The organism is Streptomyces sp. NPDC006294 (assembly GCF_042870895.1).
Lineage (GTDB): Bacteria > Actinomycetota > Actinomycetes > Streptomycetales > Streptomycetaceae > Streptomyces.
Genome location: NZ_JBIAHV010000007.1, coordinates 1 through 225960 on the forward strand (window position 1 = coordinate 1; position 225960 = coordinate 225960).

General features: G+C 71.4%; 204 protein-coding genes and 7 pseudogenes (1 of these 211 only partly in view). 123 read left to right on the forward strand and 88 right to left on the reverse strand.

The genetic code is table 11. From position 1 onward, the window contains the following. Positions 1-119: 119 nt before the first annotated feature. On the reverse strand, positions 120-989 hold the full coding sequence (locus ACFYOP_RS13555) for an alpha/beta hydrolase (RefSeq protein ID WP_356897054.1): 870 nt from the start codon (positions 987-989) through the stop codon (positions 120-122). Positions 990-1104: 115 nt separating this feature from the next. Between ACFYOP_RS13555 and ACFYOP_RS13560 the strand changes: the two genes are divergently transcribed. From ACFYOP_RS13560 to ACFYOP_RS13570, 3 genes are all read left to right on the forward strand, one after another. Next, complete coding sequence (locus tag ACFYOP_RS13560; protein WP_356897056.1) at positions 1105-2241, forward strand: adenosine deaminase; 1137 nt, start codon at positions 1105-1107, stop codon at positions 2239-2241. A gap of 142 nt (positions 2242-2383) precedes the next feature. Beyond that, a complete protein-coding gene (locus ACFYOP_RS13565) occupies positions 2384-2770 on the forward strand; it encodes an ATP-binding protein (RefSeq protein ID WP_356897058.1) in 387 nt (128 codons plus the stop codon). An 89-nt stretch (positions 2771-2859) separates the two neighbouring features. Then, on the forward strand, positions 2860-3624 hold the full coding sequence (locus tag ACFYOP_RS13570; RefSeq protein WP_356897060.1) for a hypothetical protein: 765 nt from the start codon (positions 2860-2862) through the stop codon (positions 3622-3624). A 17-nt stretch (positions 3625-3641) separates the two neighbouring features. Here the strand turns inward: ACFYOP_RS13570 and ACFYOP_RS13575 are convergent, their stop codons facing one another. The 5 genes from ACFYOP_RS13575 to afsQ1 form a co-directional block, all read right to left on the reverse strand. Continuing rightward, positions 3642-3842 (reverse strand): PspC domain-containing protein, encoded by a 201-nt coding sequence (locus tag ACFYOP_RS13575; RefSeq protein ID WP_356897062.1) that lies wholly within the window; start codon positions 3840-3842, stop codon positions 3642-3644. Positions 3843-3933: 91 nt separating this feature from the next. After that, complete coding sequence (locus ACFYOP_RS13580; RefSeq protein ID WP_356897064.1) at positions 3934-4521, reverse strand: VanZ family protein; 588 nt, start codon at positions 4519-4521, stop codon at positions 3934-3936. A gap of 91 nt (positions 4522-4612) precedes the next feature. Then, positions 4613-5317 carry a hypothetical protein gene (locus ACFYOP_RS13585; protein WP_356897066.1) on the reverse strand — a complete coding sequence of 235 codons (705 nt, stop codon included), beginning with the start codon at positions 5315-5317 and terminating at the stop codon, positions 4613-4615. Further along, positions 5314-6876, reverse strand: coding sequence for a HAMP domain-containing sensor histidine kinase (locus tag ACFYOP_RS13590; protein ID WP_356897068.1), 1563 nt, complete (start codon positions 6874-6876; stop codon positions 5314-5316). The genes ACFYOP_RS13585 and ACFYOP_RS13590 overlap by 4 nt, the downstream gene beginning before the upstream one ends. 31 nt (positions 6877-6907) lie before the next feature. Continuing rightward, positions 6908-7585: a two-component system response regulator AfsQ1 gene (afsQ1, locus tag ACFYOP_RS13595; RefSeq protein ID WP_175257369.1), complete on the reverse strand. Its 678-nt coding sequence runs from the start codon at positions 7583-7585 to the stop codon at positions 6908-6910. Between the two features lie 181 nt (positions 7586-7766). On the opposite strand from afsQ1, the gene ACFYOP_RS13600 reads away from it, so the two are divergent. After that, the gene (locus tag ACFYOP_RS13600) at positions 7767-8531 is read left to right on the forward strand and encodes a SigE family RNA polymerase sigma factor (RefSeq protein ID WP_356897070.1); all 765 of its coding nucleotides are present in this window, start codon (positions 7767-7769) and stop codon (positions 8529-8531) included. 521 nt (positions 8532-9052) lie between these two features. Here ACFYOP_RS13600 and ACFYOP_RS13605 read toward each other — a convergent pair. Further along, on the reverse strand, positions 9053-9682 hold the full coding sequence (locus ACFYOP_RS13605; protein WP_356897072.1) for a hypothetical protein: 630 nt from the start codon (positions 9680-9682) through the stop codon (positions 9053-9055). 118 nt (positions 9683-9800) lie between these two features. Here ACFYOP_RS13605 and ACFYOP_RS13610 point away from each other — a divergent pair, with 118 nt between their 5' ends. Next, the gene (locus ACFYOP_RS13610; RefSeq protein ID WP_356897074.1) at positions 9801-10187 is read left to right on the forward strand and encodes a hypothetical protein; all 387 of its coding nucleotides are present in this window, start codon (positions 9801-9803) and stop codon (positions 10185-10187) included. A 130-nt stretch (positions 10188-10317) separates the two neighbouring features. On the opposite strand, the gene ACFYOP_RS13615 is transcribed toward ACFYOP_RS13610, so the two are convergent. From ACFYOP_RS13615 to deoC, 3 genes are read right to left on the reverse strand one after another with little or no spacing between them, the layout of a single operon-like run. Further along, positions 10318-11208 carry an aldehyde dehydrogenase family protein gene (locus ACFYOP_RS13615; protein ID WP_356897076.1) on the reverse strand — a complete coding sequence of 297 codons (891 nt, stop codon included), beginning with the start codon at positions 11206-11208 and terminating at the stop codon, positions 10318-10320. Continuing rightward, the gene (locus tag ACFYOP_RS13620; protein WP_356897078.1) at positions 11201-12637 is read right to left on the reverse strand and encodes an aldehyde dehydrogenase family protein; all 1437 of its coding nucleotides are present in this window, start codon (positions 12635-12637) and stop codon (positions 11201-11203) included. The genes ACFYOP_RS13615 and ACFYOP_RS13620 overlap by 8 nt, the downstream gene beginning before the upstream one ends. A gap of 5 nt (positions 12638-12642) precedes the next feature. Beyond that, positions 12643-13620, reverse strand: a complete 978-nt coding sequence (deoC, locus tag ACFYOP_RS13625) for a deoxyribose-phosphate aldolase (protein WP_356897303.1) — start codon at positions 13618-13620, stop codon at positions 12643-12645. Between the two features lie 143 nt (positions 13621-13763). Here deoC and ACFYOP_RS13630 point away from each other — a divergent pair, with 143 nt between their 5' ends. Next, positions 13764-14399, forward strand: a complete 636-nt coding sequence (locus tag ACFYOP_RS13630; protein WP_356897080.1) for a PH domain-containing protein — start codon at positions 13764-13766, stop codon at positions 14397-14399. Between the two features lie 34 nt (positions 14400-14433). Here ACFYOP_RS13630 and ACFYOP_RS13635 read toward each other — a convergent pair whose 3' ends face one another. The 3 genes from ACFYOP_RS13635 to ACFYOP_RS13645 all read right to left on the reverse strand — a co-directional run bounded on the left by ACFYOP_RS13635 (position 14434) and on the right by ACFYOP_RS13645 (position 18035). Further along, on the reverse strand, positions 14434-16083 hold the full coding sequence (locus tag ACFYOP_RS13635) for a phospho-sugar mutase (RefSeq protein WP_356897082.1): 1650 nt from the start codon (positions 16081-16083) through the stop codon (positions 14434-14436). A gap of 561 nt (positions 16084-16644) precedes the next feature. Continuing rightward, positions 16645-17475 (reverse strand): purine-nucleoside phosphorylase, encoded by an 831-nt coding sequence (locus tag ACFYOP_RS13640; RefSeq protein WP_356897084.1) that lies wholly within the window; start codon positions 17473-17475, stop codon positions 16645-16647. A 122-nt stretch (positions 17476-17597) separates the two neighbouring features. Next, complete coding sequence (locus tag ACFYOP_RS13645) at positions 17598-18035, reverse strand: gamma-glutamylcyclotransferase (protein WP_356897086.1); 438 nt, start codon at positions 18033-18035, stop codon at positions 17598-17600. Positions 18036-18271: 236 nt separating this feature from the next. Here ACFYOP_RS13645 and ACFYOP_RS13650 point away from each other — a divergent pair, with 236 nt between their 5' ends. Next, the gene (locus ACFYOP_RS13650; protein ID WP_356897088.1) at positions 18272-19771 is read left to right on the forward strand and encodes an NAD(P)H-quinone dehydrogenase; all 1500 of its coding nucleotides are present in this window, start codon (positions 18272-18274) and stop codon (positions 19769-19771) included. Positions 19772-19952: 181 nt separating this feature from the next. Further along, positions 19953-20834 (forward strand): DeoR/GlpR family DNA-binding transcription regulator, encoded by an 882-nt coding sequence (locus ACFYOP_RS13655; protein ID WP_388451613.1) that lies wholly within the window; start codon positions 19953-19955, stop codon positions 20832-20834. A gap of 390 nt (positions 20835-21224) precedes the next feature. Here ACFYOP_RS13655 and ACFYOP_RS13660 read toward each other — a convergent pair whose 3' ends face one another. From ACFYOP_RS13660 to ACFYOP_RS13675, 4 genes are all read right to left on the reverse strand, one after another. Continuing rightward, the gene (locus ACFYOP_RS13660; protein WP_356897092.1) at positions 21225-21788 is read right to left on the reverse strand and encodes a helix-turn-helix domain-containing protein; all 564 of its coding nucleotides are present in this window, start codon (positions 21786-21788) and stop codon (positions 21225-21227) included. A 20-nt stretch (positions 21789-21808) separates the two neighbouring features. After that, positions 21809-22762 (reverse strand): hypothetical protein, encoded by a 954-nt coding sequence (locus ACFYOP_RS13665; RefSeq protein ID WP_356897094.1) that lies wholly within the window; start codon positions 22760-22762, stop codon positions 21809-21811. A gap of 3 nt (positions 22763-22765) precedes the next feature. Beyond that, entirely contained in the window at positions 22766-23179 is a 414-nt protein-coding gene (locus ACFYOP_RS13670) for a hypothetical protein (RefSeq protein ID WP_356897096.1), read from the reverse strand. Positions 23180-23291: 112 nt separating this feature from the next. Further along, complete coding sequence (locus ACFYOP_RS13675) at positions 23292-25043, reverse strand: biotin carboxylase N-terminal domain-containing protein (RefSeq protein ID WP_356897098.1); 1752 nt, start codon at positions 25041-25043, stop codon at positions 23292-23294. Between the two features lie 380 nt (positions 25044-25423). Between ACFYOP_RS13675 and ACFYOP_RS13680 the strand changes: the two genes are divergently transcribed. Further along, positions 25424-25873 carry a hypothetical protein gene (locus ACFYOP_RS13680; protein WP_356897100.1) on the forward strand — a complete coding sequence of 150 codons (450 nt, stop codon included), beginning with the start codon at positions 25424-25426 and terminating at the stop codon, positions 25871-25873. A 6-nt stretch (positions 25874-25879) separates the two neighbouring features. Here the strand turns inward: ACFYOP_RS13680 and ACFYOP_RS13685 are convergent, their stop codons facing one another. Continuing rightward, entirely contained in the window at positions 25880-26494 is a 615-nt protein-coding gene (locus ACFYOP_RS13685) for a nucleoside triphosphate pyrophosphatase (RefSeq protein WP_356897102.1), read from the reverse strand. Positions 26495-26595: 101 nt separating this feature from the next. Between ACFYOP_RS13685 and mmpB the strand changes: the two genes are divergently transcribed. Further along, a complete protein-coding gene (mmpB, locus tag ACFYOP_RS13690) occupies positions 26596-26724 on the forward strand; it encodes a morphogenic membrane protein MmpB (RefSeq protein WP_356897104.1) in 129 nt (42 codons plus the stop codon). Positions 26725-27051: 327 nt separating this feature from the next. On the opposite strand, the gene ACFYOP_RS13695 is transcribed toward mmpB, so the two are convergent. Both ACFYOP_RS13695 and ACFYOP_RS13700 read right to left on the reverse strand, forming a co-directional pair. After that, positions 27052-27258 (reverse strand): acyl-CoA carboxylase epsilon subunit, encoded by a 207-nt coding sequence (locus tag ACFYOP_RS13695; RefSeq protein ID WP_356897106.1) that lies wholly within the window; start codon positions 27256-27258, stop codon positions 27052-27054. 29 nt (positions 27259-27287) lie between these two features. Beyond that, positions 27288-28895, reverse strand: coding sequence for an acyl-CoA carboxylase subunit beta (locus ACFYOP_RS13700; protein ID WP_356897108.1), 1608 nt, complete (start codon positions 28893-28895; stop codon positions 27288-27290). Between the two features lie 149 nt (positions 28896-29044). Between ACFYOP_RS13700 and ACFYOP_RS13705 the strand changes: the two genes are divergently transcribed. From ACFYOP_RS13705 to hutH, 5 genes are all read left to right on the forward strand, one after another. Continuing rightward, positions 29045-29902, forward strand: coding sequence for a biotin--[acetyl-CoA-carboxylase] ligase (locus tag ACFYOP_RS13705; RefSeq protein WP_356897110.1), 858 nt, complete (start codon positions 29045-29047; stop codon positions 29900-29902). A 134-nt stretch (positions 29903-30036) separates the two neighbouring features. Continuing rightward, the gene (locus ACFYOP_RS13710) at positions 30037-31257 is read left to right on the forward strand and encodes an adenylate/guanylate cyclase domain-containing protein (protein WP_356897112.1); all 1221 of its coding nucleotides are present in this window, start codon (positions 30037-30039) and stop codon (positions 31255-31257) included. 806 nt (positions 31258-32063) lie between these two features. Then, positions 32064-32864, forward strand: coding sequence for an enoyl-CoA hydratase-related protein (locus ACFYOP_RS13715; protein ID WP_356897114.1), 801 nt, complete (start codon positions 32064-32066; stop codon positions 32862-32864). 97 nt (positions 32865-32961) lie between these two features. Beyond that, positions 32962-34128, forward strand: coding sequence for a diguanylate cyclase domain-containing protein (locus ACFYOP_RS13720; RefSeq protein WP_356897116.1), 1167 nt, complete (start codon positions 32962-32964; stop codon positions 34126-34128). A gap of 93 nt (positions 34129-34221) precedes the next feature. Beyond that, positions 34222-35793 (forward strand): histidine ammonia-lyase, encoded by a 1572-nt coding sequence (gene hutH, locus ACFYOP_RS13725; protein WP_356897305.1) that lies wholly within the window; start codon positions 34222-34224, stop codon positions 35791-35793. 38 nt (positions 35794-35831) lie between these two features. Here hutH and ACFYOP_RS13730 read toward each other — a convergent pair whose 3' ends face one another. Then, the gene (locus tag ACFYOP_RS13730; RefSeq protein WP_356897118.1) at positions 35832-36116 is read right to left on the reverse strand and encodes a hypothetical protein; all 285 of its coding nucleotides are present in this window, start codon (positions 36114-36116) and stop codon (positions 35832-35834) included. Positions 36117-36222: 106 nt separating this feature from the next. Between ACFYOP_RS13730 and ACFYOP_RS13735 the strand changes: the two genes are divergently transcribed. From ACFYOP_RS13735 to ACFYOP_RS13750, 4 genes are all read left to right on the forward strand, one after another. Next, on the forward strand, positions 36223-36633 hold the full coding sequence (locus ACFYOP_RS13735) for a hypothetical protein (protein ID WP_356897120.1): 411 nt from the start codon (positions 36223-36225) through the stop codon (positions 36631-36633). Between the two features lie 326 nt (positions 36634-36959). Continuing rightward, on the forward strand, positions 36960-38228 hold the full coding sequence (locus ACFYOP_RS13740; protein ID WP_356897122.1) for an Ig-like domain-containing protein: 1269 nt from the start codon (positions 36960-36962) through the stop codon (positions 38226-38228). A 124-nt stretch (positions 38229-38352) separates the two neighbouring features. Then, positions 38353-39336, forward strand: coding sequence for a GNAT family N-acetyltransferase (locus ACFYOP_RS13745; RefSeq protein WP_356897124.1), 984 nt, complete (start codon positions 38353-38355; stop codon positions 39334-39336). A gap of 81 nt (positions 39337-39417) precedes the next feature. Further along, positions 39418-39852, forward strand: coding sequence for a helix-turn-helix transcriptional regulator (locus tag ACFYOP_RS13750; RefSeq protein WP_356897126.1), 435 nt, complete (start codon positions 39418-39420; stop codon positions 39850-39852). Between the two features lie 7 nt (positions 39853-39859). Here the strand turns inward: ACFYOP_RS13750 and ACFYOP_RS13755 are convergent, their stop codons facing one another. The 3 genes and pseudogenes from ACFYOP_RS13755 to ACFYOP_RS13765 all read right to left on the reverse strand — a co-directional run. Further along, entirely contained in the window at positions 39860-40465 is a 606-nt protein-coding gene (locus ACFYOP_RS13755; RefSeq protein WP_356897128.1) for an ATP-dependent Clp protease proteolytic subunit, read from the reverse strand. A 1-nt stretch (position 40466) separates the two neighbouring features. Then, positions 40467-41123, reverse strand: a complete 657-nt coding sequence (locus ACFYOP_RS13760) for an ATP-dependent Clp protease proteolytic subunit (RefSeq protein ID WP_356897130.1) — start codon at positions 41121-41123, stop codon at positions 40467-40469. A 145-nt stretch (positions 41124-41268) separates the two neighbouring features. Further along, positions 41269-41507: pseudogene (locus ACFYOP_RS13765) on the reverse strand (ATP-binding cassette domain-containing protein); the annotation flags it as partial. 53 nt (positions 41508-41560) lie between these two features. On the opposite strand from ACFYOP_RS13765, the gene ACFYOP_RS13770 reads away from it, so the two are divergent. Further along, positions 41561-41797 (forward strand): alpha/beta hydrolase, encoded by a 237-nt coding sequence (locus ACFYOP_RS13770; RefSeq protein WP_388451502.1) that lies wholly within the window; start codon positions 41561-41563, stop codon positions 41795-41797. A gap of 18 nt (positions 41798-41815) precedes the next feature. Here the strand turns inward: ACFYOP_RS13770 and msrA (ACFYOP_RS13775) are convergent, their stop codons facing one another. The 3 genes from msrA (ACFYOP_RS13775) to ACFYOP_RS13785 all read right to left on the reverse strand — a co-directional run bounded on the left by msrA (ACFYOP_RS13775) (position 41816) and on the right by ACFYOP_RS13785 (position 44720). Beyond that, positions 41816-42481: a peptide-methionine (S)-S-oxide reductase MsrA gene (gene msrA, locus ACFYOP_RS13775; protein WP_356897132.1), complete on the reverse strand. Its 666-nt coding sequence runs from the start codon at positions 42479-42481 to the stop codon at positions 41816-41818. Between the two features lie 371 nt (positions 42482-42852). Then, the gene (gene msrA / locus ACFYOP_RS13780; protein WP_356897134.1) at positions 42853-43515 is read right to left on the reverse strand and encodes a peptide-methionine (S)-S-oxide reductase MsrA; all 663 of its coding nucleotides are present in this window, start codon (positions 43513-43515) and stop codon (positions 42853-42855) included. A 101-nt stretch (positions 43516-43616) separates the two neighbouring features. Continuing rightward, complete coding sequence (locus ACFYOP_RS13785; RefSeq protein WP_356897136.1) at positions 43617-44720, reverse strand: hypothetical protein; 1104 nt, start codon at positions 44718-44720, stop codon at positions 43617-43619. A gap of 70 nt (positions 44721-44790) precedes the next feature. On the opposite strand from ACFYOP_RS13785, the gene ACFYOP_RS13790 reads away from it, so the two are divergent. After that, positions 44791-45942, forward strand: a complete 1152-nt coding sequence (locus ACFYOP_RS13790; protein WP_356897138.1) for a cystathionine gamma-synthase — start codon at positions 44791-44793, stop codon at positions 45940-45942. Positions 45943-46031: 89 nt separating this feature from the next. On the opposite strand, the gene ACFYOP_RS13795 is transcribed toward ACFYOP_RS13790, so the two are convergent. The 4 genes from ACFYOP_RS13795 to ACFYOP_RS13810 form a co-directional block, all read right to left on the reverse strand. After that, entirely contained in the window at positions 46032-46223 is a 192-nt protein-coding gene (locus ACFYOP_RS13795) for a DUF1059 domain-containing protein (protein ID WP_356897140.1), read from the reverse strand. A 63-nt stretch (positions 46224-46286) separates the two neighbouring features. Then, positions 46287-46532, reverse strand: a complete 246-nt coding sequence (locus ACFYOP_RS13800; protein ID WP_356897142.1) for a hypothetical protein — start codon at positions 46530-46532, stop codon at positions 46287-46289. After that, positions 46529-47002, reverse strand: coding sequence for a sigma factor-like helix-turn-helix DNA-binding protein (locus ACFYOP_RS13805; RefSeq protein WP_356897144.1), 474 nt, complete (start codon positions 47000-47002; stop codon positions 46529-46531). Before ACFYOP_RS13805 ends, ACFYOP_RS13800 begins: the two co-directional genes overlap by 4 nt. A 32-nt stretch (positions 47003-47034) precedes the next feature. Beyond that, positions 47035-47586, reverse strand: a complete 552-nt coding sequence (locus ACFYOP_RS13810; RefSeq protein ID WP_388451506.1) for a MarR family winged helix-turn-helix transcriptional regulator — start codon at positions 47584-47586, stop codon at positions 47035-47037. A gap of 253 nt (positions 47587-47839) precedes the next feature. Between ACFYOP_RS13810 and ilvA the strand changes: the two genes are divergently transcribed. The 3 genes from ilvA (at position 47840) to ACFYOP_RS13825 (ending at position 51190) form a co-directional block, all read left to right on the forward strand. Continuing rightward, positions 47840-49069, forward strand: a complete 1230-nt coding sequence (gene ilvA, locus ACFYOP_RS13815) for a threonine ammonia-lyase (RefSeq protein ID WP_356897148.1) — start codon at positions 47840-47842, stop codon at positions 49067-49069. A 244-nt stretch (positions 49070-49313) separates the two neighbouring features. Then, positions 49314-50336 (forward strand): ATP-binding cassette domain-containing protein, encoded by a 1023-nt coding sequence (locus ACFYOP_RS13820; protein ID WP_388451508.1) that lies wholly within the window; start codon positions 49314-49316, stop codon positions 50334-50336. Continuing rightward, the gene (locus tag ACFYOP_RS13825) at positions 50333-51190 is read left to right on the forward strand and encodes an ABC transporter permease (RefSeq protein WP_356897152.1); all 858 of its coding nucleotides are present in this window, start codon (positions 50333-50335) and stop codon (positions 51188-51190) included. Before ACFYOP_RS13820 ends, ACFYOP_RS13825 begins: the two co-directional genes overlap by 4 nt. Before the next feature lie 101 nt (positions 51191-51291). On the opposite strand, the gene greA is transcribed toward ACFYOP_RS13825, so the two are convergent. Together greA and ACFYOP_RS13835 are read right to left on the reverse strand one after the other, a co-directional pair. Then, positions 51292-51789 (reverse strand): transcription elongation factor GreA, encoded by a 498-nt coding sequence (gene greA, locus ACFYOP_RS13830; protein ID WP_356897154.1) that lies wholly within the window; start codon positions 51787-51789, stop codon positions 51292-51294. Between the two features lie 161 nt (positions 51790-51950). Beyond that, a complete protein-coding gene (locus tag ACFYOP_RS13835) occupies positions 51951-52358 on the reverse strand; it encodes a DUF4307 domain-containing protein (protein WP_356897156.1) in 408 nt (135 codons plus the stop codon). Between the two features lie 97 nt (positions 52359-52455). Here ACFYOP_RS13835 and mca point away from each other — a divergent pair, with 97 nt between their 5' ends. Both mca and ACFYOP_RS13845 read left to right on the forward strand, forming a co-directional pair. After that, entirely contained in the window at positions 52456-53337 is an 882-nt protein-coding gene (mca, locus tag ACFYOP_RS13840; protein ID WP_356897158.1) for a mycothiol conjugate amidase Mca, read from the forward strand. After that, complete coding sequence (locus tag ACFYOP_RS13845) at positions 53330-53578, forward strand: hypothetical protein (RefSeq protein ID WP_356897160.1); 249 nt, start codon at positions 53330-53332, stop codon at positions 53576-53578. Before mca ends, ACFYOP_RS13845 begins: the two co-directional genes overlap by 8 nt. A 69-nt stretch (positions 53579-53647) precedes the next feature. On the opposite strand, the gene ACFYOP_RS13850 is transcribed toward ACFYOP_RS13845, so the two are convergent. Both ACFYOP_RS13850 and ACFYOP_RS13855 read right to left on the reverse strand, forming a co-directional pair. Next, entirely contained in the window at positions 53648-54046 is a 399-nt protein-coding gene (locus tag ACFYOP_RS13850) for a signal peptidase I (protein WP_356897162.1), read from the reverse strand. 26 nt (positions 54047-54072) lie between these two features. After that, the gene (locus tag ACFYOP_RS13855; RefSeq protein ID WP_356897164.1) at positions 54073-57276 is read right to left on the reverse strand and encodes a tetratricopeptide repeat protein; all 3204 of its coding nucleotides are present in this window, start codon (positions 57274-57276) and stop codon (positions 54073-54075) included. Between the two features lie 134 nt (positions 57277-57410). Here ACFYOP_RS13855 and ACFYOP_RS13860 point away from each other — a divergent pair, with 134 nt between their 5' ends. Both ACFYOP_RS13860 and ACFYOP_RS13865 read left to right on the forward strand, forming a co-directional pair. After that, positions 57411-59429, forward strand: a complete 2019-nt coding sequence (locus tag ACFYOP_RS13860; protein WP_356897166.1) for a thioredoxin domain-containing protein — start codon at positions 57411-57413, stop codon at positions 59427-59429. 254 nt (positions 59430-59683) lie between these two features. After that, positions 59684-59902, forward strand: a complete 219-nt coding sequence (locus ACFYOP_RS13865) for a hypothetical protein (RefSeq protein WP_356897314.1) — start codon at positions 59684-59686, stop codon at positions 59900-59902. Positions 59903-59960: 58 nt separating this feature from the next. Here ACFYOP_RS13865 and ACFYOP_RS13870 read toward each other — a convergent pair whose 3' ends face one another. The 4 genes from ACFYOP_RS13870 to ACFYOP_RS13885 all read right to left on the reverse strand — a co-directional run bounded on the left by ACFYOP_RS13870 (position 59961) and on the right by ACFYOP_RS13885 (position 66036). Continuing rightward, the gene (locus tag ACFYOP_RS13870) at positions 59961-62903 is read right to left on the reverse strand and encodes an ABC transporter substrate-binding protein (protein WP_356897168.1); all 2943 of its coding nucleotides are present in this window, start codon (positions 62901-62903) and stop codon (positions 59961-59963) included. A gap of 221 nt (positions 62904-63124) precedes the next feature. Continuing rightward, positions 63125-63748 (reverse strand): TetR/AcrR family transcriptional regulator, encoded by a 624-nt coding sequence (locus tag ACFYOP_RS13875; protein WP_388451512.1) that lies wholly within the window; start codon positions 63746-63748, stop codon positions 63125-63127. 5 nt (positions 63749-63753) lie between these two features. Beyond that, the gene (locus ACFYOP_RS13880; protein WP_356897172.1) at positions 63754-65262 is read right to left on the reverse strand and encodes an MFS transporter; all 1509 of its coding nucleotides are present in this window, start codon (positions 65260-65262) and stop codon (positions 63754-63756) included. 96 nt (positions 65263-65358) lie between these two features. After that, positions 65359-66036, reverse strand: coding sequence for a hemolysin III family protein (locus ACFYOP_RS13885; RefSeq protein ID WP_356897174.1), 678 nt, complete (start codon positions 66034-66036; stop codon positions 65359-65361). 207 nt (positions 66037-66243) lie between these two features. Here ACFYOP_RS13885 and ACFYOP_RS13890 point away from each other — a divergent pair, with 207 nt between their 5' ends. Beyond that, entirely contained in the window at positions 66244-68097 is a 1854-nt protein-coding gene (locus ACFYOP_RS13890; RefSeq protein ID WP_356897176.1) for a phosphoenolpyruvate carboxykinase (GTP), read from the forward strand. A gap of 213 nt (positions 68098-68310) precedes the next feature. Then, a complete protein-coding gene (locus tag ACFYOP_RS13895; RefSeq protein ID WP_356897178.1) occupies positions 68311-70047 on the forward strand; it encodes an Ig-like domain repeat protein in 1737 nt (578 codons plus the stop codon). Positions 70048-70394: 347 nt separating this feature from the next. Here ACFYOP_RS13895 and ACFYOP_RS13900 read toward each other — a convergent pair whose 3' ends face one another. Beyond that, positions 70395-70781, reverse strand: coding sequence for a hypothetical protein (locus ACFYOP_RS13900; RefSeq protein ID WP_356897180.1), 387 nt, complete (start codon positions 70779-70781; stop codon positions 70395-70397). A gap of 100 nt (positions 70782-70881) precedes the next feature. Then, positions 70882-72093, reverse strand: coding sequence for a pyridoxal phosphate-dependent aminotransferase (locus tag ACFYOP_RS13905; RefSeq protein ID WP_356897182.1), 1212 nt, complete (start codon positions 72091-72093; stop codon positions 70882-70884). A 361-nt stretch (positions 72094-72454) separates the two neighbouring features. Here ACFYOP_RS13905 and ACFYOP_RS13910 point away from each other — a divergent pair, with 361 nt between their 5' ends. Continuing rightward, a complete protein-coding gene (locus ACFYOP_RS13910) occupies positions 72455-73252 on the forward strand; it encodes a putative protein N(5)-glutamine methyltransferase (protein WP_356897184.1) in 798 nt (265 codons plus the stop codon). Positions 73253-73352: 100 nt separating this feature from the next. Here ACFYOP_RS13910 and ACFYOP_RS13915 read toward each other — a convergent pair whose 3' ends face one another. Beyond that, positions 73353-73586 carry a chaplin gene (locus ACFYOP_RS13915; RefSeq protein ID WP_356897186.1) on the reverse strand — a complete coding sequence of 78 codons (234 nt, stop codon included), beginning with the start codon at positions 73584-73586 and terminating at the stop codon, positions 73353-73355. 324 nt (positions 73587-73910) lie between these two features. Then, positions 73911-74321 (reverse strand): rodlin, encoded by a 411-nt coding sequence (locus ACFYOP_RS13920; RefSeq protein WP_356897188.1) that lies wholly within the window; start codon positions 74319-74321, stop codon positions 73911-73913. A gap of 166 nt (positions 74322-74487) precedes the next feature. Between ACFYOP_RS13920 and ACFYOP_RS13925 the strand changes: the two genes are divergently transcribed. Then, complete coding sequence (locus ACFYOP_RS13925; RefSeq protein WP_356897190.1) at positions 74488-75120, forward strand: vitamin K epoxide reductase family protein; 633 nt, start codon at positions 74488-74490, stop codon at positions 75118-75120. Positions 75121-75221: 101 nt separating this feature from the next. Here ACFYOP_RS13925 and ACFYOP_RS13930 read toward each other — a convergent pair whose 3' ends face one another. Beyond that, positions 75222-75632: a rodlin gene (locus ACFYOP_RS13930; RefSeq protein WP_356897192.1), complete on the reverse strand. Its 411-nt coding sequence runs from the start codon at positions 75630-75632 to the stop codon at positions 75222-75224. Between the two features lie 199 nt (positions 75633-75831). Continuing rightward, positions 75832-76128, reverse strand: a complete 297-nt coding sequence (locus ACFYOP_RS13935) for a hypothetical protein (RefSeq protein WP_356897194.1) — start codon at positions 76126-76128, stop codon at positions 75832-75834. A 351-nt stretch (positions 76129-76479) separates the two neighbouring features. Between ACFYOP_RS13935 and ACFYOP_RS13940 the strand changes: the two genes are divergently transcribed. The 9 genes from ACFYOP_RS13940 to ACFYOP_RS13980 all read left to right on the forward strand — a co-directional run bounded on the left by ACFYOP_RS13940 (position 76480) and on the right by ACFYOP_RS13980 (position 87152). Then, positions 76480-77580 carry a DUF3344 domain-containing protein gene (locus ACFYOP_RS13940; protein WP_388451517.1) on the forward strand — a complete coding sequence of 367 codons (1101 nt, stop codon included), beginning with the start codon at positions 76480-76482 and terminating at the stop codon, positions 77578-77580. A 46-nt stretch (positions 77581-77626) separates the two neighbouring features. Continuing rightward, on the forward strand, positions 77627-78808 hold the full coding sequence (locus ACFYOP_RS13945) for a glycosyltransferase family 4 protein (RefSeq protein WP_356897198.1): 1182 nt from the start codon (positions 77627-77629) through the stop codon (positions 78806-78808). After that, complete coding sequence (locus ACFYOP_RS13950) at positions 78805-80274, forward strand: exopolysaccharide biosynthesis polyprenyl glycosylphosphotransferase (RefSeq protein WP_356897200.1); 1470 nt, start codon at positions 78805-78807, stop codon at positions 80272-80274. Before ACFYOP_RS13945 ends, ACFYOP_RS13950 begins: the two co-directional genes overlap by 4 nt. A 2-nt stretch (positions 80275-80276) precedes the next feature. Next, positions 80277-81629, forward strand: coding sequence for an O-antigen ligase family protein (locus tag ACFYOP_RS13955; RefSeq protein WP_388451520.1), 1353 nt, complete (start codon positions 80277-80279; stop codon positions 81627-81629). Between the two features lie 131 nt (positions 81630-81760). Further along, positions 81761-83431 (forward strand): murein biosynthesis integral membrane protein MurJ, encoded by a 1671-nt coding sequence (murJ, locus tag ACFYOP_RS13960; RefSeq protein ID WP_388451616.1) that lies wholly within the window; start codon positions 81761-81763, stop codon positions 83429-83431. Beyond that, on the forward strand, positions 83421-84194 hold the full coding sequence (locus ACFYOP_RS13965; protein ID WP_356897202.1) for a polysaccharide deacetylase family protein: 774 nt from the start codon (positions 83421-83423) through the stop codon (positions 84192-84194). The genes murJ and ACFYOP_RS13965 overlap by 11 nt, the downstream gene beginning before the upstream one ends. Continuing rightward, complete coding sequence (locus tag ACFYOP_RS13970; protein WP_356897204.1) at positions 84191-85333, forward strand: glycosyltransferase; 1143 nt, start codon at positions 84191-84193, stop codon at positions 85331-85333. Before ACFYOP_RS13965 ends, ACFYOP_RS13970 begins: the two co-directional genes overlap by 4 nt. Beyond that, positions 85330-86001, forward strand: coding sequence for a lipopolysaccharide biosynthesis protein (locus tag ACFYOP_RS13975; protein WP_356897206.1), 672 nt, complete (start codon positions 85330-85332; stop codon positions 85999-86001). Before ACFYOP_RS13970 ends, ACFYOP_RS13975 begins: the two co-directional genes overlap by 4 nt. Then, entirely contained in the window at positions 85998-87152 is a 1155-nt protein-coding gene (locus ACFYOP_RS13980) for a GNAT family N-acetyltransferase (RefSeq protein ID WP_388451522.1), read from the forward strand. The genes ACFYOP_RS13975 and ACFYOP_RS13980 overlap by 4 nt, the downstream gene beginning before the upstream one ends. A 65-nt stretch (positions 87153-87217) precedes the next feature. Here ACFYOP_RS13980 and ACFYOP_RS13985 read toward each other — a convergent pair whose 3' ends face one another. Next, positions 87218-88504 carry a glycosyl hydrolase gene (locus tag ACFYOP_RS13985; protein WP_356897210.1) on the reverse strand — a complete coding sequence of 429 codons (1287 nt, stop codon included), beginning with the start codon at positions 88502-88504 and terminating at the stop codon, positions 87218-87220. 137 nt (positions 88505-88641) lie between these two features. Between ACFYOP_RS13985 and ACFYOP_RS13990 the strand changes: the two genes are divergently transcribed. Continuing rightward, complete coding sequence (locus ACFYOP_RS13990) at positions 88642-89946, forward strand: ATP-grasp domain-containing protein (RefSeq protein ID WP_356897212.1); 1305 nt, start codon at positions 88642-88644, stop codon at positions 89944-89946. Further along, positions 89928-91127 carry an NAD(P)-binding domain-containing protein gene (locus ACFYOP_RS13995; RefSeq protein ID WP_356897214.1) on the forward strand — a complete coding sequence of 400 codons (1200 nt, stop codon included), beginning with the start codon at positions 89928-89930 and terminating at the stop codon, positions 91125-91127. The genes ACFYOP_RS13990 and ACFYOP_RS13995 overlap by 19 nt, the downstream gene beginning before the upstream one ends. A gap of 13 nt (positions 91128-91140) precedes the next feature. Here the strand turns inward: ACFYOP_RS13995 and ACFYOP_RS14000 are convergent, their stop codons facing one another. Then, positions 91141-91407 carry a hypothetical protein gene (locus ACFYOP_RS14000; protein WP_356897216.1) on the reverse strand — a complete coding sequence of 89 codons (267 nt, stop codon included), beginning with the start codon at positions 91405-91407 and terminating at the stop codon, positions 91141-91143. A gap of 190 nt (positions 91408-91597) precedes the next feature. On the opposite strand from ACFYOP_RS14000, the gene ACFYOP_RS14005 reads away from it, so the two are divergent. Beyond that, positions 91598-92122 (forward strand): DUF4352 domain-containing protein, encoded by a 525-nt coding sequence (locus ACFYOP_RS14005; RefSeq protein ID WP_356897218.1) that lies wholly within the window; start codon positions 91598-91600, stop codon positions 92120-92122. A 113-nt stretch (positions 92123-92235) separates the two neighbouring features. After that, positions 92236-92736 carry a DUF5949 family protein gene (locus tag ACFYOP_RS14010; protein ID WP_356897220.1) on the forward strand — a complete coding sequence of 167 codons (501 nt, stop codon included), beginning with the start codon at positions 92236-92238 and terminating at the stop codon, positions 92734-92736. A gap of 4 nt (positions 92737-92740) precedes the next feature. Here the strand turns inward: ACFYOP_RS14010 and ACFYOP_RS14015 are convergent, their stop codons facing one another. Next, on the reverse strand, positions 92741-93994 hold the full coding sequence (locus tag ACFYOP_RS14015) for a cytochrome P450 (protein WP_356897222.1): 1254 nt from the start codon (positions 93992-93994) through the stop codon (positions 92741-92743). 161 nt (positions 93995-94155) lie between these two features. Between ACFYOP_RS14015 and ACFYOP_RS14020 the strand changes: the two genes are divergently transcribed. From ACFYOP_RS14020 to ACFYOP_RS14030, 3 genes are all read left to right on the forward strand, one after another. Continuing rightward, on the forward strand, positions 94156-94650 hold the full coding sequence (locus ACFYOP_RS14020; RefSeq protein WP_356897224.1) for a hypothetical protein: 495 nt from the start codon (positions 94156-94158) through the stop codon (positions 94648-94650). 99 nt (positions 94651-94749) lie between these two features. Next, on the forward strand, positions 94750-95241 hold the full coding sequence (locus ACFYOP_RS14025; RefSeq protein ID WP_356897226.1) for a tyrosinase family oxidase copper chaperone: 492 nt from the start codon (positions 94750-94752) through the stop codon (positions 95239-95241). Between the two features lie 20 nt (positions 95242-95261). Beyond that, complete coding sequence (locus ACFYOP_RS14030) at positions 95262-96122, forward strand: tyrosinase family protein (RefSeq protein ID WP_356897228.1); 861 nt, start codon at positions 95262-95264, stop codon at positions 96120-96122. An 83-nt stretch (positions 96123-96205) separates the two neighbouring features. On the opposite strand, the gene ACFYOP_RS14035 is transcribed toward ACFYOP_RS14030, so the two are convergent. Further along, positions 96206-96478: a chaplin gene (locus tag ACFYOP_RS14035; protein ID WP_356897230.1), complete on the reverse strand. Its 273-nt coding sequence runs from the start codon at positions 96476-96478 to the stop codon at positions 96206-96208. A 115-nt stretch (positions 96479-96593) separates the two neighbouring features. Beyond that, positions 96594-97103 carry a DinB family protein gene (locus tag ACFYOP_RS14040; RefSeq protein ID WP_356897232.1) on the reverse strand — a complete coding sequence of 170 codons (510 nt, stop codon included), beginning with the start codon at positions 97101-97103 and terminating at the stop codon, positions 96594-96596. Between the two features lie 49 nt (positions 97104-97152). Here ACFYOP_RS14040 and ACFYOP_RS14045 point away from each other — a divergent pair, with 49 nt between their 5' ends. Beyond that, complete coding sequence (locus ACFYOP_RS14045; RefSeq protein WP_356897234.1) at positions 97153-97782, forward strand: alpha-ketoglutarate-dependent dioxygenase AlkB; 630 nt, start codon at positions 97153-97155, stop codon at positions 97780-97782. A 22-nt stretch (positions 97783-97804) separates the two neighbouring features. Here the strand turns inward: ACFYOP_RS14045 and ACFYOP_RS14050 are convergent, their stop codons facing one another. Together ACFYOP_RS14050 and ACFYOP_RS14055 are read right to left on the reverse strand one after the other, a co-directional pair. Next, the gene (locus ACFYOP_RS14050) at positions 97805-99418 is read right to left on the reverse strand and encodes a D-aminoacylase (protein WP_356897236.1); all 1614 of its coding nucleotides are present in this window, start codon (positions 99416-99418) and stop codon (positions 97805-97807) included. Positions 99419-99497: 79 nt separating this feature from the next. Further along, positions 99498-100775: an alanine racemase gene (locus ACFYOP_RS14055; RefSeq protein WP_356897238.1), complete on the reverse strand. Its 1278-nt coding sequence runs from the start codon at positions 100773-100775 to the stop codon at positions 99498-99500. Between the two features lie 128 nt (positions 100776-100903). On the opposite strand from ACFYOP_RS14055, the gene ACFYOP_RS14060 reads away from it, so the two are divergent. From ACFYOP_RS14060 to ACFYOP_RS14070, 3 genes are read left to right on the forward strand one after another with little or no spacing between them, the layout of a single operon-like run. After that, on the forward strand, positions 100904-102193 hold the full coding sequence (locus ACFYOP_RS14060; protein ID WP_356897240.1) for a sugar kinase: 1290 nt from the start codon (positions 100904-100906) through the stop codon (positions 102191-102193). Continuing rightward, complete coding sequence (locus ACFYOP_RS14065; RefSeq protein WP_356897242.1) at positions 102190-102954, forward strand: IclR family transcriptional regulator; 765 nt, start codon at positions 102190-102192, stop codon at positions 102952-102954. Before ACFYOP_RS14060 ends, ACFYOP_RS14065 begins: the two co-directional genes overlap by 4 nt. Continuing rightward, positions 102951-103355, forward strand: coding sequence for a RidA family protein (locus ACFYOP_RS14070; RefSeq protein WP_356897244.1), 405 nt, complete (start codon positions 102951-102953; stop codon positions 103353-103355). The genes ACFYOP_RS14065 and ACFYOP_RS14070 overlap by 4 nt, the downstream gene beginning before the upstream one ends. A gap of 51 nt (positions 103356-103406) precedes the next feature. On the opposite strand, the gene ACFYOP_RS14075 is transcribed toward ACFYOP_RS14070, so the two are convergent. Together ACFYOP_RS14075 and ACFYOP_RS14080 are read right to left on the reverse strand one after the other, a co-directional pair. Beyond that, on the reverse strand, positions 103407-104153 hold the full coding sequence (locus tag ACFYOP_RS14075) for a hypothetical protein (RefSeq protein WP_356897246.1): 747 nt from the start codon (positions 104151-104153) through the stop codon (positions 103407-103409). A 219-nt stretch (positions 104154-104372) separates the two neighbouring features. Beyond that, a complete protein-coding gene (locus ACFYOP_RS14080; protein WP_356897248.1) occupies positions 104373-105719 on the reverse strand; it encodes a M14 family metallopeptidase in 1347 nt (448 codons plus the stop codon). A gap of 129 nt (positions 105720-105848) precedes the next feature. Between ACFYOP_RS14080 and ACFYOP_RS14085 the strand changes: the two genes are divergently transcribed. Beyond that, positions 105849-107129, forward strand: a complete 1281-nt coding sequence (locus ACFYOP_RS14085; RefSeq protein ID WP_388451530.1) for a serine/threonine-protein kinase — start codon at positions 105849-105851, stop codon at positions 107127-107129. Between the two features lie 74 nt (positions 107130-107203). Next, positions 107204-108511, forward strand: a complete 1308-nt coding sequence (locus tag ACFYOP_RS14090; RefSeq protein ID WP_356897252.1) for an Nramp family divalent metal transporter — start codon at positions 107204-107206, stop codon at positions 108509-108511. 106 nt (positions 108512-108617) lie between these two features. Here ACFYOP_RS14090 and ACFYOP_RS14095 read toward each other — a convergent pair whose 3' ends face one another. Continuing rightward, positions 108618-110324 (reverse strand): glycoside hydrolase family 18 protein, encoded by a 1707-nt coding sequence (locus ACFYOP_RS14095; RefSeq protein ID WP_356897254.1) that lies wholly within the window; start codon positions 110322-110324, stop codon positions 108618-108620. A 259-nt stretch (positions 110325-110583) separates the two neighbouring features. On the opposite strand from ACFYOP_RS14095, the gene ACFYOP_RS14100 reads away from it, so the two are divergent. The 12 genes and pseudogenes from ACFYOP_RS14100 to ACFYOP_RS14155 all read left to right on the forward strand — a co-directional run bounded on the left by ACFYOP_RS14100 (position 110584) and on the right by ACFYOP_RS14155 (position 120121). Then, entirely contained in the window at positions 110584-111444 is an 861-nt protein-coding gene (locus tag ACFYOP_RS14100; RefSeq protein ID WP_356897256.1) for a hypothetical protein, read from the forward strand. A gap of 54 nt (positions 111445-111498) precedes the next feature. Next, entirely contained in the window at positions 111499-112212 is a 714-nt protein-coding gene (cpaB, locus tag ACFYOP_RS14105; RefSeq protein ID WP_356897258.1) for a Flp pilus assembly protein CpaB, read from the forward strand. A 7-nt stretch (positions 112213-112219) separates the two neighbouring features. Beyond that, complete coding sequence (locus tag ACFYOP_RS14110; protein WP_356897260.1) at positions 112220-113458, forward strand: AAA family ATPase; 1239 nt, start codon at positions 112220-112222, stop codon at positions 113456-113458. Further along, the gene (locus ACFYOP_RS14115) at positions 113455-113874 is read left to right on the forward strand and encodes a pilus assembly protein (RefSeq protein ID WP_356897261.1); all 420 of its coding nucleotides are present in this window, start codon (positions 113455-113457) and stop codon (positions 113872-113874) included. The genes ACFYOP_RS14110 and ACFYOP_RS14115 overlap by 4 nt, the downstream gene beginning before the upstream one ends. A 191-nt stretch (positions 113875-114065) precedes the next feature. Further along, positions 114066-114422 (forward strand): TadE/TadG family type IV pilus assembly protein, encoded by a 357-nt coding sequence (locus ACFYOP_RS14120; protein ID WP_356897263.1) that lies wholly within the window; start codon positions 114066-114068, stop codon positions 114420-114422. After that, positions 114419-115753 (forward strand): annotated as a pseudogene (locus ACFYOP_RS14125) (CpaF family protein); the annotation flags it as partial. The gene ACFYOP_RS14120 and the pseudogene ACFYOP_RS14125, both read left to right, overlap by 4 nt. A gap of 224 nt (positions 115754-115977) precedes the next feature. Next, positions 115978-116916, forward strand: coding sequence for a type II secretion system F family protein (locus ACFYOP_RS14130; RefSeq protein ID WP_356897267.1), 939 nt, complete (start codon positions 115978-115980; stop codon positions 116914-116916). A gap of 30 nt (positions 116917-116946) precedes the next feature. Further along, positions 116947-117837 carry a DUF5936 domain-containing protein gene (locus ACFYOP_RS14135; RefSeq protein WP_356897269.1) on the forward strand — a complete coding sequence of 297 codons (891 nt, stop codon included), beginning with the start codon at positions 116947-116949 and terminating at the stop codon, positions 117835-117837. 173 nt (positions 117838-118010) lie between these two features. Further along, on the forward strand, positions 118011-118253 hold the full coding sequence (locus ACFYOP_RS14140; RefSeq protein WP_356897311.1) for a hypothetical protein: 243 nt from the start codon (positions 118011-118013) through the stop codon (positions 118251-118253). Next, a complete protein-coding gene (locus tag ACFYOP_RS14145; protein WP_356897312.1) occupies positions 118250-118885 on the forward strand; it encodes a pilus assembly protein TadG-related protein in 636 nt (211 codons plus the stop codon). The genes ACFYOP_RS14140 and ACFYOP_RS14145 overlap by 4 nt, the downstream gene beginning before the upstream one ends. Before the next feature lie 40 nt (positions 118886-118925). Further along, positions 118926-119504 carry a hypothetical protein gene (locus tag ACFYOP_RS14150; RefSeq protein WP_356897271.1) on the forward strand — a complete coding sequence of 193 codons (579 nt, stop codon included), beginning with the start codon at positions 118926-118928 and terminating at the stop codon, positions 119502-119504. After that, positions 119501-120121, forward strand: coding sequence for an OmpA family protein (locus ACFYOP_RS14155; RefSeq protein ID WP_356897273.1), 621 nt, complete (start codon positions 119501-119503; stop codon positions 120119-120121). Before ACFYOP_RS14150 ends, ACFYOP_RS14155 begins: the two co-directional genes overlap by 4 nt. A gap of 602 nt (positions 120122-120723) precedes the next feature. On the opposite strand, the gene ACFYOP_RS14160 is transcribed toward ACFYOP_RS14155, so the two are convergent. Continuing rightward, positions 120724-121650 carry a hypothetical protein gene (locus ACFYOP_RS14160; protein ID WP_356897275.1) on the reverse strand — a complete coding sequence of 309 codons (927 nt, stop codon included), beginning with the start codon at positions 121648-121650 and terminating at the stop codon, positions 120724-120726. 239 nt (positions 121651-121889) lie between these two features. On the opposite strand from ACFYOP_RS14160, the gene ACFYOP_RS14165 reads away from it, so the two are divergent. The 7 genes from ACFYOP_RS14165 to ACFYOP_RS14195 all read left to right on the forward strand — a co-directional run bounded on the left by ACFYOP_RS14165 (position 121890) and on the right by ACFYOP_RS14195 (position 129063). Next, a complete protein-coding gene (locus ACFYOP_RS14165; protein WP_388451619.1) occupies positions 121890-122300 on the forward strand; it encodes a hypothetical protein in 411 nt (136 codons plus the stop codon). A gap of 37 nt (positions 122301-122337) precedes the next feature. Then, positions 122338-123867: a hypothetical protein gene (locus ACFYOP_RS14170; protein WP_356897279.1), complete on the forward strand. Its 1530-nt coding sequence runs from the start codon at positions 122338-122340 to the stop codon at positions 123865-123867. Between the two features lie 29 nt (positions 123868-123896). Next, positions 123897-125276: a type VII secretion-associated serine protease mycosin gene (mycP, locus tag ACFYOP_RS14175; protein WP_356897281.1), complete on the forward strand. Its 1380-nt coding sequence runs from the start codon at positions 123897-123899 to the stop codon at positions 125274-125276. Then, positions 125249-125686, forward strand: a complete 438-nt coding sequence (locus ACFYOP_RS14180; RefSeq protein ID WP_356897283.1) for a hypothetical protein — start codon at positions 125249-125251, stop codon at positions 125684-125686. Before mycP ends, ACFYOP_RS14180 begins: the two co-directional genes overlap by 28 nt. Before the next feature lie 65 nt (positions 125687-125751). Next, positions 125752-127923 carry a hypothetical protein gene (locus ACFYOP_RS14185; protein ID WP_356897285.1) on the forward strand — a complete coding sequence of 724 codons (2172 nt, stop codon included), beginning with the start codon at positions 125752-125754 and terminating at the stop codon, positions 127921-127923. Between the two features lie 200 nt (positions 127924-128123). Then, a complete protein-coding gene (locus tag ACFYOP_RS14190; protein ID WP_388451536.1) occupies positions 128124-128471 on the forward strand; it encodes a hypothetical protein in 348 nt (115 codons plus the stop codon). Positions 128472-128541: 70 nt separating this feature from the next. Then, complete coding sequence (locus ACFYOP_RS14195; protein WP_356897289.1) at positions 128542-129063, forward strand: hypothetical protein; 522 nt, start codon at positions 128542-128544, stop codon at positions 129061-129063. On the opposite strand, the gene ACFYOP_RS14200 is transcribed toward ACFYOP_RS14195, so the two are convergent. Then, the gene (locus ACFYOP_RS14200; RefSeq protein ID WP_356897291.1) at positions 129064-129792 is read right to left on the reverse strand and encodes a hypothetical protein; all 729 of its coding nucleotides are present in this window, start codon (positions 129790-129792) and stop codon (positions 129064-129066) included. It lies immediately after the preceding gene. A gap of 63 nt (positions 129793-129855) precedes the next feature. Continuing rightward, positions 129856-130236, reverse strand: a complete 381-nt coding sequence (locus ACFYOP_RS14205) for a DUF192 domain-containing protein (protein ID WP_356897293.1) — start codon at positions 130234-130236, stop codon at positions 129856-129858. 40 nt (positions 130237-130276) lie between these two features. Between ACFYOP_RS14205 and ACFYOP_RS14210 the strand changes: the two genes are divergently transcribed. Further along, a complete protein-coding gene (locus ACFYOP_RS14210; protein WP_356897295.1) occupies positions 130277-130993 on the forward strand; it encodes an A24 family peptidase in 717 nt (238 codons plus the stop codon). Between the two features lie 19 nt (positions 130994-131012). Here the strand turns inward: ACFYOP_RS14210 and ACFYOP_RS14215 are convergent, their stop codons facing one another. Both ACFYOP_RS14215 and mgrA read right to left on the reverse strand, forming a co-directional pair. Next, positions 131013-132182 (reverse strand): winged helix DNA-binding domain-containing protein, encoded by a 1170-nt coding sequence (locus ACFYOP_RS14215; protein ID WP_356897297.1) that lies wholly within the window; start codon positions 132180-132182, stop codon positions 131013-131015. Positions 132183-132536: 354 nt separating this feature from the next. Continuing rightward, the gene (gene mgrA / locus ACFYOP_RS14220) at positions 132537-133574 is read right to left on the reverse strand and encodes an L-glyceraldehyde 3-phosphate reductase (protein ID WP_356897299.1); all 1038 of its coding nucleotides are present in this window, start codon (positions 133572-133574) and stop codon (positions 132537-132539) included. A gap of 110 nt (positions 133575-133684) precedes the next feature. Between mgrA and ACFYOP_RS14225 the strand changes: the two genes are divergently transcribed. The 5 genes from ACFYOP_RS14225 (at position 133685) to ACFYOP_RS14245 (ending at position 140227) form a co-directional block, all read left to right on the forward strand. Beyond that, on the forward strand, positions 133685-134446 hold the full coding sequence (locus tag ACFYOP_RS14225) for an isoprenyl transferase (protein ID WP_356897301.1): 762 nt from the start codon (positions 133685-133687) through the stop codon (positions 134444-134446). A gap of 999 nt (positions 134447-135445) precedes the next feature. Continuing rightward, positions 135446-136768, forward strand: a complete 1323-nt coding sequence (locus ACFYOP_RS14230) for a PhoH family protein (protein WP_356892548.1) — start codon at positions 135446-135448, stop codon at positions 136766-136768. Between the two features lie 419 nt (positions 136769-137187). After that, entirely contained in the window at positions 137188-137889 is a 702-nt protein-coding gene (locus ACFYOP_RS14235; RefSeq protein WP_356892546.1) for a transglycosylase SLT domain-containing protein, read from the forward strand. A 161-nt stretch (positions 137890-138050) separates the two neighbouring features. After that, complete coding sequence (locus ACFYOP_RS14240; RefSeq protein ID WP_356892544.1) at positions 138051-139454, forward strand: AI-2E family transporter; 1404 nt, start codon at positions 138051-138053, stop codon at positions 139452-139454. Then, the gene (locus ACFYOP_RS14245) at positions 139451-140227 is read left to right on the forward strand and encodes a hypothetical protein (RefSeq protein ID WP_356892542.1); all 777 of its coding nucleotides are present in this window, start codon (positions 139451-139453) and stop codon (positions 140225-140227) included. Before ACFYOP_RS14240 ends, ACFYOP_RS14245 begins: the two co-directional genes overlap by 4 nt. Positions 140228-140294: 67 nt before the next feature. On the opposite strand, the gene ACFYOP_RS14250 is transcribed toward ACFYOP_RS14245, so the two are convergent. Continuing rightward, positions 140295-140828 carry an alkyl hydroperoxide reductase gene (locus tag ACFYOP_RS14250; RefSeq protein WP_356892540.1) on the reverse strand — a complete coding sequence of 178 codons (534 nt, stop codon included), beginning with the start codon at positions 140826-140828 and terminating at the stop codon, positions 140295-140297. 6 nt (positions 140829-140834) lie between these two features. Continuing rightward, the gene (locus ACFYOP_RS14255) at positions 140835-141389 is read right to left on the reverse strand and encodes a peroxiredoxin (RefSeq protein ID WP_356892538.1); all 555 of its coding nucleotides are present in this window, start codon (positions 141387-141389) and stop codon (positions 140835-140837) included. Positions 141390-141531: 142 nt separating this feature from the next. Between ACFYOP_RS14255 and ACFYOP_RS14260 the strand changes: the two genes are divergently transcribed. From ACFYOP_RS14260 to ACFYOP_RS14275, 4 genes and pseudogenes are all read left to right on the forward strand, one after another. Continuing rightward, entirely contained in the window at positions 141532-142467 is a 936-nt protein-coding gene (locus ACFYOP_RS14260) for a LysR substrate-binding domain-containing protein (protein ID WP_388451622.1), read from the forward strand. 329 nt (positions 142468-142796) lie between these two features. Next, positions 142797-143321, forward strand: coding sequence for a PadR family transcriptional regulator (locus ACFYOP_RS14265; RefSeq protein ID WP_356892534.1), 525 nt, complete (start codon positions 142797-142799; stop codon positions 143319-143321). Continuing rightward, positions 143318-143466: pseudogene (locus ACFYOP_RS14270) on the forward strand (ATP-binding cassette domain-containing protein); the annotation flags it as partial. The gene ACFYOP_RS14265 and the pseudogene ACFYOP_RS14270, both read left to right, overlap by 4 nt. Before the next feature lie 23 nt (positions 143467-143489). After that, entirely contained in the window at positions 143490-144341 is an 852-nt protein-coding gene (locus ACFYOP_RS14275) for an FtsX-like permease family protein (protein ID WP_356892532.1), read from the forward strand. Between the two features lie 227 nt (positions 144342-144568). On the opposite strand, the gene ACFYOP_RS14280 is transcribed toward ACFYOP_RS14275, so the two are convergent. Continuing rightward, positions 144569-144814, reverse strand: coding sequence for a hypothetical protein (locus tag ACFYOP_RS14280; RefSeq protein WP_356892530.1), 246 nt, complete (start codon positions 144812-144814; stop codon positions 144569-144571). Continuing rightward, positions 144811-145761: an SPFH domain-containing protein gene (locus ACFYOP_RS14285; RefSeq protein WP_356892528.1), complete on the reverse strand. Its 951-nt coding sequence runs from the start codon at positions 145759-145761 to the stop codon at positions 144811-144813. The genes ACFYOP_RS14280 and ACFYOP_RS14285 overlap by 4 nt, the downstream gene beginning before the upstream one ends. Before the next feature lie 262 nt (positions 145762-146023). On the opposite strand from ACFYOP_RS14285, the gene ACFYOP_RS14290 reads away from it, so the two are divergent. Beyond that, complete coding sequence (locus tag ACFYOP_RS14290; RefSeq protein ID WP_356892526.1) at positions 146024-148252, forward strand: transglycosylase domain-containing protein; 2229 nt, start codon at positions 146024-146026, stop codon at positions 148250-148252. A 76-nt stretch (positions 148253-148328) separates the two neighbouring features. On the opposite strand, the gene ACFYOP_RS14295 is transcribed toward ACFYOP_RS14290, so the two are convergent. The 3 genes from ACFYOP_RS14295 to ACFYOP_RS14305 form a co-directional block, all read right to left on the reverse strand. Further along, the gene (locus ACFYOP_RS14295) at positions 148329-150227 is read right to left on the reverse strand and encodes a SpoIIE family protein phosphatase (protein WP_356892524.1); all 1899 of its coding nucleotides are present in this window, start codon (positions 150225-150227) and stop codon (positions 148329-148331) included. 334 nt (positions 150228-150561) lie between these two features. Continuing rightward, positions 150562-151290, reverse strand: coding sequence for a DUF402 domain-containing protein (locus ACFYOP_RS14300; RefSeq protein ID WP_356892522.1), 729 nt, complete (start codon positions 151288-151290; stop codon positions 150562-150564). A 94-nt stretch (positions 151291-151384) separates the two neighbouring features. Next, positions 151385-152779 (reverse strand): class II fumarate hydratase, encoded by a 1395-nt coding sequence (locus tag ACFYOP_RS14305; RefSeq protein WP_388451543.1) that lies wholly within the window; start codon positions 152777-152779, stop codon positions 151385-151387. A gap of 106 nt (positions 152780-152885) precedes the next feature. Here ACFYOP_RS14305 and ACFYOP_RS14310 point away from each other — a divergent pair. Beyond that, positions 152886-154417 (forward strand): annotated as a pseudogene (locus ACFYOP_RS14310) (ricin-type beta-trefoil lectin domain protein). A 49-nt stretch (positions 154418-154466) separates the two neighbouring features. Here the strand turns inward: ACFYOP_RS14310 and ACFYOP_RS14315 are convergent. Next, positions 154467-156167, reverse strand: a complete 1701-nt coding sequence (locus ACFYOP_RS14315; RefSeq protein WP_356892518.1) for a fumarate hydratase — start codon at positions 156165-156167, stop codon at positions 154467-154469. Positions 156168-156351: 184 nt separating this feature from the next. On the opposite strand from ACFYOP_RS14315, the gene ACFYOP_RS14320 reads away from it, so the two are divergent. Together ACFYOP_RS14320 and ACFYOP_RS14325 are read left to right on the forward strand one after the other, a co-directional pair. Then, entirely contained in the window at positions 156352-157035 is a 684-nt protein-coding gene (locus tag ACFYOP_RS14320) for a DUF1707 domain-containing protein (RefSeq protein ID WP_356892516.1), read from the forward strand. A 185-nt stretch (positions 157036-157220) separates the two neighbouring features. Continuing rightward, positions 157221-157574 carry a WhiB family transcriptional regulator gene (locus ACFYOP_RS14325; protein WP_356892515.1) on the forward strand — a complete coding sequence of 118 codons (354 nt, stop codon included), beginning with the start codon at positions 157221-157223 and terminating at the stop codon, positions 157572-157574. Positions 157575-157652: 78 nt separating this feature from the next. On the opposite strand, the gene glpX is transcribed toward ACFYOP_RS14325, so the two are convergent. Beyond that, positions 157653-158684 (reverse strand): class II fructose-bisphosphatase, encoded by a 1032-nt coding sequence (glpX, locus tag ACFYOP_RS14330; RefSeq protein WP_356892513.1) that lies wholly within the window; start codon positions 158682-158684, stop codon positions 157653-157655. 135 nt (positions 158685-158819) lie between these two features. Here glpX and ACFYOP_RS14335 point away from each other — a divergent pair, with 135 nt between their 5' ends. Beyond that, complete coding sequence (locus ACFYOP_RS14335; protein WP_356892584.1) at positions 158820-159383, forward strand: DUF4245 domain-containing protein; 564 nt, start codon at positions 158820-158822, stop codon at positions 159381-159383. An 82-nt stretch (positions 159384-159465) separates the two neighbouring features. On the opposite strand, the gene ACFYOP_RS14340 is transcribed toward ACFYOP_RS14335, so the two are convergent. From ACFYOP_RS14340 to ACFYOP_RS14355, 4 genes are all read right to left on the reverse strand, one after another. Beyond that, positions 159466-160056 carry a malonic semialdehyde reductase gene (locus ACFYOP_RS14340; protein WP_356892511.1) on the reverse strand — a complete coding sequence of 197 codons (591 nt, stop codon included), beginning with the start codon at positions 160054-160056 and terminating at the stop codon, positions 159466-159468. 98 nt (positions 160057-160154) lie between these two features. Then, the gene (locus ACFYOP_RS14345; RefSeq protein ID WP_388451547.1) at positions 160155-160439 is read right to left on the reverse strand and encodes an exodeoxyribonuclease VII small subunit; all 285 of its coding nucleotides are present in this window, start codon (positions 160437-160439) and stop codon (positions 160155-160157) included. Positions 160440-160478: 39 nt separating this feature from the next. After that, positions 160479-161687, reverse strand: coding sequence for an exodeoxyribonuclease VII large subunit (xseA, locus tag ACFYOP_RS14350; protein WP_356892507.1), 1209 nt, complete (start codon positions 161685-161687; stop codon positions 160479-160481). 118 nt (positions 161688-161805) lie between these two features. Next, complete coding sequence (locus ACFYOP_RS14355) at positions 161806-163167, reverse strand: APC family permease (protein ID WP_356892505.1); 1362 nt, start codon at positions 163165-163167, stop codon at positions 161806-161808. Positions 163168-163253: 86 nt separating this feature from the next. Here ACFYOP_RS14355 and ACFYOP_RS14360 point away from each other — a divergent pair, with 86 nt between their 5' ends. Then, positions 163254-164258, forward strand: coding sequence for a 4-hydroxy-3-methylbut-2-enyl diphosphate reductase (locus ACFYOP_RS14360; RefSeq protein ID WP_388451549.1), 1005 nt, complete (start codon positions 163254-163256; stop codon positions 164256-164258). Positions 164259-164288: 30 nt separating this feature from the next. Further along, positions 164289-165029 (forward strand): polyphosphate--glucose phosphotransferase, encoded by a 741-nt coding sequence (gene ppgK, locus ACFYOP_RS14365; RefSeq protein ID WP_356892501.1) that lies wholly within the window; start codon positions 164289-164291, stop codon positions 165027-165029. A 75-nt stretch (positions 165030-165104) separates the two neighbouring features. On the opposite strand, the gene ACFYOP_RS14370 is transcribed toward ppgK, so the two are convergent. Beyond that, positions 165105-165662, reverse strand: coding sequence for a DUF6542 domain-containing protein (locus ACFYOP_RS14370; protein WP_356892499.1), 558 nt, complete (start codon positions 165660-165662; stop codon positions 165105-165107). Positions 165663-165867: 205 nt separating this feature from the next. Between ACFYOP_RS14370 and ychF the strand changes: the two genes are divergently transcribed. The 4 genes from ychF to ACFYOP_RS14390 all read left to right on the forward strand — a co-directional run bounded on the left by ychF (position 165868) and on the right by ACFYOP_RS14390 (position 169298). Continuing rightward, positions 165868-166956 (forward strand): redox-regulated ATPase YchF, encoded by a 1089-nt coding sequence (gene ychF, locus ACFYOP_RS14375; RefSeq protein WP_356892497.1) that lies wholly within the window; start codon positions 165868-165870, stop codon positions 166954-166956. 529 nt (positions 166957-167485) lie between these two features. After that, positions 167486-167737 carry a type II toxin-antitoxin system VapB family antitoxin gene (locus tag ACFYOP_RS14380; protein WP_148020499.1) on the forward strand — a complete coding sequence of 84 codons (252 nt, stop codon included), beginning with the start codon at positions 167486-167488 and terminating at the stop codon, positions 167735-167737. Continuing rightward, positions 167734-168150, forward strand: coding sequence for a PIN domain nuclease (locus ACFYOP_RS14385; protein WP_356892495.1), 417 nt, complete (start codon positions 167734-167736; stop codon positions 168148-168150). Before ACFYOP_RS14380 ends, ACFYOP_RS14385 begins: the two co-directional genes overlap by 4 nt. Positions 168151-168278: 128 nt before the next feature. Next, the gene (locus ACFYOP_RS14390) at positions 168279-169298 is read left to right on the forward strand and encodes a hypothetical protein (protein WP_356892493.1); all 1020 of its coding nucleotides are present in this window, start codon (positions 168279-168281) and stop codon (positions 169296-169298) included. 729 nt (positions 169299-170027) lie between these two features. Here the strand turns inward: ACFYOP_RS14390 and ACFYOP_RS14395 are convergent. The 3 genes from ACFYOP_RS14395 to ACFYOP_RS14405 form a co-directional block, all read right to left on the reverse strand. Continuing rightward, positions 170028-171908 carry a DUF2075 domain-containing protein gene (locus tag ACFYOP_RS14395; RefSeq protein WP_356892491.1) on the reverse strand — a complete coding sequence of 627 codons (1881 nt, stop codon included), beginning with the start codon at positions 171906-171908 and terminating at the stop codon, positions 170028-170030. 110 nt (positions 171909-172018) lie between these two features. Continuing rightward, a complete protein-coding gene (locus ACFYOP_RS14400) occupies positions 172019-174076 on the reverse strand; it encodes a DUF2075 domain-containing protein (RefSeq protein ID WP_356892489.1) in 2058 nt (685 codons plus the stop codon). Between the two features lie 163 nt (positions 174077-174239). Beyond that, complete coding sequence (locus ACFYOP_RS14405) at positions 174240-174368, reverse strand: DUF6408 family protein (protein ID WP_356892487.1); 129 nt, start codon at positions 174366-174368, stop codon at positions 174240-174242. 304 nt (positions 174369-174672) lie between these two features. Between ACFYOP_RS14405 and ACFYOP_RS14410 the strand changes: the two are divergent. Beyond that, positions 174673-176091, forward strand: a pseudogene (locus ACFYOP_RS14410) (DEAD/DEAH box helicase); the annotation flags it as partial. A gap of 54 nt (positions 176092-176145) precedes the next feature. On the opposite strand, the pseudogene ACFYOP_RS14415 reads toward ACFYOP_RS14410, so the two are convergent. Then, positions 176146-177234: pseudogene (locus tag ACFYOP_RS14415) on the reverse strand (pyridoxal-phosphate dependent enzyme). A 198-nt stretch (positions 177235-177432) separates the two neighbouring features. On the opposite strand from ACFYOP_RS14415, the gene ACFYOP_RS14420 reads away from it, so the two are divergent. Together ACFYOP_RS14420 and ACFYOP_RS14425 are read left to right on the forward strand one after the other, a co-directional pair. After that, positions 177433-179016 (forward strand): S8 family peptidase, encoded by a 1584-nt coding sequence (locus ACFYOP_RS14420; protein ID WP_356892485.1) that lies wholly within the window; start codon positions 177433-177435, stop codon positions 179014-179016. Between the two features lie 164 nt (positions 179017-179180). Beyond that, complete coding sequence (locus ACFYOP_RS14425) at positions 179181-180329, forward strand: DUF4190 domain-containing protein (RefSeq protein ID WP_356892483.1); 1149 nt, start codon at positions 179181-179183, stop codon at positions 180327-180329. 65 nt (positions 180330-180394) lie between these two features. Here ACFYOP_RS14425 and ACFYOP_RS14430 read toward each other — a convergent pair whose 3' ends face one another. After that, the gene (locus ACFYOP_RS14430; protein WP_356892481.1) at positions 180395-181762 is read right to left on the reverse strand and encodes a glycoside hydrolase family 18 protein; all 1368 of its coding nucleotides are present in this window, start codon (positions 181760-181762) and stop codon (positions 180395-180397) included. A 238-nt stretch (positions 181763-182000) separates the two neighbouring features. Between ACFYOP_RS14430 and ACFYOP_RS14435 the strand changes: the two genes are divergently transcribed. From ACFYOP_RS14435 to ACFYOP_RS14455, 5 genes are all read left to right on the forward strand, one after another. Continuing rightward, positions 182001-182753: a GntR family transcriptional regulator gene (locus ACFYOP_RS14435; protein WP_356892479.1), complete on the forward strand. Its 753-nt coding sequence runs from the start codon at positions 182001-182003 to the stop codon at positions 182751-182753. A 196-nt stretch (positions 182754-182949) separates the two neighbouring features. Continuing rightward, positions 182950-183129, forward strand: coding sequence for an SPOR domain-containing protein (locus tag ACFYOP_RS14440; RefSeq protein WP_356892477.1), 180 nt, complete (start codon positions 182950-182952; stop codon positions 183127-183129). Positions 183130-183208: 79 nt separating this feature from the next. Then, a complete protein-coding gene (locus ACFYOP_RS14445) occupies positions 183209-183628 on the forward strand; it encodes a (deoxy)nucleoside triphosphate pyrophosphohydrolase (RefSeq protein WP_356892475.1) in 420 nt (139 codons plus the stop codon). Positions 183629-183751: 123 nt separating this feature from the next. Then, positions 183752-184168, forward strand: coding sequence for an ATP-binding protein (locus ACFYOP_RS14450; RefSeq protein ID WP_356892582.1), 417 nt, complete (start codon positions 183752-183754; stop codon positions 184166-184168). Positions 184169-184315: 147 nt separating this feature from the next. Continuing rightward, positions 184316-186898 (forward strand): SpoIIE family protein phosphatase, encoded by a 2583-nt coding sequence (locus tag ACFYOP_RS14455; protein WP_356892473.1) that lies wholly within the window; start codon positions 184316-184318, stop codon positions 186896-186898. A gap of 474 nt (positions 186899-187372) precedes the next feature. On the opposite strand, the gene ACFYOP_RS14460 is transcribed toward ACFYOP_RS14455, so the two are convergent. Together ACFYOP_RS14460 and ACFYOP_RS14465 are read right to left on the reverse strand one after the other, a co-directional pair. Then, positions 187373-188083, reverse strand: coding sequence for a PspA/IM30 family protein (locus tag ACFYOP_RS14460; protein ID WP_356892471.1), 711 nt, complete (start codon positions 188081-188083; stop codon positions 187373-187375). A gap of 46 nt (positions 188084-188129) precedes the next feature. Continuing rightward, positions 188130-190199, reverse strand: coding sequence for a TPM domain-containing protein (locus tag ACFYOP_RS14465; protein WP_356892580.1), 2070 nt, complete (start codon positions 190197-190199; stop codon positions 188130-188132). A gap of 94 nt (positions 190200-190293) precedes the next feature. On the opposite strand from ACFYOP_RS14465, the pseudogene ACFYOP_RS14470 reads away from it, so the two are divergent. After that, positions 190294-190621: pseudogene (locus ACFYOP_RS14470) on the forward strand (hypothetical protein); the annotation flags it as partial. 200 nt (positions 190622-190821) lie between these two features. Here ACFYOP_RS14470 and ACFYOP_RS14475 read toward each other — a convergent pair. From ACFYOP_RS14475 to ACFYOP_RS14490, 4 genes are all read right to left on the reverse strand, one after another. Beyond that, positions 190822-191592 carry a succinate dehydrogenase/fumarate reductase iron-sulfur subunit gene (locus ACFYOP_RS14475; protein ID WP_356892469.1) on the reverse strand — a complete coding sequence of 257 codons (771 nt, stop codon included), beginning with the start codon at positions 191590-191592 and terminating at the stop codon, positions 190822-190824. Next, positions 191589-193520 carry a fumarate reductase/succinate dehydrogenase flavoprotein subunit gene (locus ACFYOP_RS14480; RefSeq protein WP_356892467.1) on the reverse strand — a complete coding sequence of 644 codons (1932 nt, stop codon included), beginning with the start codon at positions 193518-193520 and terminating at the stop codon, positions 191589-191591. The genes ACFYOP_RS14475 and ACFYOP_RS14480 overlap by 4 nt, the downstream gene beginning before the upstream one ends. Positions 193521-193546: 26 nt before the next feature. Continuing rightward, the gene (locus ACFYOP_RS14485; protein ID WP_356892465.1) at positions 193547-194368 is read right to left on the reverse strand and encodes a hypothetical protein; all 822 of its coding nucleotides are present in this window, start codon (positions 194366-194368) and stop codon (positions 193547-193549) included. A gap of 93 nt (positions 194369-194461) precedes the next feature. Then, entirely contained in the window at positions 194462-194704 is a 243-nt protein-coding gene (locus ACFYOP_RS14490; protein ID WP_356892463.1) for a hypothetical protein, read from the reverse strand. 320 nt (positions 194705-195024) lie between these two features. On the opposite strand from ACFYOP_RS14490, the gene ACFYOP_RS14495 reads away from it, so the two are divergent. From ACFYOP_RS14495 to ACFYOP_RS14565, 15 genes are all read left to right on the forward strand, one after another. Continuing rightward, the gene (locus tag ACFYOP_RS14495) at positions 195025-197448 is read left to right on the forward strand and encodes an ABC transporter family substrate-binding protein (protein ID WP_356892461.1); all 2424 of its coding nucleotides are present in this window, start codon (positions 195025-195027) and stop codon (positions 197446-197448) included. Between the two features lie 303 nt (positions 197449-197751). Then, complete coding sequence (gene typA / locus ACFYOP_RS14500; RefSeq protein ID WP_356892459.1) at positions 197752-199659, forward strand: translational GTPase TypA; 1908 nt, start codon at positions 197752-197754, stop codon at positions 199657-199659. A 419-nt stretch (positions 199660-200078) separates the two neighbouring features. Then, the gene (locus ACFYOP_RS14505; protein ID WP_356892457.1) at positions 200079-201695 is read left to right on the forward strand and encodes an ABC transporter substrate-binding protein; all 1617 of its coding nucleotides are present in this window, start codon (positions 200079-200081) and stop codon (positions 201693-201695) included. A gap of 129 nt (positions 201696-201824) precedes the next feature. Further along, complete coding sequence (locus ACFYOP_RS14510; protein WP_356892455.1) at positions 201825-202754, forward strand: ABC transporter permease; 930 nt, start codon at positions 201825-201827, stop codon at positions 202752-202754. Beyond that, the gene (locus ACFYOP_RS14515; protein WP_356892453.1) at positions 202747-203715 is read left to right on the forward strand and encodes an ABC transporter permease; all 969 of its coding nucleotides are present in this window, start codon (positions 202747-202749) and stop codon (positions 203713-203715) included. Before ACFYOP_RS14510 ends, ACFYOP_RS14515 begins: the two co-directional genes overlap by 8 nt. 11 nt (positions 203716-203726) lie before the next feature. Continuing rightward, positions 203727-204785 (forward strand): ABC transporter ATP-binding protein, encoded by a 1059-nt coding sequence (locus ACFYOP_RS14520; RefSeq protein ID WP_356892451.1) that lies wholly within the window; start codon positions 203727-203729, stop codon positions 204783-204785. Continuing rightward, a complete protein-coding gene (locus ACFYOP_RS14525) occupies positions 204778-205926 on the forward strand; it encodes a dipeptide ABC transporter ATP-binding protein (RefSeq protein WP_356892449.1) in 1149 nt (382 codons plus the stop codon). Before ACFYOP_RS14520 ends, ACFYOP_RS14525 begins: the two co-directional genes overlap by 8 nt. 107 nt (positions 205927-206033) lie before the next feature. Further along, positions 206034-206576, forward strand: coding sequence for a GNAT family N-acetyltransferase (locus ACFYOP_RS14530; RefSeq protein WP_356892447.1), 543 nt, complete (start codon positions 206034-206036; stop codon positions 206574-206576). 49 nt (positions 206577-206625) lie between these two features. Continuing rightward, complete coding sequence (locus tag ACFYOP_RS14535) at positions 206626-207585, forward strand: GNAT family N-acetyltransferase (RefSeq protein WP_356892445.1); 960 nt, start codon at positions 206626-206628, stop codon at positions 207583-207585. Positions 207586-207641: 56 nt separating this feature from the next. Further along, complete coding sequence (locus tag ACFYOP_RS14540) at positions 207642-209267, forward strand: ABC transporter substrate-binding protein (RefSeq protein WP_356892443.1); 1626 nt, start codon at positions 207642-207644, stop codon at positions 209265-209267. Positions 209268-209340: 73 nt separating this feature from the next. Further along, positions 209341-210264 carry an ABC transporter permease gene (locus ACFYOP_RS14545; protein WP_356892441.1) on the forward strand — a complete coding sequence of 308 codons (924 nt, stop codon included), beginning with the start codon at positions 209341-209343 and terminating at the stop codon, positions 210262-210264. Beyond that, positions 210257-211282 carry an ABC transporter permease gene (locus tag ACFYOP_RS14550; protein WP_356892439.1) on the forward strand — a complete coding sequence of 342 codons (1026 nt, stop codon included), beginning with the start codon at positions 210257-210259 and terminating at the stop codon, positions 211280-211282. Before ACFYOP_RS14545 ends, ACFYOP_RS14550 begins: the two co-directional genes overlap by 8 nt. A 19-nt stretch (positions 211283-211301) precedes the next feature. Continuing rightward, positions 211302-212330 (forward strand): ABC transporter ATP-binding protein, encoded by a 1029-nt coding sequence (locus tag ACFYOP_RS14555; RefSeq protein ID WP_356892437.1) that lies wholly within the window; start codon positions 211302-211304, stop codon positions 212328-212330. Beyond that, positions 212323-213387 carry a dipeptide ABC transporter ATP-binding protein gene (locus ACFYOP_RS14560; protein WP_356892435.1) on the forward strand — a complete coding sequence of 355 codons (1065 nt, stop codon included), beginning with the start codon at positions 212323-212325 and terminating at the stop codon, positions 213385-213387. Before ACFYOP_RS14555 ends, ACFYOP_RS14560 begins: the two co-directional genes overlap by 8 nt. 220 nt (positions 213388-213607) lie before the next feature. After that, positions 213608-214678 (forward strand): hypothetical protein, encoded by a 1071-nt coding sequence (locus ACFYOP_RS14565; RefSeq protein ID WP_356892433.1) that lies wholly within the window; start codon positions 213608-213610, stop codon positions 214676-214678. Between the two features lie 26 nt (positions 214679-214704). Here ACFYOP_RS14565 and ACFYOP_RS14570 read toward each other — a convergent pair whose 3' ends face one another. Beyond that, positions 214705-216864, reverse strand: a complete 2160-nt coding sequence (locus tag ACFYOP_RS14570) for a prolyl oligopeptidase family serine peptidase (protein ID WP_356892431.1) — start codon at positions 216862-216864, stop codon at positions 214705-214707. A 168-nt stretch (positions 216865-217032) separates the two neighbouring features. Here ACFYOP_RS14570 and ACFYOP_RS14575 point away from each other — a divergent pair, with 168 nt between their 5' ends. The 4 genes from ACFYOP_RS14575 to ACFYOP_RS14590 all read left to right on the forward strand — a co-directional run bounded on the left by ACFYOP_RS14575 (position 217033) and on the right by ACFYOP_RS14590 (position 220981). Continuing rightward, positions 217033-217227: a hypothetical protein gene (locus tag ACFYOP_RS14575; protein ID WP_356892429.1), complete on the forward strand. Its 195-nt coding sequence runs from the start codon at positions 217033-217035 to the stop codon at positions 217225-217227. Positions 217228-217265: 38 nt separating this feature from the next. Further along, positions 217266-218153 (forward strand): N-acetyl-1-D-myo-inositol-2-amino-2-deoxy-alpha-D-glucopyranoside deacetylase, encoded by an 888-nt coding sequence (gene mshB, locus ACFYOP_RS14580; RefSeq protein WP_356892427.1) that lies wholly within the window; start codon positions 217266-217268, stop codon positions 218151-218153. Positions 218154-218227: 74 nt separating this feature from the next. Further along, on the forward strand, positions 218228-218659 hold the full coding sequence (locus tag ACFYOP_RS14585) for a DUF6113 family protein (RefSeq protein WP_356892578.1): 432 nt from the start codon (positions 218228-218230) through the stop codon (positions 218657-218659). 234 nt (positions 218660-218893) lie between these two features. Continuing rightward, a complete protein-coding gene (locus ACFYOP_RS14590) occupies positions 218894-220981 on the forward strand; it encodes a hypothetical protein (RefSeq protein ID WP_356892425.1) in 2088 nt (695 codons plus the stop codon). A gap of 396 nt (positions 220982-221377) precedes the next feature. Here the strand turns inward: ACFYOP_RS14590 and ACFYOP_RS14595 are convergent, their stop codons facing one another. Beyond that, a complete protein-coding gene (locus ACFYOP_RS14595; RefSeq protein ID WP_356892423.1) occupies positions 221378-224287 on the reverse strand; it encodes an AAA family ATPase in 2910 nt (969 codons plus the stop codon). 295 nt (positions 224288-224582) lie between these two features. On the opposite strand from ACFYOP_RS14595, the gene ACFYOP_RS14600 reads away from it, so the two are divergent. Beyond that, positions 224583-225737, forward strand: a complete 1155-nt coding sequence (locus tag ACFYOP_RS14600; RefSeq protein ID WP_356892421.1) for an isoafricanol synthase — start codon at positions 224583-224585, stop codon at positions 225735-225737. A gap of 30 nt (positions 225738-225767) precedes the next feature. On the opposite strand, the gene ACFYOP_RS14605 is transcribed toward ACFYOP_RS14600, so the two are convergent. Next, on the reverse strand, positions 225768-225960 hold the final stretch of the coding sequence (locus tag ACFYOP_RS14605; protein WP_356892419.1) for a transglutaminase-like domain-containing protein. The gene runs 632 nt beyond the window's last position; 193 of the gene's 825 nt are visible here — the last part of the coding sequence; its start codon lies beyond the right edge, outside the window; the stop codon is at positions 225768-225770.

Below are 225960 nucleotides of genomic sequence, written 5' to 3' on the forward strand. Positions count from 1 at the left end.
CACCCCCCAGGTCATGCCTTCGACAGGGGGACACAGTCATGCCGGGCCCGGAGGCCAGCGGTCCCGTTGCAGGACCGCGAAAAACATAACGGGGGAGCGAGCCCGCCGCAGGCGCCCCGTCACGTCCGGAGCGATCTCCCGAAGCCCGCCGCCAGCGGCATCCGCAGGCCCAGCGGCGGCGGCGCCGCCAGCGCGTCCGCGACCGGCCGCGCGTACAGCCCCGTGAAGAGCGAGCCGCGCACGAAGTCCACGGCCAGCGCGTGCACTTCCTCCTGGTACTGGCGCAGCGCGTGCCCGTCCGAGTGCACCTCGAAGCGGCAGACGTCCCGGTGGGACTTCTTGGCGCGCTCGGCGAGCCGGTAGGACAGCTCCGGGTCGGTGCGCGCGTCGTTCGTGCCGTGCACGATCAGCACCCGCCGGTCCACCAGCTGCTCCACCGGCTCCGGCTCCGCCGCCATGTCGTCCTCCGGCAGCCACGGCGCCAGCGCCAGCACGGAGTTGACCGCGGGATGGCCCGCCGCCCGCAGCGCGGCCCGTCCGCCCATGCCGTGACCGGTCAGACACACCGGCACGTCGCCGTAGCGGCGTACGACCTCCTCGACGGCCCACGCCGCGTCCGCGGCGAGTTGTGCGTCGGGGCCGTTCCAGCCCCGGCCGCGGTAGCGGACGCTGTGCACGGTCAGGCCGTCGTCGCGCCCCGCCCTGGCCAGCGTGCGGCCCAGCGGCAGCACCGCCGCGGACGACAGGGCCGACGCCCTGCGCGCCGACTCCGGCTCGCCGTCCGGCAGGAGCAGCACCACACCGGCCACCGCCGAATCGCCGCCGCCGCCCAGGAAGACGGAGCGCCGCGGCAGACTGCCCAGCCTCGCCCGCGGCGGTGTCCGCCCCTCTCGTGCCACGTGCGCGACCGTCGCCTCACCGGCTGCGCTCGCCCCTCCGGCCGCGGCGGCCGGACGCCCCCACCACCGGGGCAGTGCGTGGTGTCCCATGGCAGAACAGTCTCAGAAGGCGAGGTGTACGCCACCCGTACGCGCGGTCACTGTTACGTATCGACAGGCGATCCGAAGGGGCGCGCTCTACGCGCGTAGGCGCTAGAGTGCCCAGATGACGAGCCAGACCCTCAATTCGCCCACCTCGGACCAGATCCGCCGCGCCCCGAAGGTGCTGCTCCACGACCACCTCGACGGTGGTCTGCGGCCCGGCACGATTATCGACCTCGCCCGTGACGCCGGCTACGAGGCACTGCCGGAAACCGAGCCCGACAAGCTCGGCATCTGGTTCCGGGAAGCCGCCGACTCCGGATCGCTGGAGCGCTACCTGGAGACCTTCGCCCACACCTGCGCCGTCATGCAGAGCCGTGACGCGCTGTTCCGGGTGGCCGCCGAGTGCGCGCAGGACCTGGCGGAGGACGGTGTCGTCTACGCGGAGGTCCGCTACGCCCCCGAGCAGCACCTCGAGGCCGGGCTGAGCCTCGAGGAGGTCGTCGAGGCGGTCAACGAAGGCTTCCGCGAGGGCGAGCGGCTGGCCAGGGCGGACGGCCACCGCATCAGGGTCGGAGCCCTGCTGACCGCGATGCGGCACGCCGCCCGCGCCCTGGAGATCGCCGAGCTCGCCAACGCCTACCGCGACAAGGGCGTCGTCGGCTTCGACATCGCCGGCGCGGAGGCCGGCTTCCCGCCCACCCGGCACCTCGACGCCTTCGAGTACCTCAAGCGCGAGAACAACCACTTCACCATCCACGCGGGCGAGGCGTTCGGCCTGCCGTCGATCTGGCAGGCCCTTCAGTGGTGCGGCGCCGACCGCCTCGGCCACGGCGTACGGATCATCGACGACATCGAGGTCGCCGACGACGGCTCCGTGACCCTGGGCCGGCTCGCGGCGTACGTGCGGGACAAGCGCATCCCGCTGGAGATGTGCCCGACGTCCAACCTCCAGACGGGGGCCGCGGACTCGATCGCGCAGCACCCCATCGGGCTGCTGCGGAAACTGCACTTCAGGGCCACCGTGAACACCGACAACCGGCTGATGAGCGGCACCAGCATGACCCGTGAATTCGAGCTGCTGACCGAGGCGTTCGGATACACGCTCGACGACATGCAGTGGTTCACCGTCAACGCGATGAAGTCCGCGTTCATCCCTTTCGATGAACGACTGGCGATGATCAATGACGTGATCAAGCCCGGTTTCGCCGAGCTCAAGTCCGAGTGGCTGTTCAAGCAGACCGCCACCACCGGGAATTGAGCGCCGGGGTCACCCGTACGCCGCCTACCCGAAACGGCCGGAGCCGTCAATTTCCGGCCGTTTCGCGGTGTTTGCGGCGGCTGTGCGAAGCTGGCTAGCTTGCAGAGTCGCTCATGTTCCCGTCCCCAAGGATCCGTTCCTGATGAAGCAGTCTGCTGCCAAGACCCTCGGTGTCGCCGCTCTCGGCGCCGCCTTCGCCGCCGCCGCCGCGGGGAGCGCCTCCGCGGCCTCCACGGTGCCCGCCCCGACCCAAGCGCTGGGCAACGTCTCCCACACGCTGCCGCTCGACGAGGTCACCGGAAAGCTCCCGGCGGGCGCTGCCGAGACGCTGACCGGTGATCAGGGCGCGCTCACCGACAGCGCGTCCACCCTCCCCGCCACCGCGCAGGGCACCGTCGGCGAGGTCGCCCCGGCCGGCGCGACCGACCCGGTCGCCGGTCTGCTCGGCGGCCTGCCGGTGCTCGGCGGCGGTTCCCCCCTCGGCGCGCTGGGCGGCCTGCCGGTGAACGGCCTGGTGCCCGGCCTCTGAGCCCGACGACATCGCCGCAGAGCGACGTGCGCGGGGCGCACACCCGGACAGGGTGTGCGCCCCGCGGCGCTTGTGCCAGGATCGCCGCCATGCGAGCCACGACCACCGGACTTCGTGCACTCGGTGCCCTCTGCGCACTGCTGCTGGCCACGGCCGCCTGTACGGGACACGACGGCCCCGGCCCGGCCGGCGCGGCGCCGGCGGGAACGGTCCCGGCCACCGGCGCCGGAGGGGCCAAGGGCGGTGACGGCCCCGGCGGTGACGCGTCCGTACCGCTCACCGCGCCCGAACTGGAGCGGGCGGCCCTCGCCACCGGCGATCTGCCGGGCTTCCAGGTCTCCGCCGGACAGAGCGCACTGGCGCCGGCGGGCCGGCCCCGCGCCGACAAGGCCGCGTGCCAGCCGCTCGCCGACGCCATGGGAGCGGAACCCGACCCGCGGGCCCGTCACACCGTGGACCGGGGCCTCGGTTCGCTCGACAGCCTCGGCCTCGCCGTTTCGGCGTCACTCAGCTCGTACCGCGAGACGGACGCGAAGGCACTGATCGACGGTCTCGAAGCGGCGGTCGCCGCGTGCGGCGCCGGCTTCGTGGCGACACTGGACGGCCGCGGCGCCACCTACCGCCAGGTCCAGGCGGTGCCGTTCAACGCCCGCGGCGGCGACGAGAGCGTCAGCTGGACCGCGGTCGCCTCCGACGAGGTGGCCGTCGCGCCCGTACACGTGGTCGTCGTCCGCTCGGGCGCGACCGTGGCCCGCTTCACGGCGTTCGACCTCGCGGGCCGCAAGCCGCCGCGGGTGCCCGGAGAGGTCGTCGGCGAACAGCTCGCGAAACTCGCGCACCGGCTCGCCCGCTGACCGTCCCGGACGACGGGTCACCAGGCATCGGTGGCCGTCTTCTCGGCCGGCAGCAGTATCCACAGCGCCAGGTAGAGCAGGACCTGCGGGCCCGGCAGCAGACACGAGGCCACGAAGATCACGCGCATCGTGGTGGCCGACATACCGAAACGCCTGGCCAGCGCTGCGCACACGCCGCCGATCATGCGGCCGTCACGGGGGCGGGCAATTGCGGCCATGGTGGGCTCCTTCACGAGTGGTTTCCCGGGAGCCTCTCCGTGTGCTCCCGATGTATCCATGGTGACGTCGCGAAGGTGATGAAGCGTCGCTCTACGGGGCGATCCCGACCCTGGGAATCGTCGGGGTCGAGCCCTGAGCGCTCTCCTCCCGGAGCATCACGCCGCGTCGCACCTCGCGCTCACGGCCGCGCGGCGCGGCCCCCGAGCGGGCACGCAGCAGCCTGCGGCGCAGCCGGGCCCGGCCCGCGGGCACGACGGCGAGGTGGGCGAGCGCGACGCCCGCCGTGTTCAGCATCAGCGAGTCGACGTCGACGACCTGGCCGGGGACCCCGGTCTGCAGCAGCTCGATCCCCAGCGACATCAGCGCGCCCGCGGCCACCGTGCGGGTCAGCGACGCCCAGGGGGACACGGCGAGCCGGCCGCTCACCATCGGCAGCAGAATTCCGAGAGGCGCCAGCAGGAGCAGCCCGCCGCCGATGCGCCGGACGGCCTCCACGGGCCCCAGCTCCAGAGCGGTCCTGATCCCGGCGAACGGTTCCAGATTCGCCGCCGTCACCCACATGACGTCGAGTGGCCGCAGCGTCAGCCAGGACACGAGCAGCAGATGGACGAGGAGGAGGGCGACCCCCGCCGCGCGGAAGCTGATGGCGGCACTGCCGCCCGAACCTTGACGCTGCACGCACCCCTAGACGCACACGCGGCGCGAAACGGTTCCGCAGGGATTCCGGTACGGATTCCGGTGTGCTTTCCGGCGCGGTGGGCGAGTGCCGCTACGAGGCCGCCGGGGCCGGTGAGGGCAGTGCGCTCAGCGTGGGCACCGCGCCCTCCGGCCGCTCCTTGGTGAGCGTGGAGCAGGCGTACGCGCGCGGCGCGTAGTCCCCCGGCCCGCCGAGCAGCACGGCGCCGCCCTCCCCGGCGGCCCGGCTCTCCGCCAGGGTGCACACGATCTGGGCCAGCGCCGGAGTCGGCAGGTCCTCCGGCTGGCGGCTCAGCCGCAGGGTCCCCGCCGGGTCGTCGCCCCTGGCGCCGTTCACCCGCAGCGGTCCGCGGACGTACGTCGTGAAGCCCGCCTCCTGCTCCGGTGGCGAAGGCTCCTCCAGCAGCTCGTCCAGGACCGCCTGGGCGAATGCGGGCGGACTGTCGGCGGCCCTGCTCTCGACGATCTCGGCCGTACGGTCGACGGGCACGAGCTGAGCGGCGCACATCAGATACACCCTGACCGGCACGCCCTGCTCCTGCGCCTGCGGGCTGATGCTCGAGCCGGACACCTCGCACGGGACCCGCGAGGGCGCCGGCCCGGCGTCCACCGGCACCTGTGTGGTCCTGATCCCGCACCCGCCGAGGGCGAGCACCAGGGCGGCCACCGCGACTGCGGCCGCCGCCGGACCGCGCCCGCCGCGGCGACGCCGGAGCGCGCCGGTCCCGTACGCGGCACGCGCGCTGCCTATGACGGCCCCCGTCCCCACCGCTGTCACAGCGCGTCTTCCTCTCCCCGCTCGTCGCTCTCGTCCGCGCCCGTGCCGTCCGCGCCGCCCGGCAGCGCCGAGACGTCGCGCGGCAGCCGCAGCACGAACACCGCGCCGCCGCCGTCGGGGGAGTTCGCCGCGGTGATGTCGCCGCCGTGGATGTGCGCGTTCTCCACGGCGATCGACAGCCCGAGACCGCTGCCCTCGGAACGCGGCCGGGACGCGCTGGCCTTGTAGAACCGGTCGAACACGTGCGGCAGGACCTCTTCCGGAATGCCCGGGCCGTGGTCCCGAACCTCGATCACCAGCTCGTGGTCGACGGGCCGCACGGACACCCGGACCGGGGAGCCGCCGTGCTTGAGCGCGTTGCCGATCAGATTGGCCAGGATCACGTCGAGCCGGCGCGGGTCGAGCCGCGCCATGATGCCGCGCTCCGCGTCCAGCTCCACCGCGTCCAGCCAGGCGCGGGCGTCGATGCAGGCGGTGACCTGGTCGGCGACGTCCACGGTGTCCAGCACGAGCCGCGCGGTGCCCGCGTCGAAGCGGGTCACCTCCATCAGGTTCTCCACCAGGTCGTACAGCCGCCGCGTCTCGCTGACCACCAGGTTGACGGCCGGGGCGATCATCGGGTCGAGGCTGTCCGCCTCGTCCTCCAGCACCTCGGTGACGGCGGTCAGCGCGGTCAGCGGCGTACGCAGCTCGTGCGACATGTCGGCGACGAAGCGCCGGCTGGACTCGTCGCGGGCGCTCATGTCGGCGACCTTCTTCTCCAGCGCCGCCGCCGTCTTGTTGAACGTCCGCGAGAGCTCGGCCAGTTCGTCCGTGCCGGAGACCCGCAGCCGGGTGTCGAGCTTGCCCTCGCCGAGCTGCCTGGCCGCCTCGCCCAGCCGGTGCACCGGCCGCAGCACGGTCGTCGCCGCGGCCTGCGCGAGCAGCGCGGAGCCGATCAGGGCGAGCAGCGTGGCGATCCCCAGCGACCAGGCGAGCGAGTTGAGGTCCTGGCGCTCCTGGTCGAGCGACTTGAACATGTAGCCGGTCGGCCCGCCGCCGACGATCCGCGTGCCGCCCACCAGATACGGCGTCCCGCCGCGCTCGGTGCGCTGCCAGAACAGGTGGTACGGCACCGTGTTCCCCGCGGCGATCTGCTGCCGGTCGTCGACCGCGTCCCGCAGCGACTGCGGCACGTCCGCCATGGTGAAGGCATCCTGGTCGGAGACGCCGACGATCGGCTTGCCCTCCGCGCGTTCGCCGATCAGCAGCACGCTGTAGCCCTTGTCGCCGTCCGCCATCCGCTCGGCCGTCCGCTGCAGATCGTCCTGCGTGGGCCGCAGCGGCAGCGCGGCGGCGTGGCTCTGCATGTCCTGCCGGAAGTCGTCGAGCGCCGCGTCCTGGGTACGGGTCAGCACCGCCTCCCGGTTGAGCCAGTACGCGATGCCGGACGCGGACACGGCCGCGGTGAGCGCGACGAGCCCGAAGACCACCACCAGGCGCAGCCGCAGACTGGTCAGGCGGATCCCGGCGAGAATGCCGCGGCGCGGCCCACCGGCCTCCCCGGTGTCACGGCTCACCGGACGGTCCCGCCTCTGACGTGCGGTTCTCTCACTGCGGGACGTCCAGCCGGTAGCCCACGCCGCGCACCGTGCGGATCAGGGTCGGCGAGGACGGCACGTCCTCCACCTTCGCCCGCAGCCGCTGCACGCACGCGTCCACCAGACGCGAGTCGCCGAGGTAGTCGTGTTCCCACACCAGCCGCAGCAGTTGCTGACGCGACAGCGCCTGCCCCGGCCGGCGGCTCAGTTCCAGCAGAAGACGCAGCTCGGTCGGCGTGAGCTGCAGATCCTCGCCGTTCTTGGTGACCGTCATCGCGGAACGGTCGATCACCAGGGAGCCGAACGTCGCCGAATCGGTCGACTCCCGCTCGCCGCGCCGCAGTACGGCACGGATACGGGCGTCCAGCACCCGTCCCTGGACCGGCTTGACGACATAGTCGTCGGCACCGGACTCCAGACCCACCACGACGTCGATGTCGTCGCTGCGGGCGGTCAGCAGGATGATCGGCAGCTGGTCGGTGCGCCTGATCCGGCGGCACACCTCGAAACCGTCGATCCCGGGCAGCATCACATCCAGCACGATCAGGTCGGGCCGCTGCTCACGCAGCAGTTTCAGGCCGTCCTCTCCCGTCGCCGCGGTGGCCACTCGGTGGCCCTGGCGTGACAGCGAGAGTTCGAGGGCCGTGCGGATGGCGTCGTCGTCCTCGATCAGCAACAGGAAAGGCACGGGGGTCATTCTGGCCCATGGGGAGCCCCAGTTCGACTCCCCGGGGTCTCAGGACGGCAACGCACCCGACTCCTTTCCTTGTGACGCGCCTGTGACAGTCGGCGGACACCGCCATGAAACAGCCCCGGCAGAGTTCTCAGCACACCGAACGAAACAGACTCCACTCGACGGGGGGCGCGGGATGAACGCACTGCACAGCACCACCTCAAGCGCAGTTGTGACACGTCTCCACGACGTCGCCGTCGTGCGGAGCACCGAGAAGTCCGGCGCCGTGAACGGGCGGGGGTGCGTTCGCGGCGCCGGGCGTCAGCACAAGCCGTCGTCCGCGGAGCAGGGGCGCCAGCCCTTCATGGCGGTGGTTGACGCACCCACGGGGGGAAGCGGGACCGCGTACGGGGAGGTCACGGGGGAGCGGACGTCCTGCTCGGAGGCCGAGTTCACGGCCTACGTGAGGGAACGCCGCGCCTCCCTGTACGCGACGGCCTACCACCTGACCGGTGACCGTTACGAGGCGGAGGACCTGCTGCAGAGCGCGCTCTTCTCCACGTACCGGGCCTGGGACCGGATCAGCGACAAGGCGGCGGTCGGGGGCTACCTGCGCCGCACGATGACGAATCTGCACATCAGCGCCTGGCGCCGGCGCAAGCTCAACGAGTACCCCACGGAGGAGCTGCCGGAGACGGTCGGCGACACCGACGCCATGCGGGGCACCGAGCTGCGCGCGGTCCTGTGGCAGGCGCTCGCCAGGCTCCCCGAACTCCAGCGCACGATGCTGGTCCTCCGCTACTACGAGGGCCGCACCGACCCGGAGATCGCGGACATCCTGGACATCAGTGTCGGCACGGTGAAGTCGAGCATCTGGCGGTCGCTCCGCCGGCTGCGTGAGGACGAGGTCCTCAGCTTCGGCCGTGACGAGGAAGAGTCCTTCGGCGAGCTGGTGGCCTGAAGGCAACGGGGGAAACACGGGGGCCGCCGTTTCGGGGGAGACGGCGGAAGGGATCCACGGGGGACACGGGGATCCACGGGGGAACGGAGCGGGGCCGGACAGACCGGGGGGTTCTGTCCGGCCCCGCTCCTGTTGTCTGCGGGCGCGTGAACGGGCGGGGCCGCCCTGCCGGTTCACGCCTCCGGTCGCCGGTGGCGGCGGGGTGGGCCTCCGGCACCGGCCGCCCTGCGGGCTGTGCCGCCGAGGATGTGCGGCAGCGGCCCGCCGCTGCGAGGCGGCCGAGCGCTTCGGGCCCTGCCGCCTGGGGCGCGCAACAGTGCCGCCCGCGCCGGGGGCGTGAACCGCCCGGGCCGTCCTGGCCGTAGGCGTACGGCAGCGGGCCGAGTGCCGCGGCCTTGCCGCAGGGGTGCGCGCCCAGCCGGGGGCCCGGCGGGCTGCACGGTGCCGGCCGCGTCGGAAGTGAACCGGTCGGGCTGCCCTGGCTGTCGGGTCGTCGGCGACGGCACCCCGCGCCCGGCGGGCTACGCCGCGGAGGGGGTGCGGCAGCGGCCCGCTGCCGCGGCCGCGAGGCGGCCGAGGGCCTCCGCCTTGCCGCAGGGGTGCGCGCCCAGTCCGGCCTGGCGGGCGACGATGCCGCGCTCCGCGCGCATCAGGCGCCAGCCGCGGCGCAGCAGGAACGGGACCGACTTGCGGCCCTCACGCAGATCGCGCGCCAGCCGGCGGCGGAACGTCGTGGACGGCCGGCCGCGCAGGCACAGCGCGTCGGCCAGGACGCCCAGCTCCTCGCAGCGGCGCACGATGTCGGCCGCGAAGATGCCCTCGGCGACGAACAGCGGGGTGCGGTCGATGTCGAGCGTCTCCGTACCCGTCCGGGAGCTGGTCGCGATGTCGTACACCGGCACGGCGGTCCGGCCGCTGCGGCACAGTTCCGCTATCGCCTCGACCGCGGCGTCCGCGTCCCAGGAGGACGGCGAGTCCCAGTCGATGTCCGTGCTGCCCGTCACCAGGGGAAGCGTCGGGTCGTTGCCCTCTTTGTAGAAGTCGTCCAGGCGCAGGACCGGCAGGCCGGTGCGGGCGGCGAGAGAGGACTTTCCGGAACCGGAGGGGCCCGCGAGCAGCACGACGCGGGTCGGGATGGGTTGGGAACTCACGGGAGACAAGTGTGACGCATGAACGGCCCCCGGAACCCCTCGGGCTCCCGGTTGGTAGGAGCGTCACAGTCCCGGCTACGTCACGTACGCGCACGATCACACGATTGGTCAGGAAAACATGGCTCGTCACGCAGCTTCCAGGAACCAGCGGCGCGCACTGCTGCGCGCGGGACTCACCGTCATGGCGGCGGGCGCCGCTCTCGGCGCGGGCGGAGCGGCCGCGCACGCCGCCCCCGCCGCCGGGGCGGACGCGGTCGCGGGCGGGCCGCTGGGGGCCGCGACGGGGCTGCTCACCAACTCGGTGAGCGGGGTGAGCGAGCTCAAGAGCCTCCAGCTCCACCCGCTGGCCAACACCGGCGTGGACCCGCTCGACAACGCGGTGGGCACCCAGGTCGCCGACTTCAAGCCGGTCAGCACCGCGTTCGCGACGGACAACATCACCAAGGGTCAGGCGCTCGAGGACCTGCCGGTGGCCGGCCCGGTCGCCGGCGGACTGCTGCCGTAGCCGACCTCAAGGAAGAAGCAAGGAAGAAGCAAGGAAGAAGCAAGGAAGAAGCAAGGAAGAAGCAAGAAGCCCCTGCCTCCGGACGGAGAGGCAGGGGCTTCGGTCCGTGGGCGTCAGTACGCCGTGGACGTCAGTACGCCGAGCCGGACGCGCCGAGCGAACCGGTCGGGTGCCAGACCGTCTTGGTCTCCAGGAACGCCGTCAGACGGTGCGTGCCGGGATCGGCCGAGAAATCCACAGCCTGTGGACGCAGCACGCGCTTGAGGTTGTCCGCGGCGGCGACCTCCAGCTCCTTCGCCAGCACCTCGTCGGCGCCGGTGAGGTCGATGCCGTTGACGTCCTGGTGCGCGGCCAGCGGCGCCGCGAGCTCCGCCGTACGCCCGGAGAGGATGTTGACCACCCCGCCGGGCAGGTCGGAGGTGGCGAGCACCTCGCCCAGCGACAGGGCCGGCAGCGGGGTCTTCTCCGAAGCGATCACCACGGCCGTGTTGCCGGTCGCGACGACCGGCGCGACGACCGAGACGAGCCCGAGGAACGACGACTCCTGCGGCGCGACGACCGTCACCACGCCCGTCGGCTCCGGGGTGGAGAGGTTGAAGAACGGGCCCGCGACCGGGTTCGCGCCGCCCGCGATCTGGGCGATCTTGTCTGTCCAGCCCGCGTACCAGACCCAGCGGTCGATCGCCGCGTCGACGACGTCCGCGGCCTTCGACTTCGACAGGCCCTCGGACTGCGCGACCTCGCGGACGAACTGGTCCTTGCGGCCCTCCAGCATCTCGGCGATGCGGTAGAGGACCTGGCCGCGGTTGTACGCGGTCGCGCCCGACCAGCCGCCGAACGCCTTGCGCGCGGCGACGACCGCGTCACGCGCGTCCTTGCGGGAGGAGAGGGGCACGTTGGCCAGCCACTTGCCCTTTGCGTCGGTCACCTCGTACACCCGGCCGCTCTCGGAGCGGGGGAACTTGCCCCCGACGTACAGCTTGTAGGTCTTGAAGACGCTCAGTCGCATCGGCTCAGACATCGAGGTACGCCTCCAGACCGTGACGGCCGCCCTCGCGGCCGAAGCCCGACTCCTTGTAGCCGCCGAACGGCGAGGTCGGGTCGAACTTGTTGAACGTGTTGGCCCACACCACACCGGCGCGGAGCTTGTTCGCCACCGCGAGGATGCGGGAGCCCTTCTCCGTCCAGATGCCGGCGGACAGGCCGTACTGGCTGTTGTTCGCCTTGGCGACCGCCTCGTCCGGGGTGCGGAACGTCAGCACGGACAGCACCGGGCCGAAGATCTCGTCGCGCGCGATCCGGTGCGCCTGGGTGACGTTCGTGAACAGCGTCGGCGCGAACCAGTAGCCGGAGGCCGGCAGCTCGCACGCCGGGGACCAGCGCTCCGCGCCCTCCGCCTCGCCGGCCTCGACGAGCGTGGTGATGCGGGACAACTGCTCCGGGGAGTTGATCGCGCCGATGTCGGTGTTCTTGTCCATCGGGTCGCCGAGGCGCAGCGTGGACAGCCGGCGCTTGAGCGCGTCGAGCAGCTCGTCCTGGATCGACTCCTGGACCAGCAGGCGCGAGCCCGCGCAGCAGACCTGGCCCTGGTTGAAGAAGATGCCGTTGACGATGCCCTCGACGGCCTGGTCGAGCGGGGCGTCGTCGAAGACGATGTTGGCGCCCTTGCCGCCCAGCTCCAGGGTGACCTTCTTGCGCGTGCCGGCGATCTCGCGCGCGATGGCCTTGCCGACCGCGGTCGAGCCGGTGAAGGCGACCTTGTCCACATCGGGGTGGGCGACGAGCGCGGCGCCGGTGTCCCCGTAGCCGGGCAGGATGTTGACCACGCCGTTCGGCAGGCCGGCCTGGCGGCAGATGTCCGCGAAGAACAGGGCGGACAGCGGCGTCGTCTCGGCGGGCTTGAGGACCACCGTGTTGCCCGTGGCCAGCGCCGGGGCGATCTTCCACGCCAGCATCAGCAGCGGAAAGTTCCACGGGATGACCTGGCCGGCGACGCCCAGCGGGCGCGGGTTCGCGCCGTAGCCGGCGTGGTCGAGCTTGTCGGCCCAGCCCGCGTAGTAGAAGAAGTGCGCGGCGACCAGCGGGAGGTCCGCGTCGCGGGTCTCCTTGATCGGCTTGCCGTTGTCCAGGGTCTCCAGGACGGCCAGCTCACGGCTGCGCTCCTGGATGATCCGGGCGATGCGGAACAGGTACTTGGCGCGCTCCCGGCCGGGCAGCGCCGACCACTTGCCGAACGCCTTGCGGGCGGCCTTCACCGCGCGGTCCACGTCCTCCGCGCCGGCGCGGGCGACCTCGGAGAGGACCTCCTCGCTGGAGGGCGAGACGGTCTTGAAGACCTTGCCGTCGGCGGCGTCGGTGAACTCGCCGTCGATGAACAGCCCGTACGACGGGGCGATGTCGACGATCGACCGCGATTCGGGTGCGGGTGCGTATGCGAATACGGAAGCCATGATGATCAGTCCACCGTCACGTAGTCAGGGCCGGAGTAGCGGCCGGTCGCCAACTTCTGCCGCTGCATCAGCAGGTCGTTGAGCAGGCTCGACGCGCCGAAGCGGAACCAGTGGCTGTCCAGCCAGTCCTCGCCCGCGGTCTCGTTCACCAGGACCAGGAACTTGATCGCGTCCTTGGCGGTACGGATGCCGCCGGCGGGCTTCACGCCCACCTGTACCCCAGTCTGCTCCCGGAAGTCCCGGACGGCCTGAAGCATCAGCAGGGTGTTCGCCGGGGTCGCGTTCACCGCCACCTTGCCGGTCGACGTCTTGATGAAGTCCGCGCCGGCGATCATGCCGAGCCACGAGGCACGGCGGATGTTGTCGTACGTGGAGAGCTCGCCGGTCTCGAAGATGACCTTGAGCCGGGCGCTGCCGGAGGCGTCCCGCACGGCGCGGATCTCCTCGTACACCTTCATGTAGTCGCCGGCCAGGAAGGCGCCGCGGTCGATCACCATGTCGATCTCGTCGGCGCCGGCGGCGACCGCGTCACGGACGTCCGCGATCTTCACCGGGAGGGCGGCGCGCCCGGCCGGGAAGGCGGTGGCCACGGAGGCGACCTTGACGTCGGAGCCCTTCAGGGACTCCTTCGCGGTCGCCACCATGTCGGGGTAGACGCAGACCGCGGCGGTCGTCGGGGTGCTGCGGTCGGTGGGATCGGGGTTGACGGCCTTGGCGGCGAGCGCCCGGACCTTGCCCGGGGTGTCCGCGCCTTCGAGCGTCGTCAAGTCGATCATGGAGATGGCCAGATCGATGGCGTACGCCTTGGCCGTTGTCTTGATGGAACGCGTACCGAGGGACGCCGCGCGAGCCTCCAGACCGACGGCGTCGACGCCGGGCAGCCCGTGCAGGAAGCGGCGCAGAGTGCTGTCGGACGCGGTCACGTCGGGGATGGGGGTCCCGCCCACGCCGAAGGCTGTGGGGGAGGGTGCGGTCTTGGGCATGGTCACCAGATGAGCATATCTACGCGCGTAGCGACCTGTACAGGGGGTGAGGTGTGACGCGTGGCGTCCGCGGCGCCGAGCCGTGACCTCTCCGGCACCGGCCCGTGGCGTCCGCCCGGGCCGCGTGCGGCAGAATCGGAACCATGACGAGCCCCCAGCAGCCAGCGCCCTCCACCGACAGCGACCGGGTCTTCCGCTCGTCCGCCGGAATGGCGGGCGGCGGGCTGCTGCTCGCGCTCCTCGGCTGGATGGTCGTCGACGCCGTCGTGCGCGGCGAGGGCCGCACCCCGTGGCTCGCCCTCGCCGGCGGACTGCTGGCGGTCCCGGTCGTCGTCGCGTTCAGCTTCCGGCCCGCGGTGTTCGTCGGTGATGACGGCATCCGGATCAGGAACCCGTTCCGCAGCATCGTCCTGCCCTGGGGCGCGGTGACCGACGTACGGGCCTCCTACTCGAGCGAGATCTTCACGCGCGGCGGTGCGAAGTACCAGCTGTGGGCCATCCCCGTCTCACTGCGCAAGCGCAAGATCGCCGCGCGCAGGCAGGCGCAGGCCGCTCACGACGACCCGCACGGCCGGACCTCGGTGCACGCCGACGTCGACGACGCCAAGTCCCGAGTGGCGCCCGCCGACCAGACCATCGCCGACCTGCGGGAACTGGCCGAACGCCGCTCGCGCGCGCCGGAGGCGCAGGGTGAGCCGCAGATCCGCTGGGCCTACGAGATCATGGCCCCGGCGGCGGCCGGAGCGGTCCTGCTGGCGACCCTGCTCGCCACGGGCTGACGGCCGGGCCCGGTCGGGGCCCGGCCCGGACGTGTCAGATGCCCGCCGCCGCGGCCAGGTCCTGCTTGATGCGGGCCAGCACCGCCGCCGCACGCTCGCGCGCCGGGCGCAGACCGCTCGCGTCGGCGACCGGCACCACGACCTCCAGATAGCACTTCAGCTTCGGCTCCGTACCGCTCGGGCGCACGATGACACGGGCCTTGAACTCACCCTCGAGGTAGTACCGCAGCCCGTCGGTCGGCGGCAGCCTGTCCGTGCCGAGCGCCAGGTCCTCCGCGCCGGTCACCCGCAGCCCGGCCAGCTCCGCCGGCGGCCGCTCGCGCAGCGCACGCATCGCGTTCGCGATGACGCCCAGGTCCTCGACCCGTACGGACAGCTGGTCGGTCGCGTGCAGTCCGTGCTCGACGGCGAGGTCGTCGAGCAGGTCGCCGAGCGTACGGCCCTGCTCCTTCAGCTCGGAGACCAGCTCCGCGACGAGCAGCGCGGCCGTGATGCCGTCCTTGTCGCGCACGCCCTCGGGGTCGACGCAGTAGCCGAGCGCCTCCTCGTAGCCGTAGCGCAGGCCCTCGACGCGGGCGATCCACTTGAAGCCGGTGAGCGTCTCCTCATGGCCGACGCCCGCCGCCGCGGCGATCCGGCCGAGGAGCGACGAGGAGACGATCGACTCGGCGAAGACCCCGGTCGCGCCCTTGTGCACGAGGTGCTCCGCCAGCAGCGCGCCGACCTCGTCGCCGCGGAGCATCCGCCAGCCCGCGTCGGCCGTCTCGTCGGGGACGGCGACGGCGCAGCGGTCGGCGTCCGGGTCGTTGGCGATGACCACGTCCGGGACGACGGCACGTGCCGCCTCGAACGCCAGGTCCATCGCCCCCGGCTCCTCCGGGTTGGGGAACGCCACCGTCGGGAACGCCGGGTCCGGGTCCGCCTGTTCGGCGACCAGCGCCGGCGCGGGGAAGCCCGCCCGGTGGAACGCGGCCGTCAGGACGTCCTTGCCGACGCCGTGCATCGCCGTGTAGACGATGCGGGCGGTACGGGGCGAGCCGGCGGTCAGCACGGCGTCCGTACGGGCGAGATAGGCGTCGATCACCTCGTCACCGAGGGTCTCCCAGCCCTCGTCGGCGCGCGGTACGTCGTCGAGGCTGCGGATCGCGTCGATCTCGGCGGCGATCTCCGTGTCGGCCGGCGGCACGATCTGCGAGCCGTCGCCCAGGTACACCTTGTAGCCGTTGTCGCGCGGCGGGTTGTGGCTCGCGGTCACCTCGACGCCGGCCACGGCGCCCAGCCGCTTTATGGCGAAGGCGAGCACGGGCGTGGGCAGCGGTCGCGGCAGCACGGCGGCGCGCAGGCCGGCGGCGACCATGACGGCGGCGGTGTCGCGGGCGAAGTCCGCGGACCGGTAGCGGGCGTCGTACCCGACGACGACCAGCCCGCCCTCCTGGCCCCGGGCCTTCAGATAGGCCGCGAGCCCGGCGGCGGCACGGATCACGACGGCCCGGTTCATCCGCATCGGCCCGGCCCCCAGCTCGCCGCGCAGCCCGGCGGTGCCGAACTGCAGCGTGCCGCTGAACCGGTCGGCCAGCGCGTCGAGATCCTGGGCGTCGATGAGCCTGCCGAGCTCGTCCCGGGTCTCACTGTCGGGGTCCTCCGCGAGCCATGCCTTGGCCCGAGCGATGAGGTCCTGGTGCACGGTTGATCCGCCTCTCGTCTCTGCTACGTCGAGTGTGCGTGGTGGGGAGGCGTGGGGTCGCGCCCGCGGCGGGTGTGTTCCCCACCCCGCCCCTTCCCGAACCGGGGGCGCTGCCCCCGGCCCCCCGGGCCCCCGCGTCTCGATCTCCGACGGGGCCGGGTGTGGCCGGTCTTGTCGGGGCTCCGCCCCGAGCCCTGCGCCTCAGTCTCCCCTGCGGCCTGGCGGCCGCGGGGGCCCCAGGCGGGGCCGGGTGTCCCGCCTCAGACTCCCCCTGCGGCCTGGCGGCCGCGGGTGGGGGTGCCTCCCAGGCCGCCCAGGCGTCGGGGGAGTGTCCCCGGCGGGGCTCGAGTTGCCGGGCCGCACGCCCCCGCGTCCGAACGGCCGCAGGGCTGGGAGCTTGCCGTCGCCTCAAACGCCGGCGGGGCTGGAGTAGCCCGGCCCGCAGGCACCTCCCACGGCCGCCAGGCCGCAGGCGGAGATCGAGGCCATCGCGCGGAGCGCGCTACCGGGACCGCCCGCATCCGGGGCGGGCCCCGAAGACGTGCCCGGCGCGCCGGTGGGTCAGATGCGGTCCAGGACCCGCGTCAGCAGCGCGCCCATCCGTGCCGCCGAGTCCCGGCCCGCCTGGAGGACTTCCTCGTGGTTCAGGGGCTCGCCCGACAGGCCCGCCGCCAGGTTGGTGACCAGGGAGATGCCGAGAACCTCCGCGCCCGCCTCGCGTGCCGCGATCGCCTCGAGGACCGTGGACATGCCGACCAGGTCGCCGCCGAGCACGCGGACCATGTTGATCTCGGCCGGGGTCTCGTAGTGCGGGCCGGGGAACTGGACGTAGACGCCCTCCTCGAGCGTGGCGTCCACCTCCTTGCACAGGGCGCGCAGGCGCGGCGAGTAGAGGTCCGTCAGGTCGACGAAGTTCGCGCCGATGATCGGGGACGCCGCCGTCAGGTTGATGTGGTCGCTGATCAGCACCGGCTGCCCCGGGCGCATGCCCTCGCGCAGACCGCCGCAGCCGTTGGTCAGGATCACCGTCTTGCAGCCGGCGGCGACCGCGGTGCGCACGCCGTGGGAGACGGCGGAGACGCCGCGGCCCTCGTAGAAGTGCGTACGGCCGAGGAAGACGAGCGCGCGCTTCTGGCCGATGCGGTACGAGCGGATCTTGCCGCCGTGGCCCTCGACCGCCGGCGGCGGGAAGCCGGGCAGTTCGGTGACGGGGAACTCGGCCTCCGGGACGCCGAGCGCGTCGACGGCGGGAGCCCAGCCGGAGCCCATCACCAGGGCGACGTCGTGGGTCTCGGTGCCCGTCAGCTCGCGTAGGCGTGCGGCGGCGGAGTCGGCCGCGGCGTGGGGGTCGGCGAGTGCGCCGACGAGGTCCGGATTCACAGATGCGTTCACGCGGACGAGGGTAACCCGTGACTTCCTACGCGCGTAGATGACGCAGCCGACGGTCTTCGGATCGTTGTCTTGTTGTTTCCCACGAAGAGACGACTACCGGCCACACAGCCGGCGGCCGCCCGTCAGCAGGGCCGCTTGCGCAGCTCCATCACATAGTCGTGCGGCGCCCCCGCCGACTCCGCGGCGTCCGCGAGTTCGCCGAGGTAGCGCGCGGAGGGCAGGCCGCCCTCGTAGGCGTTCAGCACATACATCCAGGCCGCCTCCTCGCCGTCCAGCGTGGCGACCCGGACCCGCATCCGCCGGTATATGTCGAGGCCGACGCCTTCCCAGCGGTCCATCGAGTCCTCGTCCATGGGCGCGATGTCGTACAGCGCGACGAAGACCTGCGAGCGCGGCGCCTCCACGATCGTGGCCAGCGCGCCCTCCCAGCCCATCTGCTCGCCGCCGAATGTCAGCCGCCAGCCGTTGAGCCAGCCGGTGCCGCGCAGCGGTGAGTGCGGGGCGCGGCGGGACATCAGCCGCGCGTCGAGGTTGCCGGCGTACGCGGCGTAGAGCGACATGGGGTCGAGGGTACGGGAGGGTGGCGAAGGACCGCCCGTTCCGCGTGGCGCGGCACCCTCCGGAGGGTGCTGGACATGCCAACGATGGTGGTCGGGGCCGTATGGAGGCCCCGGGGGGAGAACGCCTGAACGATGCGGGACAATGAAGTACGTACTGCATGCCACCGGGGGCATCCCCGGAACCCCGGCAGAGCGGGCAGGCAGGCCGGGATCGACACTGCGAGGCGGACTTTTTCGTGACCCGGATCGTGATCATCGGCGGCGGACCCGGCGGGTACGAGGCGGCCCTCGTGGCCGCTCAGCTCGGCGCGGAGGTGACCGTCGTCGACTGCGACGGCCTGGGCGGGGCATCGGTGCTGACCGACTGCGTACCGTCGAAGACCCTGATCGCCACCGCCGAGGTCATGACGACCTTCGACTCCTCCTATGAGGAGCTCGGCATCATCGTGGCCGACGACACCCCGCACATCGAGCAGGCGGCCCGCGTCGTCGGCGTCGACCTGGGCAAGGTCAACCGCCGTGTGAAGCGCCTCGCACTCGCGCAGTCCCACGACATCACCGCCTCCGTCACCCGGGCCGGCGCCCGCGTCATGCGCGGCCGCGGCCGCCTCGACGGGCAGCAGGCGACGGACGGCTCCCGCAAGGTGATCGTCCGCGCGGCCGACGGCACGGAGGAGACGCTCGTCGCGGACGCCGTGCTGATCGCGACCGGCGGCCACCCGCGGGAGATCCCCGACGCCAAGCCCGACGGCGAGCGCATCCTCAACTGGACGCAGGTGTACGACCTGGACGAGCTCCCCGAGGAGCTCATCGTGGTCGGCTCCGGCGTCACCGGCGCCGAGTTCGCGGGCGCCTACCAGGCGCTCGGCTCCCGGGTCACCCTCGTCTCCTCCCGCGACCGCGTGCTGCCGGGTGAGGACCCGGACGCGGCCGCCGTCCTCGAGGACGTCTTCCGCCGCCGCGGCATGAACGTCATGGCCCGCTCCCGCGCCGCGGCGGTGAAGCGTGTCCCCGGACCCGCAGGACCACAGGGACCCTCTTCGCCGAAGGCGGGCAAGGAGGGACGGGTCGGCGACCGGGTGGAGGTCACGCTCTCCGACGGCCGCGTCATCTCCGGCACGCACTGCCTGATGGCCGTCGGCGCCATCCCGAACACGGCGGGCATGGGCCTGGAGGAGGCCGGCGTCCGGCTCAAGGACTCCGGCCACATCTGGACCGACCGGGTGTCCCGTACGTCGGCGCCCGGCGTGTACGCCGCCGGTGACGTCACCGGCGTCTTCGCCCTCGCGTCCGTCGCGGCGATGCAGGGCCGTATCGCGGTCTACCACTTCCTCGGCGACGCGGTCACCCCGCTCAACCTGAAGACCGTGTCGTCCAACGTCTTCACCGACCCCGAGATCGCCACGGTCGGCTACAGCCAGGCCGACGTCGACGCCGGCAGGATCGACGCCCGCGCCGTCAAGCTGCCGCTGCTGCGCAACCCGCGCGCCAAGATGCAGGGCATCAGGGACGGCTTCGTCAAGATCTTCTGCCGGCCGGGCACGGGGATCGTCGTCGGCGGCGTGGTCGTCTCGCCCCGCGCGTCGGAACTGATCCATCCCATCTCGATCGCGGTCGACAACAACCTGACGGTCGAGCAGATCGCGAACGCGTTCACGGTCTATCCGTCCCTGTCGGGCTCGATCGCCGAGGTGGCACGCCAGTTGCACACCCGGAAGACGGCGGACGAGGGGTAAAACCCGGCGAACCCCGGGCACTCCGCCCGGGAGCCGATCAACTAAGAGGCCGCCTATACCACTTGGCGGCCTCTTAAGTGCGCAACTTCCGCTATCCGGCGCATAGAGCTGAAAACTGACGGGCGGTGGGGTTACTGTCAGTTTCGTGTTCGCTGCAGAACGTCGCCAATTGATCCTCGAAATGGTGCGTGCCAACGGGGCCGTGTCGCTCCGTGAGCTCGCCCGCGTCGTCCAGACCTCAGAAGTGACCGTACGGCGTGACGTGCGGGCACTGGAGGCAGAAGGACTCCTCGACCGCCGGCACGGCGGTGCGGTACTGCCGGGCGGTTTCACCCGCGAATCCGGCTTTCCGCAGAAATCCCTGTCCGCGACCGCCGAGAAGACGGCCATCGCCGACCTCGCGGCGGCCCTCGTAGAAGAGGGCGAGGCCATCGTGGTCGGCGCGGGGACGACGACGCAGGAGCTGGCCCGCCGGCTCGCACGCGTCCCCGGCCTCACCGTGGTCACCAACTCCCTGCTGGTCGCCCAGGCGCTCGCGCACGCCAACCGGGTCGAAGTCGTCATGACGGGCGGGACGTTGCGCGGCTCCAACTACGCGCTCGTCGGAAGCGGCGCCGAGCAGTCCCTCCAGGGGCTGCGGGTCTCCCGCGCGTTCCTCTCCGGGAGCGGGCTCACCGCCGAGCGCGGCCTGTCCACGTCCAACATGCTCTCCGCGAGCGTGGACCGGGCGCTGGTGCAGGCGGCGGCGGAGGTCGTGGTCCTCGCGGACCACACCAAGCTCGGCACGGACACGATGTTCCAGACCGTGCCGACCGACGTGATCACCCGCCTCGTGACGGACGAGCCGCCGGCGCACGACGAACGGGCGGCGACCGAGCTGCAGGCGCTCGCGGACCAGGGCGTGCAGATCGCGGTGGCGGGGGCGGGCGCGGCGGCGCCACGGCCCGAGGTGCCGCTGCCGGGTCAGCGGCGTACCCGCGCGGGCCTCCGCAGCACGGGCGCCCTGACCCCCGAACCGCTCCCGGACCGCCCGGCCCGCGTCGCCGACCTCCGCCGCCGCTGAGGCCGGCGGCCGGTCTCGTCGGGGCTCCGCCCAGCCCCGGCGCCGACCGGGGCTGACCCGGTGACGGGCTTGCGCCGTCGATGCGGTGGGCCGGTCCTGTCGGGGCTCTGCCCCGGGCCCCGCGCCTCAATCGCCGGCGGGGCTGAAGTGGCCCGTTCGTCGCGTCAGCCGCTGTCGGAGACCGGAGGTGCGGCGGGGGCGCACGGGTCGGCCTGGGGGAGGGGTGTGTCCGGGACGTAAGGCGTCGCAACTCGCGCGAAGCGCGGTGAGGACAGCAGTCCCGGGCGTGCCCGCCGGAGCGGCACCCGGACGCAGGCACACAGGCCCGGGCCACGCCCGGGATACGCGGACTCCGGTGCCGGCCCAGGCCCCCGGACCGTGACGGCCGGGCTACGCCCGGAGGCCCCGTAGCGTCAGCGTCAGCAGGCGGTCCGCCAGCTCCGGGTCCGCCGGGTCCTGCTCCGCCGCGAGGGCGATCGCGTTCGTCAGCTGCATCAGGTCGCCGATCGACACGTCCGCACGGACCGCGCCGGACTGCTGCGCCCGCCCCAGGAGGCGTTCACCGGCGTCGCGCAGCGGGACGCTGCATGCCGACAGGGCCGAGTTCTCGTCGTGGGACGCGGACATCAGCGCCCGGGCCAGCCCGCGGTATTCACCCGCGTGAGTGATGAGGGAACGCAGCCACTCCACCAGCGCCGCGCACGGCTCCGGTGCGTCCGCCAGATCGTGCGAGCGTCTCAGCAGGTCGGCCAGCGCCTCCTGGAACACCGCGTTCATCATGGCGTGGCGGTTCGGGAAGTGGCGGTACAGCGTGCCGATGCCCACGCCCGAACGGCGGGCGATCTCCTCGAGCGACGCGTCGGTGCCGCGCTCCGCGAACACGGCCCGCGCCTCGGTCAGCAGCCGTTCGTAGTTGCGCCGCGCGTCGGCGCGTTTGGGCCTCAAATCGGTCACGAGGTCAAGGATGCCGGACGTCACCGGGCGGGCGGCTGCGGTGGGCAGCACCCGGGCGGCGCCGGCTCCGCCCGGTGCGGCGCGAAGGCCGCGTCCGCCGCCTGCCGGTACGGCCGCCGGGACATCCGCGTCACGAGCAGCCACATGTCGCGCTCCTTGCCCAGGTCCTGCGGCAGTACGAGCCCCAGCGCGTCCGCCAGCGGCTTGCGCCCGGTGTTCACCAGCGCCCGTACCGCTGCCGCCCACTCGTCCGTGGCGGCCACCGCTGCCCGGTACCAGACCGGGATCAGCAGGAGCAGTGCCACCGCGGTGACGAGGAGCAGCGCTTCGTCCGCCTTGGAAGAGGCGAGCGCCGCCAGCGCAGCGGTGGCCGTGACGCCGTGCCCGTACAGCAGCGCCACGAAGAAGTCGGCGCTGCTGCGCGCGGTGTCGACCTGGCGGCCGATCTCCTTGGGGGCGGTGCCGGTGAGCTCGTTCCACAGGACCTGGGTGTCGAGCCGGTAGCGGTCGTACCCGTACTCCTCGAAGCGGCGGATGGCGTTGCCGAGCCGGGTGGGGGCGATCTGTTCGTCCGCGGCGGGGTAGCGGGCGAGGCGCTCCTGCAGCAGGGCGGCCCGGATCGGTGTCCCGGCGCCGGTCTGCTCGATACGGGCGGTGATCTGTTCCCTGCGGGCGCGCTGGATGCGGCAGCCGCGGTCGTATGCGCGGCGCGGCCACAGCAGGTAGCCCTCCAGCAGCCGGTAGAGCGGCGCCTGCAGGGCGTTGAGGACGAGCCCGAGCAGGACGGAGGCGACGAGGAGCAGCAGCATCGTGTGGGCGGAGGACGCGGGCCACAGCCGCTCCATGAGCGCGGTCCCCCGCAGGCTCGGCGCGACGGCGGTGAAGAAGACGGCGAGGTTGATCGCGGCGGGCAGCACCCAGCCCGCGACGAGCGACCAGCCGCCGCCGAGGACGCCTTTGGCGATGTCTCCCACGGCTCAGTCCCGGTCCCAGTCGTCGTCCGGGTCGAGGACCGGCCCGGGCGGGCCGACGTGCCAGTCCCCGGCGAGCCGCGCGGCGGCGTCGGGTATCGCGTCGTGATCGTTCGGCTCGAGCACCGTGACCGTGCCGCCCGGCGACTCCTCGGCCAGGATCCGGACGAGTTCCTCCGGCACGGGCGTGCCGTCGGCGGTCGCGGGGACGACGTCCGCTGTGCCGGGGTGCCCGGCACGCCACTCGACGACCGACCACGCGAGCCGAGCCGCGCCGCCGTCCTCGGGGAGCAGCACGGTCACCGTGTCCGTGCCGTACTCCAGCTCGGTCTCCCAGCCGTCCCGAATGAGGCGGCCACGCAGTGAACGGGCGTGCTCCACCGCGAGTTCGGGGCCCTCCACCCTGAGCCGGATCCTCATACGCGTCCCCCCGGTCCGTCGGCATCGTCGTCTGGCAGGTGCAGCATAGGACGGCACAGCCGAAGGGCCCCCGGCGGATGCCGGAGGCCCTTCGGCGGACGGACGGAAGACGTCAGTCCTTGATCTCGCAGATCGTGGCGCCGGACGTGAGCGACGCGCCGACCTCGGCGGCGAGGCCCTTGATCGTGCCGGACCGGTGGGCGTTGAGAGGCTGTTCCATCTTCATGGCCTCCAGGACGACGACCAGGTCGCCCTCCTTGACCTCCTGGCCCTCCTCGACCGCGACCTTGACGATCGTGCCCTGCATGGGAGAGGCGAGGGTGTCGCCGGACGCGGCCGACGACGACTTCTTCGCCGCCCGGCGCTTGGGCTTCGCGCCCGCGGCCAGGCCGGTGCGGGCCAGCGTCATGCCGAGCGAGGACGGCAGCGACACCTCGAGGCGCTTGCCGCCGACCTCGACCACGATGGTCTCGCGGCCGGTCTCGTCCTCCTCCGCGTCCGCGGGGACGGTGAACGACTTGATCTCGTTGACGAACTCCGTCTCGATCCAGCGGGTGTGGATCCGGAACGGGTCCGCCGTGAACGCCGGGTCGGCGACGACCGCGCGGTGGAAGGGGATGGCCGTGGCCATGCCCTCGACGTTGAACTCCGCGAGCGCGCGCGCCGCGCGCTGCAGCGCCTGCTCGCGGGTCGCGCCGGTCACGATCAGCTTGGCGAGGAGGGAGTCCCACGCCGGGCCGATCACGGAGCCGGTCTCGACACCCGCGTCCAGTCGCACACCGGGGCCGCTGGGCGGGGCGAAGGCGGTGACGGTGCCGGGCGCCGGGAGGAAGCCCCGGCCCGGGTCCTCGCCGTTGATCCGGAACTCGAACGAGTGACCGCGCACGGCCGGGTCGCCGTAGCCCAGCTCCTCGCCGTCGGCGATACGGAACATCTCGCGGACCAGGTCGATGCCGGTGACCTCCTCGGTCACCGGGTGCTCGACCTGGAGGCGGGTGTTGACCTCCAGGAAGGAGATCGTGCCGTCGACGCCGACGAGGAACTCGACGGTGCCGGCGCCGACGTAACCGGCCTCCTTGAGGATGGCCTTCGACGCGCGGTACAGCTCCGCGTTCTGAGCCTCTGACAGGAAGGGCGCGGGGGCCTCCTCCACCAGCTTCTGGTGTCGGCGCTGCAGCGAGCAGTCACGTGTCGAGACGACCACCACGTTGCCGTGGGTGTCGGCCAGGCACTGGGTCTCGACGTGGCGCGGCTTGTCGAGGTAGCGCTCGACGAAGCACTCGCCGCGGCCGAAGGCGGCGACCGCCTCGCGGACCGCCGAGTCGTACAGCTCCGGCACCTCTTCGAGGGTGCGGGCGACCTTCAGGCCGCGACCGCCACCGCCGAAGGCGGCCTTGATGGCGATCGGCAGCCCGTGCTCCCGCGCGAACGTCACGACCTCGTCGGCGCCGGACACCGGGTCCGGGGTGCCGGCGACCAGCGGGGCGCCGGCACGCTGGGCGATATGGCGGGCGGCGACCTTGTCACCGAGGTCGCGGATCGCCTGCGGCGGCGGGCCGATCCAGGTCAGTCCGGCGTCCATGACGGCCTGGGCGAACTCCGCGTTCTCGGACAGGAAGCCGTATCCGGGGTGGACGGCGTCCGCCCCCGAATCGGCTGCTGCCTGAAGCACCTTGGCCATGTCCAGATAGCTGGCGGCCGGGGTGTCACCGCCCAGGGCGAACGCCTCGTCGGCCGCGCGGACATGCAGAGCATCCCGGTCCGGGTCGGCGTAGACGGCTACGCTCGCGATCCCGGCGTCCCGGCAGGCACGGGCAACGCGGACAGCGATTTCGCCACGGTTGGCGATGAGCACCTTGCGCACGATGGCTCCCTCCTTGAAACAAGCTGAGTTTAGGGACTGCCGACACGGCCTTTCGACCCGTCCCCAATGGTGAGCTTGCCCACACGGAGCGTGATTCGAGGCTCGCTCGAGCGCGAAATCCCTTGTCGCACCACGGTACGACGGGTTCCTCTCCCGCACAGTAGCCCTCTGGTGTGGTCAAGGTCTCTGTCTGTGAACGCAGCGGGCCGGAGCGTTTCTTTGTGGAGTCCCTACGAATGGCCCAATGATTCTTTGCCGGCCGACCGGGCGTGCCCGATCCCTTGCCCCCGCGTTTACCGGTCAGTAGCCTCGCCGCTGTCGTACGTACTTCCGGTACACACAGGGTTGGGGGCGCCGTGGTGCGCAGACCGGTGGCCGTGGTGGCTGCGCTTGTCCTGCTGGCGGAGGCCGTCGGCATCGTCGTGCTCAACGGCATCATGGCCACGTTCGTGGACGCCCAGCGGATGTCGCTCGACGGCCTCGACACGGATGTCATGGTGACCGCGACGTGGGGGCTCGGCATAGGAACCGGGCTGCTGCTCGCCCTGGCCGGCGTGCTGCTGCTGGTCGTGGCGGTACGGGACCGGGCGCCCGGCCGCTTCACCCGTGTCCTGGTGATCGGCCTCGCCGTCGTGCACGGCGTGCTCGGCGCGCTGACGGTGGGTCTGGTCGGCTGGAGCGCCTTCGCGTTCATGATGGTGGTGCTGGGGCTGCTGGTGGCGTCGCTGATCGTGTACGGCAAGGAGCGGCCGGCGGACGAGCCGGAGGCGCCGGCGGGTCCTGGCGACCCTGCCGGTCCGGCCGTGGGCGGGGTGGCGTCGCCCGCGTGAGGCGTCCTACGCCTCCTGCTCGGCCCAGAGGTCGGTGATCGAGAAGCCCAGCTCCGCCAGGAGCCGGCGCAGCAGCGGCAGCGACAGACCGATGACGTTGCCGGGGTCGCCGTCGATGCCGTCGATGAACGGCGCGGAGCGCCCGTCCAGGGTGAACGCGCCCGCGACGTGGAGAGGTTCGCCGCTCGCCACGTACGCGGCGACCTCGGCGTCCGACGGCTCGCCGAACCGCACCGTCGTCGACGCGGTCGCCGACGCGCGGCGGCCGGTCGCCGTGTCGATCACGCAGTGTCCCGTTCGCAGGACGCCCGCCCTGCCGCGCATCGCCTTCCAACGGGCGGTCGCCTCCTCGGCGTCGGCGGGCTTGCCGAGCGCCTCGCCGTCGAGTTCCAGGACGGAGTCGCACCCGATCAGCAGCGCACCGGCGGCGTCGGGCCGGGCGGCGACGGCCGCGGCCTTCGCCTCCGCGAGGACGAGCGCGAGCTCGGAGGGCGTGGGCGCGGTGAGAGCGTCCTCGTCGACGCCGCTGACGATCACCTCGGGTGCGAGACCGGCCTGCCGCAGCAGGTTCAGCCGGGCAGGGGAGGCGGAGGCGAGCACGAGACGAGTCATGCGGCCCATCGTAAACGGGCGCCTTCCGCCGCCGAGGTTTCTGGCCCCGGGCCCCTTTTTGAGTACGCGTACTCAGGCGCTCGGGGCCGTGCGCCAGCACCATCGAAGGCATGCTGTGGTCCGACCCGGAGAACGAGCCGCCGAAGGAACTCCGCGACGTGCAGACGATGCTGCGGCGCGCGGGGCTGTTGCTGGCGCTGGCGATGGTGGTGGCGATGTTCGCGGCGGGGTTGCGGTGACGCGGGGGCGGGGCGGGGACTGTTCCCCTCCCCGCCCCTCCCGCTGTACGGGATGTGCGGCTCCGCCGCGTGGGGGCACAGCCCCGGACCCCGTGCCGCCCTCCGGGCGAGGTGTTCGGGGCTCCGCCCCCGGTCCCGTGCCGCTGGGTGGGCGGGCCCGGGCTGCGCCCGGACCCGGTACCGCGCCCCGCGCGGTGGCCTCAGACTCCCCCTACGGCCTGGCGGCCGTGGGAGGTACCCCCAGGCCGGGCTTGAGTCGCCCGCGTGGGGGCCCAGTCACGGTCTGGGGCCCCAGACGCGGTACCGCGTCGCCCGGGCGGTGGCGCGTCAGACCGGCCAGTAGCTGCGGGCCCAGGCCCGGGGGCCCGGGAGGGGCCTTGCGGTGCGGGCGATGCGGGCCGGGTCCGACCAGCCCTCTGGGGGGTGGGGGCCGTCCGTCGCGCTGCCCTCGATCGCCGCCGCGCGGGCCTGGACCACCGCCAGGGCGGCGGCCAGCTCCTCGGGGGTCGGGTTTCCTCGTACGACCTTGATCATCGTCTCGCCCTTCCTCGTGCGTAGCAGCTCTACAGGGGGATGTTCCCGTGCTTCTTCGGCGGCAGACTCTCCCGCTTGGTGCGCAGCTGCCGCAGGCCCTTGACCAGCTGGGCGCGGGTCTCGGAGGGCATGATCACCGCGTCGATGTAGCCGCGCTCGGCCGCCGTGTACGGGTTGAGCAGGGCGTCCTCGTACTCCTGGATGAGCCGTGCCCGCGTCGCCTCCTGCTCCTCCGCGCCCTCGACGGCGGCGATGGTGCGGCGGTGCAGGATGTTCACCGCGCCCTGCGCGCCCATGACCGCGATCTGCGCCGTCGGCCAGGCCAGGTTCAGGTCCGCGCCCAGGTGCTTGGAGCCCATGACGTCGTACGCGCCGCCGAACGCCTTGCGGGTGATGACGGTGATCAGCGGGACCGTCGCCTCGGCGTAGGCGTAGATCAGCTTGGCGCCGCGGCGGATGATCCCGCCGTACTCCTGGTCGACGCCCGGCAGGAAGCCGGGGACGTCGACGAAGGTCAGCACGGGGACGTTGAACGCGTCGCAGGTGCGGACGAAGCGCGCCGCCTTCTCGGAGGCGTTGATGTCCAGGCAGCCGGCGAACTGCATCGGCTGGTTGGCGACGATGCCGACCGGGTACCCCTCGACGCGGCCGAAGCCGGTGACGATGTTCGGCGCGAACAGCGCCTGCGTCTCGAGGAACTCGCCCTCGTCGAGGACGTGCTCGATGACGGTGCGGATGTCGTACGGCTGGTTCGCCGAGTCCGGGATGAGCGTGTCCAGCTCGCGGTCCTCGTCGCTGACCGCGATGTCCGCCTCCTCCGGGAAGGACGGCGGCTCGGAGAGGTTGTTGGACGGCAGGTACGACAGCAGGGACTTGACGTACTCGATGGCGTCCTTCTCGTCGCCCGACATGTGGTGCGCGACACCGGAGGTGGTGTTGTGCGTGCGGGCGCCGCCCAGCTCCTCGAAGCCGACGTCCTCGCCGGTGACGGTCTTGATGACGTCCGGTCCCGTGATGAACATGTGCGAGGTCTGGTCGACCATCACCGTGAAGTCGGTGATCGCGGGGGAGTACACCGCGCCGCCCGCGCACGGGCCGACGACCAGCGAGATCTGCGGGATGACGCCGGAGGCGTGGGTGTTGCGGCGGAAGATCTCGCCGTACATGCCCAGCGCGCTGACGCCTTCCTGGATACGGGCGCCGCCGGAGTCGTTGATGCCGATGACCGGGCAGCCCGTCTTCAGCGCGAAGTCCATCACCTTGATGATCTTCTGTCCGAACACCTCGCCGAGAGCGCCGCCGAAGACGGTGAAGTCCTGCGAGAAGACGGCAACCGGGCGGCCGTCGACCGTGCCGTAGCCGGTGACGACGCCGTCCCCGTACGGGCGGGTCTTCTCCAGCCCGAAGTTGGTCGAACGGTGCCTGGCGAACTCGTCGAGCTCCACGAACGAGTCCTCGTCCAGGAGCAGCGCGATGCGCTCGCGGGCCGTCAACTTGCCTTTGGCGTGCTGCTTTTCCACTGCCCGCGCGGAGCCGGCGTGCGTCGCCTCTTCGATACGGCGCTGAAGATCCGCGATCTTTCCCGCGGTGGTGTGGCTGCTCGGGTTCTGCGAGAGGGCGGTTTCCGGCTCGGACATCGGGATGCGGCTCCCTGGCTGGTCACGGGGACGGCTTAACGGGGACTGGACTCAAGGGGACGGTTGACGATCGTTTGCTACTGGCTCGTAGCGTATCGGCGCGGATACGGTTCGGCAGTGCGGTGTTTGCCACACCTACGCTGGCTTGCATGACGCCTCCGAATGCGCCCGAGAGCCGCTGGTCCGACCTCGACCGGCCGCCTCTGAACATCGCCGCTCTGCGCCGCGGCGTCGTCGTGCCCGGCGGTCTGTGGACCTCCCTGGACGTGGTGACGGCCACCGGTTCCACCAACTCCGACCTGGCGGCACGGGCCGCGTCCCTGCCCGAGGGAGCCGTACTGATCGCCGAGGAGCAGACCTCGGGGCGGGGCCGGCTGGACCGCGCCTGGACCGCGCCCGCCCGCTCCGGCCTCTTCTTCTCCGTACTCCTGCGGCCCGGTCCCGACGTGCCCGTGACCCGCTGGGGCTGGCTGCCGCTGCTCGCCGGCGTCGCCGCCGCGAGCGGACTCGCACGGGCCGCCGGCGTCGACATGTCCCTCAAATGGCCCAACGACCTGCTGGTGACCGTGGACGGCGAGGAGCGCAAGACCGGCGGCATCCTGCTGGAGCGCGCCGGGGACGACGCGGTGGTGCTCGGCCTCGGCATCAACGTGTCCCTGCGCGCCGACGAGCTGCCCGTCCCCGGGGCGGGATCGCTGGGTCTCGCGAACGCCGTGTCCACCGACCGCGACCCGCTGCTGCGGGCCGTGCTGCGCTCGCTGGAGAAGTGGTACACCGACTGGCGCACCGTCGTCGGCGACCCGTCGGCCTGCGGACTCCAGGAGGCGTACGTGGCGGGCTGCGCCACCCTGGGCCGCCGGGTGCGCGCCGAACTGCCCGGCGGCACGGCCGTCACCGGCGAGGCGGTCGCGCTGGACGGCGACGGCAGGCTGGTGCTGGCCACCGAGAGCGGGGAACGGCAGCCCGTGAGCGCGGGCGACATCGTTCACCTGCGGCCGGCGGGCTGACGGACGCCGGGCCCACGCGGACTCGAACCTCCTTCGCCGCCGGGACGTGAGCTGGGGCACACCTGCCGTATCGTTGAGGCGATCGCGCGACAGATCGGCAGGGCATTGCGCAGGGAACGGGCAGGAGGCGGCTGGTGACCGTCGACGACACCACTTCCGGCGCGGGCGCGCAGCCGCCGTCGGACGGCTCTTCCGGTGCGTCCGCCGCTTCGTCGGGGCAGGGCGCTTCGGGCTCCGGCCCGGGGTCCGGCTCCGGGGCGGTGCATCCGACGCCGCACCACGAGGTCGACCACACGGCGGAGCCGTCCGACGACCCGCTGGCCATCCGCCTCGAACAGCTGATCCTCGGCGCCGAGCGCCGCTACACCGCCTTCCAGGCCGCCCGTACCGCCGGTGTCTCCATGGAACTCGCCGCCCGCTTCTGGCGGGCCATGGGCTTCGCCGACATCGGACAGGCCAAGGCCCTCACCGAGGCGGACGTGCTCGCTCTGCGGCGGCTGGCCGGTCTGGTGGAGGCGGGCCTGCTCAGCGAGCCGATGGCCGTCCAGGTCGCCCGCTCGACCGGGCAGACCACCGCCCGGCTCGCCGACTGGCAGATCGACTCCTTCCTGGAAGGGCTGACCGAGCCGCCGGAGCCGGGCATGACCCGCACCGAGGTCACCTATCCGCTGGTCGAGCTGCTGCTGCCCGAGCTCGAGGAGTTCCTGGTCTACGTCTGGCGGCGCCAGCTCGCGGCCGCGACCGGCCGGGTCGTGCAGGCCGCGGACGACGAGGAGATGGTCGACCGCCGCCTCGCCGTCGCCTTCGCCGACCTCGTCGGCTTCACCCGGCTGACCCGCCGGCTGGAGGAGGAGGAGCTCGGCGAACTCGTCGAGTCGTTCGAGACCACCTGCGCGGACCTGGTGGCCGCGCACAGCGGCCGGCTGATCAAGACCCTCGGCGACGAGGTCCTGTACGCGGCGGACGACGCCGGCACGGCGGCGGAGATCGCGCTCCGGCTCATCGAGACGATGACCGACGACGAGTCGATGCCCGCCCTGCGGGTGGGCATCGCCTTCGGGACGGTCACGACGCGGATGGGCGACGTCTTCGGTACGACGGTGAACCTGGCGAGCCGGCTGACGTCGATAGCGCCGAAGGACGCGCTGCTGGTGGACGGGGCGTTCGCCGAGGAACTGATCCGCACCGGCGACGCGCCGGCCTCCGAGGCGGAGGCGGCGGAGGAAGCGGCCAAGGCGGAGAAGGAGGGCCGCGAGGTGCCGGTGTACCGCTTCGCGCTCCAGCCGATGTGGCAGCGGCCGGTGCGGGGGCTGGGCGTGGTGGAGCCGTGGCTCCTGACGCGCCGACCGTCCTGACGCGCCCGCTGCGCCTGCCCGGCGGGCTTGTTCCCCTGCCCTCCCCCTGCGGCCTGTCGGCCGCGGGGGACCCCACCTTCCCGCAACCCGGCCCGCCGCCCGGACCCCGTACCGCCCTCCGGGCGGCGGGCCGGGCTCTGCCCGGGACCGGTGCTTTGGGGGCTGCGCTTCAAGGGGCCCGTGCGGCTGGGCGGCGGGTCGGGTTTCGCCCGGGACCGGTGCTTTGGGGGCTGCGCTTCAAGGGGCCCGTGCGGCTGGGCGGCGGGCCGGGCTCTGCCCGGGACCGGTGCTTTGGGGGGCTGGCCTCCAAGGCCCCCGTGCGGCTGGGCGGGCGGGCCGGGTTTCGCCCGGGACCGGTAGCGCTCCGCGCGGTGGCCTCATCTCCCCCTGCGGCCTGGCGGCCGTGGGGACCCCGAGGCGGGGGCTGGAACTTGCCGGTCCCGTCGGGGCTCCGCCCCGAACCCCGTGCCTCAAGCGCCGGCGGGGCTGGAGTTGCCCGGCTCCGTGCCGGGTCCGGCGGCTTGAGCGCCCGCAGGGCTGATTTCGTGGAGCGAAATCCAGCCCGGCCTGGGGCACTCCCCCTACGCCTGGCCGCGTGGGAGGGGCCCCACCCACGGCCGCCAGGCCGTGGGGCGAGTTCGAGGCCACCGCGCGGAGCGCGGAACGGGGTCCGGGGTCCGGGGCCTGCCCCGGTTCGGGAAGGGGCGGGGTGGGGAACAGGTCCGCGCAGCGGTCACCGCACCCGCCGCCCGCCCCGCCACCCCGCATATGATCCCGTGAACCATCGTTAACCGGGAGGGTGCCTCATGTCGGAGTCCGAGCAGCGGTTCGGAGAATTCGTCGCCATCCGCAAGCACGCCCACGGCCACGTCGCCGAGCTCGTCCTCGACCGCCCCAAGGCCATGAACGCCGTCTCCACGGAGATGGCGCGCTCCATCCGGGCCGCCTGTGACGCGCTCGCGGCGGACCGGGAGGTGCGGGTGGGGGTGCTCAGTTCCACCAGTGAGCGGGCCTTCTGCGTCGGCGCCGACCTGAAGGAGCGCAACTCCTTCACGGACGCCGACCTGTCGCGCCAGCGGCCGACCACCCGTGGCGCGTACACCGGGGTGCTGGAGCTGCCGATGCCGACCGTCGCCGCCGTGCACGGCTTCGCGCTCGGCGGGGGCTTCGAGCTGGCGCTGTCGTGCGACGTGATCGTCGCCGACGCGACCGCGGTCGTCGGTCTGCCCGAGGTGTCCGTCGGCGTGATCCCCGGCGGTGGCGGTACGCAGCTGCTGCCGCGCAGGGTCGGGGCCGCCCGCGCCGCGGAGCTCGTCTTCACGGCGCGGCGCGTGGAGGCCGCGGAGGCAAGGGAGTTGGGGCTGGTCGACGTACTCGCGGAGGACGCCCGTACCGAGGCGCTCGCGCTCGCCGCCCGGATGGCCGCGAACTCGCCGGTGGGGCTGCGCAACGCGAAGAGGGCCATGCGGCTCGGGCACGGGCTGGACCTGCGCGCCGGGCTGGAGGTCGAGGACGCGGCGTGGCGGGCGACGGCGTTCTCCGGGGACCGGGCGGAGGGTGTCGCCGCGTTCAACGAGAAGCGGAAGCCGCAGTGGCCCGGCGAGTGAGCGAGTGAGCGAGTCCACGGCGACGACGGCGGCCCGGGTCCGCGACCCGGGCCCCTTCAACTGATCGAATCGGTGGAAACCTCCCTAAGCTGGGTGGATGGCTGTGGATGGGCGGTTGCGAGCCGTGGTGGCGCTGGCGCAGGCGATGGCCGCGGCTCAGACGCCGCGTGAGTCCTGGCGGGCGGCGGCCGTCGGGGCCTGCGGCGCGCTCGCCGGGTCGTTCGCGGCGCTGTCCGTGTGGGAACGGGAGCGCGGACGGCTGCGGGTGCTGGTGAACGCGGGCGAACGCGCGCCGGAGGAAGAGGAGTTCCCCGAGTCCGAGGCGTACCCGGTGAATCGTTTCCCCGAGATCACCGAGTTCCTCCACGAACGCTGGGCCGGCGGCGGTGAGCCGGAGGCCTGGGTGGAGACGGCGGCGGGCCCCGCGACGCCCGGGCACGGCTACTGCCACCAGAGGGTCGCCGCGCTGCGCCGCCGCGGCCGCGGCTGCTGCGTCGTCGCGCCGATCGTGCTGCACGGCAGGGCGTGGGGGGAGCTGTATGTGGCCCGGCCGGAGTCGGCCGCGGTGTTCGGCCGGGAGGACGCCGATTTCGCGACCGTGCTGGCGTCCGTCGTGGCGGCCGGTATCGCGCAGACCGAGCGGCTCGAAGAGGTGCGCAGGCTCGCGTTCACCGACCCCCTCACCGGCCTCGCCAACCGCCGCGCGGTCGACACCCGGCTCGACGAGGCGCTGGAGCGGCACCGGGCGGACGGCGCGGTCGTCAGTCTGGTGGTGTGCGACGTCAACGGGCTGAAGCGGGTGAACGACACCCAGGGGCACGCGGTCGGCGACCGGCTGCTGGAGCGGTTCGGCTCCGTCCTGTCGCTGTGCGGGGCGATGCTGCCGGGCGCGCTGGCGGCCCGGCTCGGCGGTGACGAGTTCTGCCTGGTCACGGTGGGCCCGTCCGCCGACGAGGTGGTCGACGTCGCCGGGCAACTGTGTGTCCGGGCGAAGGACTTGGAGCTGGGCGAGGGCGTCGCGTGCGGGGTCGCGTCGACCGGTGACCCGATCGGCGAGGTGCGCTCCGCCCGGCGGCTCTTCCGGCTGGCGGACGCGGCCCAGTACCGGGCCAAGGCGGCGCGCTCCCCGCAGCCGGTCGTGGCCGGCCGGGACGGCACGGTGATGCGGCTCGCCGACTCGCCGCCGCGCTCCCCGCAGGACCGCCGCCGGTTCCGGGACGCCCGCCCGGAGGAGGTGGAGGAGGAGCCGTGGAGCGAGCCCTGACGGCCCCGCGGTCCGGTACCGGCCGGTAAGGGGTCAACCTGCCCGCTGATGGTGACAGGTTTGGATTCAGTCCGTACGCTGCTGAATATGGATATGCAAACAGTCGTGGTGGGGACGTCCGGTACCACCGCCGATGACGTCATCGCCGTGGCCCGCCACGGCGCCCGTATCGAGCTCTCCGGCGAGGCACTCGCCGCCCTCGCCGAGGCCCGCGCCGTCGTGGACGCGCTGGCCGCCAGGCCCGAGCCCGTGTACGGCGTCTCCACCGGATTCGGCGCCCTCGCCACCCGCCACATCAGCCCCGAACTCCGCGTGCAGCTCCAGCGCAACATCGTGCGCTCGCACGCCGCCGGCATGGGACCGCGCGTCGAGCGCGAGGTCGTCCGCGCGCTGATGTTCCTCCGCCTCAAGACCGTCTGCTCCGGCCGCACCGGCGTGCGCCCCGAGGTCGCGCAGACCATGGCCGACGTGCTCAACGCGGGCATCACGCCCGTCGTCCACGAGTACGGCTCCCTCGGCTGCTCCGGCGACCTCGCCCCGCTGTCCCACTGCGCGCTCGCGCTCATGGGCGAGGGCGACGCCGAGGGCCCCGACGGCGTCGTGCGCCCCGCGGACGAGTTGCTCGCGGAGCACGGCATCGCCCCCGTCGAGCTGCGCGAGAAGGAGGGCCTGGCCCTCCTCAACGGGACCGACGGCATGCTCGGCATGCTGGTCATGGCCCTCGCCGACCTCGACCGCCTCTACAAGTCGGCCGACATTACCGCGGCGCTGACGCTGGAGGCCCTGCTCGGCACCGAGAAGGTCCTCGCACCCGAACTGCACGCCATCCGCCCCCACCCCGGGCAGGGCGCCTCCGCGGCGAACATGCTCGCCGTCCTCAAGGGCTCCGGGCTCACCGGCCACTTCCAGGAGGAAGCGGCGCCCCGCGTCCAGGACGCCTACTCGGTGCGCTGCGCCCCGCAGGTCGCCGGTGCCGGACGCGACACCATGGCCCACGCCCGGCTGGTCGCCGAGCGCGAGCTGGCCTCGGCCGTCGACAACCCCGTGGTCCTGCTCGGGGGTCCCTCCCAGGCAGGAGGTTCTGGGGGAGGCCGTGTCGAGTCCAACGGGAACTTCCACGGCGCTCCGGTCGCCTACGTCCTGGACTTCCTCGCCATCGCCGCCGCCGACCTCGGCTCGATCGCCGAGCGCCGCACCGACCGGTTGCTCGACAAGAACCGCAGCCACGGCCTGCCGCCGTTCCTCGCGGACGACGCGGGCGTCGACTCCGGGCTGATGATCGCCCAGTACACGCAGGCCGCCCTGGTCAGCGAGCTGAAGCGGCTCGCCGTCCCGGCGTCCGTCGACTCCATCCCGTCCTCCGCCATGCAGGAGGACCACGTCTCCATGGGCTGGTCCGCCGCCCGGAAACTGCGTACCGCCGTCGGCAACCTGAGCCGGATCATCGCCGTCGAGCTGTACGCGGCGACCCGCGCCATCGAGCTGCGCCGCCATCTCACCCCGGCCCCCGCGTCGCAGGCCGCCATCGAGGCGCTGCGCGCGGCAGGCGTCCAGGGCCCCGGTCCGGACCGCTTCCTCGCGCCCGACCTGGAGGCGGCGGACGCGTTCGTGCGGGACGGGCTCCTCGTCGCCGCCGTCGAGCCGGTGACCGGCCCGCTGGCCTGACGCGCCGCTCCCCGGCGGCCTGCGTGCCGCCGGGGGCTTCAGGAGGCGCCGGACGCGCCGCCGCGCATCGAGAAGCCGACGAAGCCCGCCCCGACGGCGAGGAACGCCGAGCCGCCGATCACATACGGGGTGGTGTCCACGGTGCCCGTCTCGGCCAGCAGCAGCCGTTCCTGGCCGGCCTGCTGCGTCACCGCGCCGGAGGAGGCCCCCGCCGGCCGTTCCGGATCCTCGGCAGTGGCGTTCGCCGAGGGAACGAACCACAGCGCGCACAGCACCGTCCCTGCGGCGATGGCGGTGAGCAGCGGTCGACGTGCGACGGACACGGAGTCGGTCCCCCTCGAGGCATCCTGGGATTGGCCGGTGGGCAGATGCTAGTGAACGCAGCGGGTCGTGGGAAAGCCGCGGGTCCCCCGCCATACGCTCCGTCGTATGAGCATCTCTGAGACATCACGGTATGTGCGGCTACGAGTGGAATTGGTGATCGAGGTCGACGACTCCGGGGCGCTGACCGGTGCGGCGCTCGAGCGGATCGCCGCCGACGAGTTCATGCCCGGCGCGGAGCGGACGCATGCGCAGTCCGCGGTGCGGGAGGACGACGCGGAGGCCCTGGCCTATCTCGTCGACCCGTTCGACCTGGTCAGCGCGGTCCCCGGAATCGAGCTGGCCCAGGCGTCCTGGAGCAGCGAGGAGATCGAGTACGACCCGGACTCCGACGACTGGCAGCTCGACGCCGACGACGACGATGACGACGAGGCGGTGGACGGTTACGCGGGCGGTCCCGACGGTTACCCGCTGCTCGACACGGAAACCGACATCGACAAGGACGACCCGCGGTCCTGACGCGGCGCGATGTGCCGTGGATCGCACAAAGCGGCGGCATGCGGCAGGCTTCGGGCCTCGGCCGGCCGGGAAGGCGAACCGGGGCCCGCTCCCTTCCGTGCCGTAGGAGCGGGAGCGACAATCGAAGAAGCGAAACCCGGACGGGTCGCCGTGCAACCGATGAGGCGGTTGGAGCGTCGATCAGTGTGGTGGGGAGAGTGTGTCCGGCGGACCGGGTGTCCTCGGACGTGCTCGACGAGTGTTGTTCCCCACATCTTTCACGGATGTGGAACCGGATGCCCTGGAATGGGGTTGTCCGTAGTGGTTGGTCAGGGGACTCGGCAGCGATGGAGAAGCGTGTGATGACGGACAGCAAGCGGCGCAGCGGCCTCAAGGTCGCATCCGCGGTGCTCGGGGGCGTGCTGGTCCTGTCGGCCTGCAGCGGCGGGGAAGACGGCAAGGACCCGGCTGCCGAGAACAACAAGACGTCACAGGCGCAGATCGACGAGGCCGCCGCCAAGGAGGTCTCGAAGGCGCGAATAGCGATCGAGCCCGAGAACGGCGCGACGAACGCGAGCATCAACAACGCGGCCAAGGTCACCGTCGCCGACGGCACCCTGACCGAGGTCACCATGACCACCAAGGACGGCACCCCGGTCGAGGGGACGCTCGCGGAGGACGGCACGAGCTGGAAGCCGGACGCCCAGCTCGAGCGCTCCACCACGTACAAGATCGCCGCCACGGCGAAGGACTCGGCCGGCCGGGAGGCGCACGAGAACGCGTCGTTCACCACCGTGTCGCCCGACAACAGCTTCATCGGCAACTTCACGCCGGAGGACGGTTCCACCGTCGGCGTCGGCATGCCGGTCTCGATCAACTTCAACAAGGCGATCACGGACCGCAAGGCCGTCCAGTCCGGGATCAGCGTGAGCTCCAGCAGCGGCCAGGAGGTCGTCGGCCACTGGTTCAACAGCCAGCGGCTGGACTTCCGCCCCGACAAGTACTGGGCCGAGGGCTCCACCGTGACGCTCAAGCTCGCGCTGGACGGCGTCGAGGGCGCCGACGGCGTGTACGGCGTGCAGCAGAAGACGGTCACCTTCAAGATCGGCCGCAACCAGGTCTCGACCGTCGACGCGTCCACGAAGATGATGACGATCACGCAGGACGGCAAGACGGTCAAAACCATTCCGATCTCCGCCGGCTCCTCGGAGAACCCGACCTACAACGGTCAGATGGTGATCTCCGAGAAGTTCAAGGAGACCCGGATGAACGGTGCGACGGTCGGCTTCACCGACGACGACGGCAAGGGCGAGTACGACATCAAGGACGTGCCGCACGCCATGCGGCTGTCCACGTCGGGCACCTTCATCCACGGCAACTACTGGGGCCCGGACTCGGTCTTCGGAAGCGCCAACACCAGCCACGGCTGTGTCGGCCTGAACGACGTCAAGGGCGCCGGCGACAAGAACCAGCCCGCCGCCTGGTTCTACGACAACTCGCTCATCGGCGACGTCGTCATCGTCAAGAACTCCAAGGACACCACGATCAAGCCGGACAACGGCCTGAACGGCTGGAACATGGACTGGGCGCAGTGGAAGGCCGGCTCGGCCGTCTGACCCGCTCCCGACCCGTACGGTGGCGGCGCCCGCGAAGGGCGCCGCCACCGCGCTTTTTCCGCCCCCGCCCGGGCCGGCGTGAAATTCCGAGCGGACGGGCCCTCCGGGCTCGTAGCGTCCCCGTATGACCGTCACCAGCCTCCCCACGCCCCTGCCGGGACCCGCCGTCGACGCCTGGCACGCCGTGGTCCATGCCGCGCATCTCCACGACCTGCCCGCGCACGTGCCCCCGCCCGGTCGCGTCGAGACCGAGGGGAAGCTGCGGACGCCGTCCGTGAACTCCCGGGCCCTGCACCGGGTGGCCGTGGCCGCCGACGGCTCGTACGACGGCGTGGCGACGGCCGTGCTGTTCACCGACGAGAACAACCGGCACACCGCCTTCCTCGACCAGCTGGCCGTCCGTCCGCAGGCCAGACGGCGCGGCGTCGGCACCAGGCTCTGGGAGGCCCTGCGCGCCGAACTCGCCGCGGACGGCCGCACATCGGTCACCACCGTCGTCGAACTCGGCGGCCCGGGCGAGGCGTTCGCCGTCCGCCACGGCCTCGCCAACGCCCTGCCGCTGGCCTGGTACGTCCAGGACGTCCCCGCCGCGCCCGCCGCCCACCCCGCGCTGCCCGACGGATACGCCTACGCCCACTGGACCGGCGTCGTCCCGGACACGCTCGCCGACGCGTTCGCCGAGGCCCACGACGCCATGGAGGACGCGCCCATGGGCGACGTCGCCTTGAGCGCCCCCAAGTGGGACGCCGCCCGGGTGCGGGCGGCGGCCCGTGTGATCGGTGACCGCGGCGGCGTCCTCCTCTCCGCGGCGGTCCTCCACACCGCGGACGGCGCCGACACCGTCGCCGCCTACACCGAACTGGTGCTGCGCGACCCCTCCGACGTCCGCGCCCTCCAGTACGACACGGTCGTGCTCCCCGCCCACCGCGGCCGCGGCCTCGGCCTGGCCGTCAAGCGCCACATGACGTCCGTGCTGACCGACCGGTGCCCCCACGTCCGGCAGATCGCCACGACGGTCGCCGACGAGAACGGCCCCATGCTCGCCGTCAACGACCGGCTGGGCCATACGCGCGAGCGCGACATCGGCTACTTCCAGGCGACGCTGTGAGCGCCGCCGGCCGCGGTCGTTTCGCCCCGGGCGCAACCGCGGGTGCTGCCCGGGCGGGCCGGGCGCTTCTAGGCTGGGGCGATGAGCAGTGACGAGACGAACCGAGACCGTGTCGTTCCCCTGCGTCCGGCCGCGGGGCCCGCGTCGGGCCGCGGCGGCAGGGAGCCGTTGTGGCGGCACGTCGTCGGGGGTGTTCTGCGGCGGGAGCGGCTGGCGCAGGAGCGCACGCTCAAGGATGTGGCCGACGCCGCCCGGATCTCCGTCCCGTACCTCTCCGAGCTCGAACGCGGCCGCAAGGAGGCCTCCTCGGAGGTCCTGGCCGCGGCCGCGCACGCGCTCGGCTACGGGCTCGCCGATCTACTCGCCCTGACCCATCGCGAGCTCGTCCGCCCGGCCCGCGTCACCACGGTCCGTTCGGCCACGGTCCGTTCCACGGCGGTCCGTTCGGCCACGGTCCCGCTGAGCCGGCCCGAGGCGCGGGCCGCGTTGCCGGGGGACGTGCGCCTGGCGGCGTGACGGCGGGTCAGGCCCGGCCCGGGGCCCGGCGGCTCAGCACTTCGTCCGCGAGGCCGTACGCCACGGCCTCGGGGGCCGTGAACACCTTGTCCCGGTCCATGTCGGCACGCAGGGCCGCCACCTCGTGGTGCGTGTGCCGGGACAGCACCTCCTCCACCTGGGAGCGGATCCGCAGCATCTCCTTGGCCTGCAGGCTGAGGTCGGAGACCGTGCCCTGCCGGCCGGCGCTCGCCGGCTGCCCGAGCAGTACCCGCGCGTGCTCGAGGACGAACCGCCGCCCCGGGTCCCCGCCGGCCAGCAGCACCGCCGCCGTCGAGGCGGCCTGGCCGACGCAGAACGTGGAGATCGGCGCACGCACGAACGACATCGTGTCGTAGATTGCCATCAGCGAAGTGAAGGAGCCGCCGGGCGAGTTGAGGTAGATCGCGATCTCCGTGTCCGGACTCGACGACTCCAGGTGGAGCAGCTGGGCGATGACGACGTTCGCCACACCGTCGTCGATCTCCGTGCCCAGGAAGATGATCCGCTCGGACAGCAGCCGGCTGAAGACGTCGTAGGACCGTTCGCCCTGCGGGGTGCGCTCGACGACGTTCGGGATCGTGTACTGGCCCATGTCAGCTCCCCAGCCCGATACGCCGGGCCGGTCCGGCCGGCCGGACGTCCGCCAGCGCCTCGACGACGTGGTCGACCATGCCGTACTCCTTCGCCTGCGCGGCCGTGAACCACCGGTCGCGGTCGCCGTCGCGCGAGATCGTCTCCTCGCTCCGGCCGGTGTGCTCCGCGGTGATCCGCTCGACGGCCTTCTTCGTGAACTCCAGGTTCTCGGCCTGGATCGCGATGTCCGCGGCCGTGCCGCCGATCCCGGCGGACGGCTGGTGCATCATGATCCGCGCGTTCGGCAGCGCGAAGCGCTTGCCCGCCGTGCCGACCGTGAGCAGGAACTGACCCATGCTCGCGGCGAAGCCCATCGCGAGCGTCGACACGTCGTTCGGGATCAGCCGCATCGTGTCGTAGATCGCCAGCCCGGCCGTCACCGAGCCGCCGGGGCTGTTGATGTAGAGGCTGATGTCGCTCCTCGGGTCCTCGGCCGACAACAGCAGCAACTGCGCGCAGACCCGGTTCGCGGACACCTCGTCGACCTGCGTCCCGAGGAACACGATCCGCTGCGCCAGCAGCTGGGCGGCCAGATGGTCGTCGAACCGCGACGGGGGCGTGTCCCCGTCGGCGGCCCGCGGGAACGGCTCGTACGGGTACGGGGCGAGCGGTGGCATCGGGGCCTCCTCGTGGTGGTCCGCGACGACGGCCCGCCGCGGTCCTCCCACTGTCCGGCCGCCGCCGCCGCTCTGTCAGAAACCTCTGCCCGCAGCAGATTCGCTACGGGCAGAGGTCCCGCCCACCAGACCCGGTCACCCCACGGGCCGCGTCCCGCGCGCAGCTCGTCGGCTCGTCGAGCAGCAGCAGCTCCGGCGCGGCGGCCAGCACGCCCGCCAGCGCCAGCCGCGACTGCTCACCGCCGGAGAGCGTCCGCAGACTTCGCCCCCGTCCGATCCCGGCAAGGCCGAGACCGTGCAGGGCGACGTCGACGCGGGCGCGGCGTCGGCCTGGTAGCCGCCGCGTTCCTCGAAGGCCGTGAGCAGTTCGCCGTATGCGGCGAGGCATACGCCTTCGAGACGTCCTTCATGGTCAATTGGGCCAACGCCGATGGGGCGTGTTCACGCATGAGGTCCGCGCGGCCGCCGCTGTCACGCGGCTCGTGGCCGGCGACGGCGACCCCTACTGCCCGGGCGGTACGGAGCGGCACTTCGGCCGCCCGCTCGGCCTCGACACCGACGTCGTCCCGGGCGGCGCGCACCTCGACCTCGACGCCGGATACGGTGCCTGGCCGTCCGTCCTGGCCTGGTACCCGACCCCGGGCGAACCGTTCACCGGCCGCGCCGCCGCCTGACGCCGCGGACCCCGCGCCTCAGCGGGTCCGCACGGCCCAGGCCGGGCACGAGACCCCCGTGCCGCCGGCGCCGCAGTAGCCGGCCGGATTCCGGGCCAGATACTGCTGGTGGTACGCCCGCGCCGGATAGAACGGGTGCTCCCCGGACGGCAGGATCTCCGTGGTGATCGGCCCGTACCCGGCGGCGGACAGGGCCTTCTGGTACGCGTCGCGGGACGCCTCCGCGGCGGCGGCCCGGGCCGGGGTGCGGGTGAAGAGGAGCGACCTGACGTGGGTGCCGGTGTCGTTGCCCTGCCGGAAGCCCTGCGTGGGGTCGTGCGACTCCCAGAACAGCCTGAGCAGATCGTCGTACGACACCTTCGCCGGATCGAACACCACGCGGACGGTCTCCGCGTGCCCGGTCAGCCCGGTGCGGATCTCGTCGTCGACCGGGTTCGGGGTGTGCCCGCCCTGGAAGCCGGTCACGGTGGTCCAGACGCCGGACGTCTGCCAGAACCGGCGCTCGGCGCCCCAGAAGCAGCCGAGGGCGAACTCGGCGACCTCCAGCCCCTCCGGCCAGGGCCCCTGCAGCGGAGTGCCCAGCACGGCATGGCGTTCCGGCACCTCGTACGCGAGCGCGGGACGCCCCGGCGGTGCCTCCTCGGGCGTGGGCAGACGCAGATCCCGGCCTCTGGCGAACAGCATGGGGCCCTCGTTCCCTGTGACGGCGGACGTTCCCGGCCCCCCATTGTCCCGGCGACTCCCGCCCGCGAACACCTGCAGACCGGCCGTCCTCGTCCTGTCCGCCGACGGGGCGGCGGTGCACCAGAGGACGCGGACGGCGGGAGCCCCACCGAACCACCGTTCGCCACCCGGCATCGCCACCACCGGAAGGCACCAGCCACCCGCAGCGGCGCCGGACCGCCCGCCGCCCCGGCGCCGGCCAACCCACCTCTGCCGAGCGCCGGCCAGGGCCCGTGAGCTGGGCGAACGTGGTGGACGGCCGCCCGCACGCAGGCTATCTTCCGCAGGCGGCCCGGAGTCCCCGCGCCGCGCACCGCGGCGCTCCGGCCGGGTCAGCCCTCGGCCTTCGCCACGCCGATCGGGCACGAGACCCCCGTGCCGCCGATGCCGCAGTAGCCTGCCGGGTTCTTGTCCAGGTACTGCTGGTGGTACGCCTCGGCCGGGTAGAACGGGCGGTCGGCCGCCGGGAGGATCTCCGTGGTGATCGTGCCGTAGCCCGAGCCGGTCAGGACCTTCTGGTACGCGTCGCGGGACGCCTTCGCCGCGGCGGCCTGCTCGGGGGAGTGGGTGTGGATCGCCGAACGGTACTGCGTGCCCACGTCGTTGCCCTGGCGGAAGCCCTGGGTCGGGTTGTGGGACTCCCAGAAGATCTTCAGCAGCGTCTCGTACGAGACGACCGACGGGTCGAAGACGACGCGGACCGCCTCCGTGTGGCCGGTCAGGCCCGAGCAGGCCTCCTCGTACGTCGGGTTCTCGGTGTATCCGCCCTGGTAACCGACGAGGGTCGTCCATACGCCCCTGGTCTCCCAGAACTTCCGCTCCGCGCCCCAGAAGCAGCCCATCGCGAAGTCCGCGGTCGCCAGGTGGGCGGGGTACGGGCCGAGCAGCGGGTTGCCGAGGACCGTGTGACGGTCGGGCACGGTGAAGGACGGGTCCGGGCGGCCCTTGAGGGCCTGCTCGGGGGTGGGCAGCACGGGCGTACGGCCGAAGAGCATGGCTGGTTCTCCTTCACGGTGGCGGCACCGGGGACAACGTCCCGGCGCCGTCCGGAATTCCGCGCCGGGCCCCGCCGCGCAAGCGGGCCCCGGCAGCGCTGTCAGTGCGGCAGGGTCGCCGGGCTGCCGCCGCTCGCCTCGTAGCCGGCGACCGCCAGGGCGCGGTAGACCGCGTACGCCGCGGCCGGGTCGGGCTCGGTCGTCCAGGGCAGCGCGCCGACGTGCCCGTCGACCCGTACGAGCTGGTGCATCGCCTCGGTCCACCGCTCGGAGTTGACCAGGAAGACGATGAGCAGGTGGCGCACCTGCGGGAGCATCGGGTCGTCGGGGCGGGCGGAGTGCACCGCGTAGAGCGCGCCCTCGATCGCCTTGGTGACCACCGCGCTCTGGTAGAAGGACTGCACGAGGTTCACCTCGGGCAGGTGCTCGTACACCGCGAAGAGCGGGAGGGCGGCCAGCAGCGATCCGTGCGGGGCGCGGGCCGCGGCGGTGGTGGCGAAGTGGTCCGCCTCCGCGCGGGAACCGTGCCACTTCTCGCACAGGTGGTGCAGCGCGGCGAGATGGGCGCCCATGTGCTCGGGCGCGCGGTCGATGACCTTGGCCCACAGCTGGTCGAACTGCTCGGGGCCGTAGCCCAGTCCGCGGGCGACGGCCAGCTCGGTGATGTACGGGACCGGGTCGCCGGGGGCGAGGAGCGCGGCCTCGCCGCAGACCTTCCTGGCCTCCTCGAGGATGATCCGGAACTCGTCGGAGCCCACGTCGGCGGTGCGCCACGCCTGCTGGACGAGGAACTCGGCGTGCACCTGCGCCGCCCCCGCGTCCTTCGGGGCCTCGGCGCGCCAGCTGCGCAGCCACGCGCCGCCGACGCCGGGCTGCTGCGCGAGTTCCAGGGAGGCTGCGCCGGCGAACGCCTGGACGCGCTGCCAGCGCTGCTCGCCCTCCTTGGGCGTGCCGGCGAGCAGCTGGGCGGCGGCCTTCCACTCCTGGGTGCGCTGGACGAGCTCCAGCACGTCGAGGAGGTCCTGGTCCGGTCCGGGGGTCCGGACGTCCAGCTCCTCCTGGCGTACGAAGCCGTACTTCTCCGGGTCGGCGGCGTCCGGCGAACCGGGCCGTGCGAGCTGGACGCGGTTGCGGCGGCTCCGGAGGAAGGGGCCGAGGACCACGACCAGCATGCACAGCGCGATCAGGAACCAGAGAATCTCCATGGGCCCATTGTCCAGGACGCATCCGGGCAACTGCCACGGCCTGCCCCGTACGGGACTACGCTCGGGTGCCATGAGCGACCACAGCTTCCACAGCTTCGAGACCCGCGCCATCCATGCGGGCAACACGGCGGATCCGCAGACCGGCGCGGTCGTCCCGCCCATCTACCAGGTGTCCACCTACAAGCAGGACGGCGTCGGCGGCCTGCGCGGCGGCTACGAGTACAGCCGCAGCGCCAATCCCACGCGCACCGCACTGGAGGAGAACCTCGCCGCGATCGAGGGCGGACAGCGGGGCCTCGCCTTCGCGTCCGGGCTCGCGGCGGAGGACTGCCTGCTGCGGACGCTGCTGCGGCCCGGCGACCATGTGGTGATCCCCAACGACGCCTACGGCGGCACCTTCCGGCTCTTCGCCAAGGTGGTCGAGCGCTGGGGCGTGGACTTCTCCGTGGCGAACACCTCCGACCCGGCGGCGGTGCGGGCCTCGGTCACCGACCGTACGAAGGTGATCTGGGTCGAGACGCCGTCGAACCCGCTGCTCGGCATCACCGACATCGCGGCCGTGGCGGACATCGCGCGCACGGCGGGCGCGAAGCTCGTCGTCGACAACACCTTCGCCAGCCCGTACCTGCAGCAGCCGATCGCGCTCGGTGCGGACGTCGTCGTGCACTCGCTGACCAAGTACATGGGCGGTCACTCGGACGTCGTGGGCGGCGGGCTGATCGCCGCCGACGCCGGTCTCGGCGAGGAACTGGCCTATCACCAGAACGCGATGGGCGCGGTCGCCGGGCCGTTCGACGCGTGGCTGGTACTGCGCGGCATCAAGACGCTGCCGGTCCGGATGGACCGGCACAGCGAGAACGCGACCCGGATCGCGGAGATGCTGACCAAGCACGCGAAGGTCGCCGAGGTCTTCTACCCGGGCCTGCCGGAGCACCCCGGGCACGAGATCGCGGCGAAGCAGATGCGGTCCTTCGGCGGCATGGTCTCGTTCCGCGTCCAGGGCGGCGAGCAGGCGGCCCTGGAGGTCTGCAACCGGGCGAAGCTCTTCACGCTGGGCGAGTCGCTGGGCGGTGTGGAGTCGCTGATCGAGCACCCGGGCCGGATGACGCACGCGTCCGTCGTGGGCTCCGCGCTGGAGGTGCCGGGGGACCTGGTCCGGCTGTCCGTGGGCATCGAGGCGGCGGACGACCTGCTGGCGGACATCCAGCAGGCGCTGGGCTGACGCCCCCTGCCCGACGTCCCGTCACCTTCCTGGGGTCCCCGGAGCGCGCCCGCGCCCCGGGGACCCCAGGGCTTTCCGGCGGGGCGGGTTCAGACGGCCGCCTTCTCGTCCTCGAGGGATTCACGGACCATCTGCCGGAGCTCGGGGGTGTCGGTGTGCTCGTGCACGGAGACGGCGTGCTCCACGGCCGCGCGTACGACTTCCTCCTCCTCACCGCTGATGGTGAGAGTGCACCCCGACACGCTCGGAGTGTTGCGGCAGTCGGCGACTTTCCTGGTCATGAGGGCCTCCTGAGCTGGTTCCAGATGCCGCTCAAACCAGGATAGATCCGTACGAAAGGCTGGTCACCAGCCTTCGAGCGGCGGCGTCGTGTCCGTGGGCGGCACGGCCCACGGCTCCGCCACCGCCATCCACACCGAGCACGCGATCACCGCCGCGAGCAGCAGCAGGAGCCACACTCTGCGGATGATCCGCGAACGGCGGAGCAGCCGCGCGCCGATCGCGACCGCACGCGGTCCGAGGTCGGCGGGGACCGGCGGATGCACGGTGGCCATCATCCGCCGGACGTCGTCCTCCTTGGGGCCGCTCATGACGCCGCCCGCAGCACGGCCGGGCGGGGAGTGCGCGGGGGGCTCCGTATGACGGCGACGGCCCGGCCGCAGATGGCCCGCACCCGGTCCGCCGGTAGTCCGATGAGCGCCGCCGTCTGCTCCTCCGCGACGCCCTCGTGCAGCCGCAGCACGAGGATCAGACGTTCCTGCGGGGAGAGCCGGTCCAGCACCCCGCCGCGCACCCGGTGGTAGCGCCAGGCGCTGCGGGCGAAGCGGACGGCCAGTTCCTGCCGGGTGCGGTTGTACGGGTCCTCGCCGCGCAGCCGGTCCCAGTCGGCGTAGGTACGGGCCAGGGCGCGGGTCAGCAGCCGCTGGGCTTGCGGATTGGCGGTGGCGGGTTCCGCGGTGAGCAGCGTCGCGGCGTGCAGCAGCCTGCCTGCCGCGCCCGCCACGAACGCGTCGAACTGACGGGCACGGCGGCGCTCCATGGCCGAATGCCGTTCGCTCACGTCCTCATATAGAGCCAGTGGACGGCCCCGGGTCAAGAGGTCGGAGGCGTATCCGTCTCTCCCGGCGGGAGGCCGGACGCCCGGGCGGAGAGCGAGTCGTTGAATCGGGTGAGCAGAGTGCAGAACGATTCCCGTTCGCCCTCCGTCCAGCCGTCCGTGACCTGGGCCATCAGCTCCCGCCGTGAGTCGCGGACCTCTTCGAGCCGGGCGAGGCCGCGCGGGGACAGCTGGAGCACGACGGCGCGGCCGTCCTCCGGGTGGGAGGTGCGTTTGACGAGGCCGCTGTCGACGAGCGGCGCGACCTGGCGGGTCACGGTCGAGGAGTCGATGCCCATTCCGGCGGCCAGCGCCTTGACGCCCATGGGGCCTTCGAGGTCGAGGCGGTTGAGGAGCAGGTACGCGGCACGGTCCATCGAGTTGCGGACCTGGCCGACTCCGCCGAGCCGGGTCTGCTCCGCGCGACGGGCGAACAGGGCCACCTGGTGCTGGAGGGCATCGAGGAGACCGGGGCCGCCGGGCGCTTCGGAGGAGGTGGTCCCCCGAGAGGCAGACGCAGTGGTCGTCATGTCCTGAGAAGTGGGCATGGCTGCGGGGGCTCTCTTGTGCGGTGGTCGGGTGGTGGGGGACAGAGTACGCGGCCCCGGGGCTGTGCGTACCTGCGCTGCACAATCCAGTACGGGGCCTTGTTCCGGCGGCGGTACGGGCCGTTGCCCCGGTGCCGGCGCGGGCTTCGGCCGCCGCTGCCGGCCGGTGCGGCGACGGTTCTCTTATCGGTGCCCGGAGACCGGGATCCGGACGCCACGGCCCCCCGGCGCCCGGACTGTCAGACTTGGCGGCATGAGCTTCCGTACGCCCCAGATCCTTCCCTCCGTGATCCTCGACGACGTCCGGGGTGCGCAGAAGATGCTGTCCGGCGTCGCCCGAGTGACGGCGATGGAGGGCAGCAGGCATCTGTCGCGGCTGGTGGGGGCGCCGGTCCATCTCAAGTGCGAGAACCTGCAGCGCACCGGCTCGTTCAAGCTGCGCGGCGCGTACGTGCGGATCGCCGGCCTGCGGCCCGAGGAGCGGGCCGCGGGGGTCGTCGCCGCGTCCGCGGGCAACCACGCGCAGGGCGTGGCGCTGGCGTCGTCGCTGCTGGGCGTGCGGTCCACGGTCTTCATGCCGGCCGGCGCCCCGCTGCCGAAGGTCGCCGCGACCAGGGAGTACGGGGCGGAGGTCCGGCTGCAGGGGCAGGTGGTGGACGAGACGCTGGCCGCCGCGGAGGACCACGCGCGCCGGACGGGCGCCGTCCTCATCCACCCCTTCGACCACCCGGACATCATCGCCGGGCAGGGCACGGTGGGTCTGGAGATCCTCGAGCAGTGCCCGGAGGTGCGGACGATCGTCGTGGGGATCGGCGGCGGGGGACTGGCGGCCGGCATCGCGGTCGCGGTGAAGGCGCTGCGCCCCGATGTGAAGGTGATCGGCGTGCAGGCCGAGGGCGCCGCCGCGTATCCGCCCTCGCTGGCGGCCGGGCACCCGGTGTCGATCCGCCGGCCGTCCACGATGGCGGACGGCATCAAGGTCGGGCGTCCCGGTGACGTGCCCTTCAAAATCATTGGCGATCTTGTGGACGAGGTCCGTACGGTCTCCGAGGACGCGCTCTCCAGCGCGCTGCTGCTCTGCCTGGAGCGGGCCAAGATGGTGGTCGAGCCCGCCGGGGCGAGCACGGTGGCGGCGCTGCTGAGCGATCCGCGGTCCTTCGAGGGCCCGGTCGTCGCCCTGCTGTCCGGGGGAAACGTGGATCCGCTGCTGATGCAGCGCATCCTGCGGCACGGCATGGCGGCGGCGGGCCGGTATCTGTCGCTCCGGCTGCGGTTGACGGACCGGCCGGGCGCGCTGGCCGGTCTGCTCGGGCTGTTGTCAGTGGCGGATGCCAATGTTCTCGATGTGAGCCATGTACGGACCGACCCGCGGCTCGGGCTCACGGAGGTGGAGGTGGAGCTGCACCTGGAGACGAAGGGACCCGAGCACTGCGAAGAGGTCGCGGCGAGGCTGCGCGCGGAGGGGTACACGGTGATGGGCTGAGCCCCGCCGGCTGTTTCAAGGGGGAAGGCCGACGTCCGTTTCGCGGCGACCCCGCGGGCGTCGACGCGACACATCGTGAGTCCCGGCAAAGCGGTTGAGTGACGCGATGTATCGCGTTACGGTGAGGAATCCTGCCGTGCACCCGTCAGAGGGGCGGGACGACCGCCGGCCAAGTCTTCGCACGGAACCGCCAGTTCGCACCGAACCATCAGTTCATCGTTCATCTGCACCTTGGGAGAGCTTTATGCCAGGCGCCATCTACGCCGAGGGTCTTGTGAAGACCTTCGGCGATGTACGGGCACTGGACGGCGTCGATCTCGACGTCCCCGAAGGCACGGTCCTGGGACTTCTCGGCCCCAACGGCGCCGGCAAGACCACGACCGTGCGTGTACTGACCACGCTGCTCCAGCCCGACAGCGGCTCCGCCGTCGTCGCCGGCATCGACGTCCTCAAGCACCCCAACGAGGTGCGCAGGTCCATCGGCCTCTCCGGACAGTTCGCCGCCGTCGACGAGTATCTGACCGGCCGCGAGAACCTCCAGATGGTGGGACAGCTCTACCAGTTGAGCGCCCGCGACGCGAAGGCCCGGGCGCTGCAGCTCCTCGAGCGCTTCAACCTGGCCGACGCCGCGGACCGCCCGGCCAAGACCTACTCCGGCGGTATGCGCCGCAGGCTCGACCTGGCCGCGGCGCTGGTCGTCTCGCCGCCCGTGATGTTCATGGACGAGCCGACGACCGGTCTCGACCCGCGCAACCGGCAGCAGCTGTGGGAGGTCATCCAGGAACTGGTCGGCGGCGGTACGACCCTGCTGCTGACCACGCAGTACCTGGAGGAGGCCGACCACCTCGCCGACGAGATCTGCGTCGTCGACCACGGCAAGGTCATCGCCCGCGGCACCGCCGACCAGCTCAAGGCCCGCACCGGCGGCGAACGCGTCGAGGTCGTCGTGCACGAGCGCGAGCAGATCGGTCCGGCCCGCGAGGTCCTCGCCCCCTACGGCAAGGGCGACGTCGCGATCGCCGAGCACACCCGCAAGCTGACCGTCCCGGTCACCGGCGGCGGCAAGCTGCTCGCCGAGGTCATCCGCGACCTCGACAGCCGGGGCGTCGAGATCGACGACATCGGTCTGCGCCGCCCCACCCTCGACGACGTCTTCATCTCGCTGACCGGCCACGCGGCCGAGGTCCCGGGCGAGTCCGCCGCCGACGCGGCCGACACGGCGGCCGACGCCTCCGGCGACGAGTCCACGAAGGAGGGCGCGAAGTGAGCGTCACCACCAAGACCCCGCCGATCGCGGCGCCCCGGCCCAAGGGCGGCATCAGCCAGTCGGTCAACGACTCACTGGTCGTCGCCAAGCGCAATCTGATCAGGATGATGCGCATCCCCGAGATGGTCATCTTCGGCCTGATCCAGCCGATCATGTTCGTCGTGCTGTTCACCTACGTCTTCGGCGGTTCCATCGAGGTGGGCGGCTCCACCGAGGCCTCGGACTACCGGGAATTCCTGATGGCGGGCATCTTCGCCCAGACCGTCACCTTCGCCACGGCGGGCGCGGGCGCGGGCATCGCCGACGACATGCACAAGGGCCTCGTCGACCGGTTCCGCTCGCTGCCCATGGCACGCGGCGCGGTCCTCACCGGACGTACGCTCGCCGACCTGGTGCAGACCGCGCTCACCCTCGTGGTGCTCGCGGTCGTCGCCCTCATCGTCGGCTGGCGGGTCCACGAGAACATCGGCAAGGTGCTGCTCGGCTTCGTGCTGCTGCTCCTGCTGGGCTACGCGTTCTCCTGGATCGGCGCCCTGATCGGCCTCACGGTGCGCACGCCCGAGGCGGCCACCTCCGGCGGACTGATCTGGCTGTTCCCGCTGACGTTCATCTCCAACGCCTTCGTGGACGCCAACAAGATGCCGGCCTTCCTGCGGCACATCGCCGAGTGGAACCCGTTCAGCGCCACGGTCCAGGCGTGCCGTGAGCTGTTCGGCAATCTGCCGCCCGGCTTCCGGGCGTCGGACGCCTGGCCCATGCAGCACCCGATCCTGGCCTCGGTGCTGTGGTCGGTGCTGATCCTGGTGGTCTTCCGGACCCTGGCCGTCCGCAAGTACCGCTCGGCCGCCGCCTGAGGGACGACGGGGCCCCGCCCCGATCCGCATGCGGAAGGGGCCGGACCGCGCGACGCGGTCCGGCCCCTTCCGCGTACAGGCCGGGGCTGGCCCGTGCCGTGTCAGGCGGAGTACGGCTTGGCCGCGAGGATCTTCACGGAGGCGGTCCTGCCGTTGGGCAGCTCGTACTCCGCGTCGTCGCCGACCTTCTTGCCGTTCACGCCGACGCCCAGCGGCGACTGCGGCGAGTACGTCTCGATGTCGGTGCTCGCGTACTCGCGGGACGCCATCAGGAACGTCAGAGTGTCGTTCTCGTCGCCGTCGAACGCGATGGTGACGACCATGCCGGGCTCGACGATGCCGTCGTCGGCCGGGGCCTCGCCCACCTTCGCGTTGTCCAGGAGCTGGGTCAGCTGGCGCACACGGAGCTCCTGCTTGCCCTGCTCCTCCTTGGCCGCGTGGTACCCGCCGTTCTCCCGCAGGTCGCCCTCCTCACGCGCAGCCTCGATCTTCTTGGCGATCTCGGTGCGCGCGGGACCAGACAGGTACTCCAGCTCGGCCTTGAGCTGGTTGTACGCCTCCTGGGTAAGCCAGGTGACGTTGTCGCTGGTCTGGGTCACAGGTGCTCCTCGTAGGTACTGGGAATACAAAGCATCGCCCTACCAAGAAGGATGTTCCTCCCTGGGCGGGCGAAACCACGAGCCTAACAATTCCGACGCCAAAGGGGGAGAACGAAACCCGCGGCAGATAAGGAATCCCAGCTCAGCGCGGCGCGCCGGGGTCAGGTGGCGGTGCAGCCCAGCAGCTCCGCGGCCGTCGCCGGCCGGGTCGTACGGATCTTCACGACCTGGTCGACACGGCTCCCGCCCGACTCGTCGATCCGCACGTCGAGCCGGCCCACCTCGCCGCCGTCCTCCGCGAGGGCGCGCAGTGTGCAGCTGCCGGCGGCCCGCTCGTCCTTGCGCACCTCGAGGTGCACCTGGACCTCGTCGACGCCCTCCGTGACGTCGAACTTGATCACTTCGGCGCTGATCTTCGTCCCCGCGACGTGGTCGTAGCCGAACCAGCCGACGAGGCCGAGCATGACGGCGCCGAGCACGGCGCCCACGATCCGCAGCGTGCGGTCCGCGCGTGCGTCGGCGGATCGCCCGTACCGCCCCTGGGGGAGCTTGTCGCCGGCAACCGCCATGATCGTTCCTTTCGAGCGCCGGAGGCCGGAATTTTCCCGCCACCGATTCCGTCACTATAGAAGTTGCACGACGCGACTATTCATTGAGGATCGAGTCTTGACTGAGCAGCTGCGACTGATGGCCGTGCACGCCCACCCCGACGACGAGTCGAGCAAGGGTGCGGCGACGATGGCCAAGTATGTGTCCGAGGGGGTGGACGTGCTGGTCGTGACCTGCACCGGGGGCGAGCGCGGCTCCATCCTCAACCCCAAGCTCCAGGGCGACGCCTCCATCGAGGAGAACATCCACGAGGTCCGCCGGAAGGAGATGGACGAGGCCCGCGAGATCCTCGGCGTCAAGCAGGACTGGCTCGGCTTCGTCGACTCCGGCCTGCCGGAGGGCGACCCGCTGCCGCCGCTCCCGCAGGGCTGCTTCGCCCTCGAGGACATCGACAAGGCGGCCGGGGAACTGGTGCGCAGGATCCGGGCCTTCCGTCCGCAGGTCATCACGACCTACGACGAGAACGGCGGCTACCCGCACCCCGACCACATCATGACCCACAAGATCTCGACGGTGGCGTTCGACGGAGCGGCCGACGCGGAGAAGTTCCCCGAGCCCGAGTACGGCCCGGCCCACCGGCCCCTGAAGCTCTACTACAACCAGGGCTTCAACCGCCCCCGGACCGTCGCCCTCCACGAGGCGCTGCTGGCGCGCGGCCTGGAGTCCCCCTACGGGGAGTGGCTGGAGCGCTGGAAGGAGTTCCAGCGCGAGGAGCGGACGCTGACCACGTACGTGCCCTGCGCCGACTTCTTCGAGACCCGTGACCGCGCCCTGATCGCGCACGCCACGCAGATCGACCCCGAGGGCGGCTGGTTCCGCGTCCCGATGGAGATCCAGAAGGAGGTCTGGCCGACCGAGGAGTACGAGCTGGCCAAGTCGCTCGTGGACACCTCCCTCCCCGAGGACGACCTCTTCGCGGGCATCCGGGACAATGTCTGACATGAGCGCAAGCGCACACCTCGCAATGACTCACATGGCCACCCTCGCCAAGGAGCTCGACGAGAACAAGGTCACCCCGGGCGTCCTGGGCTTCCTCGTCTTCGCGGCGCTGGCAGTGGGGGTGTGGGCCCTGATGAAGTCCATGAACCGCCACATGGGCCGCGTGAACTTCGAGGAGGAGCCGGAGCCGGACACGGCCGCCGCCCCCTCGCGGAAGCAGGCCGGCGGCTCGACGGCCTGACGCGCCGGACAGTCTTCGCCGTCGTGACTCCACGGCCCCCGCCGGTGCCGCGGAGTCACGACGTGTGCGTCACGGCCCCGTCGCCTCCCCGGGCGGCCGCACGGCGTAGCCCGGCACGGAGGGCCAGCGGACGGTGAGGACGACCGACTCCTCCTCCGCCACCCATGAGTGGTCCACCCCGCGGCCCCACACCACGTAGTCGCCCTGCTCCGTCAGCAGGACGTCCCGGCCGGGGAAACGGACCCGGAAGCGGCCGCTGATCAGGACGAGCAGCGCCGTGCGCCGCTCGCCGGCCACCCACCGGGCGCGCTCCTCGCCGGGCGGGTGGACGCCCCACTTGATCTCCACGGCCTCGCTGTGCCGGGGATCGCCGGCGTCCTTGAAGTGCCCGAGCAGCCACCCGTGGTCCAGCGCCGCGTCCTTGCCCGCGTTGCCCACGTACACGCCGTCGTCCGCGTCGTCCCGCATGTCCGGGACGGTATCCGCCCGGCCCGTCACTTCACCGGCACGCCCATGACCTCCCGTGCGTGGCGGTTCGGGACCAGGTTCAGGTGCCAGGCCTGCCAGCCGTCCTCCAGGCGGACGCCGCGCTCCAGCATCACCGCCAGCGCCTCCGCGCAGTCCTCCAGTTTGGTGTCGCGCGCCGCGTGGCGCGCGGCCATCAGCCGGGACAGCTCCTCCTGGGCCACCACCGTGCCGACCTCGACGCCGCCCGGGGAGGCGTACGGGAGAAGGGTGCAGCGCAGGAAACGGGCCCAGTCGGCGCCTCGTTCGTCGCGGTACGAGGCGAACAGGGACGCCGCCGTGTCGCACAGCTCCAGGGCCTGCCGCGCGCGGTTGTTGCCGGCGTCGATCATCGCCAGTTCCAGGCAGGTCCACGCCTCGCCGTGGGCGACGCCGATGCGGGCGAAGTCGGCGCGGGCGTCGACCAGGAGCTGACGGGCGAAGCCCGAGTTGCGCAGACTGCCCGTGCGGGCCGCGAGCTGGTCGCGGGTGACCCGGCCCGAGTGGTGGCGGGCGCAGGCCAGCCCGTACACGTCCCGCATCCGGGAGAACATCGTCCGGGCGCGCTCCAGTTCACGTACCGCCTGGTCGCGGTCGCCGGACTCCTCCAGGGCCTGGCCCAGGTAGTACAGGGTCCACGCCTCGCCGCGCGCGTCCTCGTTGTCGCGGTGCCGCGCCAGCGCCCGGCGCAGGGCGTCGAGCGCGGGGGCCGGGTCGCCGTCGACGAGCCTGGCCCGGGCGAGCTGGGTCAGCGCCCACGCCTCGCCGCGGCCGTCGCGGGTGCGTCCGTACAGGTCCAGCGCGTCCCGCAGGGCCGACTCGGCGGCGGGTACGTCCCCCATCCGCAGACACACCTGGCCCCGGTGGTACAGCGTCCAGGCCTCGCCGTGCAGGGACTCGCCCTCCCGGTGCAGCAGCAGCGCCGCGTCCAGCAGCCGCAGCGCCTCCGCGAGATCGGCCCGGTCGCGTTCCACGGCGGCGAGGGCGTGCAGCGACCAGGCGCGGTCCTCGGCCTGCTCGGACGGGGACTGGAGCAGGATCGCCTCGTGCAGCCTGGCCGCCGCCTCGGTCAGATTGCCCTGGTGGTGCAGCGTGATCCCCAGCGAGCACAGCGCGAGCGCCGCGCCCGCGTCCTGCTGCGCCTCCCGGTACAGGCCCACCACCGACGACAGCGTCGTGCGGGCCGTGTCCAGCTCGCCGAGCTGCCGGGCCGCGATACCCGTACGCCAGCGCACCGAGCGTTCCATCAGCCCCTGGTCGAGGCCCTGGGTCAGCTCGCCGATCTCACCGAGCCGGTAGAGGTCGCCGCGCAGCAGGCAGTAGTCGCACAGCGCGCTCAGCAGGTCGAGCACGGTCTGCTGGTCCACGCCCTCCGCGTGGCGCAGCGCCGAGGTGATGAAGCTCGACTCGTCGTCCAGCCAGCGCAGCGCCGCGTCGAGCGAGGGGAAGCCGTACGCGCCGAACCTCCCCGTGCGGGTCGACATCTTGCCGTCGACCATGCGGATCACCGCGCCCGCCAGCTCGGCGTAGTTGCGGATCAGCCGCTCCTGCGCGGCCGCGCGGTCCGCGGCGTCCTCCTCGTCCAGCAGCCGGGCCCGTGCGAAACCGCGCACCGCGTCGTGCAGCCGGAAGCGCTCGGAACGCACCCGGTCGACCAGTCCCGCCCGCGCCAGCTCCTCCAGCAGCCGTTTCGCCTCCTGCTCGTCCGTCGCCAGCAGCGCCGCCGCGGCCGCGGGGCCGAGCGACGCCCGCCCCACCAGCGCGAGCCGGCGCAGCAGCCGCCGTGTCTGCTCGGACCGGTCGCCGCAGCTCAGCCACAGCGCCCGCTCGACCGGGCCGTTCGCCCCGTACGTCGCCAGGTCCGTCGCCAGGCGGTCCATGGAACGCTCGCCGAGCGACGAGCCGGCGATCCGCAGCGCCAGCGGCAGCCCGCCGCACAGGTCGCGCACGCTTTCGACCGCCCGGCCGTCGTACGGCTCCGGCGCAGGCTCCGGCGCGGCGGCCCGCAGCAGCTCCGCCGCGGCCGCCGTGTCCAGCGCCTCGACGGGGAGCTGGTGGACCCGCGCCGGGATGTCGTCGGGCAGGTCCAGCGGGGCGCGGGCGGTGACCAGGACCAGGCTGTCCGACCGCTCGGGGACCAGCGCGCGCACCTGCTGCGGATCGCTCGCGTCGTCGAGCACCACCGTCACCGGCAGCCCGGTCAGATACTGGTGGTACAGCTCGCCGAGTCGCCGCGACTGCTGGTCCGCCGACGACCGCTCCCGGAACAGCAGCTGCTCGCGCGGCGCGCCCAGCCGGTTCAGCAGGTGCAGCAGCGCGTCACGTGTGGGCAGCGGCTGCTCGCTCCCGCCCCGCAGGTCGACCACGCACGCGCCGCGGAACAGGTCCTTCAGATGGTGCGCGGCGCGCACCGCGAGTGTCGTGCGTCCCGAGCCCGGCTCGCCGTGGAGCACCACCACGACCGGCCGGGTCCGGGTCGCCGCGCGGGCCGCGTGCACCCACTGGGTGATCTGCGCCAGCTGCTCGTGCCGGCCGGCGAACGGGCCGTCGGGCTGGGGGAGATGGCCGAACGACTGCTCCAGCACCGACCTGCGCCGGGCGGCCGCGGACCGGTCGGCGGTCCGCCGCGGCGGTGTGACGGCGGCCTTCTTGGCGGCGGCCGGCCGTGTCGCGGACGCCAGCATCCGCTGCTGGTCCAGGAACGGTCGGATGCCCCGTACCTCCAGCGCCGTCAGCCACTGCAGCCGCAGCTGCTCCACGCCGCCCGGCTGCGCGAGCGCCCCCGCCCTGCGGTGCGCGGCGGGCCAGTGCGAGGCGGTCGCCCTGGCGACGGTGGTCGCCGCCCCCGCCGCCGCGACGGCGGCGCCCGCGCCCAGGGCGGTGCCCGTCGCCGTGCCGAGCGCCACGTCCGCGCCGAACGCGGCGACGGCCGCGACGGCGGTGACCAGGGCGGGCGCCCCGATGTTCGCGCGGCTGAACCACTCGGACAGCGGCCGCTGTCCGGCCTCGACCTCCGCGAGCGCCCGCTCGTACGCCGCGTACTCCTCGCCCGCGCTCGCCGCCAAGACGTCCAGGGCGGCCCGGCCGCGGGCGAGCAGCGTCCCCGCGTCGGCGCCCGCTCCCGCGCGCCGTACGTCCTCCTCCACGGCCCGTGCCAACAGCCGCTCCGCTTCAGCCCGGTGGCCGTCCCGCATATGCGTCCCCCTCGAAGAGCTCCGGTGCGGTTCAGCTACCCAGATGCGGCGGCCGTCAAGTTTCCGGTGACGCGGACACGGGCCCGACCGTGCCGTGCGGGCGCCGCCGGACGCCGTGCGCGAGGATTGGGGGTATGGCGAACCGACTTGCGCAGGCCACGTCCCCGTACCTCCTTCAGCACGCCGAGAACCCCGTCGACTGGTGGGAGTGGGAGCCCGACGCGTTCGAGGAGGCGCGACGGCGCGATGTGCCGGTCTTCCTGAGCGTGGGGTACAGCTCCTGCCACTGGTGTCATGTTCTCGCTCACGAAAGCTTCGAGGACCCGGCGACCGCCGCGTACATGAACGAGCACTTCGTCAACATCAAGGTCGACCGCGAGGAGCGGCCGGACGTCGACGCCGTCTACATGGAGGCCGTGCAGGCGGCGACCGGCCAGGGCGGCTGGCCCATGTCCGTGTTCATGAACGCCGAGGGGGAGCCGTTCTACTTCGGCACGTACTTCCCACCCGAGCCGCGCCACGGCATGCCGTCGTTCCGGCAGGTGCTGGAGGGCGTCGGCACGGCGTGGACGGAGCGGCGGGACGAGGTCGGCGAGGTCGCGCAGCGGATCACGGCCGACCTCGCCGGGCGTTCGCTGGCGTTCGGCGGCGACGGCGTGCCCGGCGAGGACGAGCTCGCGCAGGCGCTGCTCGGGCTGACGCGGGACTACGACGAGCGGCACAAGGGGTTCGGCGGGGCGCCCAAGTTCCCGCCGTCGATGGTCCTGGAGTTCCTGCTGCGCCACCATGCGCGCACCGGGGCCGAGGGGGCGCTGGAGATGGCCGCGGACACCTGTGAGGCGATGGCCCGCGGCGGGATCTACGACCAGCTCGGCGGCGGCTTCGCCCGCTACTCGGTGGACCGGGAGTGGGTGGTGCCCCACTTCGAGAAGATGCTCTACGACAACGCGCTGCTGTGCCGCGTCTACGCCCACCTGTGGCGGTCCACCGGCAGCGACCTCGCCCGGCGCGTCGCGCTGGAGACCGCCGACTTCCTGGTGCGGGAACTGCGCACGGCCGAGGGCGGCTTCGCCTCCGCGCTGGACGCCGACAGCGACACGCCGGAGGGCGGGCACGCCGAGGGCGCGTTCTACGTGTGGACGCCCGCGCAGCTGCGCGAGGCGCTCGGCGACGAGGACGGGGAGCGGGCGGCCCGGCTGTTCGGCGTGACGGAGGAGGGCACCTTCGAGGAGGGCGCCTCCGTGCTCCAACTGCCGCACGGGGACGCCGACCAGGACATCCGCAGCAGGCTGCTCGCGGCACGGGAGCAGCGCCCGCGCCCCGGCCGCGACGACAAGATCGTGGCCGCCTGGAACGGGCTCGCGATCGCCGCGCTCGCCGAGACGGGGGCGTACTTCGACCGGCCCGACCTGGTCGAACGGGCCACGGAGGCGGCGGACCTGCTGGTCCGGGTGCACATGGACTTCTCGGCCGGCGGTGTGCAGCTCGCCCGTACCTCCAAGGACGGCTCGGCCGGTCCGCACACCGGTGTGCTGGAGGACTACGCGGACGTCGCCGAGGGCTTCCTGGCGCTGGCGGCGGTCGCCGGCGACGGCTCCTGGCTGGAATTCGCCGGTTTCCTGCTGGACATGGTCATCGACCGGTTCACCGCAGAGGGCGGCGCGCTGTACGACACCGCGCACGACGCGGAGCGGCTGATCCGCCGCCCCCAGGACCCCACGGACAACGCGGCCCCCTCCGGCTGGGCGGCGGCCGCGGGCGCGCTGCTGCTGTACGCGGCGCACACGGGATCCGAGGCGCACCGCACCGCCGCGGAAGGGGCGCTCGGCGTGGTGAAGGCGCTCGGGCCGCGCGCGCCGCGGTTCACCGGGTGGGGGCTCGCGGTGGCGGAGGCGCTGCTCGACGGCCCGCGCGAGGTGGCCGTCGTCGGCGGGGCCGGCGATCCGGCGGCGCGCGAGCTGCATCTGACTGCGCTGATGGGCACCGCGCCGGGCGCGGCGGTCGCGGCCGGGGAGCCGGACGGTGACGAGTTCCCGCTGCTGCGGGACCGGCCCTTGGTGAACGGGAGTTCGGCCGCGTACGTCTGCCGTGGCTTTGTGTGCGATTCACCGACCACAAGCGCAACAGAACTTGCCCGGAAACTCACCGTCTGAGACCGGAACATCTGTATTCAAGGGACAGGCCCCGGAACGAAACCTCCGCCTCTATTGTCCTGAACGCACAAGCGTTGGCGCGCGTACTGTTGGCGCGCGTATTGGGGAGTGACGCGCGTGGGGAAGTACGTGCCGACGGCCAGGGGGCCTGCCGCGGCACTGGGCAGGGGGGCCTTTCACCTGCTCATATCGCTGTTGGTCGCTGCCATTTCGCTGGCGCAGTTCTGGATGGCGGCGTCACGCTGTGGTGGTAGATGCACGCCTGGCGCACGCCGGAGACCTCGCGGCGACACGTTTCGACCGGCCGGAGGGCGGGACCGGGCTCCGCCCCGAGCTGCTGGCCCACCCGCTGCACCTGGCTCACCGATCACGACTACGGCCGCCTGAAGGTCAACGGCGGCGACGACCCGCTGCGGCTCGACCCGAACCGGGACGGCGTGGCGTGCGGGAAGGGGGACGTGCGCGGGCGGTGAGCGCCGCAGACCGCGACCGGCCCCCCGTTGCCCGCGCAGCGGGGGGCCGGTCGCCGCGTCAGGAACCGGTGCCGGTACCGAGCGTCGCGATGTCGATCACGTTGTACGCCTCGTGGACGTAGACGTTGGTCAGCCGCGGACTGCGGTAGTTCACCGCCTTGTCGGCGACGAACGGCAGGTAGTACGCGCCGTCGGTGAGCCGGTGGTTGATCGACCGGTGGATCCGTTCGGCCGCGGCGCTGTCGGTCGCCGCGGACGCCTTGTCGAACATCTCGTCGATCCGGGGGTCGTCGACCTGGGCGTAGTTGGTGCTGCCCCGGGGAGTGATCAGACGGCTGTCGGCCAGCGGCTGGAGGAAACCGGAGCCGGTGGGGTAGTCGGCGCCCCATCCCAGCAGGAACAGGCCCGTGCCCTTCTTCCTGATCGAGGCCGGCGAGCCGATGTGCTCGTAGAAGGCCGCGAAGTCCTCGTACCGGTCCGTCTCCAGCGTGATCCCGGCGGCCTTCAGACTGTTCTGCAGGGCGGCCGCGGCCTGGACGTCCTTGGCGTTGTCGCTGCGTACGGCGATCTTGGTGGTGAAGCCGCCCGGTTTGCCGCAGGCCTTCAGCTCCTTCTTGGCCCTGTCGAGGTCGGGCTTGCCGTCGGTCAGGCCGAACGGGTCGTGGTCGTCCGCGCCGAGGAGCGTCGGGGGCAGCATGTTTCCGTGCAGCGAACCGGCCGTCGGACCGCCGCGTGCGGTGCGCAGGTCGTTGGTGTCCGCCGCGTACATCACCGCCTTGCGGCAGTGCACGTCGTCGAAGGGGGCGGTCTTGGAGGCGACCACGGCGAAGCGTATGTAGCCGCGGTACGGGTTGTCGGCGGCGGCCTTGAGGTCCGGGCTCCGCAGCACCCTGGCGGTGCCGGTCTCGGACAGGCCGGCCTGGGAGACGTCCAGGTGGGCCCGGCCGTCCAGCAGCCGGGCGTCCACCTCGGCGGGGTCGCCGAGGACGGTCAGTTCGATGCGGTCCGGCAGCGCCCTGCGGATCGGGTCGGTCTCGCGGTCCCAGTGCTCGTTGCGGACGAGCACCAGCTTCCGGCCGGGCTGGTACGACTCGAACCGGTACGGACCGGACGAGACGGGCTCCGCCCCGTACTCGGCGCCGGTGTCCTTCTGCTGCGGGACGGGCGCCGTCGCGCCCATGGCGAGCAGATACGGGAACTGGGAGTCGGCCTTCGCCAGCCGGAAGACGAGCGTGCGACTGTCCGGCGTGTCGATCGACCGCAGCCCGGGCGACGCCGAGTCCTCGTACGGGCCCGGATAGTTCTGCTTCTGGTCCAGCGCCTCGATGAGGTACGTGGGACCGCCGCTGATGACATCCTGCGCGAAGACGCGCTCGATGCCGTACTTGACGTCCGCGGCCGTGATGGGCGAACCGTCCGCGAACGTGAGGCCGGGCCGCAGCTTGACGGTGTAGGTCCTGCCGTCGGCGGACACCCGCGGCTGGGCCGCGGCGAGGTCCGGGACGAGGTCCAGGCCTTCCTTGCCGGGCCGGGGGGAGTACGTCAACAGCGTGCGGGCGTACAGCCGCTGCATGTTCCAGACCCACCCGTAGTACGAGCGGCCCGGGTCCCAGGAGTCGGCGTCCGACGAGCTGACCAGGCGGAGGGTGCCGCCCTTCTTGTCCGAGGGGTTGACGACGTGCCCGACCGCGGCGTTGAAGCCGGCGGCCGCGGGCGGGGGGCTCTGGCCGCCCGTTCCCTCGCCCGTTCCCTTGTCCGTTCCCCTGTCGGTCGACACCTTCCGGCCCTTGTCGCTCTCCTGGTTCAGTACGAGAGCGGTGATGCCGCCGCCGGCGACGAGAGCCACGGCGACGCCGATCGCCGCGATCCGGCGGCCCCTGGCGGGCCCGTGCACCGGGCGCCCGGCCGGGGCCGTGGAGTATCCGGCGGGCGGCCCGGTGACGAAGGGCTGCTGATGGACGTGCGGCGCGGGGTGCTGCTGAGGCGGCCCGTAGCCGGGTGCGGCTGCGTCGGGGGCGTACGGCGGCGCGGTCGGCGGAAGGGGCGGGGCGGGCGGCGCCGCGGGGCGCTTGGCCAGATCGATCCGGGGGTCGGACGGGGGGACCGGTGTGATGTTCGAGGGGGCGTCGGCGGCGGCCCCGGACGTCTGGCGGGCGAGGGCCGTGGCCACCGCCTCCGGGAGCCATTCGCTCTCCCTCGGCACCCGGCCGGTGAGCGTGTGCCCGTTGGCGTCACCGAGCAACCGAGCGAACTCCGCAAGCAGTTGGGGCACGGTGGGCCGCAGGGCGGGGTCCTTCTGCAGGCACCGGCCGATGAACTCCGTGCCCGGCGGCAGCCCGTTCAGGACCGGCTCCTGGTACACGGCACGGAAGTTCACGGAGTGCGGGGCGCCGTTGCCGAACGGGCCCGTCCCGGTGGCGGCGAACGCCAGCACCGCGCCCAGCGAGAACACGTCGCCGGCGGGGCCGACGGGCTGTCCCGTCACCTGTTCCGGTGACATGAACCCGGGGGTTCCGACGACCATGCCGGTCTGGGTGAGGGAGCTGGCCTCGGTGACGATCGAGATGCCGAAGTCGATGACCCGGGGCCCGTCGCCGGCGAGCAGCACGTTCGACGGCTTCAGGTCGCGGTGGATGAGTCCCACGCCGTGGATGGCTTCCAGGGCTTCGACGAGTCCGGCTCCCAGGACGAGCAACGACCGCCGGGGCCACGCCCCGTGGCTGTGCACGGCCTCGTCGAGCGGCAGCCCCGGGACGTACGCGGTGGCGAGCCAGGCGGGCGAGCCGGTGGGGTCGGCGTCGACCACGGCGGCGGTGAAGAATCCGGTGACCCTTCGGGCGGCCTCGACCTCGCGGGCGAACCGCCGCTGGAACTCGGGATCCCCGGCCAGTTCGTCGCGGACCACCTTGACCGCGACCATCCGGCCGCTGGTCGAACGCCCCAGGTACACACGGCCCATGCCGCCCGCGCCCAGGCGCGCGAGGATCCGATACCGTCCCACCTGCCGCGGATCTGCCGCATCCAGCGCTTGCAACGCCGCCCCCCGCTTCTGAACCCCGCCCCCGGGGGATCGTCGGACACGATTAGATCAGATCGGTTCCGGCCTGCATCCGCCGACAACCCCGGGAAGCAGTCGTGAGCGGCCGGCTCCGCAGCCGGTGTCAGAGGCGGTGCACGGTGTGCAGCGACCCGGAGGGCAACTCTCCCGCCCCGCCCGGGCGGTCAGAGCGGCAGGCCGCCCTCCAGCACGTCCAGCGTGCGGTTCACCAGTGCGACCAGGTCGTCCTGCCGGCCGCGCTCGCCCCAGTGGATCAGCGCCTCGCGCAGGGCGGCCATGACGGCCGCTGTGAAGACCCGTACCTCCAGGTCGTCCGGTTCCCGGCCGGCCCGGTCGGCGATCGGGCGGGCGAGCAGCTGCGAGGTCTCGGCCATCGTCTCGGTCATCCGGGCACGCACGGCGGGGACTTCCAGCATCAGCCGGGTGCGCACCCGCATCTCCTCCGGCTCGTTCTCGAGGATCGCGGCGACGGCGCCGGTCAGGATGATCCGCAGGGACTCGAGCGGCGGTTCGTCGGCCGGCCGCGCCCGCAGCACCGCCTCCATGACCGGGTCGTACTCGTCGGTGAGGACGATGTCTTCCTTGGTGGGGAAGTACCGGAAGACCGTCGAGGGGGAGACCTCGGCCGCCGCCGCGATCTGCTCGACGGTGGTCGCGTCGTAGCCCTGCTCGTCGATCAGCCGGTACGTGGCCCTGCGGATCGCGACACGGGTCTTGAGCTTCTTGCGCTCCCGCAGCCCCATCGGAGGCTGGTGCTGTTCGAAGTGCAGAGGTGCGGTGCCGGCCATGGTCGTCATTGTCGGCCATCGGCCCCCGCCCCGGCCACGCCCGGGGCCACGGGGGCGGGGGGCCCGGCCGGCTTCGGCAGCAGGGCCGCCGCGAGCAGCGCCGTGACCAGCGCGGCGGTCCCGCAGACCGCCAGCACCACGCCCATGCCCTGTACGTACGCGGCGTCCGCCGCCGCCGCGAGCGCCGGATCGCCCAGCAGATGCGCCGCCACCACCGAGTCGCCGGCCGCCTCCGGCGCGCCCGCCGGCAGCCGGCTCTCGTAGACGGCGGCCAGCAGCGACCCGATGAGCGCGATCCCGATCGCGCTGCCCACCTGGCGTACGGTCGTCAGCAGCCCGGAGCCGGAGCCCGCGCGGTCCGGCGGCAGGGCGTCGATCGCGGCCGTCATCGCGGGCACCATCGAGAAGCCGAAGCCCAGTCCGGCGACCGACAGCCACACCGCGGTGAAGCCGTAGCCGCTGTCGACCGTGATGCGGCTGCCGAGGAAGCCCGCGAAGGAGAGGACGGCGAGTCCGGCGGCGATCACGGCGCGGCCGCCGAACCGTTCGGCCAGCGGCCCGCTGCCCTTGGCGGCGACGATCAGCCCGCCCATCATCGGCAGCATCCGCAGCCCGGTGCCGAAGGCGTCATTCCCGAGGACGGCCTGCAGATACGGCGGCAGGACGAACATCAGCCCCGCGAGCACGAACATGGCCAGGGTCACGGCCAGGGTGTTCAGCAGGAACGGCCGGTCGGCCAGGAGCGCCAGGTCGAGCATGGGCCGCACCGCGCGCTTCTCCCGTACGACGAGGACGGCGATCAGCGCCGTGCCGGCGGCGAGCGAGGCGAGGACCACCGGGTCGCTCCAGCCGCGGACGGGCGCCTCGATGATCCCGTGGATCAGCGCGCCGAGACCGGTGGCCGTCAGCGCCGTGGCGAGGGCGCCGACCCTGGGCGCGGCGGGGTCCCGGGTCTCGGGGAGCAGGAACAGGCAGGCGGTGATGCCGACGGTGACCATCGGGATGTTGACGACGAAGACGGAGCCCCACCAGAAGTGGTCGAGCAGCCACCCGCCGACGACGGGCCCGAGCGGCAGCCCGAGCGCGGCGGCGGCGGTGACGATGCCGACGGCCCTGGTGCGCTCGGCGCCCGTGAACAGCGACGGCACCACGGCCATGGAGAGCGGCATCACGAAAGCGGCGCCGACGCCCATGACGGCGCGCGCGGCGATGACGGTGGTGACGTCGCCGGCGAGCGCGCCGGCGACCGAGCCGGCCAGGAAGACGCCCAGGCCCGCAACCAGCATCCGCCGGCGGCCGAACCGGTCGCCGACGAGCCCGGCGGGCAGCATCAGGGCCGCGAAGACCACGACGTAGCCGTCCGCCATCCACTGCTGCTCCCCGGTCGTGGCCCCGAGCTGCTCGGCGAGCGTCGGCAGCGCGACGTTGAGGATGGTCATGTCGAAGCCCAGCACGAGCAGGCTCGCGACCATCGCGGCCAGCGCCCACCAGCGCCGGGGGTCGGGTGCGGACATGACGCACCTCCTTCGGAGAGTTGATGTCAAGTGACAGTAACTCTCAAAAGGAGGCGGGCGTCAATATTCGATTCGGGTTCCGGCGTCGCGGCCCGCTCAGCCGTGCTGGTACGCCACCATCGAGATCCCCACGTAGTGGACGATGAACGCCGCGAGCGTCAGGGAGTGAAAGACCTCGTGGAAGCCGAACCAGCGGGGCGACGGGTTGGGCCGCTTCATTCCGTAGATCACGCCGCCCACGCTGTAGAGCAGGCCGCCGACGATCACCATGACCAGCACCGCGACGCCGCCCTCGCGCAGGAAGTCGGGTAGGAAGAACACCGCGGCCCAGCCCATGGCGATGTAGCAGGGTGTGTAGAGCCAGCGCGGGGCTCCGACCCAGAAGACGCGGAAGGCGATGCCCGCCACCGCCGCCGCCCAGACCGCCCAGAGCAGGACCCGGCCGGTGGAGTCGGGAAGCAGGAGCAGGGTGAGCGGGGTGTAGGTGCCCGCGATGATCAGGAAGATGTTGGCGTGGTCCAGCCGGCGCAGCACCGCCGTGGCGCGGGGGCCCCAGTCGCCGCGGTGGTAGAGCGCGCTCACGCCGAAGAGCAGGCACGCGGTCAGTACGTAGATGCCGCACGCGATCTTGCCGCGGGTCGAGTCCGCCAGCGCCGTGAGCGCGATTCCGGCGATCACCACGGCGGGGAACATGCCCGCGTGCAGCCAGCCGCGCAGCCTCGGCTTCGTCGGGGTCGGGTCGATCTCGGTCACTTCCGGAGTGGCTGCATCCATGTCCGCATGCTACCTACGCGACCGTAGGCCACAGAGAGGAGTGGCCATGCTCACGTGAGAGGGGCTCTGGACATATGGGCATTCGCCATCGATGATCAGATGAGTGCGGTCGGCACCGGATGAGCGCCAGCCAAAAGTAGGTACGAAGCATCCGGGTCGCAGCCCCCACGGGGCACAAACCTGTAAACCCCTCATTTAGGAGCGATCGTGGCGCGCGACATCGCGGCTCCCAGCGTCCCCACCCAGCACCAGGAACTGATCTCCTGGGTCGATGAGATCGCAGCCATCACGCAGCCGGACGACATCGTCTGGTGCGACGGCTCGGAGGCCGAGTACGAGCGGCTGGCCGAGGAGCTGGTGGCCAAGGGCACGTTCAAGAAACTGGACCCGATCAAGCGCCCCAACTCGTACTACGCCGCGTCCGACCCCACCGACGTCGCCCGCGTCGAGGACCGCACCTTCATCTGCTCCGAGAAGGAGGAGGACGCCGGCCCGACGAACCACTGGAAGGCTCCGGCGGAGATGAAGGCCGTCTTCACCGGAGAAGGAAACAGTTCCGCGGGCGAGAAGGGCATCTTCCGCGGCTCGATGAAGGGCCGCACGATGTACGTCGTGCCCTTCTGCATGGGCCCGCTCGGCTCTCCGCTGTCCGCCATCGGCGTCGAGATCACCGACTCCGCGTACGTCGCCGTGTCCATGCGCACCATGACCCGCATGGGGCAGCCCGTCCTCGAGGAGCTCGGCACCGACGGCTTCTTCGTGAAGGCCGTCCACACGCTGGGAGCGCCGCTGGAGGAGGGCCAGGAGGACGTCCCGTGGCCGTGCAACTCCACCAAGTACATCTCGCACTTCCCCGAGACCCGTGAGATCTGGTCCTACGGCTCCGGCTACGGCGGCAACGCCCTGCTCGGCAAGAAGTGCTACGCGCTGCGCATCGCCTCCGTCATGGCCCGCGACGAGGGCTGGCTGGCCGAGCACATGCTGATCCTCAAGCTCACGCCGCCGCAGGGCGAGTCCAAGTACGTTGCGGCCGCCTTCCCCTCCGCCTGCGGCAAGACCAACCTGGCCATGCTGGAGCCCACGATCTCCGGCTGGACGGTCGAGACCATCGGCGACGACATCGCCTGGATGCGCTTCGGTGAGGACGGCCGGCTCTACGCGATCAACCCCGAGGCCGGCTTCTTCGGCGTCGCGCCCGGCACCGGCGAGCACACCAACGCCAACGCCATGAAGACCCTCTGGGGCAACGCCGTCTTCACCAACGTCGCGCTCACCGACGACGGCGACGTCTGGTGGGAGGGCATGACCGAGGAGTCGCCCCAGCACCTCACCGACTGGAAGGGCAACGACTGGACGCCGGACTCGGCGACCCCGGCCGCCCACCCCAACGCCCGCTTCACCGTGCCCGCCTCGCAGTGCCCGATCATCGCGCCCGAGTGGGAGGACCCCAAGGGCGTGCCGATCTCGGCGATCCTCTTCGGCGGCCGCCGCGCCTCCGCCGTCCCGCTGGTCACCGAGTCCTTCGACTGGAACCACGGCGTCTTCCTCGGCGCGAACGTCGCCTCCGAGAAGACCGCCGCCGCCGAGGGCAAGGTCGGCGAGCTGCGCCGCGACCCGTTCGCCATGCTGCCGTTCTGCGGCTACAACATGGGCGACTACATGGGCCACTGGGTCAAGGTCGGCGCCGCCGCGACGTCCAAGGGCGACGCCGCCAAGCTGCCCAAGATCTACTACGTGAACTGGTTCCGCAAGAACGAGGCCGGCAAGTTCGTCTGGCCGGGCTTCGGCGAGAACAGCCGCGTCCTGAAGTGGATCGTGGAGCGCCTCGAGGGCAAGGCGGAGGGCGTGGAGACCCCGATCGGCATCGTGCCGACGCGGGACGCGCTCGACACCGACGGCCTGGACCTGCCGGCCGAGGACCTCGACTTCCTGCTCAAGGTCGACGCCGAGGTCTGGCGCGAGGAGGCCGCCCTGGTCCCCGAGCACCTCAACACCTTCGGCGACCACACGCCGAAGGAGCTGTGGGACGAGTACCGCGCCCTGGTGGCGCGTCTCGGCTGACCCGCAAGGCCCGTGGCGGGTCGCCCGACATCCGCCCTGACCTGTGGGGTCACGAACGATCCGCCACGTGAAGACGGCCCCCGGAGTCCCCTCAGGCTCCGGGGGCCGCACGCTGCCCGAATGCACCGGCGCGGCGTCTTGTGCTCACCGCTCGCTCACTTGTTCCATGGGATCTTCATGTTCGATGATGAACTGAGCCTGTGGGGGGCATAGTTGAGCACGTATCAGTACGCCGGACGAAGAGTCGCCGCCATGGTGGCGGCCGCCGTGGTCGGCGGCAGCGGCATCCTCCTCGCGGCGCCCGCCGCGCACGCGGCAGAGCCGTCCGACGTGGTCGCCAAGCTGCCGTTCTCGACGTTCTCCGACCTGGTCGTGGACTCGGTGAACGGGCGGGTCTTCGTCTCCGACCGGAACCACTACAGCCAGTACGGCGGCAACGTCGTCGCCTACGACTTCCAGGGCTACAAGGTCGGCTCGTTCACCACGCCGACCCGCGCCTCCGGGCTGGCGCTCAGCGAGGACGGCTCCACCCTGTACGTGGGCCAGCGCGAGGGCGTCTTCGCCTACGACACCCTGACCCTGCAGGAGACCGGCCGCACCGCCGCCCACCAGGACTCCTGCGGCCGGGAGCTCGCGGTCACCGGAACCAAACGCTGGCACACCACCACCCCGGCGTCCAACGACTCCTACTGCGACCAGAACCGGACCGACCTGGACTCGGTGGTGGGCGGGGTGCACGTACGCACCAACTGGAATGCCGCCGGCAAGCTGCTGCTTTCGACCGGTGACGGGGCGGCCGGCCGGCTGTTCATGGGCCAGGCCAAGGGACCGGTCTCGCCCGACCCGTTCCTCACCTCCTTCGACACCACCGGCGACAACCCCGTGCGCGGCGACTCCCGCCGCTTCGCGGACGCCGAGGGCAACGGCGCCCTGGACCTGAAGGACCTCGCCGTCAGCGCGGACGGCGCCCGCCTCGCCGTCGCCGACGCCGCGTACGGCACCCGCCTGCTGAACTCCGGCGACCTGAGCGACACCGGCACCGCCTACCAGCCGCTGCCGGCCGGCGCCACATCGTCCGCCGTCGCCTTCGGCGGCGACGGGACGTACGTGGCGCGCGGAGCCTCGGCCACGGGCAGCACCCCCGACCTGCTGATCCAGCCGGCCGACCCGGCGAACGGCACGACGGCCATGGAGTTCGCCTTCGAGGGCGACCTCGACGGCGACCGGATCGTGCCGCGCGGTCTGGAGTGGTCGAAGGACGGCTCCCGCCTGTTCGCCGTCACCACCAACGCGCACGGCAACGCCTTCTGGCTGCACATCGTGCGGCCCCCGGCCGCCCAGTACGACTCCCGCTTCGCCGGGTCGCTGACGCAGACCCCGTCCCAGGCCGTCGTCGGCGAACCGCTCGGCATCCGCGGCCGTCTCGAACTGGACGGCCCCGCGCCCACCGACCCGGTCCGGGTGTCCGCCGTACGCACCACCGCCGACGGGACCCGCACGCTCGCCGCCGCGGACGTGGCCGCCGACGGCACGTTCACCGTCCTCGACGTACCGGACGCCGTCGGCAGCGCGACCTACACGGTGTCCTACCTCGGCGACATCACGCACCGCCCGGCCCAGGACGTCACGATCGCCGTGGACGTCGCCAAGGCTCCGACGGCGCTCGCGCTCACCGCGCCCGAGGAGGCGTCCATGAGCACCGGGGTGGAGATCACCGGCCGGCTCACGGCGCAGGGCCGCCCGCTGCCCGCCGGCGTCACGCTCTCCGTCGAGCGCACCGACCGGCTCGGCACCGGCAGCCTGTCGGCCGTCCCGGTCGCCGCCGACGGGACGTTCACGGTCCGCGACCTGCCCCGGGCCCGCCGCGATGTGACGTACACGGTGTCGTACGGGGGCGACGACCTGCACAGCGGCAGCACCGCCTCCGCGACGGTCCACGTCCGGCGCTGAGCGCCACCCGGAGAAACGCGGGGCGGCCGCCAGTGCGACCGCCTCCGCGCGCAGCACCCCGAGCTGACACTCCAGATGCCGCTCCGGCGGCTGCGCCCCGGCCGTGGGCCGGGACCACCAGCGGGTCCGTATGTAGGCGTCCACGGACTCCGGGACGTCCTGCCGGATCGCCCGCGCCAGGACGTGCATCCCCTCGGGGTCCCGCGCCACCGCCTCGCCGATTGCCGACCCCGCTGATGAAGTCGCGGAACGGCGCGTCGCTGCTGGTCTGCTGGGTGTCCTGCACCCTGAGGTGTCGTTCTGGTGGCCCCGGTCCACGCGCCTCCCCGGCCCGTGAACCGGGGCTGTCAGGGGGCGCCGACCAGTTGCTGGTCCTTCAGCGCGGCGGTGTGCGCGTCCATCCGCTCGGCGGACAGGATCGCGGCGGCGGTGTCGGCGCGTGAGGCGGCGACGACCAGGGCGCGGCCGGCGAGTGCGTGGGCGCGCCGGTGCAGGGCTGCCGTGTCGGCGTCGCTGAGCCTCGCGTGACGGGCGGGCGGGGCGCCGCGCAGCCGGGAGACCTGCTCGGCGAGGGCCTCGGCCGCCCGGTCCAGCCCGAGCTCGTCGGTCACGGCCAGCAGCGCGGCGAGGTGGCCCGCGAGCTGGATGTCCAGCTCCTCCTCGCGAGTGCGGTGCGGGTACTGCGCCTCGTCGGCCATCGAGTGGACCGACTTGGTGCGGATCGGCTCGTACATGGGGATGGCCTCCTGCTCACGGTCAGGAGACCATCCTACATTGGATTAAGTCTAAAGTTGAGTCCGGTCGGGAATGTGCCTGCGCGGGGCGGGGGTATGGCTACGGCTGGCCGTATCCGTCGAGGAACGTCCCGATCCGCGTCACGGCGTCCGCCAGGTCCTTCGCCGTCGGCAGCGTCACGATCCGGAAGTGGTCGGGCTCCGGCCAGTTGAAGCCCGTGCCGTGCACGACCATGATCTTCTCGGCCCGCAGCAGGTCCAGCACCATCTGCCGGTCGTCCTTGATCTTGTAGACCTTGGGGTCGAGCCGCGGGAACAGATACAGCGCCCCCTTCGGTTTCACGCACGTCACGCCGGGGATCTGCGTCAGCAGGTCGTACGCCACGTCCCGCTGCTCCAGGATCCGTCCGCCCGGCAGCACCAGGTCCTCGATCGACTGCCGGCCGCCCAGGGCCGTGGCCACCGCGTGCTGTGAGGGCATATTGGCGCACAGGCGCATGTTGGCCAGGATCGTCAGGCCCTCGATGTAGGAGGACGCGTGCGCCTTGGGGCCGCAGACCGCCATCCAGCCCGAGCGGTAGCCGGCCACCCGGTAGTTCTTGGACAGCCCGTTGAAGGTGAGGACCATCAGGTCCGGGGCGATCGCGGCGGTGGGGGTGTGCGTGGCGCCGTCGTAGAGGATCTTGTCGTAGATCTCGTCCGAGCAGACCACCAGATTGTGGCGGCGGGCGATCTCGGTGAGGCCGCGCAGCATCTCGTCGTCGTAGACGGCGCCGGTCGGATTGTTCGGGTTGATGATCACCATCGCCTTGGTGCGGTCGGTGATCTTGCGCTCGATGTCCGCCAGGTCGGGCATCCAGTCGGACTGCTCGTCGCACCGGTAGTGCACGGCCGTGCCGCCGGACAGCGAGACCGACGCCGTCCACAGCGGGTAGTCCGGGGCCGGCACGAGGACCTCGTCGCCGTCGTCGAGCAGCGCCTGCATCGACATCTGGATCAGCTCGGAGACGCCGTTGCCCAGATAGATGTCCTCGACGCCGAGCTCGATGCCCTTGGTCTGGTAGTGCTGCATCACCGCACGCCGCGCGGACAGCAGCCCCTTCGCGTCCCCGTAGCCGTGGGCGGTGCTGAGGTTGCGGAGGACGTCCTCGAGGATCTCCGGCGGGGACTCGAACCCGAAGGCGGCCGGGTTGCCGGTGTTGAGCTTGAGGATGCGGTGACCTGCTGCCTCCAGCCGCATCGCCTCCTCGAGGACCGGGCCCCGGATTTCGTAACAGACGTTTGCGAGCTTCGTGGACTGGATCACCTGCATGTCCGTGAGCTTACGGGCGCGTCAGGATGATCGCTCCGCATTTCCCGCCGCCCGGGGCGCAGCGCGAATGTCCGCTTTGTGCTTTCCGGGGTGGCGGTGCCCCGGCCCCTTCGAAACCGCAGCGAGGAGCACCGGTCGCCTGCGAAACCGGCGGCCGCCGGTTTCGGGTGTTGCCCTCGTCACGTGCGGTACTGTTGCTCGCCCGAGCAGTGCACCCGGTGGTCCGGGGCGCTGCCTTCGTGACCGAGGAGGTGAGACCCATTCCCGCGACAGCAGGCTGGGCGCCCTCATCCGACAGCCGTACGGTCCACCGGCACAGGTGACCGCGAGGGCGCCCTCGTTGGTGCCCCGAAAGGTTTTCATGTCGGTCTCCGAGCTCTACCCGTCCCACTCCTCCGTCGTCTCCACCCTGCGTTCGGCGGGCTGCGTCTTCGCGGAGGACGAGGCGGACCTCCTGGTCTCCGCCGCCCGTGACCACGGCGAACTCGCCGCCATGGTCGAACGGCGCGTCATCGGCCTCCCCCTGGAACACGTCCTCGGCTGGGCCGAGTTCCACGGCCGCCGGGTGTCCGTCGACTCCGGCGTCTTCGTGCCCCGCCGCCGCAGCGAGTTCCTCGTCGACCGGGCCCTCGCCCTCGCCCCGCCCCGCCCCGTCGTCGTCGACCTGTGCTGCGGCTCCGGAGCCCTGGGCGCGGCGGTGCTCCACGCCATAGGGGCCGGTGAACTGCACGCCGCCGACATCGAGCCGGCCGCCGTCCGCTGCGCCCGCCGCAACGTGGAGCCGGTCGGCGGCCGGGTGTACGAGGGGGACCTCTACGCACCGCTGCCCGGCCGACTGGCCGGCCGCGTCGACGTGCTCATCGCCAACGCCCCGTACGTGCCGAGCGGCGAGATCGGACTGCTCCCCCCGGAGGCCCGCGACCACGAGCCGCTGGTCGCCCTGGACGGCGGCGGTGACGGGCTCGCCATCCAGCGGCGGGTGATCGCCCAGGCCCGGCGGTGGCTCGCGCCCGGCGGCGCGCTGCTCATCGAGACGAGCGAGCGGCAGGCGCCGCTGACCGCGGCGGCGTTCACCGGTCACGGTCTTTGCGCGCAGGTGGCCGTGTGCGAGGAGCGGGACGCGACCGTCGTGATCGGGACGAGGCCCGCCGGCGGCTGAAGGCCGCCTCCGGCGTCCGTACACGTGGCAGGGTCCCGGGGCGAGGACTCGCTCCCGGGACCCTGCCGTCCGGTGTCCACCGGACGCCTTCCCGTACGGATCAGGCGTTGACGCAGGTGTTGCCCACCGCCGGGTTGAGCAGCGCGATGACGTTCACGGTGTTGCCACAGAGATTGATCGGGACGTGGACCGGGATCTGGACGACGTTCCCGGACAGGACGCCCGGGGAACCGGCGGCGATGCCGTCGGCACCCGCGTCTGCCATGGCGGGCGCGGCGCTGCCCAGGGCCATGACGATCCCTGCCGCAACGGCTGCAGCCTTCATGTGCTTCATTTCGATCCTTTCAGCAGTGGCACCATGCGCAGCCACGACCTTCGCGCTACGCTGCCGGATGCTGTGCGGGCATGCGCCCCTGCAGAGCTAGTAACGAGGTGATTCCCGCCAGGAACCCGTTCGGAGACGGGCAGTTCGAAAAGTCACTCGTATGCCTCATGAGTCATTCTTCGAACCGTGGTGCGGATTTACCGGATCTCCCGGATTCCGCGGACGGATTTGTTCTCTCCGATTGCATTGTGCGGCGGCACTATTTCGGCCTCCGCAGACGACACCCGCCCCCGTGCGCGTGATGCGCTCGGGGGCGGGGCCGGGGAAGTGCGACTAGTCGACGGCCGAGCCGTTGCCCGACAGGACCGGGATGTCGCTGAGGATGTGCGACAGCGGCTCGTCACCCTTGGCCTGGGTGGAGTTCTCGACGCACTGCTGGTTCTGCGGGGCCGAGAGGATCGGGATGTCCTGCACGCCGACGTTCACCAGGCCGACGATGTTCTGGATGTTGGCCTTGGCCGGGAGGCCGATGCAGGGCTTGTTCAGCGAGCCCTGGATCAGGCTCATCTGCGGGCTCATGTCGCCGTACGTGGCGGAGTTGCCGTACTCCTGCGAGGCGAAGTTGCCGCTCGCGGAGTTGGTGCCGCCGTCGTTGCCGAGAGCCAGAGCCTGGGGGGCCATCATCGCACCCGCGCCCGCCATCGATGCGGTGACCATGGCCGTCGTCAGAATCTTCTTGATCACTTGCTTGTCCCTTTTCGCTATGAACGCTCGAACGCGGAGCAGCCTGATCAACTGGCTAAGCGCAGTTTGGTTCCGGGCGTTCACCCGATTGCCGTAACGGCCGGTCGGCTGGTGCACAATTGGCGGCCCTGCAAGCGATCCGATCGGTGAATTCAATATGACAATTATGGCGACCGGGCCGGCGTCCGCCGAGGAGAAGGGCCGGCGACGGGCCGTCAGGGAGGGCGTCGGCGGCAGCCGTTCCCTCGCGTGGCTGCTCGTCGTCACGGGTGCGGCGGGACTGCTCGCCGCGTGGGTGATCACGCTCGACAAGATCAGGCTGGCCGAGGACCCGGGCTTCAAGCCGGGCTGCAGCCTCAACCCCGTGGTCTCGTGCGGCAGCGTCATGGAGAGCGACCAGGCCGCGGTCTTCGGCTTCCCCAACCCGATGCTCGGCCTGGCGACGTACTCGGTGGTGATCGGCGTCGGCATGGCGCTGCTGGCCGGCGCCCGCTTCGGCCGGGCGTACTGGCTCGGCCTGAACGCCGGCTGCCTCTTCGGCGTGGGCTTCTGCACCTGGCTGCAGTACCAGTCCCTGTACGAGATCAGCGCACTGTGCCTGTGGTGCGCGCTGGCCTGGGTCGCCACGATCTTCATGTTCTGGCACGTGACCGCGCACAACGTCCGCCACCGGCTGCTGCCCGCCCCCGCCTGGCTGCGCGGCTTCTTCGACGAGTTCGCCTGGGTGCCGCCCGTGCTGCACACCGGGGTGATCGGCATGCTGATCCTGACCCGCTGGTGGGACTTCTGGCTGTCCTGACCCCGCCCCCAGGCCCTGCGAGAGTCTGAAACCGGGACCGGGGCGCGAAACCGAGGACCCCGGCGGCCGTCGGCCACCGGGGTCCTCGACGTACGGGACGACTAGTCGATCGCCGAGCCGTTGCCCGACAGGATCGGGATGTCGTTGAGGATGTGCGACAGCGGCTCGTCACCCTTGGCCTGGGTGGAGTTCTCGACGCACTGCTGGTTCTGCGGGGCCGAGAGGATCGGGATGTCCTGGAGGCCGACGTTCACCAGGCCGACGATGTTCTGCACGTTGGCCTTGAGCGGCAGGCCGATGCAGGGCTTGTTCAGCGAGCCCTGGACCAGGCTCATCTGCGGGCTCATGTCACCGTGCGTGGCGGCGTTGCCGTAGCTCTGCTTGGCGCCGTTGCCGCTCAGCGAGTTGGTGCCGCCGTCGTTGCCGAGGGCCATAGCCTGGGGTGCCATGGACGCGCCGGCGGCCGCCACGGAGAGCGCCAGCGCTGCCGTAGCCGTAACCTTCTTCAGCATTCTCTGTCCTTCTGTTGCTTGGATGCCCGCCGTTGGAGCTCCCTGGACAACCGCCCGCCTCGGGGTTTGGTTCTCCCGGTTCACTCCAACGGTCGTGTGCCGGTACGCCGGTTGCCGCGACCGCGAACCGGACGCGGGGCGGCCCCGCCGCAGGTCGCCGACGGGCCGCCCCGGTCTGTCGCCGCTGTCGCCCCGGCGGTCAGCCGCCCAGCGAGAGGCCGCCCAGCATCGGCGTCAGCGAACCGGCCGACTGCAGCACCTGACCGGGTGCGTTGCCCCGCAGGTTGTTCAGCTCGGTCGCACCGCCGGCCACCTCGTTCACCACGCTGCCCGCCTCGGCGGAGTCCATCTGCGGGATGGAGCTCGCCACTTCGGCGATGCCGGCGGTGAGGCTCATGGGCGGCATGTTCGCCGAGTCGGCGGCGAAGGCGGGAGAAGCCGCCCCCAGCGCCGCCACGGAGCCGGCAACGATCGCAGCAGCCTTCGAGTACTTCATCTTTTCGAATCCCTTTCCCCGGCGGTGTTCTCCGCCGTCGACAGGGGTAACGAGCCGTGGCCGCACGGGAAACCCCGGATCTCCGCCTTTCTCCGGCGGCTCGGCGGAGGTGATTCCCCGCGTCGTGGCCCCCTCAACGAGCGAGTGGTAGAAGGGTTTTGCCGAATCACTCGATGAGCTGGTTCCGTTCGCCCCGCACTTACGGTCGTACCACCGGAGACAGGCCTATATGTAAGGCGAATGAGATGGCCTCCAGATGGCCCTATGTGCGCGTCCCGCGTGATTTCCAACTAGCTTTCTGACAAAGTGCACTCCTGTTTTGTCGACTTGATCGAAAATGGAGAGCCAACCATGCCGAAGTCGCCGGGCTTCGCTGCGCGAGGCGTTCTGGCAGCACTGCTCTGCACGGCGTTTTCGGCAGCTCCCCTCATGGCCGCGGCGGCACCGGCCCCCACGCCCCCGGAAGCACCGCGCATTCCTTTCACCGAGCGCTATCACTCGGTCCACCACGGCGGAATCGTCCGGGCCGCGAACTCCGCCATCACCTGCCGCACGCCGGAAACCACCACCGCCACGCCCTGTTCCGCGGTGCGCAAGGGCGCACAGGGCGTCAACGGCGACTACGACATGTTCTACGTCGACCTCGACGACGACCCCAACACCTACAACTCCAGCCGCGCCCGGCTCGGCCTCCCCGCCGGCTCCCGTGTGCGCTACGCCCGCCTGTACTGGGGTGGCAACCTCCGCGTCGGGGAGCAGAAACCCCCCGCGGACAACGGCCGCGTCCTGATCGCCGAACCGGGCGGCGAGTACAAGGAGGTGCTGGCCGACACCCGGGTCGCCCACCGCGACGCGGACGGCAGCGACGCCTACCAGGCGTCCGCCGACATCACCCCCCTGGTGCGCCGCAGCGGCTCCGGCTACTGGACCGTCGCCCAGATCAACGTGGCGAAGGGCCATTCCAAGGCCGGCGCCTGGGGCGGCTGGACCCTGGTCGTGGCCTACGAGAAGGACGACGAACCGCTGCGCGAACTGTCCGTCAGGGACGGCTTCGAGGCACTCCGCCCCGGCCGTGCGGACCACTCCCTGACCCTGGCCGGCCTGCGGATCCGGCCGGGCGCCGGCGGCCGCGCGGGCCTCGTCTCGTACGACGGCGACCGCGCCGCCCGCGGTGACTCGGTGAGCGTACGGGCGGGCGGCCGAAAACCCTTCGCCCTCACCGACCCGGCCAATCCGGCGGACGACGTGATGAATTCGACCATCGCCGATCTCGGCGCCACCGTGACGGGCCGGCAGCCCGCCCACGTCAACACTCTCGGCTACGACTCCGACCTGTTCGACATCGGTCCCGCCCTGGCGGACGGAGCCGATTCCCTGACCTTCCGGTTCGGCGCCGGGAACGGCGGCCATTTCCTCGGGGCCCTTTTCCTTCAGGCCGACGCGCGCCGCTGACCGCCGCATTACGCCTACAGTCCACCGCGTTCGAAGAAGGCCGCACGTGCTGCAAAGAAACTGGACTGAGAAGAGCCGACTCACGGTGTTCCACCTGGTTCAGCCGGTGGACGGGGGAGTCGCACGAGTCGTCACCGACCTCGTCAGGCAGCAGGTCCGCTCGGGCATCAGGCCCGTCGTCGCATGCCCGCCGCAGGGGCGGTTGGCGGGCCTCGCGGCCGAGGCCGGCGCCGTCGTGCACCCCTGGCCGGCCGGCCGGGCGCCGGGGCCCGGGCTCGCCGCGGAGGTGCGCACCGCGGCCCGGCTGATCCGCGACAGCGGCCCGCACGTCCTGCACGCGCACAGCGCCAAGGCCGGCCTCGCCGGACGGCTCGCGGTACGCGGCCGGGTGCCGACCGTCTTCCAGCCGCACGCCTGGTCCTTCGACGCCGTGCGGGGCACGAGCGCCGGACTGGCCCTGACCTGGGAGCGGTACGGCGCCCGCTGGACGACCCGCACCCTGTGCGTCAGCGAGAGCGAGCGCCGCGCCGGGGAGGCGGCCGGCATCCGCGCCCGCTGGTCGGTGATCCGCAACGGCATCGACCTCGCCCACTTCACCGCCCGCGCCGCCGGCGGCCAGGCGGCGGCCCGCTCCATGCTGCCCGAGCCGTTCCGCACCCCCGCGGACACCCGCCTCGTCGTCTGCGTCGGCCGGCTCTGCCGGCAGAAGGGCCAGGACGTGCTGCTGCGGGCCTGGCCCGCAGTGGCGGCCGCGGTCCCCGGCGCCCGGCTGGTCCTGGTCGGCGACGGGCCCGACGGGGCGGAGCTGCGGCGCGGTGCGCCGCCGGGCGTGCTGTTCGCCGGCGACCGCGCGGACACCCGGCCGTGGCTGCACGCCGCCGACCTGGCCGTACTCCCGTCCCGCTGGGAAGGCATGGCGCTCGCTCCGCTCGAGGCGATGGCCTGCGGGCTTCCCGTCGTGGTCAGCGACGTCAGCGGCGCGCGGGAGAGCCTGCCGCCCGGCCAGGAGCCGTACGCACTGGTCCCGCCGGAGGACCCGACCGCGCTCGCCGCGGCGCTCGTCCGGCTCCTCGCGCGGCCCGGCCTCCGCCGCGACCTGGGCCGCCGGGCCGAGGAACACGTCCGGGCCACGTCCGACGTGCGCGGCACGGCGGCGGCCGTCCTCGGCCTCTACCAGGAACTGCTCAGCACGCACCGACCCATGACGAGGAAGCGCACCGAACGATGACGACGGACAGTGCTCCTGCGCCCCGCACCGCCCAGGCGACGGTCACCCGCCGCCCGGCCCCCTCGATCCACCCGCCCCGCCGGGTGCCCGGCCGTCGCCTCGCCGCGGGCGCGCACCGCGCCGCCGTACGCGGCGAGCGTGCCACCGGGCTCTTCGCGGCCGACGCGCTCGCCGCGGTCTGCGCCGTGCCGGCCGCCTCCGCCGTGCTGTGGTCCCAGGCCCGCTGGCCGCTGATCGCGGCGCTGCCGTTCGTCCTGCTCCAGGCCGTCCTGCACACCCGGTGCGGCCTCTACCGGCGCCGGCTGTCGCCCTCCGCCCTCGCCGAACTGCCCACGCTGTACGGGCTGCTGCTGCTCCAGTGGTACGCCGTCGGCCTGACCCTCGCCGCCCTCGACCCCCGTTACGCGGCCGGCCCGGCCGCCCCGGCCCTCGCGGCCGCCGGGCACGCGCTGCTCGCCTGCGCCGGCCGGGCGGCCGTCCACCGCAGCCGCCGTCTCGCCGCCGCCCGCCGGCCGCGGTCGGCGCTGGTCGTGGGAAACGGGCCGATCGTCCAGCAGGTCACCGCCGCCCTGTACGACCACGCCGAGTACGGGATGCGGCCCGTGGGACAGGTCGACCTCGACCACCGGGCCGGGACGGCGCCGGCGGCGCTGCCCGTGCTCACCGGGCCGCAGGACGTCAGCCGCGCGGTCATCCAGAACGCCGTGGGCCACGCCGTCCTCACCCGGCCGCCCGGACCGGAGAGCGCCGTGCTGCTCGACCTGTTCGAACGGCACGGCTGCCACGTCTGGCTGGTCGACGGCACCCCCGCCGGGCGCGCCACGCGCCGCGGCGCCGACCACCTGTGGGGCTTCCCCGTACGCCGGCTCGACGCGGTGCGCACACCGCTCGGCCTCGTCGGGAAGCGGGTCATGGACGTCTGCCTCGCCGCCGTCGCGCTCGTCGTCGCCGCTCCCGTGCTGGCGGCCTGCGCGCTCGCCGTCCGCCTCTGCGACGGGCCCGGCGTCATCTTCCGGCAGGAACGCGTCGGCCTCGACGGACGGCCGTTCGTGCTGCTCAAGTTCCGCACCATCAGCCCCGCCGACGAGCACGAGTCCGCCACCCGCTGGAGCGTGGCCACGGACCGGCGGATGAGTGCCACCGGAAGCCTGCTGCGCCGCACGTCGCTCGACGAGCTGCCGCAGCTGTGGAACGTGCTGCGCGGCGACATGAGCCTCGTCGGACCCAGACCCGAACGGCCCTACTTCGTCGCCAAGTTCAGCCACGCCCACCCCGGCTACCAGGCTCGGCACCGGATGCCCGCCGGCATCACCGGGCTGGCCCAGATCCATGGTCTGCGCGGGGACACCTCCATCGAGGACCGCGCCCGCTTCGACAACCACTACATCGAGAGCTGGTCGCTGTGGCAGGACGTGTGCATCCTGGCCCGCACCGCCGCCTCGCTGCTCAGGCTGGGAGGCAGCTGAGCATGACCGCCGCCACCTGGACCGCCGCGCCCGGCCGGCGCATGCCGCCGCTGTGGCTGCTGCGGCTGCTGCGGCTGCTGCCCCTGGTCGCGACCGTGCTGCTGCCGGCCGCGCCGCTGCCGGCGGCGAGCGGCGCGGGGAGCGCCGTAGCCCCGGCGGACATCGCCTCCGCGGTCCTGGTGGTCTGGTGCACGGCCGAGGTGCTGCGCCGCCGGTCCCGGCCGCTGACGCCCGCCGCCGCGGCCGTGTTCGGCCTGCCCGTCGTCGGCTTCGCGGTCGCCACGCTCACCGCCGCCGACCCGCAGGGCGCGGTGCCCGGCTTCGTGCGCTATCTGCAGGTCTTCGTCCTGGTGCCGGTCGCCGTCGTGCTGCTCCTGCGCGACGCGCGCGACTTCCGGATCGTGGCCGGCGGCCTCGTCCTGCTCGCCCTCGCACAGGGCGCGGTCGGCTCCCACCAGTACGCCACCGGCACCGGCGCGTCGTACATGGGCGAGAACATCCGCGCCGTCGGCACCTTCGGGCCGACGGACGTCATGGGGATGGCGACCGTCGTCTCGTACGGGCTGCTCGCCGCGCTCGCCCTCGCCCTGCGGACCCCGCCCGACGCGCCGGTCTGGCTGAAGCCGTGCGCGCTCGCCGCCGCGGCGGTGCTGGTCGTGCCGCTGGCCCTGTCCTTCAGCCGCGGTTCATGGATCGCCACGGCGTTCGCCGCCGTCGCCGTGACCGCCCTGACCGGGCTGCGGCAGGCAGTCCGGGTCCTGGCGGCGGTGGCCGCGCTCGGCGTCGTACTCGTCGGCGGTCTCGGCATCGGCTCCGAGATGATCTCCGAGCGGGTCAGCAGCATCACCCGGGTCACCGACGCGCCGGACCGGTCGGTCGGCGACCGGTACGCCATGTGGGCGGCGGCGGCCGGGATGTGGCGCGAGGAGCCGGCGGCGGGCGTCGGGCTGAAGGGCTTCCCCGCGCACCGCGACGGTCATGCGTCGATCGGGCTGTCGTCCGGCAGCGACACTGCGGGTGCGGGCCGGGAGTTCGAGAAGCAGCCGCTGCTGTCCCCGCACAACATGTATCTGCTGGTCCTCGGCGAGCAGGGCCTGATCGGTCTGACCGCGTTCGCCGGCAGCCTGGCCGCACTCCTGGTCCTCGGGGTGCGCCGCCTCGTCCGGGCGGGACGTGCGGGCGGCGCCGGCGGTGCGGAACGGGCCGCCGACTGCGGGCTCGTGGCCGTCGGCCTGATGCTCTGGCAGACCGTCGACTTCCTCTACGCGGACATCGGCGGCCCCTCGACGGCGCTGACCGGCGTCGTGGTGGGCCTGGCGGCGTGGTGGGCGCTCGGCAGGGCGGCCTCCGCGTGAAGGGCACGCCCGTGGGGGACCGCGGCCGGCACCTGGACCAGGGCGCCGGGTGGGTCGCCGCGCTCCGGACCGGCCTCCACGCCCTCCACCGCCGTGCCACCACACCCGCACCCCGGGGCCGCCACGCGGCCGTGGCCTCCTCCCGTACGCCGGCCCCCCCGGCCGCGCCCCGCGCACGGCACGCCGCCCCGGCGGCGGTCCGCCTGCCGGCCCCGGCGCCGGACCCGGTCGCTCCCGCGTCCCCCTCCCCGCCCCGACTCGGCCGGTTTCTCGCCAGGGCCGCCGCCGTCACCGCGGGGCTGACCGTGGCCGGGGCGGTGCTCGGGCTGGTCCGGGACCAGACGATCGCGCACCTCTTCGGGGCGGGCGTCGAGAGCGACGCGTTCCTCATCGCCTGGACCGTTCCCGAGATGGCCTCCACGCTCCTCATCGAGGACGCGATGGCCCTGCTGCTCGTGCCCGCCTTCAGCCTCGCCCTCGCGCGGCGGGCGGCGGGCGCGGAAAAGGGCGCCGGCGATCCCGTACGGGAGCTGATGTCCGCCACCTTCCCGCGGCTGTTCGCCGTACTGACGTGCGTGGCCGGGGCGCTGCTGATCGGCGCGCCGGTCGTCGTGCGGGTCCTCGCGCCCGGGTTCGGCGATCCGCGGCTCGCCGTGGACTGCACCCGGCTGACCGCGCTGACCGTCCTCACCTTCGGCGTCACGGGCTACTTCAGCGCCGGCCTGCGCGCCCACGGCAGCTTCGTCCGCCCGGCGAGCGTCTACGCCGCCTACAACGTCGGCATCATCGGCACGACCCTCGCCCTGCACTCCGTGTGGGGCGTACGCGCGGCCGCCGCGGGCGTCGCCGTCGGCGGGCTGCTCATGGTCGCCGTCCAGCTCCCCGCCGTCGCCCGCCGCATGACGCTGCGCCCGCTCGTACGCCGGCCCCGGACGAAGCCGCCCCTCCTCGGCGCGGCGGTGCTCGCCCCGGTCGTGCTCTTCGCCCTCAGCCGGCAGTCCCAGGTCCTGGTCGAGCGCTTTCTCGCCGCCCCGCTCCCCGCCGGCGCGATCTCCCACCTCAACTACGCGCAGAAGGTCGCGCAGATGCCGATGGTGCTGTCGCTGATGGTGTGCACGGTGACGTTCCCCGTGGTCGCCACCGCCATCGCGGAGGGCGACCGGGAGCGCGCCCGCCGCCGGGTCGAGCAGGATCTCGCCCTGGCCGGGGCGACGGTGCTGCTCGGCACCGCGATCGTCGTCGGCTACGCGCCGCAGATCATCGAAGTGCTGTTCCAGCGCGGCGCGTTCGACGCACGGGACACCGCGACCACCGCCACCGTCATGCGGGTGTACGCGGCCGGGCTCCTCGGCCACTGCCTCGTCGGCGCGCTCGGCCGCCCGTTCTTCTCCTCCGGCCGGCCCACCTGGTTCCCGGCGGCCGCCATGGCCGCGGGACTCGCCGTCACCACCGCGGCCGGCGCGGCGGCCGTCGGCCCGTGGGGAGTGCACGGGATCGCGGCCGCCAACGCCGCCGGCATCAGCACCACCGCGCTCCTGCTGCTGCACGGCCTCGGGTCCCGGATCGTCGCCATCCAGGTGCGTTCCGTCGCCGTCCGCATCGGGCGGCTCGCGGCGGCCGCCGCCGTCGCGGCGGCCGCCGGGATGCTCGCCGGGCCGCTGATCGAGAGCCCGCCGCGGAGCCTGGCGGCCGGCTGCCTGCTCGTACCCGCCGTCTTCCTGCTCACCGCCCGTGCCCTGCACGCTCCCGAAGCCGTCCAGCTGCTGGCTCTCGCCCGACGGAGGTCGCGTCATGTCCACTGATACCGCGGCGCCACCTGTCGCCGGAGTGCTCGCCCCGCCGTGGATCTGGATGTACCACGCCGTGGGCGACCCCACCGACGACCCGTACGGCATCACCGTCGCGCCCGACCGGCTCGACCTGCACCTGGGCTGGCTGCGCGCGCGGGGGCTGCGGGGCGTCGGCGTGACCCGCCTGCTGCGCGCCCACGCCGACGGCCGGGCCGCCGGACTGGTGGGGCTGACCTTCGACGACGGCTACGCCGACTTCGCCGACGCCGCCCTCCCCGTCCTGCGCCGGCACGGCTGCTCGGCCACCCTGTTCGTGCTCCCCGGCCGCCTCGGCGGCAGCAACGACTGGGATCCGCGGGGGCCCCGGCGCCCGCTGCTCACCGCCCGGCAGATCCGTGCCGCGGCGGCCGCCGGCACGGAGATCGCCTCGCACGGGCTGCTCCACCGCGACCTGGCCGACTGCCCCGACGACGTCCTGCTCGCCGAGACGGCCCGCAGCCGCGAACTGCTGGGCGAGCTGACCGGCACGGCCCCGGCCGGGTTCTGCTACCCGTACGGCACCTTCGACCGGCGCGCCGCCGACGCCGTGCGCCGCGCCGGTTACGCGTACGCCTGCGCCATCACCCCCGGTGCGCAGGCCGGTTCGTACGCCCTGCCGCGCACCCACATCAGCAACGCCGACCGGGGCGCACGGCTGTGGGTGAAGCGGCTGCGGCACCGGGCGCGCCACCACTCGGCCCTGGCGCCCGTGCGCGTCGGCGGCGATGCCCGATGAGGGCCCTGCACATCATCACCGGCCTCGGCGTCGGCGGCGCGGAGCAGCAACTGCGCCTGCTGCTGCGGCATCTGCCCGCCGAGTGCGACGTGCTGACCCTGACCGAGCCCGGCCCGGTCGCCGAGGGGCTGCGCGCCGACGGAGTGCCGGTCGCCCATCTCGGGATGCGCGGCAACACGGACGTCACCGCTCTGCCGCGCCTGGTCCGCTTCATCCGGCGCGGCCGGTACGACCTGGTCCATACGCACCTCTACCGCGCCTGCGTCTACGGGCGGACCGCCGCGCGGCTGGCCGGGGTGCGGGCGGCCGTCGCCACCGAACACTCGCTGGGCGCCGACGAGATCGAGGGCCGGCCGCTCACGCCGGGAACCCGCGCCCTGTATCTCGCCACCGAACGCCTCGGCGCCGCGACCGTCGCCGTCTCCGACACCGTCGCCGGACGGCTGCGGGACTGGGGCGTACCCGGCGGGCGGGTCCATGTCGTGCCGAACGGCATCGACGCGACCCGGTTCCGCTTCGACCCGGCCGCCCGCCGGACCACCCGCGCCCGGCTGGGCGTCCCCCAGGGCGCGTTCACCGTGGGCGGCGTGGGCCGGCTCGTCCCCGGCAAACGCTTCGGTGTCCTGATCGAGGCGGTCGCCGCGCTGCCCGGGGCCCGGCTGCTGCTCGCGGGCGACGGCCCGGAGCGGGCGGCGCTGCGCGCCCTGGCGATCCGGCTCGGGGCCGCCGACCGGGTCCGGCTGCTCGGCGAGTGCGACCGGGACGGGGTCGCGGCCCTGCTGTCCGCCGTGGACGTCTTCGTGTCGGCCTCGCGCGACGAGGCGTTCGGGCTCGCCGTCGTGGAGGCGCTCGCCGCCGGGCTGCCCGTACTGCACAGCACCTGCCCCGCCGTCGACGACCTGCCGCCGGACGACGCGCCCGGCGCCACCCGGCTGCGCGACGGCGGCACGCCCGAACTCACCGCGGCCCTGCGCGCCCGACAGGCCGCGGGCACGCACCGGCTGCCGCCGCCCCGCGCCGTCGGCCACTACGACATCGCGCGCAGCGGACGTCTCCTCATGGACGTCTACGCGCACGCCCTCGACACCACGCGGCCGCCGGCCGTCCCCGTCCACCCCATCCGGAGCACACACCCATGACCGAGTCGCCCGCGCAGGACCCCGCCGCCCCCGGCCGGGTCCGCCGCCTCCTCGCCCACTCCCGTCGCCTGCCCGTCTGGTGGCCGCTGCCGCTGTGCGCCGTGCTCGGCACGGTCTGCGGCGCCTCCTACGGGCTGCTCAAGGCGCCCGAGTACGCGGCCACCACCTATGTCGTCGCCGTGCCCGCCAAGGACTCCGACCCGGCCGCGGCGCTCGGCTTCGCCCAGGCGTACGGCCGGATCGCGACCAGCGACTCGACCCTCTCGTACGCGCGGGTCGCGGCCGGCGTACCGGCCCGTGAACTGCGCACCCGGGTAGAGACCGAGACCTCGCCCGACTCGCCGATGATCGCGATCACCGGCACGTCGGCCGAGCCCGCGGAGGCCGCCGACATCGCCAACGCGGTCGCCGACGCCGTCTTCGTCAGCAGCAACCAGGTGTCCAAGGACACCGGCGTCTCACTGACCCTCTTCTCCCAGGCCATCCCCGCGGACGAGCCGGTGTCCCTGCCCGCCCCGCTGAGCGCCGCCGTCGGCGGCTGCGCCGGCGGGCTGCTCGGCGGGCTGGTGCTGCTCGTCCGGCCGCGCCGTACGGACGGCCCCGCCGGGGGCGGCGTACCCGCGCCCGCGCGGCACTCGGAACCGGCGGCCGAGCGGGAACTGGTGTGACGCCCCCGGCAAGGCGGGGCATGTCCGTCACACTGTGCCGCGACCCGGAGGCCTTCGCCGCCCTGGGCCCCGAGTGGGACCGGCTGCACGACAGCTGCGCCACCGCCACCCCGTTCCAGAGCCACGCCTGGCTCCACTCGTGGTGGCTGTCCTACGGGACGCGCGGCCGGCTGCGCGTCGTGCTCGCACGCCTGGACGGACGGCTGATCGGCGCCGCGCCGCTGATGCTGGCGCACGGCCCCATGCCGCTGCTCGTCCCGGTCGGCGGCGGCATCTCCGACTACGGCGACGTCCTCCTCGACGGTGCTCACCCGCGCACGGCCCTCGCCGCGCTGGAACGCGGCCTCGCCCGCGCCGCGCGCCACGCGGTGATCGACCTGCGCGAGGTACGGCCGGGCGCGGCGGCCCAGCGGCTCTACGAGACCTGGAGGGGCGCCCGCGCCCGCCTCGCCGACTCGGTCTGCATGGAGCTGCCGGCCGCCCCGGTCGAGGAGCTCGCCAGGCGGATGGCCACGGCACGGGCCCAGCGGGTGCGGGCCAAGCTGCGCAAGATCGACGCCCTGAAGATCGAGGCGCACCCCGTGCCGGAGCCCGAGGTGGCCGAGGCCGTGGCCCATCTGCTGCGACTGCACGAACTGCAGTGGCGTGGGCGCGGGGTCAACCCCGAGCACCTGCGGCCCCGGTTCGCCGCCCATCTGGTGCGCGCCACCCGCGCGATGGCGCGGCGCGGCGAGGCCGCGCTGACCGAGTACCGGATGGACGGGGAGGTCGTCGCGGCCGCGCTGACCCTGTCCTCCGCGCACCTGGCGGGCGGCTACCTGTACGGGGCGGACCCCAGGCTGCGGGAGCGGAAGGTCGACGTGGCGGCCATGCTGCTGCGGCACGACGCCCGGCAGGCCGCCGACGGGGGCCGCGGTGTGCTGAGCCTGCTGCGCGGGGCGGAGCCGTACAAGAACCACTGGCGCCCGGAGGCCGTCACCAACCAGCGGCTGCTGATGTCCGGCGCCGCGCTGGAGCCGCTGCTGCGGCTCCACGAGGCGCGCGCCCGGCTGCGCGACCGGGCCGCGGAGACCGTACGGGAGCGGTTGCCGGCGGCCGTCGAGTGGCGGACGCGGCTGCACGGGCGGCGGGCGGCCGCCGTGAGGTCCTGAAAGGCCCCGGGCGACCGCCCGCCGTACCGCTGTCGTCGTGCCGCTGTCGTGGGAACCGCTCGGTCTCAGAACCCCGGCACCCCCTCCGGCCAGGGGAACTTCACGCAGATCCGTCGGTCGCCGACCCACTGGGCGACCCAGTCGCCGAGGTCCGTGGGGACGCACCACTCGACGTCGTTCATCACCACCTCGCCGGGCGGCGTCGACGGGAGCGGCGCCGGCTCCTCGGGGGCGGGCTCCGCAGGGTCGGGTTCTGCCGGGTCGGGTTCGGCGGGGTCGGGCTGGGCCGGGTCCGGCGCTTCGGGGTCGGGCTGGGCCGGGTCGGGCGCCGCCGGGTCCGGCCGGACCGCGTTCGCAGACATCTTCGAGCGGAACACTTTCGAGGATTCCGGATTGTCCTCGCACTGCCACACCCCGTGCGGGCAGTAGTCTGTGATCGTCTGGTAGAGCGGCTGGTGACGGTCGATCCATTCGAGCATGCGGCGCATGTACTCGGGATTGTCGCCGTTCCGGAAAAGCCCCCACTCCGGATACGAGATCGCCTTGTTGTGCGCCGCGGCGAACTCGACCTGCGTCCGCAATCCGTACGGAGCATTCACCTGTTCGTCGAACGTCCCGCCCGGAGGCTGGTCGTACGAGTCCATTCCGATGATGTCCACCACGCCGTCGCCGGGATAGCACTCGGTCCAGGGAATGGCGTCCAGACCGCGATTCGGAGCGAAGTCGAATCGGAACTCCTGCCCCGGGACGGAACGCATGGCCGTGACGATGCGGTTCCAGTACGCCTTCCACGCCGCGGGGTCCGGAGCGCAACGGTGCGTGTACGTCGTGCCGTTCATCTCCCAGCCGAGGACGATCACCGTGTCGGTCGCGCCGAGCTCCACCAGGCGCGTGGCCAGGGTCCTGAAGTGCTTGTCGAAACTGCCGCCGGCCCCGGCGCGCAGCAGCGCCCGGACCGCCGCGTCGGGCAGCCGCGCCTCGTTGCGCTCCAGCATCGGGACGTTGAGCACGAACATCCGGTCGGCCGCCCCGCGCCGCCAGTCCGCCCACGGACGCAGGAAGTCGACCTGGCCCTCGATGTTGGCCCAGCGGTCGCCGGGGAGGTACGTGTGAGCGACCCTCAGCTCCCGGCCCCCCAGCCAGCGGGAGAGCTCGGCCATGCGCTCGATCCCGGGCGGCCCGTAATGGAGATACGCCCCGACGGCGACTGACGAGCCGTCGGGGCTTTCGGGACTGTCGCTCTCGTTGGGTGCCGCACCCGCCGTCCAGGTTCCGGACAGTGCGCCGGCGACCAGGAGACCGGCAGTGACCGTCCCGATGCCCGCGCGGATGAGATGGTGCCGTGGTGGCATGAATTCCTCCTCTGTACGGCCCGTTCAGGGATGTCTCGACCGTAGGCAGAAAGTCGTACGGATGGTCTGTCTGAGGAGACGTCAGTAGGCCATTAGCGAATAGGCGCGCTCCATTCAGAACCATCCAGGTGAAAGAAATGACTCGAATGCCGACCACCGGCCCTGACGTACCCGCCCTGGTGCTCCGGCTCGACCGGAACCCGTTCCACCACGGCACACTGGGCGCCGTCAGATCGCTGGGGCGGGCGGGTGTGGAGGTCCACGCCGTCGTCGAATCGGCCCGCAGCCCGGTGACCCGGTCCCGCTATCTGCACCGGGCCCATGTCCGGCCGCCGGGCGCCCTCGGCCCCGAGGCCTTCGTCGAGCTGCTGCTCGGCGTCTCGGAGCGGATCGGCAGGCGCGCCGTGCTGATCGCGATGGACGACCTCGGCGCCCTCAGCGTCGCCGCCCACGCGCCGCGCCTCGCCTCCCGTTTCGTCTTCCCCGAGCAGGCCGCCGACGCCACGGCCGCCCTCGCCGACAAGGAGGAACTGGTGCGGCTGTGCGCCACGGCGGGGATCGCGCACCCGGAGACGATCGTGCCCGCCAGCGCGGCGGAAGCGGCCGCGGCGGTACGGCGGCTCGGGCTGCCGCTGGTCGCCAAGTGGAGCCGACCGTGGCTGCTGGACCCGCGTACGGGGCTGCGCAGTACGACCCTGGTGACCTCGCACGCCGAGGCGCAGCGGCTGTTCCGGCGCAGCGGGGAGGCCGGCAGCCGGCTGCTGCTCCAGCGGCATCTGCCCGACGGTCCGCACTCCGACTGGTTCTTCCACGGATACTTCTCCCGCGCCTCGCTCTGTCTGCTCGGCGGCACCGGGCGCAAGGAACTCGCCTGGCCGCCGCGGGCCGGGCTGACCGCGATGGGCAGCTGGCAGCACAACGACGAGGTGCGCGGCGCGGCCCTGCGGCTGGTGGCGCGGTCCGGCTACCGGGGCGTCCTCGACCTGGACTTCCGGCGGGACCCGGCGGGCGGCGCGTACCGCCTCCTCGACGTCAACCCGCGGCCGGGCGCGCAGTTCCGGCTGTTCACCGACGAGGGCGGGCTCGACGTCGTGCGGTCCCTCTATCTGGACCTCACCGGCCGGCCGGTGCCGCGTGCCCCGGGCCGGCCGGGACGGGTCTTCGTCGCCGAGAACTACGCGCTGCTGTCACTGCTCGCCGGCCCCCGGCGGCCGCGGCGGGGACGGGCGGGCGCCGCCCGGCGCGGCGTCGAGACCGCCTGGTTCGCGCGCGACGACGTCCTGCCGTTCCTCGCCATGGCCGCCGCCTGGCTGCGGCGCGGCCTGGTCAAGGGCACCGACCGGGTGCGACCGCTGCCACGGCGGCGGCCCGCGCCGCCACCGGCCGCACCGAGGGCCGACACACAGGGAGCGAGAACCGCGTCATGTACGACTTGGCAGTGATCGGCGCCGGCCCGTACGGGCTGTCCGTCGCGGCTCACGCGGCCGCGGCCGGGATGAGCCTGCGGGTGTACGGCAGGACCATGGCGTCCTGGCGGGACCACATGCCCGAGGGCATGTTCCTGAAGTCCGAGCCCTGGGCCTCCGACCTGTCCGACCCCGGCGCCAAGTACCCCCTCGGCGACTACGCGGCGGTCCGCGGGTTCGAGGCGGTGCACGGCCGCCCGCTGCCGATCCGCACCTTCACCGATTACGGCATGTGGTTCGCGGAGCACGCCGCGCCGCCCGTCCACGAACAGACCGTCACCCGCGTGACCCCGGCCGCCGGCCGCTTCCGCGTGGAGACCGCGGAGGGCGACGGCATCGAGGCCCGTACCGTGGCACTCGCCGTGGGCCTCATGCCCTTCCGGCGCGTCCCGGGGGAGCTGGCGGCGCTGCCGCCCGAGCTCTGCTCGCACAGCAGCGGCGACCGGGACCCCGCCGGATTCGGCGACCTGGACGTCACCGTGATCGGCGCGGGCCAGGCGGCGCTGGAGACCGCGACGCTCCTCGCCGAGCACGGGGCGAGGCCCCAGCTCGTGGCCCGTACGGACACGCTCAGATGGAACACCGTGCCCGTGGCGCGGCGGCGGGGACGGCTGCGCGAGCTGCGCACCCCGCTCAGCGGGCTGGGCAGCGGCTGGTCCGCCTGGGCGTGGTCGCGGCTGCCCGGCACGGTCGGCCGGCTCCCGGCCGGCCTGCGCGAACGCCTCGCCGACGGCGCGCTGGGACCGGCCGGCGCGTGGTGGCTGCGCGAGCGCTACGAACAGCGGGTGCCCGAACTGCTCGGGCACAGCCTGCGCGGCGCGTCCGTGCGCCCGGACGGCCGGGTACGGCTGGAGCTGGGCACACCCGGCGGCGGCAGCCGCACCCTCGACACCGGCCATGTCGTCGCGGCGACCGGCTTCGCCCCCGACCTGGACCGGCTGACCCTGCTCGACCCCGGCGTCAGACAGGCGCTCAGGAGGACAGGCACCAGCCGGGCGCCGGCGCTGAGCCCCGGCTTCGAGTCCAGCTGCCCCGGCCTGTTCTTCTCCGGCCTGCTGTCCGCCCCGTCGTTCGGTCCCGCCATGCGATTCGTGTACGGCACGGCCTTCGCCGCCGAGCGGCTCGTCGACGGGGTGCAACGGCGGCTGCGCCGGTGACGGGCCGGGCGCCTCAGACCGCGTGCCGGTCGTAGAGCCAGCCCCGCCGGAAATGTGTGGACGCGGACCGTCCGGCCGTCTCCCCCTGCGGGGGAGGCGGGGAGGGGAAGACGCTCAGCCGGGTCCACTCCCCGTCCGGCCGGCCCGGCATGGTCCGGCCCGCGGCCGCCCACTCGCGTGCCAACTGGTCGTAGATGGGGCTGCCGCCGGGAGGCGCGGCCGCCGGGTCCGTGCTCGTCTGGACGCGCTGCCACCGGGCGGGCGCGGAGATTCCTGCCATACGAACGCCAACGCGCGCCGGGGGCCGGAAGTCACTGCCGGGCGCCGACGGTGGGGGACGGGAGGAACGGCCTTTCGAGCCGGTCGCCCGCAGCGGTGAGATTCACCCGTACGGCATGGGGCGCGGCGTACCCGGTCGACCGTCGCCGAACCGAAAATACGCATGAACGGGGCGGCGGAAAAGGGGATCGATGCGACACAAGGCGACCGCACTGCTGCCGGTGCTTCTCCTGGGCCTCACCGCGTGCCAGAGCACGACGGCCGGCCCGGAGCCGGTGCCCGGTCCGCACGGCACGGCCCGCGCGGCCGCCGCACCGGCCGGATTCGGGGATGCCGCCGACATCGGCGGCGCCCGGTTCGGCGAACATCTGCGGATCACCCCGCACGGCCTCGTCGACCCCGCCGTGGCCGTCGAGGCCACCTCGCGGCCGGCGGCCGGCCACCGGTGGGTCGGCGTCGAGGTCACCCTCGCCAACATCGGCGGCGCCGCACACGCCTCCCCGCTGACCGAGGCATGGGTCGTCGACGACCGGGGCCGGCGGTACCCGGCCGTCAGCGCCGGGGAGATCACCACCGGCCTGCCCCTGGCAGTGGACGAGGCGCTCCCGGTCGGCGAACACCGGGCGGGCTGGCTGGCCTTCGAGCTGCCGTACGACACCCGCGCCGTACGGCTGCACTGCACGGTCGGCGCCGACGAGCGCAGCTGGCGCCTCTGAAGAGGTCCGGCGCGAGGCCGCCGCGCACACGCGGGGACAGTTTGCGCCCCGGTTCCCCCGTCCAGGTGAACGAGGCGCGGCGGCGGGCCGGCCCGCCACTAGGGTGCCGAGCCATGACCACTGCGAACACCCCTCAATCCGCCGCGAACCGGGGCCGGTTGGGCACGCTGTCCCTCCTCGCCTGGACCGGCGACCCCGCTCAGGGGCACGACACCCCCTACCTGCTCACCTACTCCCTCGGCGACGGCAGCGAAGGACCCGAGGCGGGGGAGCAGGCCGCGCTGGCGATGATCGAAGAGCTCGGACTCACCGTCGGCGACGAGATGCACGACCACACCCGAGACGGGGCGCACCCGATCCAGCTGCTGGTCGAGGGCGGCCAGGCCGTCGTCACCATGCCGTATCTGAACGCCCAGTGCCCCGCGCCGCGCGAGTGGCTGGCGGCGGCGGACAAGCGCGGCCACGTGCACTTCATGATCGCCAGCCGCCCGTGGCCGGAGGGCCGGCCGGGCGAGCCCGTCTCCGACGAGGCGTTCCAGTCCTTCCTCGGCGACGAGACCACGCTCACCAGCTCCGCCCACGTCCTGCTGCCGGTGTCACAGCTGCGCCGCTGAGCCGTCAGGGGCCTTCGAAGGCGAAGCGCAACGACCGGACCCGGTTGTCGAAGCTGGAGTCCACCAGGCCCGGCGGGCCCACCGCCCGAAGGCCCCTGGGCCTGGTGAGCAGTTCATGGAACAGGGCCTTCATCTCCTGTCGCGCCAGGTGCGCGCCCAGGCAGTAGTGCGGCCCGCCGCCGCCGTACCCCAGATGCGGATTGGGGGCGCGGGTGATGTCGAAGACGTCCGGGTCCTCGAAGACGGCCTCGTCGCGGTTGGCAGACGCGTAGAACAGCACCACCTTCTCGCCGGGGACGAAGACACGGCCGCCGAGCTCGCACTCGGCGGCCACCGTGCGGCGGAACTGGATGATCGGGGTCGAATGGCGGACGATCTCCTCCACCGCCCCGTCCGCGTACGCGTCGAAGTCGGCCTCCAGCAGCGCCCGCTGCTCCGGATGCCCACTCAGCAGTGACAGCCCGTGGGCGATCGCGTTGCGCGTCGTCTCGACGCCCGCGACCAGCAGCAGGGAGAAGAACGCGCCCAACTGCCGGGAGTTCAGCGCCTGCCCGTCCACGTCCGCGCACACCAGGGCCGAGATGAGGTCGGCCCTGGGGCTGCGGCGCCGCTCCCGGGCCAGACGTGCCATCACCAGCTGCAGATGGGCCAGGGCCCGCAGCCCGCGTCCCGGCATCCGCAGCCGGGCCCGCAGCCCGCGGTCCACGCCCACGTTCTCGGAGGCGGCGTCGATCCGGGCCGCGATCTCGGCCCGGTCGTCGCCGGGGACGCCCATCAGGTCGCAGATCACCTCGAACGGCATCCGCGAGGCGACCGAGGGGACGAAGTCCTCCGGCCGGCGCTCCAGCATCTCGTCCACGATGCGCCGGGCGACCTCGCGCACGTTCTCCTCTGCCGCGGCCAGCAGCCGCGGGGTGAAGGAACGCGCCACGATCCGCCGCAGACCGGCGTGTTCGTCGCCGTCCATGTTGACCATGGAGTTCCCGAAGACCGCCTTCGCCCAGCCGGCCGGCTCCGGGGTCGTGACGCCCGGCGCGCTGGTGAAGTCGCGCGGTCGCCGGCTCGCCTCCGCCACATCGGCGTGCCGGACCAGCGCGTAGAACCCCGGCCGCTGCCCGCACAGCACGGGGGCGTCGCGTCGGCGCAGTTCGGCGAAGGCCGCGAGCCGGGCCGGGCGCGGCAGCCGCCAGAACGACGGGTCGGACGGATCGGGGGCGGGCGTCTGCGCGGCGGACCGGCCGGGAATCTCCGTGACCACGGCAACCTCCAGGTGTTCAAAGGCACATGCTGGCCCATGGGGGCGTCAGCCTTCGTCCCGACATTGCTGCGGACGGGGGAAATCTGAACTGATCGCCACTTTTGAATCGTTAGTGGTGAGCGACGGAAGGCCCGTGCAGCACAAGAGGGGACATACACACGATGAAGTCGACCACCCGTGGATCGCTGGCGGCGGTAGTGGCATGCATGGCCTCGGCGGTGGCGGCCGCGCCCGCTGTCGCCGATTCCTCCGTGCCGGTCACCGTGCCCCTGGAGAGCCTGGAGACGGTACTGCCCGTCGAGGCGCCGAAGCTGCGCACCGGCGTGCCGCTCCTGGCCTCCGGTGTACCCGATGGTCCGCGCTACGTCACGGGGAGGATGCTGCCGCACAACATCCTGCCGGCGGTGCCGATCGGCGGCGAAATGCCCGAAACACTGCTCGAGCTTCCGGTGAAGCACCCGCTCGGCGAGGGCGACCTCGGCGTCGGGCGCGCACGGGCCCAGCGGTCCGACGTGGAACTGACCACCCCGGGGGCAACGCTCGGCGGACCGCTGACCACGTCCTCGCGGGACGCCTTCGGTCTGCCCGACCTGACCCGAGCCGCGCTGAGCACACCGGTCCTGCGTGGTACTCCGGTCGCCGGTCTGCTGCGCTGATATCCGAGTGGGGGAGCATCCCTTCGGCGGCGGCCTCGTTGTCAGCGCAGGAGCAGCAGCGCCATGTCGCACGAGGCGCCGACGGAAGGGAGCGACGGCATGAGGACGCCGCCTGTGGAAGGTGGAAAGGGAGCGGCGGGCGACGGGTTCCCGGCCCGCCGCCCGGTGCTGCGGGCCCTGTTCACGGTGGCCGCGGTCGCGGGCACGGCCGGCGCACTCCTACCGGTGCTCGCCCGGCGGACCCCGGACGCACCGAAGGCCGAGGGCCGGCACGGGGCGGCGGGGACGCGCTCGCTGGAGCGGTTCGCCGAGACGTACCAGGGGCGGCGCATCGAGGGCAGTGCGACCGTGCTGGTCACCGCCGCCGGCGACGGCACGGTGGTCCGGCCGGCGGGCGGCGCGTGGCTCATGCCGAGCGTGGAGGTGCGCATCGACGGGCGGCCGCTGCACGTGATGCGGCGCGCCGACGGCACGTATCTGAGTCCGGTGAACCACTACGAGTCGTTCCCGACCCTGCGGGACGTCGCCCGTGCCGCCGTGGACGAGCTGGGCGACGCCCGGCTGTCGCCGACCCCCACGCACAGCGTCTGAGCCGGGAGGGCGGGGAATTCGTGTACACCCGCAAGAACCAGCGGAACCTGACCTCTTCGGAGAAGCGGCGGCTGGTCGGAGCGCTGCTGGCGCTCAAACGTTCCGGCCGGTACGACGAATTCGTCAGGATGCACGGCGAGTACTACGTCACCGACGCGGAGCGCAGGCCACGGGCCGCCCATATGACGCCGTCGTTCTTCCCCTGGCACCGCCGGTTCCTGCTGGAGTTCGAGCGGGCGCTGCGGAAGATCGACGACAGCGTGTCCGTCCCGTACTGGGACTGGACGACGGACAACTCGCCCGCGTCCTCCCTCTGGGCCGACGACCTGATGGGCGGCACCGGCCGCCGCAGCGACCGGCAGGTCATGACGGGGCCGTTCGCCTACGGCAATGGCCGGTGGCGGATCGACGGCCGTGTCTCCGAGGGCAACTTCCTCACCCGTGACCTGGGACGGCCACGCGACCCGGTGTCGCTGCCGACGAAGAGCGAAGTGGCCGACGCGCTGGCCGATCCCGTCTACGACGCCCCGCCGTGGGACTCCACGTCGACGACCGGTCTGCGCAACCGGATGGAGGGGTGGCGGGTCGGCGGTTCCGAGCGCTGGCGCCTCCACAACAAGGTCCACCGCTGGGTCGGCGGCCTGATGATGGGCGCCACCTCGCCGGACGACCCGGTCTTCTGGCTCCACCACGCGTACATGGACCTGCTGTGGACGCGCTGGCAGCAGGCGCACCCGCGCTCCGGCTATCTGCCGCGCGGGAGGCTCGCGGCGTCGGATCCGCAGTACGGGCGGGTGTTCACCGCCGACGATCCGATGCCGCCGTGGGACGTCAAGCCGTCGGCGCTGCTGGACCACACGCGCTGGTACCGCTACGTCTGACGTTTCTGCCGGCGCCTGCCCGGACATGACTGCGGCCTCCCCCGCCGGTGCGAAGGAGGCCGCGGTCATGTCCGGTGTGGTGGTCAGCCGCCGTAGGCGCCCGCGCCGTGGCCGCCGTCGGCGTTCACACAGGTGTTGCCGAACGCCGGGTTGAGCAGGGCGATCACGTTCACGGTGTTGCCGCAGACGTTGACCGGGATGTGCACGGGCACCTGGGCCATGTTGCCCGACGCGACACCCGGGGAACCCACAGCGGCACCGTGCGCTCCGGCGTCGGCGGCAGCCATGCCGGCGCCGCCGGCCAGGATGGCACCAGTGCCGGCGACTACGGCGGCTGCCTTCGCGATACGCGACATCAACTTCTCCTTGCAGAACGAGAGTGGGCCGCAGGATTACGACCAGCACGTACCGTTCAACGCCGGAACCGATGAGGCGGTAACGGATCAAAAGCAAACTCGTCCCGCCGACCGCTCAGGCGCCGGTGGTCCCGTCGATGCCCTCCCGGAGGAAGTCGGCGTGCCCGTTGTGCCGCGCGTACTCGTGGATCAGGTGCAGCATCACCAGCCGCAGCGAGACCCGCTCGCCGCCGCTGTGCGGCCGCACTCCGGTCACCTCGAGCGACTCGGCGGTCTGCTCGATCCGCCGCGCGTGGTCGACCTCGCGCTCCCATGCCTCGAACGCCTCGGCGCGGCCGGCGCCGCTCGCGTCGTAGGCCGCCTGGTAGTCCCGCTCGTCCGACCAGACGAGCGGGAGGTCCTCCCCGTTGATCACCATGCGGAACCAGGTGCGCTCCACCTCCGCCATGTGGCGCACCAGGCCGAGCAGCGTGAGCGTCGAGGGAGGCATGGAGCGGCGGCGCAGATCGTCGTCGCCGAGGCCCTCGCACTTCAGGGCGAGCGTGGCGCGGTGGTAGTCGAGGAAGGCGCGCAGGGTCTCCCGTTCGCCGCCGGTCAGCGGCGGCCCGATCCGTTCGACGGTCACAGTCGGTCTCCTTCGATCGTTTGTTCGGTTTAGCGGTACCGTGAGAGACATGGCAGCACATCTCCAGGGATCGCTCTTCGACCAGACCGACGAGATCCGGCTCGGACCGCTCGACGCCGTCCGGCGCACGGTCCTCGGCGACGGCGCCTGGATCGACACGCTGCCCGGCTGGCTCACCGGAGCGGACGCGCTCTTCGACGAGCTCGTCGGCCGGGTGCCGTGGCGGGCCGAGCGCCGCCAGATGTACGAGCGGGTCGTCGACGTGCCGCGGCTGCTCGCCCACTACGGGGAGGGCGACCCGCTCCCGCACCCCGTCCTCGACGAGGGGCGGGACGCCCTGTCGCGGCACTACGCGCGGGAACTGGGCGAGCCGTTCCGCACCGCCGGGCTCTGCTACTACCGGGACGGCCGCGACAGCGTCGCCTGGCACGGCGACACCACCGGGCGCGGCTCACGGGAGGACACCATGGTCGCCATCCTGTCCGTCGGCGCCCCGCGCGAACTGGCGCTCAGGCCGCGGCGCGGCGGCGCCGCGCCGCTGCGCAGGGCGCTCGGCCACGGCGACCTGATCGTGATGGGCGGCTCCTGCCAGCGGACCTGGGAGCACGCCGTCCTCAAGACGGCGCGGCCCGTCGGCCCCCGGATCAGTGTCCAGTTCCGGCCTCGGGGCGTGCGCTAGCTAGGTCCGTGCGGGCGTGCGGTCAGGTCCGTGCGGGCGTGCGGCGGACGGACCGGCCCGCGAGGACGTCCGTGCGGGCGCCGTCCTCGATGACGAACCGGCCGTCGATCAGCACGTACGGAATGCCGGCCGGCAGTCTGCGCGGCTCCTCGAAGGTCGAGCCCGCCGCCACCGTCCCGGGGTCGAACAGCACCAGGTCCGCGCGGTATCCCTCGCGGACCAGCCCGCGGTCGGGCAGCCGCAGCCGGGCGGCCGGCCGCGAGGTCAGATGCGCCACGGTCTCCTCCAGCGACAGGATGCCCAGCTCGCGCGCGTACCTGCCCAGGTACTGCGGGAACGTGCCGTACGCCCGCGGGTGCGGCTTGTCGCCCTGGAGGATGCCGTCGCTGCCGCCGGTGTGGACCCGGTGGCGCATGATCTGCCGCACGTTCTCCTCGTGGCCGACGTGCTGGAGGATCGTCGAACCGAGCCGGTCCTCGATCAGCAGCCGCCGCGCCGTCGCCCAGGGCGTCTCGCCGCGTTCGTCGGCCGACTGCCGGACCGTCCGGCCGACATGGCCGGCCAGGGCGGGGTCGCGCACGCCGGAGATCTCGACGGTGTCCCACTCGATCGGCACACCGTGGCAGCCGTCGGAGCCGGTCACCTCCAGGTGGTGCCGGATCCGCTCCGCCGTCTCCTCGTCGCGCAGCCGCGCCAGCACCGCGTCCGGACCGCCCTCGCCCGCCCAGCTCGGCAGCATCGCCACGAGCGTGGTGCAGCCCGGGGTGTACGGGTACGTGTCGAGACTGATGTCCGCGCCGCCGTCCAGCGCCGCGTCCAGCAGCGCGAGCAGCTCGGGCGCCCTGCCCCTGTTCACACCGAAGTTCATGGTGGCGTGCGCGAGATGCAGGGCGCAGCCGGCCTCGCGGGCGAGGTCCACCATCTCCTCGTACGCCCGGAGAGCGCCGGCGCCGTACGAACGGTGATGGGGGCAGTAGTAGCCGTCGTACGCCGCGACGACGCGGCACAGTTCGGCGAGCTCCGAGTCGTTCGCGTACATGCCCGGCGTGTACGTCAGCCCCGACGACATGCCGACCGCGCCCTGCGCCATGCCCTCGCCGACCAGTCGCCTCATCCGGGCCAGTTCGGCGTCGGTGGGCGGCCGGTCCTCCCAGCCCACGGCGTACATCCGGACGGTGCCCTGCGGGATCAGATACGCGGCGTTGACGGCGACGCCCCGGCCGCCGAAGTTCGTGTCGAGCCGGTCCAGGTATTCGCCGACCGTGCGCCAGTCGAAGTCGATGTCCGAACCGTCGCCGTTCCACCCCGTGACGGCCTTGCGCACGGCGGCGAGCGTCGTGTCGTCGACGGGCGCGTACGACAGCCCGTCCTGCCCGAGCACTTCGAGCGTCACGCCCTGCGCGGCCTTGGCGGTGTGCTCGGGGTCGCGGAGCAGGGCTAGGTCGGAGTGGGCGTGCATGTCGATGAAGCCGGGGGAGAGGGCGAGGCCGTGCGCGTCGAGCGTCCGGCGGCCGGTCAGGGGCGGGCCGTCGCGTCGTATCTCGGCTACCCGGCCGGCCCGGACGCCGACGTCGGCGCGGTAGGAGGGGGCGCCGGTGCCGTCGATGACGCGGGCGTCGCGGATGACGAGGTCCATGGGGGCGCGCCTTTCGGGGGAGTCGCGGGTGCGCGTGCGGGTGGGTGACGCCTGCGGCGGGCCTGTCCCCTCCCCGCGGTCAGAAGAACGTGCGGACGAAGTCCGCCACCGTCCCGTCCCGCTCCACCACCGGAATCAGCTGCCACTTGTCGAACGACGTGCACGGATGCGACAACCCCAGCCCCACCCAGTCCCCGACCTCCAGTTCCGCGACGCCCGGGTCCGTTCGGAGCCAGCCGTGCTGGTCGGAGAGGGCGGTCAGGGTGATGCCGGCGGCCGGGCGGGTGGCGCCCGTGCGGGCGGAGCGGACGACCTGGGCCTCGGGGAGGCCGAGGTCGTACGCCGCGTCCCGCTTGCCCGCGTTGAGGAAGGCCTGCTCGGCGGTGGGGCGGGAGACGACCTGCGCCCACAGCCGGAACGCGGGCTCGAGCGCGCCCTCCCGCGGGATCCGGTTGAAGGGCGTGAGGTGCCGGTAGTGGCCGTCGTCGTGCGAGACGTACGCGCCGGAGCGGAGCAGCTTCAGGACCGGGGCCGAGAGTCCGGGGACGTCCTCGAAGACCTCCGCGACCGCGTCGAACCACGCGCTGCCGCCCGCGCTGATCATGATCTCGTCCGCGTCGCCGAAGCGGCCGGCCTTGTCGAGGTCCGCGGCCAGTGCGACGAGCCGGCGCAGCCAGGCGCGTACGCGGTCGCCGTCGGCCTGCGGGACCTCGCCCTCGTAGCCCGCGACGCCGACCAGGCGCAGCGTCGCCGTCCGGGCGACCGCGTCGGCGACGGCCGCGCAGTCGGCCTCCGTACGGGCCCCGGTGCGGGCGCCGTCGCCCGCGCCGAGCTCCACGACGACGTCCACGGGACGGGATACTCCGCGCAGGGCCTCGTCCATCAGCTCGACGCCGCGGACCGAGTCGACGTAGCAGATGAGCCGGAACCCGGGGTCGGCGTCGAGCTCTTGGGCGATCCAGCGCAGCGCGGCCGCGTCGACGACCTCGTTGGCGAGGAAGATCCGCCGGATTCCGTAGGCGCGGTAGACGCGCATCTGGTGGGGGACGGCGGCGGTGATGCCCCAGGCCCCGTGCTCCAGTTGGCGCGCGAACAGCTGCGGCGACATCGACGTCTTGCCGTGCGGCGCGAAGGCGAGACCGTGGCGCCGCGAGTAGGTCTCGAGCAGGGCCAGGTTGTGCTCGACGGACTCGGCGGACAGGGCCAGTACGGGCGTGGTGAAACCGCCGGTGAAGAGATTGCGCCGGGAGGCCGCGAGCTCGCCGACGGTGAGGCCGGCCGCGTCGGGCGGGAGCGCCTTGAAGCGGTGGTCGACCGGTTCGTCGGCGAGCCGTGCGACGGCGTTGTCGGCTGCCATGGAAGCCCTCCTCTACGGCGTTGCAGGACATGCAACACCCATTGCGTATATCGCTCACCGCTGTCTAACATCCGAGCCTACGGGGGTCAATGGCCCGGCGGCCGACCAGCGAGGAGCCTGACGCGATCATGACCGCGAGCGTGCACGGGCCCGTGGACGTCGTCTGCCTCGGCGAGTCCATGGTGACGTTCCTGCCCACCCGGGCGGGCCGCCTCGCCGACGTGCCGTCATTCGTGCGCGGCATCGGCGGCGCGGAGTCCAACGTGGCCTGCGCGCTGGCGGCCGCGGGCCACCGCACCCGCTGGGTGGGCCGGGTCGGCGCGGACGGCTTCGGTGAGCATCTGGTGGAAGCCATCGGCGGGTACGGGGTCGACACGTCGGCGGTGGCCCGAGACCCGTCGCGCCCGACGGGCGTCTACTTCCGTACCTCGACCGACCGCGCGACGGACGGGCACGAGGTCCTCTACTACCGCGCCGGTTCCGCGGCCTCGGCGATGTCCCCCGCGAGCGTGCCGTACGACGCGCTGTGGTCCGGCCGGGTGCTGCATGTCTCCGGCATCACGGCCGCCCTGTCGCCGGACTGCCTCGCCCTGATGCGCGACCTCACGGCCCCGCGCGAGGACCGCCCCCTGGTCTCGTTCGACGTGAACCACCGCCCCGCGCTGTGGCGCGACCCCCGGGACGCCCGGGTCCTGCTGGACCTGGCGCGCGGGGCGGACGTCGTCTTCGTCGGCGAGGACGAGGCGGAGGAGGCATGGGGCCTGCGGGGCCCGGCCGCGATCCGGGCGGCGCTGCCGGACCCGGCGGTCCTGGTGGTGAAACGGGGCGCGGCGGGCGCGGTGTCGTTCACCGGGGGCGCCCTCCCCCCGATCTCCCCCCACGGCCCGGCGGCCGTGGGTGGGGGTACCTCCCACGCCGCCAGGCGTGGGGGGAGCGCCCCCGGCGGGGCTGGATTTCGCTGCGCGACATCAGCCCGTCCGGAGTTCGAGGACACCGCGCGAAGCGCGGTACGGGGCCCGGGGCCTGCCCCGCCACGCGGCGGAGCCGCACATCCGGTACAGCGGGAAGGGGCGGGGAGGGGACAAGCCCCGCGCAGCGGTCCCGCGCCCGCCGTCACCGACACCGTCGTCCACGCCCCCGCCCCCCGTGTCACCGTCACCGCCCCCGTCGGGGCCGGTGACGCCTTCGCCGCCGGGTTCCTGGCCGCGACGCTGCGCGGGCTGGGCGGGCGGGAGCGGCTGCGGCACGGGCATCTGTGGGCCGCCGCCGCCCTCGCCGTCCCCGGCGACCTCGCGGCGCCGCCCGCCGCCGCGCGCGCCGACCGGCTCGTCGCCCTGGACGACGACGCCTGGGGGAGACTGCACCTCGGCCCCGGGTGGCCGGGGGACGGGGACGACCAGGAGGTACGTACGTCATGAGCCAGACCGTCGACCGTGCGCTGAGCATCCTGCCGCTGCTCGCGGAGGGGCCGGCCGACCTCGGGCAGGTCGCCGGCCGCCTCGGTGTCCACAAGTCCACCGCGCTGCGGCTGCTGCGCACCCTCCACGAGCACGGTCTCGTCTACCGCCAGCAGGACCAGCGCTACCGCCTCGGCGCCCGGCTGTTCGCGCTGGCGCAGGAGGCCGTCGAGAACCTCGACGTACGCGAGATCGCCCACCCTCATCTCGTCGCCCTCAACGAGGAGATCGGGCACACCGTCCATCTCGCCGTGTACGAGGAGAGCGAGGTGCTCTACATCGACAAGGTCGAGAGCCGCTACCCGGTGCGGATGTACTCCCGTATCGGCAAGCCCGTCGCGATCACCGTCGCGGCCGTGGCGAAGCTGCTCCTCGCCGACCTGCCGGAGGCCGAGCGGCGCGCACTCGCCGAGAAGCTCGACTTCCCCATGTACACGTCCCGTTCGATCCCGAACGCCGCCGCCTTCCTCGAGGAGCTGGCGGCCGTGCGCGAACAGGGCTGGGCCACCGACCTGGGTGGCCACGAGGAGTCCATCAACTGCGTCGGGGCCCCGGTCCGCGGTGCGGACGGCCGGGTCGTCGCCGCCATGTCGGTGTCCGCGCCGAACGTCGTCGTCACGGCCGACGAACTCCTCACCCTCCTCCCGCTGGTGCGCCGCACAGCCGACGCCATCACCCGGGAGTACTCCGGACAGACTCCCCGACAGGAAGCGCGCGCATGACCGAGAAGACCGCCCTCACCCCGAGCACCCACACCGCACCGCCCGCCCGGTTCTCCCACGGGGTCCGCAAGGGCAACATCCTCCAGGTCGCCGGACAGGTCGGCTTCCTGCCCGCCGTGCAGGGACAGGCGCCCACCCCGGCCGGTCCGACGCTGCGCGAGCAGACCCTCCAGACCTTCGCCAACGTCAAGGCGATCCTCGAGGAGGGCGGCGCGAGCTGGGACGACGTGATGATGATCCGCGTCTACCTGACGGACACGGCCCACTTCGCCGAGATGAACGAGATCTACAACGAGTACTTCGCCGGTCTGACGGTGACCCCGGCCGCCCGTACGACGGTGTACGTCGGCCTCCCGGCCGGCCTGCTCATCGAGATCGACGCCCTGGCGGTCCTGGACTGACCGCACCGCACCGCACCGCCGCCCGCGCTCGGACCGGGCGGCCCGGCGGGGTCAGCCGAGGCAGAGGACGAGAAGGCAGACCCGGGTGGGCGAGGTGGTCGCCGTCTGCTCCGGAGGAGCCTGGGGCGCCTGGGGCTCGCCGGGCGCGGGAGCGGACGCGGCGGGCGGCTCCGCGGGGGCGGCCGGCGCCGTCGTGGCGGGTTGTGCGGCGGGGGCCTTCGGCGGCTCGGGCGCCTGGGGTGCGGCCGACGCCGTGCGCGCCGGACGGGTGGGAGCCGGCGCGGCCGTGGCAGGAGCCGCGGTCCGCTGCCGCGGGGCGGTCGGCGCGGTCGTGGACGGCGTCGCCTCCCGCACCGGCCGGGACGCGCGCTCCGCCGGCCGCGCCGACGCCGTGGTGGGCCGGTGTGCCACGGCGGCGTCCGGGAGCGCCGTGTCGGGTGCGGTGGCGGCGTCGGCGCTGCCCCTGCCGGAGTCGGTGGGCAGCGCGGCGACCGTCAGCGCGCCGCCGACGAGCGCGATCACCGTACCGGCGGCGGCCCGGCGCTTGTTCTTCTTCCAGCGGGCCAGCTGCCGCCGCCGGGCCGCCCGGCCCTCACCGCTCGGCCCGGCCGGCGCGGGCGCCGGCGCGGGAGCGCTCGGCCGGCCGGCCGGCGCCTCCTGAATGCCGTACGGCTCCGTCGCCGGGGCCGTCGCCGCGGACAGCACGGGCGGCGGGGCCATGTCCGGTGCGTACGCGCCGCAACCGGGGCACACCAGGGCCCCGTTGAGGTGGCGCCGGCAGGTGGAGCAGTAGTCCATGGTCTTCTTCCTGTGCTGACTGCGCCGCCGTGCGGGCCCTGGCGTCGGCGACCGATTTCACGTTCTGCGTGCCGGGCCGGTCGGCGAGCAACGCTAACGGCGGGTCCCGCAGGCGGTGCGCAGCCCCTGTGACGCTTTGGGAAAGATCGGCGGCGGGCCCTTCGCGAGGACCCGCCGCACGACACCGCTCGGGCCGGCCGGGCGGTGGCCGGTCTCGGGTCAGGAGCAGTACTGCTGTTCCTTGCCGATGGACCGGTACATGCAGTCGGAGTTCTCCAGCAGTTGGAGCACCGCGTCGCGGTTGCGGGCGGTCTCGCGCTCGATCACCTCGTCGGGCGGGTAGAAGCCGCCGCCGCCCCAGCCGGACGGGTACATCTCGAAGGTGTAGCCGAAGATCCGCTGGTCTCCCCACAGCCAGTCGTCGATCGACCCGTCGGTGATGTAGAGGTCGCTCGACTGCTCGGCCGTGTAACCGTTGCTCGCGCCCATCTTCTGCCCGACGGCGGCGAAGGCGTCCCGGTCGTCCTGGGTCATGCCGGGCGCGGTGTCGGAGTAGGTCCAGCCGTACGGCCAGAGCACCAGCTCACTGTAGGTGTGGAAGTCGATGCCCGTGGCGATCTGCTGCTTCCCGCCGACGACGCGGCTGCGGACGAAGTCGGCGACCACCTTCACCTCGGGCGCGGACTCGGCGGCCCGGCCGCGGTACGTGTCGGAGCTCGCGGAGCCGGAGGAGCCGCCGCAGCAGCCCCACTTGTAGTCCCAGTTGCGGTTCATGTCGGTGCCGACGTACGACGAGCCGGAGTTGGGCTGCCGGTTCTTGCGCCAGCTGCGGTAGCGGCCGGTGGCGATGTCGTACTCGCCGCCGTCCGGGTTGAGGTCCGGGATGATCCAGATCTCGCGGCCGTTCACGGCGTCGGTGATCCGGCGGTCGCTGCCGTAGTCCTCGCCGAACTCGCGCAGCAGGTACAGCGCCATCTCGACGGTGAGGTGCTCGCGGGCGTGCTGGTGGTGGGTGAAGAGAACCTCGGGCTCGTTCTCGTCGGACGCCACGTTGTCGCTGATCTTCACGGCGACGATGTCGCGGCCCTGGTAGCTCCTGCCGATGACGCGCTTGCTCATGATGTTCGGGTACTGCGCCACACGCTGGTCGATCTCCGCCGTCATCTCGGCGTAGTTGTGGTAGCGGGAGTCGGCCGACGGGAAGTCGAACGGCTTCACGTCCGCCGCCGCGGTGCGCAGGGGCGGCGCGGGCAGCGCCTCCAGCGTGTGCCCGAGGGCGCGCAGACGCCTGGCCTGCGCGGCGTCGGCGCTGACGACGACCGTGTGGTCGTCGGCCTCGTCGATCGACACACCGGTGCGGGCGATGGCGGTCCGGTCGGCGACCGTGTCGGGTCCGTGGACGAGGTACTGCCTGGTCTGCTGTTTCTCCTCGGCGGCGGCGGGAGCTGGAGCCGCCCGGTCCGGCGGGGGCGAGGCGCTGGCGCTGATCGGCGCCGCCACGGCGAGCGCGAGGACGGCCGCGAGGGTGGCGGCCTTCCCGCGGTTCGCCCGGATGCGAAGTCGCATGCTGTCTCCTGGGTGGGGAGTTGTGGGGGGTGCTCAGGTGCGACGTGCGTGCGGATGGTCGTGCAATCGTGACCAAATGACATGGTCAGGTCAAGTAGCTGGTCGGCCATTCGGGCCATACTGTGGCCCGTGGAGCGCATCGGTGGGTACCTGGTGGAACGTTGCCTGGGCGAGGGCGGCATGGGCACGGTTCACCTGGCCCGTTCGCGTGGCGGGCGCCCGGTCGCGGTGAAGGTCGCACGGCCGGAACTGGCCGCCGATCCCTCGTTCCGCGAACGCTTCCGCGCGGAGGTCGCGGCGGCCCGCAAGGTCGGCGGCTTCCACACGGCGCCCGTGGTCGACGCCGACCCGGACGCGGACCCGCCCTGGCTGGCCACCGCCTACATACCCGGACCGACGCTCGCCGACCTGATCGGCACTCAGGGCGCGATGGACGAACCGTCGTTGCGCACTCTGGGAGCCGCGCTGGCGGAGGCGCTGATCGCCGTCCACGCCTGCGGCCTGGTCCACCGAGACCTCAAGCCGGGCAACATCATCATGGCCGAGGACGGACCGCGCGTCCTCGACTTCGGTATCGCCCGCGCCGTGGAGTCCACCCGGCTGACGGCGACGGGAACGGCGTTCGGCACTCCCGGGTACCTCGCGCCGGAGCAGGCGCTCGGCGAAGAGGTGACCGGCGCGGCGGACGTCTTCGCGCTCGGCGCGGTGCTGGTGGCGGCCGCGGGCGGCAGGGCCTTCGGCGGGGGGACGCCGATGGGGCTCATGTACCGCTCGGTCCACGAGCCGGCGGACGTGTCGGCGGTGCCGCCGGGGCTGCGGGAGACGGTGACCGCCTGCCTGGCCAAGTCCCCCGAGGAGCGCCCCGGTCCGGCGGCACTGCTGGATGCGCTCGCCCCGCTGCCCGCGGCGACGGCCGTCGCCGAGCCGGAGGACCGGATGCCGACCGCGTATGCGGCGGCCGTCAGGAATCCCGCGCCCCCGTCGCCCGCGACACCGCCTGTCGCCCGGCTCCTGACGCCGCCGCCCGTGGACGCAGAGCCCGCGCCGGCCGACGCCGTGCCGCTGTCCGCCGGGGCCGTCCCCTCGCCCGCCGACGCCGAACCGCCGTCACCCGTGCCCGTCTTCCACGTCGCGGACAGATTCGGGTCCGTCACGGCCGACGAAGCCGGGATCGTGCTGGCCGCGGACGACGCGGAGGCCGAGTTCGGCTGGGACGAGGTCGGCCAGGTCGAGTACACGGCCAACCCCCGTGGCACCCGGTTCGAGCTCACCGTGACCCTCTACGACGGCAAGGCGTACCGCTCCCGCTTGTATCTGAGCCGGTCCGCCGGACTGCACGAGCTGACCGCACAGCTCGACCGGATCCTGTCCCACTGCTTCCCCGCCCCCGCCGACCGCGACGGACGCTGACCCTCTTGCGCGATCACCCGCGCACCGCTTTGGTGACACGGGTCACACGTGGGACGAGTGGGAAGGCGGCATCCATGGCAGGCACCACCGAGCACAGCCCGGACGGGGCGCTCTCCGTACCGCGCAAGTCCAGTTGGAAGTACATCGGGCCCGGGATCGTCGTGGCGGCGACCGGCGTCGGCGCCGGGGACCTGGTCGCGACCCTCGTCGCGGGCAGCAAGTTCGGATACACCCTGATGTGGGCGGCGGTCATCGGCTGCGTCGTCAAGATCTCGCTCGCCGAGGCGTGCGGACGCTGGCACCTGGCGACCGGGCGCACACTCTTCGAGGGCTGGCGCTCGCTCGGGAAGTGGACCGGCGTCTACTTCGCGATCTACGTCGTCGTCTGGGGGTTCGTCTACGGCGCGACCGCGATGTCCTCCAGCGCCCTGCCGATCGTGGCCCTCTGGCCCGACGGGCCGGACCTCAAGGTCTGGGCCGTGATCACCGGGCTGATCGGCCTCGTCTTCGTCTGGTTCAACCGGTACGCCGTCTTCGAGAAGGTCATGACGGTGCTCGTCGGCGTGATGTTCGTCGTCGTCGTGTACGTAGCGATCCGCGTCTCGCCCGACATCGGCGCGTCCTTCGCGGGCCTCGTGCCGGTGCTGCCGGACGGATCGCTGCTCTACACGCTCGGCCTCGTCGGCGGCGTCGGCGGCACCATCACCATGGCGGCGTACGGCTACTGGGTGAACGCCAAGGGCTGGACCAACACCGGCTGGATGAAGGTCATGCGCCTCGACAACCGGGTCGCCTACCTCACCACCGGCATCTTCGTCGTCGCGATGCTGATCGTCGGCGCCGAGCTGCTGCACGCCTCGAACATCGCGCTCACCTCGGGCGACCGGGGCCTGATCGACCTGGGCGCCGTCCTCGAGGACAAGTACGGCGCGACGACGGCCAAGCTGTTCCTGATCGGCTTCCTCGCCACCTCGTTCTCGTCGCTGATCGGCGTGTGGCACGGCGTGAGCCTGATGTTCGCCGACTTCGTCGAGCGGCTGCAGCGCGACCGCAAGGGCGTGCCGGCGGACGAGGGCACGGTCGAGGAGGTCGCGGCCGGCAAGAAGGAGCATTCGCTGCCCTTCCGCGCGTATCTGCTCTGGCTGACGTTCCCGCCGATGGCGCTGCTCTTCCTGGACCGGCCCTTCGGGCTGGTCATCGCCTACGGCGTGCTGGGGGCCTTCTTCATGCCGTTCCTGGCGCTCACCCTGGTCTGGCTGCTCAACTCCTCGCGCACCCCGCCGGAGTGGCGCAACGGCCCGCTGAGCAATGTGATGCTCTCGGCGGCGGGACTCCTCTTCGTCGTGCTGTGCGTGCAGCAGGTGCGCGAACTGCCCTGGTAGCCGGTACACCCCGGAACGGCCCACGGGCCGGGCCCGCGCCGGCGGGGGAGCGGCGGCGCGGGCCCGGCCCAGGGGGTCGGGGGGTGGCGTTCGGGAGGCGCGGTGGCTACGGCAGGTTGTGGACGTGCGGCCCCACCGCGTTGGACCAGGCGTTGCCGGCCGTCGCGTCCCAGTTGGTGGACCAGGTCATGGCGCCCCGCAGGCCCGGGTAGGTCTTCGACGGCTTGAAGGAGCCGCAGTTCGTGCCGCGGGCCAGGCAGTCCAGGGCGTTGTTCACGATGGTCGGGCTGACGTAACCGCTGCCCGCGCCGCGGGTGGAGGCGGGGACGCCGAGGCCGACCTGTGAGGGGGCCAGACCGCCTTCGAGCTGGATGCAGGCGAGCGCGGTCAGGAAGTCGACCGAGCCCTGCGAGTAGACCTTGCCGTCGCAGCCGAGCATCGAACCGCTGTTGTAGTACTGCATGTTGACGACGGTGAGGATGTCCTTCACGGCCAGCGCCGTCTTGAAGTACTCCGTGCCCGTGTTCTGCATGTCGATCGTCTGCGGCGCCATCGTCAGCACCATCGAGGAGCCCGCCTTCTGCGACAGCTGGCGCAGCGCCTTCGTCAGATACGTCGAGTTGACGCCGTGCTCCAGGTCGATGTCGACGCCGCTGAAGCCGTACTCCTGCATCAGCGCGTAGGCGCTGTTCGCGAAGGTCGTGGCGGACGCGTCACTGTTGATGGTGACATTGCCCTTCTCGCCGCCCACCGAGATGATCACGGACTTGCCGGCGGCCTTCTTCGCGGCGATGTCGGCCTTGAAGTCGGCGACGGAGGCGTATCCGACGGCCGGGTCGAGGTTGAAGACGATCTGGCCCGGCGTGGCCGTCGAGTCGGCGAACGACACGGCGATGATGTCGTACTGCGACTGCACGTCCCGCAGCTTCTGCACGGTGGCGCCGTTGTCGAAGTTCTGCCAGTAGCCGGTCAGCGCGTGCCGGGGCACCGACGGGTCCGGGTCCGGCTCGCCGCCGCCCGTGCCGGTACGGGCGGTCACGGCCGCCGACTTGGCCGACTCGCCCGCCGCGTTCGTGGCGGTGACCTGGAACTGGTAGGCGGTGTCCGCGCTCAGACCCGTCACCGTCGCCGAGGTGCCGGAGGCCGACCGGACCTTGGCGCCGTCGCGGTAGACGTTGTAGCCGGTCGCGCCGGAGACCGGGCCCCAGCTCAGGGCCACGGAGGAGGACGTCACGGCGCCGACGGAGGGCGCGCCGGGCGCCGCGGGGACCACCGGGTCCGGATCGGTGCTGCCACCGCCGTCGGGACCGAAGACGCTGATGTCGTCGGCGTGGTAGGCGGGCTGCCCGTACCAGCCGTGGGTGTAGACGGTCACCGCGGTGGTGTTCGCGCCGGTGGAGAACGAGGTGGTGAGCTTCGTCCAACTGCTGCCGCCGGGAGTCCAGGTGGACACGTCGGTCGTCCCGGTGCCGCTCGCGCCCAGGTAGACGTAGCTGCCCTGGACCCAGGCGCTCAGCGAGTACGTCGAGTTCGGCTTCACCGCCACGGACTGGGAGCACTTGGCGTTGTCCTGGCCGGCGGGCGTGGCCCTGAGCGCCGAGGCCCCGCTGTGCACGGGGGAGGAGACCGCGGCGCCACTGCCGCCGGAACAGGTCCAGTTGGCGAGACCCGACTCGAAACCGGCGTTCCTGGCGACATTGACGTCCGCCGCCTGCGCGGTCCCTGCCGTGCCGATGAGCGTGAGCCCGGTGCCGACGGCCAGCGCCAGACCGGCGCCCAGCCATCTACGAGAGCGTGTCGTCGTGCGGTCCACTTACGGCCTCCGGTGGGGGAGTTGGGGGCGGGGATCTCGTACGGTGGCCACCGTTTGGCGTAAAACTGGTCCAGACCAATCAGGTTGTCAAGACCTCTGGCGGTGATTGGTCCCCGGTTCGGTGTTCTCTGCCTGCGCCCTCGTCGCTAGAGTGCTCATGCAGAAACACGGAGTAGCGGACACGGAGCAGCAGGAGCACGGAGCACAGGGACCTGCGGCCGCCGGAAACCCCGGTGCCCGGAGCTGAACGGGGAACAGCGTGCCGACCGCAATAGCAGTCACCAGCGCCGACCTGGTGCTGCCGCCCAGCGATCACCAGACGCCCACCGCTGCCCTGCTCCACGCCCCTGACGACCAGCCGCTCGACGCCGCGGTCACCGACATGACCCTGCTGCTCGAACAGCACGGCTACGTCGTCGCCCTCTACCCGGCCTCCCTCCCCGCCGCCCACGAACGCCGGCTGCACACCATCCGCGCCGTGCTCGAGAGCGACCGCATCGCCCTCCTCAAACTCGACCTGCCGCCGCTCGGCGTCGCCGTACTGGCCCGGCAGCTGCGGCAGCTGTCGATCTGCGACTTCCAAGCCGGGATCGTCGCCTCCGCCGCCCGGCTGCTCTCCCACTACATCCACGCCGGCGCCCTGCTCGGCTCCGTCGCCCGGCTCGACCGGATACCCGTGAGCCTGAAGACCCACGCCAGGTCGTGGATGCCGGGCACCCAGTTCGGCGTACTGGCCCACCCGAAGCCCCAGCTGATCCGCACCGGCAGCGGTGAACTCGCCGGCCCGGACTACGCCACCCAGCTCGTCGTCGCCCGCGGCCAGCTCCAGTCCGAGTGGGTGACCGGCACCCTGGCGCCCGCCTGGCACGTGCAGCACATCCACGAAGCGCCGCTGCCCGCCGAGTCCGCCCGCTGGTGGGGCACGTCCCGGCTGATCGAGTTCGCCGCCTTCCTGCCGGACGTCTCCGTCCTGTACCAACTGGTCTCTTCCGTCCGGCGAGAGGTGTGCACATGGTGCGGCATCCAACTGATCGGTGACCGCTGCGGCTTCTGCTCCGCGCCGCTGACCGCCGCGTCCAGCCGCACGGGCGCGCCCAGGGCCCTGCCCGCCGGCCACTGACGGCCGGCCTACCTTGAACTCCCCCATACGCCATCGAACGAGGTCGCCCCACCCATGAATTCACGGCAGCGCCGCGGCGTTCTCCTGATTCTGCTCTCGGTCGTCTGCGGCATCGCCGCGTTCGCCGGCGTGCTCACCGTGATCGCCGACGTGAACTCCAAGGTCGGACCGGAGACCACCGCATACCGCGTCAAGGCCGACATAGCCCCGTACACACCGCTCGACGCCGGCCAGTTCGAGAAGGTGTCGATACCCGAACGCTGGCTGTCCGACAGCGCGGTCACCGACCTCGGCGTGCTGCGCGGGAAGATCGCCGTCACCCGGCTGCGCAGCGGGTCACTCCTCCAGAGCGACATGATCGTGCAGAAGCCGCAGCTGGAGAGCGGCCAGCAGGAGATCGCCATCATGATCGACGCGGCCACCGGAGTGGCCGGCAAGATCCGCCCCGGCAACCTGGTCAACATCTTCGCCACCTTCGCCGCGCAGAACGACTCCGCCACCGACCAGTCCCGCCTCATCGTCGCCAACGCCAAGGTCATCGACGTCGGCGAACTCACCGCCCTCGACCGCAGGAGCGGCGACCGCGCGACCGGCCCCCGCGAGGCCGTTCCCATCACCTTCGCCCTGGACACCGCCGACGCCCAGCGCGTCGCCTACGCCGAGTCCTTCGCCGAGCATGTGCGCCTCGCCCTGCTGCCCGACGGGAGCACCACCACCCTGCGGCCGGGCGACGGCAGCTACGACCTCTCAGAAGACAAGAACAAGTGAGGGCCGGATGACGACGCGTATCCTCCCCGCCGTCGGCGACCCCGACGTCGCCCGGTCCATCGGCAGCCTGCTCGGCCGGCTCCCCGACGCCGAACCGGCCGGCCCGGTCGGCGACTCCACCTCGCTCGTCGACACCCTGGCCCGGCTCGCCGCCGAGTCGCTCGACGAACTGCCCGAGGTCGTGCTCGTCCACGAACGGATCGGGCCGCTCCCCGCGCTCGAACTGATCAGGGACGTCGCCCTGCGCTTCCCCGCCGTCGGCGTCGTGCTCGTCACCGCCGACACCAGCCCCGGCCTGTACTCGGCGGCGATGGACTCCGGCGCCCGCGGCCTCGTCTCGCTGCCGCTGACGTACGAGGAACTGGCGCAGCGCGTCCAGGGCGCGGCCGGCTGGGCCGCGGGCGTACGCCGCCACCTCGGCAACGGACCGGAGACCGGCTTCGGCGGGCCCGGCGGCACCGTCGTCACCGTCAGCGGCGCCAAGGGCGGCGTCGGCACCACCGTCACGGCGATCCAGCTCGCCCTCGCGTCGGCGGCCTCCGGCCGCTCCACCGCCCTCGTCGACCTCGACCTCCAGGGCGGCGACGTCGCCTCCTACCTGGACGTCCAGTTCCGGCGCTCCATCGTCGACCTCGCCGCCATCCAGGACATCGGCGCCCGCGTGCTCGCCGACGCGGTCTTCAACCACGAGACCGGCGTCGCGCTGCTCCTCGCCCCGGCGGAGGGCGAACGGGCGGAGGACGTCAGCGACCGGCTCGTACGGCAGACCCTCGGCGCGCTGAAGCAGCGGTACGAGACCGTCGTCGTCGACTGCGGCACCCATGTGGACACCGCCAACGCCGCCGCCATCGAGATGGCCGACACCACCCTGCTGCTCACCACCCCGGACGTGGTGACCGTGCGGGCCACCAAGCGGATGGTGCGACTCTGGGACCGGCTCCAGATCCGCAAGGCGGAGGAGACCGTCACGGTCGTCAACCGCCATACACGCGGCAGCGAGATCCAGCCTCCGCTGATCTCGAAGATCACCGCGACCCGGGTGGCCCGGTCGGCGATCCCCGCGAACTTCCGCGAACTGCAGGGCGCCGTCGACTCCGGCCGGATGCAGGACCTGGAGGCCAAGTCCTCCGTCAAGCAGGCCATGTGGGCCCTCGCGGGCGAACTCGGCCTGGTGAAGGACGCCCAGGCGGACGCCAGACAGAGCGGTCGTTTCGGCGGCGGACGACGGCACGGACGCGCGAAATGACCCGCCGGGCGTACGGAACCTTCCACCGGGTGCACGGAATGACCCGGCGGGCGTCCGGTGACCGGGGCCAGTCGGTGATCGAGTTCACCGGCATGGTGCCGATCATCCTGGTGACCCTGGCGGTGCTGTGGCAGTCGGCGCTCGTCGGCTACACCTTCGTGCTGGCCGGGAACGCCGCCGACAAGGCGGTCGCCGCGGGGGCGCGGGCCGACGGCGGCGGCGCGGCGGCCTGTGCCCGGGCCGCCCGGGAGGACGTCACCGGCGGCTGGTCGGCGGCCGTGACCTGCGGCGAGGGCGGCGACCTCTACACGGCCGAGGTCGCCCTCGACGTGCCGCTGCTGTTCCCCGGCGTCAACCTCCCGATCACGATCACGGGCCGGGCGGGCGCGGCGACCGAGCGGAGGGACGCGCCATGAGGCGGGGCCGCCCGGCCTTGTCGGGGCGCGTCGGCCGGCGGGGCCGCGGGGCGTCGTCGGGGCGCGTGGGCCGGCGGGGCCGCGGGGCGTCGTCGGGGCGCGTGGGCCGGCGGGGCCGCGGGGCGTCGTCGGGGCGCGTGGGCCGGCGGGGCGGCTCGGCCTCGTCGGGACGCGTCGCTCGGTGGCGGGCGATGCGCGGCGACCGCGGGCAGAGCGCGATCGAGTACGGCGGCTGGCTGTTCCTGCTGCTGTTCGTCATGACGGTCGCCGTCCAGGTCGGCCTCGCCGTGTACGCGGCCCAGCAGGCCGGCACCGCGGCCCGCGCGGCGGCGCGGGTGGCGTCCCAGCCCGACGCGACGACCAGCGGGGAGTCCGCCGGACAACAGGCGCTCAGCTCCTGGCTGGAGGCCGGCGTCGTCATCCGGGAGGGCGGCGACGCGGTCACCGCCGACGTCACCGTCGTCATTCCCCAGGTCGTCCCCGGCGTCAGCTTCGGCACCGTCACCAAGAGCGCCACGATGCCCCTCGACGAGGAGTCGACACGATGAGTCTGCGCGCCCGTATCCAGCGCATCGACGGCCCCGATCCCGCGAACGGCCAGAGCGAGGAGAGCCGGCTCGTCGGCGTCTACCGAGCCAAGCTCCTCGAGGAGATCGACCTCGCCGAGATGTCGGCCCTCGCCGCCGACGAGCGGCGGGAGCGGCTGGAGCGCGTACTCGGCCACATCATCAGCCGCGAGGGCCCCGTCCTGTCCGGCGGCGAACGCTCGCACCTCATCCGCCGCGTCGTGGACGAGGCGCTCGGCCTCGGCATCCTCGAACCGCTCCTCGAGGACGCGTCCATCAGCGAGATCATGGTGAACGGACCCGAGCAGGTCTTCGTCGAGCGGGGCGGCCGGCTGGAACAGCTGCCGCTGCGGTTCTCCTCCACCGATCAGCTGATGCAGACCATCGAACGCATCGTCTCCACCGTCAACCGCCGGGTGGACGAGGCGAACCCGATGGTCGACGCCCGGCTGCCCACCGGCGAGCGCGTGAACGTCATCATCCCCCCGCTCTCCCTGACCGGCCCCGTCCTCACCATCCGCCGCTTCCCCCGCGCCTACACGCTTCAGGAGATGATCGGCCTCGGCTCGCTGGACGAACACATCCTGATGCTGCTCGCGGGGCTCGTACGCGCCAAGTTCAACGTCATCGTGTCCGGCGCCACCGGCACCGGGAAGACGACTCTCCTCAACGCCCTCTCCGGGCTCATCCCGGACGGCGAACGCATCGTCACCATCGAGGACTCGGCCGAACTGCGGCTCCAGCAGAACCATGTGATCACGCTCGAGTCCCGCCCGGCCAACGTCGAGGGCAAGGGCCGCATCACCATCCGCGACCTCGTACGCAACTCGCTGCGCATGCGCCCCGACCGCATCATCGTCGGCGAGGTCCGCGGCGGTGAGACCCTCGACATGCTCCAGGCCATGTCCACCGGCCACGACGGCTCCCTCGCCACCGTCCACGCCAACAGCGCGGAGGACGCGCTGATGCGGCTCCAGACCCTCAGCTCCATGAGCGAGGTCGAGCTGCCGTTCGTGGCCATCCACGACCAGATCAACAGCGCCGTCGACATCATCGTCCAGCTCACCCGGCACGCCGACGGGGCCCGTAAGATCACCGAGATCGCCGTCGTCGACTCGTACGGCCGCGAGGACTACCGCTTCGTGACCGTCTGCCGCTTCGACGCGGAACCGCCGGCCGGCGACGGGCGCGTACACGGCCGCTTCCGGTACTTCCCGCTGCCCAGGCGGGTCGCGGAACGCCTCTACATGGCGGGCGAGGCGATCCCCCCGGCCTTCGGCGTCGGGGACACGCCGCTGGAGCTGTCGACCCGCGTCCCGCCGGGCCTGAGCCCGGTCCCGGACCCGCGAGTGGGGCCGGTGGCGGGCGCGACGGGGCCAGTCGCGCGGGTGGAACCGGAGGCGGGGCCGGTCGCGCCGCATGACGGCCCGTGGCCGGGTCCGGTGCCGCCGCAGGGCGACCCGTGGCCGGGCGCTGGGGGCTCCGTGGGCCCTGAGGGGCCGTGGCCGGGCCAGTCACCGGAAGGCCGGCAGCCGCGATGAACCTCCCGCTCCTCACGCTCGGCATCACCCTGCTCGGCTGCGTACTCGCCGTCCTCGGCGTACGCAGCTGGTCGGCCGGCCAGGCCCAGCACCAGGCGCTCGTGGACCGCATGTCGCAGACCGGCCCACTCGCCGTCGCCGGCGGCCGCCGGCGACGCTTCGCGGGGCTCGACCGCAGGCTGCGCCGTACCCGCCTCGGCCGGCGCATCGAACGCTCCCTCTCCGCCACCGGCCTCGACCTGACCACCGGCGAGTACGCCGTCTACGCCGCCGCCGCGCTGCTCGCCCTCTACTTCGTCGTCGGCTCGGTCTTCGCGCCCTTCTTCGGCCTGCTCGCCGTACTGATCGGGCTCTGGGGCGCACAAGGATTCCTCAACTGGCAGCGTGCCAAACGCACCGAGGCGTTCATCAACCAGCTGCCCGAACTCACCCGCGTACTGGCCAACGCCACCCAGGCCGGGCTCGCCCTGCGCACCGCCATCGGCATGGCGGTGGAGGAGCTCGACGACCCCGCCCGCGAGGAACTGCGCCGCGTCGCCGACCAGCTCGCCCTCGGCCGTTCCCTCGACGACGCCCTCGGTGACCTCGTGGAACGCCTGCCCTCGCGCGAACTGACCGTGCTCGTCTCCACGCTGATCCTCTCCAACCGGGCCGGCGGCACCATCGTCACCTCGCTGCGCAACCTCACCGACACCCTGGAGGAGCGCAAGGAGACCCGGCGCGAGGTCACCACCCTGCTCTCCCAGGTCAAGGTGACGGCGGTGGCCGTCCCCGTGCTCGGCCTGGGCTTCCTGCTCGTCATCAGCGGCATGCGGGACGGCGCGCTCGACGCCATGACCGGCGCGCTCGGCGGCCGGCTCGCCGTGCTCGTCGCCGCCGGGCTGTACGCCCTCGGCTTCGCCCTCATCAACCGACTCACCCGCGTCCGCATCTGACGCCCGATCCGAAGCAGGAGGGAGGCACACATGCTCGGACTCGCCCTGGCCGCCGTACTCGGCCTCGCCGTCCTCGGCGTCTTCCACGGCATCCGCATGTACCGGGCGGAGGCCAAGCTCCCCGGCGACCTCGCCGTGGCCCTCGAGATCGGCGCCACCCGCACCAGCTACCCGGGTATGGCCATCGACCGCCTCGGCATGCGCTGGGCGCCCTCCGTGCTCCGGCTGATGGGCCCGCGCCGGGTCGACCGGGTCCGCCGCAGGCTCGACATGGCCGGCAACCCCGGCGGCCTGACGGTCGACCGCTACGCGGCCCGCCGCGCGGTGTACGGGTTCCTCGGCACGCTCGTCGCCTTCGGGATGCTGATGAACGGCCACGTCGTCTTCGCCGTTCTCTTCCTGCTCTACGGCCTGTTCTGGACGGACGTCCTGCTCCGGGCCGCCATCGCCCGCCGCCGCGACGACATCGAACGCACCCTGCCGGACTTCCTCGACGTGCTCGCGGTCGTCGTCTCCGCCGGCCTCGGCTTCCGCCAGGCCCTGGAACGCGTCGCGGAGAAGTACGACGGCCCCTGGTCCGACGAACTGCGCATCACCCTGCGCCAGATGGACATGGGCATGGGCCGCCGCGAGGCCTTCGAACAACTCCGCCGCCGCAACGAGTCGGACCAGGTCTCGATGTTCGTCTCCGCACTGCAACAGGGCGAGGAACTGGGCGCCCCCATCGTCGACACCCTCATCCAGATCGCCAACGACATGCGCCGCACCGACGCCCAGAACGCCCGCCGCAAGGCCGCGAAGGCGGTCCCGAAGGCGACGCTGATCGTCACGAGCTTCATGCTCCCCGGAACCATGATTCTCATCGTGGCCGGTTTCTACTACGCGGCCGACGTCGATTTCGGCGCCGTCTTCGGGGGTTGACCAGGTGTTGAATTGGCGATGATTGACCCAAGTGTCTTCGCTCACGCAAGCGAATGTGGGAGATTTCCTTCGGGGCCCCGGTGTAGCCGGGAGACTCCACGGAGTGATCAGCGGCGAGGGAGGCCGGACCGACATGTACGAGCGGTCCGTCGAAGGGGAACGAGGGGTAAGCCATGAAGGACTTCGGCCTGCTCGGGGTCACGGCTGCTGCCGCGACGAGGCTCCGCAGACACCTGCGTGGGGATCGAGGGCAGGGGTCGATCGAGTACGTGGGGATCACGATCCTGGTGGTGGCGATCGTGGTGCTGCTGCTGAACACGAATCTGGGCGCGTCGATCGCCGACACATTCACCGAAAAGATCAACTCTGTCCTCAACGGCGGAGGCGGGGGAGGCGGTGGCGGGGGTGGAGGCTGAGCCTCTCGCCCGTCGATGACCGCGGTCAGGCAACGCCCATCTACATGGCCGCCGTGGTCGGCCTGCTCTTCCTGGTCCTTGTGTACCTGGCCTTCGGGCAGGCCGATGTGACCCGCAACGGCACGCAGACGGCGGCGGACGCGGCCGCTCTGGCAGCAGCCAAGCAGTCGAGGGACGAGCTGGATCTCGTGGACGTCATCGACGACCTGGAAGCGATCTTCGACGGCCGGATACCGGTCGACACCCCGGACGGTTGTACGCGGGCAGTGGACTTCGCTGCGAGGAACGACGCGGTGGCCGGCTACAACGACTGCATGCCGCTGAACGACGGCCGCTGGGGTTTCACCGTCAACGTGAGGTCTCGGGAATCGATGGGCGACAGCGTCATCGAGGGAACGGGGAGCAAGCACGCCACGGCAACGGCCACCGCCGTGGTCGAACCACGCTGCACGTTCGCACCCGAGGAGAGCGAAGCGCCGGACCCCGAGGACGAGGGAGGCGAGGACGACGAGGAGAAGCCCTCGCCCGGCAAGCTGCTCTGTGACTCCGAGGACTGGGTCGTAGACCCCGACAACTTGGACCTACTGCCCGACATGGCAGACCTCTTCACCGTCAGACTGACCGAGGCATGAGCCCGATGAGCGCGAAGGAACATTGATGAGCATGCGGCACATGAGCACCATGCGCCGGGCCGGGGCGGCAGCCGTGCTGTCGTCCGTCTTGATCTTTATGTTGTCGGCCTGCGGCGGGAGCGGCGACGAGCCGGACCCGAGCAGTTCCTCGTCGGCCTCTGGCACGAAGAGCGGCGACAAGGGCAACGCCGCACCGGAGGCCGCGGCCACCACGCCGAGTCAACCCATCGCAACGGCCAGGGGTGAAAAGGGGGTCGAGATGTCGGTCTTTTCGGCGAAGCGCGACGAGGGTGGATTCCTCACGATCGACGGCGAGATCAAGAACGCCACCTCCGAAGGGTTTACCACGCCTGTTCGCTGGAACGGCATGGAACAGTCCGTCGCAGCCACGGGGCGTTCCTTCGCGGGGATGACCCTGGTCGACTCCAAGGGCAAGAAGCGCTACTACGTGCTGCGCGACACCGACAACCGGCCGCTCACCACCTACGCCTATGCGCCGTTCATCAAGGCGGGCGACAGCCTCGCCTTCTTCGCGCAGTTCCCCGCGCCCCCCGCCGACACCACTCAGCTTGCGCTCCAATTGCCAGGCTTCCCCAGCACCACGATCGAGCTGTCATGACGCCCTCCACGGCCAGGACCGCGACCGCCGCCACCGCCGCCGTCCTCGCGGGCGTGCTCTCCCTCGGCCTCCTCGGCGCAGGGGACGCGCTCGCCGACGACGGCCCGTACGCCGCGCCGCCCGCCGCGGCGCCGGTCAGGATCGACGCCAGGGACTCGGACCTCAAGCTCCCGGAGGGCGCGACGCTCGCCGAGCCGAAGGTCATCGACATCAAGTCCGTCGTCGAGGACATCAGCGGCGAGGAGCGCCGCGAGGAGACCAACTCGGACATCAAGTTCGCGCTCCAGGCGGAGGTGCTGTTCGGCAAGAACAGCGCGAAGCTCTCGGGCGAGGCCGCGTCCCGTATCGCCGCCATCGCCGCCGAGATCAAGACGCAGAGCGCCAAGAAGATCCGAGTCTTCGGTTTCACCGACGACCTCGGCAGCGAGGCCCACGGCGACAAGTTGTCCAAGGAGCGCGCGGACGCGGTGCACAGCGTGCTCTCGCAGCAACTGAGCGGCGAGGGCATCACGTACGAGATCCGTGGCTACGGCGAGGACTACCCGATCGCCAGCAACACTACGGAGGAGGGCCGCCGCAAGAACCGCCGCGTCGAGGTGTCGTTCCCCCGGGAGTGACCGACGCGCTGAGGGACGGGCCGAGGTACATGCCCGGCTGGTCGCTGCCCGGGGAGGTGTGGAGCGGTCTCGGGGGCCAGTGTCCCAGAGGGGCGGGGCTCGCTCCCGTGTCGGGGCGGCCGGGGCAGGGGCGTGCCGGGGGCCCTTACTCCGAGCATCCGGCCTGGTTCTGAAGTTGTGGGCACTTTGGGACGACGGATCGGGGTGATGCGGGCAGAAGGTGTCTCGAAGTGCCCACAACTCCGGAACCGCACTCCAAGAAGTCTGCTTGCCCGCCTTGTTCTCCTTTGTTGCACCACCGGGACGCTCCGACGAACCCGCCCGACGTCTCAGGGCCCCGCCTTACGCCACCCCACCCCACCCCACCCCCGGACCGTGACCAGCCGGGCATGAAGCGCAGCCTCTCGACCACCGTGAGTCGCTGAGCCGAGCCGAGCCGGGCCGCCCCACCACCACTGCCGCGCGCCCCGCAGGGCCCACCAGCCCACAGACCCCCACGGTGGCCCGCCACGGGCGGCCCCACGCCGAACCAACGGACCGGGCCGCGCCCGGACCGTAAGACGCCATACGGGGAACAACTCGGCCCGCTTCGAGAGTCGGCATCATCCCCGGGCAAGGTCCGCCAGCGCACTGCGGATCGACGCGAGGACCGCCGCCGGTCTCCAGAAGACATCGCCTGCCGTGAATCGCAGCACGCGCCGTACGCCCTCACAGCCGGACAGCTCGTTGAAGCGCCGCACGTCTCGCTCGTGAGCTGCGCGCGTGCCGTGGAAGGCATAGCCCTCGATCTCGACGACCAGCCCCTCGCGACGGAAGAGGAAGTCAGGGCGGAGGGTGCTGCCACCTGGTGTGCGCAGCACGACCTGCGAGTCCGGGTACAGCCCGGCGTCGTGCATGCGTAAACGTGCGAACGTCTCTGCCGGGGATCCGGCCGCAGGGTCTGTGAGGCGTACCCACCGCCGCGCCTGCTGTGCCCCGCGCAGGGGTGGGGCGAGCTCGGCCGTGAGGCCGGCCGGGGTCACCAAGGCCGGGCGGATCATGCCCGCGACTCGGCGACGCGATATGGCGGAGTCCGCGGCGACGACAGCGTCATCGCGAGGTCCGGCGCGCAGGAGGTCGGCGACCGTTCGTGCGGGAGTGGTCACGGCCAGCCCTTTCCGCACGGTCCGGTCCGTGTCGGTGAGACGCGTCGTTTGCACACGAACGCCCGGCGGCTGGTCGGTTGAGCCGCGATACGTTGCGCTGAACTCCAGCGGGCCGGAATGAGGGCCGTTCCCCAGCAGTTCGATCCCGTGCAGTGCAGCGGCGGTGGTGTGGCTGCAGACGAGATGAGGCCTCAGTATCTGCATCGCTCGGGCCCGCAGGCGCCAGTCCACGGCCACGCCCGGTGCTGACCAAGCGCCCCTGTAGATCTGCAGCCAGCCGTCATTGCGAAGCCGCCGGGTGAGCTGACGAGGCGGCCAGCCGGCGGCCAGTGCCTGCGAGGTCAGCAGCACGCTGTTGTGCGCCAGATTCGTCAAGTCCCTCATGCCGGCCAGGTTCCGTGATCACCCGACGGTTCGCACCCCCTGTGGACAGCCTGAGACCGGTCGGGGAGAGCTCTCCGATGTTGGCTCAATTGCCGCTGTGAAGGCCGATACGCAGCCAAGATAGGGTGATCTGTGGCGCGTTGTGACTACGGGGAGGCGTTGTGAGCAACGGGGGAGACGGGGCGGCATCGCCCGACACGGGGCAGTCGTTCGACAGTCTCTATGCGGCGAATCCGCAAATGGCGCTGAAGATCGAGGCCGAGAAGATGAAGGCCTTCAAGACTCGGGTCGACGATCTTCTGATCGAGCTCGACGGCTCGGAGGCGGCCCCCGGCAAGATGGGCGACGACCGCCTCCGCCGCGCTCAGCTCGGCGCACCCGAGCTCGGGGAGGCCCAGTTCCTCTTCGAGTCGTACGCCATCGTCCATGACGAGCTCACCAAGCTGTCCAAAGTCCTCGGAACCCAGATCGAGGGGATGGGCCTGGCAGTCCAGACTTCCCAGGTCGGCTACGAGAACGTCGACGACGACATCCGTACCCGCATGCAGGCGATCAACGCCCAGGTGGAGTCGTACTACGACAGGAACCGTGACCCGTTCGTCGAGGACGCGCCCGCCAAGAAGGAAGCCGACAAGAAAACGGGCTTCTGACGGCCTGGGCGGCACCGAACCACCACGGGGGCACACCATGACCGACCGGCCCGGCGGCAGGATGCCGCAGCCGCAGCCTCGAAGCACGGACTTCGAGTCGATGACCCACCAGCAGCTCGTCGCGCTGCTGGCCTCCGCCGACCCGTCCGGGGCTTCTTCGCTCGCGACGAAGCTGGCGAACGCGGCGTCGACCATCACCAAGATCGGCGAGGACATCAGGACGCACGTGACGGGGCTGCCCTGGCACGGCGAGGGCGGCGACGCATTCCGCGACTGGGGCAGTCAGACGGCGAGTGCGACGCTCCGTCTCGGGCAGTACAGCGAGGTCGCTTCGCGTTGGATGGAGCAGGTGTCGCAGGCGATTACGGAGGCCAAGGCGGCGATGCCGCCGCTGTCGGAGACGACGCAGGCCCAAGGCGCGCTCCGCAAGGCGGAGTCGGCCCTCGCGACCGCCATCGACCCCGCCAACCGGAACGATCCCGACGCCCGCACCCTCGCCCGCTCCGCCGAGTCCGACGCGACCGCGGCGCAGGGCAGGATCGACGCGGCCCGGGGTGAGGCGGCGCTGCGGCTGCGCAAGCTGGCGCAGACGTATGAGTTCTCTGCGCAGCAGGTCAACAGCGTGACCCCGCCGACGTTTCCGCCGCCGGCGATGTACATGGGCGGGGACTGGGAGCGCCGAGATCAACAGGCGTTGTCAGCAGGCGGTACGACGGAGACTGGCCACGCCAGGACTGGCTATGCGATTGCAGGGGGAGGGCCACACCCTTTCGTCAGCGAGGACACGGGCCAACCTGCGGGACTTCCCAACGAAGTGTCGTCCGGATTCGGTCGACGTGAGATCCCGACACGTATGGAGCTCGACAGCCTGGCGCCTATGACTTCGGCGCCACCAGCGCCCACGAGCCCGCTGCCTCCCGCTGAGACGCCCACCAGCCGACTTGACCTGACAGTAACGCCGCCTTCAGTACCACCCCCTGCTCCCGGGCGTAGAGCGGTCACCCCTTCGACACCACCGGTCACCGGACGCTCAGGCACAGGTGGGCTTCGGCAATCTCCTTTGCCGGGTCAGGCGCCGCAGAACACCGGCACGTCGGGGCGTCTGCCCCGCGACAACGGCATCACCGGTGGACGGCCTGTCCCGCCGGCCGCCAGCGGCCCTGCAAAGGGGCTTCCGCGTGGCACCGTTGTCGGGGGTGAAGGAACGACTCCCCGAGGGCCCATGGGCCACGGCCCTGGTGGGCACATGGGACACGGTGCCTCACAGCAGGGTGGAGCATCCGGAGGCCGCCGACTTGCCCGGGAATCGGGCGGGATCGTCGGCGGTACACCGCAGCACACCGGCCGCTCGGTTTCGCGGCCGTTCACCCCGGGTGGCACGGGGCTTGTGTCGGGCGCTCACGGCGCTACCGCTGGCCGGCCCGGGATGGCAGCCGCTCCTCAAGGGGCGAATCGTTCGACGGGTGGCCGCGACGGCCGCGACGGCACTCGGCCGGAGTACCTCACTGAGGACGAAGCGACCTGGAGGCAGAATGATCGTCGTGTTGTGCCACCGGTCATCGAGTGATCAAGCCCAGAAGCCGCAAGAGGGATCAGATGCGTACCAGCAGCAGTCGTCGGGCAAGGTGCCGCTTCGTCATCGCGGCAGCAGTAGCGATGACGCTGACGGGAGTTGCCGCAACTCCGGCTCACGCGGAAACCATCCGCGAGCAGCAGTGGCATCTGGACGCGATGCATGCGGAAGAGATCTGGGAAAGGAGCACCGGACGCGGCATGACGGTGGCTGTGATCGACTCTGGTGTCGACGAAAAGCTGGCCGATCTGCGTGGGCAGGTCCTCGATGGTGCCGATTTCTCCGGTCTGAAGGGCGATGAGCACACAGACGAGAGTGGCCACGGCACCAGTATGGCGGCCTTGATCGCTGGTACTGGCGCACGGGGTAAGGTCAACGGCTCGTACGGGCTGGCGCCGGGGTCCAAGATCCTTCCGATCAGGATGCCGCAGGCCGGTGATGCCCTCGACTTCGACCGTCTGGACACGCATCCCGGCTACCCCAGCAGCTTGGTGAAGGCGATCCGCTTCGCTGCCGATTCCGAGGCGCAGATCATCAACGTCTCGATGGGCGGCGCGAATGCGCCAGGTGCCAAGAACGTAGGAACTCCAGAACTGGCTGCGGTGGTCACGTATGCCCTTGACAGGGGAAAGCTGATCTTTGCAGCAGTAGGGAACTCGGGCGATACCACCAACTTCGTCGAGTACCCCGCTGGTACACCTGGGGTTGTAGGTGTGGCTGGTGTCGACGAACAGGCTAAACCCATCAAGAAGTCTCAATGGGGCCCCCAAGTCGACATGGCGGCGCCAGCCAAGGACATTGTTGGTGCCTGTATAAGCGATACACAGCTCTGCAAGGGAACCGGCACGAGCAACGCCACCGCCCTCGCCTCCGCGTCCGCCGCCCTCATCTGGTCCCAGCACCCGGACTGGACGAACAACCAGGTCCTCCGCGTCCTCATGCAGACCGCCAGTGGCAACGAGGATGGCCTCAGCCGGGACGACGTCGTCGGCTACGGCGTCGTCCGCCCACGCATCGCGCTGAAGAACCCGGGCGACCCGGGCCCGGCCGACGAGTACCCGATCCCGGACTTCAGCTACGCCGACGCCAAGTCGTCGGCTCCGAAGCCCGACGCCTCGGCGCCGGCGGCAGGAGTCGCAGAACCCGCCGCCACCCCGCCGACCGCGGCCGACGACTCCGACTCGCCCACGCTCTGGATCGCCGCAGGCATCGGCGCTGCCGCGCTCCTCGGCGCGGCCATCGCAGTACCGGCCCTCCGTAACCGCCGCCGCGACGCGGTGACCGTGCCCGGAGGCACTCCCGAGCAATACGGAAGCTGGCACTCGCAGTACACGCAGACTCAGAACGCAGATCACCAACAGCGCGGGGGAACATCGTGGCCTGGGACGAATGGGAAGAGCTGAAGGCGGAGGCGGCGGCTCGCCAGGAGAGCCGCATGCAGTTGAACGGCACCGGCGGCCCGGGAGGCACGGGCGCGGACGCGGCTGATCTCAAGACCGGTTCGTCGGGCCAGAGCGCCGCCGTCAAGGCACTGGTGGAGCGGATAGGTCCCGGCTTGAACAAGGCCGGCGTCTATGCCGATGAGGATACGAACGCCGCGGAACGCGCGTTCAAAGGCTGGGCTACAGGTGCCGGTCTCAAGGATGCCCACGAGGAGTGGGCCCTCCAGGTGAACAACCTGAAGGCGCGGCTTGCGCAGGATCAGGCCGCCCTCAGTAAGACGAAAAGGGATTTCCAGTACATCGACCACGATGTCAAGAGCTCGATGGCAAGACTCGACATTTCCGGACCCGATCCGCGGCGCGATGTGTGACATCACGGATCCGTGGCGTGATGGACTCGAAGTCGGCTTCTCAGTAGACATGAGGAAGACCAGGAATGCTCACCTACCAGGACGTCGTCACTGCCAACCTGACTCCCTTGACCACTGCGGCCGTGTCCTGGGACAGGATGGCCGACGGGTTCGAGGAACTGGGAGTGGCTTACGGCGGGACCGTGCAGGGCGCGACGACCGACGGCGGCTGGGTCGGCGTCAGTGCTGACGCCGCGAACGGCCGCTTCGCGGCGACTCGTAAGCAGTTCGACGCTGCTGCTGTTGAAGCCCGAGCCATCGCAGCGATCCTGCGCGACATCCACGGTCAGTTCATCGAGCGGATAAAGGCCGTCAGGGATCTCGTCGCCTCGGCCAAGGAAGCCGATATGCACATCGATGCCAACGGCCGTGCCCATCTCGACCCGAGCAAGCACAAGGATTTCTTCGGTGGAGTCTTGGGCGAAGCGGTCACGCGCCAAACGCTCGAGGCCAATTGGACTGCGGCCGTCGCTTCGGCAGTGCAGTCCGTAGACGATGCCGACCAGGGCGCGAAACTGGCACTCCGTGACGCCGCCGGCATCAAGAGCCTCTTCGAAGAGATGATGGACACGGCTCGCGGCACCGGCCACAGCTTCAACGCGGACGCGGTCGGGGACATCGAGGTGGTGGAGGCCCGGGAGGCGAAGAAGTACGCCGATCAGATACTGGCTGGCGAGAAGCCCAGCGATCTGGCGGAGTACGAGCGCCTGATGCGTGACAACTCCGACGACAAGGTCTTCAGCCAGACGGTACTGAACCACTTGGGTCCGGAGGGCACCATCAAGGTGACCAACCAACTCAACACTTTCGCGCACGATTCGGATACCGGGAACAAGCAGCACTATCTGGGTGCGGAGCGTGGGCTCGCCAACGCGCTTGCTACTGCGACACAGGATCCGAAGTCCGAGTTCTACAAGGACTTCCATGCCGGCTTGAAGGAAGCCGGGATGAAGCGGTATGAGTGGCAGGGCGAGAAGGTTCGCGGGTATCAGTCTCTCGTCACCCTCATGCAGCATGGCGAAGGCTACTCGGACCGGTTCATGCACGATCTCGGGGACGACCTGATCGCGGCCGAGAAGGCAGACAAGGGCAACGACAACTGGGATCTCCCCAAGCGGTTCGTTACGGCACGTGATGAATGGTTTGCCAATGATCCCTTGGACGGCTTGCTCGGGATCATGAGCAAGGATCCGGAGGCCTCAGCAGCATTCCTTGATGCCAAGTCCGACCCTACCCCGGGCGATGGCAAGAATGAGGGGAACGACCGCCTTGAATACTTGATCAAGGATCGAGACTGGGACGTTGTCGACGGCCACAAGTACATGCGTAACCCGCATGACCCCGACAACACTTGGTTTGGCGACCCGTTGGAGAGCTCTGATATCGAGGATGCGCAGAACAGGACCGGGTTCGGTGCGGCACTCGTGGCGGGGACGACAGGTATCGACCCGAACAATTCAGGGGGCGGATATGTGAAGCACTCCGAGGCGAACAACCGCGTATTTGATGCCGCATTGGAGTACTTTGCTGCCGAGAAGAACGATTTTCCCCCGAGCCTGCGCACGCCAATGGCGGTTGTAATGGGGAATTATGGCGACGCAGTGCATGCGACAACAAGTGCCCTGTACCAATCCGAAGCGCCGCTCGACCGCCAGGAGGTTCTGGAGGTTTCCAAGCAAATCTCAAGGGACCGATTCGCCTACTTCACCCTGCAGGACTCAATAAATCGCGAAATCGTCCATGATGTCAACGTCGGAGAAGGTGGTGCTGAGGAGACGTGGAGGCGTGCCGGTCACACAGTTGGATTTCTCGAGCAAGCCAGATATCAGGGGCTCCAGGTGGACGCGGGGGACGAAAAGAGTAAGGCCTCCTGGGAGGCCAAGACGGATTACCATACCTGGGGCGGCGTGACAAACTTCATTCCTTATGCTGGCGATGCGGCGCAGCGGGGCGTCGATGTTCTGACGTCCAAATGGCTTGAACAGGAGATGGCCAGGATCGACGCAGGTCTCGCACGGGACAACTCGGATACAAGTGTGAATCGCGAGGGGCGGAATGTGGCCTTGGCGGATATATGGAGGGAGGCGAATCCGAGTGAACTGGATGGGAGATCGCGCCATGTGACAATTCATGATATTAACAATGCTGCTGTTGTGGGGAATCGCACTGCTCGTGGCTTGGCGGGTGGGGGGTCGTGATGAAAAGAAAGACGAGTCTTCTTGTCGGAACTATGGCTTCGGTAGCAGGTATTGCATCCTGCTCCCCAGGGTCTTCACATGACTACAGTATCCCCGATGAGATCTGTCAGGTCGCAATGCCGCATTCGCTTGTAAAGCCGCTCCTCCCGGCGGGTAGAAACCTGACACAAGACGTGAGAGATGTCGGGTTGAGGCCAGACATGAGCGAGCGTTGCAGCGTCGACGTCGACGGTCGGTACGGTCTCTCTATCGCTCATGATCGGGATTCCGGGAGAATTGACGTGTTGGAATTTGCCAGGGAAAGCTCTCTTGAGCTCAAGAATCCGAAGAGCGGTACTATCGACATGGTCGAAAGTATTGCCATTGCGGATGATGGTGCGATCATGTCGATTCCCTGTCGGCGCAACGGGGAAACCTATTTGGTGACTACTGTGAAGGTGGGCACACCAGGTGAGGATTCCGAGGGGTCGACTGGGCAGCGTAAGGCCATCGAGGAGTTTCTGCGTTTCTATATTCCTGAGTTGGTCAAGCTGAAGTGTGGTGGATGATGCGGCTGTAGCCGACGCGGACATATCCGAAGCAAGGTCCGCCACTCCATAGATTCATGTCGCGAGTGCGATGACGAAAAAGACGGCGCGGGTGCCCGAGCCGGGCCCGACGGCCGCGGTACCCGACTACCGGCCGGTGGGCGCCGATCGCTCCCTGTGCGGTGCACAGGGAGCGGCCCTGCCGGAGTACTACGTCGAATCCGAGGCCCGGATACGGATGTCGGCAGGCGAGAACAGCCCGGTTCGTACCTGCGACATCGTCTACGGCCACACGATCGAGCCTCAGCTCCGGCTGGAGACGATCGAGGAGGAGGACCTGACCGGCGCCCTTGGCCTGGCGTCTATCCACGGTGGTCGCCGGGTCGAGGTGACCGGGCAGGCGGAGGCCAATGGGGCGTACTCGCCCACGTTCTCGGCGGTCCGCGCCGAGTGCCCCAAGGGCGCAGTCCTCTTCATGGCGCAGGAACGCAAGGCGGGCCGCGACTTCACTCTCATCCGCCGCGTCTTCCCGGCCTACGTCAAGGCAGAGGCCCAACGTCTCGGCTGCGGACCGCTGACGATCAAGATTCCGGACGACTCATCGGCCCCATAGTCAGCCCGCGCCGATCGCCGTGCGGAACTCCGCCATCGTCATCGTCTTGTCCTTTGCCGGCATGGAGATGTCCATCTGCTTGCCGAAGTCGGTGTACGTCGTCGTGCTGGTCTTGCCGTCCCGTGACGCTTCCTGCTTGAGCAGATGGTCGGGGGCCTCGGCGCTGATGAGGTAGGTGTCGTTCGCCGGGCCCGAGGACACCTCGATGGCGACTGCCTTCCTGCCGTCGACCGTCGTGTCCTTGGCCGGGGCGAACTCGCCCGTGGGGGCGAGGGCGAAGAAGGCGGCGCAGTCCCCGCCGGTCTCGCTGGACACGTAGACGTCGGAGAGTCGCTCCGGGACGGTGATCTGCTGGCCCTTCGCCGCCAGCATGGCGGCGAACAGGGGCGCGCTGGTGTAGCTCGTGCCGTCCTTGCAGTACATCGCGCCGCCGTCCGCCTGCGGCGCGCCGGTGACCTCCATGCGGAAGCCCTGCTCCGGGTCCCAGGAGGTCTTCTGCGTCGCGCCCTCGAAGGCGGTGGTCGTGCCGGTGGAGCTGAACGAGGTCTCGCGCATGGTCTTGTTGACCGACTCGATGCGGGTCGCGGCCGACGCCTGCGTGCCGCCGGCCCCGGAGTCCTTACCGGAGGATTCGGCGTCGGAACCGCCTCCGCAGCCGATCGCGGCAGCGGCGAGTATGGCGGCGAGGGCCAAGGGGCGGAGGATGGACTTGGAGCGTCGGGCGAGCACCGGTTTCCTTTCGGCGGAACAACAGAGGGCAATGGGACCGATCCTTGCACGGACCCGTACGGCTCAGTCCGTGGCACGCGGGCCGCGGGGAGGAGTGACGGCCAGTTCGGCGCCCGTCCGCACGCCCCACGCCGACAGCCTCCCCGCCGCCGCCTCCAGCACCAGCCGCGCCCGCAGGCGCGGGAGCCCGATCCGCCCCGGGCGCATGGTCCTGACCGCGAGGACGCGCAACTCGCGGTCCAGGTAGGCCACTTCGATGGGGAAGCGCATGCCGATCGTGTGGATGCCGCTGCACGGAGTGAGGAGCATCGCGCCGTCGACGCCGTCCCGGCCGAGGAGGCCCCGGCGGCGGGTCCGGTAGCCGGCGGCGATCTCGACGGGGGCGACGGGACGGCCGTCGACCGTCAACGTGCCGGTGCCGTCGCGCCATTGCCGCCGCTTCATGGCGTTCACGGTAACGCCTGGTCGGCCTAGGGTCAGGGGCGTGGAAGCAGCGTTGGTGGTCGTCGCCGCCCTGTGGGGCGCCGGGGCCGGGTGGTTGTGCCCCCGTGCGGTGTACCGGCTGTCCGTGGAGCCGGGGGATGCCTGGCGTACGGCCTGCCCGGCCGGGCACCCGTACGGCGGGTGGGTGGGCGGGGCCTGCTGTCCCGCACCGCTGCCGGGGCGGTTCGCCGCGCCGGCGGTCACCGCGTCGGTCTGCGCCGCCCTCGCCGTGGCGGTCGGTGAGCGGCCCGAGTTGGCGGTCTGGCTGGTACTGGCGCCCTTCGCCGTACTGCTCGCGCTCGTGGACGTGAAGGTCCGCCGGCTGCCGGACCACCTGACGCTGCCGCTGGCGGCCGGCGCGGTGATCCTGCTCGGTGTCACCACGCTCGCGTCGGACGCGGCGGGTTCGTGGAAGACGGCGCTGCTCGGCGGGCCGGCGCTCGGTGCGGCGTACTTCCTGCTGTTCCTGGTCCACCCCGGCGGCCTGGGCTTCGGGGACGTGAAGCTCGCGCTGTCGCTGGGCGTCGTCCTCGGCTGGTACGGCTGGGCCGTGCTGTTCGCCGGCGCCTTCGCCGGGTTCCTGCTCGGCGCGGTGTACGGGCTCGGGCTGATCGTCCTGCGCCGCGCCGGGCGCAGAAGCACGATCCCCTTCGGTCCGTTCATGCTGGCGGGGACCTGGCTGGGCCTGCTGCTGGGGGCACTCGGGGTGCGGGGCTGACGACGCCCCGGCCGCCCGGTCAGGCGTGCGGTCCGACCGCCACCGGGCCCACGGCCAGCTCGGCCCGGCCCTCGAGCACCTCGCCGACCCGGTCAACCTGGGCGGCCAGCTCCGCCCGGACGCGGGCCGCCCGGAGCGCGGGGCCGATGGGCTCCACCGTCACCGCGATGCGTCGGCCCGAACGGCGCTGGTGCCAGACGCCGGCCACGATCCCGTCCACCAGCACCACCGGGTAGTTGCCGGCCTGGCCCCCGCCCAGCGCCCGGTCGAAGGCCGCGCCGGGGAAGAGCCGCTCGCGGGGCCGGGAGGCGACGACGTACGCGTCGAAGTAAGGGAGGAGCCGTACGCAGGGCGGCGGCGCGGCGTCGGGGAAGTCGGTGTCGCCGGCGACGGCCCAGGCCGGGTCGCCTTCCAGGGTGACCTGCTCGATACGGCCGACGGCCGCCAGGTCCCCGAACACCCCGGACGCCCACGTCCTCGGCGCCGCCAGCCACCGGGCGAAGTGCGCGGGCGTGGCCGGGCCGTACGCGTACAGATAGCGCTGCACGAGCGCCGCCACGGCGACGGGGCCGTCCATCGGGGTGACGCCGGGGGTCGTGTACGTGACCTTGCGGCCGCGGTTCGGGCCGAAGGCGAGCGCCCCGCGGTGGGCGGCCGTGTGGGCCGCCTGTCGCCAGCGCGGCCACTTGTCCTGGAAGGCCTCCATGACGCGGTCGCCGGCCCACGGACCCGTGCGGTCGACGATCGCGTCCGTCAGTTCGTCGACCGTCAGGGGCTCGCCCGCCAGCGCGTCCCGGACGGCGGCGACGACCTCGTCGGTCTGCTCGGGAGTCATCCGTACGTCCTGGGGCCACGGGTTCGGCCCGGCCGGGCTCGCGGACAGCGCGCCCGTCCACATCGGGAGGTCCGCCGTGGGCAGCAGATGGACGGTGCCGCGGGGGCCGTACGTCTTGGTCAGCGTCCGGTCTGTCCACAGCGCCCGGCGTACGTCCGCCCGGGTCGTACCGGCAGGCAGCCGCAGGGCGACCGACAGTTCCGCGGCGGACAGCACCTGGGCGTGCGCGCCGAGCATCGCGCCGGTGACCCGGGCGGGCGAGTCGGGCCCCGCCTGCTCCGGGCGGCCTGCCAGACCCTGGCGGGCCAGTCGCCGGGCGTTCGCGCGGGTCCACGTCACATGGGGCGTCGTCATGGGGGAGACGGTAGGAGGGCTATAGGTCAGAAACTGTCCGCCATGGCTCGATGAGCCGGGTGTACCGAGGAGTTGACGCAGCGTCACTGCGTTCGTCAATGCGGCGCCTCGTCGCCGGGGTCCCCCGTCGGAGGTACGTCTCCGGGGCGTCGGGCCCGGTACCGCACCGCCTCCGCGCCGTCCTGTGCACCGCCGTCCCCGCCCCGCGGCGAATTCGGCGCGGACTTCCGGCATGGCGTGGCACGCGCCACCGTTTACGAAGGGTTATGGTGGAAACCCCCCCTCGGGCCGGTCCGTATCCCCCCCCACGGACCGGCCCGTTTTCTTTTCCCGGCCGTCCCGGCCCGGAAGGGGTCAGCTGCGACCGGCCCAGATGTTGGTGCCCTGCGTGTCCACGGCGAAGGTGTCGATCTCCTCCAGCTCCGCGTCGGTGAGCGGCGCGCCGGCCAGGGCCGCGACGTTCTCCTCCAGCTGCCGCACGCTCGACGCGCCGATCAGGGCCGACGTCATCCGCGGGTCGCGCAGCACCCACGAGATCGCCAGCTGGGCCAGCGACTGGCCGCGGCGCGTGGCGATGTCGTTCAGCCCGCGCAGCCGGCGCAGCACCTCGTCGGAGAGCAGGTTCGGGTCGAGCGACTTGCCCTGGGTGGCGCGCGAGCCCTCCGGGATGCCCTTCAGATACTTGTTCGTGAGCAGGCCCTGGGCGAGCGGCACGAAGGAGATGCAGCCCATGCCGGCGTTCTCCAGCGTGTCGAGCAGGCCGTCGTTCTCGATCCAGCGGTTGATCATCGAGTAGGAGGGCTGGTGGATGAGGGCGGGGACGCCCATCTCGTTCAGCAGCCGGGCCGCCTGCTCGGTCTGCTCCGCGTTGTACGACGACACGCCCACGTACAGCGCCTTGCCCTGCTGGACGGCGGAGGCGAGCGCTCCCATCGTCTCCTCGAGCGGGGTGTGGGGGTCGAAGCGGTGCGAGTAGAAGATGTCGACGTAGTCGAGCCCCATCCGCTTCAGGGACGCGTCCAGCGAGGAGAGCAGATACTTCCGCGAGCCCCACTCGCCGTACGGGCCGGAGTGCATCTCATAGCCGGCCTTGGTGGAGACGATCAGCTCGTCCCGGTACGCGGTGAAGTCCTGCGCGAAGATCTTGCCGAAGTTCAGCTCGGCGGAGCCGGGGGGCGGCCCGTAGTTGTTCGCCAGGTCGAAGTGGGTCACACCCAGATCGAAGGCGCGGCGCAGGATCGCACGCTGCGAGACGAGGCTCCGGTCGTCGCCGAAGTTGTGCCAGAGGCCGAGCGAGAGGGCCGGCAGCTTGAGGCCGGAGCGACCGGAGCGCCGGTACTCCATCGACTCGTAGCGGTCGGCGGCAGCCAGGTAGTAAGGGGTATCAGTCACGCTTCCCTCCTTATCACGGACTTGTGACACACCGGGTTGGGCCGCTGTCACCGGCCCGCAGTACTGTTGCGGCTTCGGGGGGACTGCCGCACGGAGGGGTGTAAAGAACTGTGAACCTGCGCGACCTGGTGTACGGGCTCTACGCACGCCGGGTGGAAGGCCGCCTCGACCATGCCCAGGTGCCCAAGCACATCGGGGTGATCCTCGACGGCAATCGCCGCTGGGCCAAGGCGTCGGGCGGCACGGCAGCACAGGGACACCAGGCCGGTGCCGACAAGATCTCCGAGCTGCTGGGCTGGTGTGCGGAGACGGACGTCGAGGTCGTCACCCTGTGGCTCCTCTCCACGGACAACTTCGACCGTCCGCCGGAGGAGCTCACCCCGCTGCTCGGCATCATCGAGAACACCGTGCGCAACCTGGCCTCCGACGGCCGCTGGCGCGTGCACCACGTGGGCACGCTGGACCTGCTCCCGGCGCACACGCAGACCGTCCTGAAGGAAGCCGAGCAGGCCACGGCGGACGTCCCCGGAATACTGGTCAACGTCGCCGTCGGCTACGGCGGCCGCCAGGAGATCGCCGACGCGGTGCGGTCGCTGCTGCTGGAGCACGCGGAGAAGGGCACGAGCTTCGAGGAGCTCGCGGAGACGATCGACGTCGAGCACATCTCGGAGCACCTGTACACCCGGGGGCAGCCGGACCCGGACCTGGTGATCCGCACGAGCGGGGAGCAGCGGCTGTCGGGCTTCATGCTCTGGCAGAGCGCGCACTCCGAGTACTACTTCTGCGAAGTCTTCTGGCCGGCGTTCCGGAAGGTCGACTTCTTGCGTGCGCTGCGGGATTACGCGGCGAGGCATCGGCGCTACGGGTCGTGACGGCGGGGCGGGGTTCCCCTCCCCGCCCCTTCCCGCTGTGCCGGATGTACGGCTCCGCCGCGTGGCGCGGCTGCGCCCCGGACCCGGTCTCCCTCTGGGCGACGCTCGGGGCTGCGCGCCCGGACCCCGCCTGCGCCGGGGCGCGTGCCCGCTGCGCCGGGCGCGCTGGGCTGCGCGCGTACCCCGCCGCTTCGGGCGTGGCTTGGTGCTCCGTCACCGGGCGTGGTGACCGCTGGGTGGGTGGGCCGGGCGTCGCCCGGGCCCGGTACAGCGCTCCGCGCGGTGGCCTCAATTTCTCCCTACGGCCTGGCGGCCGTGGGCGGGGGCCCCTCCCACGCCGCCAGGCGTAGGGGGAGCGCCCCAGGCCGGGCTTGAGTTGCCGCTGCGCGGCAATCAGCCCGCCGGGCAGGCCTGCTCTCGCTGCGCGAGACAAGGGCGCTGACGGGGGCAGCTCAAGCCTCGCTGGGGGCACCTCCGACGGCCGCCAGGCCGTAGGGGGAGTTTGAGGCGCGCAGTTCGGGGCGGAGCCCCGACAGGACCGGCAAGCTCCCAGCCCCGCCGGCGTTTGAGGCGCAGGGGCCCGGGAGCAGCGCCCCCGGTTCGGGAAGGTGGGGGTCCCCCCGCGGCCGCCAGGCCGCAGGGGGAGGGAGGGGAGGGTAGGGGAACACGCCCCCGCGCAGCGCGCGCCCTCACCCGCCGTCACCTCCTGTTCATAGAGGTGACCCCCCACCCCCGGCATGGCCGCACCTGTTCGAGGGCATACCCCATGCAGGTCGACGTCCGATCCACGAACGTCGTATCTCAGTGAGCGGCCGACACCGCTCACCCGGGAGGCCCTTTGCACACGAAGGACTGCACCAGCGGTGCGGACCACGCGGAGGGCCGGAGCTCGGCCCGCGCATCGTGGCCTGAGCCCGGCCCGTCGCCCGCTTCGGCGGGCGGACCCATGGCCCGCGACGCCGTCGCACCCCGACCTCGTCCGAGGGGGTACGTCCTTCCGTGGTGAACAGCACAAAGCGCCGTATGAACGACAGGCGCACCTATGTTCTCGACACCAGCGTCCTGCTGGCGGATCCGAACGCGATGAGCCGCTTCGACGAGCACGAAGTCGTGCTGCCCGTCGTCGTGGTCACGGAGCTGGAGGCCAAGAGGCACCATCCGGAGCTCGGTTACTTCGCCCGGCAGGCGCTGCGCCTGCTCGACGACTTCCGCGTCCGGTACGGCCGTCTCGACGCGCCGCTGCCGATCGGCGACCTCGGTGGCACGCTCCGTGTCGAGCTCAACCACTCGGATCCCGGCGTGCTGCCGGCCGGCTTCAGGCTGGGGGACAACGACTCACGGATTCTGGCGGTCGCGCGCAATCTGCAGGCCGAGGGGTACGACGTGACGGTCGTGTCCAAGGACCTGCCGCTGCGCATCAAGGCGTCGTCGGTCGGCCTGCTCGCGGAGGAGTACCGCGCGGAGCTCGCCATCACGGACACCGGCTGGACCGGTATGTCCGAACTGCCGCTGTCCGCGGAGCAGGTCGACCTGCTGTACGGGGAGGAGACGCTGTACGTGCCGGAGGCGGCCGAGCTGCCCGTGCACACCGGTCTGGTGCTGCAGTCGGAGCGCGGCAAGGCGCTGGGCCGTGTCACACCGGAGGGCAATGTCCGTCTGGTGCGCGGCGACCGTGAGGTGTTCGGCATCCACGGCCGCAGCGCCGAGCAGCGCATCGCGCTCGATCTGCTGCTGGACCAGGAGGTCGGCATCGTCTCGCTGGGCGGCCGGGCCGGCACCGGCAAGTCGGCGCTGGCGCTGTGCGCGGGCCTGGAGGCGGTCCTCGAGCGCAGGCAGCATCAGAAGGTGATGGTCTTCCGGCCGTTGTACGCGGTGGGCGGGCAGGAGCTCGGCTATCTGCCGGGCACCGAGGCCGAGAAGATGAGCCCGTGGGCGCAGGCGGTCTTCGACACGCTGTCCGCGGTGGCCGGCCGTGAGGTCATCGAGGAGGTCCTGAACCGCGGGATGCTGGAGGTTCTGCCGCTGACCCACATCCGCGGCCGTTCCCTGCACGACGCGTTCGTCATCGTCGACGAGGCCCAGTCGCTGGAACGGAACGTGCTTTTGACGGTTCTGTCCCGGGTTGGGGCGAATTCCCGGGTCGTCCTCACCCATGACGTCGCCCAGCGGGACAATCTGCGGGTCGGCCGGTACGACGGAGTGGTCGCCGTCGTGGAGAAGTTGAAGGGGCATCCGCTCTTCGCGCATGTCACCCTGACGCGCTCCGAGCGTTCCCAGATCGCCGCCCTGGTGACCGAAATGCTGGAGGACGTGCACATTTGATCCGATAGGGCCAGTAGGCCTATCTGGCAAATAGGACAAGCTGGTTGACGCCGCCCGGCAAAGCGCACGAGCGTAGCCGGGCGGCGTCGCGCTGTCCGTCGTTTCCCTCAAAAGCCCTGGTGTGAACGGGGTGTGAGCTTTCACACTCAGCGAAGAATTGCCTTGCGGTATCGGCTTCCGGCAGAGTCTTGCTTCCGTCAGGCCCCGCATGCGACACATCCGCACCACGACCGGTGCACAGCACCACACAACTCAAGACTTGTCCGTCGTATGCCGCCCGCGAGTACAACGTGGCAGCTTCCCCGTGGAGTTGCCCCGCCGGGTCCGCGCCTCCCGTGACCCAAGCAGTGGGAGGCCAGCGCCAGGGGCACGATTGCGCTCGCGAGGTCACCTAAGCGGGCATGCTGGAAGGAAACCGTGTGAGCCGGATCTCGGTCCGGGGATTCGCAGTCGCCTCGGCGACTGCGGTCACCACCGTCGGCGCCGTCGTCGGCGTCGCGTCGGGCAACACTCAGCCCTCGGGCGACAGCCTCGAGGCGACCGCTGCCGACACGACGCTCCTCGCGGACATTCCCATGGGTGAGCAGGCCCAGATCCAGGTGTCGTCCCTGGCGCAGCAGGCCGACGCCCAGGCCGCCGCCGCGGACGCGGCCGCCAAGAAGGCAGCCGAGGAATCGGCGCGTCTTCAGGCCGCGAAGACCGCGGCGGCCAAGAAGGAGGCCGCCGAGGAGCGTGCGGAGAAGGCACGCGCAGAGGCTGAGGCGGCGGAGGCGCGGGCCAACCGCAGCGCCGTCCGTGACGCGTCCAGCTTCTCCGCGCAGTCGTCGTACACGATCGCTCAGGTTCAGGCGATGGCGCGACAGATGGTGCCCGCCGACCAGTTCCAGTGCTTCAGCAACATCGTGGACCACGAGTCGAGCTGGAACTACCGGGCGCAGAACCCGTCTTCGGGTGCGTACGGTCTCGTCCAGGCCTTGCCGGGTTCCAAGATGTCGACGGCCGGCGCCGACTGGCAGACCAACCCGGCCACCCAGATCAAGTGGGGCCTGAACTACATGGAGAACCGCTACGGCGGCCCGTGCGGCGCCTGGTCCTTCTGGCAGGCGAACCGCTGGTACTAGTCGGGTACCGGTCCGCCGGGGACTCAACTTTCCGGAGCCCCTCACCGTCCTACGGTGAGGGGCTCCGTGCGTGTACGGTCGGGATCCGATAATCCCGGGTGGGGGCCACCACCCCGCGCCCCCAGGCGCAGGGGGAGAGTCGCGGGGGAAGAGGAAGCATCATGTCGAAGGTTCCAGGATGGCTCGCCCGCGTCGGCGCCGGGCTGACCCGGATGAGCGAGCGCTTGGAGGAGCGCCGCTCGGAGGGCGCGGCGGACCTGGAGCCCGCGGCGGACCTGGAGCCCGCGGCGGACCTGGAGCCCGTGGCGGACCTGGAGCCCGTGGCGGCCACCGGGGCTGACCTCCCTGGCGCCGTACCGCCCCGGGAGAGCGTTCCGCCGCCGCCCTCGTACGCCCCCGCCGTCGCGGCCAAGCCCGACGCGGCGGCCGTGATCCCGTGGGGGATGCGGGTCGCGGCGGAGGCCGGCTGGCGGCTGCTCGTCCTGGCGGGCACCCTCTGGGTGCTGATGAGGGTCATCAGTGCCGTGCAGCTGGTCGTGCTGGCGTTCGTGGCGGCCCTGCTGGTCACCGCGATGCTCCAGCCGACGGTGGGCCGGCTGCGCAGGCTCGGGCTGCCGCGGGGACTGGCCACGGCCGTGACCGCGATCCTCGGCTTCGTCATCATGGGCCTGGTCGGCTGGTTCGTGGTCTGGCAGGTCATGGAGAACCTCGACAACCTCTCCGACCGGGTCAGGGACGGCATCGAGGAGCTCAAGCGCTGGCTGCTCGACAGCCCGTTCCATGTGACAGAAAGTCAGATCAACGACATCGCGGAGAATCTCAGCGAGACGATCGGCACCAACACGGAGGAGATAACCACTGCCGGTCTGCAGGGCGTGACCGTGATGGTCGAGGTGCTCACCGGGATACTGCTGGCGATGTTCTCCACGCTGTTCCTGCTGTACGACGGCAAGCGGGTCTGGCAGTGGGTGCTGAAGCTCGTACCGTCGGTGGCCCGCCCGGGAGTCGCGGGCGCCGGCCCGCGCGCCTGGCGCACCCTGACGGCGTACGTCCGCGGCACGGTGATAGTCGCGCTGATCGACGCGATCTTCATCGGCCTCGGGCTCTACTTCCTCGACGTCCCGCTGGCCGTGCCGCTGGCCGTGTTCATCTTCCTCTTCGCCTTCATCCCGCTCGTCGGCGCAGTGGTCTCCGGCGCGCTGGCGGTCGTCGTCGCCCTGGTCACCCAGGGCGTGTTCACCGCGCTGATGGTGCTGGTCGTGGTCCTCGCCGTACAGCAGATCGAGGGCCATGTGCTCCAGCCGTTCATCCTGGGCCGCGCGGTACGGGTGCACCCGCTCGCCGTGGTGCTCGCCGTCGCGTCCGGCGGTCTGATCGCCGGCATCGGCGGTGCGGTGGTCGCGGTGCCGCTGGTGGCCGTGACCAACACGGTGGTCGCCTATCTCAACGTGTACGGGAGTGAACAGGCGCTGCGTCTCTCGCCGCCGCCGCACGGTTCGACCTCCCTCGACGCGGCTGCCGCGCCCGCGCCGGCGGACGCCGCCGTGGAACGGGAGGAGCGGTGATCTCAGAGCCGGAGATGGTGCCCGACGGGCATTTCGGCGCTGCCGAACTCCCTCAGCGGCGGCCGTCCCCCGACGACCTGGTGGCGGACGGCGACGCCCCCGCCGTCCCGCGCCCGTCGCGCCCCGCGTGGCTGTGGGCGCTCGGCGGCGCGGTCGTCGCGTCGGCGGTGTGGGCGGCCGGACTGTTCGCGTACGGATACGGGGACCCGGAGCTCGGCGGCTACCGGGCGAGCGAGGACCTCTGCGCCGACGCGGCGCTCGAGGGCCTGGCGGCCGTGGTGGGCAAGCGCGCGGACAACGGGATCGGCGGGATGGGCAGTGAGCACGAGAGCCTCCACGAGTCATGGTGCTACACCGACCTGCGGCCGCCCGGCCATGTGGTGGAGACGGACGAGGACGGCAACGAGCTGTCGTCGTTCCCCCATGTCTCCCTGAGCTACACGCTGCACAGGAAGACCGATCCCGGGCCCGAGTTCGAGGGCTGGGTCCTCGCGCGGAGCGACACCGGCGGCGAGGGCGAGGAGACCGTCCCGCTGCGGCGGATCGACGGTCTGGGGGAACGGGCCTTCATCACAGAGGAGCCGGTGGGTGGTTCGTCCACCCTGCACATCCTGGACGGCCAGGCGGTGTTCACCATGAGCGTCGGCAGCGACTGGGACCCCGAGTCCGGGGAGCCGCTGACCGATGTGTCCGAACTCCAGCCGGTCATGGTCCAGGACATGAGGGCGCTGATGGCCGAACTGAAGAGCGCCGAGACGCCTTCCGAGTCGTAGCGGGAAGGGGCCCGCCGATCCGTTTCCGGACCGGCGGGCCCCTGCTGTCGCCCCTGTGCGGGGCGTACTACTCGGCGATGACGGCCTCGGCGTCGAGCGTGGCGCCCACGGCCTGGATCACCGCGGCGATCTTCACGGCCTCCTGGACCGTCTCGCGGTCCACACCGGCCTTGCGCAGCACCTGCTCGTGCGAGTCGAGGCACTGGCCGCAGCCGTTGATGGCGGAGACGGCGAGCGACCACAGCTCGAAGTCGACCTTCTCCACACCCGGGTTGCCGATGACGTTCATCCGCAGACCGGCGCGCAGCGTCCCGTACTCGGGGTCGGACAGCAGGTGCCGGGTCCGGTAGAAGACGTTGTTCATCGCCATGATCGCGGCGGCCGACTTGGCGGCGGTGTACGCCTCCGGCTTGAGGTTGGCCTTCGCCTCCGGCTCCAGCTCACGCAGCACCCGCGGCGAGCGCGAGGCGATCGCGCAGGCCAGCACGGTGCCCCACAGCTGCTGCTGCGGAAGCTCGCTGTTGCCGATGACCGAGCCGAGGTTCAGCCTCAGGTCCTTGGCGTAGTCCGGTACGGCGGCCTTGAGTTCATCGAGAGCCATCGCGGATCACTCGCCCGACAGCAGCGCGACGGGGTCCAGGGTGTTCTCGCCCTTGGTCCAGTTGCACGGGCACAGCTCGTCGGTCTGCAGGGCGTCCAGCACCCGCAGGACCTCCTTGGGGTTACGGCCGACGGAGCCGGCGGTCACCATGGTGAACTGGATCTCGTTGTTCGGGTCGACGATGAAGACGGCGCGCTGCGCGAAGCCGTCCTCGCCCTCGATGCCGAGGTCCCGCATCAGCTCGTGCTTCGAGTCGGCCATCATGGGGAAGGGCAGGTCACGCAGGTCGTCGTGGTCCTTGCGCCAGGCGTGGTGGACGAACTCGGAGTCGCCGGAGAAGCCGAGGATCTGGGCGTCACGGTCGGCGAACTCGTCGTTCAGCTTGCCGAACGCGGCGATCTCGGTCGGGCAGACGAAGGTGAAGTCCTTGGGCCACGCGAACACGACCTTCCACTTGCCCTCGTAGGACTTGTGGGTGATCTCCTCGAACTCCTTGCCGCTCTCCAGCGAGACGCAGGCAGTCAGTTCGAACGTGGGGAACTGGTCACCAACAGTGAGCACGCGCTCTCCTTGCAAAAACAGGATTTCCCTTTTGAGGTCATCCGGTGGGGTTGGACGGATCTTGATAGTGGCACAGAGTGCATTGATCGCGGAAATAGCTAGACTCGGTCATCGCGATCGGAGGTACTTATCAGTGGCTGCAATAAATAGGGTCAAACAGCCGAGTCTCGCACAGCTGCGCGCCTTCGCCGCCGTGGCCGAGCATCTGCACTTCCGGGACGCGGCGGCAGCAATCGGGATGAGTCAGCCCGCGCTCTCCGGCGCCGTCTCCGCGCTCGAGGAGGCACTGGGTGTCCAGCTCCTCGAGCGTACGACCCGCAAGGTGCTCCTCTCACCGGCGGGCGAACGGCTGGCGGTACGGGCCAAGGCCGTGCTGGACGCGGTCGGTCTGCTGATGGAGGAGGCGGAAGCGGTACGGGCCCCGTTCACGGGCGTGCTCCGGCTCGGGGTGATCCCGACGGTCGCGCCGTATCTGCTGCCGACGGTGCTGAAGCTGGTGCACGAGCGGTACCCGGAGCTGGACCTCCAGGTGCACGAGGAGCAGACGTCCTCCCTGCTGGAGGGGTTGTCCGCGGGGCGGCTCGACCTGCTGCTGCTCGCGGTGCCGCTGGGCGTGCCGGGTGTCACCGAGCTGCCGCTCTTCGACGAGGACTTCGTCCTCGTCACACCCGAGGACCACTGGCTCGGCGGCCGCCACGACATTCCGCGGGAGGCGCTGCGCGAACTGCACCTGCTGTTGCTCGACGAAGGTCACTGCCTGCGTGACCAGGCCCTCGACATCTGCCGCGAGGCGGGCCGCACGGAAGGCGGCCCCGTGACGACGACGGCCGCCGGCCTGGCGACGCTCGTCCAGCTCGTCGCGGGCGGCCTCGGCGTCACGCTCCTCCCGCGCACGGCGGTCGACGTCGAAACGGGCCGCGCTGGCCACCTCCACACCGGCTGGTTCGCCGACCCGGCCCCGTCGCGCCGCATCGCCCTGGCGATGCGGTCGGGCTCGGCGCGGGCGGACGAGTTCGAGCAGCTCGCGGAGGCGCTGCGCGAGGCGATGGGCAGGCTGCCGGTGCGGGTGGCGGGCTGAGGGCGCTTGGCGCCCCTGCGGCGGGCCTGTTCCCCTATCCACCCCTTCCCGCTGACCGGATGTGCGGCTCCGCCGCGTGGCGGGGCGGGCCCCGGACCCCGTACGGCCTTCGGCCGTGCCCTCGATCTCCCCCTACGGCCTGGCGGCCGTGGCCAGGTATCCCCAGGGCGGGCTTGAGTTGCCCGGCAGCTTCAGCCTCGCCGGCGCTTGAGGCGCGGGTCCGGGCAGAGCCCGGTTCGGGAAGGGGCGGGGTGGGGAAATGGCCCCGCGCAGCGGCCCCCGGCGCTCGCTATACGCGCACGGTATACACCCCGTGTACAGTGCCCCCCATGTCCATCGGCCACACCCTCCTCGGGCTCCTCGAATCCGGCCCCCGCCACGGCTACGACCTCAAGCGCGCCTTCGACGACAGGTTCGGGCACGACCGCCCCCTCCACTACGGGCAGGTCTACTCGACCATGTCCCGCCTGCTCAAGAACGGGCTCGTCGAGGTCGACGGCGTCGAGGCCGGCGCCGGGCCCGAGCGGAAGCGGTATGCGATCACGGAGGCCGGGATCACCGACGTCTCGCAGTGGCTCGCGCAGCCCGAGAAGCCGGAGCGGTACCTCCAGTCGACCCTCTACACCAAGCTCGTCCTCGCGCTGCTGACCGGCCGACGTGCCGACGGCATACTCGACACGCAGCGCGCGGAGCATCTGCGCCTGATGCGGGCGCTCACCGATCGCAAGCGCCGCGGCGACCTCGCCGACCAGCTCATCTGCGACCACGCCCTGCTCCATCTCGAGGCCGATCTGCGCTGGCTGGAACTGACCGCCGCGCGGCTCGACCGGCTCGCCGCGGAGGTTCTTCCGTGATCCCCTCCGGCTCCCTGCTGGTCGCCGAGGATCTGCGCAAGTCCTTCGGTCCGACCGCCGCGCTCGACGGGCCTCGTTCTCCGTCCACCCCGGCGAGGTCGTCGCCGTCATGGGGCCCTCCGGGTCCGGCAAGTCGACCCTGCTGCCGCGCGGACGGCGTACGCCCTGGTGTCGGGCGAGTCCGCCGCCCGCAGCGACCGGTCCGTCGTGATCGCCGTCGCGGACACCGACTACCGGAGCGAGACCGTCGGCGGCGTGGCCATGCGGCCCGACGGCGCGCGTCCGGTGCTGCCGCCCGGGCTCGAACGGGCCCCGGCCGCCGGTGGGATGTACGTGTCGCCGGCGCTCGCCGAACTGCTGGCGTCGCCCGAGGGCCGGCTCCTCGCGAAGCGGCTGCCCCACCGGACCGCGGGCCTCATCGGCGACGCGGGGCTCCTCGACCCGGGCGAACTGCTCTACTGCACGGGCAGCTCCACGCTGACCACGGGCAACGGCGCCGTCCGGACCGACAGTTACGGTTACGGCGCCGGGCGCGGCGCCGAGCCGATGAATCCCGTGCTGATCGTCGTGCTCGTGCTGGCCTGTGTGGTGCTGCTGGTGCCGGTGGCCGTCTTCATCGCCACCGCCGTCCGCTTCGGCGGCGAGCAGCGCGACCGGCGGCTCGCCGCGCCGCGACTGGTCGGTGCGGACGCCCGGACGACCCGCCGGATCGCGGCCGGCGAGGCACTGTTCGGGGCCGCGCTCGGCCTGGCCGCCGGCATCGGGATCTTCGCACTGGCCCGGCCGCTCGCCGGCTCCGTGCGGGTGTGGGACCTGAGCGCGTTCCCCTCCGACGTCGTACCGGTGGTGCTGCTCGCCGCGCTGATCCTGTTCGCGGTGCCCGTGGCGTCGGTCGCGGTGGCGCTGTTCGCGATGCGCGCGGTGACGGTGGAGCCGCTGGGCGTCGTACGCCGGTCGGCGCCGGGCCGCCGCCGGCTCTGGTGGCGGCTGATGCGGGCGGACGGGTTGCGCACGGAGTGACGCGGCGGTGGCGGTGCCGCCTGCGGCGGGCTGTTCCCCTACCCGCCTCTTCCCTCAACCGGGCTCTGCCTGGACCTGCGCCTCAATCGCCGGCGGGGGCTGATTTCGCGGAGCGAAATCCAGCCCGCCCGGCGATTGAGGGCACGGCCGAAGGCCGTACGGGGTCCGGGGGCCTGCCCCGGTTCGGGAAGGGGCGGGGTGGGGAACAAGCCCCGCGTAGCGGGCCCCTACGGCGGCGCGCCCCCCGGCGGGCCCGGCGGCTCCGCCGCCCCCCGCGGCCGCCCCCGTCCCGGGATCGGCCGGGTACCCCCCGGCAGCCGTCCCGCGTCCGCCAGCGCACGGCGCAGCAGGAACTCGATCTGCGCGTTCGCGCTGCGCAGCTCGTCGCCGGCCCATCTGGCCAGCGCCTCGTACACCGCCGGGTCCAGCCGCAGCAGTACCTGTTTGCGCTCGGAGGGGGGTGGCGGCGTCACTGGTAGAGAGAGCCCGTGTTGAGGACCGGCTGTGCCGCGCGGTCGCCGCAGAGGACCACCATCAGGTTGGACACCATCGCGGCCTTGCGCTCCGCGTCCAGCTCGACGATGCCCTGCTCGGAGATCCGGGTGAGCGCCGCCTCGACCATGCCCACCGCGCCGTCGACGATCTGGCGCCGCGCGGCCACGACCGCGCCCGCCTGCTGGCGCTGCAGCATCGCGGAGGCGATCTCGGGGGCGTACGCGAGGTGGGTGAAGCGGGACTCGATGATGTGGACGCCGGCCGCCTCGACCCGCGCGTGCAGTTCGACGGCGAGCTTCTCGGTGATCTCCTCCGCGTTGCCCCGCAGCGACAGGCCCTCCTCGTCGTGGGCGTCGTAGGGGTACTCGATGGCGATGTGCCGGACCGCGGCCTCCGTCTGGGTGGAGACGAACTCGAGGAAGTCGTCGACCTCGAACATCGCCTGCGCGGTGTCCTCGACCTTCCACACGACCACCGCGGCCAGTTCGATGGGGTTGCCGTAGGCGTCGTTGACCTTGAGGACGGCCGTCTCGTGGTTGCGCACCCGGGTTGAGATCTTGACCCGCGAGGTGAGCGGGTTGACCCAGCGGAGGCCGTCCGTGCGGATCGTGCCCCGGTAGCGGCCGAAGAGCTGGACGACGCGGGCCTCGCCGGGCGCGACCATGTTCAGTCCGCACATGGCGAGGAACGCGGCGATGCCGATCAGGATGCCGCCGATGATCAGTACGGCCTTGGTGCCGCTGGAGTCGAACGCCGTCGCCGCGATGACGAGCACCGCCCCGGCGGCCAGTCCGAGCAGGCCGAGGAGGAGGGCGAGACCGCCGCCGATGCTGTGCGCGGCGAACTCCCGGACCTGTGGCCTGGGCATCTCCGGTGTGGCGGCCGCCTGGCCCTTCTCGTGGTCGATCGTGCTGGTGACAGGCATGGGCATCCCCGTTTCCGTGTCGCGCGAGCCCTTCCGCGCCTCTAGCAAAGTGATATCACTTTATCGTGCATCGCAACCCTGGACGCCCCTCGTGAGTCGGTTCACTTGAAGCAGGGTGCTGATTCTCACGTCCGTAAAAGGGGGGATCGGCGCCTCTTTGTCTCTACGTCCGGTGTTAGCTTGCTGAGTTGATTCCGGGCCGATCACGGCAACCGATGCCGACGGACAGACACCACAGCCGAGAGAGCGGAGCGACGAAGCGATGGGTCGAGCGGAAGCGCGACAGGCCCGGCAGCGCGGTGCGCGCCGGGCGAAGAGAACCGGGCCCACGGGCATACGCCGCTTCTTCACGTTCCGGAAGATCCTTGGCGCGTTCTTCGGTCTGTGCCTGCTGGCCATGGGCGCGTTCTTCGTTGCCTACATGCTCGTCCCGGTCCCCGAGGCCAACGCCGAGGCCAAGCTGCAGAGCAACATCTACAAGTACAGCGACGGCAGGATCCTGGCCCGGACCGGTGAGGTCAACCGCGAGATCGTCGGCCTGGACAAGATCCCCAAGGACGTCCAGTACGCCTTCGTCGCCGCCGAGAACAAGACCTTCTTCGAGGACTCGGGCGTCGACATCAAGGGCACGCTGCGCGGCCTGAAGAACACGGTCACCGGTCAGGGCAAGCAGGGTGGTTCGACCATCACCCAGCAGTACGTGAAGAACTACTACCTGACCCAGGACCGCACGGTCACCCGCAAGCTCAAGGAGCTGGTGATCTCGCTGAAGGTGGACCGGAACAAGGAGAAGAGCGAGATCCTCGCCGGTTACCTCAACACCAGCTACTTCGGCCGCGGCGCGTACGGCATCCAGGCCGCCGCCCAGGCGTACTACGGCGTCGACGCCGAGAAGCTGAACGTCTCCCAGGGCGCCTATCTCGCGGCTCTCGTCCAGGCCCCCAGCAGCTACGACTGGGCCGTCGCCTCCGACGAGACCAGGAAGACGGTCACCAACCGCTGGAACTATGTGCTGAACAACATGGTCGAGGAGAGCTGGCTCGACAAGGGCACCCGCGACACCATGGAGTTCCCCGTCCCCAAGGCGCCCAAGGCCCCGGCCGGCCTCAGCGGCCAGGCCGGCTACATCGTGGACGCGGCCAAGGCCGAGCTGGCCCGCCAGGGCGTCGAGAAGGCCGACCTCGACGCCGGCGGCTGGACGATCACCGTCAACATCGACTCCAAGAAGCAGAAGGCGCTCGAGAAGGCGGTCGAAGAGCAGCTGGAGAACAATCTCGACCGTGAGGGCAACAAGGTCGACGCCACCGTGCAGGCGGGCGCCACCTCGGTCGACCCCGAGACGGGCAAGGTCGTGGCCCTGTACGGCGGGGTGAGCGCCACCCAGCACTACATCTCGAACGCGACCCGCCGCGACTACCAGCCGGCCTCCACGTTCAAGCCGGTCGTGTTCGCCTCCGCGCTGGAGAACGAGTCCGAGACCCAGGACGGCGTCCCGATCGGCCTCAACACGATCTACGACGGCACCAGCAAGCGCCCGGTCGAGGGCATCGACGGCCGCTACGCCCCGCAGAACGACCTCAACAAGAGCTACGGGGACGTCACCGTCCAGACCTCCCTCAACCGCTCCATCAACTCCTCCTTCGCGCAGATGGCCGTCGACGTCGGCCTGGACGACGTGAAGGAGACGGCGCTCGACCTGGGCGTCCCGGACGAGAACTTCCCGGTGCGGCCGTCGGTGGCGCTCGGCACCATGTCCGCGTCCACCTGGGACATGGCGGGCGTCTACGCCACCCTCGACAACCACGGCAAGAAGGTCACGCCGACGATCGTCGCCAAGGCCGAGCACAAGGACCGTGAGGTCGAGCTCCCGGACCCGGTCGGCGACCAGGTGATCAGCCGCGAGTCGGCCGACACGGTCACCGCCGGTCTGACCGGCGTGGTGAAGAACGGCTCCGGCGTCAACGCGAAGTCCAGCGCCTACCAGGCGGCCGGCAAGACCGGCACCTCGGAGAACAACAAGTCCGCCTGGTTCGCCGGTTACACACCCGAACTCGCCACGGTGGTCGCCCTGTTCGGCGAGTCGACCAAGGAGGGCGGCGGCCAGGTCTCCCTCACCGGCACGGCAGAGGCCGGCCGCGCCAACGGCGGCGGCTTCCCCGCCAGGATCTGGGCCGACTACACGACGGGCGCCCTGAACGGCGGCTCCGACGCCGAGTTCGACCTCGACGTGGCGGAGATCGCGGTTCCCGACCCGACGCCGACCCCGACGGAGACGGAGTCCGAGGACCCGACGCCGACCCCGACGGAGACGGAGTCCGAGGACCCGACGCCGACCCCGACGGACACCGAGACCGTGGACCCGACCCCGACGGACGAGACACCCACCAGCCCGACCTTCACGCCCCCGACGGGCACCTTCACCCCGCCGGTCGAGACGGGCGACGGCGAAGCGGACCGGGACGCAGAGCGCCGCCCGCTGCTGACCCCCTGAGCGGCGGAGAAGCACACGCGGCGGCGCCCGCCCCCAGCTCTCGGGGGCGGGCGCCGCCTTCGTGCCGACGGACCGCCTACGCGCGGGTGGGCAGCTCGAACCAGACGACCTTGCCCGTGGACAGCCGTGTCGCGCCCCACCGCCTGGCGAGGCGGTTCACCAGGAACAGGCCGCGGCCGCCCTCGTCGGTGTCCCTCGCCCGGCGCTGTCTGGGCAGCTGGGGCGAGTCGTCGCCGACCTCGCAGCGCAGTACGTCGGTGCGCAGCAGCCGCAGCGTCACCGGCCGCTCCGCGTACCGCACCGCGTTGGTGACGACCTCGCTGACCAGCAGCTCCACCGAGTCGGACAGCTCCTCCAGGCCCCAGCGGGCCAGGGCGCGGCGGGCGAGGCGGCGGGCGCGGCCCGGGGCGGCGTCCTCCGGCTCGAGGAACCAGTAGGCGACGTCGCTCGGCGCGATCCCGTCGAAGCGGGCCGCGAGCAGGGCGATGTCGTCGTCGCGGTCGCCGGGTCCGAGCATGTCGAGCACGTCGTCGCAGAGGGCCTCCAGCGGCGGCGAGTGGTCGGGGCCGGTGAGCTGCGCGGTGTCGGCGAGCCGTTCCCGCAGCTGCTCGATGCCCGTCCACACGTCGCGCAGCCGGGACTCGACCAGCCCGTCGGTGTAGAGCAGCAGCGTCGCTCCGGCCGGGGCGTCGAGCTCCACGGCCTCGAAGTCGACGCCGCCGACGCCGATGGGCGCGCCGGGCGGCACCCGCAGCACCTCGGCCCGCCCGCCCAGGTGCAGCAGGATGGGCGGCGGGTGTCCGGCGTTGGCGATGGTGATCCGGTGCGAGACCGGGTCGTAGACCGCGTAGAGGCAGGTGGCCATGCGGTCGGTGCCGAGACGCTGGGCCTGCTCGTCCAGGTGGTGCAGGACCTCCTGCGGCGGCAGGTCGAGGCCGGCCAGGGTCTGGGCGGTCGTCCGGAGCTGGCCCATGATCGCGGCGGACGTCATGGAGTGGCCCATGACGTCGCCGACGACGAGCGCCACCCGGCTGCCGGGCAGCGGGATCGCGTCGTACCAGTCGCCGCCGACGCGGGCCGTCTCCGCCGCCGGAAGGTAGCGGGAGGCGAGCCGTACGCCGGTGGGCTGGGGCAGCGAGTCGGGCAGCATGGTGCGCTGCAGTTCGTCGGCGATGTACGCCTCGCGGCCGTACAGCACCGCCTTGTCGATGCCGAGCGCCGTGTGGGTGGCCAGCTGGGCGGCGACCAGGAGGTCGTTCGGCTCGAAGGCGGGCCGGTCGGGGCGGCGCAGGAAGACGGCGGCGCCGATGACCCGCCGGCGGCCGCGGAGCGGCGCGAGTATCGCGCGGTGGCCGCTCGGCACGGAACGCCCGTCGCCGAGCAGCTCGGGCAGGGCGGCGCGAGCCGCCGCGGAGTCGCCGAAGACCGGCCGCACCCCGCGCAGCACCTCGGAGAGCGCCCCGCCGGAACGGACCTCGCACAGTTCGGCGGCCGGGACGGTGTCGCTCCCCGCGTCCAGCAGCGGCAGGGCGCCGGCGACGGCCTGGTCGCCGTCCTCGGCGTTTAAACGCAGCCGGTCGGTACGGCGCAGGCGCAGTACGAACGGGGAGACGGGACGCTCGTCGCCCACCGGGAGCGGGTCCCGGAGGTAGACCAGGATCGCGTCGGAGAACGTCGGCACGGTGGCCCGGCACAGGCCGAGGACGATCTCGTCGAGGTCGATGCCCCGGGCGATCCGCCGCGTGGCCGCTCCCACGAACCGCAGCCGGTCGCCCTCGCGTCTCGCGGTGCCCGCGATGTCCTGGGCCTGCAACTGCGCCGGGTGCATCTGCGGCTGCGGCTGGGGCTGTGGTTTCGGCGGCGGCCCTGCGGGCGCGGGAGAGCCCCCGGCCGCCTGCGCCCGCGGCCGGGTGCGTTCCTGGGACCGGGCAGCCAGCGGCTGTCGGCCTTCGTGGGAGGTGGGATGCTCCGTCACGCGTGGGATTCCGTCCATCCGGGCCGGTGGTGCGATGCAATCGCCTCGTGGGGCGGTATACCCGCTCTGGGGGTGACATCGACAGGGTGGCGGGCTTCCGGCACAGCTCAACCCCCTGTTGTGACTGACTCGTGTCCCGTCCGAGACGCCGCGCGACCGGACGCTGTGTGACTGCTCGATGACTTTGCGGTCGGGCCCTGTGCTCCTGCTCCCTCGTACGGCGCAGCCTTGCGGACGACGATCCTACGTTTGACCCCAGGGGGCGCATCAAGAGTCTCACGAGGTCGTATACGCCGGAGCGCGTTCCCGTCGGGAACCGGCCACTGCGCTCGGATCAGGCCGCCTGCCGCGTCGGAAGGCGGTCCCAGTCGGCCGGCAGGGCCGGCACCGGCCACGCGGGGTCCGGCCGCCAGAGCTCCCAGCCGTCGCGGAACGGCGCCCCCCAGGACCGGATCACCTCGACCGCCGCCCGGCCCGCCTCCCGTACTCCGCGTGCCGTGCGCGCGTCCATCAGGCCGACCCGCTGGGCCTGGGCGAACTCGTCCTCGTCCCGCCACAGCCAACTGCGGTCCGGGTAGACGGAGATGTCGAGGTAGTGGTCCTCGGAGTCGACGCCGCCCGACCAACGGGCGCGCGGCTCCTCGAGGTTGACGTACCAGCTGCGGAACTGCCAGCCGTGTTCCCAGAAGAGCCACACGGACCAGGGCAGCCCGGGCTGCGCCAGCTTGAGGACGCCGTTGCCGGTCCAGCGGGCGCGGGCGGTGGTGCGCGGCGCGGTGTAGCGGGTGGCCAGCGGCTCCTCGTGGACCGGGGTGCCGTCGGCGAGCAGCGGCTTGACGCACTCGGTGCCGGGGGCCATCCACACGGCGAGCAGGTCGTCCGTGTCCTGGACGACCGTCACGGGCCGGCAGATGTGGAACGCCGGGCCCGCCGCACCGGGCACATGGCCGCGGTAGCGCCAGAGGATGTGGTCCCCGGGCTCCCAGCGTGAGCTGTGCTGCGCGTCGGTCGTGCGCTGGTCCGTCCCGCCCGCGTCGTGTGCCGGGCCTCCCGTGCCTGTCATGAGCAGATCTTAGGAGTACGCAACGGGCCGCGCAGCGGCGCGTGTCACGGGCCGTGTCGCGGGACGTGCCGGCGGCCGTGACACGCGGCCGGTCTCACGGGTGGGTCATGCGCAGCACGTCGAGCGCCTGGTCGAGCTGTTCGAGCGTCAGCTCCCCGCGCTCCACATAGCCGGATTCGAGCACCACCTCGCGGATCGTCCGGCGCTCGGCGAGCGACTTCTTGGCGACCTTCGCCGCCTCCTCGTAGCCGATGTACTTGTTGAGCGGCGTGACGACCGAGGGGGAGGACTCCGCGTACTCCCGGGCCCGTTCGACGTCGGCGGTGATGCCGTCGACGGTGCGGTCGGCCAGCAACCGGGCGGCGTTCGCCAGCAGCCTGATCGATTCCAGCAGGTTCTTGGCCATCACCGGCAGCATGACGTTGAGCTCGAAGTTCCCCGCCGCGCCGGCCGCCGCGACGGTGGCGTCGTTGCCGGTGACCTGGGCGGCGACCATCAGCACCGCCTCGGGGATCACCGGGTTCACCTTGCCCGGCATGATCGAGGAGCCGGGCTGGAGGTCGGGCAGGGCGATCTCGGCGAGACCGGTGCGCGGGCCGGAGGCCATCCAGCGCAGATCGTTGCAGATCTTGGTGAGCGAGACCGCGACCGTACGGAGCTGGCCGGAGGTCTCCACCAGTCCGTCCCGTGCCCCCTGCGCCTCGAAGTGGTCGCGGGCCTCCGTCAGCGGCAGCCCGGTCGTCCGGGCCACCTCGGCGATGACGGCGGCGGAGAAACCGGGCGGGGTGTTGATGCCGGTGCCCACGGCCGTGCCGCCCAGCGGCAGTTCGGCGAGGCGCGGCAGCGACATCGTCAACCGCTCGATCCCGTGACGGATCTGCGCCGCGTAGCCGCCGAACTCCTGGCCCAGGGTGACGGGCGTGGCGTCCATCAGATGCGTACGGCCCGCCTTGACGACCGCCGCGAACTCGGTGGCCTTGCGCTCCAGTGAGCCGGCCAGGTGGTCCAGCGCGGGGATCAGGTCGCGGGTGACGGCCGCGGTCGCCGCGATGTGGATGGAGGAGGGGAAGACGTCGTTGGACGACTGGGAGGCGTTCACATGGTCGTTGGGGTGGACGTCGCGGCCGAGTCGCTCGGTGGCGAGCGTCGCGAGGACCTCGTTGGCGTTCATGTTGGACGAGGTCCCCGAGCCGGTCTGGAAGACGTCCACCGGGAAGTGCTCGTCCCAGCGGCCCTCCGCGACCTCCGCCGCGGCGTCGGCGATCGCGCGGGCGATGTCCGCGTCCAGTACGCCGAGTTCGGCGTTGACCTGGGCGGCCGCGGCCTTGACACGGGCGAGCGCCTCGATGTGCGCACGCTCCAGACGCTGCCCGGACACGGGGAAGTTCTCCACCGCCCGCTGGGTCTGCGCCCGCCACTTGGCGTGGGCGGGGACCCGCACCTCGCCCATGGAGTCGTGCTCGGTCCGGTAGTCGCTCGCATCGCTCACGTTCTTCAACCTCCCGTAAAAGTTGAGCACTTGTCTTGTTCCGCGTATTCCCAGTCGGCCTACCTGCCAGTAAAAACCGTGGGTAACCCCACTTCCAGGAGGCGCGATGAAGCGCACCAGGTACAGATTCCGCCGGGCCGTCACGGTTGGCGCCGTGGCCGCCGCAACGGCACTGGGAACCCTGACGGCCACCGCCCCCGCCGGAGCGGCAGAGGCCGACGACACGCGGTCGGTGTCCTCCGTACCGCTCACCGCGGAGCTGGAGGCCATCCGGGCCGCGGAGGCGACCGCACTCTACGGAAGCCCCGAGGAACGGCCGCTCGCCCAGCGTAAGACCGGCCTGATCTCGCTGGGCGACAGTGAGATCTCCGGCGAGGGCACCGGCACCTACGAGCCGCCCACCAACGGGCCCGACAACTGGTGCCACCGCTCGCCCGACGCCGCCGTCCACCGCACCAGAATCCCCGCGGACGTCACGTACAACGTGTCCTGCTCCGGTGCGTCCACCGCCAACATCCGCATCGGCGGCAGCAAGCAGTACGCCGACGAGCTGGTCCAGAGCGACAGCCTGGCGATCAAGGCCCGCAACACCCGGATCAGGATGGTCCTGCTCGTCGCCGGCGCCAACGACGACCTCCAGTTCGGTCCGGTCATGACCGACTGCGTCACCCGCTACATCCTGGTCCAGGGACCCTGCGAGCCCAAGTACGCCCCCGGCTGGCAGGCCCGCGTCGACGGCCTCGTCCCCAAGGTCGAGCAGACCGTGCGCGACCTGCGCACCGTGATGCGGGACGCCGGCTACCGGGACGGCGACTACAAGATGGTCGTCATGGGCTACCCCAGCCCGATCGGCCCCGACTTCCGCGACAACCCGGCCTTCCCGGCAAGCTGATCTGCGGCGGCCTGGGCTACGACTCCGACACCGGCTGGGGCCGCGACAGCGCCGTCCCCGCCTTCGAACGCGGCATGCGCGAGGCCGCACGCGCCACCGGGGCGGTCTACCTGGACAACTCCCGCCTGTTCCACGGCCACGAGGTCTGCCACCAGGACCCCTGGGCCCGCGGGCTCTACATCGACCTCTCCAAGCCCGGCCTGCCGGACGAGAACTCCGTCCGCCAGTCCTTCCACCCCAACATCCGCGGCCACGCGGCCTTCGCCTCGTGCCTGACCCAGCTCTACAACTCCCCGGCCCGGGAGGCGAGCTGCGCGGACGTCAACTCCACGGGCAGGCCCGTGCTGGTCCCGTACGCCTGGGACGACGCCTACCGGCCGCTGCGCAACGAGGCGACCGGCGACTGCCTGGACGTCCACGGCGCCGCCAGCGCGAACGGCACCGGCGTGCTCGGCTGGGACTGCCACGGCGGCCGCAACCAGGGCTGGTGGCACGACTCCGCCCGCGGCACCGTCCACACGGAGCTGTCCCAGGACCGCTGCCTGGACGTGCCGGACAGCGACTACCGTGCGGGCACGGCCGTGATCGTGTGGGACTGCCACGGCGGCCCCAACCAGAAGTTCGTCCGGGACGGCGCCACGATCCGCCCGTCGTCCGCGACCGGGCTCTGCCTGACCCACGCCGCGGCGCACGAGCCCGTCCGGCTCCGCGCGTGCGACGGCTCGGCGAACCAGCGCTTCGCCTGACCGTCCTGGGGGAGCCCCGGCGCCTGCCGGGGCTCCCCGAGGGCGAGGGTTACGCCAGGCCCGGGCCGCGCACCGGGATCGACGTGAACGTCGGCGCCGGGGCCGGGTCCTGGAAGAAGTCGTTGCCCTTGTCGTCCACGACGATGAACGCCGGGAAGTCCTCGACCTCGATCCTCCAGACCGCCTCCATGCCGAGCTCCTCGTACTCGACGACCTCGACCTTCTTGATGCAGTCCTGCGCCAGCCGCGCCGCCGGGCCGCCGATGGAGCCGAGGTAGAAGCCGCCGTGCGTGCCGCACGCGTCGGTGACCTGCTTGGAGCGGTTGCCCTTGGCCAGCATGATCTTCGAGCCGCCGGCGGCCTGGAACTGCTCGACGTAGGAGTCCATCCGGCCGGCCGTCGTCGGGCCGAAGGAGCCGGACGCGTAGCCCTCCGGGGTCTTCGCCGGGCCCGCGTAGTACACCGGGTGGTCCTTCAGGTACTGCGGCATCTCCTCGCCCGCGTCCAGCCGCTCCTTGATCTTCGCGTGCGCGATGTCGCGGGCGACGACCAGCGGGCCGGTCAGCGAGAGCCGGGTCTTGACGGGGTACTTGGACAGCTCGGCGAGCATCTCGTCCATCGGCCGGTTGAGGTCGATCCTGACACTGTGCTGATCAGCGGCTTCGCCGCGGGCGCCGTCCTCGGCCAGGTGCTCGTCCGTCGTGTCCGGCAGGAAACGCGCCGGGTCGGTCTCCAGCTGCTCCAGGAAGACGCCCTCGGCGGTGATCTTCGCGACGGCCTGGCGGTCGGCGGAGCAGGAGACGGCGATCGCGACCGGCAGCGAGGCGCCGTGGCGCGGCAGGCGCACCACGCGGACGTCGTGGCAGAAGTACTTGCCGCCGAACTGCGCGCCGATGCCGATCTTCTGCGTCAGCTCGAAGACCTTCTTCTCCAGCTCCTCGTCGCGGAAGCCGTGGCCGAGCTCCGAGCCCTCGGACGGCAGCTCGTCCAGGTAGTGCGCGGAGGCGTACTTCGCGGTCTTCAGCGCGAACTCGGCGCTGGTGCCGCCGACGACGATCGCCAGGTGGTACGGCGGGCAGGCGGCCGTACCGAGGGAGCGGATCTTCTCCTCCAGGAACTTCATCATGGAGGCCTCGTTGAGGACCGCCTTCGTCTCCTGGTAGAGGAAGGACTTGTTGGCGCTGCCGCCGCCCTTGGCCATGAAGAGGAACTTGTAGGCGCCGCCGTCGGTCGCGTACAGCTCGACCTGCGCCGGGAGGTTGGAGCCGGTGTTCTTCTCCTCCCACATGGTGACCGGGGCCATCTGCGAGTACCGCAGGTTCAGCTCGGTGTACGCGTCGTAGATGCCGCGCGACAGGGCTTCCTCGTCGCCGCCCTCGGTGAGCACGTTCTGCCCGCGCTTGCCCATGACGATCGCGGTGCCGGTGTCCTGGCACATCGGGAGCACGCCCGCGGCGGCGATGTTCGCGTTCTTCAGCAGGTCCAGGGCGACGAACTTGTCGTTGGAGGACGCCTCCGGGTCGTCGATGATCCGCCGGAGCTGCGCGAGGTGGGCCGGGCGCAGGAAGTGCTGGATGTCGTGGATCGCCTCGGCGGCCAGCTTGCGCAGCGCCTCCGGCTCGACCTTGAGGAACGTACGGCCGTCGGCCTCGAAGGTGGACACTCCCTCGGCCGTCACCAGGCGGTACGGCGTGGTGTCCTCTCCCAGGGGGAGCAGGTCGGAGTACTTGAACTCTGGCATTACGGCCATTCCTCACTCGACAGACGGCAGCGCCGCCTCCATTGGCAGCGCGCCCTCCAGCGTAGAACGCCCGGAGAGTCCCGATCCTGTGAGGTAAGGCTCACTTGGCACCGGGCGTGGAAGGGTGAGCGGCATGCGGAGCGGCGGCGTGTGCCCCTAGTCGCGATCTATCGCGTTTCGCTAGTCTGGTGCGGTGGACCTCGACAAGCATGATTCAGCGGCCTCCGGCCGCGGGCAGTCCCAGAAGCCGGCGGCCCCGGCCGGCGCCATCCGTGCCTCCGACGCCGACCGCGACCGGATCGCGGACATCCTCCGGGAGGCCCTGGCCGAGGGCAGGCTGGATGCCGAGGAGCACTCGGAGCGCATCGACGCCGTCTACCGCGCCAAGACCGTCGGCGAGCTGGAACCGATCGTGCGCGATCTGCCCCCCGCCGGCCGGCGCCCCGACAGCGCCGCCGCGCGGGCCCCCGACGAGACCGGCGATCCGGGCGGCCCGGCGGAGAACCTCGTGGCCGTCTTCTCCAGCTCGACGCGCAAGGGCCGTTGGCGGGTCGGCCGCAGGACGAACGCGTTCTCCCTCTTCGGCAGCATCGAGATCGACCTCACCGAGGCTCTCTACGGCCAGCGGCTCTCCGTGATCAACGCGACCTCGATCTTCGGCAACGTCGAGGTGCGCGTCCCCGAGAACATCTCGCTGCGCGGCAGCGGGACCGGCGTCTTCGGGAACTTCGAGGTCGTGACGCTGGAGGCCGCCGATCCCGAGGCGCCGGTGGTCGTCGTCAACGGCTACACGGTTTTCGGCAATGTCGAGGCGAAGCCCAAGCGGGGCCGGCGCATCTCCGACCTCCACGACCGGATGCGCAAGCACCTGGGCTGACGGACCGGGGGCGGGAGGCGGCTGCGCCGGGGCGCGGCCGCACAAGGGGCGCTTTCGCGCCGCGAGCGCCGATACGCAAGTCCGTGCGTCGGAACTCAGTGCCACTCAGTGCATAGGCGTGCACACAGCGGGTAGGGACTGGGGCATCGTCTCTCGCTCGCGAATCCCGTCGTCAGGAGTAGACCGTGCTGCAACTGCCGCATCAGTCCCTGCAGGTCGCCGCCGTGCCGCACCAGCGCAATCCTGCCCGGGAGGACCAGGAGGGCCCCTGGCATGCGGAGGCGGTGTGCCGCCGTGACGAGGCGGGCCTGTTCTTCGCCCCGTCCAAGGAGCCCACGGCCGAGCGGCTGGCGCGGGAGGAGTCGGCGAAGCGGGTCTGCGCCCGCTGCCCGGTGATGGTGGAGTGCCGGGAGCACGCGCTGCTCCAGCCCGAGCCGTACGGCGTGTGGGGCGGCCTCACGGCGGCCGAGCGCCGCGTGGCGCTGGCCCGTCGCAGGCGGCGCGACGCCGAGCTGAAGAAGCCGGCGTCGGCGGCCTGATTCGATCCCGACCGTACGGAAAGGGGCGCCCCCGCACAAGGGCGCCCCTTCCGTATGCCTGCCGGCTCCCGCGACCGCCTACTGCGCCCGGTCGAAGTCGATCTGGCTGTACGCGCGGAGCTTCGACAGCCGGTGCGTCGAGTCGATCTGCCGGATCGTGCCGGACTTGGAGCGCATCACCAGGGACTGCGTGGTCGCCGTCTCCGCGCGGTAGCGGACGCCGCGCAGCAGTTCGCCGTCCGTGATGCCGGTGGCGACGAAGAAGACGTTCTCCCCGGAGACCAGGTCGTTCGTGCTCAGGACGCGGTCCAGGTCGTGACCCGCGTCGATCGCGCGCTGCCGCTCGTCGTCGTCCTTGGGCCACAGCTTGCCCTGGATCACGCCGCCGAGGCACTTGATGGCGCAGGCCGAGATGATGCCCTCGGGCGTGCCGCCGATGCCCAGCAGCAGGTCGACGCCGGTGCCTTCCTTGACGGCCATGATCGAGCCGGCGACGTCGCCGTCCGAGATGAACCTGATCCGCGCACCGGTCTCGCGGATCTCCTTGACGATCCCCTCGTGGCGCGGGCGGTCGAGGATGACGACCGTGACGTCGTCGGGGGACGAGTGCTTCGCCTTGGCGACCCGCCGGATGTTGACGGAGACGGGCGCGTTGATGTCGACGTAGTCGGCGGCCTCCGGGCCCGTGACCAGCTTGTCCATGTAGAACACGGCGGACGGGTCGAACATGGTGCCGCGGTCGGCGGCGGCCAGCACGGCGATGGCGTTGGGCATGCCCTTGGCCGCCAGGGTCGTGCCGTCGATCGGGTCGACGGCGATGTCGCACTCGGCGCCGGTCCCGTCGCCGATCCGCTCGCCGTTGAACAGCATCGGGGCCTCGTCCTTCTCGCCCTCACCGATGACGACGACGCCGTTCATCGAGACGGTGGAGACGAGGGTCCGCATGGCCTTGACCGCGGCGCCGTCGGCGCCGTTCTTCTCACCGCGCCCGACCCAGCGGCCGGCGGCCATGGCGGCGGCCTCGGTGACCCGCACGAGCTCCAGGGCGAGGTTGCGGTCGGGGGCCTCGGGAGAGACCTCGAGCGGGGACGGCAGATGATTCTCGGTCATCGGAGCGCACCTTTCTGTACGACGACGGCCGTAATAAAGAGGGTGGGGCGACTCTATCGGTACGTCGACAAAATGAGCAGAGGGGGCCACGTTTGAGCACATCTGCCGGATGCGAACATGGGGGACGTGGCAGGTATGCGAGGCAAGCAGACGATCCGTGGCATGTTCCAGTCCATGGCGGTGATCGGCGTGGTCGTGGCGGGCATCTACATGCTCGTTCCGCACGACGAGCACAAGGACCCGATCAAGGCCGTGGACTACCGCGTCGAACTCGTGACGGCGCAGCGGGCAGCACCGTACCCGGTCGCGGCACCCGAGGGGCTGGACGCGGAGTGGCGGGCGACATCGGTCACCTTCGAGCGGGAGAAGGCCCACGCCTGGCACCTCGGCTTCCTCGACCCCGACAACGAGTACGTGGCGGTCGAGCAGTCCGCGGCCGGGTCCCCGGAGAAGTACGTCCGGGAGGTCACCCGCGACGCCGCGAAGACGGACCGGACGCGCCAGGTGGACGGCGAGACGTGGCAGTACTGGGAGGGCCCCAAGTACGACGCCCTCGTGCTGAGCGCCGACGGGGCGACGACGGTCGTGATGGGCACCGCGAAGCAGGACCGGCTGGCCGAGATGGCCGCCGCGCTGACGTCCGAGGGCGCGGCGGGCGCGGGTGAGGGCGCGTCGGCGAAGCCCTCCGCCGGTTCCTGACCGCGTTCCGCGAGTACGACGAAAGGCCGCCGCGCCCTGACGGGTGCGGCGGCCTTGTGCCGGTCTGTCTGCGCGCGGGGGCTCAGACGGTGGTGACGACGTCCTCGTACGACAGGCGCGGGGAGCGCGGGAACCACGCGTCCTCGCCCGGCTTGCCGATGTTGACGACCATGAGCGGGGTGTGGTCGTCGTCCAGGAACTCCTTCTGGACGCCCGCGAAGTCGAGTCCGGTCATCGGGCCGGCGGCGAGGCCGGCGGCGCGGACGCCGATGATGAAGTACGCGGCCTGCAGGGCGGCGTTCATCCCGGCGGCCTGCTCGCGGGCCGGGCGCTCGCTGAAGAAGGCGTCCTTGGCCTGCGGGAAGTGCGGGAACAGGACCGGGAGCTCCTCGTGGAACTCGTTGTCGGCGGCCAGGATCGCGACCAGCGGGGCCGTGGCGGTCTTGGCCCGGTTGCCCTCGGCCATGTGCGACACGAGACGCTCACGGGCCTCGGGGGAGCGGACCAGCACGACGCGCAGCGGCGTCTGGTTGAACGCCGTCGGACCGTACTTGACCAGGTCGTAGATCGCCTGGACCTGCTCGTCGGTCACCGGCTCGTCGGTGAACGTGTTGGCGGTGCGGGCCTCACGGAAAAGGAGGTCCTGGGCGGCGGGGTCAAGAACGAGCGACATCTGAGGCGTGCCTTCCGCGTCGGTGAGAATGCCTTACGGGCGCTTCCAACCGACCCCGAGTGCATTAAATTTCAACTACCTGCGGTTTGTGGCGCAGCTCACGTCGCTGCCCGGGAAGGGGCGCTCCGGTCGCCGCCCGTCCCGTCCGCGTCCGGCTCCTCGGGCTTCGCGAGAGCCGCGTCCAGGCGGGCCCTGGCGCCCTCCAGCCAGTGGCGGCACACCTTCGCCAGCTCCTCGCCGCGCTCCCACAGTGCCAGCGACTCCTCGAGCGTCGTACCGCCCGCCTCCAGCCGGCGTACGACCTCGATCAGCTCGTCCCGCGCCTGCTCGTAACCGAGCGCGGCCTCTTCCGTCTTGGCAGCCATGCCATCCACCCTATGCATGAGATACGACAACGGAACCGCAGTGACCGTCCGGGGACGTCACTCGGCGACCCGCACCGGGAACTCGCCCTCCGCGACGCGCGCCCGCAGCGCGTCCCCGGCGCCCACCTCGTCCGGCGAGCGCACCACCGCGCCGTCGGCGCGCTGCAGCACCGCGTACCCCCGCTCCATCGTCGCCGCCGGCGACAGCGAGACGACCCGGGCCCGGGTGTGCGCCAGCTCCGAGTCGGCGCGGTCCAGCAGATGACCCAGCACCCGCCTGCTGCGGGCGACCAGCGCATCCACCTCGGCCTCGCGCTCGTCCACCATCCGCTGCGGGCGCTCCATGCACGGCCGGGCCAGCGCGTGCGCGAGACCGCGCTCCTCCCGGTCCAGCAGCCCCTGCACGGTGCGCAGCGCCCGGTCCCGCAGCTGCCGCACCCGGTCCAGCTCCTCGCCGACGTCCGGTACGACCTTCTTCGCCGCGTCCGTCGGCGTGGAGGCCCGCAGGTCGGCCACCAGGTCCAGCAGCGGGGCGTCGGGCTCGTGGCCGATCGCGGAGACGACCGGGGTCGTGCACGCGGCCACCGCGCGGATCAACTGCTCGTCGGAGAACGGCAGCAGGTCCTCCACGCTGCCGCCGCCGCGCGCCACGATGATCACGTCCACCTCGTCCAGCGCGTCCAGTTCCTTGACGGCCTGGACCACCTGCGTGACGGCGTGCACCCCCTGCACGGCGGCGTTACGGACCTCGAAGCGCACATGGGGCCACCGCCGGCGCGCGTTCTCCAGCACGTCCCGCTCGGCCGCCGACGCCCGCCCGCAGACCAGGCCGACCCGGTGCGGCAGGAACGGCAGCGCCCTCTTCCGCTCGGGCGCGAAAAGCCCCTCCGCGCCGAGGGTCCGCTTCAACTGCTCCAGCCGCGCGAGCAGTTCACCAATGCCGACCGGCTTCATCTCGACCGCCCGCAGCGACAGCTGCCCCCGGGGCGCGTACCACTCGGGCTTGGCGTGCACGACGACGCGGGCGCCCTCGGACACCACGTCGGCGACGGCGTCGAAGACCTGCCGGAAGCAGGTGACGCTCACGGAGATGTCGTACGACGGGTCGCGCAGCGTCAGAAAGACGACACCGGCGCCCGGCCGCCGCGACAGCTGGGTGATCTGCCCCTCCACCCAGATCGCGCCGAGCCGGTCGATCCACCCGCCGATGAGCCGTGACACCTCGCCGACCGGCAGAGGGGATTCCGCGGACGTGTTGAGAGCCATAGGGGCGAGCGTAACGGCCGCCTCAGACAACCCCCGGCCGTCCGCGAAACGCCGGCCCCGGCGCCTGCCCGCCCCGCCGCCCCCCGGCCGGCTACCCGCCCCGCCGCCCCCCGGCCGGCTACCCGCCCCGCCGCCGCTGCGCCGACAGCACGACCAGCCCGACCGCCAGCCACACCGCGCCCACCACCTGAGCCGAGCCCGCCGCCTCCACGATCACCGCGATCAGCACGCACGCGCCCAGGACCGGCACCACCAGATGGCGGAGCCGGTCCGGCGTGCCGTCCCCCCGGCGCACCACGAACCAGCCGACCACGCTCGCGTGCAGCAGCACGAACGCCGTGAGCGCGCCGATGTCGACCACCGACACCAGATGGTCCAGGCCGTCGTCCCGCCGGGCCGCCCACACCGCGGCCACCAGCGTCACCGCCGCCGCCAGCAGCAGCGTGCGCCGCGGCACGCCCGAGTCCGTGCGCGCCAGCACCCGCGGCAGCCGCCCCTCGCGCGCCATCGCGAACAGCAGCCGCCCGGCCGCCGCCTGCCCGGCCAGCGCTGCGAACGCCGCGCCGATCGCCTTGCTGACCGCCACCAGGTCGTGCAGCCAGGTCCCGACGGACGCGTCCACCGCGTCGTAGAACGCGGATCCCTGCCGGGCCGGGTCCGCCGCCAGCTCCGCCGACGACAGCGGCTCCAGCAGCGCCACCAGATACGTCTGCGCCACGAACAGCAGACCGGCCAGCGCGAGACAGAACAGCACTGCCCGCGCCACCTTCCGTGAGCCCCCGGTCACCTCCTCCGCGAACGACGCGATCGCGTCGAAGCCGAGATACGACAGGACCGCCACGGACACCGCGCCGAGCACCGCCGCCGCCGAGAACCCGCCGTCCCCGGTCAGCGGCGTCAGCCAGCCGCGCTGCGCCCCGTCCCGTACGAGCACCCGGGCCGCCGACACCAGGAACACCAGCAGCACCACGATCTCCATCGCCAGCACCGCGAAGCCGACCCGTGCCGCCGCCCGCACGCCCCACAGGTTCAACAGCGTCGTCACGACGACCGCGAGCCCCGTCCACACCCACCGGTCGATCCCCGGGACCAGGGCCTCCATCGCGATCCCGGAGAAGAGGTAGGCGACGGCCGGGATCAGCAGATAGTCGAGCATCGCCATCCATCCGGCGATGAAACCGGGCCCCTCGCCGAGCCCCTTGCGCGCATACGTGAACACCGAGCCGGCCAGCGGCGCGACCCGGACCATCTGCGCGTAGCTCGCCGCCGTGAAGGCCATCGCGACGGTGGCGACGACGTAGACCAGGGCGACCGCCCCGCCCGACCTGGCGTCCAGCGTCCCGAACACACCGACCGGGGCCATCGGGGCGATGAACAGCAGCCCGTAGACGACCAGATCGCGGAATCCGAGGGTGCGCCGCAGTCCGCGGTGGCCGGGGCCCGGATCATGGGCGGTCGCGGGCGCGGCGGCTCGCCTCATCACGTGCTCCTCGCTCACCTACAGGTCACGTGCCGCCCAGTCTGCGGGCCGTGTCCGATCAATCCCGTCTGCGACGCGGCCTTACGATGGGGGGCATGACTGCTACGCCTCCTGCCCGACGCGTCCTCCTCGCCGCCCCGCGCGGCTACTGCGCAGGTGTGGACCGTGCCGTGATCGCCGTCGAGAAGGCCCTCGAGCAGTACGGGTCGCCGATCTACGTACGCCACGAGATCGTCCACAACAAGTACGTCGTGCAGACCCTCGAGAAGAAGGGCGCGATCTTCGTCGACGAGACGGCGGAGGTGCCGGAGGGGTCGATCGTGATGTTCTCCGCGCACGGCGTCGCGCCGACCGTGCACGAGGAGGCTGCACAGCGCAGGCTCGCGACGATCGACGCGACCTGCCCGCTGGTCACCAAGGTCCACAAGGAGGCCGTGCGGTTCGCCCAGGAGGACTACGACATTCTCCTGATCGGTCACGAGGGCCACGAAGAGGTCATCGGCACCTCCGGCGAGGCCCCCGAGCACATCACCCTGGTCGACGGCCCGGACGACGTGGCCAACGTGGAGGTCCGCAACCCCGACCGGGTCGTCTGGCTCTCCCAGACCACGCTCTCCGTCGACGAGACGATGGAGACCGTCGACGCGCTCAAGACCAAGTTCCCCGGCCTGGTCTCGCCGCCCAGCGACGACATCTGCTACGCCACGCAGAACCGCCAGATCGCCGTCAAGCAGATGGGCGCGGAGGCCGACCTGGTCATCGTCGTCGGCTCCAAGAACTCGTCGAACTCGGTCCGCCTCGTCGAGGTCGCCCTCGGCGCCGGCGCCAGGGACGCGCACTTGGTCGACTTCGCGGACGAGATCGAGGAGGCCTGGCTGGAGGGAGTCTCCACCGTCGGCGTGACCTCGGGCGCCTCCGTACCGGAGGTGCTGGTCGAGGGCGTGCTGGAGTGGCTGTCGAAGCGCGGCTTCGAGGATGTCGAGATCGTGAAGGCGGCCGAGGAGTCGATCACCTTCTCGCTGCCGAAGGAGCTCCGCCGCGACCTGCGCGCGGAGGCGGCCGGGCTGTCGAGTCGGCCGTCCGGGCAGTGACGCTCAGCTCCTCCCTCTAACGTTGTGTCCATGAACGTCTTCGGAGTGGACATCGGCGGTTCCGGGATCAAGGGCGCTCCCGTGGATCTGGATCGCGGCGATCTGTCGCAGGAGCGCCACAAGGTCCTGACACCGCACCCGTCGACCCCGGACGCCGTCGCCGACGGCGTCGCGGAGGTCGTCGGTCACTTCGGCTGGACCGGCCCGGTCGGCATCACCTTCCCCGGTGTCGTCACCGGCGGCATCACCCGCACCGCGGCCAACGTGGACAAGGGCTGGATCGACAAGGACGCCGCCTCGCTGCTCGGCGAACGCCTCGGCGGCCTGCCCGTCACGGTCCTGAACGACGCGGACGCGGCGGGCGTCGCCGAGATGACGTTCGGCGCCGGCCGCGGCCGCAAGGGCACCGTCATCCTGCTGACCTTCGGCACGGGCATCGGCAGCGCCCTGTTCGTCGACGGCCGCCTGGTCCCCAACACCGAGCTGGGCCACCTCGAACTGCACGGACACGACGCGGAGACGCGGGCGTCGACCAAGGCCAAGGAGGACGCGGACCTCACCTGGCAGCACTGGGCGCGGCGGGTGCAGAAGTACCTGGCCCATGTGGAGATGCTGTTCTCGCCGGAGCTGTTCATCGTCGGCGGCGGGGTGAGCCGCAAGTCGGAGAAGTTCCTGCCCCTGATCGAGGGCGTGCGGGCGGAGATCGTCCCGGCCGAGCTGCAGAACAACGCGGGCATCGTCGGAGCGGCGATGGCGGCGGCGAGCCGGTAGGACGCGGGCCTGGGCCGGGCAGGGCGGCAGGGCATGGGCCAGGGGCGGCGGGTCGGCGGTGCCCGGGCCCGGGCGTCAGCCGCGGCGGCCGGTGCCGCCCGTGGGTCCCCGACGCCGCCGCCGTCCCATCGTCCGCACCTTCCGTACACAGGTGATGACCCCGGCGACCAGCGTCCCTCCGTACAGCCACCCCGCGTGCACGGCGAGTGCCGTCACCACGGCCATCGTCTGACCGCCGAACCCGCCGCTGCCCCCGGAGATCGGCACGATCCCGACGGTGAACGCGATCGGCACGATGATCGGCGCACTGACCAGGTCGGCCTCGCGGACCCACAGCGCCGTGAGCGCGCTGACGGGCAGGAACAGCAGCCCGTAGACGACCGAGGAGCCGTCGAACAGCAGCTGGTCGAGGCCGCCGAGCACCAGCATCGTGGCGGCGCTGAACAGCCCCGCGCCGAGCCCGGTCAGCCGGGGGTTCGGCAGCCGGCGCAGCGCCAGCACCAGCGGGGGGACGGGCCGCGGGGGGCGGGCGGACACCGGATAGACGGTGGCGTCGGCGAGCGTGCCGGGCGCCGGAAGAGGGGCCTGCGGCTGCTGCCGGGGCCGGGGGCGACCTGTCCTGTGCTGCTCCACCCGCACAACGTAGGTCGACAGGAGGGACGAAACCGGCACTAGACACGCCCTTTGGACGACCTTGGCGCTGCGTTCGACTCCGGGCGGGCGTCGCAGGGCCGCGCACGCCGCCCGTAAACTGGGGGATCGGCCCCACCTTCCCGGGCTGCGAGGGCCGCCCGCCGGTCCGCAACTCTCACACTCTCCACGTCAGGAAGTCGCCAACGTGTCGCTCACGATCGGAATCGTCGGTCTGCCGAATGTCGGCAAGTCGACCCTGTTCAACGCCCTGACCAAGAACGACGTGCTGGCGGCCAACTACCCGTTCGCCACCATCGAGCCGAACGTGGGCGTCGTCGGGGTCCCCGACCCCCGCCTCGCCGTCCTCGCGAAGATCTTCGGCTCGCAGCGCGTCCTCCCCGCCACGGTCGACTTCGTCGACATCGCGGGCATCGTGCGCGGCGCGAGCGAGGGTGAGGGCCTGGGCAACAAGTTCCTGGCGAACATCCGCGAGTCGGACGCGATCTGCCAGGTCATCCGGGCCTTCAAGGACGAGAACGTCGTGCACGTCGACGGCAAGGTCTCGCCGAAGGACGACATCGAGACGATCAACACCGAGCTGATCCTCGCGGACCTGCAGACCATCGAGAAGGTCCTGCCGCGCCTGCAGAAGGAATCGCGCATCAAGAAGGACGTGGCCCCCAAGGTCGCGGCCGTCGAGGCGGCGCAGGAGATCCTCGAGAGGGGCGACACGCTCTTCACGCACGGCATCGTCCAGGGCTCGGAGAAGGCCGAGCTCCTCCACGACCTGCACCTGCTGACGACGAAGCCGTTCCTGTACGTCTTCAACGTCGACGAGGACGAGCTGACGGACGACGCCTTCAAGGACGAGCAGCGCGCCCTGGTCGCCCCCGCGGAGGCGATCTTCCTGAACGCCAAGCTGGAGGCCGACCTCGCCGAACTGGACGAGGACGACGCCCTCGAGCTCCTCCAGTCCGTCGGCGCCGAGGAGCCCGGCCTCGCCACCCTCGCCCACGTCGGCTTCGCCACCCTCGGCCTGCAGACCTACCTCACGGCAGGCCCCAAGGAGACCCGCGCCTGGACCATCAAGAAGGGCGCGACGGCCCCCGAGGCGGCCGGTGTGATCCACACCGACTTCCAGAAGGGCTTCATCAAGGCCGAGGTCATCTCCTTCGCCGACCTGGTCGAAACCGGCTCGGTGGCCGAGGCCCGCGCCAAGGGCAAGGCCCGCATGGAGGGCAAGGACTACGTGATGCAGGACGGCGACGTGGTGGAGTTCCGCTTCAATGTGTAGCGGCTGACTTATCACCACGTCGTTGACCTGGAAAACATGCAGGTCAGAGAGGGTCCGACTCTTCGGGGTCGGGCCTTTGCTTTTTCCGGTGCTGGGATGGTGCTGGGTTACCTGACCCCTCGTCGCCTGTCGTCATCCCTGGTCATTCGTACCGTGCTGGGTTTGCGCTGGGACGCGGATGGGCCGCCGGTGCCAGGTTCCACTCTGATGAGCCCTCCCGAGACCATGAGCCGATCGTCGCGGGGAGCGCAGTCTGCCGTGCCCGGTTTCCTTCTTGCCGGCTTCCAATGTCTTGCGGAGTAGCCGCTCCGGCAACATGGCGTCGATTCGTTCGCCGAGTCCCAGATCAGGGAGTTCGTACAGGGTCTCGTCCAGGGTTGCTCGCCGATCGGAAAGCTGATCAACCAGTCCAGGTCGTGCTCCCGACTCTGATCGAGGCACCCTCGACGCGGCCTCCAGTATTTTGATGCCATTTCCTAGCCCCAATTGATATCGTTGCTGGAGCGTCGAGCTGTGAAGGGGACAACTGATGGCCAGGACTGTGATCGATCTGGACGAGGAGATCGTCGAGCAGGCGATGCGGGTGTACGGGGCGAGGACGAAGGCTGCCGCAGTGCGGGCGGCCATGGAGGAGGGGGTGAGGCTGCGGCTGCGCCGGGAGCTGTTCGATGCCATTGACGATGGTGAGTTTGATGACGTGTTCGCGGAGATCCGGTCGCAGACGGGGCCGCGGAATCCGGACGGCTCGCTTAAGCGCGAAGACGGGGCTTCGGCGGCGTGAAAGGGCGCTACCTCCTCGACAAGTCCGCACTGGCCCGCCGGGGCAAACCGGCAGTGCGGGCGCGGCTGGATGCACTGGACCGCGATGGACTCCTAGCAGTGTGCGCCCCGACCGAGTATGAGGTTCTGTACTCGGCGCTCGGAAAGCCCGAGGCGCTGCGCCTGCGTACCCTGCTCCGTGGTTTCGACTACTTGCCCTGCAACGACGAGGAGTTCGAGCAGGCGCTCGCGATCCAGGCGCTGGCGCTGAACGCTGGCTTTCACCGGGCGCTGTCGCTGGCCGACGTCCTCATCGCGGCAACCGCAGAACGGCACGGGGCCACGGTCCTGCACTACGATGGCGACTTCGACATGATCGCCTCGGTGAGCGGGGTGCAAGCCGAGTGGGTCGTGGAGCCCGGCACCGCCGACTGACCGGGAACGCCGCATGCCGTGCCAGCGAGTGCCTCGATGGTCTGCATTTCCGCAGGTCAGAAGTTCCACTTCGATGTGTAGTCGATTTCCAGTCTAACCTCTGGTGCGAAGAAATAGGCAGATGCTGAATGGCTGATGTCACCTTTCTGAGCCAGGCTGAACCAGTCGATGAGTACGGTCGCGCTCTTTATGCGGCGTCGCGATCGATCCTGAGGGCCCACTTCGATGAGTTGTCGCAAGCGGATCTCGAAGACCTCAATTGCGATCGGGTGGACGTCACGTTTCGGCAGCTCGCTAAGCTCGCTCGCCTGCACCGCGACAAGGGATCGCGCGGAGATGGGTTTGAGTGGGCCGTTCACGAGGCGATTGTCGGCGGTGAGCCACGCGTTGTCGATCTGGTCAGCGAAGCTCTCAGGAAGGTGAGTCCTAGGTCATTCGCCGACTTGGACAGGCCAACTTCCCTGATGTTCGGGCACGAGCGTGCACGCCATCTCGGGTTCACTGATGCTGTTGTCAACAATGCGAGTGGTGACGCGGTGTTGCTGCCTGACGGCTCAGGTCGCCCATTCGCATTTGGATACTGGGTGCCGATCGCTGCTCGTGGCGTCGCCGTCGAGGCTCAGCTTCGGGAACGGATCAAGAAGGTGTGGACGACTGATCTGTTCTTGAGTAGTGCTGAGAAGGCGCGGTTTGCCGTCGCTACCATCAAGAGCAATTGGCATCAACTCGAAGACGGTAACGGGCTCCGAGTGGCGATTGTCCCCCCCCAGGCGATAGACCTTCCGGCGGGTTATCAGAGGTGGCAGAGCCTACACCTGGTCGCGCTACCAGACCCGGATGGCTTTATGGGCTTGTTTAACGATGCATACGAGGCGGTTGCCGAAGCGGTTCTGACGGTTGGTAGGCACGATCGTGCACCCTATTACTACAAGCCGAGTGCCAAGGCGCAGAGGATTCAAGCGCAACTTGAGAAGTATGGGAAGGTGAAGGTGGTCGACATTCTTGACTCCCAGAACGAAGCGGCGCAGCAGAACCTAATTACCATCGATCGAAAGCTCATGTCGGTGGAAGCGCCTACGTGGCTCAATATCAACGAACAGCGCACGCCCATCATTGCGCCGAGACCGTCGTTCGAGAAGCTCGATTGATCTCGCAGTGACACGCCATCGTCCTGTCTGCGGGAAGCTGAACCTCCCGTGGTGTGCTTGGCCACCGGGACATTCGTGAGCGGTGGATCCTGAGCGTCAAGGGCCAGGCGGCCCCCTTCTTGCGGGTCCATCGAGGGGCACCTGCTGCCCAGCGCGTGGGGCCGTTGCAGGCAAGTGCGTCACGCCATGCGGCCACCCCCTCGACGAAGCGTCCCACCCCTCAAAGGGTGCGAGCCGGAGCGGTGGCACGCAAGCTGCGTGGGAGTGCATGAGGGGCGCCCGGCTCGCATGGTGCTGGGATAGAACGCCCGTGCTGGGATGGTGCTGGGATGCCCCTCTCCGGAACTGCGTTTCCGCAGGTGGGAGTTCTGCACTACGGATTCAGGTTTAATGTTTAATTAAGCTTCAGCTAAATGCACGTTTAAAGGCGCAGGTCAAAAGGGGTCTGCCAATCCAAGATAGGCCCCCCTTTTTTGCGGCTCATCGAAAATCGCGCACGAAGTCAGGGTGAGCGGTTGTGGGAACCAGCGGCCGAACAGCAAGTCCTTACGTGCTGAACCCGACGGGCTCGTGTGTCGCCACCACATTTGATATCTACGGACACCAGCTCTCTGCGGACGAGGGAATATTGAGGGCCAACTCATTCGGAAAGGAGCGCGTGTCCACTGACCTGGGCGACTTGAACGCGCGACGGATCGTTGCGCTGCCATGCGTGGCTGGCTCAGTCAGTTACACGACTCCGACGCTCGAGGTCGCGCCGGCCAGGGCGCGGAGCTTTAGGCGTGTTTCGGCATCGGTCGAGTACACCACGGTGCCGATCATCCCTCGCGTCAGCAGCACCTTGTAGGTGTTACGGATCAGCCGGTCCACATCGGCGTCGGGGATGGACTTCTTGAAGACTGGATCCTTGGACGCTGTACGGTCGGTGACCCACCGGTCGGTGCGCCACAGCAGGTCGGGCCCGATGATGACTCCACTCCAGTCGTACTCGAAGCCCTGCGCCGTGTACACGCAGCCCACTTGCCCGAAACCGGCCGGATCGGTGGCCCACAGCGCGGCTGGAGGCGCGCCTGCGACGGCCCGGTCGCCGAATACGTTCCAGGGCCGTTCCCACTCGCCGATGACGACGTCCGCGGGCAGTGCTTCCCCGGGTGGCACCTTCTTCGTCCACTTCCAGCAGTAGCCTGCGGACATGCGCGCGCTGTATCCCTGGGAGCGGCGGTCGTCGAGGAATGCCTCCAACTCCTGCGGGCTGTCCACCACCATGAGTTGCATTTTGTCGTCGGGTTCCCATACCACCGGGCCGCCGGGCTCAAGCCCCAACAGCCTTACCACCCAGCGCAGATATGCCTCGCTTCCACCGCACCGGAACTGGCTGTCCAGCGGAACTACCCGACAGTGGAGACCCTGCTTTGCTGCGGCTGCCTTGATCTCCGAGACCGTGCCCATTTCACCGGGCCGAACGACCTGGTGCTCGTCAAGCAGGAAGACTGGAACGCGTGCCGCGTCGATGAGTTCCGCGATCTGCGCTTTGCCGGTGCGGTTCGATGCCGGCGTATAGCGGTTGGCCGATGTCTCCCGCATGCGGTGGGCCTCGTCGCAGATAAGGACGTCGAGACTGTTGCGCTCGGCGGTCATGAAGCTGTTGAAGTATTTGAAGAGGTCCTTCACCTCACGCTTCCGGGTGCCCGCGACCTTCCTCATGGTGGTCGTGAACGAGCTGGAACCTGTCGCATGCAGGGCGGTGGTGCCCTGCCGGTACATCTCACCGAGGAGCGACAAGGCGATGACGCTCTTGCCGGTTCCGGGCCCGCCGGTGACGATCACGACCTCCTTGTGGTCGGACTGCTTGGCCCGGCGTACGGCGTTCAGGACAGTGCGGTACGCGATCTGCTGCTCATCCAGCAACACGAACTGTTCGCGTTCGCGGACCTCTTGGGCGGCCACCGCCATCAGTTGCTTGGACGGGCCGATCTTCCCGTTGACCAGCTCATCCGCGGCCGATGCGCCGGACTCCGACGCCAGCTTCGTCCGCAGATAGCCGATGAACTCGCCGCGTCGTGCGCCGATGAAGAGCTGGCCATACTGGTCCTGCTCGACCTCGAAGAGCCCGCTGACGCCGAACTCGGTGGCATTGTGCAGGTAGGCAGCACCGTTGACGCGTTCAGGATGTGCGGCGAGCGCTCCGTTGAAGGAGATGAGGTACTTGCAGTAGCCCCGCACCTGGTTGACTGGATTCAGTACCGCCCGAGCGTATGAGTCGATGCGGCACAGCGATGGATCGTCATCGTCAGGCTCCGCGTTGCTCCACTGCTTCAGCTCCACGACGACGTACGACGGGAGCCCGGTATCGGGGTGCACGCCGGCCAGGATGGCATCGGCCCGCTTGCTGTTCAGCGGCAGTCCGTATTCCAGAAGCACCTCCACCTGCCCGAGACCGGCATCGTTGAGCGCGCTCGCGAGCGCGGGGATGCTCCGCTCCCACGAGCGCAGCTCGGACGAAGCAGGCTTGTGGCCGTGAACGTGCACGAACTGCTCCGTCAAGCGGAAGAACAGGGCACCGGAGTGGCACTCGGCGGCGACCGCTTCGGCAGAGTCGCGGAACAGCAAGACATGCCCCCAGGCAGCACGAAGAATCTCGTGCGGGTGGGGGCATATCCTTCGTGACTCCGCCAGGCGGAGCGGAAGCCCGGCGGGCCGCAGCTAAGTTGGGATCAAGGTTACCTGTGCCGTCTGCGGTAGGCGGGTGGCAGCTGTGATCCTTCGGCGGTGAGCTTCGGCTGAGCGCCGTCGTAGTGCTGCATGCCGATGGCGCCTGTGATGAGCCGGCGCAGTTCGTTGTGTGTCGCCGGGTCGACCGCGTAGACCACGGTTCCGACCACGCCGCGGGTAAGGAGCACGTGGTAGGCGTTGAGGACGCACCGGGTGACGATCGCGTCGTCGATCGGGCCCCGGAAGGCTGGATCGCAGGAAGCGCTCCGGTCCACCTTGAACTTGCCCTCACGGAAGAGTAGATCGGGACCGATGATGACGCCGTTCCAGTCGTACTCGAAGGTCTGTGCTGTGTACACGCAGCCGATCTGGTCGACGCCACGGCGATCGGTCGACCACAGGTCCGACCGCGGTGCGTTCGGGACGCTGTGCTCCGGCTTCACATTCCAAGGTCGGCGCCAGTCCCCAATGCGTACGTCATCGACAAGCTGTTCGCCGTCGGGGTTGCTCCACGGCCAGCAGAAGCCAGCGGTGATGCGGGCTGTGGCCCCTTCCAAATGGCGTTCCCGGATGAACTGCTCCATTTGCTCGGAGGAGTCGGCGACCGTCAGCGTCATCCTTCCGTCTGGTCGCCAGGCGACCGGATCGGAAAGGTCAAGGCCCAGCAACTGTTGGACCCAGCGCTGGTACCGCTTGCTGCCGCCCGCGCGGAACGTGCCTTCCAGATCGGTCACTTCGACATCGCAGCCCATGTCCTCGGCGAGCTCTTTGAGATACGTGGCAGTGCCCACCTCGTCCGGGCGGATCGACTGATGATCGTCGAGCAGAAAGATCGGCACTTTGGCGGCTTTTATCACCTCAGTCGCCTGTGGTCGGTCGTCGTCCCGTAGAGACTTCGGCATCCAGCGGTATGTCGAGCTGCGTCGCATGCGGTGTGCCTCGTCGCAGATGAGGACATCGATGCTGTCCGGTGGGCTCTCACTGAAGCTGTTGAAGTACCGGTACAGCCTGCTGGCCGCGCGGCGCTTGGCTGCTGTCTGCCCTCGACGGGCTGTACTGAGCATGATCTCGCGCAGAGTCTCCGTGTAGGCGTGTGAGCCGCTTGCCAGGACGGCTTCGCGGCCCTTGAGTCCGAGGGCACGCTGCAACTCGAGGGCCACTGCGCTCTTCCCGCTGCCAGGGCCGCCCCGCAGGATGTAGACGCGCTTGACGCCCGGATCGGGCGCCGGGCTGTGGGTGGCTTCGGCGTCGTAGAACAACCCGACGTCGAAGCCAGTGAAGTGGCTGGTCTTTTCCAGGTGTCGGGTGATCCGGTCGACCGCGACGTACTGCTCGTCGAGGAGCGTAAGCCCGCCACCGATGACGGAGCGCTGACGGGCAACATCTGTGACCTTGAGCAACGGGTCTTGGCGGGCCTGCTCCAGCGCGGATGCCGCACGTTTCCCGGACGCGGGGGCGAATCTCGAAGTAAGTACTCGTCGGAAGCGGGCCAGATCATCGAGCGTGTAGAGGAAGCCGTGGTCGGTCTCGGGCAGACCGAACAGCGCCTCCACATCCGCGTCACGTGCGTTGTGGAGCAGCGCCACACCCATCAACCGATTTTCGCTCTCGCGAAGATGGGGAAGATAGCGGAGCATGTACTCGCAGTAGCGCTGGACCTGCCGGACTGGATGCAGCTTGTTTTTCCCGTCGCCGAAGCCGAGATCGACGGCGATGGGGCACAGTGGGTCCACCGTGGCGTGCCGTACTTGCTTCAGCTCAACCGCAAGGTACGAATCCGTCCCCGTGCCGGGGTGTTGGCCGCACAGCACCAGGTCCACTGCGGAGTTGGTGTGCGGCAGGTCGACCTCGACCTGCACCTCTACTTCGTCGAGGCCGCAGTCCAACAGAGCTTTCACCACTACGGGGACGCTGTTGTTCCAGGAAGCGATGTCACCCTGGCCTGCCGCTCCTCCCTTGATCCGGGAATGCTCGTGAATCAGTCGCTCGGTGAGTGGGAGGTGCGCCGATTCGGCTCGGGCCACGATGAGCCGGCCGAGTTCGGCTGCGGACAGTTGCAGGAGCACGAAGGGTTCCCCAGGCACGAGATGGCTCGTGCGGGTGGGGGCATGTCCTTCGTGACTTCGCCGAAGCGGAGCGGAAGCCCGTCGGGCCGCAATGACGTTCCGCAGATTACCCGGCTACGAAGGGAGGAGGGCGGGCCCCTGGAGACCCGCCCGCCGCCCCGGCTCAGCCGAGGCGGTGCACCACGACCTGTGCCAAAGCCCACGCCAGGTTCGAGCCGAGGCTCGCCGCGATGCCAACCAGGACGTCACGGACCCAGGTGCGGCGCTTGGACACGTACTCGACAGCAACCACAGGAATGCTTCCCCTTCGGTTTGATCGGTGACGGCGCCGGATGGCTCCCGCCGGGAGCGCACCATTGGGCTGTGTCACCGAACCGAAGGGCATTGACTACTCCCCGGTCACGTCGCGTACACCCTCCGAAGAGAGCACGCGGTGCATTGGCAACGATAGTCCACGACTGGACAGCGTGGGCGAGGTGTTGAGGCACAGACACCGACGGGCCGGTGGGGCGGGGGGCATGGACCGATGAGGACGGTCGGTCGGGCACCTGAGCTGCACATGGTGCTGGCACGGACTTCCGTGCTGGGGTTGTGCCCAGCCGCTCGACGACGCCCACCGCCGGGTCTCGCTCCGTGGCTACCAGGCCTTCGGTGCCCGGTTCGCGCTCGCGCAGCGCCGGGTGATCCTCGGCGACGAGATGGGACTCGGCAAGACGGTCCAGGCCCTCGCCGCGCTCGCCCACCTCGCGGCGCGGGGGCAGACCCACTTCCTGGTGGTGTGCCCGGCCAGCGTCCTCATCAACTGGACGCGTGAGGTCAGGTCCCGCAGCGCCCTGAGACCGGTGCCGGTACACGGACCCGACCGCCGCGACGCGTACGCCGACTGGTGCGACCGCGGCGGCATCGCGATCACCACCTTCGACGCCCTGCACGCCCTGGCGGTCCCCGACGGCACACCACCGGGGATGCTGGTCGTCGACGAGGCCCACTACGTGAAGAACCCGGACGCCCGCCGCTCCCAGGCGGTGTCCCGCTGGGCCGAGCGGTGCGAGCGGGTCCTGTTCCTCACCGGTACGCCGATGGAGAACCGGGTCGAGGAGTTCCGCAACCTGGTCCGCCACCTCCGGCCCGAGCTGCTGCCCGGCATCCAGGGCAGCGACGCCGTCGCGGGTTCACAGGCGTTCCGCCGGGCGGTCGCCCCGGCGTATCTGCGCCGCAACCAGCAGGACGTGCTCACGGAACTGCCGTCGCTGCTGCAGCTGGAGGAGTGGGAGGAGTTCAGCGCGTCCGACGCGGAGGCGTACCGGGAGGCGGTGGTGAGCGGCAACTTCATGGCGATGCGCAGGGCGGCGTACGCGCGTCCCGCGACGTCGGCGAAGCTGGAGCGGCTGCGCGAACTGGTCGCGGAGGCCGCCGAGAACGGGCTCAAGGTGGTGGTGTTCTCGTACTTCCGCGATGTCCTCGGCACGGTCCAGGAGGCCCTGGCCGGCGGCCGGGTACTCGGCCCGATCTCGGGGAGCGTCCCGGCGGCGCGCCGCCAGCAGCTCGTCGACGAGTTCACCGCCGAGCCCGGGCACGCGGTGCTGCTGGCCCAGATCGAGGCGGGCGGTGTCGGGCTCAACCTGCAGGCGGCGTCCGTGGTCATCATCTGCGAGCCGCAGGTGAAGCCGACGATGGAGCACCAGGCGGTCGCCCGCGCCCACCGGATGGGGCAGGTGCGCGCCGTGCAGGTGCACCGGCTGCTCGCCACGGACAGCGTGGACCAGCGGATGCTCGACATCCTGGCGAACAAGTCGCGCCTGTTCGACGCGTACGCCCGCCGCAGCGATGTCGCGGAGGCCACGCCCGACGCGGTCGACATCTCGGTCGGTTCGCTGGCTCGCCGGATCGTCGAGGACGAACAGCGGCGGCTCACCGGCGGGCCGGAGGACGAACAGTGGCGGCTCACCGGCGGCCCCAAGGACGAACAGCCGCGGCTCACCGGATCGGCGGAGGACGCGCCGTCCCCGGCCTGACGCGCGAGTGGCGGGTGACGGGCGGGCGGGCGCCCCCGCCCGCCGCCGGCCCCCTCACCGCGCAAGCCCTGTTTTCAGCCCCGCTCCGCACAGCGGCTCCACGGTCGTCCGGTCCGTCCACGCGCCGGCCGCCGCCGAGCAGGCCACGCCCGTCGACTCGACGAACAGGCCCCGCGCGGCGAGATCGCCCTGCGCGGGCGCGGATCTCGTCCTCCGTGACGGTCAGGAAGGTCCCGCCCATTCCCGTACCGCCCGCAGGATCCGACGGGCCCGCGGCGGTCGTGGGATGGCGATGCCCTCGGCGAGCGTCGGCCGCGCGGGGGCGCCGCCGAGGAGATCGTCGGCGCCCGCGAGGAACGCCGCGGCCGGCGGTGACACCGCCCCGGCCTGGACGGCGACCAGCGCGGGACGAGTGTCGATCAGCCCGTGCGCGTGGAGTTCGGACCGTGCCTGAGCTGCCCCCAGCAGCAGCGTGCCGTTGCCGACGGGGACGACGATCGCCTGCGGGAGCCGGCCGCCCGGGTCCTCCCGCAGCTCGTAGACGTACGTCTTGGTGCCGTGCGGGAAGTACGGGTTGTGGACGTGGCTCGCGTAGAAGACGCCGTCCGCGTCGGCGGGCGTGCGGGCGGCCGCGGCGGTGGCCTCCCGGTCGCCGGGGACGATTTCCAGCCGTGCGCCGTGTGCCCGGATCTGTTCGACCTTCTTGGCGGAGGCGGCCTCGGGGACGTATACGGTGCACCGCAGCCCCGCGCGGGCGCAGGACGCGGCGATCGCCGTGCCCGCGTCCCCACTGCTGTCGGCGATCACTTCGCGCGGTGCGAGGCGGCGCGCGAGCTCGGCGAGCATGACGGCGCCGTGGTCCTTGAAGGAGAGCGTGGGCGTCAGGAAGCCGAGCTTCGCCGAGACGGTCGGGGTGAGTTCCACCAGCGGCGTGCGGCCCTCCCCGAGCGACGCCGCGGGTCGGAGAGGGGCAGTGCCTCCGCGTAACGCCACAGGGAATTCACCCGGCCCGCAAGGGCGGTGAGCGGGACGGGGGGCGGCGCTGAAAGCCAGGCCCCAGGGACCCCGGCACTCCGGACAGCACCAGGTCAGGGGCGTGGTCGGTGCCTGGGCGCCGCAGTCCGGACAGTGATAGGTCGTCATGGTCCGGCGGCATGGCAGCTCCGTGACGCGCTTGTTACTTGTCGGTCGGACCTCTTGTGGGATTCCTATGGATCAGTCAATCTTTCGCTCGGTAGGTGGACTTGGAACGCCGCGAACCCGGTGGTGTGCCTTGTCATGCTCTTGCCAAGCTTCAAGATCCCCCACAGCGACGCACCACCAATGAGGAGGACCCCTCACATGTCAGTGATGCGTGATTCCCGGCGAAGACTTACTTCGGTCAGCGCCATAGCCGTCGCCGCCCTGGCGTTCGGAACGGTCTCCGCTCTCCCGGCCGTCGCGGTCGAGCCGGCGCCGGAAGGCGTCATCCAGAACGCCGGCGCCCCGGACTCCGTCCCGGGCAGTTACATCGTCACCCTCGACGAATCCGCGGCCGACGCGGAGTCCAAGGCGGGCAAGGCCCTCGCCGCGGAGTACGGCGCCAAGATCAAGAAGACGTACACCGCCGCGCTGAACGGCTACGCCGTCGAACTCTCCGAGCAGCAGGCCAAGAAGTTCGCCGCGGACCCGGCCGTCGAGTCCGTCGTGCAGAACCGCGTCTTCACGGTCTCCGGCACGCAGCCGAGCCCTCCCTCCTGGGGTCTCGACCGGATCGATCAGAAGGCCCTTCCGCTGAACCGGAGTTACACCTACCCGGACACCGCTGGTGAGGGCGTCACCGCCTACGTCATCGACACCGGTGTGCGCATCACGCACGGCGACTTCGGCGGCCGTGCGACGTACGGCTACGACGCCGTCGACAACGACAACACGGCCCAGGACGGCCACGGCCACGGCACCCACGTCGCCGGTACGGTCGCGGGCTCCGCGCACGGCGTGGCGAAGAAGGCCAAGATCGTCGGCGTGCGCGTGCTGAACAACCAGGGTTCAGGCACGACCGCGCAGGTCGTCGCCGGCATCGACTGGGTGACGCGCAACGCCGTCAAGCCGGCCGTCGCCAACATGAGCCTCGGCGGCGGCGTCGACAGCGCCCTCGACACCGCCGTGCGCAACTCCATCGCCTCCGGTGTGACCTACGCGGTCGCCGCGGGCAACGACAACTCCAACGCCTCCAACTACTCGCCCGCGCGGGTCGCCGAGGCCATCACCGTCGGCTCCACCACCAGCTCCGACGCCCGCTCCAGCTTCTCCAACTACGGCAGCGTGCTCGACGTCTTCGCCCCCGGTTCGTCGATCACCTCGGCGTGGAACAGCAGCGACACGGCGACGAACACCATCTCCGGCACCTCGATGGCCGCCCCGCACGTCGCCGGCGCCGCCGCGCTGTACCTGGCGCAGAACAGGAGCGCCACGCCGGCCCAGGTCTCCTCGGCCCTGTCGTCCGCCGCCACCAGCGGTGTCGTCGGAAACCCGGGCACCGGTTCCCCGAACCGCCTGCTGTACGTGGGCACCGGGGGCACCGACCCCGAGCCGCCGACGGGTGACCGCTTCGAGAACACCGCCGACTACGCGATCAACGACAACGCCACCGTCGAGTCGCCGGTCACCGTGAGCGGCATCTCGGGCAACGCGCCGTCGAACCTCGCCGTGGAGGTCAAGATCCAGCACACGTACATCGGTGACCTCCGCGTCCAGCTCGTCGCCCCGGACGGCACCGCGTACACGCTGAAGGACTACGGCACCGGCGGCAGCTCCGACGACATCAACACCACCTACACGGTGAACGCCTCTTCCGAGGCCGCCAACGGCACCTGGAAGCTGCGCGTCAGCGACAACTACTACTGGGACACCGGAAAGATCGACTCCTGGGCGCTGCAGTTCTGACCCCATGAGCCGGTGACCGGCACAGCAAAAGGGGCGGCCGCTCGCGCGGCCGCCCTTCGCCGTGCCACGGGCCGCTCACTGACGTGTTCCTGACGCCGCGTATCCTGCGCGCGCCTGTTCGCACCGAGTGCGAACCATAGAACCGACGAGGAGCACCCGTAGCCGTGGACCCCTCCGAACAGCGCGGGCAGCCCTTCGCGCCCCAGGAGCCGTACCAGCAGCCGTACCGACCGCCGCACCCCCAGCCGTATGCGCCGCCGTATCCGCAGAACTGGGGACACCCGCACCCGCAGCGGCCGGCCCCGCCACCGGTGAACGGGGTCGCCGTCACCTCCCTCGTCGTGGGCGTCGTCTGCTGTCTGCCGCCGCTCGGGCTGATCCTCGGCGCCGTCGCGCTCACCCAGATCCGCCGGAAGGGCGGGCGCGGCAAGGGCATGGCGATCGCGGGCATCGTCCTGTCGTCGATCAGCACCCTGCTCGTCCTGCTCATGATCGCCTCGGGCGAGGCGCGCGAGGCGTGGAACGGGTTCCGGGAGGGATTCCAGGGCGCGGCCCGGTCGAAGAGCACCCAGGACCTGCGCCGGGGCGACTGCTTCGACGTGCCGGGCGGTGATCTCGAACGGGTGGTCGTGAGCGTACGGATCGTCCCCTGCGCCGAGGAGCACGACGCCGAGGTGACCGGCACCTACCGGCTCAAGAAGTCCGACCCGGCGCCCGGCGGCCCGCGGGGCGAGGAGTTCGCCGAGAGGACCTGCCTGGACATCAACGACGCCTACGCCCGCGACTCATGGGCGCTCCCCGCGGACGTCGAGACGTACTACTACATCCCGACCGAGCGGAGTTGGGCCCGCGGTGACCGTATGCTGACCTGCGCTTTCACCGGTGACGGGCTCAAGGGATCACTGCGTGTGGGCCCGGACAGCCACGATCCGGACCAGCTGTCGTACATCAACGCCGAGCACGCCGTGGAAAAGGCGGCGTGGGAACAGCCCGAGGCCGAGTTCGCCGAGGACCCGGCCGCACACCGGAGTTGGGCGCGGGAGATGTCGGCCGTCCTGCGGGAACAGGCCGGGGCGCTCCGCGCCGGCTCGTGGCCGCAGGAGGCGTCCGCCGCGCTGGACGAGCGGGGGCGGCAGTTCGAGAAGTCGGCCGGCGAATGGGGCCGCGCCGGGAAGGAGACGGACGAGGACGTCTTCTGGAAGCGGGTGACGGCGGCGGAGGCGGCACTGACCCGGCAGACCCGGACCAGGGCCCGCGAGGCACTCGGCCTGAGCACCACCCCGCCGCCGGAGGAGTACGGGACCGGGGCCTGAGGCCACCGGGCGCGAGCGGCCCCCGTCCCGGCGCCGCACCGGGACGAGGGCCGCTTCCCCACGCGTCAGCGCCGGTTCAGCCCCCTGTCGACCGCGGCCGTGAGTTCGCCGTCCGCGGTGTCCCCGTCCAGCGACCAGAACATCGCGCCGCCGAGCCCGTGCCGGCGGATGTAGGACGTCTTGGCGTGCAGCACCTGCGGATCGTCGTACGTCCACAGCGTGGTGCCGTCGAAGAGCCAGGCGTGCCCGTTCCGCCGGTCCCGGTGCACCTCGTACGCGCCGGAGTCGGCGAGCTTCTTGAGGGCCTTGTAGTCCTCGTACCCGGCCGCCCAGGTCGCCGGGGCCGGCCCGGCCGCCGGCTGGTTCATGCCGTCGCCCCCGCCGGCCACCCCGGTCCAGCCCTGACCGTAGAAGGGCATGCCGACCACCAGCTTGCGGGCCGGCGCGCCGCGCCGGATCCAGTCGCGGACGGTCTGGTCGACGCTGAAGTCCCCGCGGGCGTACAGCGCGGACTGCTGGGCGGTGGTCTCCTCGCCGGAGACGTGGAAGTCGTAGCCCTGGAGATTGACGAAGTCGAAGTCCCGCATGATCTTGCGGACCTCGAAGCCGGCGTCGATCTTCGCGGGCGCGGTCGGCACGAAGGCGGTGAGCTCGTAGTGCTTGCGCTTGCCGCCCGCGGCCTTCTGCTGCGACTTCGCGTAGGCGTCGAGCTGGGTGCGGAACTCGCGCACCAGCGCCGTGAAGTTCCGCTTGTCCTCCGGGCGGTACACGGTGTCGGTGTCGCCCGCGGAACCGGGCCACTCCCAGTCGAGGTCGATGCCGTCGAAGAGACCGGCCGCCGCTGCCTCGCCGCCGCGTGCGCCGTCGACCGGCAGGTTGCCCTTGATGTACAGGTCGATGCAGGACGAGACGAGCGCCTTGCGGGACTCGGGGGTGCGGGCGGCGTCGGAGAAGTGGGTGGACCAGCTCCAGCCGCCCAGCGAGATGAGGACCTTGAGGCCGCGGTGCCTGGCCTTGAGCTCGCGCAGCTGGTTGAAGTTGCCGGCGAGCGGCTGCTCGGCGGTGTCGGCGACGCCGTCGACCGAATCGGCGGCCGGGAGCGGCCGCGCGTAGTCCGCCCAGGCGTCGGCCTCGCCGGGGATGTTGCCCGTGAAGCACCGGCCGTCGGCGTCGATGTTGCCGAAGGCGTAGTTGATGTGGGTCAGCTTCGCGGCCTGGCCGCTGGTGTCCATGTCCTTGACCTGGAAGTCGCGGCCGTAGACGCCCCACTGGGTGAAGTAGCCGACGCGCTTGTACGACTGCTTCTGGTCGTGGCCGTGGCCGCCGTGACGGGAGTCCTGGGCGGAGGTGGCGGCAGCGGCCGGGCCGAGGGTGGCGACGAGCGAGAGCGAGCAGACGGCAACGGCCGCCCGGACAAAGGTTCTTCGACGCATCGGGCTCATTCCTGTGCGCGTACCGGAAACAGGTTCCGGGAGGGGTGTCGTGTGCGCAGGAACGTATTGGTATGGACCATTGCGGTCAAGGGCCTTCGGAGTGCCGGATGTCCGTATCGCCGATAAACCTCTGGTCGGCAGCAAATCATCACTTTGAGTGAAACTCTGGCCCATGCTTGCGGTGTACAACCGACCGTTGTCAGGCTGTTGCTCTCTGTCAACCTGTTGGGAGTGGCCAGTGACCTTCGGTGAGCAGCCCGCTTATCTGCGCGTCGCGAGCGATCTCCGCGAGAAGATCGTGAACGGCTCGCTGCCGCCGCACACCCGCCTCCCCTCGCAGGCCCGCATCCGCGAGGAGTACGGCGTCTCCGACACGGTCGCCCTCGAGGCCCGCAAGGTCCTGATGGCCGAGGGCCTGGTGGAGGGCAGATCCGGTTCGGGGACCTATGTGCGCGAGCGGCCGGTGCCGCGGAGGGTCGCCCGCTCCGGCTTCCGGCCGCCGTCGGGCGCGAGCCCCTTCCGTCAGGAGCAGGCCGCGGAGGAGGCGAGGGGCACCTGGGAGTCCACCAGCGAGCAGGAGGCGGCGACGCCCGAGGTGGCCGCCCGGCTCGACATCAAGGCCGGCGACCGCGTGATGCGCACGCGCTATGTCTTCCGGGACGCGGGCGAGGCGATGATGCTCTCCACCTCCTGGGAGTCCCTCGAAGTCACCGGCCGCACCCCGGTCATGCTGCCCGAGGACGGCCCGCTCGGAGGCTGCGGCGTCGTCGAGCGGATGGCCGCCATCGACGTCGTCGTGGACAACGTGACGGAGCAGGTCGGCGCCCGTCCCGGCCTCGCGGAGGAGCTGCTGGCGCTCGGTGGCGTCCCGGGCCATGTCGTGATGGTCATCGAGCGGACGTACTACGCCTCGGGGCGCCCGGTCGAGACGGCGGACGTCGTCGTGCCCGCGGACCGCTACCGGATCGCGTACCACCTGCCGGTGAAGTGAGCCGGCAGCCGACAGTCGGGAGTTGACGCCGCAAGCCGGCAGTGGGGGCGCATCCGGCCGGATGCGCCCCCACTTCATGTCTCTTTGTAAAAACCCGTATCCGCTCAGTAAATGCCAGGCGTAGGCTTCCGCATATGCATACTGCGGTTTCCTGGCGATCGTTACGAACACTCGGGTGGGCCGAGGGAGGGGTGCGATGACCGACAGCGGCGCTGTCCTGCCTTGGCTCGTCATACGGCAGGACGACAACGGCAACCGTTACCGCGTCGGCAGGTACGCCACCGAGGCCGAGGCGCAGAAGATCGCGGACTCCCTCGACGGCCGCGGCCACAAGCAGCTCTACTGGATCGAACGCATCGGCCGGACGACCCGCTGACGGCGCCGCCGGAGCGCCGGGTCCCGTCCGGCCCCAGGGTTCGTCGGGTCGTGCTCCGGCGCGCAGTACGCTCCGCCGCATGACTGATCGTGTGGTGGTCGTGGCCGGCGCCGTGTACGAGGAAGGGCGGCTCCTCGCCGCGCGCCGCAGCGCCCCCGAGGAGCTCGCGGGACGCTGGGAGCTTCCCGGCGGCAAGCTGGAGCCGGGCGAGAGCCCCGAGCAGGCGCTGGTGCGGGAGCTGCGCGAGGAGCTGGGCATCGAGACGGAGCCGGTCGAGCGGGTCCCCGGCGAGTGGCCGCTGCGGCCCGGATACGTGCTCCAGGTGTGGACGGTCCGGCTGGTGTCCGGTGAGCCGAGCCCTCTTCAGGACCACGACGCACTGCGCTGGCTCGCGCCCGGCGAGCTCGACACCGTCGACTGGCTCGACCAGGACCGGCCCGCGGTCGCCGCATGGGCGCGCCTGCGCCGTGAAGGGGCCGGGGAAGGCGCGCGCCGTTGAGCTGTGCGCCGTTGGTGCCATGGGTGCCGCCATTGCGGGCCGGGCACGGTAAACCGGGCCGCAAAAGGGGTATGTCCCGATTAACCCCCTGAAATGGGACACGATTCCGGTGGTGATCGGGAAGTGGTCGGTGTGATCGGCACCAGAGGCGAATGCGCCGAGTGGACTTTTCCGGCCGAACCGAACGTGGTGCGCACGGCCCGTCATGCCGTCCGCGACACACTGGGTGAATGGGGGCTGGACGCCGCTGTCGGAGACGTGACGGTGCTCCTGGTCAGCGAGCTGGTGACCAATTCCGAGCGCTACACCCCCGGTCCGATCACCGTCCGGCTCTTCCGGCCGGAAAGCGGCGACCCGCTGCCCCTCCTGCGGGTCGAAGTCTCCGATCCGCTTCCGGATCCGCCGGTCGAGAAGTCCGCGCGGTCGGATGACGAAAGCGGCCGCGGCCTGCAGTTGGTGGCTTGTTCCGCTCGGCGCTGGGGCACGCGGCGCGGCAGGACGGGCAAGACCGTGTGGTTCGAGCTGGCTCTGGCTGGTTAGAAGACCTCAGGGACGACGATCACGCCTTGAGTCGGCTCAAAACGAACGAGACCTCTCTGTGATCGTGAACGCCGTGTCGGTGGGAGCCGTAGTGCTGAATACTGCGGTCATGGCCGGTCCGGTGGGTGAGCTGGAGGGGACGGTCGCGTGAGCGAAATACCTGAGACGGCGAGCGATGTCGTATGGCAGAGCAGCCCGCCCGGCTCGATCTATGACTACATCAAGGTGGCTTCCTTCTCGATCGGTCACGACGGACTGGTCGACCAGTGGAGCGACCGGGCCGCGGAACTGTTCGGCATCACCGCCGACGAGGTCAGGGGCAAGGACCCGGTCGAGGTCTTCATGCCGGCGGAGCTGCGTCCGCGGGGCCACCGCCGGATCGCCGAAGTCCTCGACGGCAAGGAGTGGACGGGACTCGTCCCGTTCCGGATGCCGGGAGCCGGCCGGACCCACGGTCTCGCCGAGATCTATGTGATGCCCAGCCGGACGCCCCTGGGCGAACAGGCCGCGCTCTGCATCGTCGTCGACGTCCGGGCGCTGCGCCGGATCGAGTCCGACCTCGCCGCATCGCAGGCGATTTTCGGCCAATCTCCTTTCGGCTTTCTGCTCTTCGGCACCGATCTCACCGTGCAGCGCGCCAACCAGCGCTTCGCCACCGTCTTCGGCGGCGCCGCGGAGGACCACCGCGGCCGGACGGTCCACGACTACCTCTCCCGCCCAGAGGCCGAACGGATGGACGCCGCCCTGCGCCGCGTCCTGGAGACCGGCGAGTCCGTCACCGACCTCCAGCTCGTCGGCACGGCACCCGGAAGCACCGACCGCAGGCACTGGTCGGTCAACCTCTACCGCGTACACGGCGGTTCCGGCCGGCCCGTCGGTGTGGCCGGGCTCGGCACCGATGTCACACGCCGTCACATTGCCGCCCGGGAAGCCGCGAACGCCCGGCGCAACCTCGCCCTCCTCAACGAGGCGAGCGCCCGCATCGGCAACTCCCTCGACCTGGAGACCACCGCCCGCGAACTCCTCGACGTCGCCGTCCCCGGTTTCTGTGACCTCGCCTCCGTCGACCTGTACCAAGGGCTGCTCACCGGAGAGGAGGCCCCGCCAGGACAGTGGGGATCCGCCCGCTCGGAGAGCTTCGGAGGGGGCAGCGCCGAACTGCGGCGGGTCGCCTTCGCCAGCGCCGTCTCCGACGCCCCGCTGATGACCACCCCGGGCTGCGTCGCCGAAGGCAGCGCCCCCACCGCCGTCGGCGAGGTCCACCGCTACCCGTTCAACTCCCCCTGCGCCGGGGCCCTGCGCACCGCCCGTATCCGGACGGTCCCCGGGGAGGACGGCAGCCTCGTCCAGTCGACGCTGGCCGTGCCCATGGTGGCGCACGACACCGTCGTCGGACTGGCGCAGTTCTCCCGCACCAAGGGCAGCGAACCCTTCGGGGAGCGGGACCGGGCGCTCGCGGTCGAACTCGCCGCCCGCGCCGCCGTCTGCATCGACAACGCCCGCCTGTACCGCAGGGAGCACGAGCGGGCCCTCATCCTCCAGCGCAGTCTGCTGCCGCCCGGCGACCCCGAGGCCGCCGGACTCGACATCGCCTGCCGCTACCTCCCCGGCGCCGCCGCGACCGAGGTGGGCGGCGACTGGTTCGACGTCATCGAACTGCCGGGTCACCGCACCGCGCTGGTCGTCGGCGATGTGATGGGCCGCGGGCTGCGGGCGGCCGTCGCCATGGGCGAACTGCGCACCGCCGTACGGACACTGGCGCTGCTGGACCTGGAACCGGCGGAAGTGCTCTCGGCGCTCGACGAGATCGCCCGCGGGCTCGGCAGCCCCGCGAAGTCCGGACGGCCCCCGGGCGGCGCCCAGGTCCCGTCCCGCGTCGCCCACGCCTCCCGCGAGGCCGACCTCTCCGAGGTCTACCTCGCCACCTGCGTCTACGCGGTCTACGACCCGGTCACCCGCCGCTGCACCTTCGCCAACGCGGGCCACCTGCCGCCCGTGCTCGTCGAACCGGGCGAGGAGGCGCTGCTGCTCGACGTGCCGCCCGGGATGCCGCTCGGCGTCGGCGGCGAACCCTTCGAGGAGGTGGAGGTCGAAGTGCCCGAGGGCTCCCTCCTCGCCCTCTACACCGACGGTCTGGTCGAGTCCCGCGACCACCCGCTCGACGAGGGCCTGCGAGCCTTCCGCACGGCGCTCACCGATCCGGTCCGGCCGCTGGAGGACGTCTGCGACCACGTGCTCGGAGCGCTCGACACACGGCACGGCGAGGACGACATCGCGCTGCTGATGGCCCGTATCCAGGGCCTGCCGGCCGAAGCCGTCGGCGACTGGCGGCTGCCGCGCGAGCCCCGTTCCGTCGGTCGCGCGCGCGAACTCGCCCGCGGCCAGCTCACGGCCTGGGGCCTCGAAGCCCTGATCGACACCGTCGAACTCCTCGTCAGCGAGCTCGTCACCAACGCGCTGCGCTACGGCGAGGGCGAGATCAGACTCCGGCTGCTGCGCGACCGGACGCTGGTCTGCGAGGTGTGGGACGCGGGCCTGGTCCAGCCCAGGCGCCGCCGCGCCCGCGACACGGACGAGGGCGGCCGCGGCCTGCAACTGGTCGGCCTGCTCAGCGCGGCGTGGGGCTCGCGGCGGACGCCACGCGGCAAGACGGTGTGGTTCGAGCTTGCGCTGCCGGACGGAGAGGGGTCGGCGGAGCCGACGGTGGAGCAGCTGCTCAGCATGTTCTGAGGGGGGAGCTTCCCCACCCCGCCCCTTCCCGCTGACCGGATGTGCGGCCCCGCCGCGCGGCGGGGCAGCCCCCGGACCCACGGCCTTCGGCCGTGCCCTCGATCTCCCCCTGCGGCCTGGCGGCCGTGAGGGGTGCCCCGAGCGGGGCTGGATGTGCCCGGCAACTCCAGCCCGGCCGGCGTCTAAGGCCACCGCGCGGAGCGCGGTAACGGGCGCGGGGCGGAGCCCCGACGGGACCGCCACACCCGGCGCCGCGGGGGGTACCTCCTACGGTCGCCAGGCCGTAGGGGAGATCGGGCGCGGGGTTCGGGGCGGAGCCCCGACAAGACCGACACGTTCCAGCCCTGCCGGCGATTGAGGCGCGGGTCCGGGCAGAGCCCGGTTGCGGGAAGGCGGGGGCCCCGGCGGCCGCCAGCCCGCAGGGGGAGGGCAGGGGACAAGCTCGCCGCAGGCGCCGCCCGCGGCCCCCCACCCCTACGCCCCCTTCAGCGCAGCGAACCTCGCCTCGATCTCCGCCGTGTCCCCCATCCCCTCCAGCTGTTCGAACTGCGCGTCCAGCGACGACGCCGCCAGTTCCTGTTTCCCCAGCGCCCTCGCCTCCTCCCGTCGGACCTTGTCCTCGAAGCGGTGCAGCTCGCTCGTCGGGTCGAGGACGTCGACGCTCCGCACGGCGTCCATCATCCGGTTCTGCGCCTCCGCGGACTTCGCTCTCGCCACCAGCTCGTCCCGCTTCGTCTGCAACTGGCCCAGCTTCGCCTTCATCTGCTCCAGCCCCGACTTGAGCTTGTCGACGACCGCCGTCTGGGAGGCGATCGCCGGTTCCGCGGTCTTCGCCTCCTGCTCGGCCTGCAGCTGTCTGCCCAGTGCCACCTTCGCCAGGTTGTCGAACCTGTCCGCCTCCGCCGGCTGTCCCGAGCTTCGCAGCTCGTCCGCCTTTCTGCTGGCGGCCAGCGCCTTCGTGCCCCATTCGCGGGCCGCCGCCACGTCCTCCTCGTGGTCCTGCTCCATGAGGCGCAGATTGCCGATGGTGCTCGCCACGGCCTGCTCCGCCTCCACGATGTTGTTCGTGTAGTCGCGGATCAGCTGGTCGAGCATCTTCTGCGGATCCTCGGCCTGGTCGAGCAACGCGTTGATGTTGGCCTTCGCCAGCTGGGCCACCCGCCCGAGAACGGTCTGCTTGGTCATGCCACTGCTCCTTGAACGCCATACGGAAAGACCACACGGAAACGCCTCAGAACCGCCCTCCGCCCATCCGCCCCCGGGTGCCGCCCCCGCCGAAGCTGCCGGGACCGCCACCGAAACCCCCGCCGCCGAACCCGCCACGCCCCCGCCCCCCGCCCAGTACTCCGCCGAGGAGGATCCCGCCGAGCGTCGCGCCCCCGAGACCGCCTCCCGGCCTGCCCACTCCTGATACACCGCCCGGCCCGTACGTGTTCCCGAATCCGCGTACGTCGTGTTCCGCGAGGCTCTGCGCCTGCTGCGCCAGCCAGTCCGCGCGCTGCGCCTCCGCCAGGGCCGTCTGCGGATCGCCGCCCTTCCCGCCGTCGTCCCCGGCGAGCGCCTCCGCCCGTTCCAGCCGCCGCTGGGCCTCCGCCAGCCGGGTCCGGGCCTCGCTGCCGACGGCGCCGCGGTGGGTGGTGATGTAGTCGGCTGCCGCGCCGATGCCGGAGCGCGCGCCGAGCATCGCCCGGTCGAGCAGCGCCCGGGCGCGCCGCGTCCCCTGCTCCTGCTCCCGGACGCCGGCCAGGGCCTCGTCCAGCCCGGCGTCGGCCTCCTCCACCCGGCGCAGCGCGTCGATCGGGTCGTACGGACCGGCCTCCGTCGCGCCACGCACCTCCGCGACGACCGACTCCGCGCGGGCGATCCGGCCCTGGAGCGTGGCCGTCGACGTGCCCTCGGTCCCCTCGACGAGCCCGCGCGCCTCTGCCAGGTCCGTCTCGGTCTCGGTCAGCGCGCCCGGCAGCTTCCCGGCCGCTTCCGCCAGTTCCCGCGCCCGGCGGTCGACCGCCTCGATGAGCCGGGTGGCCTGGGCGACGGCCGCCTCCGCCGCCCGTACCCGTACGGCGGCGCGGCCGTTGTCGCCGGCGTCGACGGCCTCCCGGGCCTGGCCGAGACTGCTCGTCGCGAACTCCAGCCGGTCCTTGGCCTGCTCCACGTCGTCCGCGACGGGCGCCGCCGCGGACGACGCGTACCGCTCGCGCATCACGCCGAGCGTGGCCTCGGCGCTGACCACGCGGCCGTCGGCGTCCCGGCAGGCGGCCTCCGCGGCGGCCAGGGCCTGCGGGGCGTTCCGCTCCAGGTCGCGCAGCCGGTCGAAGTCCTCGGACTCGGCGTCCAGCCGGCGATTCGCCTCCGAGCAGCGGGCGAGGATCTCCTCGAGCATCCTGCGCCGCGTGGCGTCGTCCTCGGGGTAGGCGTCGTCGAGCTGCTGGCGCAGCCGGAAGGCGGCGGTCAGCTCCTGCTGCGCGTGCGCCACCGCCTCCTGGAACGGCCGTGCCGCCTCGTCCCCGAACTGCGCCGCCGCGAAGCCGAGTTCCTCCTGGCTGGTGCGTACGGCGTCGTCGGTGTCCACCAGTGCCTGGCGGGACTTGGCGTCCAGCTCGGGGAGCGGCGGATGCTCCGGCGCTCCCCAGCCCTCCTGGCCGCCCTGGGGTGTGGTGCGGGTGGCGGTGCGCCGCCTGCGCTTCGTGTACGCGTACGCGGCGAACGCGCCGGCGCCGCCGAGCAGCGCGATGGGCAGCACCAGGTCGCCCGAGCCCGTACCGGCGCTGCCGCCCGGGTCGGCCTCGCCGGGCGTGATGGCCACCGTGGGTACGGGCTCGCCGGACAGCACCGCGCCGTAGCCGTCGGCGGCGCCGATCGCGGCGCCCGCCCAGTCGTTCTCCCGCAGCGCGGGCTCCACGGCCGTCGCCGCGACCTCCGCCAGCTGGGCGTCGGTCAGACGCGAGGCGTTGTCGACCCAGTACGCGTACTGCCGGTCGCGGGTGGCGACGGCGAGCAGGGCGTCCTGCTGCCCCAGCCCGTTCCTGGTTGCTGTCGCAGCGGTCCACTCCTGGGCGGAGCGCCCGGAGAAGCCGGTCACGTAGACGACGAAGAGCTGCAGCCGCTGCTCGGCGTAGAGGCGGTCGAGGGCCTGGGACACCTGCGCCTCGCGGTCGCCGAGCGCGCCCACACGGTCGGTGATCTGACCCTGCCGGGAGAGGTCCAGGGGATCGTCGGCGGTGACGGTCCCGGCGGCGGGCGCGATCAGCCACCAGGCCGCCGTCAGCACGGCGAGGAGGATACGGGCGGCTGTTCGCATCACATTTCGGAGGCTAAGTCGCGCTCTGTCCCGCCGCGACCCGGCGCCGTCCGGAACCGCGGCCACCCCGGCAGCAGTCCTGCACCGCATGGAGACGCGGCGGGTCGACCAGATCGCGCTCACGTCGTACGACACCTGGATGCCGCTGGAGTCCGTGTACGGCGGCCAGGTCGCGCACCAGACGGAGCTGGCGCTCGAGGTCACGCCGGAGAGCACCGATCTGCTGATGGGGCTGCCGTTCTTCCACGAGGACGACCTGGGCCACCATGAGAACGCGGAGACGGTCGCGGCCGCGGTCCCGCGGCACCCGTCTGGGGCCCGGGCGCACGGACCGCGACCGGAAACGCTTCCGTGTCGCGTTGTACGTCGACTTCGCGGCGGAGGAGGATGACTGGCGGGCCTACCGCGCCGGGTGGTGCTGACCCGGTGGACCTGCGGCCGTCGGCCTGTGGACCGCCCTGGCCGCGTGGCCCGCCCGCCCGGCGTACCGCGGGAGGCCCCGGACGCCGGCCCGCCGGGCAGTGTGCCCGCCGCGCCGGTGCGTCACCGGGCCGCCCGAACAACCGGGCCGCCCGAACAACCGGGCCCGCCCGGCCCGCCGGCCGGGGGCGGGACCGAGCGGTCATCCCTCCCGGCGCCTGATCTTGCTGCCCAGCCACACCAGCGGGTCGTACTTGCGGTCCGCGGCCCGTTCCTTCAGCGGGATCAGCGCGTTGTCCGTGATCTTGATGCCTTCCGGGCAGACCTCCGTACAGCACTTGGTGATGTTGCAGTAGCCGAGCCCGTGGTCGTCCTGCGCCGTCGTCCTGCGGTCGATGCCGCTCTCGGCGGCGGAGTCCAGCGGGTGCATGTCCAGTTCGGCCACCCGCATCAGGAAGCGCGGACCGGCGAAGGACTGTTTGTTCTCCTCGTGGTCGCGCACAACATGGCAGGTGTCCTGGCACAGGAAGCACTCGATGCACTTGCGGAACTCCTGCGACCGTTCCACGTCCATCTGCCGCATCCGGTACTCACCGGCCGCGACACCCGGCGGCGGTACGAACGACGGGATCTCCCTGGCCTTGGCGTAGTTGAAGGAGACGTCGGTGACCAGGTCCCGCACCACGGGGAAGGCGCGCAGCGGGGTGACCGTGATCGTCTCCTCCTGGGAGAAGACCGACATACGGGTCATGCAGAGCAGCCGCGGCCGGCCGTTGATCTCGGCGCTGCACGATCCGCACTTGCCGGCCTTGCAGTTCCAGCGCACGGCGAGATCGGAGACCTGGGTGGCCTGGAGGCGGTGGATGATGTCGAGGACGACCTCTCCCTCGTTCACCTCGACGGTGAAGTCCTCGAGGCCGCCGCCGTCCTGGTCACCCCGCCAGACCCTGAAGCGGGCTCGGTACGCACTCACTCGGTCAGCTCCTCTTCGGCGAGGTACTTGACCAGCTCTTCCTTCTCGAAGAGGGCGAGCAGGTCGGCACGGATGGGCTCTGTCGTCTTCCGTTCCAGCTCGATCCGGGCGCTCGCCGGGTCGTCACCGGCCGTGGAGGCCAGCCGGCACACCAGGTTGGTGCGGCGCCATTCGCGCTCCATGCCGGGGCAGTCCTCGCGGGTGTGACCGCCGCGGCTCTCCGTGCGCTCCAGCGCCGCGCGTGCGATGCACTCGCTGACCAGCAGCATGTTCCGCAGGTCCAGTGAGAGGTGCCAGCCGGGGTTGAACTGCCGGTGGCCCTCGACCCCCGCGCGGCTCGCCCGGACCCGTAGTTCGGCCAGCTTCTCCAGGGCCTGTTCCATCTCGCCCGCCCGGCGGATGATGCCGACCAGGTCGTTCATCGTCTGCTGGAGCTCCTGGTGCAGGGTGTACGGGTTCTCCGGGGTCCGTCCCTCCGCCGGGGCCTGCGCGCTGAACGGGCGCAGCGCCTCCGCCGCCGCCGCGTCGATCTGGGTCTCGTCGGCGGCCGGGCGTGCGGGGAGCCGCTGGGCGTACTCGGCGGCGTGCAGGCCGGCGCGGCGCCCGAAGACGAGCAGGTCGGACAGGGAGTTGCCGCCGAGGCGGTTGGAGCCGTGCATCCCGCCGGCGACCTCACCGGCGGCGAACAGCCCGGGCACGCCGAGGGCGGCGGCGGTGTCGGACTCGACGGCGATGCCGCCCATCACGTAGTGGCAGGTGGGGCCGACCTCCATGGCCTCCGCCGTGATGTCCACGTCCGCCAGCTCCTTGAACTGGTGGTACATCGACGGCAGCCGGCGCCGGATGACGTCGGCCGGCATCCGGGTGGAGACGTCGAGGAACACCCCGCCGTGCCGGGAGCCGCGGCCCGCCTTGACCTCGGAGTTGATGGCGCGCGCCACCTCGTCGCGGGGCAGCAGCTCGGGGGGACGGCGGTTGTTGTCCGGGTCCTCGTACCAGCGGTCGCCCTCCTCCTCCGACTGCGCGTACTTCTCCTTGAAGACGTCGGGCACGTAGTCGAACATGAACCGTTTGCCCTCGGAGTTCCGCAGCACCCCGCCGTCGCCGCGGACCGACTCGGTCACCAGGATGCCCTTCACCGACGGCGGCCAGACCATGCCCGTCGGGTGGAACTGCACGAACTCCATGTTGAGCAGCGGGGCGCCCGCCAGCAGCGCCAGGGCGTGTCCGTCGCCGGTGTACTCCCAGGAGTTGGAGGTCACCTTGAAGGACTTGCCGATGCCGCCCGTCGCCAGGATGACGGAGGGGGCCTCGAGGACGAAGAAGCGACCCGTCTCCCGGTCGTAGCAGAACACCCCGGACACCCTGCCGTCGTCTTTCAGACTGCGATCTTTCAAGACCTGGGTGACCGTGCACTCCTGGAAGACCTTGAGCCCGGCCTCGTAGTCGCCGAGTTCGCGTTTGTCCTGCTGCTGGAGCGAGACGATCTTCTGCTGGAGAGTGCGGATCAGTTCGAGCCCGGTGCGGTCGCCGACGTGCGCCAGACGCGGGTACTCGTGGCCACCGAAGTTGCGCTGTGAGATCCGGCCGTCCTTGGTGCGGTCGAAGAGCGCGCCCCAGGTCTCCAGCTCCCACACCCGGTCGGGCGCCTCCTGGGCGTGCAGCTCCGCCATCCGCCACTGGTTGAGGAACTTCCCGCCGCGCATGGTGTCGCGGAAGTGGACCTTCCAGCTGTCGCCCGCGTTGACGTTGCCCATGGAGGCGGCGATGCCGCCCTCGGCCATCACCGTGTGCGCCTTGCCGAACAGGGACTTGCAGATCACCGCCGTACGGGCGCCCCGCTCGCGTGCCTCGATCGCGGCGCGCAGGCCCGCGCCGCCCGCCCCCACCACGACGACGTCCCACTGCTGCCGTTCGAGTTCGGTCATCGGGTCCTTCCCTCTGCAACAGCCATCTAGAACAGCCTCGGATCGTCGAAGGCGCCGGACGCGACGAGATAGACGTAGAAGTCGGCGAGCGCGACGCTGAACAGGGACGCCCACGCGAGCTGCATGTGGCGGGCGTTCAGCTTGCTGACCCAGTCCCAGAGGCGGTAGCGCACCGGATGCTTGGAGAAGTGCCGCAGCCTGCCGCCGATGATGTGCCGGCAGGAGTGGCACGACAGGGTGTACGCCCAGATCAGGACGATGTTGACCAGGAGGACGAGGGTGCCGAGGCCCATGTGGCCCCACTCGTAGTTCTCGTCGCGGAAGGCCAGCACCGTGTCGTAGGTGAGGATCATGGCGACCGGCACGGCCGCGTAGAAGAAGTACCGGTGGATGTTCTGCAGGATGAGCGGGAAGCGGGTCTCACCGGTGTACTTCTTGTGCGGTTCGGCGACGGCGCAGGCCGGGGGAGAGGCCCAGAAGCCCCGGTAGTAGGCCTTGCGGTAGTAGTAGCAGGTCAGCCGGAAGCCGAGCGGGAAGATCAGGATCAGCAGTGCGGGGGACAGGCCCCACCAGCTGCCGAAGATCTCCCAGTTGGGGCCTCCGCGCATCGGTTGGCAGTTCTCCGCCAGGCAGGGCGAGTAGAACGGGGACACGTAGGGCGCCGCGTAGTAGTGGGCGTTCGCGAAGGCGCGCCACGTCGAGTAGACGATGAAGGCGAGCAGACCGGCTGCGGTCAGGGCGGGGGCCAGCCACCAGCGGTCCGTCCGCAGATGGCGGGGGCCGATGGCGGCGCGCGTGGCCTCGTGCACGCCCGTGCTGACGTGTGGTGGTTCCGTACCAGTGGCCAACGAAGGCTCCGGGTGGCGTGGGATCGGGAGTGTGGACGCGGCCGGCGGCCTCACCGGCCCGCTGGCGCGGGCCGGTCCTGCCGTCCGCGCGGGTCAGGGCGCGTGCCGGTCGCGGACTCCCAGTCCCTCGTCGTCCGAGTCCGTCCAGAGGGCGTTGTCGTACGGGGCGTCGGGGATGGTGACCAGCTCGGTACGGACCGGGGCGGCCGGAGCGGCGGGCGCCGCGGCCGGGCCGGAGGCACGCAGCCGGTCGACGGTCTGCTCCAGCTGTCCGACACGTCGGACCAGCTCGTCGAGGCGGCTCTGGACCGCCGCCAGCTCTTCCTGGTGTGACATGACTTGCCCTCACTTCCGCAGGGTGCGGTGGCGTCGTTCATGCGCCTGCGAGTGTTGCGCGTCACATCCCCCCTTGTGAAGGGGACGTACGGGCATTCCCGGCGCATGAGCTGCCAGCGCGCCCCTTGTGGCCGTTGTCTCACTCCCCTCATATTCGCCCCTTGTGCCCGGATGTGGGGCGTTCCGGGTTCGCCCGCACGGGTGGCCTTGGCGGCGGCGTCGCCGTGTCTGCGTCCGGCGCGGCGCTCCGTCCACTTCAGTGGGTGGAATCGGTGTGATCATCTCTAAATTCGACGAAACAGGACGAAGAGGTACAAGCCATGTCCCAGGTCGAAGCCCCCCGAGGGCGGACATGCTCCCGAAGGCTCCGCCCCGTCGCACTGCTCGCGAGCGGAGTGCTCGTACTCCCCGTTCTCGCCGGCTGCAGCTCGGGTGACGAGCAGGACCGGGGGAAGCCCCCGGCTCAGGACATCTCGCCCGCCGACCGCGGCCTCGTCGCGGACGGAGGCGCGCTGCGCTGGGCCGTCGACACGGTGCCCACCACCCTCAACACCTTCCAGTCGGACGCGGACGACACCACGAGCCGGATCGCCGGTGCCGTGCTGCCGGCCCTCTTCGTCCTCGACGAGAACGGACGGCCGCAGCGCAATCCGGACTATCTGGAATCGGCCGAGGTCGTCGACCGCGAGCCCAAGCAGGTCGTGCTCTACAAGCTCAACCAGCAGGCGGTGTGGAGCGACGGCCGCGAGATCGGCGCCCCCGACTTCCTGGCCCAGTGGCGCGCGCTGAGCGGAAAGGATTCTTCGTACTGGACGGCCCGCAACGCCGGGTACGACCGGATCCAGAAGATCGAGCGCGGCGACAGCGACCTCGAGGTCAAGGTGACCTTCACCAAGCCCTACGCGGACTGGCCGTCGCTGTTCACACCGCTCTACCCCAAGGACGTGACGGGGACCCCGGACTCCTTCAACGACGGCGCCCGCACCAAGCTCGTGGCGACGGCGGGCCCGTTCCGGATCTCCAAGATCGACCGCAAGGCGAAGACGACGACCCTGGTGCGCAATCCCCGCTGGTGGGGGGCTCGCCCGAAGCTCGACAAACTGGTCCTGACGGTGGTCGGGCGCGACAAGCGCGTCGCGGCCCTCGCCGCCGGGAAGATCGACCTGGCGGACATCGACCCGTCGGCGGCGGAACGCATCGCCTACGCGGTGAAGGACGCCGGCCGCGGCGGCCGCCCGCTCGCCTACGGCCCCGCCGCCGCCACCACCCCGTCCGCCGCGCTGAAGTCCTGGGCACTGGCCCACGGCTCCGACGAGGAGCTGGCCGAGGTCGCGCAGGAGGCCCGGAAGCGGGCGTCGGAGGCCGAGAAGAAGTACGCGAAGGAGCAGTCGGCCCTCAGTAAGTACGAGGTCCGCAAGTCGCTGGAGCCCGCCTACACCCAGCTCGCACTCAACGGCGAGTCCGGGCCGCTCGCCGACGACCGGGTGCGCCGGGCGATCGCCCGCGCGCTGAACCGCAAGGAGCTGGCCGAGGCCGTGCTCACCCCGCTCGGCCTGCCCGCGGAGCCGCCCGGCAGCCATCTGGCGCTCGCCGGTCAGGCCGCCTACTCGGACAACAGCGCCGCCCTCGGGGAGCAGGACACCCAGGAGGCGCAGGCGCTGCTCGCCGACGCCGGCTGGACGCCCGACGGGCTGCTCGAGGAGCCGGCCAAGGCGGGGGGCGAGGCCGGGGACAAGGACAAGGAGAAGAACAAGGACACGGCCGGGGAAAAGGACAAGGCGAAGTCTTCCGCCGAGCCGTCCCCGGCGTCCTCCGCCAAGCTCCAGCCCGCAGAGGCGGCGTCGGAGAAGGACGGCGAGAAGAAGGCGGACGGCGAGAAGAAGACGGGGGACAAGAAGGACGTCGCCTCGGACGAGGGCCTGTACATCGTCGGCGACGACAAGCCCGCCGGCCGTGACCCCCGCACCGGCTCCCGGGCCACGCACATCCTCGCCCCGGCGCCCGCCGCGGCCGTCCAGAGCATCGCCCTGAGCCGCCAGGCCGCATCGGTCCGCGACGAGACGGCGGACGCCGCGGCCGCCGGCGAGGAGACCGGGAAGGCCGGCAAGAACGCCCTGGAGCAGGGCGGCGCGGCCGGCGCCTACGCCCCGCGCGGCACCGCGGCGCCCGACGGGGCCGCCGCGGCCGGCGCCCTCGGCAAGGACGGGAAGCCGCTCAGCCTCCGCTTCGTCCTGCCGTCCGGGCCCGGCTCCGAGGTCCTGCGCACCGTCGGCGACAAGATCGCCGAGATGCTCGACCGGATCGGGGTGCGGACGGAGATCGTCAAGGTCGACGACGCGAGCTTCTTCAAGGACCACATCGCCTCCGGCGACTACGACCTGGCCCTCTACTCCTGGCCGTCCAGCCCCTACCCCGCGACCGACGCCCGGCCGATCTACGCCAAGCCGAAGCCGGCCTCCGACGGCTCGCTCCTGGTCGAGCAGAACTACACGCGGGTCGGCACGGACTACATCGACCAGCTCTTCACCCAGGCCGCAGGCGAGCTCGACAAGGACGCCGCCCGCAATCTGATGCGCAGGGCCGACGCCAGGATCTGGGCCGCGGCGGGTTCCATCCCGCTCTACCAGCGCCCCGAACTGGTCGCGGCGCGCAAGAACGTGGTCAACGCGGGAGCGTTCGGCTTCGCGGACCCCCGTTACCAGGACATCGGGTTCAAAAAGCCCGGCGCTGCCGCCGAGAAGTAGAAAACAGCAGGTCACAACCTCAGAACTGGCTCAACTTCCTTGCCCGCCGGCCATGCCGGCGGGCAAGCTCGTGCCGACCCCTGACCCGGGCCCGCCCCTGTGTGTCCCGCTCGCCCGCCGCACCGGCACGCCCCTGCCGCGGCGTGATCCCCGCCTCGTTCGTCCCGGACCCGATCGTTCCGGGAGGCCCCTGTCCCGGCGGCCCCGTACCATAGGACAAGCCGTGGCGTGTCCGCCCGGCGGGCGGACGGGGGAAATCCCATCCAACGCCTGATCCCACGATCGAGAGAAGCGCCTGCACGCATGCCCACGCGCCACGACATCCGTAACGTAGCCATCGTCGCCCACGTCGACCACGGCAAGACCACGCTGGTCGACGCCATGCTCAAGCAGGCCGGCGCCTTCGCCGCGCACGCCGCCGAGCACCTCGACGACCGCATGATGGACTCGAACGACCTGGAGCGTGAGAAGGGCATCACGATCCTGGCCAAGAACACCGCCGTGAAGTACCACCCCAAGGACGGCGGGGCCCCGATCACCATCAACATCATCGACACCCCCGGCCACGCCGACTTCGGCGGCGAGGTGGAGCGCGGTCTGTCGATGGTGGACGCGGTCGTCCTTCTCGTCGACGCCTCCGAGGGCCCGCTGCCGCAGACGCGCTTCGTGCTGCGCAAGGCGCTCGCCGCGAAGATGCCGGTGATCCTCTGCATCAACAAGACGGACCGCCCCGACTCCCGGATCGCCGAGGTCGTCGACGAGACGTACGACCTCTTCCTGGACCTGGACGCGACCGAGGAGCAGATCGAGTTCCCGATCGTCTACGCCTGCGCGCGTGACGGCGTCGCCTCGCTGACCAAGCCCGAGGACGGCACCGTCCCGACGGACAGCGACAGCCTCGAGCCGTTCTTCACCACGCTGCTCGACACCGTCCCGGCGCCGGAGTACGACGAGTCCGCCCCGCTGCAGGCTCACGTCACCAACCTGGACGCCGACAACTTCCTCGGCCGTATCGCGCTGCTCCGCGTCGAGCAGGGCGAGCTGCGCAAGGGACAGACCGTCGCCTGGATCAAGCGCGACGGCACGATCTCGAACGTCCGCATCTCCGAGCTGATGATGACCGAGGCGCTCACCCGCAAGCCGGCGGAGGTCGCCGGCCCCGGTGACATCTGCGCCGTCGCCGGTATCCCGGACATCATGATCGGCGAGACCCTGGCCGACCCGGAGAACCCGATCGCGCTGCCGCTGATCACGGTCGACGAGCCCGCGATCTCGATGACCGTCGGCACCAACACCTCGCCGCTGGTCGGCCGCGGCGGCACCGGCAAGGGCGCCGACGCGAAGGCCGCGGTCAAGGACCGCAAGGTCACGGCCCGTCAGGTGAAGGACCGCCTGGAGCGCGAGCTGATCGGTAACGTGTCGCTGCGCGTGCTGGACACCGAGCGCCCCGACGCCTGGGAGGTGCAGGGCCGTGGCGAGCTGGCCCTGGCGATCCTGGTCGAGCAGATGCGCCGCGAGGGCTTCGAGCTGACCATCGGCAAGCCGCAGGTCGTCACCAAGGAGGTCGACGGCAAGGTCCACGAGCCGGTCGAGCGGATGACGATCGACGTGCCCGAGGAGCACATGGGCGCTGTGACGCAGCTCATGGGCGTCCGCAAGGGCCGCATGGACAACATGTCGAACCACGGCTCCGGCTGGGTCCGCATGGAGTTCGTGGTCCCGTCCCGCGGCCTGATCGGCTTCCGTACGGAGTTCCTGACGAACACCCGCGGCACCGGCATCGCGCACTCCATCCACGAGGGCCACGAGCCGTGGTTCGGGCCGCTGCAGACCCGTAACAACGGTTCGCTGGTCGCCGACCGCTCCGGCGCCGTCACCGCGTTCGCGATGACGAACCTCCAGGAGCGCGGCGTGCTGTTCACCGAGCCCGGCACCGAGGTGTACGAGGGCATGATCGTCGGCGAGAACTCGCGCTCCGACGACATGGACGTGAACATCACCAAGGAGAAGAAGCTCACCAACATGCGGTCGTCCTCGGCCGATTCGTTCGAGGCGATCGTCCCGCCGCGCAAGCTCTCCCTGGAGCAGTCGCTGGAGTTCTGCCGCGACGACGAGTGCGTCGAGGTGACCCCGGAGGCCGTCCGCATCCGCAAGGTCGTCCTGGACCAGAAGGAGCGAGGCCGCGCGGCCTCGCGCGCCAAGCACGGCTGACGGACCGCCAAAGCTCTGCCAAAACCGCTGAACGAACGGCCCGGCCCTCCGCAGACACTGTGGGGGGCCGGGCCGTTCGTCAAATCGTTTTCATGATCCGAGTGTCCGTATATCGGCCGTCGCACTCCGGAACATGTGTTAACGGTCCGTTTCGCGGGTGTCTGTCTGAGATCACTTTGTCCGGATTTCGGTCTGGAGCACCCCTCTGATGTTGTCAAAACGAGACCCTTTAGGTGTGGTTTACAAGCCTGTCCTACTTAATAGTTGGCTCCATTGAGCTCGGGTCAATGGGTCATGCGCTGTGGGGAGCGCCGACTCACGAGCACACTCGGGGCACTTGACGAGCGCTGTCAGGGGTGTCAGCGCGCGTAGAACCGTGCCCCTCTTGTAGTGACAAGTGGACTCATGAGGAGGAACCCATGCGTGGTGCCAAGAGCGCCAAGTGGGTCGCGGGAGCGATCGTGGTTGCCCTGGCGGCCACTGCCTGTGGCGGCGGCAGCGGTGACGAGGGCAAGAAGAACACGTCCGGCAAGCCGGAGGGCTACGTCTCGATCGACGTCGGCGAGCCGCAGAAGCCGCTGATCCCGGCCGACACGAACGAGAGCAACGGCTCGTACGTGATCCAGTCGCTCTTCACGCAGCTGCTGGACTTCGACGCCGACGGTGAGATCGTCTACACCAACGCCGAGTCGGTGGAGACCCAGGACTCCAAGACCTGGACCGTCAAGCTCAAGGCCGGCTGGAAGTTCCACAACGGCGAGGCCGTCACCGCGCAGTCGTACGTCGACGCGTGGAACTGGTACGCGAACATCAAGAACAAGCAGCAGAACAGCTTCTGGTTCGATGACATCGCGGGCTACGACGACGTGCACCCGGAGAAGGGTGACCCGAAGACCGACAAGATGTCCGGTCTGAAGGTCGTGGACGACACCACCTTCACGATCGAGCTGAAGGACAAGGTCCCGTACTTCAACTACAAGCTCGGCTACGCGACGTTCGCGCCGCTGCCGAAGGTCTTCTACGACGACCCGAAGGCGTTCGGTCAGAAGCCGGTCGGCAACGGTCCGTACAAGTTCGAGAAGTGGACCCACAAGAAGCTGATCCAGGTTGCGGCCAACCCTGACTACAAGGGTCCCAACAAGGCTCAGAACAAGGGCATCCAGTTCAAGAACTACTCGACCCTCGAGGCCGCGTACCAGGACGTCGTCTCCGGCAACCTGGACATCATCCGCCAGGTCGGCCCGACGGACCTGCCGAAGTACAAGCAGGACCTGGGTGACGGCGCCATCGAGCAGCCGTACGCGGCGATCCAGTCGCTGGTCCCGGCGTTCTACAGCAAGACCTTCAAGGACGTCGACCCGAAGGTCCTCCAGGGCCTCTCGATGGCGATCGACCGCGACACGATCACCAAGACCGTCCTGAACAACACCCGTACCCCCGCGACGAGCTTCACGCCGCCGCAGGTCAAGGGCAACCAGGACATGGGCACGGACGTCTTCACGTACAACCCGGAGAAGGCCAAGAAGCTCATCCAGGAGGGTGGCGGCGTCCCGGACAACAAGCTGTTCATCCAGTACAACACCGACGGTGGCCACAAGGAGTGGGTGACCGCGGTCTGCGAGTCCATCCGCAAGGCGACCGGTGTCGACTGCGTCGGCGACGCCAAGCCGGACTTCCCCACGGACCTCGAGGCCCGTGACAACGACCAGGTGAAGTCGATGTACCGCGGTGGCTGGGTGGCCGACTACCCGGTCAACGTCAACTTCATCAAGGAGCTCTACCACACCAACGCCGAGTCCAACAACGGTCGTTTCTCCAACAAGGAGATCGACAAGATGATGGCCGAGGCGGACAAGGCGAACTCCCTGGAAGAGGCCGTGAAGGGCTACCAGGAGGTCGAGAAGAAGCTTCTCGAGGAGATGCCGGCCATCCCGCTGTGGTACTACCGGATCAACGGTGGCCACGGCAAGGGCGTCGACAACGTCGCGGTGGACTACCACGGTGACCTCGAGCTTGCCGGAGTCACCGTCAAGTAAGCGCCTGCGGGCCTCATCCCCCACTCGGCCGTCACCCGCCGCCGTCGGTCATCCGGCGGCGGCGGTGGTCCGGGGGCCGTCCGCACGCGGACGGCCCCCGGACCCAGTTAACCCCTCACGGAGGCACCCATGGGGCGCTACGTCGCACGACGACTGCTCCAGATGATCCCGGTGTTCATCGGGTCAACATTTTTGATCTTCGCCATGATGTTCGCTCTGCCCGGCGACCCCGTCAGAGCCCTCATGGGGGAGCAGGCGTTCGACCCGTTGGTCGTGGAAGCGCTGCGTCATGAGTACGGGCTGGATCTGCCGCTCTGGCACCAGTACGCCAACTACCTGGTGGGCATGTTCCAGGGTGACTTCGGCATCGAGATGGGCAGCCAGCGTCCGGTCGCCGACATCATCGCGCAGGCGTTCCCCATCACCATTCAGCTGACCCTGTTCGCGTTCACCTTCACGGTGTTCGTGGGCATCGGTCTCGGCGTCGTCGCCGGCCTGCGCCCCGACTCGATGCGGGACCGCGGTCTGCTGACCCTGACGCTGATCCTCATCTCGATGCCCTCCTTCGTGCTGGGTTACCTGATGCAGTACCTGTTCGCCTTCCAGTGGAACCTCACCGAACCCAACGTCCCGATGGACCCTGGCTTCGGAGACCTGTTCCTGCCGGCCGTCGTGCTCGGATCGCTGTCGCTCGCGTATGTGGCACGACTGACCCGTACCTCGATGGCGGAGAACCTGCGCGCCGACTACATGCGCACCGCGGTCGCCAAGGGGCTGCCGCGCCGTCGCATCGTCGGCGTCCACCTGATGCGCAACTCCCTCGTGCCCGTGGTCACGTTCCTCGGCACGGACATCGGCAACCTGATGACCGGAGCCATCGTCACCGAGGGCATCTTCAACGTGCAGGGCGTCGGTGACGCCATCTTCGAGGCGCTGACGCGACGCGAGGGCGCCACGGTCGTCGGCATCGCCTCGCTGATCGTTGTCGTCTTCCTGATCACCAGCCTGCTCGTCGACCTGCTGTACGCGGTCCTGGACCCGAGGATCCGGTATGCCTGAGAAGACCGCACAGACCGAGACGTCCACCACGACCGAGAAGGTCACCACGGCCGCCGCCCCCGACACCGCTCTGATCACTGCGGCGCCCAAGCCGGAAAAGGCGCGCAGCCTGTGGTCCGACGCCTGGCACGACCTGCGGCGCAACCCGCTCTTCCTGGTCTCGTCGGGCCTGATCGTCCTGCTCCTGATCATCGCGGTGTTCCCCGGCCTGTTCACCAACGCGTCGCCGCGCGACGCCGACCTGGCCAACCACTACCTGGGTGCGCCGAACTGGTCGCACTTCTTCCAGGCGGACTGGTTCGGTTACGACGGCCAGGGCCGCTCCATCTACGCCCGAGTGCTCTACGGCGCCCGCGCCTCGATCACCGTCGGCGTCGGCGTCACCCTGCTGGTCACCGTCCTCGGCACCATCGTGGGCATGATCGCCGGCTACTTCGGCGGCTGGATCGACTCCCTGCTGTCGCGGATCACCGACATCTTCATGGGCATCCCGTTCCTGCTGGGTGCGATGGTCATCCTGACCACCTTCGAGAAGCGCGCCGTCTGGGTCGTCATCCTGGCCCTGGTGTTCCTCGGCTGGACGCAGATCGCCCGTGTCGCCCGAGGCGCGGTGCTCACCGTCAAGCAGGCCGACTACGTGATGGCCGCCAGGGCGCTCGGCGCCTCGACCACCCGTATCCTCATGCGGCACGTGCTGCCCAACGCGGTCGCGCCCATCATCGTCGTGGCGACGATCGCGCTCGGCGGTTACATCGCGGCGGAGGCGACCCTCTCCTTCCTCGGTATCGGCCTCGCCGAGCCGACGGTCTCCTGGGGCGTCGACGTCAACAGCGGACGTACCCAGCTGCGCAACGCACCGCACGTTCTGATCGTCCCCTCGGTGATGGTCTCGATGACGGTGCTCTCGTTCCTTATGTTCGGCGATGCGGTGCGCAACGCCCTCGACCCGAAGACACGCTGAGGGAGGCGTACGTGACCATCATCGAAGAAACATCAGGCGTTCCGGCGCCCCGCGCGGGTGGCGAGGCCTCCGGCCCGCTGCTGGATGTGCGCGATCTGCACGTCGAGTTCCACACCCGTGACGGTGTGGCCAAGGCCGTCAACGGCGTCAACTACAGCGTGGACTCGGGCGAGACCCTGGCCGTGCTGGGCGAGTCCGGTTCCGGCAAGTCCGTCACCGCCCAGGCCATCATGGGTATCCTCGACATGCCTCCCGGCAAGATCCCGCAGGGTCAGATCCTCTTCCGCGGCCAGGACATGCTCACGATGAGCAGCGAGGCACGGCGTCAGATCCGCGGCCGGAAGATCGCCATGATCTTCCAGGACGCGCTCTCCTCGCTGAACCCGGTGCTCTCCGTGGGCTACCAGCTCGGTGAGATGTTCCGCGTCCACCAGGGCCTGTCCAAGAAGGACGCCAAGACCAAGGCCATCGAGCTGATGGACAAGGTCAAGATCCCGGCCGCCCGGGCCCGGGTCAACGACTACCCGCACCAGTTCTCCGGCGGTATGCGTCAGCGCATCATGATCGCCATGGCCCTGGCCCTCGAGCCGGACCTGATCATCGCCGACGAGCCGACCACCGCGCTCGACGTCACCGTGCAGGCCCAGGTCATGGACCTGCTCGCGGAGCTCCAGCGCGAGTACAACATGGGTCTGATCCTGATCACCCACGACCTCGGCGTCGTCGCCGACGTCGCGGACAAGATCGCCGTGATGTACGCGGGCCGGATCGTCGAGACCGCCCCGGTGCACGAGCTGTACAAGCGGCCCGCGCACCCGTACACCCGCGGTCTGCTCGACTCGATCCCGCGCCTGGACCAGAAGGGCCAGGAGCTCTACGCGATCAAGGGCCTGCCGCCCAACCTGCTGAAGATCCCGAGCGGTTGCGCCTTCAACCCGCGCTGCCCCAAGGCGGACGACCTCTGCCGTACGGAGATCCCGGCGCTGGTCCCGGTGACCGAGCAGGACGGCAGCGAGCTGCCCGGCCGCGGTAGCGCGTGCCATTACTGGAAGGAGACGATCCATGGCTGAGCTCAAGAAGACGAACGAGGCCGTGGACGCGTCCCCCGAGCTCACCGAGGTGGAGAACGCCGACGCCGCCACCGAGGAGGCAGCGGTCCAGGCGATCGAGGCTCCGGCCGACCGCGGTGAGCCGATCCTTCAGGTGCGCAACCTGGTCAAGCACTTCCCGCTGACCCAGGGCATCCTCTTCAAGAAGCAGGTCGGCGCGGTCAAGGCCGTGGACGGGATCTCCTTCGACCTCTACAAGGGCGAGACGCTCGGCATCGTGGGCGAGTCCGGCTGTGGCAAGTCCACCGTCGCCAAGTTGCTGATGACGTTGGAGAAGGCGACCGCCGGCGAGGTCTTCTACAAGGGCCAGGACATCACCAGGCTGTCGGGCCGCGCGCTCAAGGCCGTGCGGCGCAACATCCAGATGGTGTTCCAGGACCCGTACACCTCGCTCAACCCGCGGATGACGGTCGGCGACATCATCGGCGAGCCCTTCGACATCCACCCCGAGGTGGCCCCGAAGGGCGACCGCCGCCGCAAGGTGCAGGAGCTGCTGGACGTCGTCGGGCTCAACCCCGAGTACATCCACCGGTATCCGCACCAGTTCTCCGGCGGCCAGCGCCAGCGCATCGGCATCGCGCGCGGCCTGGCGCTCAACCCGGAGATCATCATCTGCGACGAGCCGGTGTCCGCGCTCGACGTGTCGGTGCAGGCGCAGGTCGTCAACCTGATGGAGAAGCTGCAGGACGAGTTCGACCTCTCCTATCTCTTCATCGCGCACGACCTGTCGATCGTCCGGCACATCTCGGACCGCGTCGGCGTCATGTACCTGGGCAAGATGGCGGAGATCGGCACGGACGTGCAGATCTACGACCACCCCACCCACCCGTACACGCAGGCACTGCTCTCCGCGGTCCCGGTCCCCGACCCGGCCATGCGCGAGGGCCGTGAGCGGATCATCCTCACCGGAGACGTGCCGTCGCCGGCGAACCCGCCGTCGGGCTGCCGGTTCCGCACCCGCTGCTGGAAGGCCGAGGAGAAGTGCGCCACCGAGGTGCCGCTGCTCGCCGTTCCGGAGCGCTTCAAGGGCCAGGAGACCGAGGCGGCGCACGAGTCGGCGTGCCACTTCGCCGAGGAGAAGGACGTCGTCCACGCGGCGTAGTCCCACCTCTGTCACACGCAGGGCGCCCGTCCCCATTCGGAGGCGGGCGCCCTGCGCGTCGTGGAAAGGCGTTGCGCGAGGCCGCGTCCGCACCCGAAGGTGTCAGGATGGATGCCCCATCGACGAACCGGCCCGACTCTACGGAGCGGACCGACTCCACCGACCGGACCGACTCCACCGACCGGACCGGTCGCCGGATCGCGCTGTGTGCCGTCGACGACGCCAACTGGCGGGCCGTCGCCGACGTCGCGCCGCGCGATGAGCAGCGCGGCTTCGTCGCCGCCCTCGCCGCCCGCTATCTGCTGCTCTCGATGCGCGGCGGCCTGTGGACCTCGCTCGGCGTCCTCGCGGACGACACCGTCGTCGGCCAGGTCATGTGGGCGTACGACGAGGAGGGCGGGGCCCACTGGATCGGGGGCCTGGTCGTCGACGCCGACGAGCAGGGCCGCGGTGTGGGACGGGCCGCCATGCGCGAGCTGATCCGGCTGCTGTCCCGGCGCCCGGACTGCCGGGAAATACGGCTCTCCTACCACCCGGGCAACGGCGGCGCGGCCAAGCTCTACGCGGAGCTCGGCTTCACGCCGACCGGCGACTTCGAGGACGACGAGGTGGTGGTCGCCCTGCCGGTCACCCGGGACCCGGCGGCCTGAGGGCCGAAAATCCGTTGCGGGCCCCGTGCCGGGCCGCGGACAGTGACGTATGCCTCTCACCGTCCGGCCCGCGACGCTCGCGGACGCGCCCGTCATCTGCGCTCTGCTGAACGCCGTCGACATCGCCGAGATCGGCCACGCCGACACCGAGCTGCACACGGTCGAGACCGACCTGGCCCACCCCGAGATCGACCTCGCCCAGGACTCGTGGCTGGTGCACGAGGCCGGCGACCTCGTGGCGTACGGAATCCTGTGGTCCGACTCCGGCAAGGGCGACATCGGCGTCGACCACTACGTCCTCCCCGGCCGGCCGGACGCCGCCCTGCCGGTCCTCGAGCGGATCGAGGAACGCGCCGTACGGAAGGCCGCGGCGGGCGGCGCCGAGCGGGCCACGCTCCATCTGAACCTGACCGCACGGACCACCCTCGGCACCGCGCTGCTCGAAACGCGCGGCTGGCGCACCGTCCGCCGCTTCCAGGTGATGACCCGTCCGCTGACCTCCGGCGACCGCCCGCCGCAGCCGCCCCCGGGAGTGTCACTGCGCGACTGCACCGCCGAGGCCGACCACCGGGCCGCCCACGCGCTGGTGGAGGAGACCTTCGCCGAGCACTTCGACCACCATCCCCGCAGTTACGAGCAGTGGTTCGCGGACACCGGCCCCCGCGACCGGTCGCTCATGTGGATCGCCTCCGTCGAGGGCGAGGGCGACGTGGCCGTGCTGCTGACCCGGAACGACAAGGAGACCATGGGCTGGATCGGAAACCTGGGCGTCCGAAAGGCGGCACGCGGCCGCGGCCTCGGCGGCCACCTGCTGCGCCACGCCTTCGCCGTGTACGCGGCCCGGGGCCGGGAGGCCATCGGACTCGCGGTGGACACCCGCAACGAGAGCGGGGCGCTCGCGCTCTACGAGTCGCACGGAATGGGTCTGCACTACGCGATCAACACCTGGGAGCTCGTTCTGCCGGCGCCCGCCCGCACCCACCACACGGGCGACCTGAAAATGCGTTAGGTCCCTTATGGGGTGATATTGGGCCCCAAGTCGACTTGGGATCTAGGAGGCACTCCATGCGCGGAGCCACCCACGTGAAGTGGGCCGCATGCGCGGTCGCCGTCGTCCTCGCGGCGGCGGCCTGCGGCGGCGGGAGCGACAGCGGCGGCGGGGCCGACGGCATCGTGAGCTCCTCATGGGGCGACCCGCAGAATCCGCTGGAGCCGGCCAACACCAACGAGGTGCAGGGCGGCAAGGTGCTCGACATGGTCTTCCGCGGCCTCAAGCGGTACGACCCGAAGACCGGCGAGGCCGAGAACATGGTCGCCGAGAAGATCGAGACGACCGACGCCACCAACTTCACGATCACCCTCAAGGACGGCTGGACCTTCTCCAACGGAGAGAAGGTCACCGCGCGGTCCTTCGTGGACGCCTGGAACTACGGCGCGAACCTGAAGAACAACCAGCGGAACGCGTTCTTCTTCGGCCAGATCGACGGGTACGCCGACGTCCACCCCGAATCCGGGGAGCCCCGGGCCCAGAACATGAAGGGCCTGAAGGTCACCGGCCCGCTGACCTTCACCGTGCGGCTCTCGCAGAAGTTCTCCACCTGGCCCGACACCCTCGGCTACGCCGCCTTCGCCCCGCTGCCCCGTGCCTTCTTCGACGACCACGACGCCTGGCTCGCCAAGCCCGTCGGCAACGGCCCGTACACCGTCGACTCGTACGCCAGGGGCTCCCAGATGTCCCTGCGCCGCTGGGACGGCTACACCGGGCCCGACAAGGCGCAGAACGGCGGCATCGACCTCAAGGTCTACACCGACAACAACACCGCCTACACCGACCTGATCGCCGGCAACCTCGACCTCGTCGACGACGTGCCCGCCTCCCAGCTCAAGAACGTGAAGGCCGACCTCGGGGACCGGTACATCAACAGCCCGGCCGGCATCATCCAGACCCTCGCCTTCCCGTTCTACGACGACGACTGGAACACCCCCGACGGCGCGAAGCTCCGCACCGGGCTCTCCATGGCGATCAACCGCAAGCAGATCACCGACACCATCTTCCAGCAGACCCGCACACCGGCGAAGGACTGGACCTCACCGGTGCTCGGCGAGGACGGCGGCTACGACCCGTCGCTCTGCGGCGCGGCCTGCGAGTACGACCCCGCGGAGGCGAAGAAGCTGATCGCCGAGGCCGGCGGGCTGCCGGGCGGCCGGATCTCCATCTCGTACAACTCGGACACCGGTTCCCACAAGGACTGGGTCGACGCCGTCTGCAACTCCATCAAGAACGCCCTCGGCGACGACCGGGCCTGCGTCGGCAACCCCATCGGCACCTTCGCCGACTTCCGCAACCAGATCACCCAGTCCAAGATGTCCGGTCCCTTCCGGGCCGGCTGGCAGATGGACTACCCGCTGATCCAGAACTTCCTCCAGCCGCTCTACTACACCAACGCCTCGTCCAACGACGGCAAGTGGAGCAACCAGAAGTTCGACGACCTGGTCGACGAGGCCAACGCCCAGACCGACCCCGCGCAGGCCGTCGAGACCTTCAAGGAGGCGGAGAAGGTCCTGCGGGACGAGATGGCCGCCATCCCGCTCTGGTACCAGAACGGCAGCGCGGGCTACTCGGAGCGCATCTCGAACGTCGCGCTCAACCCGTTCAGCGTCCCTGTCTACGACGAGATCAAGGTCAACTGACGGCGGAAGGCCCCGGTCCGGCGCGCCGTCGGCGCCCGGGCCGAGACCCTTTCCACGACCCCCGGAGCCCTTCATGGGACGTTATGTGATCCGGCGTCTGCTGCAGATGATCCCGGTCTTCTTCGGCGCCACGCTGCTGATCTTCCTCATGGTCAACGTGATGGGCGACCCCATCGCGGGATTGTGCGGGGAGCGGCGGTGCGACCCGGCGACAGCCGCCCAGCTGCGCAGGGAGTTCGGTCTCGACAAGCCCCTCTGGCAGCAGTACGCGACCTACATGGGCAACGTCTTCACCGGGGACTTCGGTACCGCCTTCAACGGACAGAAGGTCACCGAGCTGATGGGCGAGGCCTTCCCGGTCACCATCCGGCTCACCCTGGTCGCCGTCGTCTTCGAGATCGTCATCGGGATCGTCCTCGGCGTCGTCACCGGCCTGCGCCGCGGCCGCCCCGTCGACAGCGGGGTGCTCCTGTTCACGCTCGTCGTCATCTCGGTGCCGACGTTCGTCACCGGCCTGCTGCTCCAACTGCTCCTCGGCTACAAGTGGGACATCATCGACCCGTCCGTCTCCACCGACGCCAGGATCGACGAACTGATCGTCCCCGGCCTGGTGCTCGCCTCCGTCTCGCTCGCCTATGTGACCCGGCTGACCCGCACCTCCATCGCCGAGAACAGCCGCGCCGACTACGTCCGCACCGCCAGGGCCAAGGGCCTGCCGCGGAGCCGGGTGATCCGCAAGCATCTGCTGCGCAACTCCCTGATCCCGGTGGTCACCTTCATCGGGACCGACGTCGGCGCCCTGATGGGCGGCGCGATCGTCACCGAGCGGATCTTCAACATCCACGGCGTCGGCTATCAGCTGTACCAGGGCATCCTGCGGCAGAACACGCAGACCGTCGTCGGCTTCGTCAGCGTCCTCGTCATCGTCTTCCTGGTGGCGAACCTGCTGGTGGACCTGCTGTACGCCGTTCTGGACCCGAGGATCCGCTATGCCTGAGCCGCAGCAGAATCCGCACTTCGACGACCCCGCGCACTCGGCCGTCGCCGCCACCGGAGCGGGCGGGGCCACCAACCTCGCGATGAGCGAGGGCGAAACGCTCGAACGTGACCCATCAGCCGCCTCCGGCGGGCGGGCACCGGGCGGCCCCGAGGGCACCGGTCCCACGGGCAAGCCGCGCAGCCTCTGGTCGGACGCCTGGCGCGACCTGCGGCGCAACCCGGTCTTCATCGTCTCCGCCCTGGTCATCCTCTTCCTGGTCTTCATCTCGCTGTGGCCCTCTGCGATCGCCTCAGGCAACCCGCTCAGCTGCGATCTCGCCAAGGCGCAGGAGGGCTCCCAGCCGGGTCATCCGTTCGGCTTCAACGGCCAGGGCTGCGACGTCTACACCCGTACCGTCTACGGCGCGCGCGCCTCCGTGACCGTCGGCGTGTGCGCCACCCTCGGGGTGGCGCTGCTCGGGTCGGTGCTCGGCGGGCTCGCCGGCTTCTTCGGCGGCGTCTGGGACGCCGTCCTGTCCCGGCTCACCGACGTGTTCTTCGGCATCCCGGTGATCCTCGGCGGCCTGGTCCTGCTCTCCGTCATCACCAGCACCACGGTCTGGCCGGTCGTCGGCTTCATGGTGCTGCTGGGCTGGCCGCAGATCTCCCGTATCGCCCGCGGCGCCGTCATCACCGCCAAGCAGAACGACTACGTGCAGGCCGCCCGGGCGCTCGGCGCCTCCAGCTCGCGGATGCTGCTGCGGCACATCGCGCCCAACGCCGTCGCCCCGGTGATCGTGGTGGCGACCATCGCGCTCGGCACCTACATCTCGCTGGAGGCGACGCTCTCCTTCCTGGGCGTCGGTCTCAAGCCGCCGACCGTCTCCTGGGGCATCGACATCTCGTCGGCCTCCCCGTACGTCCGCAACGCGCCGCACATGCTGCTGTGGCCCGCCGGTGCGCTGGCCGTCACGGTGCTCGCCTTCATCATGCTCGGCGACGCGGTGCGCGACGCCCTCGACCCCAAGCTGCGCTGACCGAAGCTGAGGAGCCGCCATGTCCGCCACGTCCCACGAGGCCGTGATGTCCGCGGAACCGGACGCGTCCGGCAGCCTGCTCGACGTGCGCGGTCTGCACGTGGAGTTCCGCACCCGTGACGGGGTCGCCAAGGCCGTCAACGGGGTCGACTACACCGTGGACGCGGGCGAGACGCTCGCCGTGCTGGGCGAGTCCGGGTCCGGCAAGTCCGTCACCGCGCAGGCCGTCATGGGCATCCTGGACATGCCGCCCGGACGGATCACCGGCGGGCAGATCCTCTTCAAGGGACAGGACCTGCTGACGATGCGGGAGGAGGAGCGGCGGAAGATCAGAGGCGCCGGGATGGCCATGATCTTCCAGGACGCCCTCTCCTCCCTCAACCCGGTCCTGAGCGTCGGCGACCAGCTCGGCGAGATGTTCACCGTCCACCGGGGGCTGTCGCGCAAGGACGCGAAGGCCAGGGCGGTCGAGCTGATGGACCGGGTCCGCATCCCCGCCGCCAAGGAGCGCGTCGGCCAGTACCCGCACCAGTTCTCCGGCGGTATGCGCCAGCGCATCATGATCGCGATGGCCCTCTCGCTGGAGCCGGACCTGATCATCGCCGACGAGCCGACCACCGCGCTCGACGTCACCGTGCAGGCGCAGGTGATGGACCTGCTGGCCGAGCTCCAGCGCGAGCTGGACATGGGGCTGATCCTGATCACCCACGATCTCGGCGTCGTCGCCGACGTGGCCGACAAGATCGCCGTGATGTACGCGGGCCGGATCGTCGAGACCGCCCCCGTCCACGACATCTACCGGGCGCCCGCCCACCCGTACACCAAGGGCCTGCTCGAATCGATCCCACGACTGGACCAGAAGGGGCGGGAGCTGTACGCGATCAAGGGCCTGCCGCCGAATCTGATGCACATCCCGTCGGGCTGCCCCTTCCACCCGCGCTGTCCGATGGCCCAGGACGTGTGCCGGACCGATGTCCCACCGCTGTACGAGGTGGACGAGCGGCGCGGGAGCGCCTGCCACTTCTGGGAGGCGACGCTCCATGGCTGAGGCGATCCTCGAGGTCCGCGACCTGTACAAGCACTACCCGCTCACCAGGGGCATCCTCTTCAAGAAGCAGGTGGGCGCCGTCAAGGCGGTCGACGGCGTGGACGTGGACCTGTTCGCGGGCGAGACCCTCGGCATCGTGGGGGAGTCGGGCTGCGGCAAGTCCACGCTCGCCAGGATGCTGGTCCATCTGGAGCGGCCGACGTCGGGCACGATCCGGTACAAGGGCGAGGACATCACCAGGCTGTCCGGCCGTGCGCTCAAGGCCGTGCGGCGCAACATCCAGATGGTGTTCCAGGACCCGTACACCTCGCTCAACCCGCGGATGACGGTCGGCGACATCATCGGCGAGCCGTACGAGATCCATCCGGAGGTCGCCCCCAAGGGGTCGCGCCGGCAGAAGGTGCAGGAGCTGCTGGACGTCGTCGGGCTCAACCCCGAGTACATCCACCGGTATCCGCACCAGTTCTCCGGCGGCCAGCGGCAGCGCATCGGGATCGCCCGGGGGCTCGCCCTCCGGCCCGAGGTCATCGTGGCCGACGAGCCGGTGTCCGCGCTGGACGTGTCGGTGCAGGCGCAGGTCATCAACCTGCTGGACAAGCTGCAGGACGAGTTCTCGCTCAGCTATGTGTTCATCGCGCACGACCTGTCGATCGTCCGGCACATCTCGGACCGGATCGGCGTGATGTACCTCGGCCGGATCGTGGAGCTCGGCAGGGACGCGGAGATCTACGACCACCCCACCCACCCGTACACGCAGGCCCTGCTCTCCGCCGTGCCGGTGCCCGACCCGGAGGCGCGCGAGCGGCGGGACCGCATCATCCTCACCGGTGACGTGCCCTCGCCGACGAACATCCCGTCCGGCTGCCGCTTCCGCACCCGCTGCTGGAAGGCGCAGGAGCGGTGCGCGGTGGAGGTGCCGCTGCTGGCGGTGCCGTCGCATCTGCGGACGGCCGAGGGGCCCGTGCAGCATCCGTCGGCCTGCCACTTCGCGGAGGAGCTGCACGTGGTGCCGAGCGCGCCGGAGGACGGTGACGGCGGCACCGCCAAGAGCCTGTGAGGCACCGTCATATCTGTTAACACACAGGCAACTCGGACGACGCGGGTCCGATATACGGACGCGCCACGCTGAGGAGCGTACGGCCGTGCGGGTGCCGTAGACCGGCCGGGACCGCTCATGCGGATCCGGCCGGTCGTCACGTGCCGCCGCGCACCGGTTGTCCGGAACTGTCCGATCATCGTCTTGTTGGCGCAGTGCCGCCCCCGGCAGGATCGTCCGCGTGACTCTTACGCGGGGGGCAAGGATCACCGGAGCGGTGCTGTGCGGCGTGCTCGCGCTGATCACCGGGGCGTGGATCGTTTGGGACATCTCGGCGGCCGACGGGCTCGCCGGCTTCTGGCGCCGCTGGGCGTCCGGCCCCCGGCTGGGCTTCGGACGGCCCGTGCAGGCCACCGCGCCTCTCGACGGAGCGCTGCTGGCGGTGTACGCGGGCACAGTGGTCGCCGTACTGCGCTCCTCGGTCGCGGCCTCCGCGCTGCTGGCGACGGCCGTGTTCACGTTCGCCGTCCGGCTGCCGAGCCTGTGGGTCCTGACCGCCTCTTCGGCGTATTCGGAGCCCTCCGACCCGGTCCGGACACGTGCCCTGCTGACCACCATCGCCGTGCTCGGCCTGGCCGTGGGGCTCGCCATCACGGCGGTGGCGGGCCGGCGCCCCCCGGAAGCGGCCGCCCCGGGCCCGGCGCCGCTGCGGCCGACCGCCCCGGTGGCCTGGCTGGCCGGCCCGCTGCTGCTCCTGGCCGCGGCCGTCACCACGGCGTGGCAGATCCACCTCGGCTACCAGATCGGGCCCGAGGTCTATCTCGACACCGTGGCGGGCGGCGGGCAGTTCGCGCACGGGCTGCTGGCACCGCCGCCGGGCTGGCTGGCGGCCACCGTCGTGCTCCTCTGTCTGACGGCGGGCGTCGGCCTGCTCACCAGGGCCGTCTTCGCCCGCCCGCTGGGCGCCGTGCTCGCGGCGGGCATCCTGGCGTCCGGCGCGGTGGGCCTCGACTTCGTGCTGCGACTGCGGGTCCTGGAGGACTTCGGGGAGCTGCCGCTGGAGTACCAGCTGATCGTCGTGACCGCGTTCTTCGAACTGGTCGCGGGGGCCGTGCTGATCGTCCTGCTGACGCGGCGCGGCGAGAGCGACCTGGCGGACGGCCCGTGGTCCGGCGGCCCGAACCGGCCACCGCCGGGGTACGGGTACCCGGCGGCCACCGGAGGGTACGGGTACCCGCCGCCCGCTCCTGGCTACGGGTACCCGCCGCCGTCCGGCCCGCCCCCGCCGTCGTCACGCCCGCCCAACTGGTGACAGCCGTGGCGACCCGTGACGTGCCCTCAGCCGAGCCCGAGGGACCGCTTGAGGAAGTCGACCTGGAGCAGCAGCAGATTCTCCGCGATCTGCTCCTGCGGCGTCATATGGGTCACCCCGGTCAGCGGCAGCACCTCGTGCGGGCGGCCCGCCGCCAGCAGCGCGGAGGACAGCCGCAGCGCGTGGGCCACCACCACGTTGTCGTCCGCCAGCCCGTGGACGATCATCAGCGGACGTGCCGGGTCCGCCGCGGCCGTCAGACCGGCGTCGGTGACCAGTGAGTTCGCCGCGTACGCGGCGGACTGCTCGCCGGGGTCGCCCAGATAGCGCTCGGTGTAGTGGGTGTCGTAGAGCCGCCAGTCGGTCACCGGGGCGCCCGCCACCGCCGCGTGGAAGACGTCGGGGCGGCGCAGCACCGCCATCGCCGCCAGATAGCCGCCGTACGACCAGCCGCGGACGGCCACCCGCGACAGGTCGAGCGGGAAGGACCCGGCCAACGCGTGCAGCGCCTCGACCTGGTCGTCCAGCGTCGCGCCGAAGTCCCCCGCGATCGCCTTCTCCCAGCCGGGGGAGCGGCCGGGGGTGCCGCGGCCGTCCGCGACGACGACGGCGAAACCCTGGTCGGCGAACCACTGCGAGGTCAGATACGGATGCTGCGCGGCCAGCACGCGCTGACCGTGCGGACCCCCGTACGGATCCATCAGCACCGGCAGCGGGCCGTCCGAGTCCCGGTGGTCCGACGGCAGCAGCACCGCGCACGGAATCCGCCGCTCGCCGGCCTCGGTGAGCACCGGCCGGGCGCGCAGCACCGGCTGCTCGGCGTACGAGGCGACGACCGCGATCTGCTTGCCGTCCCTGAGCACCTGGACCGTGGCGCCGCTCGTGTCCGTACGGGACGACGCGAGGACGGTCACCCCGCCCGCGCGGACCGCCGCGTGGACGCCGGGGCCTTCGGAGACGCGTTCGACGCCCAGCTCGTTCACCCGGTACACGTGGATCTCGCCGGTCTCCGGCCGCGCGGCCTCCTCGCCCGCCGCCGCCGAGACCAGCACGTCGTTCTCGCCGATGTCCAGCACCGCGCGCAGCTGCAGCTGCGGTCCGGTCAGCACCCGGTCGCCGACGGCGAGCACCCGGGCCCCGCCCTCGTCCGCGATCCGCACCAGCCGGCCGGCGCCGAAACCGCGTGCGTGCGACGACTCGGGGGCCCAGGCGGGCACCCCGGGGAAGAGTTCCAGCCAGGCGGCGTCCTCGTCCACATGCACGGTCCGGGTCCGGCCCGACTCCGGGTCGGCCGCCAGATGCAGCTGGGTGCGCTGGTCCCGCGACTGCACGAGCAGCAGCGGAGCGCCGGCCGCCGACCAGTGCACGCGTGCCAGGTACGGATAGCGGTCCCGGTCCCAGCTCACCTCCGTGCGCTCCCCGTCGAGGCTGACGAAGAACAGCCGTACGTCGGCGTTGGGCGTCCCGGCCGCCGGATAGGCGACCTCCGCCGGCTCCCGCTCCGGATGCGCCGGGTCGGGGATCCACCAGCGCCGTACCTCGCGTTCGTCGGTGCGGGCGACGAGCAGCCTGTCCGAGTCCGGCGCCCACCAGAAGCCGCGCGAGCGGCCCATCTCCTCGGCGGCGATGAACTCCGCGAGGCCGTAGGCGATGTGCTCGTCCTCCGGCTCGGCCAGCGCCCGGTCGCCCTCGCCCTCCGCGCCCGTCACCCGCAGCGCGCCGCCGGCCGTATAGGCGACGAGACGGCCGTCGGGGGACGGCCGGGGGTCCAGCACCGGCCCCGGCACGGGGAGTTCGCGCGCCGTACCGGCCCGCAGCTCAGCGGTGAACAGCCGCCCGGACAGGGTGAAGGCCGCCAACTCGGCCGCCTGGTCCACCGCGTAGCCGACGATCCCGGCGGAGGCCTCCCTGCTGCGCTCGCGCCGGGCGCGCTCCTTCGCGGACAGCTCCTCCGCCGAGCCGCCCAGCAACTCCCGCGGATCGGCGGCGAGACGCTCCTGCGGCGGACCGTGGCCGTCCAGGTCGAGCACCCACAGCAGTCCCGTCCGGTCCGTTCCGGAGGCCGAGCGCAGGAACACCAGGCGCGACCCGTCCGGAGACACCGTGAAGGCGCGGGGGGCGCCCAGGCTGAAGCGCTGGGTCCGCGCGGACTGACGCGGAAAGGAGAGCGGCTGCGTCGACGTCATGGGTCCGAACCTTAAGCGGTGTGCGCCCCCGTGTGCTGCCGTGCACCGATCGATGCCTGGGCACGGATAGTTATGATCCGTAGCGCAAGGTGGGTATGAACCTCCTGCACATGTCCTGGCACATGCGACTGGCCCGTCCCGACCGAATATCTGTGGAGGTGAACCGCCGTGGCACTCTCGATTTCGGCGGTGGTGCTGCTGGCGATCGTCGTCTTCCTGCTGATCCGGAAATCCGGTCTGAAGGGCGGACATGCGGCGGTCTGCGTGTTGCTCGGGTTCTACCTCGCCAGCTCCTCGATCGCGCCGACCATCTCGGAGCTGACGACGAATGTGGCAGGGATGATCGGGAGCTTCAAGTTCTGACACGGGCGGCGCGTCGGCGCCCGTTCTAGGGTGTCCGTATGAAGGATCTCCCCGCCCGCCGTCTGCTCCTGGTGCACGCGCACCCGGACGACGAGTCGATCAACAACGGCGCCACGATGGCCATGTACGCGGCCGCCGGCGCCCATGTCACGTTGGTGACGTGCACACTCGGCGAGGAGGGCGAGGTCATTCCGGACGATCTCGCCCATCTCGCACCGGACCGGGAGGACCGGCTGGGGCCGTACCGCGTCGGGGAACTGGCCGCCGCGATGAAGGAGCTGGGCGTCGCCGACCACCGCTTTCTCGGCGGGCAGGGCCGCTACCGCGACTCCGGGATGATGGGCCTCGAGCAGAACCACCGCGACGGGGCGTTCTGGAGCGCGGACGTCGACGAGGCGGCCGCGTACCTCGTGGAGATCGTCCGCTCGGTCCGTCCGCAGGTGCTCGTGACCTACGACCCCGACGGCGGGTACGGGCACCCCGACCACATCCAGGCCCACCGTGTGGCCATGCGCGCCGCCGAACTCGCCGCCGACGCCGGCTTCCGGACGGACCTCGGGACGCCGCACCGGATCGCGAAGATCTACTGGAACCGGGTCGCTCGGTCGGCGGCGGAAGAGGGCTTCGCGCGGCTGCGCGCCGCCGGTACGGACTTCCCGGGCATCGCCGAGATCGGTGACGTCCCCGGCGTGGTGGACGATTCGGACATCACCGCCGAGATCGACGGCACCGCGTACGCGGAGCGGAAGGCGGCCGCGATGCGCGCGCACGCCACTCAGATCGCGGTGGACGGCCCGTTCTTCGCGCTCTCCAACGATCTGGGGCAGCCCCTCTTCACCACGGAGTACTACCAGTTGGTGGCCGGAGAGTCCGGCGCGGCGCCCGGCGAACGGGAGTACGACCTTTTCGCGGGGGTTGCGCCGTGAGCGGCGGTGGCGGCGGCAGCGGCGGTGGCAGCCGTGACGCGGGCAGGAGCAGGGCTCGCGGCGCGGGCGCGAGCGTGGCGAGGAGCGGGGGCGGCCGGGACGAGCCCGGTTCCTGGCTCACCCGGTCCCCGCGGCTTCCCCGGCCCGGCCGGTTCCTCGCGTACTGCGTGCTGCTGATCCTCGGCGCGGCCGTCGGCGCGGCGGGCTCGCTCGTCCAGGCGGCCTGGTTTCCCGGCGGGTTGCTGCTGGCGCTGCTGGCCGCCGCGGCTCTGTTCCTCGGCTCCGTACGGGCGACGGGCAGCCAGGCCGGAGTGATCGCCTCGGCGTTCGGCTGGCTCGCCGCGATCGTCGTGCTCAGCGTCGGACGCCCGGAAGGTGACGCCATGTTCGGCGCCGGGATCGGGCCCCTCGTCTTCATACTCGGCGGCATGGCGACGGCTGTGATGTGTGCCACCATGCCGCGGTTGCCGCAACCCGGTGGCGGGCCGGGCCGACTTGGACGATGAGCACGGACAGGACCCCAGCAAGCAGCCGGTGCGGCCCGCCCCCTAGGGTGGGTCGCCCCACGGGGTGGGAAGCCGCTGAACTGACCATGCCCGTACGGTCGGCGGAAGGCCGCTTCTCGCAGTCCCGGGGTGTCCTTCGGCGGCGGCCAGTATGGTGGTGCGCGCCGCCGAGCCGCCCGCAGCAGTAGCTATCCAGTAAGAAACGGGCGGCGAAGCCAACCGGGAGAACCTGCTTTGAGTCGTGAAACTGACAGTTCGTCCTCCGGCCCCCAGGGGCGCGGTGGAGCCGCGTACCCCTCCGGGACACCGCCGTACGGATCGCGCCAGTATCCGTCGCTGCACCCGCAGGACGCCCCCGACGAGGCCGGGGACGCGGCGCCCGAGCAGCCGGAAGAGAAGAAGACCGAGACGACGCTGACGACGCGCATCCGGATCAACATCCCGGGTTCGCGTCCGATCCCGCCGGTCGTGATGCGTACGCCGATGAGCGACATGGACGCGAAGCCGGACACCGGCGCGTCCAAGGCGCCCGGCGGGCCGTCCGGGGCCGCGGGGTCCGCAAGGGGCGCTTCCGAGCGGGAGAGCGAGCGTACGGGCAGTACGCCGCGGCCCGGAGCGTCGGCGGGCGCCCCGTCGGCGCCGGCGGCCGAGGAGAAGCCTCCCACCAGCGACTGGTTCGCGCCGCGCAAGCCGGCGGCGTCCGCGGGGCCGGCTGCGGGTGCGGGCGCGCCTGCGGGAGCGCCTGGTGGTCCCGGCGGTCCCGGAGCCGGTGGTCCGCGTTCGGGGCTGGCGGCCCTCGCGGAGCAGGCCGGTTCCCCCGCAGCGCCCTCCGGTGCCGGACCCGGCGGGCCCGGACCCTCCGGTCCCGGACCCGGCAACGCCAACGGAAACGGCTTCGCGCCGCCGCCCGGGCGTACCACGCCGCCGCCCGGCGCACCGGACCGCAACGGCGGTCCCACGGGACCGACGTCCGGGCCGGCCACCGGGGACATGCCGCTCGGCCCGCGTACCGGCACCCCGGCGCCCGGCATCGGCGCGCCCGTGCCCCGGATGTCCGACGACACCGCCGTACTCACTCCGCAGCGACCCGTGCCCGGAGGCGGCGACGGCCGCGGGCATGTCTCCGGCGACACGCTGACCGGCGGCATGCCGGTGGTCCCGGGTGCGCAGCGCTCGCCGTTCCCGCCGCTCGGCGGACCGGACACCGGTCCCGGCACCGGCCCCAACCCGATCCTGACCCAGCGGCCCGGTCCGCGGGCGGAGGACGGGGACTTCTCCGTACCGGAGTTCCCGGCCGGCCCCGGCGGCGGAGCCGAGGCGCCCGGCGCCGCGGACCGTCCCGCCCCCCGGCCGGCGCCGACGCCGCCCCCGGCCAAGAAGGGCCGCTCCAAGCTGGTCCTGGCCGGAGCGGGCGTGGTCGGCCTGCTCGGCATCGCGTACGGGGCAGGGCTGCTGCTCAACCACTCCGACGTGCCCAAGAGCACCACGGTGCTCGGCGTCGACATCGGCGGCGGCACGAAGGGCGAGGCGGTCAACAAGCTGGAGGCCGCGTTCGGCGAGCAGGCCAAGGCCCCGCTGCAGCTGTCCATCGGCGGGAGGAAGGCGGAACTTCCGCCGGACAAGGCCGGTCTGTCCCTGGACAGCCAGGCCACCGTCCGCGGGGCCGCCGGCAGCGACTACAACCCGGTCTCCGTCATCGGTTCCCTCTTCGGCGGCGAGCGCGTCGCGCCCCCGGTGATCGTCGTCGACGAGGAGAAGCTGAGCGTCGCCCTCGCCGACCTGGCGGGCACCGCCGGGTCGTCCACCGACGGCACGATCAGATTCGAACCGGACAAGGCCGTCGCCGTGCCGGGCAAGCCGGGCAAGACGCTGGACATCGGCCGCTCGATGATCTCGGTCAAGGACGCGTACCGCACCCAGGTGCAGACCGGCCGGCCGAACCTGGTCGAACTGCCGATGACCACCAGCGCGCCGACCATCACCCAGGCCGAGCTCGACCGGGCGATGAAGGAGTTCGCTGAGCCCGCGATGTCCGGCCTGATCACGATCAAGGCGGGCGAGAAGTCGATCCAGTTCGGCCCCTCGAGGTCGCTGCCGAAGATCCTGTCGATGAAGGCGATCGACGGCAGGCTGGTCGAGGTCTACGACAAGAAGGCCATCGACACCCTGCTCGAGGGCGTCTTCGACGGCATCATGATCACCAAGGGTGACGGCAAGCTCCACGAGGTCTCCGCCGACGACGTGGCCCAGGCGATGGGCCCGGCCCTGCGCGGCAGGACCCCGGCGGAACGCACGGCGGTCATCGACCTGAACCCGAGCTGAGCCGTTTCCCTCCGACGGAGCCCCCTGCCCGTACCGGGCGGGGGGCTCCGCCGCACTGTGGAAGCGGGTCTCGGCGCCAGTCCGGCTACAGCGGGGAGCGCCGCGAGACCGACGCCGCGCACCCTTCCGCCGCCCCGGCAGCGGCCCTTACCCCTCCGCGAGTGCGCCACGACGAAAGCGAACGCCTCCTCAAGCGCGTCGGCTTCACCGAGTGAGCCCGTCACAGGTCGCCGGCTGTTCCGTCAATCGCCGACCCGGCTCCGACAACACGCTGAGCCCTTCCCCGGCGACTGACTCCGGCACATCCGGATAAATCCCTTCCCTCGCCACCGCGTCGCGCTCTCCCTCAGGTCTGGACGTCGTCCGGCAGCCGCGCGCCCGGGCGCACGCGTCCCCTCAGTCCGGCGCGGGCCGGCCGCCGATGAGCCGGGACAGGCCCGCGTGGTCGGAGCCGACCTTGCGGTAGATGTCGGAGAGGAGGCGGGTGACGATCGGGGCCTGGGCACCGAGTTCTTCCGCTATGCGGGCGTGCGACCAGCCATGGGCGGCCCATTCGGCGACCTTGCGTTCCTGGGTGGTGAGGGACTCCTTGGCCGCGGTGCTGAGGCGGAGCGGCCACAGGCCCGTGGCGTCCAGTTCCTCCCGGGCGCGGGCCGCGAGGGCGTCCGCACCGCACTGGGTGGCGCCCTCCAGACCGCGGTGGAGCTGCTCGCCGGCCTGTTGCCGGAGGCCGGCGCCGCGCAGGGCGACGCCGTGGTCGACCAGGGCCGCGGCCAGGTCGTAGCCGGCGGGGGAGCGCTCCAGGTGTTCGACGGCCTCGGTCAGGAGGCGGAGGCGTTCCGCGCCCTCGGTGACCGCGGCCATGGCGTGCAGCGCCTGGCCGATGGCCGACTGGGTGCCGAACCGGCGCGCGAGGTCGAGGCCCTCCATGGCCAGCTGGCGGGCCCGTTCCGGGTCGTCCGTGGCCTGGGCGAGGTGCAGCCGCCACGGGCACCACGCGGGGTTGCGCATGCCGCGCGGTTCGAGCCGGCGGCCGACCTGTATGAGCTGCTGCTCGGCCTCACGGCGCTTGCCGAGGGCGAGCAGCAGCTCGCTGTGGACGGTCTGGGAGTCGGGGTACACGACGGCGCTGGGCGCCACGTTGCCGTAGCCGTACTTCGCGGCCAGCGCCCGGGCGTCCTGGACGCGGCCGCGGGCCAGCAGGATCTCGATGAGAATGCCGATGGCGAAGTACTGCGCGGGCACCTGGTGCCCGACCCGGTCCGCGATCCCCAGTCCGGCGCGGACCAGGGTCTCCGCCTCGTCGAGACGGCCGCGGCGATGGCGGATGTAGCCGAGGAGCGTGAAACCGAACGACAGATGGGCGCCGCGCCAGCCTTTGCTCTCGCACTCGGCGATGCCCTTGGCGAAGAGCTCCTCCGCCCGCCCGGGCTGGTCGCAGTACATGAAGGTGAGGGCGACGACGACCGGGACCTCGAACCCCCACTCCTCGTCGGTCCAGGCGAGGCCGTCGCCCAGTGCCTCCTCCGCGTAGTGCAGCGCCGTGGCGGCGGGCTCGCCGCGGACCATGGCGTCCCAGGCGCGCAGCCCCAGGATGTACCGCTCGGTTATGCCGCGGCCCTTGATGTGCTCGGCGAGCCGGGTCAGCCTCCGCGAGCGGGCCGGCGAGTCCTGTTCGTCCGCCCGGAAGGCGTTCCACATGAACTGCTCGGCCTGCATACGCAGCCGCGTCCTGGCGTCGGTGGCGTCCCGGGCCGCCTCCGCGACGGTCTCCGCGGCCTCGGCCATCCGGTCCGAGTGGCCGAGGGCCTGCGCCAGCCGGTAGACGATCGACTCGCGCAGCGCGGGGTCGAGGACGGGCTCGTCCAGGGCGGCCCGCAGGTGGTTGACCGTGGTCGCCGGTTCGGTCAGCAGGGCCGAGCAGCCCAGCTCGAAGAGGACGTCGGCCCGTTCGTCCAGGGCCGGAGGTTCGCGGAGCGCCCGGGCGAGGCAGCGCCGGGCGGCGTCGGGTGCGCCCGCCCGCAGATACTCGCGGGCGGCCTTGCGCAGCTCCCGTACGGCCCAGGGGTCGCTCTCGGGGTGCATCTCCAGCAGGTGCCGGGCCGTCGTGGTGACGCCCAGGCCGGCGCCGGAGACGATGGCCGCGGCCTGGCCGTGCAGGGCGACACGGAACGCCGCCGGTATGGCCCGGTAGACGGCGGTGGCGACCAGCGGGTGGAAGAACTCCAGCCGGTCGCCGTCGGGGTCGTCGGCCGGCGGGAGGGCGAGGATACGGGCCTCCCGCAGCCGGCTCACGGCCAGGGCCGATTCCGCCTCGCCCAGGCCGCCGACGCTCGCGGCCAGGCTCCGGGACGCCTCGGAGCCGAGCACGGCGGCGCTCCAGGCGAACCGGACGACGGACGTGCCGAGCCGCTCCAGCCGGTCCACGAGTCCGCTGCCCTTCACCGCGGAGGCGAGCTCACGCAGTTCGGCGATGTACGCCACCTGAGGCTTGAGCCTGCGGTCGGCGACCTTGGCGGTCAGTTCGACGGTCTCGAAGGGGTTGCCGCCGGTGACCGCCCATGTCTCGCGGCAGAACCCCTCGTCCGCGTCCTCCCCCAGGGTGTCCCGGACGATGCGGCCCACCGCGGCGGGCGTGAGAGGCACGAGATCGAAGGGGTGGGAGCCCTGGCGTTCGGCGAGGCCCGCGAACGCGGCGGCGTCCAGTGGCAGTTCGTCCGGGCGGTAGGCCACGACGAGCAGCATCGGCAGTTCGTTGACCCTCGGCGCGAAGCCCGTCAGCCAGGTCAGCGACTCGGCGTCGGCCCAGTGGGCGTCGTCGAGCATGACCACCAGCGGCGCGTGCTGCACGGCGATACGGGTGGCGAACCAGTCCAGGCCGTCCCGTACGCCCTGCGGGTCGGGGACGCCGTTGCCGTCGCCGGCGACCAGGCCCATGGCGGGGGCGACGATGTCGTACCAACTGCCCAGCAGCTGGTGGTGTTCCTCCTCGGTGGCCGTCGCCAGGAACGGCTGGACGAGCTGGCGTACGACGTGGAACGCCACGCCCTGCTCCTGCTCGCCGCCCCTGGCGTAGAGCACCGTGCAGCCGCGGGCGACCGCCCTGCGGCGGACTTCGGTGAGCAGGGTGGTCTTGCCCATGCCCGCCGGTGCGGCGAAGGCGAGCAGCCCGCCGGCGCCGGGCGCGGCCGATCCCGCGGGTGCTGCCGAGAGATCGGTCAACAGCGCGTCCACCGCGGCGAGCTCGGTGTCGCGTTCCAGCAGCGGCCGGCGCTGTCGTTCCGGCCGGTCTCCGATGTGGGCCACATCTGATCCTTCGACATGAGGCGTCGTGAGTCGTGATGCCTGAATACCGCGAAGCGTATGCCCAGGGCGACGGACCGTAACCCCTTGGGGAGTTTTCGGCCAGGCAGACGCGGCCTTCTGGTAGGGGAGCGTCACGAGAGGCGCGTACAGGCGAACTGCCGCTGTTTCGCGCCACGTTGCGCCCGCAGGCGGTCTTCGCTCACGGCGAAAAGAGACCTAGCCTCATATCCCTGCGGAGGGCGTCGGACCTGTGCCACTGTCCGGTGCGACGCGCCGCGACACCGAGGGGGCAGGTATGACGGACACGACGAACTCCGGCCACACGAAGGCGCTTTCGGACCCGACGCGGCGCGCGGCGGCCGTCAGGATTCCGTACTCCGCCCGCCTCAGCCCGCACGCGGAGCGCGCCCGGCGGCACACGCTCCAGTGGCTGCAGAAGACAGACCTGCTGGCCGGGGACGCCGCCGTCGAGGAGTACGACGCGCTGCGTCTCGAGCGGCTGATGGCCTATTTCTACCCCGACGCCACGGGCAGCGACCTCGAGCTCGCGGCCGACTTCAACGCCTGGTTCTTCATCTTCGACGATCAGTTCGACGGCGGGCTGGGGACGCGGCCCGAGGCCATCGAGCGCCTGGTGAACACCCTCGGGCGGACCATGACGGTCAGCGGTACGCCCGGTACGCCCGAGGTGCCCACCGCGCGCGAGGCGCGCGAAGAGGCCGGAGTGTCCGACGAGGTGTCCGGCCCGCCGCTCGTCGTGGGGTTCCGGGACATCTGGCACCGCTCCACCGCGGGAAGGCCGCGGAGCTGGCAGCGCCGCTTCCGCGCGCACTGGCAGGCGTACATGGCCGCCTACCAGGGCGAGGCGGCCAATCGGAACGCGGACCGCCTCCCCACGCTGGAGCGGTTCCTCGCCCTCAGGCGCGACTCCATAGGCGTGCAGCCGTGCCTCGACTTCACCGAGCGGTGCGGGGGCTACACACTGCCGGACGAACTCCACGGCTCCTTCCCGCTGCGCGAGATGCGTGAGATCACCGGCGATGTGGTGATCTTTGTCAACGACATCGTCTCCCTGGTCAAGGAACTCGCGGCGGGCGACGTGAACAACAGCGTCGTCGTCCTGAGCGAGCAGCGGGGCTGCTCCCTGGACGAGGCCGTCGAGCACATCGCGGAGCTCGCCAATTCCCGTGCGGCCCGCTTCGGCGAACTCGCCGCCGCCCTGCCCGGGCTGCTGGACGACCTGGGCGTGCCGGCCGGGCTGCGGGGGCCCGTCGACCACTACGTGGAGGGGATGGGGCATCTGATGGCGGGCAACCTCGCCTGGTCGCTGGCCACCTCGCGCTACGACGAACGGGGCGTCGCCGCGGTGAGCGGCGGGCGGCAACGGCCCTGGGCGCATCTCGCCGCGGTGCCGGAGGGGGACGGCGAGCGCCTGCGGACGAAGGCCTGACGGCCCGCGTCCGAGCGCGCGGCGGACCGCTCAGTTCAGGCGGGCCCGGGCCGAGCGGGCGTGCCCCCTGATCGTTTCCGCCGCCGTCGGCTCGACCGCGTCCACGACCTCCGCGTACGCCTCCATCTCCGCGGCGCCCGTCAGGAAGTCGCCGCGCTGCACGAGCAGCTGGGCCCGCTCGAAGCGCAGGCGCGCCGGGTGCGAGGGGAGGAGGAGCAGGAGG

What these genes read in the sequence shown, in the direction of transcription:
- ACFYOP_RS13860 (WP_356897166.1), top strand. Translation starts at nt 57,411, where the DNA reads ATGGCGAACCGACTTGCGCAGGCCACGTCCCCGTACCTCCTTCAGCAC.
- ACFYOP_RS13570 (WP_356897060.1), top strand. Translation starts at nt 2,860, where the DNA reads ATGCGAGCCACGACCACCGGACTTCGTGCACTCGGTGCCCTCTGCGCA.
- ACFYOP_RS14150 (WP_356897271.1), top strand. Translation starts at nt 118,926, where the DNA reads ATGAGCACCATGCGCCGGGCCGGGGCGGCAGCCGTGCTGTCGTCCGTC.
- ACFYOP_RS13655 (WP_388451613.1), top strand. Translation starts at nt 19,953, where the DNA reads ATGGTGCGTGCCAACGGGGCCGTGTCGCTCCGTGAGCTCGCCCGCGTC.
- ACFYOP_RS14430 (WP_356892481.1), bottom strand. Translation starts at nt 181,762, where the DNA reads ATGCGTCGAAGAACCTTTGTCCGGGCGGCCGTTGCCGTCTGCTCGCTC.
- ACFYOP_RS13930 (WP_356897192.1), bottom strand. Translation starts at nt 75,632, where the DNA reads ATGCTGAAGAAGGTTACGGCTACGGCAGCGCTGGCGCTCTCCGTGGCG.
- ACFYOP_RS14020 (WP_356897224.1), top strand. Translation starts at nt 94,156, where the DNA reads ATGAAGTCGACCACCCGTGGATCGCTGGCGGCGGTAGTGGCATGCATG.
- ACFYOP_RS14355 (WP_356892505.1), bottom strand. Translation starts at nt 163,167, where the DNA reads ATGAGGCGAGCCGCCGCGCCCGCGACCGCCCATGATCCGGGCCCCGGC.
- ACFYOP_RS13755 (WP_356897128.1), bottom strand. Translation starts at nt 40,465, where the DNA reads ATGGGCCAGTACACGATCCCGAACGTCGTCGAGCGCACCCCGCAGGGC.
- ACFYOP_RS14510 (WP_356892455.1), top strand. Translation starts at nt 201,825, where the DNA reads ATGGGGCGCTACGTCGCACGACGACTGCTCCAGATGATCCCGGTGTTC.
- ACFYOP_RS13855 (WP_356897164.1), bottom strand. Translation starts at nt 57,276, where the DNA reads ATGCGGGACGGCCACCGGGCTGAAGCGGAGCGGCTGTTGGCACGGGCC.
- ACFYOP_RS13915 (WP_356897186.1), bottom strand. Translation starts at nt 73,586, where the DNA reads ATGAAGCACATGAAGGCTGCAGCCGTTGCGGCAGGGATCGTCATGGCC.
- ACFYOP_RS14130 (WP_356897267.1), top strand. Translation starts at nt 115,978, where the DNA reads ATGAACCTCCCGCTCCTCACGCTCGGCATCACCCTGCTCGGCTGCGTA.
- ACFYOP_RS13950 (WP_356897200.1), top strand. Translation starts at nt 78,805, where the DNA reads ATGACGACGGACAGTGCTCCTGCGCCCCGCACCGCCCAGGCGACGGTC.
- ACFYOP_RS14135 (WP_356897269.1), top strand. Translation starts at nt 116,947, where the DNA reads ATGCTCGGACTCGCCCTGGCCGCCGTACTCGGCCTCGCCGTCCTCGGC.
- ACFYOP_RS13715 (WP_356897114.1), top strand. Translation starts at nt 32,064, where the DNA reads ATGTCGGAGTCCGAGCAGCGGTTCGGAGAATTCGTCGCCATCCGCAAG.
- ACFYOP_RS14290 (WP_356892526.1), top strand. Translation starts at nt 146,024, where the DNA reads ATGGGTCGAGCGGAAGCGCGACAGGCCCGGCAGCGCGGTGCGCGCCGG.
- ACFYOP_RS14380 (WP_148020499.1), top strand. Translation starts at nt 167,486, where the DNA reads ATGGCCAGGACTGTGATCGATCTGGACGAGGAGATCGTCGAGCAGGCG.
- ACFYOP_RS13740 (WP_356897122.1), top strand. Translation starts at nt 36,960, where the DNA reads ATGGAGAAGCGTGTGATGACGGACAGCAAGCGGCGCAGCGGCCTCAAG.
- ACFYOP_RS14005 (WP_356897218.1), top strand. Translation starts at nt 91,598, where the DNA reads ATGCGACACAAGGCGACCGCACTGCTGCCGGTGCTTCTCCTGGGCCTC.
- ACFYOP_RS14025 (WP_356897226.1), top strand. Translation starts at nt 94,750, where the DNA reads ATGAGGACGCCGCCTGTGGAAGGTGGAAAGGGAGCGGCGGGCGACGGG.
- ACFYOP_RS13695 (WP_356897106.1), bottom strand. Translation starts at nt 27,258, where the DNA reads ATGATCAAGGTCGTACGAGGAAACCCGACCCCCGAGGAGCTGGCCGCC.
- ACFYOP_RS14140 (WP_356897311.1), top strand. Translation starts at nt 118,011, where the DNA reads ATGAAGGACTTCGGCCTGCTCGGGGTCACGGCTGCTGCCGCGACGAGG.
- ACFYOP_RS14340 (WP_356892511.1), bottom strand. Translation starts at nt 160,056, where the DNA reads ATGTCGCTCGTTCTTGACCCCGCCGCCCAGGACCTCCTTTTCCGTGAG.
- ACFYOP_RS14525 (WP_356892449.1), top strand. Translation starts at nt 204,778, where the DNA reads ATGGCTGAGCTCAAGAAGACGAACGAGGCCGTGGACGCGTCCCCCGAG.
- msrA (WP_356897134.1), bottom strand. Translation starts at nt 43,515, where the DNA reads ATGCTCTTCGGCCGTACGCCCGTGCTGCCCACCCCCGAGCAGGCCCTC.
- ACFYOP_RS14080 (WP_356897248.1), bottom strand. Translation starts at nt 105,719, where the DNA reads ATGCGACTTCGCATCCGGGCGAACCGCGGGAAGGCCGCCACCCTCGCG.
- ACFYOP_RS14170 (WP_356897279.1), top strand. Translation starts at nt 122,338, where the DNA reads ATGACCGACCGGCCCGGCGGCAGGATGCCGCAGCCGCAGCCTCGAAGC.
- ACFYOP_RS14420 (WP_356892485.1), top strand. Translation starts at nt 177,433, where the DNA reads ATGTCAGTGATGCGTGATTCCCGGCGAAGACTTACTTCGGTCAGCGCC.
- ACFYOP_RS13560 (WP_356897056.1), top strand. Translation starts at nt 1,105, where the DNA reads ATGACGAGCCAGACCCTCAATTCGCCCACCTCGGACCAGATCCGCCGC.
- hutH (WP_356897305.1), top strand. Translation starts at nt 34,222, where the DNA reads ATGCAAACAGTCGTGGTGGGGACGTCCGGTACCACCGCCGATGACGTC.
- ACFYOP_RS14530 (WP_356892447.1), top strand. Translation starts at nt 206,034, where the DNA reads ATGGATGCCCCATCGACGAACCGGCCCGACTCTACGGAGCGGACCGAC.
- ACFYOP_RS14075 (WP_356897246.1), bottom strand. Translation starts at nt 104,153, where the DNA reads ATGGACTACTGCTCCACCTGCCGGCGCCACCTCAACGGGGCCCTGGTG.
- ACFYOP_RS14390 (WP_356892493.1), top strand. Translation starts at nt 168,279, where the DNA reads ATGGCTGATGTCACCTTTCTGAGCCAGGCTGAACCAGTCGATGAGTAC.
- xseA (WP_356892507.1), bottom strand. Translation starts at nt 161,687, where the DNA reads ATGGCTCTCAACACGTCCGCGGAATCCCCTCTGCCGGTCGGCGAGGTG.
- ACFYOP_RS13565 (WP_356897058.1), top strand. Translation starts at nt 2,384, where the DNA reads ATGAAGCAGTCTGCTGCCAAGACCCTCGGTGTCGCCGCTCTCGGCGCC.
- ACFYOP_RS13865 (WP_356897314.1), top strand. Translation starts at nt 59,684, where the DNA reads ATGCACGCCTGGCGCACGCCGGAGACCTCGCGGCGACACGTTTCGACC.
- ACFYOP_RS13620 (WP_356897078.1), bottom strand. Translation starts at nt 12,637, where the DNA reads ATGGCTTCCGTATTCGCATACGCACCCGCACCCGAATCGCGGTCGATC.
- ACFYOP_RS14205 (WP_356897293.1), bottom strand. Translation starts at nt 130,236, where the DNA reads ATGAAGCGGCGGCAATGGCGCGACGGCACCGGCACGTTGACGGTCGAC.
- ACFYOP_RS14250 (WP_356892540.1), bottom strand. Translation starts at nt 140,828, where the DNA reads ATGGCTCTCGATGAACTCAAGGCCGCCGTACCGGACTACGCCAAGGAC.
- ACFYOP_RS14120 (WP_356897263.1), top strand. Translation starts at nt 114,066, where the DNA reads ATGCGCGGCGACCGCGGGCAGAGCGCGATCGAGTACGGCGGCTGGCTG.
- ACFYOP_RS14600 (WP_356892421.1), top strand. Translation starts at nt 224,583, where the DNA reads ATGACGGACACGACGAACTCCGGCCACACGAAGGCGCTTTCGGACCCG.
- ACFYOP_RS13685 (WP_356897102.1), bottom strand. Translation starts at nt 26,494, where the DNA reads ATGGGCCGCATGACTCGTCTCGTGCTCGCCTCCGCCTCCCCTGCCCGG.
- ACFYOP_RS14045 (WP_356897234.1), top strand. Translation starts at nt 97,153, where the DNA reads ATGGCAGCACATCTCCAGGGATCGCTCTTCGACCAGACCGACGAGATC.
- ACFYOP_RS13705 (WP_356897110.1), top strand. Translation starts at nt 29,045, where the DNA reads ATGACGCCTCCGAATGCGCCCGAGAGCCGCTGGTCCGACCTCGACCGG.
- ACFYOP_RS14190 (WP_388451536.1), top strand. Translation starts at nt 128,124, where the DNA reads ATGAGCGAGCGTTGCAGCGTCGACGTCGACGGTCGGTACGGTCTCTCT.
- ACFYOP_RS13940 (WP_388451517.1), top strand. Translation starts at nt 76,480, where the DNA reads ATGCCGAAGTCGCCGGGCTTCGCTGCGCGAGGCGTTCTGGCAGCACTG.
- ACFYOP_RS13700 (WP_356897108.1), bottom strand. Translation starts at nt 28,895, where the DNA reads ATGTCCGAGCCGGAAACCGCCCTCTCGCAGAACCCGAGCAGCCACACC.
- ACFYOP_RS14300 (WP_356892522.1), bottom strand. Translation starts at nt 151,290, where the DNA reads ATGACAGGCACGGGAGGCCCGGCACACGACGCGGGCGGGACGGACCAG.
- ACFYOP_RS13645 (WP_356897086.1), bottom strand. Translation starts at nt 18,035, where the DNA reads ATGTCGCTCTACGCCGCGTACGCCGGCAACCTCGACGCGCGGCTGATG.
- ACFYOP_RS13875 (WP_388451512.1), bottom strand. Translation starts at nt 63,748, where the DNA reads ATGGCCGGCACCGCACCTCTGCACTTCGAACAGCACCAGCCTCCGATG.
- ACFYOP_RS14490 (WP_356892463.1), bottom strand. Translation starts at nt 194,704, where the DNA reads ATGTCACACCAGGAAGAGCTGGCGGCGGTCCAGAGCCGCCTCGACGAG.
- ACFYOP_RS13600 (WP_356897070.1), top strand. Translation starts at nt 7,767, where the DNA reads ATGAACGCACTGCACAGCACCACCTCAAGCGCAGTTGTGACACGTCTC.
- ACFYOP_RS13795 (WP_356897140.1), bottom strand. Translation starts at nt 46,223, where the DNA reads ATGACCAGGAAAGTCGCCGACTGCCGCAACACTCCGAGCGTGTCGGGG.
- ACFYOP_RS14070 (WP_356897244.1), top strand. Translation starts at nt 102,951, where the DNA reads ATGACCGAGAAGACCGCCCTCACCCCGAGCACCCACACCGCACCGCCC.
- ACFYOP_RS13990 (WP_356897212.1), top strand. Translation starts at nt 88,642, where the DNA reads ATGACTCGAATGCCGACCACCGGCCCTGACGTACCCGCCCTGGTGCTC.
- ACFYOP_RS13615 (WP_356897076.1), bottom strand. Translation starts at nt 11,208, where the DNA reads ATGTCTGAGCCGATGCGACTGAGCGTCTTCAAGACCTACAAGCTGTAC.
- ACFYOP_RS14055 (WP_356897238.1), bottom strand. Translation starts at nt 100,775, where the DNA reads ATGGCAGCCGACAACGCCGTCGCACGGCTCGCCGACGAACCGGTCGAC.
- ACFYOP_RS13925 (WP_356897190.1), top strand. Translation starts at nt 74,488, where the DNA reads ATGGCGACCGGGCCGGCGTCCGCCGAGGAGAAGGGCCGGCGACGGGCC.
- ACFYOP_RS14335 (WP_356892584.1), top strand. Translation starts at nt 158,820, where the DNA reads ATGCGAGGCAAGCAGACGATCCGTGGCATGTTCCAGTCCATGGCGGTG.
- ACFYOP_RS14195 (WP_356897289.1), top strand. Translation starts at nt 128,542, where the DNA reads ATGACGAAAAAGACGGCGCGGGTGCCCGAGCCGGGCCCGACGGCCGCG.
- ACFYOP_RS14540 (WP_356892443.1), top strand. Translation starts at nt 207,642, where the DNA reads ATGCGCGGAGCCACCCACGTGAAGTGGGCCGCATGCGCGGTCGCCGTC.
- ACFYOP_RS13820 (WP_388451508.1), top strand. Translation starts at nt 49,314, where the DNA reads ATGCCAGGCGCCATCTACGCCGAGGGTCTTGTGAAGACCTTCGGCGAT.
- ACFYOP_RS14515 (WP_356892453.1), top strand. Translation starts at nt 202,747, where the DNA reads ATGCCTGAGAAGACCGCACAGACCGAGACGTCCACCACGACCGAGAAG.
- ACFYOP_RS14535 (WP_356892445.1), top strand. Translation starts at nt 206,626, where the DNA reads ATGCCTCTCACCGTCCGGCCCGCGACGCTCGCGGACGCGCCCGTCATC.
- ACFYOP_RS13790 (WP_356897138.1), top strand. Translation starts at nt 44,791, where the DNA reads ATGAGCGACCACAGCTTCCACAGCTTCGAGACCCGCGCCATCCATGCG.
- ACFYOP_RS13845 (WP_356897160.1), top strand. Translation starts at nt 53,330, where the DNA reads ATGTCTGACATGAGCGCAAGCGCACACCTCGCAATGACTCACATGGCC.
- ACFYOP_RS13975 (WP_356897206.1), top strand. Translation starts at nt 85,330, where the DNA reads ATGACCGAGTCGCCCGCGCAGGACCCCGCCGCCCCCGGCCGGGTCCGC.
- ACFYOP_RS14050 (WP_356897236.1), bottom strand. Translation starts at nt 99,418, where the DNA reads ATGGACCTCGTCATCCGCGACGCCCGCGTCATCGACGGCACCGGCGCC.
- ACFYOP_RS13885 (WP_356897174.1), bottom strand. Translation starts at nt 66,036, where the DNA reads ATGGATGCAGCCACTCCGGAAGTGACCGAGATCGACCCGACCCCGACG.
- ACFYOP_RS13745 (WP_356897124.1), top strand. Translation starts at nt 38,353, where the DNA reads ATGACCGTCACCAGCCTCCCCACGCCCCTGCCGGGACCCGCCGTCGAC.
- ACFYOP_RS13810 (WP_388451506.1), bottom strand. Translation starts at nt 47,586, where the DNA reads ATGCCCACTTCTCAGGACATGACGACCACTGCGTCTGCCTCTCGGGGG.
- ACFYOP_RS13800 (WP_356897142.1), bottom strand. Translation starts at nt 46,532, where the DNA reads ATGAGCGGCCCCAAGGAGGACGACGTCCGGCGGATGATGGCCACCGTG.
- ACFYOP_RS14060 (WP_356897240.1), top strand. Translation starts at nt 100,904, where the DNA reads ATGACCGCGAGCGTGCACGGGCCCGTGGACGTCGTCTGCCTCGGCGAG.
- ACFYOP_RS13750 (WP_356897126.1), top strand. Translation starts at nt 39,418, where the DNA reads ATGAGCAGTGACGAGACGAACCGAGACCGTGTCGTTCCCCTGCGTCCG.
- typA (WP_356892459.1), top strand. Translation starts at nt 197,752, where the DNA reads ATGCCCACGCGCCACGACATCCGTAACGTAGCCATCGTCGCCCACGTC.
- ACFYOP_RS14445 (WP_356892475.1), top strand. Translation starts at nt 183,209, where the DNA reads ATGACTGATCGTGTGGTGGTCGTGGCCGGCGCCGTGTACGAGGAAGGG.
- ppgK (WP_356892501.1), top strand. Translation starts at nt 164,289, where the DNA reads ATGAACGTCTTCGGAGTGGACATCGGCGGTTCCGGGATCAAGGGCGCT.
- ACFYOP_RS13835 (WP_356897156.1), bottom strand. Translation starts at nt 52,358, where the DNA reads ATGGCGGTTGCCGGCGACAAGCTCCCCCAGGGGCGGTACGGGCGATCC.
- glpX (WP_356892513.1), bottom strand. Translation starts at nt 158,684, where the DNA reads ATGACCGAGAATCATCTGCCGTCCCCGCTCGAGGTCTCTCCCGAGGCC.
- ACFYOP_RS14265 (WP_356892534.1), top strand. Translation starts at nt 142,797, where the DNA reads ATGTCCATCGGCCACACCCTCCTCGGGCTCCTCGAATCCGGCCCCCGC.
- ACFYOP_RS13610 (WP_356897074.1), top strand. Translation starts at nt 9,801, where the DNA reads ATGGCTCGTCACGCAGCTTCCAGGAACCAGCGGCGCGCACTGCTGCGC.
- deoC (WP_356897303.1), bottom strand. Translation starts at nt 13,620, where the DNA reads ATGCCCAAGACCGCACCCTCCCCCACAGCCTTCGGCGTGGGCGGGACC.
- ACFYOP_RS13630 (WP_356897080.1), top strand. Translation starts at nt 13,764, where the DNA reads ATGACGAGCCCCCAGCAGCCAGCGCCCTCCACCGACAGCGACCGGGTC.
- ACFYOP_RS14035 (WP_356897230.1), bottom strand. Translation starts at nt 96,478, where the DNA reads ATGTCGCGTATCGCGAAGGCAGCCGCCGTAGTCGCCGGCACTGGTGCC.
- ACFYOP_RS13880 (WP_356897172.1), bottom strand. Translation starts at nt 65,262, where the DNA reads ATGTCCGCACCCGACCCCCGGCGCTGGTGGGCGCTGGCCGCGATGGTC.
- ACFYOP_RS13720 (WP_356897116.1), top strand. Translation starts at nt 32,962, where the DNA reads ATGGCTGTGGATGGGCGGTTGCGAGCCGTGGTGGCGCTGGCGCAGGCG.
- ACFYOP_RS13965 (WP_356897202.1), top strand. Translation starts at nt 83,421, where the DNA reads ATGTCCACTGATACCGCGGCGCCACCTGTCGCCGGAGTGCTCGCCCCG.
- ACFYOP_RS13995 (WP_356897214.1), top strand. Translation starts at nt 89,928, where the DNA reads ATGTACGACTTGGCAGTGATCGGCGCCGGCCCGTACGGGCTGTCCGTC.
- ACFYOP_RS13985 (WP_356897210.1), bottom strand. Translation starts at nt 88,504, where the DNA reads ATGCCACCACGGCACCATCTCATCCGCGCGGGCATCGGGACGGTCACT.
- mshB (WP_356892427.1), top strand. Translation starts at nt 217,266, where the DNA reads ATGAAGGATCTCCCCGCCCGCCGTCTGCTCCTGGTGCACGCGCACCCG.
- ACFYOP_RS14465 (WP_356892580.1), bottom strand. Translation starts at nt 190,199, where the DNA reads ATGCGAACAGCCGCCCGTATCCTCCTCGCCGTGCTGACGGCGGCCTGG.
- ACFYOP_RS14115 (WP_356897261.1), top strand. Translation starts at nt 113,455, where the DNA reads ATGACCCGCCGGGCGTACGGAACCTTCCACCGGGTGCACGGAATGACC.
- mmpB (WP_356897104.1), top strand. Translation starts at nt 26,596, where the DNA reads ATGCTGTGGTCCGACCCGGAGAACGAGCCGCCGAAGGAACTCCGCGAC.
- ACFYOP_RS14505 (WP_356892457.1), top strand. Translation starts at nt 200,079, where the DNA reads ATGCGTGGTGCCAAGAGCGCCAAGTGGGTCGCGGGAGCGATCGTGGTT.
- ACFYOP_RS13935 (WP_356897194.1), bottom strand. Translation starts at nt 76,128, where the DNA reads ATGAAGTACTCGAAGGCTGCTGCGATCGTTGCCGGCTCCGTGGCGGCG.
- ACFYOP_RS14285 (WP_356892528.1), bottom strand. Translation starts at nt 145,761, where the DNA reads ATGCCTGTCACCAGCACGATCGACCACGAGAAGGGCCAGGCGGCCGCC.
- cpaB (WP_356897258.1), top strand. Translation starts at nt 111,499, where the DNA reads ATGAATTCACGGCAGCGCCGCGGCGTTCTCCTGATTCTGCTCTCGGTC.
- ACFYOP_RS13575 (WP_356897062.1), bottom strand. Translation starts at nt 3,842, where the DNA reads ATGGCCGCAATTGCCCGCCCCCGTGACGGCCGCATGATCGGCGGCGTG.
- ACFYOP_RS14165 (WP_388451619.1), top strand. Translation starts at nt 121,890, where the DNA reads ATGGCGCTGAAGATCGAGGCCGAGAAGATGAAGGCCTTCAAGACTCGG.
- ACFYOP_RS14240 (WP_356892544.1), top strand. Translation starts at nt 138,051, where the DNA reads ATGTCGAAGGTTCCAGGATGGCTCGCCCGCGTCGGCGCCGGGCTGACC.
- ACFYOP_RS14360 (WP_388451549.1), top strand. Translation starts at nt 163,254, where the DNA reads ATGGGGGGCATGACTGCTACGCCTCCTGCCCGACGCGTCCTCCTCGCC.
- ACFYOP_RS14460 (WP_356892471.1), bottom strand. Translation starts at nt 188,083, where the DNA reads ATGACCAAGCAGACCGTTCTCGGGCGGGTGGCCCAGCTGGCGAAGGCC.
- ACFYOP_RS13735 (WP_356897120.1), top strand. Translation starts at nt 36,223, where the DNA reads ATGAGCATCTCTGAGACATCACGGTATGTGCGGCTACGAGTGGAATTG.
- ACFYOP_RS14345 (WP_388451547.1), bottom strand. Translation starts at nt 160,439, where the DNA reads ATGCATAGGGTGGATGGCATGGCTGCCAAGACGGAAGAGGCCGCGCTC.
- ACFYOP_RS14110 (WP_356897260.1), top strand. Translation starts at nt 112,220, where the DNA reads ATGACGACGCGTATCCTCCCCGCCGTCGGCGACCCCGACGTCGCCCGG.
- ACFYOP_RS14495 (WP_356892461.1), top strand. Translation starts at nt 195,025, where the DNA reads ATGTCCCAGGTCGAAGCCCCCCGAGGGCGGACATGCTCCCGAAGGCTC.
- ACFYOP_RS14215 (WP_356897297.1), bottom strand. Translation starts at nt 132,182, where the DNA reads ATGACGACGCCCCATGTGACGTGGACCCGCGCGAACGCCCGGCGACTG.
- msrA (WP_356897132.1), bottom strand. Translation starts at nt 42,481, where the DNA reads ATGCTGTTCGCCAGAGGCCGGGATCTGCGTCTGCCCACGCCCGAGGAG.
- ACFYOP_RS13970 (WP_356897204.1), top strand. Translation starts at nt 84,191, where the DNA reads ATGAGGGCCCTGCACATCATCACCGGCCTCGGCGTCGGCGGCGCGGAG.
- ACFYOP_RS14560 (WP_356892435.1), top strand. Translation starts at nt 212,323, where the DNA reads ATGGCTGAGGCGATCCTCGAGGTCCGCGACCTGTACAAGCACTACCCG.
- ACFYOP_RS13760 (WP_356897130.1), bottom strand. Translation starts at nt 41,123, where the DNA reads ATGCCACCGCTCGCCCCGTACCCGTACGAGCCGTTCCCGCGGGCCGCC.
- ACFYOP_RS14545 (WP_356892441.1), top strand. Translation starts at nt 209,341, where the DNA reads ATGGGACGTTATGTGATCCGGCGTCTGCTGCAGATGATCCCGGTCTTC.
- ACFYOP_RS13850 (WP_356897162.1), bottom strand. Translation starts at nt 54,046, where the DNA reads ATGCGGGACGACGCGGACGACGGCGTGTACGTGGGCAACGCGGGCAAG.
- ACFYOP_RS13670 (WP_356897096.1), bottom strand. Translation starts at nt 23,179, where the DNA reads ATGAGGATCCGGCTCAGGGTGGAGGGCCCCGAACTCGCGGTGGAGCAC.
- ACFYOP_RS14065 (WP_356897242.1), top strand. Translation starts at nt 102,190, where the DNA reads ATGAGCCAGACCGTCGACCGTGCGCTGAGCATCCTGCCGCTGCTCGCG.
- ACFYOP_RS14160 (WP_356897275.1), bottom strand. Translation starts at nt 121,650, where the DNA reads ATGAGGGACTTGACGAATCTGGCGCACAACAGCGTGCTGCTGACCTCG.
- ACFYOP_RS14000 (WP_356897216.1), bottom strand. Translation starts at nt 91,407, where the DNA reads ATGGCAGGAATCTCCGCGCCCGCCCGGTGGCAGCGCGTCCAGACGAGC.
- ACFYOP_RS13785 (WP_356897136.1), bottom strand. Translation starts at nt 44,720, where the DNA reads ATGGAGATTCTCTGGTTCCTGATCGCGCTGTGCATGCTGGTCGTGGTC.
- ACFYOP_RS13900 (WP_356897180.1), bottom strand. Translation starts at nt 70,781, where the DNA reads ATGTACGAGCCGATCCGCACCAAGTCGGTCCACTCGATGGCCGACGAG.
- ACFYOP_RS13955 (WP_388451520.1), top strand. Translation starts at nt 80,277, where the DNA reads ATGACCGCCGCCACCTGGACCGCCGCGCCCGGCCGGCGCATGCCGCCG.
- ACFYOP_RS14480 (WP_356892467.1), bottom strand. Translation starts at nt 193,520, where the DNA reads ATGACCGAACTCGAACGGCAGCAGTGGGACGTCGTCGTGGTGGGGGCG.
- ACFYOP_RS14155 (WP_356897273.1), top strand. Translation starts at nt 119,501, where the DNA reads ATGACGCCCTCCACGGCCAGGACCGCGACCGCCGCCACCGCCGCCGTC.
- ACFYOP_RS14555 (WP_356892437.1), top strand. Translation starts at nt 211,302, where the DNA reads ATGTCCGCCACGTCCCACGAGGCCGTGATGTCCGCGGAACCGGACGCG.
- ACFYOP_RS14570 (WP_356892431.1), bottom strand. Translation starts at nt 216,864, where the DNA reads ATGACGTCGACGCAGCCGCTCTCCTTTCCGCGTCAGTCCGCGCGGACC.
- mycP (WP_356897281.1), top strand. Translation starts at nt 123,897, where the DNA reads ATGCGTACCAGCAGCAGTCGTCGGGCAAGGTGCCGCTTCGTCATCGCG.
- ilvA (WP_356897148.1), top strand. Translation starts at nt 47,840, where the DNA reads ATGAGCTTCCGTACGCCCCAGATCCTTCCCTCCGTGATCCTCGACGAC.
- ACFYOP_RS13905 (WP_356897182.1), bottom strand. Translation starts at nt 72,093, where the DNA reads ATGCAGGTGATCCAGTCCACGAAGCTCGCAAACGTCTGTTACGAAATC.
- ACFYOP_RS14440 (WP_356892477.1), top strand. Translation starts at nt 182,950, where the DNA reads ATGACCGACAGCGGCGCTGTCCTGCCTTGGCTCGTCATACGGCAGGAC.
- ACFYOP_RS14550 (WP_356892439.1), top strand. Translation starts at nt 210,257, where the DNA reads ATGCCTGAGCCGCAGCAGAATCCGCACTTCGACGACCCCGCGCACTCG.
- ACFYOP_RS14315 (WP_356892518.1), bottom strand. Translation starts at nt 156,167, where the DNA reads ATGGCCGTAATGCCAGAGTTCAAGTACTCCGACCTGCTCCCCCTGGGA.
- ACFYOP_RS13910 (WP_356897184.1), top strand. Translation starts at nt 72,455, where the DNA reads ATGTCGGTCTCCGAGCTCTACCCGTCCCACTCCTCCGTCGTCTCCACC.
- ACFYOP_RS14010 (WP_356897220.1), top strand. Translation starts at nt 92,236, where the DNA reads ATGACCACTGCGAACACCCCTCAATCCGCCGCGAACCGGGGCCGGTTG.
- ACFYOP_RS14090 (WP_356897252.1), top strand. Translation starts at nt 107,204, where the DNA reads ATGGCAGGCACCACCGAGCACAGCCCGGACGGGGCGCTCTCCGTACCG.
- ACFYOP_RS14185 (WP_356897285.1), top strand. Translation starts at nt 125,752, where the DNA reads ATGCTCACCTACCAGGACGTCGTCACTGCCAACCTGACTCCCTTGACC.
- ACFYOP_RS13555 (WP_356897054.1), bottom strand. Translation starts at nt 989, where the DNA reads ATGGGACACCACGCACTGCCCCGGTGGTGGGGGCGTCCGGCCGCCGCG.